The following is a 187,976-nucleotide window of genomic DNA, read 5'->3' on the forward strand; positions in this document are numbered from 1 at the left end:
CTGATGCTGGACAACAACGCCTGGGAACGCGTGCTCGATCAAGTCTCCGACGGCGATTTCTATCGACATGACCACCGTTTGATTTTCCGCGCGATCGCCAAACTGGCCGATCAGAACTCGCCGATCGACGTCGTGACCCTTGCCGAGCAATTGGACAAGGAAGGCCAGACGTCGCAAGTCGGCGGCCTTGGTTATCTCGGCGAACTGGCGAAAAATACCCCGTCCGTCGCCAACATCAAGGCCTATGCGCAGATCGTCCGCCAGCGCGCGACGTTGCGCCAACTGATCGGTATCAGCACCGAGATTGCCGACAGCGCCTTCAACCCCGAAGGCCGCACCGCGGAAGAAATCCTCGACGAAGCCGAACGGCAGATCTTCCAGATCGCCGAAGCGCGGCCCAAGACCGGCGGCCCGGTCGGCGTCAATGAGCTGCTGACCAAGGCCATCGATCGCATCGACACGTTGTTCAACACCGCCGACGCCATCACTGGCCTGTCCACTGGCTACACCGACCTCGATGAGAAGACCAGCGGCTTGCAGCCGTCCGACCTGATCATCGTTGCCGGCCGTCCGTCGATGGGTAAGACCACCTTCGCGATGAACCTGGTGGAAAACGCCGTGTTGCGCAGCGAAAAAGCGGTGCTCGTTTACTCGCTCGAGATGCCAGGCGAATCGCTGATCATGCGTATGCTCTCTTCGCTCGGCCGAATCGACCAGACCAAGGTGCGTTCCGGCCAACTCGAAGACGACGACTGGCCGCGCCTGACTTCGGCGGTCAATCTGCTCAACGACCGCAAACTGTTCATCGATGACACCGCTGGTATCAGCCCGTCGGAAATGCGCGCGCGGACCCGGCGTCTGGTGCGTGAGCACGGCGAGGTCGGCCTGATCATGATCGACTACCTGCAACTGATGCAGATTCCCGGTTCCAGCGGTGACAACCGCACCAACGAGATTTCCGAGATCTCGCGATCCCTGAAAGCCCTGGCCAAGGAATTCAACTGCCCGGTAGTTGCCCTGTCGCAGCTCAACCGTTCCCTGGAACAGCGCCCGAACAAACGCCCGGTGAACTCCGACTTGCGCGAATCCGGAGCGATCGAGCAGGACGCCGACGTGATCATGTTCGTTTATCGCGACGAGGTGTATCACCCGGAGACCGAGCACAAGGGCATCGCCGAAATCATCATCGGCAAGCAGCGTAACGGCCCGATCGGTTTCATTCGGCTGGCGTTCATCGGCAAATACACGCGCTTCGAAAACCTCGCGCCGGGCAGTTACAACTTCGACGACGACGAATGACAACTGGCCGGGTCATGCCGGCCAGTTGCACCTCTGTTTCAGCGGTTATTCAGTTTCAACTGCTGCCGTTTCGGAATTTTGCATCGCATATTCGCTGAGTTCCTGCCGGCTCAGGGTTGTGATCAACTCCGCTTCCTTGATTGCCAACTCGGCTTGCAGCGACATCGATTGTGCCTTGTAGTCGACGAATGAAAGCTCACTGGCCGAATGCGCATCATCTAGCGTCGCCTGGCGCGTCTGGAAGGGATCGCGTTGTGTTTCAAACTGCGACCGGTACTTGTGCGTGATGAACTCCTGCCAGAACTCTCTGGCCACCAGTGCCTGAAACTCTTCCGGCGAATTATCCTGCGCGATCACCTTTTCATACGCGGCATTCAGTTGTGCCTCCGACACGTCAGCCAATCGGGCGAAGCCCATCCGTTCCGGCTGTCCCGGCAGTTGCAGACGATCCTTCAGGCGAAAGCGATAGAACAGCCGCACTTCGATTTCTTCGGGTACGCGAGGAGGCCCGAACACTCGTGCCTCCTCAGGTGTTCTGGACGCGGCGATGCGGGCTTCACGCTGGGCGATATCCGCTGAGGCAATCTTGTCGACCTCATGCAGACGGAACAGGGCCTTGGACAATGCCGACAGTTGTTTGCCTTGTGCCTCGTCACGGGCCTGGGAGCGGGCCTTGTGCGCGAGGGTCAGCACTTCCAGATTGGTGAACGTGAACGCCGCCCGGTCACAACATGCCGGGTCGCCCGCGCGGTCCAGTACTTCCCGGCGCAAATGTTCGGATTGAGCAGTGTTTTCCGTGATGCTGTCGATCAGGTTCCAGACCCTGCGTTGCAGGTCAGGGTGGCTGGCGGGCTCGCTCAGCAGGCGGTCAATCGTGTTGAACAGCCCATCGGAACCTTGCTCATCGCGCACGGTTTGCCATTGCTGTCGTCTTGTGGCGACTTCGGTGGCTGGCAACCCGACGGTCCAGCGAGTCATGGTGTCCAGCAGGAGGGCCCTGATGTTCGGCATGTTCATGCTCAGCCCTGTGTCGATCAGATTATTCCTGCCACTCATGAACATGCCGGCGGCTGCGAGGCGCCCGGCATATTCGACCAGACGGGCGCGGGACTGGTTGTTCAACTGGTTGAAGCGGATATTGGTTACGTCGTTGACTTGGAACGGCACCGCGTCAAAGACGAAGTCCGGAATTTGCTCAATGCGGTTATTGCTCAGGTTGACGGTGTCCAGGGAGGGCTGTGCGCTGAGGCCGACAGGAAATTCCGAAATGCCTGTGCTAGCCAGATTGACCGAACGCATGTCGGGGATCCGACTGAAGTCCGGGACGATGCCAAGTTGCCGGTTGTTACTCAGCCATAGCGCTCGCAGGGTGGTGCGTTCCGACAGGATCCGTGCCGTATCGACGGTCAGGGATATTTCATTGTGCTGCAGGAACAGCTTGGTCAGCCCGTTCATTTGGCCAATGGCCGGGGGCAGTACGCGCAATTGGTTTTTGGAAAGATCCAGCCAGCGCACGTGCCTGAAACGGGTAAGGAAGCCTTCGGGCGAAGCACTCAAGTGCATATCGCGGAGCTTGACCGAACCCACATGGCTGAAGTCCGCGTCGATATCCGGGAGGCTTGGCAGGTTCAGACCGCTGAGGTCCAGCTCCAGGCCTATACTGGTCCCGTCAAATGCCGTCTGCTGCGGTGTTTCCTGCCGCCAGCAGTTGATGATCCGGTCTCGCGCCGTGGTCCGGTCAGCTCGGTTTTCGGCATTGAGCATGAGTTGGTTGGCAGGAATATAACCTTGACGGTTACCTCCCCCGGAAAATACCCATGCGTCGAGCTGCTGGTTCAAAACCGCGAACTCGCGTTCGAGCTGACTCAGCCTCGTGCCCACGGTGCCAGGCTCGAGGCCCCACAGGTATTTGCGGCAGTCGTTGATGCTTTTGGCTGGATAGAGGCGGTGGTAGCGTTGCGCCCGCGATTTGTCATGGTCGAAGGCTGAAGGGTGGACCGGGGTCATCAACTCCGGATGTGCTGTGTTCAGGCGACGCCAGTAACCTTCGAATTTCCTCACATAGCTGGAGGGAATGCCGGGATTGCTTGTCAATAACGTGACATTGTTGATCCGCGCAACAGCGGCGAGTTGATCGGCGGGCGGGTTGAGGTGGGCCTCGGGAACGTCGGTTAAAAGGTTGCTGCCCAAATCGACGCCAGTCAAAGCGGTCTTGTTCAGCAGTCCGAGCGGCCAGCGGGAGATCTGCGCATGACTCAGGTTCAGCGTGGTCAAGCCTGACATGGCGCTGACGTCCGGCGTTATCTTCAATGGATTGTGCGACAGGTTCAGATGGGTCAATCGGTTCAGGCCAGCGATTGTCGCGACGGCTTGCGCATCCAGTTCAATCTGGTTGGAACCCAGATTCAACCAGGTGAGCGTTTGCATTTGACTGAGCATCGTCGGTGGCTTGTCGAGCGTTGAATTTCCAATGCTCAGGTGCTGCAGATGACTAAAGCCGGACAGGAAAGTATTGGCAGCCGGCGACCACTCCACCCCGATCAGTGTCAATTTGCGCACGTGTCCGAAGTCTGCGCTCAGGTCCGGCAGCATGGATTGTTTGTTGCTTATCCCGACCAGACCGAGGTAATCGAGCGTCAGTGTCGTTTGCGTCTGGTCAAGCCAGCATTGCCTGATCGCCGTCGCAGTCTCGAGTGCCCGTTTGCGTTGGCCGGCGTTGCTCAGCAGTGCACAGGATTGCTTGTAGGCATCAAGGCTCGTGTCCAACTGGGCAAACGCTTCGCTGCGCCGTGTCAGCACCGCGTCTGTATCGTCGCCCAGCCCCATGATGAATTTCTTCGCGCCGGCCACGTCCAGATGCGCATACAGATTTCGCGTCCGGTCAATGACGCCAATGCCTTCCTTGAGCCTGAAAGCGCCTTCCAGAGCGCCAGCGGCCCACTCGGCTTTCCTGGCCTCCGCCTGCAGCCAGAAGCGCTCGAACTTCTGCCAGTAATCGGCGGGGAACGCATTGTTTTCCAGCAGGATGTGACGGTTGATATGGACAATGGCCTCGAACTGGTCGTCCGCTGGGTTCAGATGCTCGGCGGGCACCTCTTGCAGCTTGTTATGGCGCAAGTCGATCTTTTTCAGAGCGGTCAGTCCCTTCAGGCCGGTCGGCCAGCCCTTGATGCCTGTGGCGCAAAGGTCCAGCTCTTGCAAGTTGGGCATCGCGCTGAAATCGGGCAACTTGCCCAAAGGGTTTTTCGTCAGGACAAGGACCTCCAGGTTCGCCAGGCCGCCGAGTGCGGCGGCGCTGGCCTCATCAAGCTGGAGCTTGTTGGTGCGCAGATTCAGCTCGGTCAGGTTGTGCATTTGGCTGACGGCTGCCGGCAGTTTTTCCAGGCCCGAGCGGGTAATTTTCAAACTCTGCAGGCCGCTAAAGCCGCTCAAAAAGGTTTCTGCAGCAGGCGACCACGCCACCGAGTCCATTTCCAGAAAACGGACATGGTTGAAATCCGCTCTCAGGGCAGGCAACGGTGCGTGACTGAGGGGAAAGCGCAATTGCGTCGTTTCTTGACTCCAGCAGCGTTTGATTCCGTTAGCGACGGTATTTGCCCAATTGGTGACAGGCCCTTGCGCTGAAGGAACGGTCAGATGCTTGTGTGTCGCTGTCCACGCCTGCAGGTCTTTTTCCAGGTTGCTGTACTCGGTCTCCTTCGTGGTCAGTCCGCCGTCGACGTCGTCACCCAGCGTTCGAAGGAAGGCTGCAACCTGTTGATCGTCGAACGATGGATAGAGTTTTCGTACCCGAGCCTCGGGTCGGCTCGAACGGTGGGTGAACGCGAAGAAGCGCTCTGCCAGACTTCGACGAGCGGACGGATTCCGCTCTGCCCGCCGCATCCCGCCGGCGCCCCCGGTGCTGACACCGACCCAGCCCTCGCTTGGGTCCAGCACAATCGCTTGCGAGCGACCCGGTCGTGAGGCGACATAGTGATTGTCCGCATCGACGGCCACCGGATCTTCGGCTCTGACGATGCGCATCACCTGCGACCAGGGCGTCGAGGCATCGAGATCTTGCAGTACCTGATACGCGTGATTGTCGATCACGGCGTAGAGCTTTCCTTCAAAGCGATGCAGACCGTCGCTGTCGCCTATGGCGCTGCTGAAGTCCAGTGCAGTGCGAAAGTCCTCCAGGCGGGTCGCTGACAGGGCAAACGTGGTTGGCTGCGAGTGCTCGAATGCATGCCACAGCCCGTCGTCGGGGTTTCGCAGCATCGCCGGCCCTGTGGGCGTCAATTCGCTCGCCAGCGTGGCCCGCCAGAGACCGCTCTGCGATTCCTTGCCAACCTGCACTAAGCCGCCATCGGCCAGCTCTACGTACTGGCGGCCCTTGAACAATCTCAAACCCTCGGTATTGGCAGCGGGCAGGCTGGGTGTAAGGGAGAGTCGATAGTGTTCCAGCGATCGGTCGCCGAGATCAACGCTATCCTGTCCTGACCGGGTGGGGTGCACAGTAACGGTCGGAGCCAGACCGATTGCGTCAGCGTCAGCGCTGCCTGTGGTACTGCCCGGCCGTGGTGGTGTAATCAGCGTTTCGGCTTCCAAGCCAGGTCGCAGGGTTATGTCAGGGCGTAGCGCGGGTGGATCCACTGGCGTATCCGGCCGCAAATGGACATCGACGGTGGTGTTGCCTTTGGTGGCTATCTTGATTGGCATGTATTTACATTCCTTGTAGAGGTTGCCTGGCAGCACTCGGCATCCGGTGCTCCCCGGCTGTTCGGCATCATTGCCTGAGAGGTATCACTGACCGGCTCTTGAGGTGAGCCTTGGCTGCTGCTTCGAGCTGGTTGATGGCCCGGGATTGGCGAGGGGAGTAGCGTTCGCGGCCATGTCGAAAACTCTCTGCGCCGTGCGCCCGTCGAAATGTTCGCGCCAGATGGTGACGTGTTCGCGCCCCGCCCGTGCTTCCCGGCGTTGTGAACTGATGCCCCGCGCGCTTTGCTGGAGGGTTTTCAGATGGGCGCCGCGCACGCTGAAGTTCAGCTCTGGCGTGTCCGGTGCCGGATAATGGAAATGCGCGTGCCAGAGCTCTCTGTCGTCAGTGGCATCTCTGATCGAGTAAAGGTCCAGATACTCGCTGTTCTTGCCCTTGCCTCGGCGTAATCGCTGGTGGGTTTTGCGCACGTTGACCCGCGCGTGATCCATCAGATAAATCAGCCGGTCAACGCACAGAAAGTTTTTGTCCTTGTAGATCCGTATGCGAATGTTTTCGCCCGTGTCGCGCAGGCGTTGACTCTCGTGCCGAAGTCGTTGGATGAGGGCGGGGGCCCGGGCATCGATGGTTTCGAAGCGCTGAAGACCAAAAGCGGTGTCGTCCAGCTCTTTGGCCCGTATTTCGAGCGTTTCGACAATATTGTCGGGATGGTATTTCGACTTTTCCTGATTGACGGCGGTCACCACGCAGGATTCGGATTGCTGCAAATGCCGATTGGCTTCGCTGATCAGCGTGGAAAGCTGTTTGTGCTGCAACGTCTGCAACGTCTGCGCCGGGCGCCATTCGCCGTCTCTGCGCTCATAGATCTGTCCGGGTTGTTTCGGATCAAGCAGGTTTTTGACGCTTATGACTTCCTCACCCCGCGTGGTCCGTCGTGCCTCGCCGAAATGAATTTTATAAACGCCATGCTTTTTTGCGCGAAAGAGTCGCCAGTGTATGGTTTTTGGACTCGTTGCGGCCTGTGGCGGAATGAAGTCAAAGTCAATCGGTTCATGAGCTGTCAGCGCGGTTCTGTCGGGCTGGGCGTGGTAAATATGGGTCAGGCGGTTTTCCAGAGTTTGCTCAAACGCATGGATTTCTGCATTGATTTCATTGCGTGAAGTGGCCTGCAAATCTCCGTCTGGCAGGTCAAGCCGTTCATACCGGTCGCGGATAGCGGCGCATTGCTGCGACAGGTCACGTAGCACAGCAGGGTGTGAGGGAGGCGCAAAGGTGTCGAGCGCTCCGTAGACGAAAGTCATCTGACCAAACTGGACGGCCAGTTCAGAGGCCTGAGGGGTATCCCCGCTTGATCGAGGATTGTCCAGCAGCAAGCTTTTGGTCAGGACCCAGGAGGCAACTACGTCATGAGTATCCATCGGTGAAAGAACGTCCTGGCCCAGATCATCTGCCGAAACTTTCCATTTTTTCAGCAGTTTGTCGGCAATGAGCTGACGCTTTTTCATGCGCTCCAGCAATCTGCTGAGGAAAATGACCGTATGTGGCAGCCTTTCCGGGTCGAGATCGAGCAACGGTCCTTCCAGTGCGCGGCGCGACAGGCCACATTCTATGAGTTGCTGGTAGGCGAACATTTGTTCTTTTTGCAGCGCAATCATTTCGTTTCTGTACTGGTCGTCCGTCCTGATGTTCTTGATGACGGACTTTTTGCTCTCATAGTATTCCAGTGCCTTGCCAAGCCGCTTCAGGTCCCTTTCGCTGTGCATTTCGCGATCAACAAGTGCGGTTAATTCACCTGCGGTTTTCCCGGCAGGTTCTGCCTCCAGACCCTTTGCAGTCAGCCATGCGGATATAAGCTTTTGCCGTTTCTTTTGAGCTTTCTGGCTCCCCCGCTTTATTCGCTCCAGTTCAGAAGACACTTCGAAACGCTCCAGGGCGACACTCAGCGGTTCTGTAGTCTTTTTTGGCATGCCCGCTGCACCGTATACGATGGTTCCCTGCCAGCCGTAGCGGGAGTCAAAGGCGATGGGTTCCGATCTGCCGGGGCGCGATGCCACGTATATATTGTTCTCAGCGGTTGCGACCGGATCGTCGGCGCGAACGATGCGCATCACTGCCCTGCGCGGCATTGAAGCTTCGAGATCGTGCAAGACTTGATAGGCGTGATTGTCAATCCGTGCGTACAGCTTGCCGTCAAAACGCAAGAGCCCATCGCTGTCCGGGGCGACCGTGCTGAAATCCAGATCGGTGCGAAACGCTTCCAGTCGCGTGGCGGATAACGGGTAAGTCATTGGCGAAGAGGTTTCGGCCGGTTGCCAGAGACCGAGGTCGGCGTCGAGCTGCAACAGTGGCCCGGACGGATACAATTCGCTGGGCAGCTTCGCCCGGTAACGGCCGGCCGGGTCCAGACCCACCTGCACGGTGCCGCCCTCCGGCACTTTGACATAGTGACGGCCGCGGAAAGTCGAAATGCCCCGGTGGTCGGCGGCAGGGACAACCATGAGCGGATTGATCCAGTAATCCTTCAAAGGGCGTTCGCGCACGGTCGGGTCCGGCCATGAAGCAACTACCGCCCTGACCGATACCGGCGGTGGCAGGGAAATAATGCGATGAAGTCCGGCATCGGTTGCCGTGGGCGCTGGCGGCGTCGGGCGCGTGGGGATTCTCGGCGTCGGCCCGCCGTCGAAGTGCGGCGTGAAACCGGACCTGATTGGCGAGTCATAAAGGCGCGGTGGATGAACCGAGACGGTCGTCGTGCCTCTGCTTGGCGGTTTGGATGGCATTGCCTGTCTTCCTTCAATTTTCACGCCGCGCTACCCCCGATGGGAGTGCGACAGGCGGGCGGCTTCCTTGCCGTTTCGTGCGTCGTGCGTTCAACAAAAACGCGTAATGTGTGGCGGGTTGGCGGCGCGAGAGCAGCGCACAGAGAAACCGACCACCGTCGTCGGAATTGGTCAAAATTTGTGCTATATTCCGCGCCCGCGATTTTTCACTTCAACACCGGTCGTCGACATGCAAGCAGCCAAGCCGTTATTTGACTATCCAAAATATTGGGCCGAATGTTTCGGGCCAGCGCCATTCCTGCCGATGAGCAGGGAGGAGATGGATCAGCTCGGCTGGGATTCGTGCGACATCATCATTGTTACCGGTGATGCCTACGTCGATCATCCGTCGTTCGGCATGGCGATCATCGGCCGGCTGCTGGAGTCGCAAGGCTTCCGCGTCGGGATCATCGCGCAGCCGAACTGGCAGTCCAAAGACGACTTCATGAAGCTCGGCGAGCCGAACCTGTTCTTCGGCGTCGCGGCGGGCAACATGGACTCGATGATCAACCGCTACACCGCGGACAAGAAAATCCGTTCCGATGACGCGTACACGCCCGGCGGCATGGCCGGCAAGCGTCCGGATCGCGCCAGCCTGGTCTACAGCCAGCGCTGCAAGGAAGCCTACAAGCACGTGCCGATCGTGCTCGGCGGCATCGAAGCCTCGCTGCGCCGCATCGCTCACTACGACTATTGGCAGGATCGCGTGCGCAACTCGATCCTGATCGACGCCAGCGCCGACATTCTCCTGTACGGCAACGCCGAGCGTGCGATTGTCGAAGTTGCCCAGCGCCTGTCGTGGGGCCACAAGATCGAAGACATCACCGATGTGCGCGGCACCGCGTTCATCCGTCGCGATACGCCGCAGGGCTGGTACGAAGTCGACTCTACGCGCATCGACCGTCCGGGCAAGGTCGACAAGATCATCAACCCGTACGTGAATACCCAGGACACCCAGGCCTGCGCCATCGAGCAGGAAAAAGGCCCGGTCGAAGATCCGCAGGAAGCCAAGGTCGTGCAGATCCTGGCCAGCCCGCGCATGACCCGCGACAAGACCGTGATCCGCCTGCCGTCGATGGAGAAGGTGCGTAACGACCCGGTGCTGTACGCCCACGCCAATCGCGTGTTGCACCTGGAAACCAACCCGGGCAACGCCCGTGCGCTGGTGCAGAAGCATGGCGAGCTCGATGTCTGGTTCAACCCGCCGCCGATTCCGATGACCACCGAAGAAATGGACTACGTGTTCGGCATGCCTTACGCCCGTGTGCCGCACCCGGCGTATGGCAAGGAGAAGATCCCGGCCTACGACATGATCCGTTTCTCGGTGAACATCATGCGTGGCTGCTTTGGCGGCTGCACCTTCTGCTCGATCACCGAGCACGAAGGACGGATCATCCAGAACCGTTCCGAAGAGTCGATCATTCGCGAAATCGAAGAGATCCGCGACAAGGTCCCAGGCTTCACCGGGGTCATTTCCGACCTCGGCGGCCCGACTGCGAACATGTACCGCATCGCCTGCAAGAGCCCGGAAATCGAATCCGCGTGCCGCAAGCCGTCCTGCGTGTTTCCCGGTATCTGCCCGAACCTGAACACCGACCACTCGTCGCTGATCCAGCTGTATCGCAGCGCCCGTGCCCTGCCGGGTGTGAAAAAGATCCTTATCGCTTCCGGCCTGCGCTACGACCTCGCCGTCGAGTCGCCGGAGTACGTCAAGGAGCTGGTGACCCACCACGTCGGCGGTTACCTGAAGATCGCCCCGGAGCACACCGAGGAAGGTCCGCTCAACCAGATGATGAAACCGGGCATCGGCAGCTATGACAAGTTCAAGCGCATGTTCGAGAAGTACACCAAGGAAGCGGGCAAGGAGCAGTACCTGATTCCGTACTTCATCGCCGCCCACCCGGGCACCACCGACGAAGACATGATGAACCTCGCCCTGTGGCTCAAGGGCAACGGCTTCCGCGCTGACCAGGTGCAAGCGTTCTACCCGTCGCCGATGGCCACCGCTACGGCGATGTACCACTCGGGCAAGAACCCGCTGCGCAAGGTGACGTACAAGAGCGACGGCGTGACCATCGTCAAGAGCGAAGATCAGCGTCGTCTGCACAAGGCGTTCTTGCGTTATCACGACCCGAAAGGCTGGCCGATGCTGCGTGAAGCGCTGATCCGCATGGGCCGCGCCGATCTGATCGGCCCGGGCAAGGATCAACTGATTCCGGCGCATCAGCCGGCCACCGACAGCTACCAGAGCGCCCGTCGCAAGAACTCGACGCCGGCCGGCAGCCACAAGGTCGCCAAAGAGAAGACCACCAAGATCCTCACTCAGCACACCGGTTTGCCGCCGCGTGCCAGTGATGGCGGTAATCCGTGGGACAAGCGTGAACAGGCCAAGGCTGCGGCATTCGCCCGCAACCAGCAGGCGGCCAAGGAACGCAAGGATGCGGCCAAAGGCAAAGGGCCGAAGCCGATGCGCAAGCCGGTCGTGCCGCGCTAAACACTGCTTGAGCTGAACAGAACGCCAACCTTCGGGTTGGCGTTTTGCATTTCAGGCCTCAGGAAATGAGTTGTTGCCGCTGGCCTCTTCGCGAGCAGGCTCGCTCCCACAGGGGAACGCATTGCACATGTGGGAGCGAGCCTGCTCGCGAAAGCGTCCGATCAAACACCGCAAGAATCAGCGTTCGCAACATTTGCGTGCAACTGAGTCCAAGCATTTCCTCGCATCGCCCGGTTTTGGTGCTGTACTGCCTTGAGCATTTCGCGAAAGCGCGCAAGCCTGTGCATGGCATAAGTCTTGCGCGCTTTCCCATACGCCCAAGGCTCGCAGGAGGCACGCCGTGTCGATTCATGTCGCATTGCATCACGTCACGCATTATCGCTACGACCGCGCTGTCGAACTCGGCCCGCAGATCGTCCGCCTGCGCCCGGCGCCCCACAGCCGCACGCGGATTCTTTCCTATGCGCTGAAAGTCTCGCCCGAGCAGCATTTCATCAACTGGCAGCAGGACCCCCAGGGCAATTACCTGGCACGTCTGGTGTTCCCGGAAAAAACCGCAGAGCTGCGCATCGAAGTCGATCTGGTCGCGGAAATGGCGGTGTTCAATCCGTTCGATTTCTTTCTCGAACCGTACGCCGAGCGAATCCCGTTCAGCTACGCCGCCGATGAGCGCAAGGAGCTGGCGCCATACCTCGAAACCCTGCCGCTGACGCCAACGTTCAAGGCTTACCTGGACAGCATCGACCGCACGCCGCTGCCGGCGGTGGATTTTCTGGTGGCGCTCAATCAGCGCCTCAGCGAAGACATCGGCTACCTGATCCGCATGGAGCCCGGCGTGCAGACTCCGGAGCACACACTGCAACACGCCTCCGGTTCCTGCCGTGATTCGGCATGGTTGCTGGTGCAGCTGTTGCGCAATCTCGGTCTGGCGGCGCGGTTTGTTTCCGGCTACCTGATTCAACTGACCGCCGACGTGAAAAGCCTCGACGGCCCGTCCGGCACCGAAGTCGACTTCACCGACCTGCACGCCTGGTGCGAGGTGTATCTGCCGGGTGCCGGCTGGATTGGCCTTGATGCGACGTCCGGGTTGTTCGCCGGGGAAGGGCATATTCCGTTGGCGTGCAGTCCCGATCCGTCCTCGGCGGCACCGATCAGTGGTCTGGTCGAACCTTGCGAGACACAGTTCAGCCACGAAATGTCGGTCGAGCGAATCTGGGAAGCGCCACGAGTCACCAAGCCCTACACCGATGAACAGTGGCGGGCGATCCAGGCGCTGGGGCGGCAGATCGATGCCGATCTGCTCGAAGGCGATGTGCGCCTGACCATGGGCGGCGAGCCGACCTTCGTCTCCATCGACGACCCGGACGGCGCCGAATGGAACACCGCCGCCCTGGGGCCGGACAAGCGTCGGCTGTCCGCCGAACTGTTCCAGCGCATGCGCAAGCAATACGCGCCGCAGGGGCTGGTGCATTTCGGTCAGGGCAAGTGGTATCCCGGCGAGCAATTGCCGCGCTGGTCGCTCAATTGTTACTGGCGCCGCGACGGTCACGCGATCTGGCACAACGACGCATTGATCGCCGGCGAACAGCAGGACTATGGCGCCGACGGCGAACTGGCCGGACGCTTTCTGGCCAGCGTTGCCGAGCGCCTGAAGTTGCCTGCACGCTTCGTCTTCCCGGCCTACGAGGATCTTCTCTATTACCTCTGGCGCGAGGGCGCGTTGCCCGGCAACGTCAGCGCCGAAGATTCGCGGTTGGAAGAACCGCTGGAGCGCGCGCGATTGCGCAAGGTCTTCAGTCAGGGCCTGAACAAGGTGATCGGTCAGGTGCTGCCGTTGGCGCGCACGGCCAAGGGCGATCAATGGCAGAGCGGGCGTTGGTATCTGCGCGATGAGCACTGTCGCTTGGTGCCCGGGGATTCGCCGCTGGGTTACCGCTTGCCGCTGGCGTCGCAGCCGTGGGTGAAAGCGGCGGAATATCCGTTCATCCATCCCAACGATCCGAATCAGGACTTCGCTGAACTGCCGGATGCCGCGCAGCTCGGTGTGCACGGCGAACCTGCTGCGCTGGACGAGCGCGTGCCGGAAATCGATGAGTCCGCTGACTGGCTGACCCGTACCGCATTCTGCGCCGAGGCCCGCGAAGGGCGGCTGTATCTGTTCATGCCGCCGCTGGAGCGGGTCGAGGATTATCTGGAACTGGTCTCGGCCATTGAGGCCACTGCCGAAGAATTGCATTGCCCGGTGCTGCTGGAAGGCTATGAACCACCGAGTGATCCGCGCCTGAGCAATTTCCGTGTCACTCCGGACCCGGGCGTGATCGAGGTCAACGTGCAGCCATCGGCGAGCTGGGACGAGTTGGTCGAGCGCACCGAGTTTCTCTACGAACAGGCACGGCAAACCCGCCTGACCACCGAGAAGTTCATGATCGACGGGCGCCACACCGGCACCGGTGGCGGCAACCATTTCGTCCTCGGCGGCGCGACACCGGCGGACTCACCGTTTCTGCGGCGGCCGGATCTGCTGCGCAGTCTGATCAGTTACTGGCACAACCATCCTTCGCTGTCGTACCTGTTTTCCGGCCTCTTCATCGGCCCGACGTCCCAAGCGCCACGGGTCGACGAGGCGCGTAATGACGCCTTGTACGAACTGGAAATCGCTTTCGCGCAGATGCCGGAACCGGGCGAGGAATGTGCGCCGTGGCTGGTCGATCGACTGTTGCGCAATCTGCTGATCGACGTCACCGGCAATACCCATCGCGCCGAATTCTGCATCGACAAACTGTATTCACCGGACGGCGCCACCGGGCGTCTTGGCTTGCTGGAACTTCGCGCTTTTGAAATGCCGCCCCATGCGCGCATGAGTCTGGCTCAGCAGTTGCTGCTGCGGGCGCTGGTCGCGCGCTTTTGGCGCGAGCCTTATACGCCGGCGAAACTGGCACGCTGGGGCACCGAGCTGCACGACCGCTTTCTGTTGCCGCACTTTATCGAAGAGGATTTCGCCGACGTCATCGTCGAACTCAACAACGCCGGCTACCCGTTGCGCGCGGAGTGGTTCGCTGCGCACCTGGAGTTTCGTTTTCCCAAGGTCGGTGACTACGCCGTCAATGGCATCGAGCTGGAGCTGCGTCAGGCGCTCGAACCCTGGCACGTGCTGGGCGAGGAGGGCTCAGCGGGCGGCACGGTGCGCTACGTCGATTCATCGCTGGAGCGCTTGCAGGTCAAACTCAGCGGCTTGCCGCCACAACGTTATTTGCTGACCTGCAACGGCGTCGCGGTGCCGTTGCACCCGACCGGGCGGGTGGGTGAGTTTGTCGCCGGGGTGCGCTTTCGAGCCTGGCAACCAGCCAACTGCCTGCATCCGACCATACCGGTGCACGCGCCGTTGGTGTTCGACCTGCTCGACACCTGGATGGGGCGTTCGCTGGGTGGTTGCCAGTACCACGTCGCCCATCCCGGTGGGCGCAATTACGAGACCTTGCCGGTCAATGCCAATGAAGCGGAGAGCCGGCGCATGGCGCGGTTTTTCCGCCTCGGACATACACCGGGCAAACTCCCGATACCGAAAGTTGAAGTCAGTGACGAGTTGCCGATGACTCTTGATCTGCGACGTTTCTGAAACCTGCATGGCACGCGGATTTGTATATATCCGCGTGTCATGTGCCTGCGTTAGTCTGACCGTTCCCTGCTGTCTGCCGAGCTTTCCATGCCTGACCTGTTAGACCGCTACCCGCTGACTGCGGGCACCTATCACGAACTGCTCGACGGCAGCGGCGCAGTGCGTGCGCATTGGCAGCGCCTGTTCGATCAGTTGCAGCGCAGCAGCCCGGCGCAACTGGTGCAGCGTCAGGCCTTGCTGGCGCGGCAGATTCAGGAAAACGGTGTCACCTACAACGTCTATGCCGATCCCAAGGGCGCTGACCGGCCGTGGGAACTGGATCTGCTGCCCCATGTGATCGCGGCTGATGAATGGCAGCAATTGTCCGCCGGCATCGCTCAGCGTGCGCGCTTGCTCAACGCAGTGCTGGCGGATCTGTACGGTCCGCAACGGTTGATCAGCGAGGGCCTGCTGCCCGCCGAGCTGGTATTCGGGCACAACAATTTTCTTTGGCCTTGTCAGGGCATTGCCCCGCCCGAGTCAGCTTTTTTGCATTTGTATGCCGTGGATCTGGCGCGCACGCCGGATGGTCGCTGGTGGGTCACTGCCGATCGCACGCAGGCGCCGTCCGGGGCCGGCTATGCGCTGGAAAACCGCACCATCGTCTCCCGCGCCTTTCCAGATTTGTACCGCGATCTGAAGGTGCAGCATCTGGCCGGATTCTTCCGCACCTTGCAGGAAACTTTGGCGCGTCAGGCTCCTGATGGCGATGACGCACCGCTGGTGGTACTGCTGACGCCGGGGCGGTTCAACGAAAGTTATTTCGAGCATCTGTATCTGGCCCGTCAGCTCGGCTATCCGCTGGTCGAGGGCGGCGACCTGACTGTGCGCAATGCCACGGTGTACCTGAAAACCCTCAGCGGCCTGCGCCGGGTGCACGCGATCATGCGCCGCCTCGACGATGATTTCTGCGACCCGCTGGAACTGCGTACCGACTCGGCGCTCGGCGTCCCAGGTCTACTAGAGGCGGTGCGGCAGGGGCGGGTGCTGGTCGCCAATTCGCTGGGCAGCGGCGTGCTGGAATCGCCGGGTCTGCTGGGGTTTCTGCCGAAGATCAATCAATACCTGTTCGGCGAAGAACTGATCCTGCCGTCGATCGCTACCTGGTGGTGCGGTGAAGCGCCGGTGCTGGCGCAGGCGCTGGAAAAACTCCCGGAGCTGTTGATCAAACCGGCGTTCCCGTCGCAGAGCTTCGCCCCAGTGTTCGGCCGTGATTTGAGTGACAGTCAGCGCCTCGAGCTGGCGCAGCGCATGCAGGCGCGCCCTTACGCCTATGTTGCGCAAGAACTGGCGCAACTGTCGCAGGCGCCGGTCTGGCAAGCCGAAGACGGTCACCTGCAACCCCGCGCGATCGGCATGCGCATGTATGCAGTGGCCAGCCACGACGGCTACCGCGTATTGCCGGGCGGTCTGACCCGAGTGGCGGCCGAAGCCGATGCCGAGGTGGTGTCGATGCAGCGCGGCGGGGCGAGCAAGGACACCTGGGTGCTCAGCGATCGTGCGCCAAGTGGCGAGCAGTGGAAGGCGCAACGCAGTGTCGGCGTGCACGATCTGGTCCGCCGCGATCCATATCTGCCGTCGCGGGTGGTGGAAAATCTGTTCTGGTTCGGCCGCTACTGCGAGCGCTGTGACGACAGCGCGCGGCTGCTGCGCATCATGCTCACGCGTTACGTCGATGGCGATGATCCGCAGGCGCTGCAAGCAGCGGTCGATCTCGGCGAGCGGCTGACGCTGTTGCCGGATGAGGGCGCACTGCCGGAGCGCCTGCTCGCTGCGTTGCTGGGCGAGGATTGGTCGTTCAGCCTGCGCTCCAACTTGCAACGCCTGCAATGGGCCGCCTCGCAAGTGCGCGGCAAGCTGTCCCGGGAGAACTGGCAGGCGCTGGTCGAATTGCAGCGCGAGGCGCTGGAGCTGGAAGTCGATGAACCGGACTTCGGCGAACTGCTGGATTTTCTCAACCGTCTGGTGATGTCGCTGGCAGCGCTGTCGGGGTTTGCGCTGGATGACATGACCCGCGACGAAGGCTGGCGTTTTCTGATGATTGGCCGGCGCATCGAACGCCTGCAATTTCTCAGCAGCAGCCTCGCCGCATTTCTGCGCGGTGCGGGTGCTTTCGATCAGGCCGGGCTGGAGTGGTTGCTGGAGTTGGGTAACAGCAGCATCACCTATCGCTCGCGCTATCTGGCGGTGGCGCAACTGATTCCGGTACTGGATTTGCTGCTGCTGGATGAGCAGAACCCCCACGCGGTGCTGTTTCAACTGAAACTGGTCACCCGCACGCTGAAACGCTTGAACGACGATTTCGCCGCGCCTCGGGAAACCGCGCTGCCGCAACTGGTGGAGCGCCTGTCGCGGTTTGATCTCTATTGCCTGGAGAACCCGCTATTCGGCAAATCCAGCGTACGTGCCGCGCTCGATGGTCTGGCCGATCTGTTGCAGGAAATCGCCGAAGCCAGCGGCCAGGTATCGGATCGTCTGGCCCTGCGCCATTTCGCCCATGTCGATGATGTCAGCCAGCGAACGGTGTCCGTGTGATGAGCGCTCAATATCAGATCTTTCACGACACCTGTTATCACTACGACAGCCCGGTTTCCCTCGCGCAGCAACTGGCGCACCTGTGGCCGCGCGAATGCAGCTGGCAGCGTTGCACCGAGCAGCAGTTGCTGATCAGCCCCGAGCCGACCATGCGCCGGGATGAGCTGGACGTATTCGGCAATCCGTTGACGCGTCTGGCATTTGAACGGCCCCATGACCAATTGCAGGTCAACGCCCGGCTGACGGTCGAGGTGCTGGCGCGGCCGGCGCTGGATTTCAACCAGTCGCCAGCGTGGGAGCAGACCCGCGATGCGCTGACCTACAGCAGTCAGCCGCTCTCCGTCGACTTGCTCGAAGCCTGTCGCTACCGGTTCCAGTCACCCTATGTGCATTTGAAGCGCAGCTTCGTCGAGTTCTCGCAAAGCTGTTTTCCGCCGGGGCGACCGTTGTTGCTCGGCGTGCAGGCGCTGATGCAGAAGATCTTCAGCGAATTCACCTTCGATGCCGAAGCCACCCAGGTGGCGACGCCGCTGGTGGAAGTGCTGGAGCGTCGACGCGGCGTGTGTCAGGACTTCGCTCATCTGATGCTGGCCTGTGTGCGCTCGCGCGGTCTGGCGGCGCGTTATGTCAGCGGCTACCTGCTCACCCAGCCGCCGCCGGGGCAGCCACGCTTGATCGGCGCCGACGCCTCGCATGCGTGGGTATCGGTGTTCTGTCCGGTATCGGGCTGGGTGGATTTCGATCCGACCAACAATGTGCGGCCGGCGCTGGAACACATCACGTTGGCGTGGGGGAGGGATTTCTCCGATGTGTCGCCGCTGCGCGGGGTGATTCTCGGTGGCGGTAATCATGACCCGGAAGTGCGGGTTACGGTGATGCCGCAGAATTGATGAGTTTTCAAATGTGGGAGCGAGCCTGCTCGCGAAAGCGTCAGGTCAGCCAAAAGATTTGTAACAGATACACCGCTTTCGCGAGCAGGCTCGCTCCCACAGGGATTTTGGTGTGTCAGGGAAAGCAGGGCTGTGAGGGCCGGCAGCAAAATTGCCGGCCCCGTCACAAATCCGCAGGGTCTGATTCGATTATCAAACCCGGTGGGGCTCAGGCGTCGGGCGTCTGGTCTTTCGGTGCATCGGTTGCATCAACATCATCATCGGTCGCCACTTCACCGTCAGGGTTCAGTGCCGCTTCTTCAGCGGTTTGCTTCTTGCGCTGAAGCTTTTCCTCTTTCTTCTGTTCCTTTGCCAGGTCTCGTTGACGTTTGGCGAAGGAGTAATTGGGTTTGGCCATGGGCGATCCTCTGGGGTCGAAGGTGAGGTTGAGCGGCGCGTATTCTGCCCTGTATCGGTGTCCGGGGGTTAGCCGGGTTTTTGGTCGACCCACTTGGGCGTGACGGTCGGCTGCCACTGATCGAGGGCGTCGAGCAGGGAATCTGGCGATTCGCTCACTTGCAGCATGTCACGGTGTGGCGCGCGAACGAAGCCTTCGCCGACGATATGATCGAGAAAAGCGGTGAGCTTGCTGTAGAAACCGTTCACTTCCAGCAGCCCCAAAGGCTTGCCGTGATAGCCGAGCTGGCCCCAGGTCCAGACTTCGAACAGCTCTTCCAGCGTGCCAAGGCCACCGGGCAGGGCGATGAACGCATCGCTCAGCTCAGCCATCCGCGCCTTGCGCGCATGCATGCCGTCGACCACTTCCAGGCGCGTCAGGCTTTTGTGGCCGATCTCCTTGTCCATCAGGCTTTGCGGAATGATGCCGATCACTTCGCCGCCAGCGGCCAGCGCGGCATCAGCGACAATGCCCATCAAACCGACGGCACCACCGCCGTAGACCAGCGTCAGATTACGCTCGGCCAATGCCCGGCCGAGGGCCACGGCAGCTTCGGTGTAGGCCGGCACGGTACCGGCGTTGGCACCGCAAAACACACAAACGGATTTCAGCGACATGCATTACTCCTGAGTCGATCAGTCGCACAGGGTAACGGCTGGCACGCTGCGCTCCAAGGACTAGACTTCGCGTTCGGGTGATTCAAAAGTACCGCTTGCGCCACAAGCGTAGGCGGCGAGCAAGCTGCACAGCAAACCGTTGAAGAACATGACAGACACTCCGTTTCAGTAGGTGGGCCGATCATAGGGCTGGCCCAACGAAATGGCCGTTAGATTGTGTCGATGAGTGTCATAGTCGGAAAGTTGTATACAATTTTTGACTCAAGTCATATGAACTTGCGATGATTTCAGGCAGTCTTTCCACCACTAGTGTTTTTGTTAACCCTGCCTTGGAGATTCACCATGTTTTCCAAAGTTGTTGCGGTATCCCTGCTGGCGCTGGCCAGCAGCCAATTGATGGCTGCCGAGTGCAAAACCACCGTTGATTCCACCGATCAGATGTCCTTCAACACCAAGGAAATCGTGATCGACAAGAGCTGCAAGACTTTCACCGTCGAACTGACCCACTCCGGCAGCCTGCCGAAGAACGTCATGGGCCATAACCTGGTGATCAGCAAAGAAGCCGACATGCAGCCGATCGCTACCGCTGGCCTGGCCGCCGGTATCGACAAGAACTACCTGCCGGAAGGTGATGCCCGCATCATCGCCCACACCAAGATCATCGGCGCCAAGGAAACCGACTCGGTGACTTTCGATGTGGCCAAGGTGGCTGACGGTGGCTACGGCTTCTTCTGCTCGTTCCCTGGGCACATCTCGATGATGAAAGGCACTGTCGTCGTCAAGTGATTCAGATACAAAAAAAGCGTCCACCCGGGACGCTTTTTTTTTGTAGGAGCTGCCGAAGGCTGCGATCTTTTGATCTTGATCTTTAAAGCAAGATCAAAAGATCGCAGCCTCGTTGCACTCGTCAGCTCCTACAGGCTCCTGCAGGCTCCTGCGAACCCTTACGGCGCAAACGGCATGACCCGCTTGTGATGGGTCTTGTTGTACGTATCGACAATGATCTTCGCCGCCTCGTCCCGCACCGTTTCACCGTGCAGGAACGCATCGATCTCGGCATAGGTCACGCCATGCGCCGCTTCGTCCGGTTTGCCCGGAGACAAGTCTTCGAGGTCAGCCGTCGGCACTTTCTCGACCAACGTTTCCGGCGCGCCAAAGTTGCGGGCAATGGCGCGCACCTGATTTTTCACCAGGCCGCTGAGCGGGGCGAGGTCGCAGGCGCCATCGCCGAATTTGGTGAAGAAACCCATGACCGCTTCCGCCGCGTGGTCGGTGCCAATCACCAGACCGCCCGCCACCCCGGCAATCGTGTACTGCGCCACCATGCGCATCCGCGCCTTGGTATTGCCCAGCACGAAATCCACCGACGCTGCCGGCTTGCCTTCGAACGCCGACACCTGAGCTGCCAGCGCCTTGACCGCCGGGCCGATGTTCACGGTGTGGATCTCGTCAGGGGCGATGCAGTCGAGCGAGGCCTTGGCGTCGTGCTCGTCGAACTGGGTTTCGTACGGCAGGCGCACAGCGATGAATTTGTAGCGGTCGTCGCCGGTTTTTTCGCGCAGTTCACGTACCGCGCGCTGGGCCAGGAGGCCGGCGGTCAGTGAGTCGACGCCGCCGCTGATGCCCAGCACCAGGGTCTTGAGCCCGGAATTGACCAGACATTCCTGGATGAACGTCAGGCGTCGGGCAATTTCCGCCTGCAGGGCCTGATTGTCGGCGAACGGTGGTTGCACCTTGAGCTGCTCAGCAATCTCACGCTGTACGGCTTGCATGAATTCACTCCTTGCTAGATAGACTGGATTCGGCAGGAACCTGAAACACATGTCGCAAATAGGCGACGAAATTCGGATCTTTGCAGTGGGTCTTGCCAGGCTCGTCGGAGATCTTCGCCACCGGCTGGCCGTTGCAGGCGGTCATTTTAAGCACGATGCTCATCGGTTCGACACCCGGGATGTCACAGGTGAGATTGGTACCGATGCCGAAGCTCACATTGATGCGACCGTGCAGCGCGCGGAAAATCTCCAACGATTTCGGCAGGGTCAGACTGTCGGAGAACACCAGGGTCTTGCTCATCGGGTCGATGCCGAGCTTGTGGTAGTGCGCGATGCACTTCTCACCCCACGCCACCGGGTCCCCGGAATCGTGGCGCAGGCCATCGAAGAGCTTGGCGAAGAACAGATCGAAATCGCCAAGAAACGCATCGGTGGTGATGCAGTCGGTGAGGGCAATGCCGAGCAGGCCACGGTACTCGCGCACCCAGCAATCGAGCGCGGCGATCTGGCTGTCGATCAGGCGCGGGCCGAGTTGCTGATGGGCCATGATCCACTCGTGAGCCATGGTGCCCAGCGGTTTCATGTCCAGCTCGCGGGACAGATGCACGTTGCTGGTGCCGACGAAACGACCCGGGAAATCGTGCTTGAGGACGTTGACCACTTCGGCCTGCACGCCAAAGGAAAAGCGCCGGCGCGTGCCGAAATCGGCGACCTGCAGTTGCGACAGCTCATCGGCCGAGGCGTTGGCGGTCAGCCAGTCAAACTTGCGATACAGCTGTTCGCGTGCCTGCTCCAGCGAAGTTTCCCGGTAGCGATAGCGATTGCGCACTTCGCTGACGATCGCCAGCAGCGGCACCTCGTAGAGGATCACATGCAGCCACGGTCCGCGCAGGCGGATGAACAACTCGCCGTTTTCGATGCCGGTGTGCAGGTAGCGCAGGTTGAAGCGGAACAGGCCGAGGAAGCGCAGAAAATCCGGTTTCAGAAAGCTGATGCGCTCGAGAAAACTCAACTGATCGGCACTCAGGCTCAGCTCGGCCAGACGCTCGATCTGATGACGGATCTCGGCCAGATAAGGGCGCAGATCCTCGGCGTTGCGGCAGCGGAACTCCCATTCGACTTCGACGTTGGGGTAGTTGTGCAGCACCGCCTGCATCATCGTCAGCTTGTAGAAGTCGGTGTCGAGCAGGTTCTGCACGATGCGATCGGCAAACACACTCTCGCTCATAAACGGGTCTCCAGTTGCGCCGCGCCTTGCGCGGTCTATATCGATGGCGCTAGTGGCGCATATCGACGGTGGGGATTGCCAGCGCTTTTTTGCTTTCAGGTGATAGATCTTCAGAGGCCATACATCTCAAGCCGCAAAAATTGTTCATTTTCGGTTGCACCTCAAGCGCGGCGTGAAGCACTTGCTCGATGCACTCCCAGCTTTTCAAATACTCGGCGAGTAACGAGTGCCTTGCTATCAGCTTTGTTTCCACTGCCTTGAACATCGCTGCCCTGATCATCTCATCGGTTGCTATCTTAGGCATGAAGGCCGTCTCCCTTGAAAGAAATCTGTTCCAGCGTATCTACACCGTCCTGAAGCAACAAATAGGCGGGAAGTATGAGGCGGTAAAAATCAGAGTCGTTGGTGCCCTTGATAGTGATGGACGTAAAAGCTTCCAGAAGACTTGTGGCGGCGCGGATTCTGAAACACGCGTCTTCGAATAACTGATCGCGCGCGGCATATGAGTCTATGAAGAAGGTTGGAATGTTGGTTGCGTTTGCTTTCAGCGGGTAAAAACGAGTCATGCCATTAACTCCGTCAAGGTGGTCTGCGGGCAAGGGATTGAAGAGTTTATTGCTCTTGATGTAGCAGCTTTGAAAATGTTGATTTTGTATAGCGTGGTTATTTGAACTAATCACGCTATCGCACTGAGTTGGCCTGGATGGGCTGCCCACCGACTCTCGAGTGGAGAGTCGGAGCGCTAAGTTTCGTTATTCGATATGTGTTGGCACCGGTGGCCATGCAATTGGATCGAGGTCTAAATCGAGAAAAAGTTTTGAATCAAAAACGGGTGTCTTGATTCCACTGCGACGTTGAACTTCATAATCATGCAGGACACGCAGGCATATCTTGAACAGGAGAGCCATCGCCATCAGGTTTACCAGCGCCAGTAAGGTCATGGTTATATCGGCAAACGCCAGAACTGTGGAGAGATCTTCGCTGGCACCCCAGAACACCATTACCAAAACCATGAGTCGATAGATGATCAGCGTTTTTGCAGGTTCACCAAACATGAACCGCAAGCTGTTTTCTCCGAGGTAGTAGTTGTAGAGCATTGCCGTAAATACAAATAATGCTAACGCCATGCTTATGAACATTCTTCCCCACTCCCCTACAACCGCTGCCAGCGAGTTTTGTGCCAGGGCAATTGCGTCGCCTTCAAATCCCGGAGTGTAAAAGCCGGATAACAGGATCATCAGTGCGGTGCAGGTGCAGACCACGAACGTATCGATGAAAACGCTCAATGCCTGAACAATACCTTGTGCAACCGGATGGCTGACCTTCGCCACTGAAGCAACATTGGGGGCGCTGCCCAGCCCTGCTTCGTTGGAGAATACTCCGCGTCTGACGCCCATGATGATGGCGCTGCCGAGCAGACCGCCGAACGCCTGATCCAGACCGAAGGCGCTTCTGATAATGGTCATCAGCATTATCGGTACTTGTTCAAACTGCAGAACCAGCACGTACGCCGTCACGCCGATGTAGGCAAGAACCTTTAGAGGGACCAGTAGGTCGGCTACTGCGGCAATCCGCGTTATACCGCCGATGAATACGATGCCCAGCATCAATGAAAGCGCGAGTCCCGACCACAGGGGCGGCAAATCAAACGCTTCTTTCAAAGAGTGTGATACCGCATGGGATTCGAGACCATTGATGGCAAATCCGAATGTCACCAGCATCAGCATGGCTACGATCAGCCCGAGCCAGCGCTGGTTCAGGCCATGCTGAATGTACCAGGACGGGCCGCCTCTATAGAGACCATTGCCATCGCTGCGTTTATAGAGCTGGCCCAGCGTACATTCGAAGAAGCTGCTCGACATACCCAGAAGTGCGGTCATCCACATCCAGAACACCGCGCCGGGCCCACCCATACTCACCGCAATTCCGACCCCGACGATATTTCCGGTACCCACGCGCCCGGCGAGGCTGAGCGTCAGCGCCTGGAGCGAACTCAAATGGTTGCCGCCTGCGCGCCAGCTACCGAGTAAAACGCCGAACATATGGGGGAAGTATCGCAGTTGAACAAATCCTGATCGGATCGTGAAATAACCCCCTAGCCCAAGAACAAAAGGTATTAATACCCTGCTCGAAAGAAAATCGTTGATGACATCTAGCATTCAAAGCTCCTTGCTATTAAGAGTGCTGGTAAATCAAGGGTGTATTCAGGCCTGAAGTCATTCAGGCGTCGTAATATTCCGCCATATTTGATTCGGTGCAATTTCGCAAGTTGCTCAAATGTGATGCGAGTTGCTGCTATGGTTGTGCCTTTCTCACCTGTGTTGGGTTGTGGTATGTGTGATTTTTTTCCTGCTAACTTAAAGCTGCTATGTAGTCATTACAGATCTGTCGCGGAGGTTTGTAGGAAGCTTCGCATCAATCGTGGGCAATTCAATAAGTATCTATGTGGGAAAAGTTTCCCTACACCTTTTAATCTCAAGCGCATCTGTGATTTTTTTGGTGTCGATGAGAACGAAATCATTCTGCCTACAGAACAATTCACGATCCTGATAGGCCTGAAGGCTGACAAGGGTCACTCTTTAGTGGGAAGGGCCGCTTCACAAATAATGCACGAACATCTGCGCCGCCAGTCTTCACCGGAATTAAAGGCGCATACCGGTTATTACTACGAGTACTACCATGCGATGACCGAACCCGGCTCCATTCTGTGCTCGCTGGTACATGTGCGGGCCGAAGGCGATGAAATCGTCTATGAGCGAAACGAGCGATTACAGGTTTCTGAAGCGGCAGAGGAATTTGAGCGTTATCAATATCTGGGTATTGCCTATCACCTTCGGGATCGCTTGTTTTTTATCGATTATGAATCGCTCACCTCCAACGAAATCAGTCAGACCATCCTTATTCCAAGCTTCAAAAGCTGCATTACCCGGCTCAATGGGTTGAAGATGGGTGTTTCCGCTGCGGATCATCGCGCTCCCGCATGCTCCAGGGTCGTATGGGAGTATCTGGGGGAGGAAATCAATCCCATCGACGCGTATCGTCGCGTTCGGTTGTACAAGCCTGATGATTGCGCCATTGATGATGATCTGCGCGCGCGCCTGGCCCAATCCCGGATTGTAGAGGGCCTGTTTGTTATCGCTGGATGACCGTCCTGAAAAAACTCCAGATGGAGCGAGGCTGGGTTCTTTTGACGCTCTTTTTCAAGATCAAAAGATCGCAGCCTCGTTGCACTCGACAGCTCCTACAAGGGGTGGTCAGGGATTGTCGATCTGCTCCAGCATCCATTTCACAAAATCTCGCACCTTCGGCACTTCCGCCGCGTGCTCCGGGTAGGCCAGGTAATAGGCATCGCTGCTGGGCATCGCATGCTGCCAGGGTATGACCAGTTTGCCTTCGGCCAATTCCTCTTCCACCAGAAACCGTGGCAGCAGCGCCACGCCACAACCGACCTGGGCGGCGCGGATGCACATGTAAAAGGTTTCGAAACGCGGCCCGTGGTAGCTGTGTTCGGTGTGGTAGCCCTGACTGTCGAACCAGTCGTGCCAGGCCTGCGGTCGCGAGGCATTTTGCAGCAGCACCAGGTCGGTGAGTTGCGTCGGGTCAGTGAATGGCGTGTCCGGCAGGCTGCCCGGGGCGCAGACCGGTACCAGTTGTTCGCCGAACAGTTTCAGGCATTCGGTGCCCGGCCGCGAAGCCTGGCCGAAATAGAAGGCCAGATCGCTGCGCCCCTGCAACAGATCGTCGGCTTCCTGTTCGTTGCACAGATCCAGATGAATCGACGGATGGCGCAGGCGCCAGCCTTTCAGGCGCGGCACCAGCCAACGCGCGCCGAAGGTCGACGGGGTGGAAACGCGCAGGACTTCGGTCTCGCCGCCGTAGGAACGCAGGTAATGCGTCGACATCTCCACTTGGCTGAGGATTTTTCTGACCTCGACCAGATACAAATCCCCGGCCGGTGTCATCTGCAAACGCCGACGCACGCGGCGGAACAGCAAGTGCTGCAACAGTTCTTCGAGCTGCGCGACCTGTTTGCTCACCGCACTCTGGGTCAGGTTCAGCTCTTCGGCAGCGCGGGTAAAACTCAGGTGCCGGGTCACGGCCTCGAAGCATTGCAGCGCGGTGATCGAGGGCAAGTGGCGTTTGTTCAGCATGGCCAGTCCTTTTTCTTGTCTTTCGCCAGGCAGCATGAATAAACGGAATGATATCTGGCGTAAAGGTCGTTTGTTGCATCGCCGCAGTGAGGCTACAACTAAAGGCCTGCCCGGCCATGCGAAGAATGGCCGCACACATTCTGTTTTTGCTTGAGGAGAGACCGATGGTTGCCGCATTGCTTGATCGTCTGGGAGTCAACCCGGCCCTGTACCAGAACGGCAAAGTGCCGGTGCATTCGCCCATCGATGGCAGCGAAATTGCCTCGGTGAACTGGGAAGGCGCTGCCGAAGTCGAGCAGCACATCAGTCGTGCAGATCATGCATTCGAGCACTGGCGCAAGGTGCCGGCGCCGCGTCGCGGTGAGCTGGTGCGCCAGTTCGGCGAAGTGTTGCGCGAGTACAAGGCCGACCTCGGCGAGCTGGTATCGTGGGAGGCCGGCAAGATCACTCAGGAAGGTCTGGGTGAAGTGCAGGAGATGATCGACATCTGCGACTTCGCCGTTGGCCTGTCGCGCCAGTTGTACGGTCTGACCATCGCCTCCGAGCGCCCGGGCCACCATATGCGTGAAACCTGGCATCCGCTTGGCGTGGTCGGGGTAATCAGCGCGTTCAATTTCCCGGTCGCAGTGTGGGCGTGGAACACCACCCTGGCGCTGGTCTGCGGCAACCCGGTGGTGTGGAAACCGTCGGAGAAAACCCCGCTGACCGCGCTGGCCTGTCAGGCACTGTTCGATCGCGTAGTGAAGAATTTCAGCGATGCTCCGGCGAGTCTGTGCCAGGTTGTGATCGGCGGTCGTGATGCCGGCGAAGCGCTGGTCGATGATCCGCGTGTTGCGCTGATCAGCGCCACCGGCAGCACGCGCATGGGCCGCGAAGTGGCGCCGAAAGTCGCCGCGCGTTTCGCCCGCAGCATTCTCGAGCTCGGCGGCAACAACGCGATGATCCTCGGCCCGAGCGCCGATCTGGACATGGCGGTGCGCGCGATTCTGTTCAGCGCCGTCGGTACCGCCGGGCAACGCTGCACGACCTTGCGTCGACTGATCGCTCACGAATCGGTCAAGGAAGAAATCGTCACCCGCCTCAAGGCTGCCTATTCGAAAGTACGCATCGGCCATCCGCTGCAAGGCAATCTGGTCGGCCCGCTGATCGACAAACACAGTTTTGAAAACATGCAGGACGCCTTGGAGCAGGCATTGAGCGAAGGCGGTCGGGTGTTCGGTGGCAAGCGCCAACTGGAAGAGCAGTTCCCCAACGCCTACTACGTGTCGCCGGCCATCGTGGAAATGCCCGAGCAGAGCGACGTGGTCTGCAGCGAAACCTTCGCGCCAATTCTCTATGTGGTCGGCTACAGCGATTTCGAGGAAGCGCTGCGCCTGAACAACGCCGTGCCGCAAGGCCTGTCATCGTGCATCTTCACCACCGACGTGCGCGAGGCCGAGCGGTTCATGTCGGCGGTCGGCAGCGACTGCGGCATCGCCAACGTCAACATCGGCCCGAGCGGCGCGGAAATCGGCGGTGCCTTTGGTGGCGAGAAAGAGACCGGCGGCGGTCGTGAATCCGGCTCCGATGCCTGGCGCGCGTACATGCGCCGGCAGACCAACACCGTCAACTACTCGCTGGAATTGCCGTTGGCGCAGGGCATTACATTCGATTAAGCAGCTACAAGCTTCAAGCTACAAGCGTCAAGCAGACCGGCTTGCAGCTTGTAGCTTGTGGCTTACGGCTGCTCCGACAGGAGCTTGGCAATGCCGTTACGCGAAGAATGTCTGTGGGAAACGCTCACGCCACAACGCCCGGATAACACCGCGCTCAAGGGCGAGGTCAAGGTCGATGTCTGCGTGATCGGCGCCGGGTTCACCGGGTTGTCGGCGGCGCTGCATCTGTTGGAAAAAGGCAAAAGCGTCTGCGTGCTGGAGTCTCATCGTGCAGGTCATGGCGGTTCCGGGCGCAACGTCGGGCTGGTCAACGCCGGCATGTGGATTCCTCCGGACGAGATCGAGGCCGGTTTCGGCGAGGCGGTCGGCAGTCAGCTCAACCGCATGCTCGGTGCGGCGCCGGCGCTGGTGTTCAGCCTTGTGGATAAATACAACATCGATTGCCAGTTGCGCCGCGAAGGCACTTTGCACATGGCGCACAACGCCAAGGGCGAGGCGGACCTGCGCAGTCGCGAGCAGCAGTGGAAGCGCCGTGGCGCACCGGTCGAACTGCTCACCGGCAAGGCTTGCGAGCAAGCCACCGGTACGCAGAAAATCGCCGCCGCGTTGCTTGATCGCCGTGCCGGCACGCTCAATCCTATGGCCTATGTCACCGGGCTGGCGAATGCCGTGCGCGGGCTCGGCGGGCAGATGTTCGATCATTCGCCGGTGACCCGCCTCGAGCGCATCGGGCCGAAGTGGTCGGTACAGACCGCCCAGGGTTCGGTGCTCGCCGAGAAAGTGGTCATTGCCTCCAACGCCTACACCGAAGGCGACTGGACCGAACTCAAGCGCAATTTCTTTCCCGGCTATTACTACCAGGTCGCCTCGGTGCCACTCAGCGAAGACGCTGCGCAAGAAATTCTCCCGGGCGGGCAGGGCTCGTGGGACACCCGTCAGGTGCTGAGCAGCATCCGCCGCGACAAGGACGGGCGCCTGTTGCTCGGCAGCCTCGGCAATGGCAACCAGAAACCGACCTGGTTTCTCAAGGCCTGGGCTGATCGGGTACAGCAGCATTACTTCCCCAATCTGAAGCCGGTCGAGTGGGAATGCACCTGGACCGGGCGCATTGCGTTTACCCCTGATCATCTGATGCGCCTGTTCGAACCGGCGCCGGGACTGGTGGCTGTCACCGGTTATAACGGTCGCGGCGTCACCACCGGCACGGTGGTCGGCAAAGCCTTCGCCGATTACCTGTGCAACGGTGATCCGCAGGCACTGCCGATTCCCTTCGCACCGATGCAGCCCCTGGCCGGTGCGGGCTTGCGCAGTTGCCTGTACGAGGCCGGGTTTTCTCTGTATCACGCGGGCCAGTGCCTGCGCATCGTCATTTGAGTGTTGAAATTTGTTGCCGCAAGCGGCGCTTTTGCATCCAGCGACTAGCCTGTAATGGTGCGGGTTGTAGCAGTCCCGCACCAGCAGTGTGCAGTTCGGTGACGCGGGCTGTTACAGGCTGGTTGCACGTCGTTTGCCGCTGCGGTTGCAATGATGGCGCGTGCGGGTTGCGCCTGAAAAAACAAATGGTTTCACCTTCCGCGGTTTAGACGGTTGCACGCCCAATGAAAATGGGACCGAAACAGTCGAAATAACAACAACGCAGCGACTTTTTGAAGAATAAAAAACCGATGGCACGGGCCTTGCTCTGAGCTTTGAGTGAAGTGAAGTCGCAGTGCCAACTAAAAAAAACCTTGGAGCACCACCTCATGTCCCAGACGTTTTACAAGAAAGGCTTTCTGGCCCTCGCAGTCGCTACTGCGCTGGGTGTTTCTGCGTTTGCTCAAGCTGATATCAAGATCGGTGTAGCGGGTCCTATGACCGGTGCCAACGCGGCATTCGGCGAGCAGTACATGAAGGGTGCACAGGCGGCGGCCGATGCGGTCAACGCGGCGGGCGGCGTCAACGGGGAAAAAATCGTCCTGGTCAAAGGCGATGACGCCTGCGAACCGAAGCAGGCGGTGACGGTCGCCAAGGACCTCACCAACCAGAAAGTCGCCGGCGTGGTCGGCCACTTCTGCTCCTCCTCGACCATTCCAGCGTCGGAAATCTACGACGAAGCCGGGATCATCGCGATCACCCCTGGCTCGACCAACCCGCAAGTTACCGAGCGTGGCCTCAGCGCCATGTTCCGTATGTGCGGACGTGACGACCAGCAAGGCATCGTTGCCGGCGACTACATCGTCGACATGCTCAAGGGCAAGAAAGTCGTCGTGCTGCACGACAAGGACACCTACGGCCAAGGCCTGGCGGACGCCACCAAGGCTCAGCTGGAAAAACGCGGCGTCAAGCCTGTGCTGTACGAAGGCCTGACCCGTGGCGAGAAAGACTTCAGCACCATCGTCACCAAGATCCGTGGCGCCGGTGCCGATGTCGTCTACTTCGGTGGCCTGCATCCGGAAGCCGGTCCACTGGTTCGCCAGCTGCGTGAACAAGGCCTGAAAGACGTCAAGTTCATGTCCGACGACGGCATCGTGACCGACGAGCTGGTGACCACCGCTGGCGGCCCACAATTCACTGACGGCGTGCTGATGACTTTCGGCGCCGACCCGCGCCTGTTGCCTGAAAGCAAGACCGTAGTGGACGCGTTCCGCAAGGCCGGCACCGAGCCTGAAGGCTACACCCTGTACGCCTACGCCTCGGTTCAGACCCTGGCGGCAGCTTTCAATGGCGCGAAGAAAAACGACGGCGAAGCCGCTGCCAAGTGGCTGAAGGCCAACCCGGTGAAAACCGTGATGGGCGAGAAGACCTGGGACGCCAAAGGCGACCTGAAAGTCTCCGACTACGTGGTTTACCAGTGGGACAAGGACGGCAAATACCACCAGCTGGAAAAGCAGAAGTAAGGGCTGAAGCGATCATCTGATCACTACCGATCCCCTGTGGGAGCGAGCCTGCTCGCGAAGACGCACTGACAAACAACCTCTGCGTTGAATGTGCAACCGCTTTCGCGAGCAGGCTCGCTCCCATAAAGGGGTTCCGTGTGGTCAGGGCTGATCACGCTCCGACATTGCTCCGACGTACATCTGTATTTTTCCTAGAAGAACCGCGCGTCATGGGCGCGCAGGTTCTCACTGCGTGAGATTGCGTTATGGATGGTATTTTCCTGCAGCAACTGGTCAATGGCCTGACCCTCGGGTCGGTCTATGGCCTGATCGCCATCGGCTACACAATGGTCTACGGCATCATCGGCATGATCAACTTCGCCCACGGCGAGGTTTACATGATTTCCGCTTACCTGGCGGCAATCAGTCTGGCTCTGCTGGCTTACTTCGGTATCGAATCCTTCCCGCTGCTGATGCTCGGCACGCTGATCTTCACCATCGTCGTCACGGCGGTGTATGGCTGGGTCATCGAGCGTGTTGCCTACAAACCCCTGCGTAACTCGACCCGCCTGGCGCCGCTGATCAGCGCTATCGGTATTTCGCTGATTCTGCAGAACTACGCACAGATCGCTCAGGGTGCCAAACAACAGGGCGTGCCTACGCTGCTGACCGGGGCCTGGCGTGTTGAAGTCGGCACCGGCTTCGTACAACTGACCTACACCAAAGTCTTCATCCTGATCGCCGCGTTCGTCGGCATGGGGCTGCTGACCTACGTCATCAAATACACCAAGCTCGGCCGCATGTGCCGTGCGACCCAGCAAGACCGCAAGATGGCCTCGATCCTGGGAATCAACACCGACCGGGTGATTTCCTATGTGTTCATCATCGGTGCAGCCATGGCCGCACTGGCCGGTGTGCTGATCACCATGAACTACGGCACGTTCGACTTCTATGCCGGCTTCATCATCGGCATCAAGGCTTTCACCGCAGCGGTTCTGGGCGGCATCGGTTCACTGCCCGGCGCTATGCTCGGCGGGATCATCCTCGGCATCTCCGAGTCGCTGTTCTCCGGTCTGGTCAACTCCGACTACAAAGACGTGTTCAGTTTCTCGCTGCTCGTCCTCGTACTGGTCTTCCGGCCGCAGGGCCTGTTGGGCCGTCCTCTTGTGTCGAAGGTGTAAGCGATGTCTGCAACCACTGAAAAATCCATCGATATCAAAAAAAGTCTGGTCGAGGCGATTCTTGCCGGCCTGATTGCGCTGATCGTGTTCGGGCCGATTGTCGGCGTGGTCCTCGACGGCTACAGCTTCAACCTCGAAGCGACCCGCGTGGCGTGGATCATTGCCATCGTCATGGCCGGTCGCTTTGCCCTCAGCCTGTTCCTGCAAACACCCAAGGGCCTGAAGATCCTCGACGGGTTCGAGAGCACCGGTTCCGGCGTGCACGTGCTTCCTGCAGATTACAAATCGCGGCTGCGCTGGATCATTCCGCTGATCATTGTGCTGGCGATCATCGTGCCGTTTGTTTCCAACTCCTACCTGCTCGGCGTGGTCATCCTCGGTTTGATCTACGTGCTGCTGGGGCTGGGGCTGAACATTGTGGTCGGTCTGGCCGGGCTGCTCGACCTTGGTTACGTGGCGTTCTACGCCATCGGTGCCTACGGTCTGGCGCTGGGTTACCAGTATCTCGGTCTGGGCTTCTGGACCGTGCTGCCGCTGGCGGCGATCACCGCAGGCCTGGCCGGTTGCATTCTCGGTTTCCCGGTGCTGCGTCTGCACGGTGACTATCTGGCGATCGTGACCCTGGGCTTCGGCGAAATCATCCGTCTGGTGCTGAACAACTGGCTGTCGCTGACTGGCGGCCCGAACGGCATGCCGGCGCCACTGCCGACGTTCTTCGGCCTGGAGTTCGGCAAGCGGGCGAAGGATGGCGGGGTGCCGTTTCATGAGTTCTTCGGTCTGACCTACAACCCGGACGTGAAGTATTACTTCATCTACGCGGTGCTGTTCCTGGTGGTGCTGGCGGTGCTGTACGTCAAGCATCGGTTGGTGAAAATGCCGGTGGGTCGCGCCTGGGAAGCCCTGCGTGAAGATGAAATCGCCTGCCGTTCGATGGGCCTGAACCACGTACTGGTCAAACTCTCGGCGTTCACCATCGGTGCGTCGACGGCGGGTCTGGCCGGGGTGTTCTTCGCCACCTATCAAGGCTTCGTCAACCCGACCTCGTTTACCTTCTTCGAATCGGCGCTGATCCTCGCCATCGTCGTGCTCGGCGGCATGGGTTCGACCATCGGCGTGGTCATCGCCGCATTCGTGCTCACCGTCGCCCCGGAACTGCTGCGTGGCTTCGCTGAATACCGCGTGCTGCTGTTCGGCATCCTGATGGTGTTGATGATGATCTGGCGACCACGCGGGCTGATCCGCATCAGCCGCACCGGGGTCAAACCACGCAAAGGTGCCATTCACTACGAGAGGACTGCGCCATGAGTGAAGTCGTACTCTCTGTTGAAAAACTGATGATGCATTTCGGCGGCATCAAGGCGTTGAGCGATGTCAGCCTGAAGGTCAAACGCAATTCGATCTTCGCCCTGATCGGCCCCAATGGCGCCGGCAAGACCACAGTGTTCAACTGCCTGACCGGTTTCTACAAGGCCACGGGCGGCAAGATCGAACTCAATGTGCGCGGCCAGCAGACCAACGTCATCCAGTTGCTGGGCGAGTCGTTCAAACCGACCGATTTCGTTTCGCCGAAATCCTTCCTCAGCCGCATGTACTACAAAATGTTCGGCGGTACTCACCTGGTGAACCGTGCCGGTCTCGCCCGGACGTTCCAGAACATTCGCCTGTTCAAGGAAATGTCGGTGCTGGAAAACCTGCTGGTGGCGCAGCACATGTGGGTCAACCGCAACATGCTCGCCGGTATTCTCAACACCAAGGGCTATCGCAAGGCCGAGAGCGATGCGCTGGATGTCGCGTTCTACTGGCTGGAAGTGGTCGATCTGGTCGACTGCGCCAACCGTCTCGCCGGTGAACTCTCGTACGGCCAGCAACGCCGTCTGGAGATCGCTCGGGCCATGTGCACGCGGCCGCAGATCATCTGCCTCGACGAACCGGCCGCTGGCCTCAACCCTCAGGAAACCGAAGCGCTCAGCGCGATGATCCGGCTGCTGCGCGACGAGCACGATCTGACCGTGGTGCTGATCGAACACGACATGGGCATGGTCATGAGCATTTCCGATCACATCGTGGTTCTCGACCACGGCATCGTCATCGCCGAAGGCGGGCCGGAAGCGATCCGCAACGATCCGAAAGTGATCGCGGCCTATCTGGGCGCCGACGAAGAGGAGCTGGTATGAGTCAACCGATCCTCGAACTGCGTAATCTGGACGTGTTCTACGGCCCGATCCAGGCGCTCAAGGGCGTTTCCCTGCAGATCAACGAAGGCGAGACCGTCAGCCTGATCGGCTCCAACGGCGCCGGCAAGTCGACCTTGCTGATGTCGATCTTCGGCCAGCCGAGAGCGGCGGGTGGGCAGATTCTCTATCAGGGCGTCGACATCACGCAGAAGTCCTCGCACTACATCGCCTCCAACGGCATCGCGCAGTCACCGGAAGGGCGGCGGGTTTTCCCCGACATGACCGTCGAGGAAAACCTGCTGATGGGCACCATCCCGATTGGCGACAAATACGCCAAAGAGGACATGCAGCGCATGTTCGAGCTGTTCCCACGGCTTGAGGAGCGACGCAATCAGCGGGCGATGACCATGTCCGGCGGTGAACAGCAGATGCTCGCCATCGCCCGTGCGCTGATGAGCCGGCCGAAGCTGTTGCTGCTGGATGAACCGAGCCTGGGCCTGGCGCCGATCGTGGTGAAGCAGATTTTCGCCACGCTGCGCGAGCTGGCGAAAACCGGGATGACGATTTTCCTCGTCGAGCAGAACGCCAACCATGCGCTGAAGCTGTCGGACCGGGCGTATGTGATGGTTAACGGTGAGATTCGCCTCACCGGCACCGGTAAAGAACTGTTGGTGAATGAGGAGGTGCGTAACGCCTATCTGGGCGGGCACTGAATTCTCACGGTTGTACACAGCCCCGGCGACGAGAGTCCCGGGGCTTTTTTATTTCTCAATATCGCCATATGTCTGTGTAGGAGCTGCCGAAGGCTGCGATCTTTTGATCTTGAAAAACAATCAAAAGATCGCAGCCTTCGGCAGCTCCTACATGTAATCAAGGCATGACATCAAGCGGAATTCAGAATTGTGGAAAACAAATTCCCCAAGCTGCCAAAGCGCGACATATAGACGCTGCAAATGGCTGTTTTTCCACAGTTTTGAGTTGTCCCCGGTTACTGTGGAGCTGGCTGTGAATAACGTGGGTGTATCTGGCTGCAAGCCTTATAAAACGTGGCTTGCATGGATGTGCTTATTTTTTGATCAGGCATTTTTGCTGAAGCGAGCGGCGTCGTTGTCAACCTTTTTCTGGGGCGTAGAGACTTGGCAATTCCGTGTGCGCAAGCCTGTGGATAAGTCTGTGACTAAACTCTGGAAAGACCTCGCGGAGCGCCGTAGTTGCTGGCCTCGCGCAATCACCCGGTTGCACCGTCCGTCGTGCAAAATGCCCTGTCCCGCACATCCCCCGCCTCACGGTCAAGCGAAAAACTTTCCATTTCGCCCGCAAAGCCTTGTGTGGCGCGGCTTTGCGCGTTTGCACTTGCCCCCGGAAACTGTGGAGCAGACTGTGGATAACATGCGTGCACATGGCTACAGGCCACGCTGGCTATGGTCTTGGCAGGTCTGGTTGATTTTTGTACAGCTGGCAGGTGTTGCCCGTATCAGCGAGGGCGGGCATGCTGCCTGCTGATTTTCAATTCCAAGGGCTGCCGTGGCGGCCGAAGCAAGGAGAACACGATGTCCGACACCCTGTTTATCACCGGCGCTACGTCCGGTTTTGGTGAAGCCTGTGCCCGTCGTTTTGCCGAGGCTGGCTGGAAACTGGTACTGACCGGCCGTCGTGAAGAACGCCTCAATGCCCTCTGCGCCGAACTGTCGAAGCAGACCGAAGTGCACGGTCTGGTTCTCGATGTGCGCGATCGCAAGGCGATGGAGGAGGCGATTGCCAACCTGCCGCCGTCGTTCGCCAAACTTCGTGGCCTGATCAACAACGCCGGCCTGGCGCTCGGCGTCGACCCGGCGCCCAAGTGTGACCTGGATGACTGGGACACCATGGTCGACACCAACGTCAAAGGCCTGATGTACGCCACCCGCCTGCTATTGCCACGGCTGATCGCCCACGGCCGCGGCGCCGGTATCGTCAACCTCGGCTCCATCGCCGGCAACTATCCGTACCCCGGCAGCCACGTGTATGGCGCGACCAAAGCCTTCGTCAAACAGTTCTCGCTGAACCTGCGTTGCGACTTGCAAGGCACGGGCGTGCGGGTCAGCAACATCGAACCCGGCCTGTGTGAAAGCGAGTTCTCGCTGGTGCGTTTCGCCGGTGATCAGGAGCGCTACAACGCCACTTACGCTGGCGCCGAGCCGATCCAGCCACAGGACATCGCCGAGACGATTTTCTGGGTCATGAACACCCCGGCGCACATCAACATCAACAGCCTGGAGCTGATGCCGGTGAGCCAGACCTGGGCCGGGTTTGCCATCGAGCGTAACAAGGCTTGATACCGCGCTGAGGCCATTCGCGAGCAGGCTCGCTCCCACAGGAGAATGCATTTCAAACTGTGGGAGCGAGCCTGCTCGCGAAAAGGCCGGCACAGGCAAAACAAGTCGATAAGCTAAACTCCTCACTCAACCATCAGGCCGCACCCCGCGGCGCTGAAGGTTTCATGAGGAGTTCAAGTGAGTAACCGAGGTGAGCAGGCACTGCTCAAACAATCGACGCTGTTGATGCTGGCGGTGTCGATTGCCGGGATCGTCACCGGTTTTGTTTCAGGTTCGCAATCCATCCTGTTCGATGGCTTTTTTTCGCTGATCGCGACGTTCATCAAAATCCTGATGCTGATCACTGCCCGGCTGATTGCCAAGCAAAGCAATCAGCGTTTCCAGTTCGGCTTCTGGCATCTGGAGCCGATGGTGTTGCTGATCGAGGGCAGCTTCCTGCTGTTGATCGCCATCTACGCTTTTCTCAACGGCGTGTTCGGCATCATCAATGGTGGCCGCGATATCGAGTTGGGTCTGGTGATCGTCTATGCGGCGGTGTTTACCGTTGTCGAGTTCGCCTACTTCTTCTACGTGCGCCGGCGTAATCGCACGCTCAAATCCAGCCTGATCCAGTTCGACAACATCAGCTGGCTGGTCGACGCGATGCTCTCGGTGGGCCTGTTGATCAGTTTCCTCGCCGCGCTGCTGCTCAAGTCCCAGGGCTATGGCGAGTGGGCGGTGTATGTCGACCCGCTGATCCTCATCGTGCTGGCGCTGACCATGCTGCCCCCGGCATTCAAGATCCTCGGCCCGGCGTTGCGTGATGTGCTGGGTATCGCCCCGGACACGCTGGATGACCAGGTCAGGCAGGTCATGGAGGTGGCGAAGGTCGAGCATGGTTTCGACGATTACGTGTCCTACGTGCAAAAGCACGGTCGGGCGCGGTTCATCGAAATTCATGTGGTGTTGCCGGCGGATTATCCGCTGCGCGATGTCGCGCAACTGGATGCTTTACGCGAGGAGATATCGGCGCAGCTGGGTGAACCGGATGCGGCGAGGTGGCTGACGATCAGCTTCACCGGGGACAAGAAGTGGATTGCCTGATGACCGCGTAACGGCATTCGCGAGCAGGCTCGCTCCCACAGGGGAATGCATTTCAAACTGTGGGAGCGAGCCTGCTCGCGAAAGCAATTGTTCGGTCAGCGAAGATATTCAGCCAAACCGTGATAGCAAGTCGCCAAATGATAAGGCGTGGTCGAAGGCATGTCCTTGCGGCTGACCTCTCCATTCTCATCGCGACACTCATGCCAACCGCCGGCATGCAGAAACCGCTGCTGCAACGCCTGCAACTGGCGCAGCACCACCGCTTCGCTGTCCGCGCGCAAGGTCAGCGCGCGCAGGTATTCGGCTTGAGCCCAGATCCGCTGGGTCGAATCCCTCGGCCGGCCATTGCTTTCCAGATCAAGCATCGCCCGTACCGCGCCGCAGGACTCCAGCACGCCGTACTGCTCGGTGAAGGCAAACGCCCGATCCAGCGCCCGGTGCAGTTTCGAGTCGCGCAACAGCGCCGACGATTCGAGCAGGAAATACCATTCGAACTGGTGCCCCGGCTCGTACCAGTTATCCACAGCACCCAGCGGCTTCTCCATCAACACGCCATATTGCGGATCGACGAATTGCTTGTGCATGGCTGTGCATAACTCAAGCAAGTCTTTCTGCGTTTGCGAGTCTTCGCGCACTCCCAAAGTGGCCAGAAAGGCTTCGGCCAAGTGCATCAGGGGATTTTGCAGTGGGCCGGTTTGCAGAGTGTTCCAGTCCCGCTCAAGGCAGGCTTCGTACAAACCGTCGCCGGTGGCGAATCGGCGGCCGATGATTTCCAGCGCGGCGTTGAGTGTCGACTCGGCCAGCGAATCCCGCGACTTGTCCCAGTAATGCGCGCAGGCGAACAGGATGAAGGCGTGGGTGTAGAGATCCTTGCGCTGGTCCAGCGGCTTGCCCTGGGCGTCGATGCTGTAGAACCAGCCGCCGTGCTCGGCATCATGGAAATGCCGTTGCAGGGAACGGAACAACGCGGCGGCGCGGACTTCGGCGTTATCCACAACCCCGATCAGGCTGGAGAACAGATACAGCTGGCGTGCGCAGGCCATCGCCCGATAGCGTTGCGCTGGCAGCGGTTGATGCGCGCCGTCCAGCGCCTCGTACGGCAACGCCATGTCGGCGTTCCAGCCCGGGCCTTGCCACAGCGGCACGATCACGTCGAGGAAGTGCTGCTGCACCTGGCCAAACAGGGCGGTCAATTCGGGCAGGGCGGTGGAGCGGGAAGCGTGGGGCATGGGCGGGCGTCACGGGCTGGGGCGATTGCGCGACATGGTAGCAGAGAGCACCGCTTGAGAGAGGCGGTGTCTGTCAGGCCGTCTTCGCGAGCAGGCTCGCTCCCACAGTGGATTTGCAGCGTACACAAAACCTGTGGGAGCGAGCCTGCTCGCGAAGAGGCCAGTGCAGGCGCTAAAAATCAGCCTGCCAACAACCACACGCCGGTCGCCGCCGAAGCCGCACCCGCCAACCGCACCAGCGGTGCCGCTGCCTGCGGAAGAACCCGCACCACGCCATAGCCGAGCGCATGCAACACCGCTGTCGCCGCGACGAACCCGGCCGCATACGCCCACGGGCTGCTCATTTCCGGCAGCTCCAGCCCATGCGCCACGCCATGGAACAGCGCAAACAGCGCCGTCGCTGCCACCGCCATCACCAGCGGCGGACGTACCGCCAGTGCCACGGCCAGGCCCAGCGCCAATACCGAAGCAGCAATCCCGCTTTCCAGCGCCGGCAACGCCAGCCCTTCAAAACCGAACAGGCCGCCCAGCAGCATGGTGCCGACGAATGTGCACGGCAGCGCCCAGCGCGCCGCGCCTTGTTGCTGCGCCGCCCACAAACCGACGGCGAGCATTGCCAGCAAGTGATCGAGGCCGCCGATCGGATGGCTGATGCCGGCGATGAGGCCGCTGTCGCCATGCCCCGGGTGAGCGAAGGCCAGTGCCGGTGTCAGCAGCAACGCCAGAGCGCCAAGAATGCGTTTGAGTGTCATGGATAAGCTTCCTTGTTGATAAGTGAGTCAGGCGGCGGTCAGCAGGCCCTGGCGTTCGATGAAGGCGATGATTTCTTCGAGGCCCTGACCGGTTTTCTGGTTGCTGAACACGAACGGCTTGCCGTTGCGCATGCGTTTGGTGTCGCTGTCCATCATTTCCAGCGAAGCGCCCACCAGTGGCGCGAGGTCGATCTTGTTGATCACCAGCAGGTCGGACTTGCAGATCCCCGGGCCGCCCTTGCGTGGCAACTTGTCGCCGGCGGAAACGTCGATCACGTAGATGGTCAGGTCGGACAGCTCCGGGCTGAAGGTCGCCGAAAGGTTGTCGCCGCCGGACTCCACCAGAATCAGATCCAGCCCGGGAAAGCGCCGGTTCAGTTGATCGACCGCTTCAAGGTTGATCGAGGCGTCTTCGCGGATCGCCGTGTGCGGGCAGCCGCCGGTTTCCACGCCGATGATCCGCTCCGGCGCGAGGGCCTCGTTGCGCACCAGGAAATCAGCGTCTTCGCGGGTGTAGATATCGTTGGTGACCACGGCGAGGTTGTAGCGCTCGCGCAGAGCCAGGCACAGGGCCAGGGTCAACGCGGTCTTGCCGGAACCGACCGGGCCGCCGATGCCGACGCGCAGAGGTTGTGTATCCATTTCATTCTCCAAAAATAACCAGCCCTAAGAGCGGAAGAGGCGGCTGTACTGGCGCTCATGGGCCATGCACGCCAGGGACAGGCCAAACGCGGCGCTGCCGATGTGTTCGGGATCTATGCGGGTCGCATCGTGCTGCGCCTGTTGCAGCAGTGGCAGCAGTTCGCTGGTCAGGCGCTGGGCGGCTTGCTGGCCCAGCGGCAGGGTTTTCATCAATACGGCGAGCTGGTTTTCCAGCCAGCTCCACAGCCACGCGGCAAGAGCATCCTGCGCGCTGATGCCCCAGGCGCGTGCTGCCAGCGCCCAGCACAGGGCCAGATGCGGTTCTGTGGTCTGGTCAAGAAAGTCGCGGGCGGGCGCATCGAGTTCCGGCAAACCGTTCAACAACTGCTGCAAGGAGTAGCCCATCTGCCGGCTCTCCAGATGCAGCTCACGGGTTTCGCGACTGGCGCGGTGGCTCTCGCAGAGCTGCCTTAACTCGGCCCAGTTTTCATCTGCTGCGGCCTGGCAATGCGCCAACAGCAGCGGCGCTTCGAAGCGGGCGAGATTGAGCAGCAGTTGATCGCTGATCCAGCGGCGGGCGGCGTCAGGGTTGTGGACCCGGCCGTTATCCACCGCCATTTCCAGACCCTGGGAATAGCTGTAACCGCCAATCGGCAGTTGCGGACTGGCCAGACGCAGCAGCGCCCAGGCCGGATTCACAGGCGCACGCCGAACTGATGGAGTTTCGGCGCGTAGTTGAAGTCTTCATCGCCGTGGCGGGAGTGATGATGGCCGCCGCCGTAAGCGCCGTGTTCCGGCTGGAACGGCGCTTCGATGGCCTCGACCTGTGCGCCGAGTTGTTCGAGCATCGCCTTGAGCACGTAATCGTCGAGCAGGCGCAGCCAGCCATCACCGACTTGCAGGGCGACATGGCGGTTGCCCAGGTGATAGGCCGCGCGCGTCAGTTCGAACGCATTGGCGCAGGTGACATGGAGCAGTTGTTCGGGACGGGCGCAGACGCGCACCACACGGCCGTCTTCGGCCTGCAGGCATTCGCCGTCATACAGCGGTGGCTGGCCGCGCTCCAAAAACAACCCGACGTCTTCGCCTTCAGCACTGAAACAGCGCAAACGGCTTTTGCTGCGCGCTTCGAAGGTCAGGTGCAGCTCGGCGGCCCAGACGGGTTGAGGGTCGATTCTGCGATGAATCACCAGCATCGGAAAGCTTCCAGCAATGAACGTTGATTGGGCTAGAGCAAGCGCCGCGCCAATCGGGCGATCTGTAGGAAATAGCTGTCGGCGCGTGCCTGATCTTTCAACAGGCGCGGCGATTCTGGAAGGTTTTGGTGCATGAAGGATTTGTCATGCACCAAAGCGAGGCCATGGCGGATGTTCGATGTGGGAGCGAGCCTGCTCGCGAATGCGCCGTGTCAGACAAATGTATTCAGCTGATCCAGCGCTTTCGCGAGCAGGCTCGCTTGTATGGTTAGACTTGAAGGGGTGGTGGGACGAACAGTTCGCATCTGACTGCTGTAACAGTACAGACCGTGGGAGACCTCGCCCCACCCCTTCCACCAAAAGCGCCGATAGAGAATGCTTCGTTCAAGCGACGATAGAAACAAGCCTGCGCCTCTGGGTGAAACCCCTACAAGTCGTAAAACCTTAGCGTGGAGAAGTGCCAGTGGCAATGCGCGTGTCGAAGTCAATCGTGGGTGTGGACGTCGCCAAAGCTGAACTCGTTATTTATTTAGCAGATCCAGATCTGCTTACTTCGATAACCAATGAAAAGCCAGCCATAAAGCGCTGGCTTAAAACGTTACCGGGGCCCACCGCCATAGCTGTTGAAGCGACCAATATTTATCATGTCGACTTGGTTGAGTTGGCCCACGAGTCAGGTCATGACGTTTACATCATCGACGGTTTTCAACTGAGTAATTATCGTAAAGGTGTCGGTGGTCGTAGTAAAACGGACGCATCTGACGCCCGCCTTCTCGCCCGTTTTCTAAAAAACGAAGGCGAAGATTTACGCCCCTGGACCCCACCTCCGGCAGTCTACGGCAAGCTGCAAAGTCTTCTACGACGTAGAGCTTCGCTGATACAGGCCAAGACCAGCCTGACCCAGAGCTGGGCAAATGACGCCAGCTTGAAAGCCGTGTTCGCAACTTTCGTAAAGTCCATAGACAGGTTGAATTTGCTAGTTCAGAAAAAGCTCAAGGAAATCTTGCGTGAAGCTGGTTTGCTGGAAGAAGTTGCCAGATGCCAAGCCATCGAAGGTATCGGTTTTCTAACTGCAACTGCTTTGGTCATGGCATACAACCGCGGCGACTTTACCAGCGGTGACTCTTATATAGCGTTTTTAGGCATGGACCTGAGGGTGAGTGACTCGGGCCAAAAAAATGGCCGTAGATATTTAACCAAGCGTGGATGCTCGGAGGTGCGGCGGTTACTGCATAACGCTGCCATGTCAGCTTGCCGATCAAATGCCTGGAAGGAGTTCTACAGCCACCATCTCAACTGCGGAAAAGCGACTACACAGGTGCTCGTGATGCTCAGCCGCAAACTCGCCCGCATAGCATTCGCCCTGATGAAAAATCAGAGCGAATATCAATCGAAAGGGGCAGTTATCGCTTGAGGACAACCATAGAATCTCCCACAGGGGGCTTTGCGCTGTGTCAGATAGAGAAGGGGATTACTCGGTACTGCCCAGCCCTTGCCAGTGCTTGAGGCCGATGAAGATGAAGCGCAGTTGCTGGGTGATCTTCGCCTGCGGGGTCAGATGCTCCGGCAAGGCTTCGGCGGGCGGGTCGATGATGTCGGGGAGGGTGGCGAACACCGATTTGACGATCAGGTCAGCCATCACGCTGAGGCCGGCCAGATCCAGATGTTGCAGCTTGGGCATCAGCGCCAGGTCCGCCGCGAGGTCGGCGCTGATGTTCTCCCGCAGGCGTCCGATCGCCTGGCGTACCGGCAGCGAGCCGCCGTATTGTTCGCGGGCGAGAAACAGGAATTGCGAGCGGTTGGCGTTGACCACATCAAGGAAGATGCGCACCGAAGCGTCGATGATGCCGCCCATGACGAATTCATTGTGGCGCACCAGGCGGATGGTCTCGCGGAAGGTCTGGCCGACTTCACTGACCAGCACCAGCCCCAACTCGTCCATATCGGCGAAGTGACGATAGAAACCGGTGGGCACGATGCCGGCGGTCTTGCTCACTTCGCGCAGGCTCAGGCTGCCGAATCCTCGGCCGCTTTCCATCAGGTGGCGGGCAGCGTCCATCAGGGCGTTGCGGGTCTGTTGTTTCTGTTCGGCGCGGGGCAGCATCGCAGGGTGTGTTCTTCGGCAGGACAAGCGCCGCACTCTAGCAAATCGGCTTTGTCGGCGTCGAACGGGAGTCGTGCAGCGAGGGTTTTACAGAAGCTGAAAAGTCAAAAGCCCAATCCGCTGATTGGGCTTTTTTGCCGGGCCGTCATGGGCTCAGCTCAATTTGCTGTTGCGTTCGATCACACGGTCACCACCGCCTTCAGCGAGGGCTTGACCCAGTGGGGTTTTATCGAAGCCGTCATCAGCCAGGGTCTGGCCCTGTGGAGTGCGCTCGGAACCGTCGGATGCCAGGGTCTGGCCTTGTGGCGTGCGGTCCGAACCATCGGAGGCGAGGATCTGGCCTTGTGGTGTGCGATCCGAACCGTCCTGAACCAGGCCTTTTTCTTCGAGGCGATTGCGACCGTTTTCAGCCAGGGTCTGACCTTGTGGAGTGCGCTCGGAACCGTCGGAAGCTACGGTCTGGCTGAACACCGAGTGGCTGTCTTTGACTTGCGGAGTGGCCTGATCGGCAGCGGGCAGGGCGAAAGCAGTGCTGGCTAGCATCGACAGGGTAAGGCTGAGCAGTAATTGGCGTTTCATGATAGTGGCTCCTTGGGAGGGCGATAAAGTGGGTACGAGGGCAATGCTACTCTCGATAAGTCGATATAAAAGTTCATAAACGCAATGGTAATAATCAACAGAATTGATTGTTCCGCGCGAAGGCTCTAGATCGGGCCTTTGCGGGCGACGGTTTTGCACCGTCGTGGGTATTTTCGACTCACTCGCGCCTCGTAAAAGTGCGGGTCCCGGTAACACTGCTCGACCGATCGGTCAGTTTTGCCGGGCTTTTTATGGCTTAAACTGCCTTTCAATTAAACCTGCGGGCCTTTCGCCAGTCACAGACTGCATAGGGGCCGCTTCGGTCTGCCGTTTCAGCTGTGCGTCGGGATGTCGGCGTGCGGTCGTGATCAGGAGCTTTGTGCATGACGCGCATTGGAAAAATCTTCAGCTGGACTTTCGCCATCCTCGCGCTGCTGCTGGCAGCCTTGATTCTGATCATCGTGTTTTTCGACTGGAACCGGATCAAACCCACCATCAACGCCAAAGTCTCGGAAGAACTGCACCGGGCGTTTGCCATCAATGGCAACCTCGCGGTGATCTGGCAGCGCGAACCTGAAGAAGGCGGCTGGCGCGCCTGGGTGCCGTGGCCGCACGTGGTCGCCGAGGACTTGAGCCTGGGTAATCCTGACTGGTCGAAACAGCCGCAGATGGTCACCCTGAAACGCGTCGAGCTGCGCATTTCGCCGCTGGCCCTGCTGGCCCAGCGCGTGGTGATTCCACGCATCGACCTGACCGAGCCGAATGCCGAACTGCAACGTCTGGCCGATGGCCGCGCCAACTGGACGTTCAAATTCGATCCCAAGGACCCGAACGCCGAGCCGTCGAGCTGGGTAGTGGATATCGGCGCGATCGGCTTCGACAAGGGCCATGTGACCCTCGACGACCAGACCTTGAAGACCAACCTCGATGTGCTGGTCGACCCGCTCGGCAAGCCTATTCCCTTCAGCGAAATCGTCGGCGACAAAGCGGCGAAAACCGCTCAGGACAAGGGCGGCGCACCGCAGGACTATGCCTTTGCACTCAAGGTCAAAGGCCAGTATCACGGGCAGAACCTCACCGGGCAGGGCAAGATCGGCGGGTTGCTGGCATTGCAGGACGCGAGCAAGCCGTTCCCGTTGCAGGCCCAGGCGAAGATCGGCGACACCGGTATTGAACTGGCTGGCACCCTGACCGACCCGCTGAATCTCGGCGCCCTCGACCTCCGTCTGAAACTCGCTGGCGACAGCCTTGGCAATCTCTATCCGCTGACCGGCGTGACGCTGCCGGACACCCCACCGTATTCCACCGACGGCCACCTGATCGCCAAGCTGCATGACGAAGCCGGGGCGAGATTCACTTACGAGAAATTCAACGGCAAGATCGGCGACAGCGACATCCACGGCGACCTGACCTACGTTGCCAGCCAGCCACGGCCAAAACTCAGCGGCGCACTGGTTTCCAATCAACTGCTGTTCGCCGACCTTGCGCCGTTGATCGGTGCCGACTCCAACACCGAGCAAAAGGCCCGTGGCGGCGCGAGCAAGCAGCCAGCAGACAAAGTCCTGCCGGTCGAAGAATTCAAAACCGATCGCTGGCGCGCCATGGACGCCGATGTCGAGTTCACCGGCAAGCGCATCGTCCATAGCGAGAAGCTGCCGTTCAATGACCTCTATACCCATCTGAAACTCAACGACGGCGAACTCAGCCTGGAACCGCTGCGCTTTGGCGTTGCCGGCGGCACCCTGGATGCGCTGATCCGCCTCAATGGCCGCACCGAGCCGCTGGAAGGCCGCGCGCGGTTGACCGCACGCAAATTCAAACTCAAAGAGCTGTTCCCGACCTTCGAGCCGATGAAAACCAGTTTCGGTGAGCTCAATGGCGATGCCGATATCAGTGGCCGTGGCAACTCCGTGGCCAAGCTCCTCGGTGGCGCCAACGGCAATCTGAAGATGCTGATCAACGACGGTGCGATCAGCCGCGAGCTGATGGAACTGGCCGGGCTCAACGTCGGCAACTACGTGGTCGGCAAGATCTTTGGCGACAAGGAAGTGAAGATCAATTGCGCGGCGGCGGACTTCGACATCAAGACCGGCCTGGCCACGACACGGTTGTTTGTCTTCGATACCGAGAACGCAATCATCTACATCGATGGCACGGCGAACATGGCCACCGAGCAACTCGATCTGACCGTGACCCCAGAGTCGAAAGGCTGGCGTTTGATCTCGCTGCGCTCGCCGCTGTATGTGCGCGGCAAGTTCATCAAGCCGGATGCCGGCGTCAAAGCCGTGCCGTTGATGTTGCGCGGGGCGGGGATGGTTGCGCTGGGTGTGATTGCCGCACCGGCGGCAGGATTGCTGGCGCTGGTGGCGCCGAGCGGTGGCGAGCCGAATCAGTGCGCGCCGTTGCTTGAGCAGATGAAGCAGGGCAAGGCGCCGGTGACCGTCAAACCCAGCAAGTAATGCGGCGTCTCTGAAGGCGCCTTCGCGAGCAGGCTCGCTCCCACATTCGAATGCATTCCTTCAATCGAAATACGTTCCAGTGTGGGAGCGAGCCTGCTCGCGAAAGCGGTGTGACGGGATTACAGATCGTTAAGGATATCCGCCATGTCGTCGGCGTGCTCTTCTTCCTGGGCAAGGATGTCTTCGAAGATGCGGCGGGTGGTCGGATCCTTGTCGCCGATGTACTGGATGATTTCGCGGTAGCTGTCGATGGCAATGCGCTCGGCGACCAGATCCTCGTAAACCATTTCCTTGAGCGAATTGCCCGCCACATATTGCGCGTGGGACAGCTTGCTCAGCAGGTCGGGGTTGAACTCCGGCTCACCGCCCAGTTGCACGATGCGTTCGGCGAGGCGATCGGCGTGCTCGGCTTCCTGGTTGGCGTGCTCGAGGAATTCGTCGGCGGCGACATTGGCTTTCAGGCCGTTCGCCATGAAGTAGTGGCGCTTGTAGCGCAAGGTGCACACCAACTCGGTGGCCAGCGACTCATTGAGCAAACGCAGTATTTCTTCACGGTTGGCGTTGTAGCCCTCGGTGACCGCGCCGTTTTCCACGTGTTGCCGCGCGCGTTCGCGCAGGGTTTGAACATCAGACAAATGCAGGTCACTCATTTCATTCTCCTGGAGGCTAATCCGATAGGCGCCACGTTCTGAAGACGCGGTCGCTACCCAGGGTGTGAGTCTTGAGCGAAGCGAAAAGTTTTATGCGATTTAGGCTGGGCTCCGCGCAGCAACTGCTGAAGACTGCGATCTCGGCGTCAGTCCAGACAACCGCGCTTCGTCCTGCAACCAGCGAAAAAACGCCCGCACCGGCGGATGCCGTTCCCGCCCGGGCACGCACAACGCGCTGTAACCGGCGCCATCGACCTGCACCTCGCCCCGGTAGGGCACCAGCAAGCCGCTGGCGACGCTTTCCGACACCAGAATGTTGCTCGCCAGCACCAGACCCTGGCCGGCGATCGCCGCTTGCAGCGCGTAATGTTCCTCGTCGTATTCGCGATTGACCGGATCGTGCTCCAGCCATTGCTCATCCGCCCTGGCGCACCACGCCTGCCAGCCATGGGCGTACAGCTTCGAGTTGTGCCAGTGCACGCTGATCAACGTTGGCGTGCGCCGCGCGGCCAGCGCCACCTGCTCCGGCGAGCCGTAAACGCCGAAGGATTCGTCGAACAGGCACAACCCATACAGATTCGGGTAATCGTCGAGGCTGTAGCGCAAGACCAGATCAACGCTGGCGTCCTGGTGCAGATCGATGACTTCGCAGTGAGTGTCGAGGCGTACATTGATAGTCGGATGTTGCGCATAAAAGCGGCCCAATCGCGGCACCAGCCACAGCGCGGCAAATGCCGCCGTGGTCGACAGCGTCAGGGTGCTGGCGTTGCGCTGCGGGCGCAGGGTGTCGACGCTTTGCGCCACCTCCAGCAACGCGCCGTGCACGCTGTGAAACAGACGCTCGCCAGCCTCGGTCAGGCGCACCTGGCGCGGCAGCCGTTCAAACAGGGCCACACCGAGCCAGTCTTCCAGCGAACGGATCTGATGAGAGATCGCCGTCGGCGTCACCGCCAGTTCTTCGGCCGCAGCCTTGAAGCTCAGCAGGCGAGAAGCGGATTCGAAAGCGCGCAGGGCAGTCAGCGGCAGCGAAGCAAACATTGAACACTCCAAGGATGAAATGGATTCATCCAGACTGATTTTTGCTCATTTGAAGGAAAGCAGTGGCGAGCTGCAAGCTTCGAGCCTCAAGTGGTTTGAGTTTAGCCGGAGGTTTTATAGATGAGCAGGATTCTTGTGGTGCACGGCAGTCCGCGTGGGGATCGGTCGACTTCGCGGCGTTTGGCGGAGGGGTTTTTGGGTGCCTGGCAGGGGCGTCATCCTGAAGGGCAGGTGACCCGTCGTGAGGTTGGGCGGGTGCAGGTTCCTGCGGTCAACGAGGCGTTTGTCGCGGCGGCGTTTTATCCCCAGCCTGAGGCGCGGCCGTTGGTGATGCAGGCTGATCTGGCGCTCAGCGATCAATTGGTTGGTGAGTTGTTCGCGCATGATCTGCTGCTGATTTCCACGCCGATGTACAACTTCAACGTGCCCAGCGGCCTCAAGGCCTGGGTCGATCAGATCGTGCGGCTGGGGCTGACCTTCGAGCACACGCTGGACAACGGCGTCGCCCAATACACGCCGCTGTTGCAGGGCAAGAAAGCCTTGATCGTCACCAGTCGCGGCGGTTTCGGCTTCGGCCCCGGTGGTGAGCTGGCGGCGCTCAATCATGCCGATCCATGGCTGCGCACCGCGCTGGGCTTTATCGGTATCAATGACGTCAGCGTGGTCGCGGCCGAGGGCGAGGAGTCCGCTGAACGCAGCTTTGTGGTGTCGGTGGCCGAGGCCGAGCAGCGGCTGCTCGAGCTGGCCCGGGAGTTCTAGATGGCCTGGCTGTTTCTGCTGATCGCCGCTGGCTTCGAGGTGACCTTCGCCATGGGTATGAAGTACGCCGACGGCTTCACTCGTTTGTGGCCGTCGCTGATCACCGTGGTCGCGGCGGTCGGCGGCATCGGCTTTCTGACCCTGGCCATGCGTGACTTGCCGGTGAGCATCGCCTATCCGATCTGGACGGCGATCGGTTCACTCGGCACGGTGTTTCTCGGTTTCGCGCTGCTTGGCGAGAGTCTGACGCTGGTGAAACTGCTTTCGGTGGGGCTGATTGTGGCGGGGGTGGCGGGGCTGAAGTAGGCTCATCGTTCAGTTGTCATCGTCACGGAGGATGCTTGGCGGGCGTCTTGCACGTCTGGCATCCACTCACCGCGCACAAGGATGTAACCCATGTCGACACGTTATCCACTGGTGCTGGTGCCGGGCATGCTCGGCTTTATCCGGCTGGTGCTTTACCCGTATTGGTTCGGCATCATCAAGGCCTTGCGCCGTGGTGGTGCGACGGTGGTTGCTGTGCAGGTTTCGCCACTCAATTCCACGGAAGTGCGCGGCGAGCAATTGTTGATGCGGATCGAGGAGATCCTGCGCGAAACGGGGGCGCAGAAGGTCAATCTGTTCGGCCACAGTCAGGGCGCGTTGACCGCACGGTATGCAGCGGCGAAACGCCCGGATCTGGTTGCTTCGGTGACGTCGGTGGCCGGGCCGAATCACGGTTCGGAGTTGGCAGACTATCTGGAAGATCACTATCCGGCGAACAGCGCCAAAGGGCGTCTGCTCGAAGTCTTGTTGCGCTTGATCGGCTGGGTCATGGCATTGCTCGACACTGGTTATCACGGGCCGAAACTACCGATGGATATCCACGCTTCCCACCAATCGCTGACCACGGCGGGCGTTGCAATATTCAATCAGCGTTATCCACAAGGACTGCCGCAAACGTGGGGCGGGCAGGGGCCGGAAGAGGTCAATGGCGTGCGCTATTACTCCTGGTCAGGGACGCTGCAACCGGGCAAGACCGATCGTGGTGGCAATCTCTTTGACGGCACCAATCGCAGTTGCCGCTTGTTCGCCAGGACCTTTGTTCGCGAGCCGGGGCAGTGCGACGGCATGGTCGGGCGTTACAGCTCGCATCTGGGCACGGTGATCGGTGATGACTATCCGCTGGATCATTTCGACATTGTCAATCAGTCGCTGGGGCTGGTGGGCAAGGGCGCAGATCCGGTAAGGCTGTTTGTCGAGCATGCGGCGCGGCTGGAGGCGGCTGGGTTATAGCCAAACAGACCGCGTCATCGTTCTTCGCGAGCAGGCTCGCTCCCACAGGTGTCTGCATTTCAACGTGGGAGCGAGCCTGCTCGCGAAGGGGCCTTATCAGGCAGCGCCGATCCGCCGGCCCAACACCGTGGTCCAGCGCTCCGACAAAACCACCCCACCCAAGGTCAGCAACCCGCCCACCAGGTGATACATCGCCAACTGCTCCTTCAACACCAGCGCCGCAATCAGCGCGGTAATCAGCGGCAGCAGATTGAAGAACAACGTCGTCCTGCTCGGCCCCAGCCGCTGCACCGCTTGCATCCACGCCAGCGGCGCGACCATCGAAGCCAGCAGGCACGCATACAGCACCAGCGGCACGTTCTGCAGGTTCAGCCCGGTCTTCGGCGACATCGCGAACAGCGGAAACAACACCACAATCGCCACCAGCACCTGCAAGTACAGCAACACCAGTGGCGGCAGGCGCAGTTGCCACTTTTTCAGCAGGGTGCTGTAAACGGCGTACGCCAGCGTGGCGATCAGCATCATCGCATCGCCCAGATTGACCCCGTGTTGCAACAGCGCACCGAGGCTGCCGGATGACACCACCACCAGCACGCCAGCGAACGACAGCAGCGCACCGACCAACGCACCAGCGGTCAGGCGCTGGCCAAGGCTGATGATCGCCATGGCCAGCGACATCAACGGCATCAGCGACAGGATGATGCCCATATTGGTTGCGGTGGTCAGTGTTGCGGCGAAATAGGCGAGGCTCTGATACACCGCCATGCCGAGTACGCCGAGGACGAAAATCCGCCCCAGGTTCGGCCGAATCTGCGGCCAGTGCGCGATGACTTTGCTGAGCATGAATGGCGTGAACAGCACGCCGGCCAGCAGCCAGCGATAGAATCCGATCTCGGCGGGGAAGATCGCGCCGACCGCCAGTTTGTTGATCACGGTGTTGCCGGCCCAGATGAAAATCGCCAGCAGGGGAAACGCGTATTGCATGGGACAAAACCAGAACGTTGATGAAGCGCGATTATCGCCTGTCTGGATGCAGGCCTATACTGCAAACCGGACAACCTGCCTCTGCATCCGGACAGCATGAACAGCAAACACATCGATCTGCTCGATTTCAACGAATTGCCGTCAGCGGTGTATTTCCGCTACGCCGATTTCAATGCCCACGAATATGCCGCGCCGCATCGCCATCCGTGGGGCACGCTCGAGTATGCCGCCCATGGCGTGTTGCACATGGATGTCGACGGCAGCCGCTTCATGTCGCCGCCGCAGTACGCGGTGTGGGTGCCGCCCGAGGTCGAGCACAGTTTCTACAGCCATCAGCCGGTCAACTATCGCGCGGTGTGTCTTGATCTCGACGTCTGCGCGCGTTTGCCGGCGCGGGCCTGCACGCTGGCGATCAGCGACATTCTCAAGGCCATCCTCAAGGACTTCGCCGCCCGCGATGTGAAGATCCCCGAGCATGAAGCCGATCAGCGTCTGGCCCAGGTGCTGGTCGATCAATTGCAACAGGCACCGGTGCAGGAATGTTTCCTGCCGTATGCGAGCAGCCCGGGCTTGCTGACGATTCTCGAGGCCTTGCAGGCCGAACCTGGCAACAATCAGCCTCTGGCGCACTGGGCGGCGCAAGTGCATGTCAGTGAACGGACTCTGGCGCGGCAGTTCGTTCGTGAACTGGGCATGAGCTTTGGCGAATGGCGCCAGCGCTTGCGTTATCTGGCGGCGATCGAGGCGCTGGAGACCTCGCGCCCGGTGCAGGAAATCGCTTTCGACCTCGGCTACAGCAGCGGCTCGGCCTTCATCGCCATGTTCGCCCGCCAGGCCGGTTGCACGCCGGAGCAATATCGACGTAGCCACCTCGAGGGCAGGAAGGTGTAACAAGCTTTGACTACACTGCGACAGAGGCCGCATCCATCGGTGCGGCAACAAGGAGAAAACTCCATGAAGATGTTGCATGTGCCGTTGTTGATGATCGGGCTGCTTGTGTGTTCCCAGGGTTTCGCCGCCACGGCGCAACAGAACAAGATGACCACCTGCAATGCCGATGCGACCGCCAAGAGCTTGAAGGGCGACGAGCGCAAGGCGTTCATGAGCACCTGCCTGAAAGCGGCGCCAGCGGCCAACGATGGCAAGGAGCTGACCCCGCAGCAGCAGAAAATGACCACCTGCAATGCCGATGCGAAAACCAAGGCGCTGACCGGCGATGCGCGCAAGGCGTTCATGAGTGAGTGTCTGAAGAAAAAGTGAAAGGGTAAATAATGTGGTGAGCCTGCTCGCGAAAGCGTCGCTGAATGCACCGCCAATCCCACGCCCCGCATATCCCTAGTGCTAACCCCGGATCGCTGGCAGACTGCCCATCCTTTCACGCCGTTCGTTTTGAGGCTGTATGCCAACGTTTTCTCAGCGTCATGTTGTGTTCTGGGTCAGTTGCATCATCATTTTTGGCGGTCTGCTGCTGGTGCTGCCGTTGCGCCTGTTGCCGAGCCTGCTGGCCGGCTTGCTGGTGTTCGAGCTGGTCAACATGCTCACCCCGCAACTGCAACGGCTGATCGAAGGGCGGCGTGCGCGCTGGTTGGCGGTGGCGCTGCTCGGCACGCTGGTGGTGAGTGCGCTGGCGCTGATCTTCGCCGGCGCCATCAGTTTCCTCCTGCATGAAGCGGAAAACCCCGGCGCCTCGCTCGATAAATTCATGGGCGTGGTCGATCGCGCGCGCGGGCAGTTGCCGCCGTTCATCGACGCTTATCTGCCGGCCAGCGCAGCGGAATTTCGCGTGGCGATCGGCGAGTGGGCGAGCAAGCATCTGGCCGACCTGCAACTGGTCGGCAAGGACGCCGCGCACATGTTCGTCACTCTGCTGATCGGCATGGTGCTCGGCGCGATCATCGCCCTGCAGCGCATCCCCGACGTGACCAAGCGCAAGCCGTTGGCCGCCGCTTTGTTCGACCGTTTGCATCTGCTGGTGCAGGCGTTCCGCAATATCGTCTTCGCGCAGATCAAGATTTCCCTGCTCAACACCGTGTTCACCGGAATCTTCCTCGCGGTGATCCTGCCGATGTTCGGCATCAAGCTGCCGCTGACCAAAACCCTGATCGTGCTGACCTTCCTGCTCGGCCTGCTGCCGGTGATCGGCAACCTGATGTCGAACACGCTGATCACCATCGTCGGTCTGTCGCTGTCGATCTGGGTAGCGATCGCCGCGCTGGGCTACCTGATCGTTATCCACAAGCTCGAATACTTTCTCAACGCGCGCATCGTTGGTGGGCAGATCAGTGCCAAGTCGTGGGAGTTGCTTCTGGCGATGCTGGTGTTCGAAGCCGCGTTCGGTTTGCCGGGGGTGGTGGCGGGGCCGATTTATTACGCGTATCTGAAGAGTGAGTTGAAGCTGGGCGGGATGGTCTAAGGCCAGGCAACTGAATTGAATGCATCTGTGGCGAGGGGATTTATCCCCGTTGGCCTGCGCAGCAGGCCCCTGCTTTCATAAGTCGGGGGCCGCTTCGCGACCCAACGGGGATAAATCCCCTCGCCACAGAGGCTCTTCGCCACACAGGTTGTGATCAGGCCATCGAACCGTAACGCTTCATCGCTTCAATCGCCAAACCGCTGCCAATGCTGCCAAAGATGTTCCCTTCCACATGCCGCGCGTTCGGCAGCATCGCCGAGACGCTGTTGCGCAGGGCCGGGATGCCGCTCGAACCACCAGTGAAGAACACCGTGTCGACCTGATCGACCGCCACGCCGGCATCATTGAGCAATTGCGTAACGCTGCCGCGCACGCGCTCGAGCAAGGCCTCGATCGCCGATTCGAACAGCGCGCGGCTCAGCTCGACGCTCAGCCCGGCTTCGATGCGGTCCAGCGGCACATGACGGCTGTCGGCGTGGGTCAGCTGGATCTTGGTTTCCTCCACTTCCATCGCCAGCCAGTGCCCGGCGCGCTGTTCGATCAGCTTGAACAGGCGATCGATGCCGCCGGTGTCTTCGATGTCGTAGCGCATGCTGCCCAGCGCCAGCGTGGATTTCTGCGAGTACACCGAGTTGATCGTGTGCCAGGTCGCCAGGTTCATGTGGTGGCTGGTTGGCATGTACGCGCCACTCTTCATCCGGCTGCCGTAGCCGAACAGCGGCATCAGGCCTTGCAGACTCAGCTGTTTGTCGAAGTCGGTCCCGCCGATGTGCACGCCGCCGGTGGCGAGGATGTCGTCATGACGGTTGTCGACACCGCGACGCTCGGGCGAAAGACGTACCAGCGAGAAGTCAGAGGTACCACCGCCGATGTCGACGATCAGCACCAGCTCTTCTTTCTCGATGGTCGACTCGTAGTCGAATGCCGCCGCGATCGGCTCGTACTGGAACGACACCTCTTTGAAACCGATCTTGCGAGCCACTTCAACCAGCGTGTCTTCGGCTTCCTGGTCGGCGAGCGGATCGTCGTCGACGAAGAACACCGGACGGCCCAGCACCACTTGCTCGAATTCCCGACCGGCGGCGGTTTCGGCGCGGCTCTTGAGCTGGCCGATGAACAGCCCGAGCAGGTCCTTGAACGGCATCGCTGTGCCGAGGACGCTGGTGTCGTGCTTGATCAGCTTGGAGCCGAGCAGGCTTTTCAACGAGCGCATCAGCCGGCCTTCGTAGCCTTCCAGATACTCGTGCAAGGCCAGGCGACCGTAGACCGGGCGACGTTCCTCGATGTTGAAGAAGACCACCGACGGCAGGGTGATCTTGTCGTCTTCCAGCGCGATCATGGTGTCCATGCCGGGGCGCAGCCAGCCGACGGTGGAGTTGGACGTGCCGAAGTCGATGCCGCAGGCACGGGCTGGAGAGGCGTCTTTCATGTCTTTCGGATTCCGGTGAAAAAACGGCCGCGCAGTGTATGTCAGTGCGCGGCAGATTCGAAGGCCGGTCATCCGCTATTTCGCCGGCAGACAGCTTGAAAAGCGCCGCTTCGCCCCAAACTTGCTGGCATGGGCCGGCAGACACACCGGCGGTCGCAAGAACCGTCGTCCACTGCCGATAAACTTCTGCGGCGCCACCCGGTCACAAACTTGAGATCGGTCAACCCGGCACGTGCCAATCGGCGCATGCTGGTCTCGGCGCGAAATCGATAACGGATGGTGATCCTTCCATGGACTTCAAAGACTATTACAAGATACTCGGCGTGGAGCCGACAGCCGACGACAAGGCCATCAAGGCGGCCTATCGCAAGCTGGCGCGCAAATACCACCCCGATGTCAGCAAGGAAAAAGACGCCGAGGCCAAGTTCAAGGACGCCTCGGAAGCCTATGAAGCGCTGAAGAGCGCCGACAAGCGCGCCGAATACGACGAACTGCGCCGTTATGGCCAGCACGGTCAGCCGTTTCAGGGCCCGCCGGGCTGGCAGAGCCGTGGCGGCTTCGGCGGTGGCGGTGGCGACACAGGCGACTTCTCGGACTTCTTCAGTTCGATCTTCGGCAATCGCGGCCCCGGTTTCGGTGGCGCCGAGAGCCGCCAATCACGCGGACGCCGAGGGCAAGACGTGGAAATGGAACTGCCGGTCTTCCTCGAAGAAACCCTGTCGAACGAATCGAAGAAAGTCACCTTCCAGGTGCCGCAATACAACGCGCATGGCCAGCACGTCAGCAACACCAGCAAGAGCCTGAACGTGAAGATTCCGGCCGGCGTGACCGACGGCGAGCGTATTCGCCTGAAGGGCCAGGGCGCACCGGGCATCGGTGGCGGGGCGAATGGCGATTTGTACCTGACCATCCGTTTTGCGCCGCACCCGAAATTCGATGTTGAAGGCGAAAACCTGATCATCACTTTGCCCCTGGCTCCTTGGGAATTGGCATTGGGCACTGAAGTGGCCGTGCCGACCCTGACCGGCAAGATCAACCTCAAGGTGCCGGCCGGCAGCCAGAACGGCCAGCGCATGCGCGCCAAGGGCCATGGCCTGCTGAACAAGGCCGGCGAGCGCGGTTACCTGTTCGTGCAGCTCAAGGCCGTGATGCCGAAAGCCTCCGACGAGGAGGTCAAGGCGCTGTGGCAGGAACTGGCGAAGAAAGCCGCGTTCAATCCGCGAGAGAACTTCTGAACCCGACGACGGAGTAGCCCATCATGAGCAGCCCCCTGATCGTTCAACTGGACCTGGCAGAATTCTGTGAGGCGGCCGATTTGTCGGACGTCTACGTGATCGAAATCGTCGAGCACGGCATCCTCGAACCTCAGGGCGCGCAGCCCCGGGAGTGGCGCTTCACCGACTACGAATTGGCCTTGGCCAAGCGCGCGGCGAAGCTGCGCCGTGATCTGGAACTGGAGTGGGAAGGCGTGGCACTGGCACTGGATCTGCTGGACGAGGTGAAGCAGTTGCGCGCCGAGAACCGCATGTTGCGCCAGCGTTTGGGGCGCCTCGTAGTCGAGTAGCCAGTTGAGGTTTCTTCCAGGGGCCGGGCTGACAGTCCGCGAGCAGGTCATTTCCTGCCGGGTTATGTTTGCGAGTGTTTCACCTGGTGTTAACCGCCAGTTCGGTCTGATAGTTTCCTGCACAAGGATCGGCAATGGACGCCGATCACAGCAGCTCCACCCATGCAGGCGAGGGGGCGGCTAACACTTACAGGGAATCGTAATCATGCCAGTGAAAAGCAAATCCTCGACCACGGTGCGCGGGACAGCGGACGTTGAATCGCTCCAGCGTTCGGTTTCCGATGTGCCTCCTGTCCGGTCTGAAACGCAGGTGCATTCAACCTCTGACATTGTTTCCCAAGGCGTCGGCGTTGCCAGCGCAAGTGGCAAAAGCGCGGTTGAGGCCCGCGTGACAACGACCTCATCGAGAGTGCAAGTGCACGGTGCGACAAGCGCCTCCAGCGTTCGAACAGACACCACGGCGTTGTCGCTTGATGATTACCTGATTCCTGCTCAGGTTGCTCTTTCGAGCGCCGATGCCCAGGGATTCAGGGTATTCAAGGGGCGTCGCTACGTTGATATCCATGCTGGCGGCAGCGTGCAGGTAAGTGTCGACCCGGTCACCGGTCAGCACCGGGCAAGGTTGTCGAGTGAAATCAACCCTTCGGGCCCGGTCCTGGTCCGTGGCCCGGAAAGCGATATCTGGTATCCACTGGATACGTCCGAGTCGATCGTTTTCCGCTCAGCCGGGAGCAAGGCACAGGAAATCGAGTTCAACGGCAAGCGATACTTTACGGCGCCACGACCTGATGCGGGCGACGGGCAGCATCATGTGCTGCGAGTGCTCGACCCGAACAATCCATCCGCATTGGTCAGTAGCGGGATCATCGCCGCGCCGGACGCCCTCGGCGTATGGAAGCGTCGGGGCCGCAAGGGCGGTATGCAAGGCGAAGAGTCTGACGAAGAGTACGTGCTGGCAGCGGAATTTGCGCCACGCAAATCGTCTGCCGACGAGGTCTTCGAAATGGCTTCCGAATCCATGCCCTTCAAACCGTATACCGCTGAAGAGTCGAGCATCATGCGCCAGCCTGTGCCGTACTCTGCAGCGAACAACCAATTGGGCTCTTACAATCGCGCCAACAACGGCAGGTATCCGATCCGCGGAGCGGATGGCCAGCCCATGTACATCAAAGCGATCGAGGGCAGCTCGACTCTGGTCAATGGCAACGTCTATGCCGTGACGCCGGTCATGCCTTACCTCAAAGCCGGTGGATTCGAAAACGTTGCCAGGCTTTACGAGGAAAAACTGCAACTGCGCACTTTTACCGAAGCCGACATCGTAGTGCCCGGCGAGAAAGCTCTGGTGGGGCAGTCCATGGTGGTGGCGAACCGTCGCATCGTCAAAGGCGAAGTCATTGGTGTGTATGGGGGCGATCTGGTGCCTCACGTTTTTCTCTCCCGTGAAGAACAGGTTTTCGCCATGACAGCAGCCACTGGTATCGCGATAGAGAGCGGCAGGGCCCGTGAGGTAAAAATCGCCATTGTCGGCGATAACATTGTTTCCCGGATCAACACCAACTTCGTCTTCAACAAGGAAGGCCGGCCGATCCGCCAGGCACCCGCTGGGTACAACGTTGAAACCGTGCCATTTGCAGTGGAGGTCGAGGATCGTTCTGGCGGTCAGGCGGTGCGAAGAGGGCTGGACCTGAGCACTGTTTTCGCCACGGCCGATATACCCGCCGGCCAGGAGCTGAGGCTCAATTACAATTACTCTCCGAGAGACATGCAATTGTTCTTCGGCTGACCCTGCAGCATCGATGCCGCTGCCCGGCCGTATTGTCGGTGGTCTGCGGCATCGACCCCTCAGACAGGGTTAGTGTTTGCAGGTATTTCCGCAGATGTTAACCAATAGCGCGGTCTGATAGTTTTCCTGACATCTGTCGGCAATGGACGTCGACGCTCGCAGCACCAGCCAGTACCGGCCGGTCGCTGCGCATTTTTTCGCAAGGAAGCGGTTCATGCCAATCAAGTCAAAGTCTTCAAAATCCTCTGCTGTCGATGTCAGCGCCCACCAGCGCACATCTTCCGATTCCAATGCCTCCGGCTCCGACACGGTGCGTGTCTCAACCGATCCGTCAATGCGCCAGACCTCGACGCATACGGCCGAGTCCGGTCAAGGTGCGGCTCACGTCGAGACGATGACGGCGACGGCCATGCGCAGTACGCACGTACTGCCGATAAGTGGTTCGTCAGGCGCAGGCAGTGAAGCCGCTTCGCTGGCGCACTACCTGATTCCTTCGCCAACGGCTTTGCCAGATGCAGATGCTCAGGGATTTCGCGTATTCAAAGGTCGGCAGTACGTCGATCTGCAGGACGGTGGTGTCGTGCTGATCGGTGTCGATGCCGAGACGGGCCTGTACCGGGCGAAACTGCCCAGCGAGGCGCACGCCTCGGGTCCTGTGCTGGCGCATGATGCGCAGACCAATCGCTGGTATCCGCTGCAGGATTACAGCACGGACACGGACGGTGGCTCGGCGATCATGCCGGGGCGCAGCCGCGAATCCTCCCCGCACAGTGATGATGACTTCGAATCAGCGCTCGAGGATGTCTTCAGCGAGTCCGCAGAGGCGGGCGAGCGCTTCTACCTCGCCTCCGAATCGATGCCGGTCAAACCGTACACGACAGAGGAACTGGAGTGGATGCGGGCGGAAACGCCCTACTCGTTTCTGAGCAATCGCCGCGGTCACTACAATCGCGCCAACAACGGTAAATACCCGCTCAGGGATACCGCCGGCATGCCGATTCGCATCAAACGGATGCAAAACAAAGTGCGCCTCAAAAGCGGCGAGTGGTACAGCTCAGAGCCGATCAAACCATATATCAAGTTTGGCGAATATGAGAAAGTCGCGCAGTTATACGAAGAAAAACTGCAGTGGCGATTGTTTACCGAGGCCGATGTAAAAGTACCCGGTGAGCGGTCATTGATCGACCAGTCAATGGTCGTGGCCAACAGGCGTCTGGCCAAGGGCGAGGCGATTGGTGTTTATGGGGGTGTCATAACCCCGAAACGTTTCGTTCGACGCCACGAACAGACATTTGCGACCCTGGCCGGCATGCGTTTCCAATACGGCCCGGGGCATCTCATCCCCGACCCGCTGGTTGTACTGGGTGACAACATCCTTTCCAGGATCAATTCCAACTTCGAATACGACGCCACGGGCAGACCGGTGCGTCAGGCTGCGAGCGGTTATAACGTGGAATTCGTGTCGTTCAGCATCGAGGCGCAGCAAATAATGGGTAAGGATCTGGTGACGAAGGAGTTCATACTCAACGGGATAATCGCCAGCGAAGACATACCGGCAGGCACCGAGTTGCGTCTGGATTACGGCTACAGTGAACAACAGATGTCCTTGATATTCTCCTGACCAGCCAGTGTCGAATTCTGAATACGGACGCGCACGTCCGTATTCAGTCCCGCGCGGTTATCAGAACAGAAAATAACGCTGCGCCATTGGCAGCGTTTCCGCTGGCTCGCACCACAGCAACACGCCATCGGCCTTGACCTGATAGGTCTGCGGATCGACATCGATGTTCGGCAGATAGTCATTGTGGATCAGGTCGGTTTTCTGCACGTCGCGACAGCCCTTCACCACAGCGATCTGCTTCTTCAAACCCAGGGCTTCGGGCAGCCCGGCCTCCTGCGCCGCCTGGCTGATAAAGGTCAGGCTGGTGGCGTGCAGCGAGCCTCCGTAGCTGGCGAACATCGGGCGGTAATGCACCGGTTGCGGCGTCGGTATCGAGGCGTTGGCATCGCCCATCAGGCTGGCGGCAATCGCACCGCCCTTGAGGATCAGCGTCGGTTTCACGCCGAAAAACGCCGGGCGCCACAGCACCAGATCGGCCCACTTGCCGACTTCGATCGAGCCGACTTCGTGGCTGATGCCGTGGGTGATCGCCGGGTTGATGGTGTACTTGGCGATGTAGCGTTTGGCGCGGAAGTTGTCGTTGCCCTCGCCATCCTGCGGCAGCGGGCCGCGCTGTTTTTTCATCTTGTCGGCGGTCTGCCAGGTGCGCGTGATGACTTCACCGACGCGGCCCATGGCCTGGCTGTCAGAGCTGATCATCGAGAACGCGCCGAGGTCGTGGAGGATGTCTTCGGCGGCAATGGTTTCGCGGCGGATGCGGCTTTCGGCGAAGGCGACGTCTTCGGCAATGCTCGGGTCGAGGTGGTGGCAGACCATCAGCATGTCGAGGTGTTCGTCGATGGTGTTGCGGGTGAACGGCCGGGTCGGGTTGGTCGAGCTCGGCAGCACGTTGGGGAAACCGCAGGCCTTGATGATGTCCGGCGCGTGGCCGCCACCGGCACCTTCGGTGTGATAGGTGTGGATGGTGCGGCCCTTGAATGCGCCGAGGGTGGTTTCGACGAAACCCGATTCGTTGAGGGTGTCGGTGTGGATCGCCACCTGCACGTCGTACTGGTCGGCGACGTTGAGGCAGTTGTCGATGCTCGCCGGAGTGGTGCCCCAGTCTTCGTGCAGCTTGAGGCCGATGGCGCCGGCCTTGACCTGTTCGATCAACGGCTCCGGCAGGCTGGCGTTGCCCTTGCCGGTCAGGCCGATGTTCATCGGGAAGGCATCGGCGGCCTGGAGCATGCGCGCCAGATGCCACGGGCCGGAGGTGCAGGTGGTGGCGTTGGTGCCGGTGGCCGGGCCGGTGCCGCCGCCGATCATGGTGGTGACGCCGCTCATCAATGCTTCTTCGATCTGCTGCGGGCAGATGAAGTGGATATGCGTGTCGATGCCGCCAGCGGTGAGGATCATGCCTTCGCCGGCAATCACTTCGGTGCCGGCGCCGATGGCGATGGTCACGTTGGGCTGCACGTCGGGGTTGCCGGCCTTGCCGATCGCGGCGATGCGCCCGTCCTTGAGGCCGACGTCGGCCTTGACGATGCCCCAGTGGTCGATGATCAGCGCGTTGGTGATCAGCGTGTCGACCACTTCGGCGGCGAGCAACTGACTCTGGCCCTGGCCGTCGCGGATGACTTTGCCGCCACCGAACTTCACTTCCTCGCCGTAGGTGGTGAAGTCTTTCTCGACTTCGATCCACAGCTCGGTATCGGCCAGGCGCACCTTGTCGCCGACGGTGGGGCCGAACATGTCGGCGTAGGCGCTTCTAGAAATCTTCATGTGCTTGCCTTGGGATTCAATTGTTTTCGAGATCGCTCGCATAGCTCGCTATCGCAGCCTCGCTGCGCTCGTCAGCTCCTACAGTCAGTGATTGGCTTGAGACCAGGTGACATTGGTAGGAGCTGCCGAAGGCTGCGATCTTTTCGGGATACGCCGATCTCAGTCGAGATCACCCATGATGCGGCCGGCAAAGCCGAACACCCGGCGATGCCCGGCGTAATCGACCAGCTCGACTTCACGGCTCTGGCCTGGCTCGAAGCGCACGGCGGTGCCAGCGGGAATGTTCAGGCGCATGCCGCGACTGGCGGCGCGATCAAAGTTCAGCGCGTCGTTGGTTTCGAAAAAGTGAAAGTGCGAACCGACCTGGATCGGCCGGTCACCACTGTTGGCGACTTTCAGGCTCACGGTGCGGCGGCCGACGTTGAGTTCGATGTCGCCGGGCTGGATCTGGTATTGGCCAGGAATCATCGCTGGGCTCCTTGCAGGACTTTGTAATAGAGAGCGGTCGGGCGATAGGTGCCGTTGGGATCGCAGGCGTAATCGGGGATTTCGCCGGCGCGCACGTAGCCCAGCGCCTTGTAGAAATCTTCTGCCGGCGAGCCGGCCTCGGTGTCGAGATAGAGCATGCCGCGCTTGTGCTTGGGCGCTTCGAGTTCCAGCGCCTGCATCAGTTGCTGACCGAGACCGCGCCGCCGCGCGTGTTCGCGCACCAGCAGTTTCTGCACTTCGGCGCGGTTCAGGCCATTGGCCTTCAGGCACAGGCCCAGTTGCACGCTGGCCAGCACCTGCTCGTCCTTCACCACCACCCAGAGCAGCGTGCTGCCCTTGTTGATGTTGTCCTGCACCTCATCGAAATACGCGCGCGCCTGCGCGGCATCGAGGTCGGCCATGAAGCCGACGCTGGCGCCGTAACCGACGGCGTCGAGCAGCAGATCGATCAGGCCCTGGCGATAGTGGGCAAAGCTTTCAGCGTTGACGCGGCGCAACTGGGCGGCGTTCATCGACATCACTCCTTGTGGGCATCCGGTGGCTGTGCGCCGGGATTGAGGGTCAACTGCATGAAGGTCAGATCGAGCCAGCGGCCGAACTTGGTGCCCACTTGCGGCATCTGCCCGGTGATGCTGAAACCGGCGCGCTCGTGCAAGCGGATCGAGGCAGCGTTGCCGCTTTCGATGGCGGCGACCATGACGTGTTTACCGCAGGTGCGGGCGCGTTCGATCAGCGCGGTCATCAGTTGCGGGCCGAGGCCGTTGCCGCGTTGATCGCTGCGCACGTACACCGAGTGTTCGACGGTGTGGCGGAAGCCATCGAACGGGCGCCAGTCGCCGAACGAGGCGTAACCCAGCACTGCGTTTTCACGGTCGACGATCACCAGAATCGGGTACGCCTGCAACTGACGCGCGTCGAACCATGCCTGGCGATTGCCGAGGTCGACCGCTTGTTCGTTCCAGATCGCCGTGGTGTTGAGCACGGCGTCGTTGTAGATGTCGCGGATCGCCGGCAGGTCGGCCCGGCTCGCATCGCGAATGCTGTAAGTCATGGTGCGGCCTCAGACTATCGGCTGGTGAACGGTGACCAGTTTGGTGCCGTCGGGGAACGTCGCCTCGACCTGGATTTCCGGAATCATTTCCGGGATGCCTTCCATCACTTGTTCGCGGCTGAGCAGGGTGGTGCCGTAATGCATCAGCTCGGCCACGGTCTGGCCGTCGCGCGCGCCCTCGAGCAGCGCGGCGGAGATGTAGGCCATGGCTTCCGGGTAATTGAGTTTCACGCCACGGGCCAGCCGCCGCTCGGCGACGAGGCCGGCGGTGAAGATCAGCAGCTTGTCTTTTTCGCGTGGGGTCAGGTCCATGTTGGAATCCAATATCGGCAGTTAAGAATGATCAGGTCGATCGCGATCTGTAGGAGCTGCCGAAGGCTGCGATCTTTTGATCTTGCTGTTAAAGATCAAGATCAAAAGATCGCAGCCTCGTTTCACTCGTCAGCTCCTACAGGGGCATGCATTTCAGGTGTTCCAGATTCGCGGTGGCTGGGCCTCGCGGCCCAGCAGCGCTGGCCTTAGCAGTCGCCATAAATCAATCAGCCAGGCGCGGGCGAGTAACGCTTCACCGGCCAGACACCGCGCCACCAGCAACCCTGGCAACTGCGTCAAGTCTCCACGCACTTCGTGCCCCAGCGAGCGGCAGCGCTCCAGCAACCCGGCGTCTATCTCACCGGTGACCAGCATCGTTGCGAACACCGGATTGCCATCCAGGCCGATCGGCGAATCGAGTAAACCGTCCGCACCGACAATGCGCTGCCGTTCGTGCCAGAGCAACTGACCATCGCGGCGGATATCCAGGTGCGCCTGAAAATGCCCGAGGTCAAAACGCTCGCCGCTGGCCGGACGACCGAGCGCCACCACGTCCCAGTAGAACAGCCGCGCATCGCCTTCGAGCTCGATCGTTGTGCTCAACTCGGCCTGCGCGGCGCTGTAGACGATGGTTTCCTGCGGTAGCCATTCAAGCGTAGCGCCGGCGGCGACTTTCAAGTCGAGTTGCTGATAAGCCGGTCCACCGGCGCGATACCATTTGGCGGCGCCGGGGCTGGTGATTTGCGCCCAGGCGTTGGGTTCGACGCGGGCACTGATATCCAGTCGATCACCACCGGCAATTCCGCCCGGTGGGTGGACGATGATGTGCTGACAGACCTCGGGGCCTTCGGCGTACAGGTGCTTTTGTACGCGCAGCGGGCCGAGATGGCGTCGCATGACCGGGCGCGTGCAATCGCCGAAGCGCGCGTAAGCCAGTTCCAGCTCGGCGTGCCAGCTCGGGGTAAACAGGGCAGGTGAGGCAAGTGAATTCATGATTTGTGATTATCGTTAGGAAGCTACAGATTAGACCGGCGCGTTAGATCGTGACCAGCCCGCGTACACCCTCGGCCTCCATATTTTCACCGCGACCCTGCTGGATAATCTCGCCCCGCGACATCACCAGGTATTGATCGGCCAGCTCGGCGGCGAAGTCGTAGAACTGCTCGACCAACAGAATCGCCATGTCACCGCGCGCCGCGAGCTGCTTGATCACCGCGCCGATTTCCTTGATCACCGACGGTTGAATGCCTTCGGTCGGCTCATCAAGAATCAGCAGGCGCGGGCGGCTGGCCAATGCGCGGCCGATCGCCAGTTGCTGTTGCTGACCACCGGACAGATCACCGCCACGGCGCTGCTTCATTTGTAGCAGCACCGGGAATAGTTCGTAGATGAAAGCCGGGACTTCCTTCGCTTCACTGCCAGGAAAACGTGAAAGACCCATCAGCAGATTCTCTTCCACGGTCAGACGCCCGAAGATCTCCCGGCCCTGCGGCACATAAGCGATACCGGCATGCACGCGCTGATGCGGTTTGAACGTGGTGATCGGTTTGCCTTCCCAGTTCACCGCACCTTCCTTGGCCGGCAGCAGGCCCATCAGGCATTTGAGCAGGGTGGTCTTGCCCACGCCGTTACGTCCGAGCAGGCAGGTCACTTCGCCGACCTTCACGTCAAAGCTCAGGCCGCGCAGGATGTGGCTACCGCCGTAGTACTGATGAAGTTGTTGGACTTGTAGCATCGGAACTCCGTTAGTTGGGCTTCAAGCCGCAAGCCGCAAGCTGCAAGCAAGAGCAGTGCTGTTTATGACTTTGCTTTTACTTGCTGCTTGAAGCTTGTCGCTTGCAGCTGGCCGATTCATCGGCCGAGGTAGACCTCGATCACCCGCTCGTTTTCCTGCACCTGTTCCAGCGAGCCCTCGGCCAGCACGCTGCCCTGATGCAGCACCGTGACGTGGTCGGCAATCGAGCCGACAAAGCCCATGTCGTGCTCGACCACCATCAGCGAATGCTTGCCCGCCAGCGACTTGAACAGCTCGGCGGTGAATTCGGTTTCGGCGTCGGTCATGCCCGCCACCGGCTCGTCGAGCAAGAGCAGTTGCGGGTCCTGCATCAACAACATGCCGATCTCAAGGAACTGCTTCTGGCCGTGGGACAGTAGGCCGGCCTGGCGATTGACCGAGGTGGTCAGGCGAATCGTCTCAAGCACTTCGCTGATGCGGTCCTTCTGTTCGCCGCTCAGGCGTGCACGCAAACTGGCCCACACCGACTTGTCGGTCTTCTGCGCCAGCTCCAGGTTTTCGAACACGCTCAAGGCTTCGAACACCGTCGGTTTCTGAAACTTGCGGCCGATGCCGGACTGGGCAATCTGCACTTCGCTCATCTGCGTCAGGTCCAGGGTTTCGCCGAACCAGGCCTTGCCGTGACTGGGCCGGGTCTTGCCGGTGATCACGTCCATCAGCGTGGTCTTGCCCGCGCCGTTGGGGCCGATGATGCAGCGCAGTTCGCCGACGCCGATGTACAGGTTGAGATTGTTCAACGCACGGAAGCCATCGAAGCTGACGCTGATGTCTTCCAGGGTCAGGATGGTGCCGTGGCGCGTATCGAGGCCCGGGCCGACGCGCTGGCCGAGGCCGATCGAGTCGCGACTGGTGCCTTCGTCCTTGTTCGGTTCCACGGGAAAAAACGCAGGTTCCAGCATGAATTCAGCACTCGCTGTGACTCTCATTGTTCACCTCGTTTCTTCAGCAGACCGATCACGCCCTTGGGCAGGTACAACGTCACGACGATGAACAGCGCGCCGAGGAAGAACAGCCAGTATTCCGGGAAGGCCACGGTGAACCAGCTCTTCATGCCGTTGACCACGCCGGCGCCGAGCAGCGGCCCGATCAGCGTGCCGCGCCCGCCGAGGGCGACCCACACCGCCGCTTCGATCGAGTTGGTCGGCGACATTTCGCTGGGGTTGATGATGCCGACCTGCGGCACGTACAGCGCTCCGGCGAGACCGCACAGCACCGCACTCAGCACCCAGACGAACAGCTTGAAACCACGCGGGTCGTAGCCGCAGAACATCAAACGGTTTTCCGCATCGCGCAACGCCGTCAGCACCCGGCCGAACTTGCTCTGCGCCAGGCGCCAGCCGATGAACAGGCTCGCCACCAGCAACAACACCGTGGCCAGAAACAGCACCGCGCGGGTCCCCGGTTCGGTAATGCCGAAGCCGAGAATGGTGCGGAAATTGGTGAAGCCGTTGTTGCCGCCAAACCCGGTCTCGTTGCGGAAGAACAGGAGCATGCCGGCGAAGGTCAGGGCCTGGGTCATGATCGAAAAATACACACCCTTGATCCGCGAACGGAAGGCGAAAAAGCCGAACACCAGCGCCAGCAGACCCGGCGCCAGCACCACCAGACACATGGCCCAGATAAAGCTGCTGGTGCCGGTCCAGTACCACGGCAACTCGCTCCACGACAGGAAAGTCATGAACGCCGGCAAGCCATCGCCGGCCGCCTGCCGCATCAGGTACATGCCCATCGCGTAACCGCCGAGGGCGAAGAACAGACCGTGGCCCAGCGACAGCAGGCCGGCATAGCCCCAGACCAGATCCAGCGCCAGAGCAACGATGGCGTAGCAGAGGATTTTGCCGACCAGGGTCAGCGTGTAGGCCGAGACGTGCATTGCATTGTCCGGCGCGAGCAGTGACAGCAGCGGCAGAACGATCAGCAGCGCGAGGATCACCCCGCCGACCGCGAGCGTGACTTTCGGCCCGGCCTTTTGTGTGGCCGTGACTAACAGAGGCTGGTTCATCAGTCGATCACCCGTCCTTTCAGTGCGAAGAGGCCTTGCGGACGTTTCTGAATGAACAGAATGATCAGCGCGAGGATCAGGATCTTGCCGAGCACCGCACCGATCTGCGGTTCGAGAATCTTATTGGCGATGCCCAGGCCAAACGCCGCGAGCACGCTGCCGGCCAGTTGGCCGACGCCGCCGAGCACCACCACCAGGAACGAGTCGATGATGTAGCTCTGGCCAAGGTCGGGACCGACGTTGCCGATCTGGCTCAGCGCCACGCCGCCCAATCCGGCGATGCCCGAGCCGAGGCCGAAGGCGAGCATGTCCACGCGCCCGGTCGGCACGCCGCAGCAGGCGGCCATGTTGCGGTTCTGGGTGACGGCGCGCACGTTGAGGCCGAGGCGGGTTTTGTTCAGCAACAGCCAGGTCAGCACCACCACGAACAATGCGAAAGCGATGATGACGATGCGGTTGTACGGCAGCACCAGATTGGGCAGTACTTGGATGCCGCCGGACAGCCACGCCGGGTTGGCCACTTCAACGTTCTGCGCACCGAATACCAGACGTACCAGTTGGATCAGCATCAGGCTGATGCCCCAGGTCGCGAGCAGGGTTTCCAGCGGCCGACCATAGAGATGGCGGATGACCGTGCGTTCCAGCGCCATGCCAATGGCGGCGGTGACGAAAAACGCCACTGGCAGCGCGATCAACGGATAAAACTCGATGGCCTGCGGTGCGTAGCGCTGGAACATCAACTGCACCACGTAGGTCGAGTAGGCGCCGAGCATCAGCATCTCGCCGTGCGCCATGTTGATCACCCCGAGCAGGCCGAAGGTGATCGCCAGACCGAGGGCGGCGAGCAGCAGAATCGAGCCCAGCGACATGCCGCTGAACGCCTGGCCGAGCACTTCGCCGATCAGCAGTTTGCGCTTGACCTGAGCGAGGCTGGTTTCGGCGGCGGTGCGCACGCCGGCATCGCTTTCCACTCCGGGTTCGAGCAAACCTTCGAGGCGTGTACGGGCCAGTGGGTCGCCGGTTTCACCGAGCAACCGCACCGCTGCAAGGCGCACCGCCGGGTCGCTGTCGACCAATTGCAGATTGGCCAGCGCCAGGCTCAGGGCGGCATGCACGCTTTGGTCTTTTTCCCCAGCGAGCTGCTGGTCGAGAAATTTCAGCTGCGCGGGTTTCGCGCTTTTCTGCAATTGCTGTGCGGCGCTTAGACGGATTTTGCTGTCAGCGGCGAGCAATTGATGGCTGGCCATCGCGGTGTCGATCAGACCCCGCAGGCGATTGTTCAGGCGCAGGGTTTTCGCTTGGCCGTCGATCGTCAGTTCGCCTTGTTGCAGGGCGTTGAGCAATTCGATACGGGCCGGATCGGGCTGCGCGGCCCAGGCTTCCAGCAGTTTGGCCTGTTGCATCGGATTGGCCGCGACAAAGTCTTCGGCGTCGCCGGCGTGGGCCAGCAGCGGCAGCAACAGTGCGATGGCACAGATGAATCGGAAAAGGGCAGTGGGCATAGTCAGTCGCCTTGACGCGGACATTGTGGGAGCGAGCCTTTGTGGCGAGGGGATTTATCCCCGTTCGGCTGCGAAGCAGTCGTGATATCGGTCGACGCGATCAATCTGATACACCGCGACCGATGGCTTTGGGGCTGCTTCGCAACCCATCGGGGATAAATCCCCTCACCACAAAGGCCCGCTCCCACAGGGAATTGCATCAGCCTCACGCCAGGCGCGAGACTGACATCCGGTGACTCAGTTGCTCTTCACCGCATAATCCGGCTTCTTGTCGTTGCCCTGAATGAACGGGCTCCACGGTTGCGCGCGGATCGGGCCTTCGGTCTGCCACACGACGTTGAACTGACCGTCGCTCTGGATTTCGCCGATCATCACTGGCTTGTGCAGGTGGTGATTGGTCTTGTCCATGGTCAGGGTGTAGCCCGATGGTGCGGCGAAGGTCTGCCCGGCCAGTGCTTCGCGCACTTTGTCGACGTCAGTGGATTTGGCTTTCTCGACCGCCTGCGCCCACATGTGGATGCCGACGTAGGTGGCTTCCATCGGGTCGTTGGTCACGGCTTTATCGGCGCCCGGCAGGTTGTGTTTCTTCGCGTAGGCTTTCCAGTCCGCGACGAATTTCTTGTTCGCAGGATTTTCCACCGACTCGAAGTAGTTCCACGCCGCGAGGTTGCCCACCAGCGGTTTGGTGTCGATGCCGCGCAGTTCTTCTTCGCCGACCGAGAAAGCCACCACGGGCACGTCGGTGGCTTTCAGGCCCTGGTTGGCCAGCTCTTTATAGAACGGCACGTTGGAGTCGCCGTTGACGGTCGAGATCACGGCAGTCTTGCCACCGGCGGAGAATTTTTTGATGTTGGCAACGATGGTCTGGTAATCGCTGTGACCGAACGGCGTGTAGACCTCTTCGATGTCCTTGTCGGCCACGCCTTTGGAGTGCAGGAACGCGCGCAGGATCTTGTTGGTGGTGCGCGGGTAGACGTAGTCGGTGCCGAGCAAAAAGTAGCGCTTGGCGCTGCCGCCTTCTTCGCTCATCAGGTATTCAACCGCCGGAATCGCTTGCTGGTTCGGCGCGGCGCCGGTGTAGAACACGTTCGGCGACATTTCTTCGCCTTCGTATTGCACCGGGTAGAACAGCAGACCGTTGAGCTCTTCAAATACCGGCAGTACCGATTTGCGCGATACCGAGGTCCAGCAGCCGAACACCACCGCGACCTTGTCCTGGGTCAGCAACTGTCGGCCCTTTTCGGCGAACAGCGGCCAGTTGGAAGCAGGGTCGACCACCACCGGCTCGAGCATCTTGCCGTTCACGCCGCCCTTGGCGTTGATCTCGTCGATGGTCATCAGCGCCATGTCCTTGAGCGACGTTTCGGAGATCGCCATGGTCCCGGACAACGAATGCAGAATCCCGACCTTGATGGTCTCGGCGGCCTGGACAGTCCAGGTCATGCCCATCGCGGCAATGGATGCCGTGAGTGTGAAAGCCTTGATCAAACTGCGACGCTTCATTGTGCGATCTCCATGAACATTCGATTTTTTCTGGTTGGCAGATGCGGACGACTGAAGGTGTGTTTTGCAAAGGCTGTGCCCGGTCGCGTTCAGGCAAGAAAATGTCGTGCCAGAGCGTTTGCGCTCTCAAGACTTGCACCATGAGGGCACGCGCTATGGGCGATGGTGCGCAGAGGTGCGCCAGATTGGGGCGCGCAAGCGGCGCCGTTACAGAAACGATAAACATGTACCGCAGCCTCACGGCAGCTGCGACACACACTCGTCTGCTCATCCCGATTTTCTGCGCAGGTTTTTATGAATGATGTGTCTGGGCGTTCCGGTCGCGCCGCAAGTTCTCCGAAAAAATTCAAATTGCCCCCCCTTGGCCCGGCGTTCCTGAGCGAAGAAGACGCCGCCTATTGGGTGCATACACGGATCCCGCTCAACCCGGACAAAGAATACGGCAGCGTGATTCTGCGACGTCCCGACGGCAAGTTCCTGGCGACCTCACCCATCGCGGGCGAAGCCACAAGTTTCGAATTTGGCTCCATTCTCGAAAGCGGGGTGCTCGGCGAGCTGCGCCATCCCTTGGGCTACCGATGCATCGCCAGCGTACACAGCCATCCGCCACTGCATGACGAGTTCCGCAATGGCAATCCGCGTCAGGATGAAATGCTGCTCAGGTTGTTCATCAGTTTCTATTCTGCAGGCGACTTTCTGGGTGATGTGTCAGCGCGGGATTTTTTCCGTAGCGCCTATCTTTCCGGCCCTGACGGCAGCCTGCTCAAATATGTGTCGAGCGGCTCCCCGGAGGAGCGCGCATACGTCCTCTGGCATCAGTCCGGCGCGCCGTCCGGTCGGCCTCCAGCGATCAACGATGTGATGGGGCTGATCAACAAACTGGCGACGGTCGGCGAGCTCAAGGTCATTGTGTCGAATGCCGATTGGGGGCACTCGGTGGGGCGGGTACCTGCGGACTGGAAGGCCGGCACGCCTTTTTCGACCGGGACAATCACCGAAATGCCGTTGATGACCCGGGTCTGCGTCAATCCTGAACGCGCCGTGCTGGCGGCATTGAAATCCCGTGGCGCACAGAGGTCGGGATTGCTGCTGAAGAAAAGCACGAGCGAGGAGTATGTAGCGACCCACGCGCGCGCTGCACAAGCGACATCCTGGGATCCTGCAAAGGTTTTTCCCGAAGCTGGCGATGGTCAGTTGCGATTGCCGCGAGGCTACGTGCTCGAAGGTTTTTACTTCGCATCGCGGCCCGATCCGGCGCGAGCGCCCGCGACCGAGCAATGGCTGGCAGAGAACTTTTTTGCGCCGCAGGACGTGGCGCTGGCGATCGCCCGTCGGCGCCGCGCATTACCTCTGGCGGCGCCGGGCAAGCCTCTTTCGCTGTACATGCAGGCAAGGGACACCGCCATGTTGAAGTACACCTTCAGCGGCAGTCAGGTCGAAGCGGCCTTCAGTCAGGAGCATCCCGACGGAACCGTCAGCGATGGCGGCATCGAGGCGAGACTGTCGAGCGGAACACTTCGACCACGCGAATTCGTGTCGATGCTGATCATCGCCGGCAGGCTGCAAGTGCTACGCGGCAGTGCCTTGTGGTCTCGCCTCGGGGTGCTGGATCTGCAATGGACGCCGTATCCGGATTTCACCTGGCCAGTGTTGAGCCGGGAATTTCTGACGTCCGATGATGCCGCGCGTTATGCCCATCAAGCGGTCGGCAATCGCCGCGACCGGCAATTTGCGGGCTACATTTTCCAATGCAGCAATCAACGCTTCGTGGTCACCGAACCGCTGCCAGGCGATATCGATGTGCTCGGCCAGGGGCGGCTTTATCCCCACGACAACCAAGGACGGGCCATTTTTCCGGATGATCATCGCCTGCACGCGCGCTATGTGTCCCATGTTGCCGTGTCGCAACTGGAACCGGTGGAGGTCGATTATCTGCAATGGACCCCGCACGAAGCCGTGCTCAGTCTGCAGATGCTCAGTGTCGAGGAAGTCCGGCGGGTGCTGCTTGATGAGATTGTCCTGTATGTATCGGCCGCTGCGGACAGTCTGCTGCGCTTTGAGGCCGACGGTTCAGCGCCCGCTGCGGAACTGGGCAGGCGTCTGGGAACCAGCCGGCATCCCGGTGCCCTCGCCACGGAACTGGGCAATGGCAGCAAGCGGCCGCAGGATTTTATCCGTGAGCAAGCGGCGGCCGGTCGGCTGACCAGCCTGGTCGATAACCCATTGTGGGGCTATCGCGGCCGGATCGCCTCGACCTGGTCGGTGCGTGAAGCGCCGCCCGCGCCCGACGCGCCGGTCTGGCCGGTGATTCATCCGTTTTCCCCGGACTACCCTGTGCTTCCAACGCCGGTATTGCCTGGGCTGACCCCGCCAGCGATCGCCGCGCCTCAGTTGATGCTGCCATTGCCGTTGCCGTGGCGCCGACCGGAAACGGTGGCCTACGGTGCGGTGTTCGCTTCAGCCGACGAGGTGGCACAGAGTCAGCATGAACGCGCCAGGCATTGGCAAGAGCAGGTCAACGCCTGCTTCGGGTTCATCCTCAAACACCGGCAAAATGAAGAGTACATTGCCACGGAGCTGATTCCCGTCAGCGATGGGCAGAGCAGTCTGTTTCAACTCAACAGCCTGTTTGCCGCGCGAAGATCGGAGCCGTGGTATCAGTTTCCCGAGGGCTTCGATCTGTACGCCAGCTGGTATTCGCACCGTCGTTCAGATGACCCGAGGAAAACGCCGGATGACTGGCTCAACCATTACTTCATCTCGCCGGACAATCTCACCACTTCGATGTATTACGGACGTCGGCGTCCGGTTGTGGCGTCGCAGCTTCCGGTAGCCCTCTATATCGCAACGTGCGACGGTGCGCTGTTGAAATATGCGAGAAGCCCGTCCAGCAAACTCTTTTATGACGCCACGTCGCAGAGCACGCTCGACACGATCAAGAGCGATCTGGCGTCCGGACACTTGGTGCCTAGCGATTTCGTCCACGAGGTGGCCAACAGTGGCGAACTCTCGGTGATGCATGCTGGCTTGTGCTGGGACCGAACGGGGCTCGTCGGGGTGACCTGGCAGCCATACGCACACCTGCAGCGGCGCTGGCTGGGGCCGGTTTTTCTGACGGCTGACGATGCTGCTATGCATGCTGCAACCCTGCTCGCTGCAGTGAGCGACCGGGTGTTCGGCGGGGTAATCCTGGAGACGGCCGACAAGCGCTTCGTGGCGACTGCGCCGATTGAAGTCAGCCGTGAAGATTTCGACCTTTTCGAAATCTGCCCTGAGGAAAGCCGGACCTATGGATTTTTTCCGCTCGGTTGCCACATCGTGGCGCGCTATCGGTCGCGCGCCGTCCGAGAGGCCTCGCTGGTGCTGTCGCGCGTCCAGAAACAGATCTACCTGAACATGTTTACCGTCGATGTGCTGGAGTCGGCCTTCAACAAACGCGGGGTGAGGGAGGAATATCGGGTTACGGCAGACGGCTCGCTGGTTGCTTACAAACCGGCGTCCTTGCTTGAATTTCTCTTTGCTCCGGACGGGTCAGTGCTCAGGTATCAGCCGCAGGCCGAACTGTTTTCGCAGTTGCTTGGCCAGGGCGACCGGTTCGCGGCCGTCGATGCGAAAGCGATCAAGCAGGGCTTGCGCAGCAGACATCTGCAGCCCGTTGAATGGATCAATGCCCTGGCCAAGGGCGGGCATCTGCAAGTGATCAAGGGCAGCGAGATCTGGGGGTTGCCGCGACAGGTATCGGTGTGGGCACCTTTTTCCGAAGATCTGTTGCCGGCCAGAGAGTATGACAAGGCCTTGAGCAAGCCGCTCTGCAGTGCACTGTTCGTGCAGGCAGACGCTGCCGCCCAATATGTTCATGACGCGTCCGTCAGCAGGGATACCCAGACTTTCGGCTACCTTTTGCGCAACCAGCAAGGCGTATGCCTCGCCACCTTGCCGGTCGAAGTTCAGGGCTCGGCGCTGGCCCTTGATCGCGTGTTCGAAAACGGTGAGCTGATTTCGGGCTTTGCGCTCGACGCGATTTATCTGCGGGCACCGCTACCGCCACTGGGCGCGCGATCCGGCGACGTGCGCGAGGTCTTTCTGCTGCCCAATGATGTTCTGTCAGTCTGCGTTCGAGCCAATACCCCACAGGGTTATCGGCCGATCTACTTCTCATGCGCCGACGGGGCGTTGTTGAAACTGCAACTGCATGCCTTCGAGCCGGGCGAGTTCTACGACCGCCGCGGGCAGATCGAGCTGCGCCCCAATGCATTTGTCTCTGCGGTACAAGCCGCCAACGATGAGCGAGACATCGCCAAAGGCTCGTTCGACTTTCCTGCATATATCCGCCGAATGGCAGCTGCGGGCCGGCTCGAGGTGATCCAGAGCAGTGAGTACTGGTCCAGACATGGCCTGGTGGATGACAGTTGGCAGCCGCGCCAGGCCGATGTCAGCGCTGAGCAGCGCTGGCGAGAAAATCCCGTCCCGGCACTCGGCCCGGTTTTCCATCACCCCGACGACGCTGCACGCTATGCACAGCAGCGAGCGGCCGAGGCCATTCTCGACGTCGGTTACGAGAGTGCAATTCTGGCGCCAGCGGTCGCCAGTCAATTTGTACCGCTCGAACCCATCGCCTGGTCCGCGCAGGATCCGAGCCCGCTGGCGCGGATATTCCGGAAGTCGACGGACTCTTCGGTGAGTTGGCAGCACCCGGCGCCGCGTTATCCCGATGGTTACCATCCGATCGCCGCTCATCAGATGCACCTTTCAGGCAACACCACTCTGGTGCCGGACGCAGAGGGAATCAGAGCCAATTTCGCGACGCCAGAGCTCGTATACGCCCATTCCCACGACCTGAAAAACAGGGGCTTCGATATTCGGCATTATTTCTATTCGACGCCGCACAATGTCCTGCTCAAATACACGCCTTCCTATTCGGCTGCCGAGCGTGATCTGCTGTTGACCCGGTCGGTGTTTTTCGAGAACGGCCGATGGACCAGCCACCTGAGTCCGGGCGAATTCGTTTCCCGGCTTATGGCGCTGGGCGAGTTCCGGGTGTTGGTCGCCGGTTACTACTGGGCTCAGACCGGGCGCATGGGACGTGCCTGGAAGGTGCAGCGCAAGCAGCCATCGTCGCCAGGCACGGTGCGCATCCGCGACGAGTTGTAATTCGCCGCGGCTGGCTCCGGGGAGCGTGCCGCTATTGGCGGCCGCTCCTCATGGCGCATCGCTCAAGTCGAGGCCGGCGCACTCCGGCCAACACGCGACAGCAGCAGGCGATCAAGCAACCAGACCACCACCAGCGAAGCCCCCACCAGCGGAAACACCACCGCCAGCACCAGCATGATCGCCACGCCGGTTTTCCACTTCGGCAGGTCATGGCGCAGCGGCGGCACACCGAATTTGCCTTCAGGCCGACGCTTCCACCAGATCACCACACCACTGACGGCGCTGAGCAGAATCATCAGGCAGATCAGCAGCACGACAATCTGGTTGAAGGTGCCGAACATCTTGCCTTCGTGCAGCATCACGCCGATTTCGGTAGCGCGAGCAACGGTGCCGTAGTGCTCGAAGCGCACATCGGCGAGGACCTTGCCGGTGTACTGATCGATATGCAGGGTGGCGTCGTTGCGCGGGTCATCGGCGAATACGGCGATGGTGAACACGCCGGTGGCGGTGGTCGGCAGGGTGATGCTGTAGCCGGGTTCGACCTTGCGTTCGCTGGCGATGTTCTGCACATCCTGCAGGCTGACTTCGGGTGCAGCGGGGCCGGCATGGGCATTGCCGTGATTCATGTGTTCGGCGTGGTCGCCGGACATCGGCATCGGTGTGTTCTCCATCGCCCATGGCACGGTCTGGCGCGTGGCGCTGTTGAGGCTGCGCGCTTCAACGTCGGAGGTCGGCACGTTGTTCCACATCGCGGCCGGGAACACGTTCCATACCGCCGCATATTGTTTGCCCCAGAAACCGGTCCAGGTCATGCCGCTGAGCAACATCACCAGCAGCAATGTAGCGCCCCAGAACCCGGTGACCGCATGCAGATCGCGCCACAACAGCCGACCGCGGCTGCTCAGGCGCGGCCACAGAATGCCTGCTGCCTGACCGCGCGGCCACCACAGAAACAGCCCCGACACCACCAGCACCACGCCCCAGCCAGCGGCCATTTCGATCAGCCGATCGCCGACCGTGCCGATCATCAACTCGCCGTGGATCGCGCGGGCGATGGCTTGCAGATTCTGCTTGGCATCCTGCTCGCCGAGGATGTCACCGTGATACGGATCGACGAATACGTTGAGTTCGTGACCTGCGTTTTTCACCACGAATTGCGCGCTGCGCTGGGCATTCACCGGCGGCAGGTACTGGGTGACCTGGCCCTGCGGATAGGCAGCTTTCACCCGTTGCAGCAGGTCATCGGCCGGCACTGTGTGGTGCCCGACCGGTACTTCGAGCAGGCTGCTGTACATCAGCGAATCGAGCTGCGGTTTGAACAGATAAATGATCCCGGTCAGGGCCAGCATCACCATGAACGGCGCGACGAACAGCCCGGCATAGAAATGCCAGCGCCAGGCCAGGTTGTAGAAATTGGGTTGAGGCTTTTGCATCACGTGTGCTCCGCTTGGCTTGGTTCTTTTCGTTGTCTGTTACCTGTGGGAGCGAGCCTGCTCGCGAAGGCGTCATGCCAGACGACATCACTGTTGAATGCGCCGGCCTCTTCGCGAGCAAGCTCGCTCCCACATGGGTGTTTGTCAGAAACTCATATCCACTTTGGTCCAGAGCGTGCGCCCCGGTTCATTAATTGCCTGTGGGTCATTGGCCGGGTAGCCAAACCCGGCGTTGCCGGCCAGGTTCAGGTGCTCGGCGTAGGCTTTTCCGAACAGGTTGTCGACACCGCTGCTGACCTTCCAGTGCTTGTTGATGCGGTACGCGCCGTTGAGCGAGAACACGCCGAAGCCGGAGCTCTGGGCGTAATCCTTGCCGACCACGTTGCCCTTGTTCGCGTCGATGCGGTGCTGCGCGGCGACCACTCGCCAGAGTGCGCCGGCGCTCCAGTTGTCTTGGCTGTAGGTCAGGCCGAAACGCGCGTCCAGCGGCGGCATCTGTGGCAGTGCCGAGCCGTCACTGCTGTTCTTGCCCCAGGCGTAGGCCAGGGTCGCATCGGCTTTCCAGTTGTCGGTGAGGTTGTAGGCAGCACCGAGTTCGCCACCCATGATCCGCGCATCGATGTTCTCGGCGCGCGAGGTGCTCATGCCCATCATTCCCGGGGTGTAGTCGAACAGGATGTAATCGCGTACCACACCGATATAACCCGAGGTCCAGGCTTCGAGGTCGGCGCTCTTGTAGTTCACGCCAAAGTCGAACTGCGTGGTCTTTTCCGGTTTGATCGAGTCGAACGCATTGACCGATCCTGCCGGGCCGGACTTGGGTGAAAACAACTCCCAGTAATCCGGAAAGCGTTGCGCGTGACCGAGGCCGGCGTAGAGCGTGGTCGGGCTGTCGGCGAGGTCATGCTCGTAACGGATGAAGCCGCTGGGCAGGGTCTCGGCGCGGGTGTCGTCGGCGGTCGGGTTGGGACGGGACATCATCCCCGACCCGGTGGTCTGCCGGTAATCCTTGGCCGAAGCGCGATCCACCCGTGCGCCAGTGATCAAGCGATCACGCTCGGCGGCGTACCAGGTCATTTCGCTGAACACGCCGTAGTTATGGAAATCGGCGTCCTTGCTGTACGGCAGTTGCTTGTAGGTATCGACGCCCATTGCACTGCGCTGACGGTGCTCGTTCGTCTGTGCGTCGAGACCGGTGATCAGCTGAACATCAGCCCAGCGCCAGGTTGCTTTGATCCGTGCACCGAGGGTACGACGATCAACGTTGGACGCCATGGGCCCGGCCATCATGCCGGTGCCGGACGGCGTGCGCAGGGTGTAGTTGTCCATCACATGGTCGGCGTAGTTGTAGTACACCTGCGCCTCGAGTTTTTCCAGCACGTCGCTGATGTTGGATTTTTCAAAGCGCAGGCCAAGGCTTTCGCGCAGGAATTGCGAACCGTCCATGCCGCGCCCGGCGTACCGCGCCTCGCCATCACCCTTGCCGGCGGTGAGCTCGATCAGAGTGTCGGCATCCGGCGTCCAGCCCAGTGCGACATCGCCGTTCCACTTGTCGTAGCGCGAGGCGACGATGTCGTTGTTGCCATCGCGGTAATCGTCGGAATGCGCGGTGTTGCCGATCACCCGCAGGTAACCCTGAGGGCCGCCGGCAGCGGCATCGATGACCTTGTCGAAACGGCCGTGGGAGCCAGCCAGGATGCTGGCGTTGACGCGAGTACCGAGTTCGCCGAAGTTCTCCGGCTCACGGTCGAACAGCACCGTACCGGCCGATGCGCCCGGCCCCCAGAGGACCGTCTGCGGGCCTTTGATCACCGTGAGCTTGTCGTAGGTTTCCGGCGAGATGTACGAAGTCGGCGCGTCCATCCGGCCAGGGCAAGCGCCGAGCATCATGCTGCCGTTAGTGAGGATATTCAGGCGCGAGCCGAACATGCCGCGCAGCACCGGATCGCCGTTGGTGCCGCCATTGCGCACCAGAGCGAAGCCGGGAATGGTCTTCAGATAATCGCCACCGTCACTGGCCGGCACCGGTTGGCGCGGATCCTTGGGGTTGGTGACGATCGTCAGTGGCGAGCTTGGGGCGATGGCAGTGATCACCGTCGGGCTCAGTTCGTTTTCATGGCCGGCGTGATCGTCGGCCAGCGCCAGCGGTGTCAGCAGTACGCCGCAAAGGACGGCAATAGCGTGCCTGCAACGAATCCGCGATTCATTCAGGGCAAAGTGCGCGCGGGCGGATTCCGCGCAGGGGACAGCAATAAACCTGGACATGACAATTTCCATCGAACAATCGTAAACACCACGGCCGGCAGCCTGGAGCTGTCTTCTCAACCGTGTGCAATCAAAGGTGCGTGTTTACGTGGCGATGGGCGGGGCGCGGGTGCGGGCGCCGGGGAAGAAGGGTTGGCGGGCATGGCCCAGACGCGGGGAGGGTGGGGTGAAGGTGTTCGGTGGCGGGATATTGAAAGCGACGAAATCGCCGCCGCCGGTCAGTGCCGGGCAATTGAACAGCAGGCTGCAATAGCCGCATTTTTCCCACAGCACGTGATGCGAGGATTGCGGCGGGCAATGCTCGGCCGCAGGCTGGGCTGCATGGCCGCTATGATCCATGCCGGGCATGTCCATCGACATGTCCATGCTTATTGGCATCGATGTCGAGGCGTGTTGATCCATCGGCATCGACTGAGAAATCAGTGGACCGATGAAGATCATCAACATGGCGAACAGGGCGATCCAGCTGCCACGCGTCAGCGCTTGAGTCTGACGGTGATGCGGGACGGGCCTGGCGCGCAACGGGCGCATGGGCGAAGTCAGCCGGGTCGGTTACTGAGCGTGGACGTGGCCCTGAGCGGATTCCGGCGGTTTTTTCTGCACGGCGACGTCGACGGTGACATCTCCGGCTTTCTCGAAGTGCAGAGTCATCGCAAAGCGCTTGCCGTCGCTGAGCAGGTTGCGATCAGTCGGGTTGAGCAGCATAACGTGGTAAGCCATCGGCGCGAAGGTCACGGTGCCGCCGGCGGGGATTTCCACGCTCGGTACTTGCTGCATCTTCATCAGATCGCCCTGCATCACGTGCTCGTGCAACTGCGCTTGGGCAGCGATGGGCGAGTCGACGCTGAGCAGGCGATCGGCGCTTTTACCGGTGTTGTGGATGATGAAGTAGGCGGCGACGGTCGGCGCATTCGGCGGCAGTTCCTGCGACCACGGGTGGGCGATTTCCAGCGCACCCGCCTTGTATTCATGGGCATGGGCGAAGCACGCCGGCAACAACAGCGCAGCGAGGACGAAGAGTTTCTTCAACATGGCAGTTCTCCAGAACGATTTGAAACGCGGATTTTTGGCGCGAACAAATCAGACCAGAGGGGAAGCACGGGGATTGAGACTCGGCCATTGCTGGCGCGGCGTCGGGGCTTGCAGGGAGGCGGGCGCAACGCTGCGGTTGCTTTCAAATTGGGCGAAATACAGCTGCGGCGAATGCCCCGGCAGCGCCAGCAATGGCGCCCCACCTGAGCAACACCAGCAGTGCTGCATGTTCGAATGGCTGTCGTTCTGCGGGGCCTTCTGATCCGTGGCACCGATGTCGATCGCCACCATCTTCATGCCGCTGCCGGTGCAGAAACTGCTCCAGAGTATCTGCTCGGCCGGTGAACTGGCCGCCTGCGCCATCGCCCCGCTCAGCGGCATGGCGAGCATGTTGAACAGCACTGCAAGGCAGGCGATCCAGGCAAATGCTAACCGGCGTCGGTTCATGGGACAGGTCCGTTGGGTGGGCGATCAGGCGCGGCCCATTTAGCCTGATCAGGGCCGATAAGTAAAAAAGCGTCGTGCGGTTTGGTGTCGCAGTGCTTGCTGCAAAAGTTGTAACAGTCTGCGCCCCGTTTCGATTTCGCCGTTGTGAATGAGTGTAGCGGCTTCGATTCGCAATGCCTGGGCGAAATCCGCATCGGTCTCTATTCGTGCTCGTATGGTCTGCATAACGTCTCGACCTGCTGCTCGGTTAAGTTGCCCATCGCCCGAATCTTCCAGTGCACATCCTTCGATGTACTGGCCAAGATCGGCAGGAGTTTTCAGATAGTCCCGAACATCAAAACGAAGAAATTTCTCGGACATTGAATATCACGCCTTTGGGTTCAAAGGCCGAAGGGTAGGTGGTGTGCCTGAACGCTGAAAGTCGGTGTTGTTCTGAATTGATGTGGGTGGTGTCTGGCCGGGTTGTAGGAATCGAGACATAAATTCCGCCGAGCCGGAGTCATGTGGGAGCGAGCCTGCTCGCGAAAGCGCTGTGTCAGACAATGGAAGGCTACTGGTGCTGACGTCTTCGCGAGCAGGCTCGCTCCCACAAAGGGCCGTGCCGATTCAGTGGGAAAGGGCAACGAGGACTTCAGCGACTGATTTAAACTCCTGATCAACCCCCGGCAACCCCGGTCGCTTCAACACCAGCACCGGCACTCCCCGCTCTCGCGCCACTTCGAGCTTCGGCTCAGTCGCGGTGCTGCCGCTGTTCTTACTGATCAGCACATCGATCTGCCGGCGCTCGAACAGCGCTCGCTCGTCTTCCAGCAAAAACGGGCCGCGTGCGCCGATCACTTCGCAGCGCGGGTTGCCGGGATAGACATCGAGGGCGCGCAGGGTCCAGAACTGGTGGGCGGGGATTTCGTCGAGGTGTTGCAGCGGTTCGCGGCCGAGGGTGAACAGCGGGCGGTGGAACGGTTCCAGCGCTGTGATCAGTTCGGCCCAGTCAGCCACCTCACGCCAGTCATCGCCCGCTTGCGGTTGCCAGGCGGGGCGGCGCAAGGCCCAGCAGGGGATGCCGGCGAGCTGTGCCGCGCGGGCGGCGTTGGCGCTGATTTGTGCGGCGTACGGGTGTGTAGCGTCGAGCAGCAGATCGACGCCTTCATCGGCTATGAACTGCGCCAGACCCTCAGCGCCGCCATAGCCGCCGACCCGAATCTGGCAGCGCAAATCGCTCGGCACCCGGCCAACGCCGGCGAGGCTGTAGATATGTTGCGGGCCGAGCGTGCGGGCAATCGCCAGCGCTTCAGTCACGCCGCCGAGCAGCAAGATCCGCTTCATACAAAACCTCCGGCATGTCCGACTATCCCGCCCTGACGATCAATGGCAAACACCTCGACCTGAACCTGCGCCGGCACTACGCTGCGAGCGAAATTCAGCGCATGGCGACACACCTCATCCCCCAAAGCAATGCCAGCCGCACTGGCCATGGCCAAGGCTTGTTGGCTGGTATTGGCTTCGCGAATGCCTTGCTGCAACGCCGAATCCGCGCCAATCGCCGCCGCCCATTCGGCCAGCTGCGGCAAATCGATGCTCGAATGCCGCGAATGCAGATCCATATGCCCGGCGGCGAGTTTGCTGATCTTGCCGAAGCCGCCGCACAGGCTGAGTTTATCCACAGGCACTTTGCGCAAATGTTTGAGCACCGCACCGACGAAGTCGCCCATTTCGATCAGGGCGATTTCCGGCAGGTCATAGACCCGGCGCATGGTGTCTTCGCTGGCGTTGCCGGTGCAGGCGGCGATGTGCAGATAGCCGTTGGTTTTCGCCACGTCGATGCCCTGATGGATCGAGGCGATGTAAGCGGCGCAGGAAAACGGCCGGACGATGCCGCTGGTGCCGAGGATCGACAGGCCGCCAAGAATGCCCAACCGCGGATTCATGGTTTTCAGCGCCAGTTCTGCGCCGCCCTCGACATTGACTGTGACCTCGAAGCCGGCGCCGTAGCCGGTTTCGGCGGCGAGCAAGGTCAAGTGATCGCTGATCATTTTGCGCGGCACCGGATTGATCGCCGGCTCGCCGACGGCCAATACCAGACCGGGTCGGGTCACCGTGCCGACGCCGACACCGGCGTTGAAGCGAATCCCCGGTTCGGCGCACAGTCGCACCTGTGAATAAAGCAGTGCACCGTGGGTGACGTCAGGGTCATCGCCGGCATCCTTGATCGTCCCGGCTTCGGCGCCGCCCTCGCTCAGGCGACAGAACTCCAGGCGCATCTGCACCTGTTTGCCCTTGGGCAAAGTGATGTGCACCGCGTCGGCAGCGATGCCGGTGAGCAACAGGCGCGCGGCGGCGAGGCTGGTGGCGGTGGCGCAGCTGCCGGTGGTGAGGCCGCTGCGCAGGGGCGCGGGTTGTTCGGCGGTTTCGTCACGCATCGAGGGGTTTGACCAGTTCCAGCAGGGTGATCGGCAATGCCTGACGCCAAGTATCGAACTCGCCGAGCGGTTGCGCCTGGGCGACATGGATGCGCGTCAGCTCACCGCCGTACTGTTCGCGCCAATGCATCAGGGTGACTTCGCTTTGCAGGGTCACGGCGTTTGCCACCAATCGGCCGCCGGGCTTGAGCTGATCCCAGCAGGTTTCGAATACGCCCTCACGGGTGACGCCGCCGCCGATGAAAACAGCGTCGGGACGTTCAAGGCCATCGAGCGCTTGCGGCGCCTTGCCGCGAATCAGTTGCAGGCCGGGTACGCCCAGCGCATCGCGGTTGTGTTCGATCAATTGTTGACGGCCCTCGTCGGCCTCGACCGCCATGGTCCGACAGCTTGGGTGCGCACGCATCCACTCGATGCCGATCGAACCGCTGCCAGCGCCGACATCCCAGAGCAGTTCGCCGGGCCTCGGCGCCAGGCGGGCAAGGCTGATGGCGCGTACGTCGCGCTTGGTCAACTGACCGTCGTGGCGGAACGCCGAATCGGGCAAACCGGCGAGACGCGACAGGCCGGCAACACCGGGGTCGGCCAGACACTCGACAGCGACGACGTTGAGGTCGGCGACCGCCGCATCGTCCCATTCACTGGCGCTGCGGTCGATCCGCCGCTCGGCGGCACCGCCCAGATGCTCCAGCACAGACATGCGACTTGGGCCGAAACCACGCTCGCGCAGCAATTGCGCAACGGCGGCCGGGCTGCTGCCGTCATTGCTCAGCAACAACAGACGCACGCCGCTGAAAAGGTGTGCATTGAGCGCCGCCAATGGACGCGCTACCAGCGACACAACCGTCACCTCCTGCAATGGCCAGCCCAGGCGCGCCGCCGCCAATGCGCAGGACGAAGGGGCGGGGACGATCGCCATCTCGGCGCTCGGCACCTGCCGCGCCAGGCTGGCACCGACGCCGTAGAACATCGGATCGCCGCTGGCCAGCACGCAGACCGGCTCGCCACGCGATTCGAGCACCGGCGCGAGGGAAAACGGACTCGGCCACAATTGCCGCTCGCCGCCAATGCACGGCGGCAGCAGGTCCAGCTGACGCTGGCCGCCGACGATCCGCGAAGCGCCCAGCAGAGCACGCCGGGCGTTCTTGCCCAGGCCCTTGAAGCCGTCTTCACCGATTCCCACGATCGTCAGCCAGGGTGACATCTATATTCCTCAAAACGTGGCGTTCCGACGGGCAGACTTTTCATGCCGCCGGACAAAGCAGGCATAATACCGCGCCTTCGCCCGCGAAGCGCCTCTGCCACGCAACCGGTCAGCCCCTTGAACGAACGCCCGATGTCCACCGCCTTACGCCCCTCGGCCTGCCCGGGGTTGCTGCGTATCGTCCAGGCACTGGACGGCGGTATCTGTCGGATCAAGCTCGATGGCGGTTCGATCAGTGCCGATCAGGCCGATGCGGTGGCCGCTGCCGCCGAGGAGTTTGCCAGTGGCGCGATCGAGGCGACCAATCGCGGCAACCTGCAGATTCGCGGCATCGGTGCGCAATCGGCGGCGCTGATCGAGCGCTTGCTGACCGCTGGCCTCGGGCCAAAGAACGCCGCCGGCGATGATGTGCGCAATCTGATGCTCAGCCCGGCCGCCGGCATCGATCGGCAGATGCTGATCGACACGCGCCCGCTCGCAGGGCAAATCCTCGACACCTTGCAAAGCCATCCGCGCTTCCATGAGTTGAGCGCCAAGTTCGCCGTGCAGCTCGATGGCGGCGAAGCACTGGCAATGCTCGAGCATCCGCATGATCTGTGGCTGTCGGCATTCGAGCGTGACGGCGAAATCCTCTGGGCATTCGGTCTGGCCGGTTGCCCGACCGATCGCCCTCTCGGCGCTGTGACTCAGGACAACGCTCACGCACTGGTAGTCGCCGCGCTGGAGCTGTTCCTCGACCTGGCCCAACCAGAGCAAACACGAATGCGCCATCTGCTCGACGAGTTGCCCAGGCTCGCGTTTCTTGAGTCATTGCGCGAGCGCGTATCGCTCAAAGCGATCAGCAACTGGCAGCGCCCGACGTCGGCAGACGCGCTGCACATCGGCGCTCATCAGCAAAACACGCAAGGTCGTTGCTACGTCGGCGCGGTGCCGCCACTGGGCCGACTTGATCCGGCGATGCTGCGTGGCGCGGCGCAACTGGCCCGACAGTCTGGCGATGGCAGTCTGCGCTTCACGCCGTGGCAGAGCCTGCTGCTGCCGAACGTGAAAGCCACGGATACCGACAACGTGCTTGAGCAGTTGCGGGCGTTGGGTCTGTTGACGACCGAGGCCGAACCACTGGCTCGCCTGATCGCCTGCACCGGCGCCGATGGCTGCGGCAAAGGCCTTGCCGACACCAAGCAGGATGCCTGGCAACTGGCACCTTTGCTGCCCGCAGGGCTCAGCGTGCACCTGTCGGGCTGCTCGCGCTCCTGCGCCGCCGCCCACTGCGCGCCAGCCACGCTGCTGGCCGTCGCCCCCGGTCATTACGACCTCTATTTTCGCGATGCAGCACAGCCCGGATTCGGCACGCTGCACGCCTGCAACCTTACTATTGAAGCGGCCGCGACCCTGCTCGACGCCCGCTCCCGGAGCCCCCTTGATGCTTGATTACATCCGCGACGGTCAGGAGATCTATCGCAACTCCTTCGCGATCATTCGCCGCGAGGCCAATCTGGCGCGCATCCCCGCCGATCTGGAAAAACTCGCGGTGCGGGTGATCCACGCCTGCGGCATGGTCGAGGCCGTCGACGGTCTGCAGTTTTCCGGGGGCGCGGGCAAGGCCGGGCGCGATGCACTGGCGGCCGGTGCGCCGATTCTCTGCGACGCGCGGATGGTTTCCGAAGGCGTGACCCGCGCGCGCCTGCCGGCCAATAACCAAGTGATCTGCACTTTGCGCGACGACAGTGTGCCGGAGCTCGCCCGTGAGCTGGGCAACACCCGCTCGGCCGCCGCGCTGGAGCTGTGGCGCCCGCACCTCGAAGGCAGTGTGGTGGTGATCGGCAACGCACCAACCGCGCTGTTCTACTTGCTGGAAATGCTCGACGCCGGCGCGCCAAAACCGGCACTGATCCTCGGCTTCCCCGTGGGTTTTGTCGGCGCTGCCGAATCGAAAGCGGCACTGGCCGCCGACAGTCGCGGCGTGCCGTTCGTGATCATGCAAGGTCGCCTGGGCGGCAGCGCCATGGCCGCCGCCGCCGTCAATGCCCTCGCCACGGAGATCGAATGATGCAGGCCAAAGGACGTCTGATCGGCCTCGGTGTCGGCCCCGGTGATCCGGAGCTGATTACTGTCAAAGCCTTGCGCCTGCTGCGCGAATCGCCAGTGGTCGCGTATTTCGTGGCCAAGGGCAAGAAGGGCAATGCGTTCGGCATCATCGAGGCGCATCTGGTCGAGGCGCAGAATCTGCTGCCGCTGGTCTACCCGGTGACCACCGAGGCGTTGCCGGCACCGCTGTCGTACGAGCAGGTCATCAGCGATTTCTACGACGAAGCCGCTGTGGCGGTCGCCGAGCATCTGGATGCCGGCCGCGACGTGGCGGTGATCTGCGAAGGCGACCCGTTCTTCTACGGCTCCTACATGTACCTGCATGACCGCCTCGCCAGCCGTTATGAGGCTGAAGTCGTGCCCGGCGTGTGCTCGATGCTCGGCGGCGCTTCGGTGCTGGGAGCGCCGCTGGTGTATCGCAATCAGAGCCTGTCGGTACTTTCCGGCGTACTGCCTCACGAAGAACTGAAGCGGCGTCTGGCCGATGCCGATGCGGCGGTGATCATGAAACTGGGGCGCAACTTTCCCAAGGTGCGTCAGGTGCTGGAGGAACTCGGCCTCGCCGAGCGTGCGTTGTATGTCGAGCGCGCGACCATGGCCAATCAGAAGATCGTGCCGATGGATCAGGTCGAGCCGATGTCCTCGCCGTACTTCTCGCTGATCATCGTCCCGGGCGAACGGTGGCAAGGTTGATGAGCCAAGCGACTCCCGCCATCGTCATTCTCGGCCAGGGCAGCCTCGCCACGGCGCGGCGCATTCAACAGGTCTACCCGGCGGCGCAGGTCCATGGCCTTGCCGGACGGGTTGAAGGCGCCGACAGCCACTATCAGGAATTCGGCGCGACCCTGCGCGCGTTGTATCAACAGGACACGCCGATCATTGCCCTGTGCGCGGCCGGCATCGTGATTCGCACGCTGGCGCCGCTGTTGCTGGAGAAAGGCGCCGAACCCGCCGTGCTGGCGGTGGCCGAAGACGGCAGCGCGGTGGTGCCGTTGCTCGGTGGCCTCGGCGGGGTCAACGTCATGGCCCGGGAGATTGCGGCGGCGCTGCAAGTCGCGCCGGCGATCACCACCAGCGGCGAATTGCGCTTTGGCACCTGCCTGCTCAATCCGCCGAGCGGCTATGCACTGGCGGATCTGGAATCGGGCAAACGCTTCGTTTCCGATCTGCTCGCCGGGCACAGCGTGCGCATCGAAGGCGCGGCGCCGTGGCTGGATCAGGCGCAGTTGCCGCAGGATCCGCAGGCGCAGCGGTCGATTCATGTGAGCAGTGCGCAGCGGGTGGCCAGCGCCGATGAATTGCTGATTTACCCGCGCAGTGTGGCGGTGGCAGTGAGCGCTGACGTGGCGGATCTGCCGAACGCCATTCGCGCTGCGTTGCACCAGGCCAGCGTGGCCTTGCCGGCACTGGCGTGTCTGGTGGCAGCGGACGCTGAAATGGCCGCATCGAATCTGCGCGAGGCTGCGCTCGAGTTAGGCGTGCCGCTGCGCTTCGTCGCAGCGCAAAACGATCCTCAGGCGTTGGCCCGAGTTGCAGTGCCTGCGGCGAAGGTGATCAGCGCAGAACATCTGGCGATCGCGATTGCCGAGCAACCGCTGGACGTCGCGCAGATCGGCCGCCCGCGTGGTCGCCTCGCGGTCATTGGTCTTGGCCCCGGCGCCGCCGAACTGATGGTGCCCGCGGTGAAAGCCGAACTGGCCCGCGCCACCGATGTACTGGGCTATGAAACCTACGTGCGCATGGCCGGCCCGTTCCGCGACGATCAGGTGCAGCACTGCACCGACAACCGTGAAGAAATGCAGCGTGCCCGCCATGCCTTCAGGCTCGCCGCCGAAGGCCGCTCGGTGATCGTGGTTTCCTCGGGCGACCCGGGCGTATTCGCCATGGCCGCCGCGGTGCTCGAAGCCCTGCACGAATCGGACGATCCGGCGTGGCACAGCGTCGATCTGGAAATCCTCCCGGGCGTCTCCGCCTCGCTGGCCACAGCGGCTCAGGCCGGTGCGCCGCTGGGCCACGACTTCTGCGTGATGTCGCTGTCGGACAACCTCAAGCCGTGGTCGATCATCGAGAAACGTCTGGATCTGGCCGCTGAAGCGGATCTGGCCCTGGCGTTCTACAACCCGATTTCCCGGGCGCGCCCGTGGCAGTTGGGCCGGGCGCTGGAGATCGTCGCGCAGCACCGCTTGCCTGAAACACCGGTGGTGCTCGGTCGGGACATCGGCCGACCGGGGCAGACGCTGCGCACCACGACGCTGGGCGCGTTGACGCCGGAACAGGTGGACATGCGCACGATGGTGCTGATCGGCTCTTCGACCACCTGCACGTTTGCTCGTGCCGGGGGCGGTGACTGGGTTTATACGCCGCGTTGGTACGGGGACAAGCCGCTTTGCTGAACCTGGCGCCGAGGCAAGTTGTAAACAAGTTGCCTCGGCGTGACATCCAGTCAAACATCACTGGCAGGTTCTTCAGTCTTCAACTGAGCGCTGCAAGCGTTGGTCAGGCTGTTGACAGCGTGCGAGTAATAACCCCAGCATGAACTTATATATTTCCGGATCATGCGCATAAGCAACTACATCGTTGGTGTATGTTTCCCGGGAAATTATTTGAGTCTTGTGCTTTTTGAAGTCGCCTCGCCGACAGCATAACTTCATTCGGATTCTTTAATTGAATCAGGTGAAGTCTTATGGGTGTCATGGAACAGTATGTTGGCGAGTCGGGTTTCATTTCCGCTGAAGACTTCTCAACGCTGAAACGAAACTTCAAGGAGTTCTCCGCTTCTGCCGACTATTTACAACTGGTTGAGATATACGAGCGCGGGGGGCAGGCGGCGAGCCTTGCGGAAAAACTGCAGGCAATAACCCTCTTTCTCGCCTGTTTTGATCGCTTGGCCAACCGCAAGTCGGCGCGTGGCTCCACGGCCGTTTACACAGTGGCAAACAGACTGCGCGGCTATGCGGTGCGCTTGACGAAGACTGTGAGCATGCTCAGCGACGCAGCCCCGCCAGTGCCGAAAATCATGCATTTTGTCTGGGTCGGCGGCAGTGAAGTTGGCAGTATCCAGCGTGATTACATGAACATTTGGCGCCAGGTTCTGGCCGCCGAGGATTACCGGTTCAGTCTCTGGTACGACAGTGACGCCTTGCTCGCGTACGAGATGAACCGGGTCATTACCGACAGCGCCAGAGTCGATGCGATGGAATCGGGCGGTGACACAATCAGCAAGCCCGCTGTATTGGCAAAGATGATCGAAGATCGTGCGCGGGTATTGAAGCGCGAGATGTTCGAGTTCCTGCAACAACCGCAATGGCGAGGCGACGCCGATCAGGCCCGTATCGAGCTGATGGTGTGCGCTTACGGTAAAGACCGTGCGACTCTGGAAAACTTTCGCCAACACTGCCTGCAAACCCATCAGCAAATGGCGGGCGACGACTTGCAGTTGCGTGATGTTCGCCGGGAGTTTGCCGGGCATTTTCTGGAAGATATCTATCAGCGTGAAGTGGCCATGCGCGGCAACTTTGCAGCGGCCAGTGATGTTGTGCGCTTGCAGGCTCAATACCAGGAGGGCGGTCGTTACAGTGACATGGATTACTTGCCGCCGTTGGTTGAAAAGCTGGGCGATGTCGATATCAGCAGTTACAACGCAGAACAACGTATTGGCGTGTTGCAGGTGTTGCTCAATAACGATGAAACATTGATGCCGGGTCGCGATCGTCAGCGTTATCTCGACAGAATCGGCACCATTGCCGCTGCGGATCTGGCAGCGTTGCAGACGTTTGCTCGCAATAAACACCGACTTGGCGAAATCTTTGTCGCCCCGCAAGAGCACTCGGCGCCGCTAGATGCGATGCGTCTTGGCACTGCTCATGGTATCCCCGTGGCGGGAGAAATGAATGCGCATATTCTGGCCCACGCGGAAAGTGGCATGACCATGGCGTACATGCAGATGATCCGCCTCAATTATGACTGTCTGCTGGAGGTCGAGCGTCGCGTGATTACCGATAGCATCGATACGACAGACGCAGGGCGGCTGGTCGCGGTTATTCAGAACGTGGTGAATGAAGCACTCGCGCAGCAGAAGTTTCCGGCTTCAACGATCCATTTCGCCGCTGGCAGACTCATCGAAGCTATCCATTCCTATTATCAGGACGGCATCAGAGTCGGCGCTCGCAGCACGATCACTCTTACCGGGCCGGGTGCCGCCGCAGCCGGGTTGACCAAATACATTGAAGAGTATCTGCTGCCTGAGCAGATCGATGGCATTCGCAATCATCTGAAGTTGGTTGACGGCTACAACGTGTTCACCGAAGAGGAAATGATTTCCGGCTGGACGGTTAATGACGATGAGACGCAATGGCTGGCCAATGAGCAGGAGAAATGGCGCAGCGGCAAACTCAAGTCGCGTTATACCGGCCAGCTGGCGGATCTGCTCAAGCCGCAACAGACGCTGACGTTCAAGCAGGGCTGGCCGGTGGTGGGCGGTAAACCGGTGTTGCTGACGGCGGTCTTGCAGCAATGGATCGATGACCTGGGCGAACCTTTTGTCTACGCCATGCGCGAAAAAATCAGCGGTGACATCACCTTCACCGATGCTGTTTCCATCGGCTTCGAAACGCGTCAGTTGATCCGTGCGCAAACGGTAAGCGAGTTGCCGGTTTCCCATGGCGCCGAAACGTCCAGCAATCTCAACGAATTGTTCAGCCGAATCGCCCACGACTCGCTGCCGCTGGAGCAACTGAGTCCGTTGGTACGGGTCCTGCTCGGGGGGATTTTCGGCGCGGCCAGTCTCGACGAGGCGGGCTTCGCGGCTGCCTGGCAAACTACCCGCGAGCTTGCCGTTGAAACCGACGGCGACGGCACGTTCGCGCGTTTTGACGCCATCGAAAAAGCCATTCGTCAGCGCCAGGGGCCGGCCCTCGAGGCCGCCCTGATGCGCGGCGCGGCGCATCCCTTGCTGACGGCGCGCGAGCTCAAGGTCCAGGCGCTCTTCGAACCGCTGACGGTGCGGCAGTGGGGCATACGTATCGGGCAAATCAATCGCACCGCGCAGCGCGAGTACCGCACCCGGATCCTTGAGCGCAGCGCGCAGGTGCGCGAAGTGTTCGTCGGCGCAGGAGCCCTTTGCGCCAGGCAATTGCCGCAGGATTTGCTGATGCAGACGATCAGCGACCCCGGGCGCCGCTGTTACCCGCTGGCGCTGTTGACGGGCGCGGCGTTGGTGGCAGGCGAGTCAGCCGAGCGCACACTGGTGGGGCGTGCCGCCACGGCAGATATTCACCCTGAACAAACCGGCTCAAGGGCTTTGCTCAGTGCGCTGAATGAACTGCGCAGCTTGCCGACCAGCGCCATCGGTGAGGCGCGCGGCCTGCAAAATCTGGACACGCTGATGCAGACGCTGGAGGCGAAGGATGCGTCTACCGTTCTGCTGCTCGACACCGGTGATCACGCGTTGCTGATGGCCAAAGTGCAGGTGGACGGCCAGTTCGTTTACCGCTTCTATGACCCGAACTTTGCCATCTATGCGTTCGCTGAAGGTGCCCATGCCAAGCTCGCCGTGAAGCGTTATCTGGGCGCAGGCGACAGTGCGCTGGCGAAGCTTTATGGACTGGGCGACATGGCCGGGGCGAAGTTCAACGTGATCGAACTGAACACCGAGATGATCGCCGCACGCAGGCTCTCGTCGGGGTTGCGCGTGGACACTTTTCTGCACTCGCCTTCGAGCGACTCGCGCCGTGCTTCGGTCTGGGCCAGGCAAGCGCTGGCGCGCCAGCGGTCGCTCAGCGAAAACGCGCGGATGGGCGCAAGCCTGGCGCACGTGGATGCGCGTTACTGGGCACAGGCATTCAGCGATGCCACGCAGCAGTTGCGCAGTGCCCACTCGCTCGGGGGGGAATATCTGCCGCTGCTGGATACCCTCAAGCCCCAGGCGGACGGCACTTTTTCGCTGACCCTGGCCGACGCGCAGAAACCGCATCAGACACGAATGGCAAGCACTGCCGATCCGCGCTTCGAGCAGCTCAAGCAGCATCTGGAACGAATGGTCAAAGCCACAAAAGCCGCTGCTCCTGGCGAATCTGACGGCGGCAGCCGCCTGAGTTTCGCCTTTGCGCTCCAGACCCTGATCACTGAAATGCGTTATCGCGAATACCAGGCCAGCGATCAGGTGCCTGCCTTGTCGATTGCGCTGCAAGTGCAGACCTACGTCAGTTATGCGCAACTGGGTTTCGCCGTGGTCAGCGATAGCGCTCAGGTGATCAATCTGGTGCGACAAGTGGCCGCCAGTGAACAGGCACTGCGCCTGAGCCAGTCAGCGCTGGCCGGCCGGGTACTCGGGGCGGCAGCCACCGGTGTCGGCTTTGCATTTTCGCTGGTCAACATCGGCTTCGACATTTACAACCTTTCGCTGGCGGAGAATTACGAGCAGCGTTCGCGCTTATCTACGTCGCTGGCATTCAATGTCGCGGCGTTGGGGCTGGATATTGTCGCACTGGCCGCCGGTGGAGCAGTGGGCGCAGCGGCGGCTGTCCTGTCCGTGCCGCTGCTGGGTGTCGGCATCGGTGCGACGGCCATTGCCAGCAACCTGGGGCAGATCGCCGACAAGGCCACCGAGGTCGGCAATCATTTGCGTGCCATCCACAACGCTTATCAGCCAGGCGCTTTCAGGTTGACCGACGGGGTGTTGCACTTCCCGGCCGAAGCCGTGATTACCCACCTCGATCTGCAAGACCGACAGGTGCGTTTCGACAGTCAGCGGTTTTATCCGTGGAGCGGTGGCCCATTTGAATTGCCGCAGTACAACGATGATCCGAAACTGGTCCATCTTTCCCTGAACATTCGCCAGGCCTTTGGCCTGCCCGAGCGTGCAGCGCTGAACCTGCAGGCTGATACTGTGCTGTTGCCCTGCACGCCGCTGTGTTACTACGGCTACGAATACCAGTTGGGCGGTGCCGGCCATGTCTACGAGCCCCTGCCGGGCGAACAGGTCGAACCGCGCAGTGCCAGTGAACGTCCCGAGCCGAGCTGGTTTTCGCATTTCAACTCGTTGGGAGCGCTGGGCGATGCGCTGAGGGTAGAGCTGGACGAGCGCATCCACACCCGCTACCCGCAATTGCGCAACCGCCTGGCAGACAAGCTGGAATATGACGAACACGGCAGACAGCACTTTTACCTGCACAGCACGCCGTCGCTCAAACACATTCTCTACAAGCTCCTTCCTGTCTACAAACCGACGACGATCAGCGTGCAACTGGATGATCAGGTTCGCCAGATAGCGGTTGCGACCCTGCCCGATGAATGGCGGCAGAAACTCTCCTACGAAATTTCCGCTCCGCCAGGGCACCGTCAGCTGCGCCTGACTCCTGGTTTGAAGCAGGTGACATTGACCGGTTACGGCAAATGGCGGGTGCATGCGCCTTGGGTCAGTGTCGAGCAGGTCAGTTTCGGCACCACACCTTCACCGGAAGGTGATGGCGCGCGACTTTATCTGGCGGGGCGCCATTTGACGGTCGACGCTATCGTGCTGTCGGCTTTCGAGGGAACGATCGAGCTGGCCGGCGGCGAGTTGTTTGAGCTGGACTGGCAACGCAATGCATTGCGCCTGGTCTGCGTTACTCTCGGCGATACCAACAACTCAGGCGAAGTGATGGCCCGCCTGGGCAAACTGGATCGTGAACAACGTCTCACTGCGGGCTACCTGGCGCTTCAGCGATTCAACGTGCCGTTGCAACCCGCCACCCGCCCGCTGCGCACAACGGCCTACTACGACGTCGCGCAAAAGCGCCTGTTGTACGCGCGGGACGTACCGGTTGACGTCCACGAAGGCTTGTTGCTGGGTGCCGCCACCGCTGATCACGCGTGGTTCTATCACCCCGATCACGCTACGGTCTGGCGCGTCGATGCGATCAGCGGCCTGGTCGTGCGCCGCTATCGTTTACTGAGCGTCAAGTCCGCCACGAAAATCACCGCTTTCAGGCAACTCGCGGACGGCACTTTGCGTGTCTCGCAACAGTTGATTGAACGAAAGGACGTGAACGTACGCACCACGCTTGAATTTCATCTGACCGATCAGGCCGTGACGCTCACAGATATGAAGATGTGGACGGACGATCTGCAAGACTCTTTCCTGAAGCCGGAGCCGGGCACCAGAACAGCGTTTTTGCGCTACCGCCAGAAGACACGTCGCGCCTACGCTGACGGGGCCACGACCATGGCCTCGGCGATCCGCACCTGGACCTGCGCGCCCTATCTGCATGTTCAAGCTTATTGCCTCGATAAACTGCTCGAGCGAGCGTGGATCGGGGTCCGTAACGGTCGATACTTCGGGGCTGACACCGTCAGCGACACAGACCGAGTGCTGCTGATGCCCACATCGTCTGATCCGGGCACCGCGCTGCTGTTCTACAGCAAGCAAAGCCGCATGCTCAGCCACGGCATCGAACTGTCCGACAACGTTTTCTGGCACAAGGCGCTGGCCAGGGACGTGGTCGATCTCAGGCGCATCGGCTACCGCTACCTGGCTACCCTGAACGATGGTCGATTGTTCGAAATCGACCTTAACGCCAGGGACGATAACTGGCTGTCCGAAATCGACGGAAACGTTCTGCAATTCGTTGGCCTCAGCCAGCGTTGGCTGCAACACAATCCCGACTGGCTGGCAGCGCTGCCGCCGCTGGCCAAGGAATACAGCGGTGCAGCGTTTGCGATTGTTGGCCTGCACGCTCAGGCCGGGCAGCCATTTCTGGCCGCCTGGTGCATTGACGAAAAGCTCGTACTGATGGATGCCAGGAGTAGCGGCGAGCTGACCTTGTTGGGGTTGACGCCGGACCGCGAGGCCGTCTGGCTGCTGAATGCGGAAGCCGGAACATTGTGGCGCCAGAGGCTGGTGTCATTCGAAGAAGCCCGCGAGGCGTTCGGTGGCACCAGCGTTGTCCGGCATCGGCAGACGTTGCCACGGGCCGAACCGGTCTGGTCTTCGTGGCTGTTCAGCGAAGTGTTGCCCCACGGCAATGGTTTGCTCGGTCGCACGCGAGACGGCGTGACGCTGCAACTGCAAGATCGGCAACCGGCACGAATTGTCGGCACGGAAAACCACTGGTCGCACGTTCCCGGACAGACCTCTGAACAATTGCGCGAACGCCTGAAGCAACTGCTGGATGGACAAGCCCATGCTGCGTTTCTGCCCGTGGAAAATACCGGTGATCGCTATCAGTACTACGCGCCGGCGCTCGACAAGCTTTTTGTTGTGAGCGCAAGGGACGATGGCAAATGGGCGACTTTTCTCGGTACGCACAATGGTGCCGATCCGCTGTTGTTCGACCCGATCGACGGGTTGATCTTCAGCGCCGCAACGGCGGACCGCTTATGGTTGCCGAACAGCTTCGCTCAGCGTGACGACAACGTCATGTCGCTACAGGTAAGCGATGACCTTACCGATGTGCAGCCATTGCTTGTCGACGGCGTGGACACGTTGATCCTGACCTTCGGTTCGAGCACGGAGGGTTATCGTATTTCGACTGAAAGCTGGCAGCGTCTGGATTGCGTTGTTGTCGATGCACGGCGTCCATCGGCAGTGCAGGCGGCGGAGCCGGGCCTGCTGGTGCTGGATCTGGATGAATGCGGGCATTTTCTGATATCGAAGGTCGATGCCGATATGCTGTTTGCCGATCCGGACAGTGGCCACACGCTGATCGTCCGCCACGCCGAAGAGCAGGGTGCCTGTGAGCTGGCGCTCAGGGTGGCCGGTCGCCCCTGCCAGTTCGCCTTGACGCAGTGGATGCGGGCATTCGCAGCAGTGCAGGGCAGCGATGCCACTGTCAGTTTGTCAGCGGTGGTTGAGCAGTTGTCCTGACGGGGCCTTTCACCTGGGCGATAAAAAACGCCGCGGACGTTAACGTCCGCGGCGTTTTGTTTTGCATTCGGCCATACGGTGCTCGCTCAAGGCACCAGATACCCCTTCACGCCGGTAAAAATGATCTGCGCGGCCAGCGCGCAAACAAACAACCCCATCAAGCGGCTGACAATCTGCAAACCCTGATCACCGAGAATCCGCTCGATGCGATTGGACAGGTACAGCACCACACCGACAGTGAAACTGGCCAGGGCGATACTCATGATCGCGGTGAGCTTGTCGTCCCAGTGCGGCTGGCTGACGCCCATCACCAGCAAGGCGCCGATGGTGCCGGGGCCGACCGTCAGCGGAATGGTCAGCGGCACGATGGTCACGTCCTGCTGGACATTGTCGGCCTGCACCGCCGGTTTGCCCTGAGCCATGCCCAGCGCGGAAATGAACAACACGCTGCCGGCGCCAATGCGGAAGGCGTCCACGGTGATGCCGAAGACATCGAAAATCACTCGCCCGAACAGATACAGCAGAACACTGGAAATCAGCGTCGCGAGGGCGACCTTCCAGGCCAGGCGCCGCTGTTCCTTGCGCGAATAGCCGCGGGTCAGGCTGATAAAGCAGGACAACACGAAGAACGGGCTGTAGAGCACCAGCATCTTCAGGTAAACGCTGAACAACACATGGAGCATGATGCAAGCTCACTGGCGATGGAGTCGGGGGGAGTCTATCAGGCACCGGACAATCTGTCGGTTTACGACGGCTGGGTCGTGGCCCGGTTCTGCTGATCGCGTTCGGCGACCCAATGCTCGATCAGTTCACGCAGTTGCGACAGCTCAACCGGTTTCGACATGTGCCCGTCCATGCCGGCCTGGCGGGCACGTTCCTTGTGTTCGGCGAGAATGTGCGCGGTGAGGGCGACGATCGGTGTGCGGATGCGCTGATTGCTGACTTCCCAGGCGCGCAGTTGCTGCGTCGCGGAGAAGCCATCGAGGATCGGCATTTCGCAGTCCATCAGCACCAGGTCGTAACGCTGGGCCTTCATCGCTTGCAGCGCTTCTTCGCCATTGCTCGCGGTGTCCGGTTGCAGGTTGAGCTTGCCGAGCATGCCGCGAATCACTTTGGTCGAAATGGTGTTGTCTTCGGCGACGAGGATGCGGAAGTCGCTCGGCACTTTCGCCGCAGTGGCCGCCGTAACCACTTGCGGCTGGAACACCACCTGGCCCTTGTTGCGTTGATTGAGCTCGTCCGCCAGCGTGGTCTTGAGCGTATAACCGGCCACTGGTTTGGCCAGAATCCGTTTGATCCCGGAATTGCGCGCAATGATCTTGCTCGGCGCGTTGCTGATGCCGGTGAGCATGATCAGCAGAATGTCGTGGTTCAGGCTCGGGTCTTCCTTGATCTTCGCCGCCAGTTGCATGCCGGTCATGCCGGGCATGTTCTGGTCGAGCAGGACCACGTCGAAGTAGTCGCGCAGGTGCGCCTTGGTGCGCAGCAGCGCCAGCGCTTCCTTGCCCGACGGCACGGCGCTGACATTCAGGCCCCAGGCGCTGCATTGCTGTACCAGCACTTTGCGGCAGGTGTCGTTATCGTCGACCACCAATACCCGCGCGCCTTGCAGCGGGCTGTCCAGATCGGACGTCGGATGTTCGAGGCGATCCGGGTCCAGTGGCAAGGTCAGCCACAAAGTGCTGCCCTGAGTGGCGCCGCTCTTGATGCCGAACTCGCCTTGCATCAGACGAATCAGTTGGCGCGCAATCACCAGGCCGAGATTGCCGCCCAGGCGATTGGCCGAGAGGAAGTGCTTGCTGTGCAATTCGGCGTGCAGCAGTGCTTCGCGCTCTTCCGGCTCCATCGGCACGCCGCTGTCCTGCACGGCGATGCGCAGGCGCGGTTTGCTGCTGCGCTCGTCGAGGGCGACGACGATCAACACTTCGCCTTCTTCGGTTTTCTTCAGGGCATTTTCCAGCAGGCTCAGCAATGTCTGGCGCAGGCGCGTCGGATCGCCGCTGATCACCCGTGGCACTTGCGGCTGGATGAAGCTGATCAGCTCGACGTTCTGTTGCTCGGCTTTGGCCCGGTAGATGCTCAGGCAATCATCGATCAGGGCGTTGAGGTCGAACTGCACGTCATCGAGTTCGATCTGCCCGGATTCGAGCTTGGAGATGTCGAGGATCTCGTTGATCAGCGTCAGCAGTTCGTTGCCGGCGCTGTGGATGGTTTGCACGTAATCGCGTTGCTTGACCGACAGCGGCGTACCCAGCAGCAGCTCGGTCATGCCCAGTACACCGTTCATCGGCGTGCGGATTTCGTGGCTGATCTTGGCGAGGAATTCGGCTTTGGCGTTGATTTCGGCGTTGCTTGCCGCGAGGTCGCGGCTGATGCTGAAACGGCTTTCGGTGATGCTGCGCTGTCGCTCGCCCAGAGCGATGCTCATCAGCAGGCCGCTGATGCAGATGAACACCATCAGCGTCATGATCAGGCCTTGCGGCGTGACCAGTGTCAGCCCCAGCAGCGCCGGGAGGATAACCAGCGTGCCGATGTTGAACACGACCATGGCGGCGACGAACAGGCGCGCCGGGCGATAGCCTTTTTGCCAGTGATAGAAGCCCACCAGCAACATGCTCAGGCCGGCCAGTGCCACCAGTGCGTAGGTGATGATGTTCAGCGGCAAGGTGTTGACGAACAGCAGCAACAGGCTGCACGTGACGATCAACAGAATGTCGCCCCACAGCAGTTTGTTCAGCGCGTGCTGGCCCAGTGGCGCAAAGAAGCGCAGGGCGAACATCAACCCGGCTGGAGCCGTCAGCAGCAATGCCAGATAAGCGCCCGGCGTCTGAATGGCTTGCCAGTTCGGCAGCCACGGACCGGCGAGGTTGAGCAACAGGAACAGACTCAGCCCCAGCAGGCCCTCACAGATCGCCAGCCACAGACTGCTGCGCGAGCGCGAGTAGGCGTAGCGCACCAGGTTGTGCAGCAGGAGCATGGCGAGGCAGCCGAACAGCAGGCCGAAAATCAGCGTCTGCTTCTGATCGGCGGCGCCTTCGATTGCTGCTTGCAGGGTGATGTGCGGGCGCAGTTGATGGCCGGAGACCATGCGCACGTAGACGTCCAGCGGCTTGTCGGCCTGGGGCAGCGGCAGCATGAAATCGCTGCTCGGCAACGGATGTTCGGCCTGGGGCCGTTCGTTGCCGGTATTGCGTTGCTCGATCAGCCGGTCGCCGTCGAGTACGTAGAGATTGAGTTGTGACAGGTCGGGGGCAAAGATGCGCAGCACTTGTTCGTGCTTGCCCGGCGCGAGTTTGAAGCGCAGCCACAGGGCGCCCTCGGGTTCGGCCGCGGTCAGGCGGTCAAGCTCGGTGGGGCTGAATTGATTGGTGTAGCGAGCGGAACGGATGTCGCTCAGTTGCAGGATGCCCTGATCGTCAAGCAATACCGACCAGCCACTGCCTTGCGCGGCCTGGGCCGGGAGCATGCAGAGCAAGGTCGTCAGCGTGACGGTGAAGCTTATGGCAATCCTGAGCCAGCGCACGGCGAAATCCCTTCGTAGGTTGATGCCAGAATATAACGATGCGCGACGACCGAACAGCCCGGCGAGGAATGGCATCCCGCGCCGGGCCTGATGGATCGCTTACTCCTGGGTTTCGCCGCGTTCACGGGCAATGGCGCGGTAGCCGATGTCCTTGCGGTAGAAGCAGCCTTCCCAGTCGATGGCAGCGGCCAGTTTGTAGGCTTGCTGCTGCGCTTCACCGACGGAGGCGCCCATGGCAGTGGCACACAGTACACGACCACCGGCAGTTACGACCTGACCGTCTTTCAGCGCGGTGCCGGCGTGGAAGACTTTGCCTTCCAGAGCTGCCGCCGCGTCCAGACCGTTGATCGCTGCGCCTTTGGCGTAGTCGCCCGGGTAGCCGCCAGCGGCCAGCACGATGCCAACGCTCGGACGCGGATCCCACTGTGCTTCGATCTTGTCCAGCGCTTGCGCCAATGCGGCTTCAACCAGCAGCACCAGGCTCGATTGCAGACGCAGCATCACCGGTTGGGTTTCCGGATCGCCGAAACGACAGTTGAACTCGATGACTTTCGGGTTACCGGCCTTGTCGATCATCAGACCGGCATAGAGGAAACCAGTGTAGACGTTGCCTTCGTCGGCCATGCCGCGCACGGTCGGCCAGATCACCTGGTCCATCACGCGTTGATGCACCTCGGCGGTGACCACCGGGGCAGGGGAGTAGGCACCCATGCCACCGGTGTTCGGGCCGCTGTCGCCGTCGCCGACGCGTTTGTGGTCCTGGCTGGTGGCCATCGGCAGCACGTTCTTGCCGTCGACCATGACGATGAACGAAGCTTCTTCGCCGTCGAGGAATTCTTCGATCACTACGCGCGAACCGGCGTCGCCAAACGAGTTGCCGGCGAGCATGTCACGCACGGCGTCTTCGGCTTCGGCCAGGGTCATGGCGACGATCACGCCTTTGCCGGCAGCCAGGCCATCGGCCTTGATCACGATCGGCGCGCCTTTTTCACGCAGATAAGCCAGGGCCGGCTCGATCTCGGTGAAGTTCTGGTAATCGGCGGTCGGGATCTTGTGGCGCGCGAGGAAGTCCTTGGTGAAGGCTTTCGAACCTTCCAGTTGCGCAGCACCGGCAGTCGGACCGAAGCAGTCCAGGCCACGGGAGCGGAACAGATCGACGACGCCAGCCACCAGCGGCACTTCCGGGCCGACGATGGTCAGGGAAACATTCTTTTCCGCGAAATCGGCCAGTTGCTCCAGCGCCAGCATGTCGATGGCGACGTTTTCGCACTTGGCTTCAATGGCGGTGCCAGCGTTGCCCGGTGCAACGAAAACCTTCTGCACACGCGGATCCTGAGCCACTTTCCAGGCCAGAGCGTGTTCACGGCCACCGCTGCCAATGATCAAAACATTCAAAGAGAGACTCCTTCGGAGAAAGCTGCAAGCTACAAGCTGCAAGTAAGAGCGACTGCGTGGCGCTCAATTACAGCTTACGGCTTTGAATTAATAAGGCTGCACCTGCAAGAAGGAGCGACACCTGTCTGCTCTTTCTTGCAGCTTGCAGCTTGAAACTTGCGGCTGCTTCAATGACGGAAGTGGCGCATGCCGGTGAAGACCATTGCGATACCGGCTTCGTCGGCAGCAGCAATCACTTCAGCATCACGCATCGAACCGCCGGGCTGGATCACCGCAGTGATACCGACCTTGGCCGCGTTGTCGAGGCCGTCGCGGAACGGGAAGAACGCGTCGGACGCCATGACCGAACCGGCCACCTGCAAACCGGCGTGCTCAGCCTTGATCGCGGCGATGCGGGCCGAGTTGACGCGGCTCATCTGGCCGGCGCCGACACCGATGGTCTGGCGGTTCTTGGCGTAGACGATAGCGTTGGATTTGACGTACTTGGCGACTTTCCAGGCGAAGATCAGGTCGTGGATTTCCTGTTCGGTCGGTGCGCGTTTGGTCACCACTTTCAGGTCGTCGGCGCTGATCATGCCGATATCGCGGCTCTGCACCAGCAGGCCACCGTTGACGCGTTTGTAATCCCAGGCAGCGGCGCGGTCAGCCGACCACTCGCCGCAGGCCAGCAGGCGTACGTTGGCTTTCGCGGCAACAATGGCGCGGGCTTCTTCGCTGACCGATGGGGCAATGATCACTTCAACGAACTGGCGCTCGACGATCGCCTTGGCGGTCTCGGCATCCAGTTCACGGTTGAAGGCGATGATGCCGCCGAACGCCGACTCGGTGTCGGTGGCGTAGGCCAGTTCGTAAGCCTGACGAATGCCGCCTTCGGCGTCCGGGCTAACGGCAACGCCGCACGGGTTGGCGTGCTTGACGATCACGCAGGCTGGCTTGACGAAGCTCTTCACGCATTCCAGCGCAGCGTCGGTGTCGGCGACGTTGTTGTACGACAGTTCCTTGCCTTGCAACTGGGTGGCGGTGGCGATGCCGACTTCGGCCGGCTTGGCTTCCACGTAGAACGCCGCGCTCTGGTGCGGGTTTTCGCCGTAGCGCATTTCCTGGGCCTTGATGAACTGGCTGTTGAAGGTGCGCGGGAATTCGCTGCGACCTTCAGTGCTCAAGGTTTCAGCGGCCTGGTTCACGGTGCCCATGTAGTTGGCGATCATGCCGTCGTAGGCCGCGGTGTGTTCGAAGGCCTTGAGCATCAGGTCGAAACGCTGAGCGTAGGTCAGGCCGCCGGCCTTGAGGCTTTCCAGGACGTTGGCGTAATCGCTGGCATTTACCACGATGGCCACGTCTTTATGGTTTTTCGCTGCCGAACGGACCATGGTCGGCCCGCCGATGTCGATGTTCTCGATGGCGGTCGGCAGGTCGCAGCCTGGCTTGTTGATGGTCGCTTCGAACGGGTACAGGTTGACCGCTACCAGATCGATCGGCTTGATGCCGTGCTCGTTCATGATCGCGTCGTCAGTACCGCGACGACCGAGGATGCCGCCGTGGATTTTCGGGTGCAGGGTTTTCACCCGACCGTCCATCATCTCGGCGAAACCGGTGTAATCCGCGACTTCCACTGCGGCAACGCCGTTGTCACGCAGCAGCTTGAACGTTCCGCCGGTGGAGAGGATCTCGACGCCCAGCGCTTCAAGCTCCTTGGCGAATTCGAGGATCCCGGTCTTGTCGGAAACGCTGATCAAGGCGCGGCGGATCGGCAGGCGGGTAGTCTGGTCGGTCATCTCAATTTCCATCAAAAGCAAAGGAAGTCAGCAAAAAAGGCGACCGTTTTTTACGCGGGCGCCTTTCTGGTTTGATTGAATGCTTACAGCAGATCGTACTGCTTGAGTTTCTTGCGCAGCGTGCCGCGGTTCAGTCCCAGCAGCTCACTGGCCTTGGTCTGGTTGCCCTTGACGTAGTTCATCACGCTTTCGAGCAGGGGCGCCTCGACTTCGGACAGCACCAGGTTGTACACATCCGTGACGGACGCGCCCTCAAGGTGGGCGAAATAATTGTGCAGCGCCTTCTCGACACTCCCGCGAAGGGTCTGGCCTTCTTCGCTCGGCGTGTTGAGGTGCTGTTTCAAATTCACGTTGTCGCTCACGGGTGTTGTTCCACTCACTAAAGTCTCGGTCATCATCGTCATGCGGCCACCCCTTCTTCGTCCCCTGTCAGGCTCTTGTAACGCTCGGCGAAGAACTCCCGAACGTCGGCGCATTGTGTTTCCGTACCATCCAAACGATTGAAACGGGCGCGAAACTCCCTGGCGCCCGGCAAGGTTGCGAGATACCAGCCCACATGCTTGCGGGCAATGCGCACGCCCATCACGTCGCCATAGAAGGCGTGAAGGGCAGCCAGATGCTCCAGCAGGATGCGTTCCACTTCGCTCAGTTCCGGCGCGGGCAATTTCTCGCCGGTGCGCAGGAAATGTTCGATCTCGCGAAAAATCCATGGCCGCCCTTGAGCGGCTCGGCCTATCAGCAGGCCATCGGCACCGGTCGCGTCAAGCACGTAACGGGCCTTTTCCGGCGAATCGATATCGCCATTGGCAAACACCGGGATCGACACGGCCTGCTTGATCGCGGCAATCGTGTCGTACTCGGCTTCCCCTGTGTACAGATCGGCGCGCGTACGGCCATGTACGGCCAGCGCTGTGATCCCGGCCTGTTCGGCGATCTTCGCCACGTTCAGGCCGTTCTTGTTGTCGCGATCCCAGCCGGTGCGGATCTTCAGGGTGACCGGTACATCAACCGCGGCCACTACGGCCTGCAGGATCTCGGTCACCAGTGCTTCGTCTTTCAGCAACGCGGAGCCGGCGGCCTTGTTGCAGACCTTCTTGGCCGGGCAACCCATGTTGATATCGATAATCTGCGCGCCCAGCTCGACGTTGGCCCGTGCCGCATCGGCCAGCATCTGCGCGTCGCCACCGGCGATCTGCACCGAGCGCGGCTCAGGATCGCCTTCGTGGATCATGCGCATGCGCGACTTGCGGGTATTCCACAGGCTCATGTCGCTGGTGACCATTTCCGAGACTACAAGTCCTGCGCCCAGACGCTTGCACAGCTGACGAAAGGGCTGGTCGGTGACGCCCGCCATCGGGGCGAGGACCAAACCGTTCTGCAATGTATATGGGCCGATGCGTACCGCCGACATAGGACTTCCCTGAAGTGGGGCCGGATCATGAGAGTTCGAAAAAGGGTGGGCATGATACCCGCTCTCGATGACTGGTTAAAGGCTGAATTGAACAAAATCTGAACAGTTATTCTGTTATCGCCAACGGTTTGGTTGGCTGCGATCCAGTCAGAAAAATGCCGTCAATCGGGAAACGCTGAAGCGGTTCATTCCGGTGAATGGAAGTTCAGGCTGTAATTCACCGCTTTCGGCCCCGGATCGAGAATATCCAGGGCGATGTGGATCGGCGTCTGCGGCGGCATTTCCGCGAGGCCTTCGAGATCGCCGCTCAGATACTCGCCAGGTTTGAAGCGACGACTGGCGATCAGGTGACCGTTGAGGTCGGCAAAACGCAGCTCGAGCAAGGGAAACGGCTGGGAAAAGGTCGCGCGGTTGTAAATGATCGCGTCGACCACCAGCGCGCCGCTGAACTCGGGATGGCTGCGCACCACCAGGTTGCTGCTCTTGATTTTGCCGATGTCGACTTTGGACGGCACGGTGCAGCCGATCTGCGGGCAGATCTGCTGAAACCATGGGCGGTATTGATCCTGCCGCGCCAGCTCCTCGAAGTGATAGGCAACGTATTGAGCGGCAAGACCGCCGGCCGCCAACACCACCAGCAGCAGCCAGAGCAGGCGCCGGCCCCAGGGCGAACGGCGTTGCTGCCAGTCCAGTTGCAGCGGGTCGTCGGTTAGATCCTGCAAGACCTCGGCGCGCACGCCGGGCTCGGCCCTTTCGCGTTTTTTGCGCGGCGAGGTGATCAATGGCAGATCGTCGTCATCGCTGTCGTCGCTGGCCGAAAATCGCTCACGGCGGGCGTTGGGATCGATCGGATCGTGCAGGCGCAGTTGCGGGATCGGCGGCTCGTCATCCAGGTCCACCGGTTCCAGTGACAACGACGGCTCGGTGCGCTCGGGTTCGAGGGCTTCGACGCCTTCGATATACGGCTCGATATCTGGCTCGACATCCGGCGCGGCGCGGCGCTCATCGGCAGGCTCGCTGAACAGGCCATCGGGCCAGGCGCCTTCTTCCGGTTCTGCGCTGTCGCGCCGCGCACTCAAGGATTCTTCGCGGGCCCGGCCGAATTCGGCGACCGGCTGGATTTCGCGCTGTTCGAGGCGGGCGAGTTCTTCGTCCAGATCGAGGCTGTCCAGATCCAGCTCCGACGCGCTCCATTGCTTTTGGCTGGTGGCGCGCGGTGCGGGCGTTTCATTGATGGTCGGCGCGGGGCTGACGGGCGCGGGGGCGTCAGGCAGCAGCGGCGCGAGTGGCGTCACCGTATCCTTGCCGACATGTTGCTCGAGCAGCTGCTTGGCGGCATTGAACACTTGCAGGCAGGAGCCGCAACGAACCACCCCGCGGGCCACGCTCAACTGAGCATGGTTGACGCGGAAACTGGTCTGGCAATGCGGGCACTGGGTGACGAAACTGTCGGTCATGCGGCGATCCGGTTCAGGCAAGCGGTCATTTTAGCGCCGACGCCCGGTGATGCGCACCCAGCCGTCGCGATTGGCGATCGGGTCGAGCTCGAAGTCCTGCGCATAAGCGGCGGCGACTTCTTCACCCTGCTCGGCGAGGATGCCCGACAACGCCAGGCGCCCACCGCTCTTGACCAGGCTGGACAATTGCGGCGCCAGGGCCACCAGCGGGCCGGCGAGAATATTGGCCACCAGCACGTCAGCCTGAACCTGCGGCAGATCCTCGGGCAGATACAGTGGGAACAACTCGTCGGCAATGTTGTTGCGCCCGGCATTGTCGCGCGAGGCCTCCAGTGCCTGCACATCGATGTCGGTGCCCACGGCTTCCTTGGCGCCGAGCAGCAGGGCGGCGATCGCCAGAATCCCCGAGCCACAGCCGAAGTCGAGCACGTGGCAGTCTTTCAGGTCCTGACCGTCGAGCCATTCCAGGCACAGCGCGGTGGTCGGGTGGGTGCCGGTGCCGAACGCCAGGCCCGGGTCCAGCAGCAGGTTGACCGCATCAGGCTCAGGGGCGGCGTGCCAGCTCGGCACGATCCACAGGCGCTGGCCGAACCGCATCGGCTCGAAACCGTCCATCCAGCTGCGTTCCCAGTCCTGGTCCTCGATGACTTCGCTGTGGTGCTCGGGCAGCGGGCTGCCGGTGAGCAATTCCAGATGGGCGAGGACCGGCTCCGGTTGCGTGCCGCCCTCGAACAAGGCCAGCAAATGGGTGTGCGACCACAGCGGTGTGGTGTTGAGTTCCGGTTCGAAGATCGGCTGGTCTTCGGCGTCCATGAAAGTCACCGACACGGCGCCGACTTCGAGAAATGCGTCCTCGTAGGTTTCGGCTTGTTCCGGAGTGATGGCGAGACGGACTTGCAGCCAAGGCATGGCGGGCACCTTTGAAAATCTGTGGGGCAGCCCGAAGCTGCAAAAGCGCGCAGTTTACGCCAGGTCGCCGGCAAAGTGGACACGCCAGTCGGCTGTAACACATCCGCAGGTGCCATATACATATGTACGGCCTGGGCACGCTGGCCGGGAAATAGAGTGGGGGCTCATTTCCATGCAACAAAAGGCTGGACGATATGGCGGATCAACAAGGGATTGTAGAAGAAAAACTACCTGTAGCTGCGGCGCCTACGGGGTCGGTGCAGGAAATCCTGCTACGCATCACGCGCTGGCAGGTGATGATCGACAAGCGCTTGAGCAGCCAGATGACGCTGCTCGAGGCGCTGGAGCATTACGCGTTGACTGAATTGCGCATTGATTATCCCGAAGGTCATTTCGATCCGGGGTTCGTGGTTGCCCTGCTCGATGCCATTCTGCAAAAGCTTCTCGACGGCAAGCCAGTCACGTTCCTGGCAGTCCAGGACGCTCCATTTCGCTGGCCGGGAGCCGCTGACCTCGGGTTGCCAGCCAGCCGCCGGGAGCACGTCGCCCGGACGGTGGATTCCGTTTCGCTGCACTTCCTCGACCAGTACAAGAAATACCTGCGCGAACACTGGGCGACAAAAGGGCAGGAGGCGTTGTTCGATCGTTTGATGAAGCGCAAGCTGCGGCGCTATATCAAGGACATCGAGTCGCTGTTGCGTCGTGACCGGCTCGTGGGCGTGACATTGAATCAGTTGCGCCGAAAGATCGATAGAGTCCAGGCCCGAGGCACCCGTCGGTACCGGTTGACTGCATTGGCAACCGGTGCAGAGAAAAAGATTCTCGAGGCGCACTCCTTCGCGCAACTGCCGCAGTGGATGAAGGTGTTGAAGGACCCTGATCGCGCCTTGTTGCGCCATTATCAGGAGCAGACGTCACTGTCCCGGACAGCGCTCGATGAGCTGCTGCAGGGCTACGGCTCCTTGCGCGCCTTTGCCCGGCAGCAGGCCATCGAATACATTCAGCGCAAGCTCGACATGACGGTTGAACCGGATCGGATCGACGTGCGACTCAGATGGCGCTCGGCAGTCGGCGAGCCGACGCGCAATCGCAGCCTGACCGACTTGCTGGCATCCGGGCCGATCGGTCAGGACTTCGCAGCGGTCCTGTATATCGCCAGTACTGCGCCTTTGCGCAACCAGTCACTCAAGCCGACATTCATTGCCGACATGCTGGCGGAACAGGACTATCCGGCAGATTACCTGCGAGTCCTCGCCGAGCAGTACAAGCGCACAGAAGTGCAAAAGGCGCTGATCGACTGGTTCACCGCTCGGCTCCGGCAGAGCGCATACGTCGCGCGTTGTGCAGCTCATCTGTCGGAGTCCGATCATGAACTTCTGGAGCAGACGTGGTCCGGGCAAGCTGCAAGCAAGCCCCTGCAAGTGGCCGCACTGACGCTGCCCAACGGCATGCAATGCACCGATCTTCTGGTGTTCTACCATGCAGAGACTGCGCAAGCGGTAAGTAACCTGGTGCTGTACGCGCCCAACAAGCCGAACGGTCAGGAGTGGGTGCGGTTAACGTCTGTTGCGGCGTTGACCGGCGAGGTGTGGAGCTGGACGCAGAGCGAAGCCGGCCGCGAGTACCTGTTGCAGCAGCTTTCGCCGACGGCACATCGTACGGCGCGTGACTATCTTTTGGCCGTGGCGGACAACCCGGCCCTCTGGGGCATGACCAGTGACATTCGACGTGCACCCCTGTCATTCGTGGAATGCGTCGAAGCAGCTGTAAAAATGGGCTTGGCAAAAAACCTGCAGCAGGTCGAGGTGGACAACTCGCTGCGTTGGTACACAACGCTCGGTCTGGATGCGCGCCGGCGCATCAGCAGCCTGAATCAGGAATTGATTGTTCATCAGCAGGTTTTCAACGAGCTGCTGGGCGGCTTTGAAGTGTTTGTCGATTTCGCCAGGCGCACGGTTGCCGCAGCGATCGCGCCCTACATGCGCAGCAAGAACGTGCTGGAACCGGTCGACCCGGCCACTGTGTTGATCGATTACAACCCCGGCGTTGCCGATCGCAGGAAGCAGCAAGTGGCCACACTGCTTGACCTGGCGATTCACGGCTACGACGATAACTCCGGCATCGAGCACCCGAAAAAAGGTGTGCGCTCGTCGGTCGGGCAGGATTTGAGTCTGGTGCGCAGCGCCGATCTGGCGTTGTATCTGCGCCGGGCCTGGCTGGGCGAGAAATACGCCGACGAGATCCGCAGCAAATATCTCGACCCTCGTAATGCCGCCTACGAACCGCGTCGCTTCGCCTACCGCAACGTGCTGCTGTCAAAAATGGATCGTGATTTGCGCGTGGCCAGAAGTCAGGCGCGTCTGAGCGACGCGGTGTATTCAGCGCTGGTCCGCCAGGTCACACTGTTGAGTCAATTGCCAGCGCCGGGTACGCATTATCCGGGCGCCCGTATGGTTGAAAGCGACGGCGTGTTCAGGTTCACCGTGCGCAATCACGTCGTGCTCGGGGTTTACGTTCTGACTTCGTTCGACCCTGAGCCGTCCTGGTGGCTGTACACGCCTGATGCGCCCGACGGTATTGTGGTGCGTGCGTATCATTCACTTTTCGGCGACATCGCGGGAACCTTGCATGACTATCTGATGGCGCGTACGCCGGTTGCTGCACGCAGCATCGTGTCGCGCACCCTGTACGCGATTGCGGCGAAAAAACAACGCGTCGATGTGCTCTTCGAAGCGGAGCGCCTGGTTGACGCCCGCAGCGAGTTCAATGCGTACATCGAGCGCGCGGTCACGGATGTGCAAGACATCACCACCAGCCGCGCGCAAATGATCGAGCGCCAGGTGGTCAAGGGGCTGATGTTCGCCGCCGCACCGTTTTGTATGGTGTTTCCTCCCTTTGCCTTGCTGCTCGATGTCGTGTTCATTGCCATCAGCGCTGGTCAGGCTGTCGCTGCGCATCTGGAAGGCGATGTCGATGGCGCTCTCGGACACTGGCTGGAGGCCTCGTGGGGTGCGCTGTTTGCCATGGTCGGTGCCGGCAGTGCGATCAAGTTGCTGGGCGGTGCGGCCAGAAGTCTGAAACACACGATGAGGCCCGTCTCATTGTTGTCAGAGCACCTGAGTACCGTGGCTCCGGTGCACAAGGAAGCGCTGCCGGCGATCCGGGAAGTCCGCTTCCATGCCAGGCAGGCCGTCAGCAAGAGGCCCGAACGCTTGCAAAAGGTGACTGACGACGGTGTGTTTTTCGGCACTTGGCGCAGTCCGCCCAGTGCTGAACAGCCGCAACCGGCCTATTACATCCGTAACAGAGGCAAGTATTTCCTGGTCAGGGAGAATCCGCATTTCGGTGGTCTGAGCCTGGTCGATGCCCGCCGCCCGACAGCTATCTATCAGCAACCGATACGTCTTGCCCCTGGCGGCAGGTGGACACATGACCGGGTCGGGCTCAGAGGCGGCAACGTCCGCAACCTTGGGCGCGTGAACAATTTGCGTGATGCATTTCCGGCCCGTGTCGAACCATTGCTCAACCGCGGTGCGATGCAGGGCGAAGCGGTGGTGGGGCGTGCCGTTCCCGGATCGCGAGACAACTACCTGTTTTCGCTGAATGCGCAGAGTTGCGTCATTGCCTCGCTGTACAACCCGACGACGAGAACAGGGGCGGTGATTCATTTCGATCACAATATCCGCCCCCTGATCCAGCGCAGTGTAAGCGGCGTGTTGGAGCGTCTGGGGTACGCCGGCCAGGATATTCGCGCCACGCTGGTGGGAGGTGACTGGGTGTCGATGGGCGCTGACATCGGCGGCCCGGTCAGGCGTGTCCTGCGCGAACATGGCCTGCAACCGACGTGGGATTACTGGTCGTACTCCTCGTGCCTGGGCAACACTTACGGGGTAGTGTTGAATCTGAACAATGGAGTCTCGAAAGTGTTCAAGCATTCCGCTGGTCAGGTTGGTGACGTGTACAAAGCGCTTATCGACAGAGCGCCATATTCAACCGACCGACTCTCGATACGTGCCCAGAACTTCATGGACCGTGTCCGCAGTGAAGCGTTGCACGAGAATGCCGTCGGCAGCGTGGTCGATAGGGCCGGCAGCCGGGCGACCGCGGCGATGGTAGAGGACCAGGCGTTCTCGATGGTGCTGATGAACTGACGCGTCGTTCAGGCATAAAAAAACCCGATCCTCGGGGATCGGGTTTTTCCACGCCGGATCAGTCTTACGACTGCTTGGCCAGCTTGTGCTCGAGGTAGTGAATGTTCACACCACCCTTGCAGAAGCCTTCGTCACGAACCAGGTCACGGTGCAGCGGGATGTTGGTCTTGATCCCGTCGACCACGATTTCGTCCAGGGCATTGCGCATGCGTGCCATGGCTTCGTCGCGGGTTGCGCCGTAAGTGATCAGCTTGCCGATCAGCGAGTCGTAGTTCGGTGGCACGGCATAACCGCTGTACAGGTGCGAATCGACGCGAACGCCGTTGCCGCCTGGAGCGTGGAAATGCTTGACCGTGCCCGGGCTCGGCATGAAGGTCTTCGGATCTTCAGCGTTGATCCGGCACTCCAGCGAGTGACCACGAATGACCACGTCATCCTGAGTGAACGACAGCTTGTTGCCGGCGGCGATGCTGAGCATCTCCTTGACGATGTCGATACCGGTGACCATCTCCGAAACCGGGTGCTCCACCTGAACACGGGTGTTCATTTCGATGAAGTAAAAACGACCGTTTTCGTAGAGGAACTCGAAAGTACCAGCACCACGGTAGCCGATGTCGATGCACGCCTTGACGCAGCGAGCCAATACTTCCTGGCGCGCCTTCTCGTCGATGCCCGGTGCCGGCGCTTCTTCGAGAACCTTCTGGTGACGACGCTGCAGCGAGCAGTCGCGGTCGCCCAGGTGGATGGCGTGGCCCTGGCCGTCGGACAGTACCTGCACTTCGACGTGGCGCGGGTTGGTGAGGAATTTTTCCAGATAGACCATCGGGTTGCCGAACGCCGCACCTGCTTCGGAGCGGGTCAGTTTCGCCGAGGCGATCAGGTCTTCTTCCTTGTGCACCACGCGCATGCCACGACCACCACCGCCACCGGCGGCCTTGATGATCACCGGGTAGCCGACTTCACGACCGATGCGCAGCGCCGTTTCTTCGTCTTCCGGCAGCGGGCCGTCGGAACCTGGAACGGTCGGTACGCCTGCTTCGATCATCGCGTGCTTGGCCGATACCTTGTCGCCCATCAGGCGGATGGTGTCGGCTTTCGGGCCGATGAAGGCGAAGCCGGAGTTCTCGACCTGCTCGGCAAAATCGGCGTTTTCCGCGAGGAAACCGTAGCCTGGGTGAATGGCGGTAGCGCCGGTCACTTCAGCGGCAGCGATGATGGCCGGGATGTGCAGGTAAGACTGAGCGGCGGACGCCGGGCCGATGCAGACGGATTCGTCTGCCAGACCCAGGTGCATCAGCTCTTTGTCGGCCTTGGAGTAAACGGCGACGGTCTTGATGCCCATCTCTTTGCAGGCACGCAGAATCCGCAGGGCGATCTCACCGCGGTTAGCGATCAGAACTTTTTCCAACTTCGCAGTCATCAAAGGCTCTCCGCGGTTCAAACGATGGTGAACAGCGGTTGGTCGTACTCAACCGGCTGGCCGTCTTCGACGAGGATGGATTCGATCACACCGCTGGTTTCAGCTTCGATGTGGTTCATCATCTTCATGGCTTCGACGATGCACAGGGTGTCGCCTTTCTTCACGGTCTGGCCGACTTCAACGAAGGCTGGCGAGGTTGGCGAAGATTTACGGTAGAAAGTGCCGACCATCGGCGAACGGGCAACGGTGCCGTTCAGCGCGGGTGCAGCAGCGGCAGCCGGAGCAGCGGCAGCGACTGGCGCGGCAGCAGGGGCGGCGGCCGGAGCCTGCATCGGGGCTGGCGCGTAATACTGCTGCGCCGGGGTCTTGCTGTGGCGGCTGATGCGTACGGACTCTTCGCCTTCCTTGATCTCGAGCTCGTCGATGCCGGACTCTTCCAGCAATTCGATCAGTTTCTTAACTTTACGGATATCCATGAATCATCAACTCCCAAGGGTCGGTCAGGGGCGTATAGCTTGGTGTTCAAGCTGCTCTAGTGCGGCCTCCAGGGCCAGTCGGTAACCGCTGGCGCCAAGGCCGCAGATCACTCCTACCGCTACATCGGAGAAGTAGGAGTGATGGCGGAAAGGTTCGCGCTTGTGCACGTTGGACAAATGCACTTCGATGAATGGGATGCTCACTCCCAGCAGCGCGTCACGTAATGCGACACTTGTGTGCGTAAAAGCCGCCGGATTGATCAGAATGAAGTCCACGCCTTCACCGCGCGCAGCGTGGATGCGATCGATCAATTCGTACTCGGCGTTGCTTTGCAGATGCAGCAGATGATGGCCGGCTTCGCGGGCGCGCCGCTCCAGATCCTGATTGATCTGCGCCAGGGTCGTCGACCCGTAGGTCCCCGGTTCCCGGGTGCCGAGCAGGTTCAGGTTGGGGCCATGCAGCACCAGTAGCGTCGCCATCTGCGTTGTCCTTGTTATCAATGAGCAGTCGTCAGAACCCGGCGACTATGCCGCAAAGCCTTTGTGACTGTCCAGTTCCATGCAATAGGCGGCACGATGGGCGATGTTTGCGCGAAATTTGTGACCGAGGATCAGGATCCGGTCACTTGTAATGACAGGACTGCCGCCTTCGCGAGCAGGCTCGCTCCCACAGGGGGATGCATTCCAATGTGGGAGCGAGCCTGCTCGCGAAGGTGGTATGTCAGACGCGGAAGGCCTGAACGGCCGTATGCAATTGGCCGCCGAGAACCAACAGGTTCTCGCCCTGTTCGCGCCCCTGGCCGATGCGCAGCAGGTTGTCCCCACCCAATTGATGAATGCGCTCGCTGTGATCGCGGATTTCGCTGACCGCGCCACTTTGCTGCGCCGTGACATCGGCGATGCGCACGGCGGTGTCGGCGATGGTCTGGATCGCGCCGACGATCTTGTCCAATGCACCGTCGGCCGCTTGCGCCTGACTGGCCGTGGCTTCGGCGTGTTCGACCTGCGCGCGCATGCCTTCGACCGATTGCCGCGCGGCGGTCTGCAGGCCGGCGATCAGTGTCTGGATTTCTGCCGTGGCCCCGGCGGTACGTTGTGCCAGCGAGCGCACTTCCTCGGCGACTACGGCGAAACCACGGCCCATCTCCCCGGCGCGGGCCGCCTCGATCGCGGCATTCAGGGCGAGCAGATTGGTCTGATCCGCAATCGAACGAATCACCGTCAGCACGCCGCCAATGGTTGCTGATTCTTCCGCCAGATGTTCGATCATCTGCGCGTTGCCTTGAACCTCACCGACCAGCGCATGCAGCCCGGTGAGGCTCTGGCCGATCACCGTCTGGCCATGCTCGACGGCCAGTCCGGCATGACGGCTGGCGTCCGCAGCCTGCCGGGCATCGCCGGCCACTTGCTGAATCGTCGCCTCGAGTTCACCCAGCGAGTCGCGAATCAGCGCAGTGTCACCGGCCTGATGCTCGGCGCCGCTGTGCAGGTCATTGCTCAGTTCGGCGAGGGTGCGGCTGCTGCCTGCGACCTGCTCGGCGTTACCGCGAATCGTGCCGACCAGATCCACCAGATAAGCGCGCAAGCGATTGAGCGACGCTTCTATGTCGTGCAGTTCACGATTGGTCTTGCCCAATTGAATGTCGCGACTGAAATCGCCCTCGGCCCAGGTCGACAGCGCCGGGGCGAGGTTGGTCAGGGTGCGGGCCAGGCGCCGCTGCAAGGTATCGATGAGCAGGGCGATCAGCAGAATCAGGCCAATCATCACACCTTGCATCAGGCGCACTTCGCCCTGGATCTGCCCGTGCTGCGCGCGTACTACGGGTTCGAGGCCGGCGATGGCGTGTTGCACGCTGGCGATTTTTTCGTGGGTGGCGGCGCTGAGATCGGCGCGTTTCTGGATCTGCTCGCGGGTGCGCGCCAGTTCTGCCGGATAGCGGCCGAGCAAGCTGTTCAGTTCGCGCTTGAGCCCGACCCCGGCATCCTCTGCGGCGGCTTTGTCGGCGTTTTCGATGCCCATCAGCGCGGCGAAATCGTCACTGCTCGATTCGTTGCTGGCGACCACACCGAGCAAGGGCAGGGCATCGATGGCTTCGGCCTGGGCGCGCATGTTGCTCACTTCGCGCTCGACATCGGCCGCCAGTTCACTGCGCCCGCTGCTCACCAGTTTGTCCCGCGCCAGCGACAGTTTGCCCAGATGCTGCGATGCGGCGAGCAGTGGTGCGAGGTAGGCGGCGTTGCCATTGGCGTAGGTGTTGAGCTGGTCGAGGCTGGCGCTGAGTTCGCGTTCGGCCTGCAACAGCAGCGCCTGCGGATCGCCGGCCAGTTTGCCGGCGGCGAGCAGGTCGGTTTTGCTGAATCCATCAAGGCTTGACAGGCTTGGCCGCACGGTGTCGGCCAGCGTCGGGGGCAGCTCACCCAGTTGCTTGTGCACGCTGTCGATGGCCTGAGCGGCGCTGCTCAGGCGCAGCGCGTCACCGCTGGCGAGGTAATCCTCAACGTTGCGCGCCACTTCATTCTGAAATTGTTGCGACAGCCCCAGGTAACGCTCCATCAACAGATAGGGGCGTTCGAGGGCTTTTTGCGACCACCACAGCGTGGCGCCAAGGGCCACGCAGACGGCGACCAACAGCAGAGTGTTGAGATTGGTGAGCAACTTCAGGCGCATGACGGCTACCAACGGCAGAAATGGTAAGCGCCTGAATTTATTGCTGTTCTATTACAGGGTTATGACCGAATCAGTGGATTCCGATGAAAAAGTGGCACTTTGCTTTGACTGGCGCGCGGTCTGCACCCGATTGCGTCCGGCACCCTTGGCGCGGTACAGCGCCTCGTCGGCCTGGCTAGCCATCATCAGGCTGTCGGAGTCATCGCACATTTCCACCACGCCGGCGCTGAACGTGCACCACAGGTCCTGCGGCTGCGCAGGGTAATGAATCTCGGCAAAGCGCTGACGAATTTCGTCGAGGACTTTGTGCGCGGCGTCGATATCGGTGTCGGGCATGACGATGGCGAATTCTTCGCCGCCGTAACGGCCAATGAAATCGGTCTTGCGCAAACGCTGTTTGAGAAACAGCGCCAGGCTCTTGATCACCCGGTCGCCCATCGGGTGGCCGTGGCTGTCGTTGACCCGTTTGAAGTGATCGATGTCGAGCATGGCAAAGCTCAGCGGCTTGTTCTCGCGGCGCGCACGGAACGAGCAATCTTCGAGCAATTGCAGAATGTGCGTGTGGTTGTACAGGCCGGTAAGACTGTCGCGGACCATCCGCGCTTTCAGATTGCGCGCCCGAGCGGCGCGATTGCGCACGGTGGTGATCAGGTGCCGCGGCTTGATCGGCTTGGTCAAGAAGTCATCGCCGCCCTCGCTCATCGCATCGAGCTGTTTGTCCAGATCGTCCTCGGCCGACAGGTAAATGATCGGCACGCTGACGTAGCGGTCGTTGTGGCGGATGACCTTGGCCAGCTCGGTGCCGGTGCAGGCCGGCATATACATGTCGAGGATGATCAGGTCCGGCTGGAAATCCGCCAGTTCGGCCATTGCCTGAATCGGTTCGATCAGGGTGCGGGTGACAATCCCGGCGCTGTTGAGCAGGCGCTCGGTGTGCAGGGCCTGGGCGCGCGAGTCGTCGATGATCAGCACTTTATAAGGTTCGTACTGGGCGACGCAGGTCAGCACTTCGATTTTTTCCAGCAGGCTCGAGGCTTCAAGGGTGCCGGTGAGGAATTCCTGGCCACCGGCGCGCACGGCGGCGAGGCGGGTCGGGGTGTCGGTTTCGTGCAGGCTGAAGAACAGCAGCGGCAGCGGTTCTTCGAGGCCGACCTGAGCTTCGGCGGCGAGTTTCAGGCCGATGCCGGGGCCACTGAAATCCACGTCCATGACAATCGCCGCGGGCAAGCGCTCGACCATCGACGAGCGAAACGCCGCCACGCTGTCCAGTGCCTGTGCGCTCAAACCGAAAAATTCCAGCTGCTTGGCCAGCCGCTCGGCGCGGTCGTGATCCTGCAGCATCACGTAGATCGGCTTGCGCAGCGGCGGCAGGAAGGTCTGATCGAGTTGATCACCATGGCGCAGGCCGGTGCGTGACAGACGCTGCATCAAACGATTGAGATCGGTGATCAGGCCGCTGCTGAGGCGCCCACGGTTGGCATCCACCGCTTGCAGCGACTGGCTGATGTGATGCGCCAACTGAGTGTGTTCCGGCTGTTCGAAGCGCTCGGCAAAACGCAGCAGGCGCAGATTCGCCTCGCTCAGCTCGGCGAGATCGACGGAGGACCACTCACTGCGTTGCAGGCGCTGCCATATCTCAAGAATCTGACGTGCCTGATGAATTACCCGCTGGGCAAAGTGGTGCTTGAGACGCTCACGGCTGGGGTCTTCTGGCTCGGTCATATCCTGACTACTAGTTAGGGTGCATGCTGAGATCGACTGGTGGCTCTATGCTAGCACCTCTTTTCCCTTAGACGAGTGTCGTACGTCAATAATCTGCTGGACGACACGATTCAGTTTCTGACCGGGTGGTTTTGTTTTTGTATCCGATTTTGGCCAAGTGCCCGCATGCTGGGGTTTTGCGAGCAATCCTGCCAGCGCTGTCGACATTTCACCGGCCTTGATGGGCGGCGTCTGACAGCGCTTTCTGATTTTTCTTCTGCGCGCTTTCACCGGCCCGGTTGGCTGGTACGGTTCAGGGATTCCCCTAGTTGCCGTCCATCCGCCATGAGCCAATGTTTCACCGAACTCGGCAGTGATGCCCAGCGCCTCAATCACAACATCACGCCCATCGACGACTGCGCCTGCGGCGAAGAGTTGTTGTATGGCGAGCGGGTGCAAGTGACAGAGGTGCCAGTGCTGACCTGCACTGGTCTATGGCGTATCTATCAGCGCGAAGCCGAAAATATCGTTGCGCCAGACGGCGTTCTGATTGCCGATCCTGTGGAGCGTAATCAGGTAATTAATGCGGCCTATGCCCGATTGTGGTTGCAGGATTCTCGTTTTCAATGGGCAGGTTTAGCGGCGTTTGCCTCAAAACAGGTCGGTTGTGGATTGCTGCATGCTTCAAACACTGTCGATCTCATAGGGCAGCAGCGGGACCGCTCGAAGGGCTGGACCAGCTGCGCGCAGGCTTGATGATCAATCTGGACAGCGAAGTCCTGGCGCAGATCAAACAGGGTGAATGGTGCCTGATCAAAGCCGAAGCCGACTACGGCTACTGGCAGGGCGCCGAAGCGGTGTTCCCACAGGCCGTGCTCGAGCTGATGAACAACCCTCCCGAGCAGCCAACCCGCACTGCGCGAATCTTTCGTCTGGTCGACAGCGTGACCGGCGAGCCTTTGCCTGCGCAGGCCTACCACGATCGATGGAATACCCAGTCAGCGCCGAACTGACGCCCAAGGCATTGCACATCTGTTTACCGACGACCAAGTGCGGCAGCTTTCGCTGCGCATCTTCAACGTCTGAAATCTGCGTCTATCCTTTCGTTCGCGACGTCCTTCGCTTGTTTTGCGCCAGTGCCGCGATAGCGGGTGCCCGGCCTTGGCACGTTGTTGTATGGTTGTGGTCGAACCGTTGAACCCAAGTGATTGAAAGGATATCGCCATGCTGGACTGGAAAAACCGCGCGGGCAGCGCGCCTGAACGTGCCGCCGAGCCCAAGTCGGCCACCCGCAGCTATGTCGGCGGGCTGCTGTTCAGCCGGGCGCTGGCCACAGTGGTCGGTCTGTATTTGCTGGTCACCATCGCGCTGGGCTGGTACTGGAGCCAGGAACCGGAGCTGTTTCCGGTGGCGCAGAACGCCCAGGTCGCTGCCGAGAAAGAAGGCAAGCAAATGGTGGTCGGCTACACCACGGTCGAAACCCTGAAGACCGTTGCCGGTACCTTGCTCAACAAGCCGGGCGGTTACATTTCCAATGATCGTTTCCCGCCGGGCCTGTGGATGGACAACACGCCGAGCTGGGAATACGGCGTGCTGGTGCAGGTGCGTGACCTGACCCGCGCCCTGCGCAAGGATTTCGCCCGTTCGCAATCGCAGTCGGCCGAAGACGCCGATCTGGCCAAGGCCGAACCGCGCTTCAACTTCGACAACAAGAGCTGGGTGCTGCCATCCAGCGAGTCGGAATACCAGGAAGGCATCAACTCCCTGAGCCGCTATCAGTCGCGCTTGTCGGATCCGAACCAGAAAAACGCGCTGTTCTACGCGCGCGCCGACAACCTCAACAACTGGCTGGGCGATGTCGGAACCCGTCTCGGTTCGCTGTCGCAACGCCTGTCGGCCAGTGTCGGTCGGGTCAAGCTCAATACTGCGCTGAAGACCGAAGTTCCGGCGGTCGGCGAAGTGCCGCAGGTTGACGAAGAAGTCGTGGAAACCCCGTGGATGCAGATCGACAACGTGTTCTACGAAGCGCGCGGTCAGGCCTGGGCGCTGTCGCATCTGCTGCGCGCCATCGAAGTCGACTTCGCCGATGTGCTGGCGAAGAAGAACGCCACCGTCAGCGTGCGCCAGATCATCCGTGAACTGGAGGCTTCGCAAGAGCCGGTGTGGAGCCCGATGATCCTCAATGGCAGCGGTTTCGGCGTGTTGGCCAACCACTCGCTGGTCATGGCCAACTACATTTCCCGGGCCAACGCTGCGGTGATCGACTTGCGTCAACTGCTCAATCAGGGCTGATACGTGAGCCAGAGCACAAGAGAGGCGGCCCATCGCGCCGCCTCGGACGCCGAACAGATCGCCTGGGTCGACGAGCAGGACAACCTGCTCGGCGCGCTGGTGCGCTCCGATCTGCGCGAGCGCGGGCTGATTGGCCGTGGCACCTACATCATGCTGTTCAATTCCGCCGGTGAGCTGTGCGTGCACCGGCGCACGTTGAGCAAGGCGATTTACCCCGGCTACTGGGATGTTGCCGCAGGCGGCATGGTCCAGGCTGACGAAAGCTACGCCGAGTCGGCGGCGCGCGAGCTTGCGGAAGAGTTGGGCGTCAGCGGCGTCGAACTCACCGCTCACGATCACTTCTACTTCGAAGACACCGGCAACCGCCTGTGGTGTTCGGCGTTTTCCGCCGTGTGGGACGGGCCGCTGAAACTGCAGCCGGAAGAAGTCCTCGAAGCGCGATTCATCCCCGTCGAACAGGTCATGCGCGAAATCAGCGAAAAGCCTTATTGCCCGGACTCTCTGGCCGCGCTGAAGCGCTATCTCAAGGCGCAGCAAAGCGACGTCGCAAAGAACACATGAATTGGCGCCGATTGGCACTTAGCAATCGCGATTTTTGCCGTTACACTGCGCGACCTTTTCAAACTGCACCGGATAGCTTGAGGTTGGCCTGCAGATTTTGTAGGAGCTGACGAGTGCAACGAGGCTGCGATCTCTTGATCCTGATCTTTTAAAAAACAAGATCAAAAGATCGCAGCCTTGTTGCACTCGTCAGCTCCTACAGATTCAGTCCAGCGTTCAAAGTTTCCGATGCAGTAGCGCTGCCCCTGCCTGAGTGGGGCTTCGCGGTCGCTGACCTTGCCCAAGGTTGCGATCAGTCTTTGTCCTCCCGAGAGGATTGCCGGTGGCCAAGAAAGCCGCATCCTTCGCCGCCCTGGGCGGCCTGGTATTTTCCACCGACGCAGGTCGTCATTGCCCGGATTGCAGCAAGCCGGTAGACGCCTGTATCTGCAAACAAACCGTGATCCCGGCCGGTGACGGCATTGCCCGCGTGCGTCGCGAAAGCAAAGGGCGTGGCGGCAAGACGGTGACCACCATCACCGGCGTGCCCCTGGCCGAAGACGCGCTCAAGGAGCTGGCGACGACGTTGAAGAAACGTTGTGGCACCGGCGGGGCGTTGAAGGACGGCATCATCGAAATCCAGGGCGATCACGTCGAGCTACTCTTGGCAGAGCTGGTCAAGCACGGTTTCAAAGTGAAGAAGTCCGGCGGCTAGCAGCCTCTGTGAAACCCTCCGGCGGCTTGATCCGGCTTCGAGTGTTCTCGGATCCGGCGTCGTCGCCATGGTTTTCACAGAGCCTGTTCATGACCGGTTTCTAAACTCCACGCAGTCAGTGCGGTCTACCGCCGCACTGACGAACCGTCATTTTCATTCTTTAGACTGCGCCGGCCTGAACGTCAGGCGACGCACTCTGACTTCTTTATAGGGGACTTCGATGTCCGTACGACGCACACGTAAAGACGATGGCAGCCAATGGACAGTTGCGGACAGCCGCAGCGTTTACGGGATTCGCCATTGGGGGGCCGGGTATTTCGCGATCAATGAAGCCGGTCGCGTCGAAGTACGTCCGAACGGCCCGAGCAGCTCGCCTATCGACCTGTTCGAACAAGTCGACCAACTGCGCAAGAGCGGTTTGTCCTTGCCGCTGCTGGTGCGGTTCCCCGACATCCTGCAAGACCGTGTCCGTCAGTTGACCGGCGCTTTCGATTCGAACATCGAGCGCCTGGAATACCAGAGCAAATACACCGCGCTGTACCCGATCAAGGTCAACCAGCAGGAAGCGGTGATCGAGAACATCATCGCCACCCAGAACGTCTCCATCGGTCTGGAAGCCGGCTCCAAGCCTGAGCTGCTGGCGGTGCTGGCGCTGGCGCCGAAGGGCGGCACCATCGTCTGCAACGGTTACAAGGACCGCGAGTTCATCCGTCTGGCGCTGATGGGCCAGAAGCTCGGCCACAACGTGTTCATCGTCATCGAGAAAGAATCCGAAGTCGGCCTGGTGATCGAAGAAGCCGCCTCGCTGAAGGTCAAGCCGCAGGTGGGTCTGCGCGTGCGCCTGTCGTCGCTGGCCTCGTCGAAATGGGCGGACACCGGTGGCGAGAAGTCCAAATTCGGTCTGTCGGCGGCGCAACTGCTGTCGGTGGTCGAGCGCTTCCGTGGCGCCGGTCTGGATCAGGGTATCCGCCTGCTGCACTTCCACATGGGTTCGCAGATCGCCAACCTGGCTGACTACCAGCACGGCTTCAAGGAAGCGATCCGTTACTACGGCGAGCTGCGCAACCTCGGTCTGCCGGTCGATCACATCGACGTCGGCGGTGGCCTCGGTGTCGACTACGATGGCACGCACTCGCGCAATGCCAGTTCGATCAACTACGACATGGACGATTACGCCGGTGTCGTGGTCGGCATGCTCAAGGAGTTCTGCGACGCGCAGAGCCTGCCGCATCCGCACATCTTCTCCGAGAGTGGCCGTTCGCTGACCGCGCACCACGCAATGCTGGTGGTGCAGGTCACCGACGTCGAGAAACACAACGACGAAATCCCGCTGATCGAAAACAAGGAAAGCCTGCCGGAAACCGTGCAGTGGCTGGTCGATCTGCTCGGCCCGACCGACATCGAAATGGTCACCGAAACCTACTGGCGCGCCACCCACTACATGAGCGACGTGGCCGCGCAGTATGCCGATGGCAAGCTGACCCTGGCGGAAAAAGCCCTGGCCGAGCAATGCTACTTCGCCGTGTGCCGGCGCCTGCACAACTCGCTGAAGGCGCGTCAGCGTTCGCACCGCCAGGTGCTCGACGAACTCAACGACAAGCTGGCCGACAAGTACATCTGCAACTTCTCGGTATTCCAGAGCCTGCCGGACACCTGGGCGATCGATCAGGTGTTGCCGATCATCCCGCTGCATCGCCTCGACGAAGAGCCGCTGCGCCGTGCGGTGCTGCAGGATCTGACCTGCGACTCCGACGGCAAGATCAACCAGTACGTCGACGAGCAGAGCATCGAAACCAGCCTGCCGGTGCACGCGTTGAATGAAGGCGAAGATTACCTGCTGGGCGTGTTCCTGGTCGGCGCCTATCAGGAAATCCTCGGCGACATGCACAACCTGTTCGGTGACACCGACTCGGTGAACATCTACCAGAACGCCGATGGCAGCGTGTACCACGCCGGTATTGAGACCCACGACACCATCGAAGACATGCTGCGTTATGTGCACTTGTCGCCGGAAGAACTGATGACTCACTACCGCGACAAGTGCGCCAGTGCCCGCATCAGTGCCAGCGAGCGCACGCAGTTCCTCGATGCCTTGCGTCTGGGCCTGACCCGCTCTTCCTATCTGTCTTCCTGAGACCCGATAGCGTTCCGCCCGGGTTGTCCGATTTTTTTCCGCAAGCTGTGGAAAATTCGGACAACCCGGTGGGACATCTCCTGAATTTTTCACGAAAACCTGTGCTGTCACGGTCAGCAAACTCCTCTGGTCTGCTTTTCGCGTAGGTCATTTCCTAAGTTGTACTTCGCCTCTCTACTCGGCCATGCCTCTCGGCGAGAATCCCCGGCCGCCCCTCCTGTAGAGATCCGCCCATGTTCGATCCAGTCAACGAGCCGTCGTTTCGTCTCGATGTAGCGGGCCTGTCCGACCCCTTCGAAGTTCTCGCCTTTACCGGAAGGGAAGCGCTCAGCGAACCCTTCGCCTTCGAGATCGATGTGGTGATCGACGATCCGCATCTGGATCTTGCCGGCCTGCTGCATCGTTCTGCGTTCCTGTGCTTCGGCCCGCCCGGCCAGGGTGTGCACGGGCAATTGCACAGCCTTGTCCAGCATGAGCACAGCCTTGGCCTGCGCTTGAGTCGAGTGCGTCTCGCGCCGAAGCTCGGCTGCCTTGATCTGCGTTTGAGCCAGCGCATTTTCAGCGGCCGCTCTGTGCCGCAGATCATCGAACAGGTGCTGCGCGAACATGGCATTGTCGGCCTGCAACGACGTTACGAGCTGCACAGCGACTACCCGCCCCGCACCTTCTGCACGCAATATCGCGAGTCCGATATGCAACTGCTCCAGCGCCTGTGCGCAGAGGCACGCATTCACTATTACTTCGAACATCACCCCGACAGGCACTGCCTGGTGTTCGGCGACGATCCGACGCGGTTGCCGCAGGCAGAGGTGGCGCGTTATGAAACCGAACAGCAGGGCGATTGCGTCGCATCGGCCGTACGCCAATGGCAACTGCACGAAGATTCACAGGTCGACCGGCGAGGAGCGAATGCCGAAGGACACAGTGATCTGCCCGCCTTGCGCAGTGGTCAGTGGTTGCCGCTGGACGACCATCCCTTCATCGAATGCAACCGCCCATGGTTGCTGACCCGCATCGAACACCGTGGCGATCAATCTCTCGAGCCGCCCTATGGCAATCGCCTGTTCGCGGCCACGCGCTTGCCAGCCTGTGCGCCTGCCGAGACGCAACCCAAGCAACGCATGCACAGCCTGCAGCGTGCCTGGGTGGTTTCGGTCGACGAAGCGCAACCTGATCGCTCGCGGCCGGTGGCGGTGCAATTCGACTGGCTCTATCAAGGCGAGGGCGCAGCGCCCAGCCATTGCTGGCTGCCGCTCGCGCCGACCCTGAACGATTTGCCTTCGGCGGCGCTGGCCGATGGCGTGGAGGTCGTGGTGAGTTTCCTTGAAGGCGATCCTGATCAGCCAATGGTCAGTGGCGTTCTGCAACCCCCGGCGCTGGCAGAGGATGCGATCGAGGGTGACCCGCCGTCACCGCTGCCCGAGCCGCTGGTCAGTGATGGCCTGCTGCAACTGTTGCAGTCTGGCGAGCCGTTGCTGCTGCTGTGCCTGATGCCGGGCGGTGGCAGTTTCAACCATTGCGCCGAGTCCGTGTGCAGTTGCCGGCTGCTCACCGCGCTCGATCAGAGCAGCGCACGATGAGCGGCGCGGCGCTTGAGCCGATGGCGCAATGGCTGTTGCTCGATACCCCGGACGCGGCACGCGCCCTGCTGACCTTGCGCCAGGGCTTCGCCGATGTGCAGCGTCACCGGTTGTTCGACGGCACCGAATTTCAACCGGTCAGTGAGCACGGACCGGTTCTCGTCGATTTGCGCGAGAGCCCGGCATTGACCGCCCTGTGTCTGCGCGATCCGGACACCTGGCGCGGCCTGTTGCTGAGCTGCGAGATACCGGCGCAGCAGCTGCTCAGCCACTTGCAGCGCATGCTTACCGTCTCGTTCGGTTTGAATCACCGGGCCTTGCTCAGCTATTACAACCGCCAGACCGCCAGCTACTTCTTCGATGCCTGTGACGCCACGCAACTGAGCCGCTGGCTCGGGCCGATCCGTCAGTTGCGCTGGTTTGGCGGGACCTGGGCCGACCGCGCCATCGGCAGTCAGGGCTGGCAACAGCTGCGCAATCCCGGCCTGCTCGTCGAACCGCTGGGCATCGAAGAAAGCCTGACCCGGCGCCAGCGCGAACGCCTGCAAACCTGTCTGCTGGAGCAACATATCTGGCGCTGGTGCCAGTCCCTGAGCGTCGATTACCAGACGATTTCTGTGCATGTGCAACAAGGCCTGGCACTGGGTTTCAGTGATCGCGCCGTGCTGGATGGCTGGCTGTGGCTGCGCCTGCTCAATCCGCGCGCGGTGCTGGTCGTGCCGCCGGCCGGTCTGACCCAGCTGGAACGGCTCGACTTTCTGCGTCGGCAGTGGGGCGCGGCGGAGTGACTGATGCCGTCAGTGAGCTTTGCCGCTGAACCAGCCATCGCTGCGTTTCAGCCACAGGGCTTGCGCGCCTAGGGTCACGCTGCGCAAGACCATGAACAGCAGAAAAGATATCCACAGGCCGTGATTACCCAAGGCCTGCAAGAACCAGGCGAATGGCAGCAACAGCAGCACCGTCAGCAGCATGCCGTTGCGCATTTCCCGCGCGCGGGTGGCGCCGATGAACAAACCGTCGAGCAGGTAGCTCCAGACCGCAATCAACGGCAGCACGGCTAGGTAGGGCAGATAGACGAACGCCGTGTCGCGCACGCTCTGGATATCGGTCTGCATCTCGATGAACAGGTGCCCCGCGAGCAGAAACAGCACGGCGAACCCGAGGCTGGCGATCAGCGACCAGCCGCCCGCCACCACCAGCGATCGACGCAAGGCCAGGCGATCCCGCGCGCCGATGGCATGCCCGCACAACGCTTCAACGGCGTGTGCCAGGCCATCGAGGGCATGGGCCGTCAGCAGCAGGCCGTTGAGCAGCAGCGCATTCGCTGCAACGGTCGCATCGCCGAGCCGCGCGCCTTGCACGGTGATCAGGAAAAACACCGATTGCAGGGCGAGGCTGCGGATGAAGATGTCACGGTTGACCGCCAGCAGCGGGCGCCAGCTCTGCCAGATTTTCAGCGCCGACCAGATGATCTGCCCCGGATAGGCGCGTAACGCCGTGCGCGTCAGCCACAGGCCGAGCAGGGCGCCGCTCCATTCGGCGATTACCGAAGCGCGTGCCGAGCCGACCACGCCCCAGTCCAGGCCGATGACAAACCACAGATTGAGCACAATGTTGATCAGGTTGGTGCTCAGCAGAATCGCCAGCGGCGCTCGGGCGTTCTGCGTGCCGAGGAACCAGCCGACCAGCGCATACGTCGCCAGCGCTGCGGGCAGCCCGAACAGGCGCGTGTGGAAAAACTCCCGGGTCAGTAGCTCCAGCTCCGTCGACGGCTGCATGAAGTGCAGGGCAACGCCGCTGAGCGGCACGCCAAGAGTGCCGAGCACGACGGCCAGCCCCATCGCCAGCAGCAGGCCCTGCAACAGAATCTGCCGCAACGCCGCGCCATCGCTGCGCCCGGCAGCCTGGGCGGCGAAACCGGTGGTACCCATGCGCAGAAAACCCATCGCCCAGGCCAGAAAGGTGTAAAGACTGGCGCCGACCGCCACCGCGCCCAACTGATGGGCATGCGGCAGGTGACCGATGACAGTGCTGTCGACCAGCGCCACCAGCGGTACGGAAATATTGGAAAGAATCATCGGCGCGGCGAGCGCCCAGACCTTGCGGTGAGTCGGGCGGTCGCGCCAGTCGGTAATCAGAGAGGACATGCAGGCTCCTTGGGGGAGCGGGGATTGTAGCGAGTCATGCCGTTCAATGTGGGAGCGAGCCTGCTCGCGAAGACTGACCGACTTCGGCTGTGCCGGCCATTCGCGAGCAGGCTCGCTCCCACAGGGTGGCGGTGGTGTTAATGGATGATCCAGCTCAACAACCACAACCCCAGCAGCAACCAGATGATCCCGGCAATGATCGACGCGTTCATGAACGCCCGAATCGCCGACCACAGCAGCATCAAACCGACGATCAGCGCGATGATGCTGATGATCGAAGTGTCCATCCCCAGCGTCTGCGCCAGGCCGTCGACAAAGTTGCTGCCGGCATTGCTGAGCATATTGAACAGGCCACTGAGGCCGTCGACGATAAAACGGATGACCGAACCGAGTGCCTGGCCGAGCCATTCGAAAAAGCTTTCTACGCGCATGTGTGCATCCCGATGAAAGAGCTGAGCCTTGGGCCACACCGAGGGCGGCCGAGTTCCCTGCATGATAGAAGGTTTGCCCGGATCCTGTGTGGGAGCGAGCCTGCTCGCGAAGGGGGCGTGTCAGGCAAATCCGGTCTGGATGATCCACCGCCTTCGCGAGCAGGCTCGCTCCCACAATAGATCATCTGCGCTGCTTGCCTTCAGCCCGCATCCCCCCGAAGCTATGCGTCTTCAGGAGAGCCCGATGAACCTTGTAGAACTGACCGAACGCCTGCACGCCATTCGTGACCGCAATGACTGGCGGCAATTTCACAGCCCGAAAAACCTCGCCATGGCCGCCAGCGTGGAAATGGCCGAGCTGGTGGAAATCTTCCAGTGGCTGACGGAAGACCAGTCGCGCCAGTTGCCGGCGGATAAACTGGCCCATGCCGGGCAGGAAGTCGGCGATATCGTCCTGTATCTGTTGCTGCTGTGCAGCGAGTTGGGCCTGGACATGAATGAAGTGGTGCGCGCCAAGCTCGCCGACAGCGAACGGCGGTTCAGCTGATGAGCGACCGTCATTTCGATCAGTTGGCCACGCGCTTCGCCGAAAAAATCTACGGCGGCGCCAAAGGCGCGATTCGCCTCGCCGTGTTGCAGGCCGACCTGAGCGAGGCCTTGCCGGATCGTCCGCTGCGCGTGCTGGATATCGGCGGCGGCCTTGGGCACATGTCGCTGTGGCTGGCCGAGCGCGGCCATGACGTCACCTTCACCGAACCGGCGGAACCGATGCTCGAGGGTGCGCGCCAGCGTTTTGCCGAAGCCGGACACACCGCGACATTCATTCAGGCGCCGTGGCAGGAACTGCCCGGTCAGCTCAACGAGCCCTACGATCTGGTGATCTGCCACGCCGTGCTGGAATGGCTCGCCGAGCCCCACGCGATCCTGCCGGTGCTGCATCAACTGACCAAGCCCGGCGGCTGGCTGTCACTGGCGTTCTACAACCGTGATGCGCTGATTTATCGCAATCTGCTCAAGGGCCACTTCAAGAAAATGCGCAAGAACGTCATGGCCGGCGAGAAGCAGAGCCTGACCCCGCAACAACCCCTCGACCCACGGGAATTGGCAACGCAACTCGCCGGAATGTGGCAGGTCGAAAGTCAGAGCGGCGTACGGGTATTTCACGATTACATGCCGGTGGAATTCCAGGCCCGCGCCGAACTGGCGGACTTGCTGGAAATGGAACTCGCGCACCGTCGTCACCCAGGCTTCGCCGGGCTTGGGCGTTACTTGCACTGGATCTGCCGGCCGATCTGAGCGGAGCGCGACATGAAAGCTCGATGCGGGTTATTGCTGATAAGTCTGGGGTTGGCCGCTTGCCAGGGCAGCAACCCCTACGTGGCCCAGTCACGGCCCTTGCCGCCGGCACCGCCGCAAGCAGCCACTACCTTCGACCGTAGCGCCTACCCGGCGCCGCCGCGTGATTACGGGCGCTACCGCAATTGGGCCTGGCGCGACGGCCAATTACCACCGGGGACGGCGTGGGCCGATTCGGCGCAAGTGGCCGAGGCGGTCAGCAACGCCCTCGACCAACGCGGCTTGCGGCCGATGCGCGACAACCGCCCGGCTGACCTGCTGGTCAGCGCCGACCTGCGTCTGGAAACCCGTTTGCGTCAGGTGCGCGATGATTACGGCTACTACGGCGGATACGGCGGCTATGATCGTTATGGTCGCGGTTACGGCATGTACAACAGCGTGCCGGTCATGCGCACTTATCAGGAGCAGGTCGTGGTGGTGCGGGTCGATCTGTTCGATGCTGGCAATGGTCAGCCAGTGTGGAGCGCCAGCGCCGAGACCGGCACCCAAGGCAATCAGATCGAACGCGCCGATGCGATCCGCGAGGCTGTGGAAAAAGCCATGGCGGCGTATCCTCCCAGCTGACGTCGTGTCAGCAGGTTCATGTCTTCACCCGGAGAAAAATCATGTTCCGCCGTCTCGCTCTACTCGCTGTTGCCGCGCTGCTCAGTGCCTGCGCCGCCAATCAGGTCAATCACGATTTCGACGCCAGCCGCGACTTTGCCGCTTATCGCAGCTGGAGCTGGAAAGACCCGGCCCTGCAATATCGCCCCGATGATCCGCGCATCAAAAGCGACCTGACCGAACAGCGCATCCGCCAGGCGGTGTCCGATCAACTCGATCAGCGCGGTTTACGCCCGGCTGCCGGCGGCGGCAACGGTGATCTGAGCGTGCAGACCTACCTGATCGTCGAGGACCGGCAGCAGCAAGTGACGACCAATTACGGCGGCGGTTGGGGTGGCCCGTGGAACGGCTACTGGGGCGCGCCGATGTACAACGAAACGCGCAACATCACCTACAAGGTCGCGACCATTCAGATCGACCTGCTCGACGGCAAGGACGGCAAACTGGTCTGGCGTGGCAGCGATGAGCAAATGCTCAGCAGCCGCCCGAATCCCGCCGATCGCAGCAATGCCATTCGCGAAACCGTCGCAAGGATTCTGGCCAACTATCCACCGCGTTGAACCGCTCTGAACCGTCCCTGTGGGAGCGAGCCTGCTCGCGAAGGTGGTGTGTCATAGAGCATTGAATCCTCTGGCACGACGCTTTCGCGAGCAGGCTCGCTCCCACAGTGGCGGTGGTGACAGGAATGGCGCGACGCCAGCACTCTCGACCGACCGCGTCTACACTCTTTTTCATTAACGGAGGTAGCGCTCGGCACTGCGCCGGCAAAGGAGTGCGCCATGTCGCCAGGATCGCAAGGCAACGGCCCGGCCCGGCAACGCGGGGCGATCGGCTTGATGGCGGCCGCCACCCTGAGTCTGGCGCTGGTGATGATGTTGCTGGTGGTCGACAGCGGTCGCTTGTACATGGAACAGCGCAAATTGCAGCGGGTGGTGGATACCGCCGCCCTCGAAGCGGTCAGTCGCGGCGGCAACTGCCTGCCCGGGCTGACCGCCGCCAGTTATGCCGGGCAGAGTGCACTGCGCAACGGTTACGTGGTGGACGCCGCCAATACACTGGCGACCACCTGCGGCACACTGGCCACCGCTGCCAGCGGTATGCGCAGTTTCACTGTCGATGCCACGCAATCAAGCGCAGTCAAAGTCGCTGCCAGTCGTACGGTCACCAGCAGTTTTGCTGGCGGTGTGCAGGCGCTGTTCAGTGCCACGCCGGTCAGCCTCAACACCACACTCAATGCTTCGGCAGTCGCGGCCAAACCGCAGCCGACCGTCGCCCAACTGAATATTCGCAGCACCCTCGCCAGCATCGACACGGCGCAGTCGAACATCCTCAATCCGCTGTTTTCCGGGTTGCTCGGCGGCAACGTCAACCTCACGGCGGTGGGCTGGGACGGCTTGCTGCACACCGATATCAACCTGCTCAAATACCTCGATCAACTGGCCATCGACCTCAACCTCGGTGCCGGCAACTACACGCAATTGCTCAACACCCAAGCGACCGTGACGCAGTTGATTCAGGCAGCTGCGACCGTGGTGCAGCTCAACGGTGCGACCGCGCAAGTGGTCACCGCGCTGGGCCAGTTGCAGGCCGCCGCCATCAATGCGGCGCCGGTCAGACTCGGCGAGATCCTGCAGCTGCAAACCGGCACCACGGCGGCGGGGTTGGATGCCAATCTGCAATTGCTGCAACTGGTGCAGGGCGTGGTACAACTGGCCAACAGCAAGAGCGCGGTGGCGGCGAACTTGCCGGTCAACGTGCTGGGGCTGGCCGGTGTCACGGTGCGGGTCAAGGTGATCGAGCCGCCACAGTTCTCGGCGATCGGCGACCCGGCGCGGGCCAAGGCCGATCCCTTGGGACCGGACCGGATATATGTGCGCACTGCGCAGATTCGCACGATGTTATCCGTCAACCTGCCAGTGTTGTCGGGAGTGACAGGGCTAACGAACGCGGTGCTGGGATTGGTCGGTACGCTGACGCCGACGCTCAATGCGCTGTTGAGCCTGAATCTGGTGGACACGCTCAATTCAGTGTTCTGCCTGCTGGGTGCCGGCTGCCAACAGCTCGATCCGAAGCTGCTGCCCTCACCGCAGATCGACATCGCGCTGGATGCCGGCGGGGCGAAAAGCTATGTCACCGATTACCGCTGCCCGACCGACGACAGCGGCAGCAAAAGCCTTACCGCCGCCACCACAACCTCTCTGGCTGATCTCAAGCTCGGCAAGATCGATCCTGTCGCGGCGTTCTCTTCAGTCGCCGAACCAACGGTGGCGCCGTTGCCGCTGGTCGATCTTGGCATCATCACCTGCCACAGGATTCTCGGCATCGGCAGTTGCGATGCCGCCTCCCACGTGCAATACGGCGCGGGCGGCATCGCCATCAAACTCGACACCAGCGTCGCGCAGACCACGCAGAATCTGCTGTTCTCCAGCACCACACCCTTCGCCACCCCGGCCAATCTGAAACTGCCGCCGAGCCTGCTACCGGCCGCGCCGACCAGCAACATCGTCGGCAGCCTGGCGAACACGCTTTCCGGCATCAACCTGATCGTCTACAAACCCGTGGGCAGCAATCCGCTGGGCGCTATCGTCACCGGTGTGGCTTCGTTGATCAGCGACGTCAGCAACCGCTTGTTGCCGGTGGTCACCGGGTTGATCAGCCCCTTGCTCGACCCGCTGCTGAACAATTTGCTCAAAGGCCTGGGCATCAATCTGATGAACACCGAGGTGGGCGCCAACATGACCTGCGGGCAGACCGGCAAGGCCTATCTGGTGATCTGATCATCCGTGGCAATCGGCAATTCGATGCAGAACCGTGCGCCCTCCGTGGAGTTGCGCACGCTCAATTGCCCGCCCATGTTGGCGATGATGCCGTAGCTCACCGACAGGCCCAGACCGGTGCCGACGCCAATCGGCTTGGTGGTGAAGAACGGCTCGAAGATCCGCTCCAGCAAACGCGGATCGATACCGCCGCCATTGTCTTCGACCCACAGCCGCACGCTTTCCTCGTCGCGCTCGGCGTAGATCGAAATCCACGGCTTGAACGTTGAGTCGCCCTCGCGTTTGCCGAGCAGGGCGTCGCGGGCGTTGACCATCAGATTGATCAGCACCTGCTCCAACTGATCGACGTAGCCGCGCACCTGCGCCTCGAAACCGGTCTCACTGATGCGCAGATCGACACCTTTGCCGCGCATGCCTTCGGCCAGTAGCGACAGGGTGCCTTCGATGGCCTGGGCCGGGTTGAACAACTGTTGTTCGATTTCCGAGCGCCGGCCGAATACACGCATGTGGTCGACCACCTTCGCTGCGCGTTGAACCTGAGCGTCGATGCGGTTGAGTTTGTCGGTCAGGTAATCGACCTTCACATCACCGTTGCCGAGGCGCTTGAGCACGTTGACGATGGCCATGCGCATGACGTTCAGCGGTTGATTGATCTCGTGGGCAAGGCCGGTAGCCATTTCGCCGAGGGTGGCCATTTTCGCGCTTTGGGTGAGTTGCTGTTGCGAGCGGCGCACCTCGGTGTTGTCGCGGCCCACCGCTTGCACTTCGATCAACTGTCCCTGCTCATCGAACACGCCGCGATCCGACCAGACCCACCAGGCGTGTTCGCGTCCGGGCAATTGCAGGCTGATTTGCGCTGTACTCACTGGCTGTTGCGGCGTCAGTTGGCTCAAGCGCTGAACGAACGCTGCGCGCTGTTCATCGGACATCCAGCCACCCAGATCAACCCCGGACAGTTGTTCCGGGGTGCATTCCAGATAAGTCGCCAACGGTCGGTTGCCAAAGATCAGCGTCAGGTCAGGGCGATAACGGCAGATCATCGCCGGCGAGTCCTCGACCAGAATCCGGTAGCGCTCTTCGCTTTGCCGCACCTGCTCGGCGGCAAGCGTCGCGTCGGTGACATCCAGCCACAGGCCCACCGCCTCGACCGGCAGGCCGAGATCGTTGCGCAGCAGTTTCGCTTCATCGAGCAGCCAGTGGTAATCGCCACGGCTGTCACGCAGGCGATAACGCGCACGCACCGAACCTTCGCGCAACAACTGGCGGTTGCGCTGGAAATACAGTTCGCGGTCGTCGGAATGGACGTGCTCGACCAGTGTTGCTGCATCGCAATCTTCCAGCGTCCAGCCCAGCAAGGGTTGCAGGCTGGCGCTGAAAAACGCCGGGATCAGCGCGCCTTCTGCATAGCGCTGCACGTAGATCACCGCCGGCGAACTGGCGATAAGATTGTCCAGTCGCGCATGGGCGGCGGCGGCGCGCTGTTGTTGATTCTGGATATCGCTGATATCGAGCATGAACCCCACCAGACGCCGATGCTCACCGGTGCCGCTGACCTGACCCTGAATCCGATACCACGTCGCTGCTGCGCCGGCCTCCGCGCGGTGCAGACGCACGCTCAGGGTCAGCGCTTCTCCTTGCAGTTGCAGGGCGCGCAAACGGCTGCGCAACTCGTTGCGGTCGGCGGGATGAAACAGCGACAGCCAGTCTCCTACCGGCAGCAGGCGATCGCTGAGATTCAGTGCCGAGGCCAGCGTCGGCGCCAGGGCAATCTGCTCTGCGCCACTGACTTCCCACCAGCCAGTGCCAAGCAGATGTTGCAGAGAATCGAGCCGCTCCATCGATTGCACATGACGCTGCTCGCGCAAGCGGCTGAGCAGCGGCCCGGCCAGCGCGCCGGCCAAGGTCAGCCAGTCGCGATCGGTCAGCCATGGCGCCACGTTGTCGACCGTATAAAACCCGCAGAGCAGCCACGCGACCACGCCCTGGTCATTGCTGTAGGGCACGGCGAAACCGTTGGCGTTGCCGAACGTGGCCTGCAATCGCGAATGCTCATAGCGGCCCTGCGGGCCGGCGAGGCGTTGCGGCGCGCTGCCGTTGAGGCTGTCCAGCGGCGTGCCCAGCGGCTGGCCGTCCTCCCACAGTTGCGGGGCGTCGTGGCCACGAAACTGTTGATGAATCTGCCAGCCCTGGGCCTGTTCATCGAGCAGCGCCACTGCCAGACAGGGGATGTGCCAGCGCTGGGCGATGGCCTGCAATTGTTCACCAAGCACCGTCGGCAGACGCGTCAGACTGCACGTGCGCAGACGATCGCTGACCTGCGCGGCGAGGGTCTGGCAGGCGTCGCGATCGCGCGCTTGCTGACGTTCGAGCAACAGGTCGGCGATGTCGAGCATCTGCAGTTGCCAGCCATCGTTTAGTGGCTGCACCCAGCCGCGAAGGTGCAGGGGCTGACCATTGAGCCCGGAAAAGTCGAGATCGAGGAGTTGCCCCTGCCAGTCCCTCGGCTGACCTTCGATGGTCAGCAGACTGTGCGGCAGCAGATAGACGCTGAGCGGCAGCGGCTGACCCTGGGGTTTGTGCTGGGCGAGCAAATGCCGCAGCGGGCCGGCGATCTGCAATACATCGCCGTTGCCATCCAGATAAAAATGCAGGCCGATCGGCGGCGCGCCGAGGTGGTCCGGCAAGTCGTGGGCTGCGACGGGGGCGCGCTTGAGCAAGCGCCCTAAAAGCTTATCGCCTGCGGTCAAAATTGCAGGCTCGAGCTGGCGGTCAGGTGCGTCGGCAGATTGGGCACCGTGCCGATCCCGGGCAGCACCAGAAACGGCATGATCTGATTGAGCTTGCTCACCGGGTAATTGACGCTGACGGTCAGGGTGCCAGTCCCCGCGTCGTACGCCGCACTGGTGTCGGTGCCGACCACCAGATTCAAGGCCGAGGGCAGCCATTGCAGTTGTTGGGTCAGCGCGGCATTGGCGGTGTTGACCACCGCCGTCGAATAGTTCGGCGTGGCCGGGTCGACCGCAACGCTGCGGCGCACCGCCTCGGCAGTGGCCTGGTTGAACGATTGCATCATCACGAAGGGCAGGCCGTAGCTGACCAGCCCGTAAAACACTGCGAAAAAGATGATGAACACCAAGGCGAATTCGATCGCCACCGCACCTTTTTGCGACCTGCGAAAGCCGTTTTTCATGCGTGCGTCTACCCTGACAGTCACTGCGTAGTATCAGCATAGAATCAATCAGGCAAAACGGACGGCTTTCAGCGGATGCAGATTTCTCTCGTTCTGATCTGGCTGGCGATCTGCGCCGCGCAGGATGCCCGACAGCGGCGCATTTCCAACCTGTTGACCTTGGGCGCGGGCGCGCTGGCGCTGGTCTGGTTGCTGGCGACCGGCAGCACCTGGCTGGGCGCCGATGCGGGGCAGGGCGGCTGGGCTTGTCTGATCGCTTTGCTATTGACGCTGCCGGGTTATTTCCTCGGCCGCATGGGCGCTGGTGATGTGAAATTAATGACAGCCCTGGGTCTTGCGACGAACGGCGTGTTTGTTCTTGGTGCGTTTATCGGCGCGGGTGTGGCCAGCGTACTTTGGCTGCTGCTCGCGCCAAAAGTCTGGCCCCATATGGGTCAATGGCTTAGAGAGCTTTTACGCCATCTCGCCCCGGACAAGTCAAAAAAGCTGCCATTTGCGCCGTTCGTGTGGGTAGGTGTAGTGCTTTCGCTGTACTGGGTTGCCTGATCGCGGGGTGCCACTAGTCCTATGTACATAGTAGGAAAGTGGGTCTACTTTCAACGCAGGTGAATACGCCACCAAAGTGCAGGAATCGTCAGCGTTGGCCCGAGCAATGGAGTGGTTCGTGAACAAGCCTAATTCGGTAAAAATCCTCGTGGTCGATGATCAGCCGCTGATCGTCGAAGAACTCTGTGAGTTTCTTGAGAGCAGTGGCTACCGTTGCGTGCCGTGCGACTCGAGTCTTGAAGCCATCGAGCTGTTCAGGGCGGATCCGGACATCGGTCTGGTGCTGAGCGATTTGCACATGCCGGATATGGATGGCATCGAGTTGATCCAGGCGTTGCAGCGGCTGGCCGGCAAGCAGCGGGTGTTCGAAGCGATCATGCTCACCGGGCGCGCCGACAAGCAGGATGTGATCAAGGCGTTGCGCGCGGGGATTGCCGATTACTATCAGAAGCCGATTGATCTGGCAGAGTTGCTTGAGGGTGTGCAGCGCCAGGAACTGGCTTTGCAGGAACGGCAGAAGAATCTGCATCTGGGGCATTTGAATCAGAAGTTGCAGTTTTTGTCCGAGTCGATTGATGACCTTTATCAGGATCTGGACAAAGTGCGGCGCTCGCCTGCGCCGGTGGTGAGTGATGGTGAGCCTGAGTCCGTGGAGATGCCGGCGGTGTTCAGTCAATTGTCGCCCAGGCAGTTGGACGTGGCGCGGTTGGTGGGCAAGGGGCAGACCAATTATCAGATTGCCTGTGAGTTGGGGATTACCGAGAACACGGTGAAGTTGTATGTGTCGCAGGTGTTGCGGTTGACGCATATGCATAATCGGACGCAGTTGGCTTTGGCTTTGTCGCCCAGTGGGTCTGCTGGGCGGCAGCGGGTTACGGCGCATTAATCGGTGAATATCCGTTGCTGCGGTAACGGCTTCTTAGGGTTTCGCCCTTACGGCGAGTCCCTTTTGGCAAACGCCCCAAAAAGAACCAAAAGGTCTGCGCCCTGACGTTCGGCCCCTCGCTGGGGCTCGGTGTTCCTTCGCTCCGGGATCGATCCTGGCGCAGCGGCTACGGTTTGCTTCGCTGCACCTCCTTCCGCTGTGTACGACTGCGTCGTACGGTCGCTGCGCTCCCACGCCCGGATCAATCCCTCCACTCAGCCTGCCGACGGGCTCCCAGATCAAGATCAAGGTCAAAAGCTACTCGAGCTTGCGCTCATTGTTGAGTGGTGCGGCTTCGCCGCGGGCAGCTGCGCTGCTTTTGCTTTCTGTGGGAGCGAGCCTGCTCGCGAAGGCGGCCTGACAGCCGACCTGTTCTTAATTGGTACGTGATTCAACTGTAGGAGCTGCCGAAGGCTGCGATCTTTGCTTTTGCTTTTGCTTTTGCTGTTCTGTAGAGAGTGAGCCTGCTCGCGATGAGGCCAGTCGGTCCGCCGATAACTCGAAGTCGTTTAAATCTGTTTCAAAATAACCAGAACCTTCCCACAAGGTTTTCAGGTTGTCCGTCGGACGTCGGGTCACTAGTCTCTGGCTGTCGTCGAATCTTCGGCGATCGGGTGTGAGAACCCTGCTACTTATGGTCATCCAGTATCTGTGCACGCATAATCGCCGCCAGCTTGTCCGCTGTCTGCAATGTGTCATGGCGGCTGTGTGCGGGCAGACTTCGGTCTGGCCGGGTGTCCATAACCGGTATTCTCACCCCGCATACAGTTGCCACCATTTGCCCCGTGAGAATGGCATTGGGTCGCACCGCAGATTTTGGAGAGCCGTTTCAATGGACAAACTGATCCCAGACCCACCCCCATCCCCCACCACCCCGCTCGAAGACGCCATGCGCGCCGACGATCTTGTGAAAAACCGCGAAGCGATAAAACGCGCGCTCGATTTCTATCTCTGCCCCGAACCTGCAAGACCGCACCCGCCCAGCGCTGTTCATGGTGGTGCCCAATGTCGATACCGAAAGCCTGTTGGCGCATGCCTGTGAGTCGCTGGCGTCAGCGAGTGCGATGGCGAGTAATTTCGCTGGCGAGTTGAGCGGGTTTCAGCGCAGCACGGCGTTGGCGATTCAGCAGATTGTCATGCTGGCCGAGCTGGCGGTGAATCGGGCGCTGGATCGGGTTGATCCGCAGACCTGACCTGCGACCGCTTTATCGTTCTTCGCGAGCAGGCTCGCTCCCACAGGGGAAATGCATTGCAAACTGTGGGAGCGAGCCTGCTCGCGAAGGGGCCTTCAAGAACACCACCAGACTAGTTCTTGCTCTCGATCTTCCCGCCCGCATCCGGATCATAAAAATCCGGAATCTCGTATTGGTATTTCTTCAGCCAGCGCTGCATCGCCAGTTCGCGTTCAGTGGCGGTGGCGCTTTGCGGTTTCGGCGAGGCGGCTTTGTTGCGGCTTTGCAGGACAAGCCAGCCTTCGGTTTCCTGTTGTTGCGCCGAGGCCGGGCCGGTGTCGATGGCGTGGGCGCCGAGGGGCAGGGTGAGCAGAGTCAGGTAGCACAGGCCTTTGCGGATGGTCATGGCTGTCTCCTTATTCGAGCGTCGGCGGTAGCGGGTCGATGAAGGCGGCGACGCGGTCGCCGGGTGTGGCTTTGGCGTGGGCCGGGGCTTTGAGTTTTTCCGCGCGTTGCTGCGCTTCGGTGAATTGTTCCGGGGTCAGTTTCGAGCGGCTGACGATTTCCGCAGCTTGGGGCCAGTCGTTCTGGTAGAGCAGCAGGGTGACCATGTTCAGCGTCGCCAACTGATTGTTCTGGCTCAGTTCGATGGCGGTGAGGAATTCGAATTTCGCTTCGTTGAGGCGCAGTTGGTTGAGGTAGACCACGCCGAGGTCATTGCGGATTTTTTCGTCGGTGGGCGCCAGGCGCGCGGCGCGTTGCAGGTGGGCCTGGGCCTGGCCGTTGTCGCCACGGGCGGCGTAGACCTGGCCCAAGCCATGTTCGGCCTGGGCGGTGAGGCAGCCGCCGAGCAGGCTGCGGTAGAGCGGCTCGGCTTCGCTGCGACCGAGCAGGCGATAGACCTTGGCTTTGCGCAGGCGCACTTCGCTGAGGTTGTCCGGCAGGCTTTGCAGGTTGGCGAGGCTGGCGTGGAGCTTGCCGTCGCTGGCCAGATCATCGGCGAGGTTCAGCGACAGTTCCTGCTCCGACGTGAGTTTGCTGCAGCTGGACGGCGACAGCAGCGAGGTCCACGGCGCCTGGCCATCCGTGGCGCAGCCGCTGAGCAGCAACAGACTTGCCATGACTATCAGTACTTTCATCAAACGCTCTCCATGAGCCAAGGTCAGTTTGCGAACGCGCGGGCAATGGCGGTGAAGCCCGGGCCGGCCAGTACGATCAGCAGGGCGGGAAACAGAAACAGCATCATCACCACCGACATCTTCGCCGACATTTTCGAGATGTATTCCTGCAGCCGCGTCAGGCGTCGGTCGTCCAGTAATTGCTTGAGCGCCAGCAGTGATTTCATCGCACCGCCGCCCTGGTGGATCAGTTGCTGGAGGATCACGCAGGTGTCGGTAAATTCGTCCACCGCGAGCATCACCGCGGTCTTGTTCAGCTCCTGACCCAGCTCCAGACCGGAGTCGACGCGGCTGAGGATCAGGCGCAGTTCGCTGGTCAGCTCCGGCAGCAGTTTCTGCGCTTCGACGCTGAGCACGCGCAGCGCTTGTTCCACGGCCATGCCGGATTCGAAGAGGATGCGCAGCAGCGGAATGAACGTGGAGATTTCCACGGCGATGGTTTTCTGCCGGCGGGCGGCGGCGTAGGCGAGCAGGCGTTTGGGCAAGAGATAGCCGCCGCCCGCAGCGAACATCGGCGCCATCCAGCGGTGGCTGGTCTGTGGAAAAAACACTTCCTGCAAAAAGATCGCCAGCCCCAGAGCGAGCAGCGGAGTGCCGATCTGGCAGGCGGCGAAGAGCGCGCGTTCGTTGGCGCGGCGCCAGCCGAGGCGGCCGAGCAGGGTCTGGGTTTCGCTGTCGATGCTCACCGAGCCCCGGCCGAAACGGCTGTTGCCCAGCGCGCGCAGCCAGTGGCCGAAGCGGTTTTCCCGGACCAATTGGCCGTGCAAGCGCTGATGCACCTGTCGCACGCGGCGGCGCTCGGTGAGCAGGTGATTGCCCAGCAATAACAGCGAACCGAGCAGCAACAGCAACGCCGCGAGCCAGACCATTTCAAACGCTCCGCAACATGCGCCACAGCGCCAGACTGCCCAGCACCTGCAACGCGGCGGCGCTGAGCAGCATGGTCTGGCCGCTTTCGTCGTGCCACATGCCGAGCATGTAGCCGGGGTTGGTCAGCATGAAGTAGCTCACCAGAATCAGCGGCAGCAAACCCAAAACCCAAGCGGTCATGCGCGTTTCCCCAGTCAGCGCGCGCAACTGCCGCGCGCCCTGGTCGCGCTCGCGGATCAGTTTGATCAGATTCTCCAGCAGTTCACTGGCGTTGCCGCCGTAGCGATGATTGACCTTCAGGCCGAGGGCGAACATGCGCAGTTCATCCTGCTCGTAGAGTTCGGCAAAATCGCTGACCGCATCGGGGAGGTTCACCCCCAGTTGCACGTTGCGCTGCACCCGGCCCATGGCCGCTTTCAACGGATCTTCACTGGCCTCGATGCCGCCCAGCACCGCATCGCTCAGCGTGCGCCCGGACTTGAGACTGCGCACCGTGTAGTCGAGCAGTTGCGGCAGTTGTTCGATCATGCGGCGGATCCGTCGGCGGTAGCGGACGGCGATGAACAGCCGCAATGCAACGGGCGGTGCAATCAGCATGAGCACCAGCCCGCCCCAGCTCGCGGTTAAAAATCCTGCTGCCATCGCTGCTGCCCACAGGCTCAGCCATTGTCCGAGACGTTCGCTCAGCCGACCCAGTCCCGCACGTAGAAACATGCGTTCCAGTCCCACCCATCTGGTCTGCTCGACGACCAGTTGCGGTTGCCCGGCGGCGAGTCGGTTGAGAACCTTTTCCGTCGCGGTCTTGCGCAGGCCTTGCAGGAACAGATAGATCGACAGCCCGAGCAGCATCAGGCAGATGGCGATAAGAATGATCGGTCCCAGCATCTGCGTGCTCCTCGCCGTCAGCCCAGGTGAGCGTCGTGGCGCAGCTTGTCGCCGGCCGGGTTGACCGCTTCGCGCACAAAGCCAAAGCCCGTGCGACGGTCGAGGCGGAACAGGGTGTTGGTGACGTAGACATCCTCGCGAATGCCGACCACTTCCACCACTTCGCTGACGCAGCGCCGGCCATCGGGCATGCGTGTCAGTTGAATAATCACGTCGAGGGCGGCGCAGATCATCTGACGCAGGGTGCGTTCGGCGATCAAGCGCCCGGTCAGGCCCACCAGCGTCTCCAGACGCAGCAACGCGTCCTGGGCATTGTTGGCATGCACGGTGCTCATCGAACCGTCGTGGCCGGTGTTCATTGCGGTGAGCACGTCGACCACTTCGACGCCACGGATCTCGCCGAGAATGATCCGGTCAGGACGCATGCGCAGGGCGTTGCGAATCAGGTCGCTGGCCTTGACCTCGCCATGCCCCTCAGCGTTGGGGGGACGGGTTTCCAGACGCACCACATGCGGATGGCCGAGTTGCAGCTCGGCGACGTCTTCGATGGTCACCAGCCGTTCGTGCGGGTTGATCAACTGGCTGAGGATGTTCAGCAGCGTGGTCTTGCCGGTGCCGGTGCCGCCACTGATGAGGATGTTGCAGCGCCTGCCCACGGCGTTCTGCAGGAATTCGAAAATCGCCAGATCGATGGTCTGCATCGCCATCAGGTCGGTGCTCTTGAGCATGTCCTTGCGGAACTTGCGGATCGACAGGCACGGGCCGTCGAGGGCGATCGGCGGGATGATCGCGTTGACCCGGCTGCCGTCGGGCAGGCGCGCATCGACCATCGGCGAGGACTCATCGAGGCGGCGCCCAAGCGGCGCAAGAATGCGCTGCATGACCCGCTCGACGTGATGCGCGTCGATAAAACGCAGATCGCTTTGATGCAGTACGCCGTCGCGCTCGATGAACACCCGGTGCGGGCCGTTGACCAGAATCTCTGTCACCGACGGGTCACGCAGCAGTACTTCCAGCGGGCCGAAACCGGTGAGTTCGTCGACGATTTCCTCGCCGAGGCGCTCCATTTCGTAGCGCGAGATCGCCAAGTGCAAACGCGCGATGTATTCGGCGACCTTGTCGGTGACGAACTGCGCCAGTTGCTGGCGTGAACCTTCCAGCAGGTTTTTTCCTGACTCCTCGATGGCGTCGATGATGTAGCGGTGCAGCACCAGTTTCAGGCCTTCGTGATCGCTGTTGCCGATCGCTCCGCGTGGCGTCGCGCCAAAGAGTTTTTCTGCGCTCATGAGTGGCCTCGCAGACGATCGAACCAGGTGACTTTCGGTTTGCTCAGGCCTTCGGAACGCTTGGCCAGACGCTCGCCGAGGGCGCGCAGGCTCTGGGTGAGTTTTTCCCGGGGCGCCAGTTCGAAAAGGCTGACGCCCTGGTTTTTCGCGTTCAGGCGCACGTCGGGACTGAAGGCCAGCACGGCGATGACTTCCAGATTGAAGGTCTTGCCCAGGGTTTCGGCATCCGGCGCGACGTTGCTCAGGTAGCGATCGATCAGCAAGCGCCCGTGCTCGAGTTTCATGCCTTTCTCGCGCCATTGGTTGAGCACGGCAAGATTGCGTCGGCAGTTGAGGACGTTCTGGTCGGTGTACCAGAGCAGTTTGTCGCAATGACTGACGAAGGTGCGCAACGCCTCACTGTCGGCTTGCCCGGTGAGGTTCACGACAATGTGTTGGAAGTGCTGGCGCAAAGCACTGAGCAGCATGTACAGCTCGGCGGCACTGGTGGATTCCAGCGGCTCGTCGCTGTTGGCGTAAGCAAGAATGCGCAGGCCGTGGTCGGCGCTGGTGAATGCGCTGTCGATCAGCGTCGCGTCGAGGCGGCGCAAATGACGCAGGGCATCGCCGAAGTGAAACGAACTCTCCAGACCCAACAGCGCCAGACTGTCGCCACGCGGCAGACCGAGGTCGAGCAGCAGGGTTTGCTGGCCGCTTTTCTGCACGACCATGGCCATGTGATTGGCGATCAAGGCGCCGTCCGACGCGCCTTGCACACCGTACAGAACGGTGAGGCCGCCGAGCTGGGTGCTAGGTGTAACGGCCGGGAGACGCTTACTCAGGCGCCGCACCAGTCCGGCGACTTCGCTGGAACGCGAGCCATAGGCGACAAAATCCCGCGCACCGGCGCGCATCGCATTCAGCACAAGCTGATTGTCCATGCCGTCACCGAGCGCAACAATCGCCAGCATCGGCTTGGCTTCCAGCGCACCTTCGATCAGCGCGCTCTGCGCGACGACGTGCTCGCGGTCGAGACCGACGAAGACCAGACTGGCGAACGTTACATCGACCAGTGCGAGCAATTCATCGAGGCTGCCGGCACCGGCGCTGACCACCTGGCCGAGTGGCGCGAGGGCGCTTTGCAGCCATTCCAGATCGGTGCTGTTGCGGGTGATGGCGAGGAAGGTCTGACTGAGATTCTGGTTCATTGCGACAACCCGCTGCGCTTGTCGAAGTTGCCGTTCTCGAGGAAGAACATGCGATAGAAATTCGGGTCGTAATTGCGCAGTTTCTCCCCCGGCAACGACGGCAAACGCGCGTCCGCCGCCAATGGCTGGACCAGATGCGGGGTGACGATCATCAGCAGTTCGCGCTCTTCGCGCTTGATCTGCGAACCCTTGAAAAAAGCCCCGAGGATGGGAATGTCGCCAAGGCCCGGAAACTTGTTCACCTGCGAGCTGTTGGTGGTGCTGATCAAACCGCTGATGACAAAACTTTCGCCATCACCCAGCGACACGCTGGTGTCGGTACGGCGGATGGTCAGCGCCGGAACGGTGGTGCCGGCGATGTTCACCGCGTTGGCAAAATCCAGTTCGCTGACCTCCGGGGCGACCTTCAGCGCGATGCGATCGCGGCCGATGATGGTTGGCGTCAGGGTCAGGCGGATGCCGAATTCCTTGTACTCGATCGACACGCTGTCGCTGCCGGAACTGGGCACCGGAATCGGGATTTCCCCGCCGGCCAGGAAGCTCGCACTCTGCCCGTTCAACGCCACCAGACTCGGTCGCGCCAGGGTGTAGGCGAAGCCGCTGGTTTCCAGGGCGTTGATGATCGCCATGGTCTTGCCGCCGACCCAGGAGAAATTGAACAGCGAGTTATCCACCGGCAGGCGCGGCTGCGGCACGCCGTCAATCGGTGGCAGCGTGCCGGGCGAGCCGAACAGGAAATTGCCGCGCGTGCCGATCAGCGACGCCGTGGCTTCCTTGAGTTTGGTGCGGCTGACTTCGACGAAGCGAATGTCGGTCTGCACCTGCGATGGCAGGGTCGGATCGTCGGACGGCACGCTGCTGGTCAGCGCCGTGGTCGCCGCGCCCTGGACGAAGACCATGGCTTGCTGCGGCTGCGCCGAACACGCGGTCCACACCATCAGGCTGGTTGCGCCGGGGCCGACGCCCGTGAGCAGAAAGGACGAACCGCCATTGGCATGCACGTCGGCAATTTTCGGGTCGCCCACTGCCAGCCGAGTGATTGCCACAGGTGACTGCATGTCCTGCTGGAAGCCTTCACCGATCTCGATCACCGAGGGCAGGCGCGGCAGTGCCGAGCAATTGCCCACCGCCGCGAGGGCGGTATCCATCGTCAATCCCAACAACAGCAAGGCCCGGAGCGCCGGTTTCAATGTCGGTCTGAGTCGACTCTGCATGCACGTGAATCCTTGCGCAGTCATGGGGTTTGTTGGCTGATCTGGTTGCCGCGAATGATTTCCACCGCAGGCCTGGGCGCCGCGCCGGCACTGGCGGTGGCAGGTGCTCTTTGCGCGCTGCCCAGAGCGAGTTGAGTGAACTGGAAGAGCTGGCTGTTGGCGCGATCCAGGTGCGCGGGCGATTGCGCTTCGCCGGCCCAGTATTTGGCCAGCCGTTGTTCTTCGCTGCTGCGCACCGCGAGACGCAAGGTGCCGACTTGAGTGGCGAGCATCAGGCGGCTGAGCAGTTGTTCCGGCACCGCCAGCACCACGGTGCGTGCGGCGATGCGGCGCTGGTCCTGTTTGAGTTTTTCTTCGGCGCTGAGGCTGGGCGTCGCCGGTTGGCCGTCGTTGGTCAGGCCGTACTGATCACCGATCCCGAGCACGCGCAGGGCCGGAACGGCGATCTGCGCCGACTGCTGCAGATTGCTCGCGTCCTCGCGCAGATACAGCAGCACATCAACGTAATCGCCCGGCAGCAACTGCCCGGCGGCACCGATCACTTCATCGACGGCCACGGTCAGTGCGCGCTCGTCGCGGCGAATCATCCGCGCCAGCGCACCGCCGGCCTGGAAGCTTTCGTCATTGAGCCAGGTGCCGGCGCTGAGGTGGCGCCAAGGCGTGCGGCCGACTGCTTGTTCGATGCTGGTCAGGCTGCCGGCCGGTGCGCTGCGCAGTTTTTCCACGGTCACATCGGCGGCGGTCAACGGCGTGAACGGCGCTACATCGTGGAGCACGACCACCACCGGTTGGCGGGTCTGGTCTTCGGCAATCGCGACAGTCTGTTCAACGCTGGTCGCAGGGGCGACGGGTGCCTCGGCGACTGGGGCCGGCTGACGACTGAGCACCAGCCCCCAGTAACCGACAAAAACCGCACCGAGCAACAGCAACGCGGCGAGGCTCATGGTGACGCGACTGTTCATGACGGCTCTCCCTTTCCTGCTGTACAACCGACGGCATCTGCTTGTGAAGGGCTTACTCATTCGGCAGCTATGAACATGCAACTATTTCGCTATTTCCACGCTAGCTGATCCAAGCAAAAGCGCCATTAATGACAGGCAAATAACCCACCAAAAGTATGAGTCCCGGCCAATTAACGGCAGGAAGTGGCCGAGACACATTGGCATTAATGCTTTGTGATTAATGCGTTCTTACAGTTGTTGGGTGGGGGTTTGTTGACAATGCTCAAGTGGCCCGGTGGAACCTTGCCGCGGTGGTGATGTCGGCGCCAGAGGCGCGAAGGAGTGGAGCTATGTTTGGTGTGACTTTCGATTATCTGCTCGCCAGGGCTCGCGCGTTTGCCCGCAGCGAAGAGGGTGCTTCAGCGATTGAGTATGCGATTGTGGTGGCGATGGTGGCAGTTGTTGTCGTCGTGTTCGTGACGCCGATCGGCGCGAAGGTACTCGCGATATTCAACTCGGTACTGACCTCGCTGGGCGGTACAGCGCAAGTGCGTCCGACCACTTGATGGCTATCTCTTCTTCCTGTTCGGTGTCTGTGCGTAAGTGACAGGTGCGCCCAGGCATTGACAGGACCTCCGTTTGCCAGCGTCCGACCATGTCGGCGCGAGGAGAATGTCCATGCTGCTTGATTATTTGCTGACGCGGGTTCGAGCATTTCTGGCTAGCAGTGACGGTGCCTCTGCCATCGAATATGCGATTGTCGTGGCGATGGTTGCCGTGGTGGTTGTGGTGTTTGTGACACCGGTTGGCGCGAAGGTACTGGCGATTTTCAACAGTATCCTGGTGTCGCTCGGTGGCACCGCGCAGACGGCTCCGGTGCAGACGCCCTGATTGAAGTGCCGGTCGCGTCTGGCCAACGGCGCGCTACACTGAGATTTACTTTCAGTATTTCGGGGCTGCCCATGAATTCTCCCTCGCTGCCGCGCCAACAGTTGCTTCTGGTTGACGATGAAGAAGACGCGTTGCTGGAGTTGGCGGAGTTGCTGGAGGGGGAGGGGTTTACCTGTCATACCGCGACGTCGGTGAAGCTGGCGTTGCATCTGCTGACCCGGCATCCGGATATTGCTTTGGTGATTACTGATCTGCGTATGCCGGAGGAGTCGGGCATGTCGTTGATCCGGCGGTTGCGTGAGCATACGTCGCGGGAGCATTTGCCGGTGATTGTGATGTCGGGGCATGCGGATATGGAGGATGTCAGCGATATGTTGCGGTTGCAGGTGCTGGATCTGTTTCGCAAACCGATTTATCACGTGAGGTTGTTGGAGACCCTGGATAATCTGTTTCCCAAGCCTCGGGTTCAGGCTGGGTGAACTCGGCGGCCTTTGGGCCGACCGTGTTCTTGGGGGGTGGGTGAATATCCGTTGCTGCGGGTGTTACGGCTGGCGGTTTCGCCCTTACGGCGACTTACTTTTTTACAAGCGCCTAAAAAAGTAAGCAAAAAACGCTTGCTCCTACGTTCGGCCCTCGCAGGCTCGGGTTCCTTCGCTCCGGGATCGATCCGGGCGCAGCGGCTACGGTTTGCTTCGCTGCACCTCCTTCCGCTGTGTCTGGCTGCGCCAGACGGTCGCTGCGCTCCCACGCCCGGATCAATCCCTCCACTCAGCCTTCCGACGTCGCCGGTGGATCAAGATCAAGAGCACTCGAGCTTGCGCTCATTGTTGAGTGGTGCGGCTTCGCCGCGGGCAGCTGCGCTGCTTTGCTTTTGCTTTTGTGGGAGCGAGCCTGCTCGCGAAGGCGGCCTGCCTGCCAACCTGTTTCTCACTGATGTACTCGATTCAAACTGTGGGAGCGAGCTTGCTCGCGAAGGCGGCCTGCCAGCCGACCTGTTTCTCGCTGATGTACTCGATTCAAACTGTGGGAGCGAGCCTGCTCGCGAAAGCGGCCTGCCAGCCGACCCATTTCTTCCTGATGTACATCAATCCTGTGGGAGCTGGCTTGCCAGCGAAGGCGGTCAGCCAGCCAACCTGTTTCTCACTGAACGCACCCGATCAAACTGTGGGAGCGAGCCTGCTCGCGAAGGCGCCCTGCCAGCCAACCCATTCCTGCCTGATGTACATCAATCCTGTGGGAGCTGGCTTGCCAGCGAAGGCGGCCAGTCAGCCAACAACGCTCTGCCTGACTCACCACCTGCGCAATCAACCTCTTGCTCTTGTCACTCCGGCACAAGCCTGTCCAGTACGCGGTTGACCGCCAGTTCGCCCAGCATGATCACTTGCTGTATTCCCAACAGGGAATTGCGCTGTGGTCCATCGATAAATCCGGCGAGGTCGCTGGCCATGATGCTTGCCGAGGCCAGTGATTCGCAGGCATGGACCAACAGGGTTTCGTTGTCCGCAGCCGGGTCGACGATGAACAGGGTGCTGGGTTTGCGCGGTGCGGCAGGGTTTTTGATGAGGCGGGGGTTGAGGTAGTAATCGATGGCGCGGTCGGCGGCTTCCTTGAGTTTTTGCGCTTCGACGAGCGGGTCGGCGAAGGTCGGATCGGCAAGGGGTGGATCGGGCGTTATCTTTTTCACGGGCTCAGTCTCCTGATGGAGTAGGGCCGCAACCGGTTCGCGACTAAACGAAAGGGAGGCAGCTGCACGCAGGTTAGTCGACCGATGAGCCACGAAATCGGCGCGCCCGAAGGCGCCCTGCGCACAGCCACCATCATGTGCAGGTATGCAATACCTGGCTGACAGGAACCTGTGCGTCGTGGACAAGCGGGCGACTAAACCCGACCACTGATGAGCAGTGGCAGGCAAACGATAGAACCCGCGCCCCAGGCGCACAAGCCGGCGGATTCTGGCGTAGCCGTAGGCAAAGGCGCAAGGATTTGTGGGTTGTTGCGAGGTAGCGGGGCGTGTGTTTAAACGGCTGGTTTAAGTGCTGCGATAAATCGGTTGAATAGCCGAACGCTTTCGCGAGCAGGCTCGCTCCCACAGGGACGGCGGTTGTACTGAGGAACCGTGAACACCGCCGAATCTGTGGGAGCGAGCCTGCTCGCGAAGGCGGTGCGTCAGTCAAAAAAATCCTGACTGACACACCGCTCGGCCCTTACAACTGGTAACTGAAACTGATGCTGTAGCGAGGCTTGCGATTGAACGTGTCCAGCGCTTCATCGGACATGGCCTTCGCCACTTCCAGCGCGACGTTGTAGTACTTGGCATCGCCGAACCTCAGTCCGAGCGCGGTGGATGACAGGTTGTTGGCCTGCACCGGCAGTTGGTTGAACCAGCTGCGCGAGCGGTCGACGACGACGTAGGGTTGCAGGATGCGCACCCAGTTGCCGTCGCGGTTGAAGCTGTAGTTGACCTCGTAGGCCACGCCCCAACCCTTGTCGCCCGAGGCCTGGTCGTCGGGGTAGCCACGGCCGAAGTTTTGCCCGCCGAATACGGCGCGTTCGCTGTCGGGCAAGGTGTCGTCGCTCCAGTACAACGCCGCCGAGAGCACGCCTTGCCAGTTGTCGAGAAACTTGTCGCTCTGCACGCCGGACAGTCTGACGCGGAAGAAATCCAGGTCGATGTCGTCGTAGTTGGTGTGTGCGCCAAGGCTGTCGAAGCCCTGGTAGACGCCGGCACTGAGGATGCGCAGTTGGCGGGCGTCGGCTTTGCGCCAGTCGCCTTCGAAAGCCAGGGCGCGGACGTCGGTGCGTAGTTCGGTGCTGAAGGGAAAGTTGATGCCGTCGTAGCGCGTCTTGTCGTCGACCGCGTATAAGCGCGAGCCGGCGGTCAGCAGTTCGTTGGCGGAGGCGATCAGGGGCGTGCTGAAGCCGATCGAGTAGCGGTCGTTCTCGCGATGGGTACTCAGGCGTCCGCCACCGCCGACCAGCACTTCGGTGTCCGGGTCGGCGCGGTAACGCGAGGCCGAGACGTTGAGTTGCGTGCCTTCGGTATCGAGGAACTGGCTGTAGTCGAGACGGTAGTAATGCTCTTTGTCGTCGCCCGGTGGGAACAGGCCGCTGAGGCTCAACTGTTCGCCCATCGAGGTCTGCGAATTGCTGCTGATGCCGAGCAACGCCTGCGGGCCGTTGCGATTGTCTTCGGTGGTACTCAGGGTGCTGGTGAACGGTTTGCGACTGGCCTGGGCAACCAGGGTGGTCGCGCCATCGGTGGTGCCGGGCGGTGGCACTTGCGCTTGAATGGTTACCCCGGGAATGCGGCTCATCAGCGTGGTGTAGCGCTCGAAGGTCTTGCGCGTCAGCGGGCGTTCGGCCTGGATTTTCGCGGCGAGTTTGTCGAGCAGACTTTTGACCCGGCCGATGTCGCCCTGCATCTGGATATCGCGCACGTAGCCCTCGACCAGCACCACGCGGGCCACGCCATCATCGAAGTTCTGTTGCGGCAGGAACGCGTAGGACAACAGATAGCCGTCCTGCTGATAGCGGCGGGTGATGTTGCGCGTGGCTTCGATCAGTTCGGCTAGGCTGGCCTGGCGGCCGATCAGGGGCTTGTAGATTTCAGCGAGTTCGTTGAGCGGGTAGATCGTGCCGCCTTCGATCTGCACGGTCTTCAGGTTGACCTTGGTTTCCATCAGCAATGGCTGTGCGGCGGTCGCACCCGGGTCCGGCACTTGCAGCGGCGCTGCGCTCGGCCGATAGGCGTCGGCGGGCAGGTTGGGTACGGGGAGGTTGCGGATGGTTTCGTTGCTGTTGAGAAAGCTGGGCAAGGTGTCGGCGAGGGCAGCGGAACTGAGGCTCAGGCACAGCAGGGATGCCAGTACGCGCATAGGACACTCCATGGTCAGAACACAGCACAGGGCAGATTTTTCCTTAGAAAAAAGGCGGAAGACTCGTGGGAATCTTCCGCCCTCAACCAAGCGTAGGCGCTGTAGGTAAGGCCGTCGAATCGGCCAGGTGCAATTTAGCGTTGAGTGCCGCTCAACGCGCCGGTCAGGCCACCGAGTACCCCGCCCAGACCGCCAGTTGTGCCGCCAGTGGCAGTGCCGCCGTTGACCAGACCACCGACCGCTGCCACGGTGCCGCCGACGTTGGTAACCAGACCGCCGACAGCAGTGGTGACCGGATTGTTGGTTGCGGCAATCGCCCCGCCGAGACTGCCCACCGCAGCGCCGACCTGACTTGTGATACCTGCAACCGGAGTGCCGAGACCGGTAGCGGCGCCGACCTGTTGAGTCACAGTGGTGACTGCGCTGGTGACCGGATTGAGGCCTGCGCCGACTGCGGCGCCGACGCTGGCCAGCGGCGACGTGGTTGCAGTGATCGGGGTGCCCGAGCCGCCGAGTACGGTGTTGATCGAAGCAATCGTGTTGCCCAGCCCGCCAGCGGTGACGCCGCCGGCGCTGACCACGCCGCTGGTGCTGCCGGCATTCAGACCGCTGCCGACGTTGACCACCGCACCACCCACGGTTTGCAGCAGACCGGTGCCGCCAAGCCCGCCACCGATGCCGCCGATGCCGCCAGTACCCGAGCCAGTGCCATTGGACACCAGGCCGCCCGCTTTGCCGACCGCCGTGCCGGTGTTGCTCAGGGCGCCGCCGAGGGTGTTGGTCAGGGCATTGCCGCTGCCTGCGTCGGTGACTTTGCCGCCGAGGCTGTTCACCGTGCCGCCCACTTTCGAGATCACCCCTTTGAGCGGATCACCCAGGCCGGTGGTAACGCCAAGTTTGTCGGTGGTGCTTTCGACCATGGCGATCACCGGCACCAGGCCGCTGCCGACCTTGTTGGTCAACTGGCTGGTCGGGCCGCTGGTCAGTGAGGTGTTGAGGGTGTCGCCAAGCATGGTGACTTTTTCACCGATGCCATCGACCAGCGGCGCCACCCGGGTGACTACACCGCCAACGACGGGAACGCTACGGGTCGTTGTGTTCAGTTTGACGCTGAGGTCCGACACGCCGTCGCCAACATCGGAAACCGCGCCGCCAAGCGAGGCCACGGTGGTGGTCAGGCCATTGGGGTCAGTGGCCAGTTTGCCGATGCCATCAGTGACGCCATCGCCCAAGGTGCTGACCACGTTGCCGGTGGTGTTGGCCACGCTTTGGACGATGCCGCCAGCGACCGGAACAGTGCTCAGCGAATCGCCGATCTGGCCGATGCCATCGCCGACACCGCTGACGGTTTTGCCGACGTCCTGAACAAGTGTTGTGGTCACCAGCGAAGGTGCAGCGGGATTGGTCGGGTTGGTGGGATCGGTCGGGTCTGTCGGATTGGTTGGGTTGGTCGGATCGGTGCCACCGCCAGTTCCACCAGTGCCACCGGTTCCACCAGTGCCTGCGGTATCGCCACCAGTGCCACCTGTGCCGCCGGTGCCGGCAGTATCGCCGCCGGTCCCGCCGGTCCCGCCACCCGTGCCACCGCTGCCATCGGTACCCGCCGTGCCGTCCGCCGTCGAGCTGCCCGAACTGCTGCGATGGCCGCCACCGCCGCTGCTGCAGCCGACGAGTCCCACAGAAAGAATCAGTGCCAGCGCGATTGCCGATTTGGACCACATCACTTGAGTTTTCATGATTGAGATTCCTGCACCTGTCACAACGTTACGTTGCCTTCGATGGCTCGCCGATCTGTCGTCGGCGATGCCTCGTCCGTGGCTGTAATCTCAGTCGACGGCAGGGTTTTCACCATTCTCAAGTTGGTATTAACCCCTTTATATAAAGGGCTCGGCGCTATGCCGAAGGACTAATACCCCGGTAATAAACGGGCAAAAAAAAGCCTTGAAATTCAAGGCTCGGTTTTTTCCAAAGCGGCGGGCAGGGCGCGGAAAAACTTAAGTGATATATACACAATTAACGGGTTTTTCCGCCCCGCCAGATCAGGCGATCGGTTGCCATTGACCGACCATATGTTCCAGGTCGCCGGCACCGATCAGGCGCAACTCACCGCTGGAGCCTGCGGCACTGGCCAGCAATGTCACTTCACTGGGCAGGCGCACCGGTTTGCGAAAGTGCACGGCGATTTCCAGGTTGGCTTTGGGCAGGTGATCGGAGAGTGCCGCCAGTGTCCGTGCCTTGTTCCACAGTCCATGGGCAATCGCGGTGGGAAAACCGAACAGTTTGGCGCTCGCCGCACTGAGGTGAATCGGGTTGAAGTCGCCGGAGACTTTCGCATACTGGCGACCGATATCGGCCGGCGCAGTCCAGCGCGTCACTTCGTGCAAATCCTGTGACGGCTGCCAGTCCTGAGCCAACGCCTCGCCCTCGAGTTTCACGCCGCGACAGAGCATGCGGCTTTCGGCTTCCCACAGCGGCCCGAGCTGATCGTCCAGGGTAGTGAGCAGATCGAACGTCGCGCCCTTGGCATGTGGTTGCAGGTTGTGCACACGCACGCTGACTTGCGCGCGGCTCATCGCGCCCATCGGCCGCAGCACGCGGATGCGGTTGCTCAGGTGAATCAGCCCCAGCAGCGGGAACGGAAAATCCCTGGCCGTGAGCAATTGCATCTGCAAGGCGAAGGCGAGGATGTGTGGATAGGTCGGCGGCAGCAGGCCGTCATCGACGAAACCGCAGACTTTGCGATAGGCCGCCAGCCGTTTGCTGTCGATATCGACCCAGCAGCGCAGGCCGCTGTCGGGCAGTTGCGTACCGGTGATTTTGCGTCGCGTCGCTGCGCGCGAATAAAGCCCCGGCAGACTCGGTTCGCGATCCAGCGTGTGCCATTCAATGCTCATGCTCAAGCCCCCAGAACACTTTGCCCACAGACCCGCAACGCCTGCCCGGTGAACGCGCCCGTGCCCGGTTGCGCCAGCCACGCCACGGCTTCGGCGACGTCTTGCGGCAAACCGCCCTGGCCCAGCGAACTCATGCGCCGCCCGGCTTCGCGCAGGCCGAACGGAATGTGCGCGGTCATTTGCGTTTCGATAAAACCCGGGGCGACGGCGTTGATGCTGATGCCGCGTTCCAGCAGCGTCGGCGCCCAGGCCTGGGCCAGACCGATCAGGCCAGCCTTGCTCGCCGCGTAATTGGTCTGGCCGCGATTGCCGGCGATGCCGCTGATCGAGGCGAGCAGGACCACCCGTGCGTTGTCGCGCAGGGTGCCGCTGTCGAGCAGCGCCTTGGTCAGCACTTGCGGCGCGTTGAGATTGACGGCCAGTACCGCGTCCCAGAATTCCGGGGTCATGTTGGCCAGGGTTTTGTCACGGGTGATGCCGGCGTTGTGCACGAGGATGTCGAGGCCGTCGGGCAGCTGTTCGATCAAGTGCGCGGCGGCGTCATCGGCGCAGATATCAAGGGTGATCGCCCGGCCGCCGAGGCGCGCGGCAAGGGCCTCGAGGTCGGTCTTGGCCGGCGGTACATCGAGCAGAATCACCTCGGCGCCATCCCGGGCGAGGGTTTCAGCAATCGACGCGCCGATGCCGCGCGCGGCACCGGTGACCAGCGCCTTGCGCCCGGCCAGCGGGCGGGTCCAGTCAGTCACCGGCGTGGCGCACGCGGTCAGGCGAATTACCTGACCGGACACGAATGCACTTTTCGGCGAGAGGAAGAATCGCAGCGGGCCTTCCAGTTGATCTTCGGCACCTTCGCCGACGTAGATCAACTGCAACGTGCCACCGCCGCGCAGCTCTTTGGCCAATGAGCGGGAGAAGCCTTCAAGTGCTCGCTGCGCACTCGAGGCGAACGGGTCGCCCAGGCTTTCCGGAGCACGGCCGAGGATCACCAGATGCGCGCTATGGTCGAGATTCTTCATCAATGGCTGGAAGAATTCGCGCAGTTGCTTGAGCTGGTCGGTGTGTTGCAGAGCGCTGGCGTCGAACACCACCGCTTTGATTTTCGGCCCGTGGCCGGGGATCCACGCGGTGGCCAGCGAGGGCTCGGTGCCGTAGCTGTAGATCGCGTCGGTCAAGCGATTGGCAAACCGGCTGATCCGTTCGGCCAGCGGCCCGCCACCGAGCAACAGGGCGCCCTCGATCGGCCGCAGACGCCCCGCCTGCCAGCGTTCCAGCCGCACCGGCGACGGCAGGCCCAAGGCCCCGACCAGACGATGGCCGAAGGATGAGTTGGCGAAGTCGATATAGCGGTCAGACATGGAACGCTCTCCAGAAGTTGGGGTTCAAAGTGTGGACTGCCTACGGCAATCAATCGTTCGATCGGCGCAATAAGGCCTACGCTGGAACATTCAGGTTTAGCAGGTATTGCAGATTAATGCGGTTCATGTGGGAGCGAGCCTGCTCGCGAAGGCGGTGCTTCAGGCCCTGAAGTGCTGAATGTGCCGGCCTCTTCGCGAGCAGGCTCGCTCCCACAGGGATGTGCAAATTCGACCATTTGGAACAGGAGCTTTTCATGACCCAGCTGCGCCGCGTCGCGATCATCGGCGGTAACCGCATCCCTTTCGCCCGCTCCAACGGGCCGTACGCCACGGCCAGCAATCAGGCGATGCTCACCGCCGCGCTGGAAGGCCTGATCGAACGCTACAACCTGCACGGCCAGCGCATCGGCGAGGTGGTGACCGGCGCGGTACTTAAATTGTCACGGGATATGAACCTGACCCGCGAATGTGTGCTCGGCTCGCGCCTGTCTCCAGCGACGCCGGCCTATGACATTCAGCAAGCCTGCGGCACTGGTCTGGAAGCGGCGTTGCTGGTGGCCAACAAAATCGCCCTCGGCCAGATCGACTGCGGGATTGCCGGCGGCGTCGACACCACTTCCGACGCGCCGATCAGCGTCAGCGAAGGCCTGCGCAGGATTCTTCTACAGGCCAACCGCGCCAAGAGCACCGGCGACAAGCTGAAAACCCTTTTGCAGTTGCGCCCCCGGCATCTGATTCCCGAATTCCCGCGCAACGGCGAGCCACGCACTGGCCTGTCCATGGGCGAGCACTGTGAGCTGATGGCGCAGACCTGGAATATCCCCCGCGAAGAACAGGATCAACTGGCCCTCGAAAGCCACCACAAACTCGCTGCTTCCTACAGCGAAGGCTGGTACAACGATCTGATGACGCCGTTTCTTGGCCTGACCCGCGACAACAATCTGCGCCCGGACCTGACCCTGGAAAAACTCGCCACGCTGAAACCGGCCTTCGAGAAAAGCGCCAAGGGCACGCTGACGGCCGGCAATTCCACGCCGCTCACCGATGGCGCTTCGGTGGTGTTGCTGGGAAGTGAGGAATGGGCCAAAGCGCGCGGCTTGCCGATCCTCGCTTATCTGCGCGACGGCGAGGCGGCGGCGGTGGATTTCGTCAACGGTGCCGAGGGCCTGCTGATGGCGCCGGTGTACGCCGTGCCACGCTTGCTGGCGCGCAACGGCCTGACCTTGCAGGATTTTGATTACTACGAAATCCACGAAGCGTTCGCCGCGCAGGTCTTGTGCACGCTCAAGGCCTGGGAAGATCCGGAATATTGCAACACCCGCTTGCGGCTCGATGCACCGTTGGGTTCGATTGATCGCAGTCGGCTTAACGTGAAGGGCAGTTCGCTGGCGGCGGGGCATCCGTTTGCCGCGACGGGCGGACGGATTGTGGCGAATCTGGCCAAGCTGCTGGATGCGGCGGGCAAGGGGCGAGGGTTGATTTCGATCTGTGCGGCGGGCGGGCAGGGTGTCACCGCGATCATTGAACGCTGAAAGACCCCCTCACCCTAACCCTCTCCCAAAGGGAGAGGGGACTGATTGGGGGATGCTTGAAATCGACGCCGACCTGAGCGCCCTTTACCGAATCCAGAGATGCGATTCAAACCATAAGCGCTGGGGTATCTCAGGTCGATGTATACGGGAGACACCTCGATCGGCCCCCTCTCCCTCTGGGAGAGGGCTGGGGTGAGGGCAACAGAAGTTCACCGACCATGTCAGATTCTGTCGCAAATGCCCTTGCCGGCCGATACCAATCAATGCCACGGTCTCGGCTATGATTCGCCCGGGTCGCTGCGATTGATCCGGCACAGTGTGTGCATCCTCAAGGTTCACAGGTCGGCAACCCCTCCCCGTCGGGCGAGGATTGCCGTATAACGAGTGACATTCGCGTGTTTGGTAATAAAGGACCCACAATAAAAGCTGATGAAGACTCCAAAACGCATTGAACCCCTGATCGAGGACGGTCTGGTCGACGAAGTGCTGCGCCCACTGATGAGTGGCAAAGAGGCAGCTGTTTATGTAGTGCGCTGCGGCAATCAGTTACGTTGCGCCAAGGTCTACAAGGAGGCGAATAAACGCAGTTTCCGCCAGGCAGCCGAGTATCAGGAAGGCCGCAAGGTTCGTAACAGCCGTCAGGCGCGGGCCATGGCGAAGGGGTCCAAGTTCGGTCGCAAAGAGACCGAAGACGCCTGGCAGAACGCCGAAGTGGCGGCGCTGTTCCGTCTGGCCGGCGCCGGTGTGCGAGTGCCCAAACCCTATGACTTCCTCGACGGCGTGCTGTTGATGGAGCTGGTGGCCGACGAATTCGGCGACGCCGCGCCGCGTCTGAACGACGTGGTACTGGAGCCGGATCAGGCGCGCGAGTATCACGCGTTCCTGATTTCGCAGATCGTGCTGATGTTGTGTACCGGTCTGGTGCACGGTGACCTCTCCGAGTTCAACGTGCTGCTGACCCCGACCGGCCCGGTCATCATCGACCTGCCCCAGGCAGTCGACGCTGCGGGTAACAACCACGCGTTCAGCATGCTCGAGCGTGACGTTGGCAACATGGCTTCGTACTTCGGCCGTTTCGCGCCGGAATTGAAGAAGACCAAATATGCCAAGGAAATGTGGGCGTTGTACGAAGCCGGCACCTTGCACCCGAACAGTGTGCTGACCGGCGAGTTCGACGATCCGGAGGACCTGGCCGATGTTGGCGGGGTGCTGCGCGAAATCGAAGCGGCGCGCCTCGACGAGGAACGCAAGCAGGCCATTCGCGCGGCGGACGACGCGCCGAAAGGCAAACACGAAGAACCGCCTCCACCGCCGTGGATGCAGTGATCGCGTGATGAAAAATCCGGCTTCGGCCGGGTTTTTTGTTTGAGTCAAAAAGCACCCTCACCCCAGCCCTCTCCCGGAGGGAGAGGGGGCCGACCGAGGTGTCTTGAGCCATACATCGACCTGAAAAAACCGAGTCGATCATGGATTCAAAGAAAAACGTTCAGGTCGGTGTATTTCCCAAATATCCCCCAATCGGTCCCTCTCCCGGAGGGAGAGGGGGCCGACCGAGGTGTCTTTAGCCATACATCGACCTGAAAAAACCGAGTCGATTATGGATTCAAAGAAAAACGTTCAGGTCGGTGTATCTCCCAAATATCCCCCAATCAGTCCCCTCTCCCTTTGGGAGAGGGCTAGGGTGAGGGGGCTTTCGGATCCTGGCTTATTCGCGTCTACTGTCCAGCGCTCCAACCACACTCAAGGACTGAATGTGATCACCCCAAGCAACACCCACCTGATCGTAACCGCCCGGCTGATCTCCGATTTCGGCGCCTTCCTCAACATGGTCGCGCTGGCCACCTACGTCTACCTGCTGAGCAACAGCGCCATGAGCGTCGGCATTTTCCTTGCCAGCCGTGTCGGTGGCGGAATCTTCGCCAGTCTGATCGGCACACGCTTCTACCGGCGCTGGCAGGGCCGCGCGTCGCTGATTGCTTTCGATCTGTTGCGCGCCGCACTGCTGGGGCTGCTGTTGATCACACCGGCGAGTCAGCAGGCATGGCTGTTGCCCTTCATTGCCTTCGGCCTCGGCTTGGGCAATTCGATGTTCGCCATCGGCCTCAACAGCCAATTGCCGCGCTTGATCGCGCCGGCGCAGTTGCTCAAGGCCAATGCCTGGATCACCTCAGCCTCTTCAGCCGCCATGGTCGGCGGCAGTCTGGTGTCGGGGTTGCTGGTGGCTGCTTTCGGTTTTGAAACGGTCTTCGCCCTCAACGCGCTGACCTATTTGCTCGCCGCGCTGCTGATCATGCCGCTGCGTTTCGAAAAAACCGATGTCAGCGAACAGCCGGAGCGTGGTGAATGGTTTGCGCTGCGGCAAGGCCTGCGTTCGGTGCCAGTGGTCGCGGCCATGCTCGCGGTGACCATGGCCGACACCTTGGGCAGTGCCGCGCATAACGTCGGCTTCCCGATCATTTCGAAACTGCTCACGCCCGAGGCGGCGAGTACGACCTTGGGCCTGGCGCTTGCGGTATGGGCCAGCGGCAAACTGCTCGGCGCGCGCATCGCCAGTCACCTCAAGGGCTCGGAGAACAGCCACCTCGAAAGACGATTTTTCTGCGGCGTGGCGCTGATGTCCTGCGGGTTCATTCTGATGTTCCAGCAGCACAGCCTCGTGGGGCTGCTGCTGTTCGCCTTGCCGGCCGGGCTTGGTGACGGGGTTTCCGAAGTCAGCCTGATGTCACGGCTGCAACGGGAACCTGCGGCTTTGCGCCTGCCGATTTTCAGCGTGCTGACCTTGCTGCAGATGACCGGATTCGGCATCGGCATGCTGGTCGCCGCGCCGTTCTACGCATGGTGGACGCCGGGGGCCGTGGTCATGCTGTTCCACTGCATTCCCCTCGGCACCCTGTGCTTGGTGACGCTGTTGCGGATCAGGCGCGAGCGGGTTGCGCGCAGCAGCCCGACGCCAGCTCCTTGAGGATCGGGCAATCCGGGCGATGGTCGCCGCTGCAATGCTCGACCAGATCCTGCAGGGTGTCGCGCAACTCGCCGAGCTCGCGGATCTTTCGGTTCAGCTCATCGATGTGCTGGCGCGCCAGGGCCTTCACGTCGGCGCTGGCGCGCTGGCGATCCTGCCAGAGGGTCAGCAGCTTGCCGACCTCTTCCAGAGAAAAGCCCAGATCCCGCGAACGCTTGATGAACGCCAGGGTGTGCAGGTCATCGCTGCCGTACACACGGTAACCGCTGTCAGTGCGATTGGCCGCTTTGAGCAGGCCGATCGACTCGTAGTAACGAATCATTTTTGCACTCAGGCCACTTTGTCGAGCCGCTTGGCCGATGTTCATCGGTGTTCCTCCAGGTCCTTGGGTTTCCAGGTTTTCAACAGTAGCGCATTGCTCACCACGCTGACGCTCGACAGCGCCATCGCCGCGCCGGCCAGCACCGGATTGAGGAAACCGAACACCGCCAGCGGAATGCCGATCAGGTTGTAGACAAAGGCCCAGAACAGGTTCTGGCGAATCTTTGCGTAGGTCTTGCGGCTGATCTCCAGCGCTGCCGGCACCAGCCGCGGATCGCCGCGCATCAAGGTGATGCCGGCCGCATGCATGGCGACGTCGGTGCCGCCGCCCATGGCGATGCCGATGTCGGCGGCGGCGAGGGCCGGGGCGTCGTTGATACCATCGCCGACCATGGCGACCACGCCGGTTTTCTTCAGCTCGGCGACGGTCGCGGCCTTGTCGGCAGGCAGCACTTCGGCGTGGACATTTTGGATGCCCAGAGCCTCGGCCACCACCCGTGCGCTGCCGCGATTGTCGCCGGTCAGCAGGTGGCTCTGGATATCCCGCGCGGCGAGTTGTTGCACCGCTTGCAGAGCGCCGGGTTTCAGCGTGTCACCGAAGGCGAACAGGCCCAGCACCTTCGGCTGAGGACTTTGTTCAATCAGCCACGACAGTGTCCGACCTTCGCGTTCCCACGCTTCGGCGGATGTGCTCAATTCACCGGCACTCAAGGCGCTTTCGTCGAGCATCCGCCGATTGCCCAGCGCCAGGCGCCGGCCATCCAGCGTGCCGGCGATGCCGCGTCCGGTCAGCGCCTGGCTGTCGCTGACGTCGGGCACGTTCAAACCGCGTTCGGCGGCTGCATCCAGCACGGCTTTGGCCAACGGATGCTCGCTGCCGCGCTGCAAGGCACCGGCCAGTGTCAGCAGATTGTTTTCGTCGCCATCGACCGCGCTGAAGTGCGCGATACGCGGCGCACCCGAGGTCAGCGTGCCGGTCTTGTCGAACACCACACTGCTGACTTCATGGGCGCGTTCCAGCGCTTCGGCATCCTTGATCAGAATGCCGTGGCGTGCGGCGACGCCGGTGCCGGCCATGATCGCCGTCGGGGTGGCGAGGCCGAGGGCGCACGGGCAAGCGATTACCAGCACAGCGACGGCATTGATCACCGCCGTTTCCAGCGGTGCGCCGTACAGCCACCAGCCGATCAGCGTGGCCAGGGCGATCAGCAATACGGTGGGGACGAAGATCTGGCTGACCTTATCGACCAGTTTCTGGATCGGCGCTTTCGCCGCTTGCGCGTCTTCGACCAGACGAATGATCCGCGCCAGCACGGTTTCCGCGCCGAGGGCCTGGGTGCGCACCAGCAAACGACCCTCGCCATTGATGGCGCCGCCGGTGACCTTGTCGCCCGCTTGTTTCGGCACTGGCAGGCTTTCGCCGCTGATCAGCGCTTCGTCGGCGTGGCTCTGGCCTTCGACGACTTCGCCATCCACCGGGAAGCGTTCGCCGGGTTTGACCAGCACCAGATCGTCGAGGCGCAGGGCGCTGATCGCAACGTCTTGCTCACGCCCGTCGATAACTTGAATCGCGCGCTCCGGCCGCAACGCTTCGAGGGCGCGAATGGCGCTGGCGGTCTGGCGTTTGGCGCGGCTTTCGAGATATTTGCCGAGCAATACCAAAGCGATGACCACCGCCGAGGCCTCGAAATACAGATGCGGCATGCGTCCGGCCGCGCTGGCCCATTCATAGACACTCAGGCCATAACCGGCGCTGGTGCCGAGGGCGACGAGCAGGTCCATGTTGCCGGCGCCGGCGCGCACGGCTTTCCACGCCGCCACATAAAAGCGTGCGCCGAAGATGAATTGCACGGGGGTGGCGAGGGCGAATTGCACCCAGGCCGGGAGCATCCAGTGAATGCCGAACGGCTGCAGCAACATCGGCAACACCAGCGGCAGAGCGAGGGCGATCGCGCAGATCAATGCCCAGCGCTCGCGATGCAGGCGTTTTTGCTGGTCATCGGACTGTGGCCGTTCAGCTTGCCAGACGCTGGCCGAGTAACCGGCCTTGCTCACCGCGTCGAGCAGGGTTTGCGTATCGACCTGGCCGAGCAATTCGAGGTGCGCACGTTCGTTGGCCAGATTGACACTGACGCTGCTCACGCTTGGGACTTTGCTCAGGGCACGTTCAACGCGACCGACGCAGGACGCGCAGGTCATGCCGTCGATGCTCAATTCGACGGTTTGCCGGGGCACGCTGTAACCGGCGCGCTCCACGGCTTGCATCAGCGCCGGCAGGCTGTCGCCGGGTGCCTGCACCCGGGCCTGTTCGGTGGCGAGGTTGACGCTGACGGCACTGGCGCCGCTGACCTTGCGCAGCGCCCGCTCGACACGCCCGGCGCAACTGGCGCAGGTCATGCCGGCAATCGGCAGATCGAAAGTGGTGGATTCGGACATCGGTCGCGCTCCCTGTAGTGGATGTCTACAGGATCAACCTTGCCACGCGGGCAAGGTCAAGCACCATTCTTGTGGGAGCGAGCCTGCTCGCGAATGCGGTGCATCATTCAGCAATCATGTTGGCTGACCCGGCGCTTTCGCGAGCAGGCTCGCTCCCACAGGTCGAGGCGGTTGCTCAATAACCCAGTCCTGCAGGTTTCAGGTACACGCCTTCGGCATTCATCGCCAGGCGAAACTTCAGTACATCGCCGGCATGCAGCACGACTTCCTGCGAGCCCGGCGCCAGCATGCCGGGGTTGCAACCCGGTGCCTGGCCCGGCAGCAGTTTCAAGCGCAGCGAAACCTTGCCCGGCGGCAGGTTGAACGACGTGCTCTGTTCCTGGAACAGGCGCGCCGAGAGCTGGTCCTGGATGTACACGCCGATTTCGCACGAGGTCGCCACTTCGAGGCGCTCGCGGGAAATGATCAGTACCGCGTAATCCTCGCCGGCGGCTTGCACCTGCGGGACGGCGGCGAAAAGGCTGAGCAAGCCAAACAGGCTCAAAGCTGACCAGCGCATGGCTGAACCTCCTGAATTCGAGTCATTGATGCACGCAGCTTGGCCGAGCACGGCGCCGAATGCCAGCCCGGCAGTTTTTCGCAGAACTTGACCTTGCCATCGTGGCAAGCTCGAGACTGCCGACAACCTCACTCAAAGGAGTCTTCCCATGCAAGTGTTCAACGTTCAAGGCATGTCCTGCGGTCATTGCGTCAAAGCCATCACCACTGCGGTGCAGGCCCTGGATCCGGCTGCCAGTGTGCGCGTCGATCTAGCGGCCAAGGAAGTCGGCGTCGAAAGCGCGCTGAGTGCCGACCAGGTGATCGAAGCGATTCGCGAAGAGGGTTATGAGGTGAAGCTCGTCTGAAATTGATCGTTAGCGAGCTATCGGAATGTTCAAGGCGTCCGGGCGCGGCTAGACTGTCGTGCTGCGACTTGCCCACCTGGATGCCTGATGAACTTCCGCACGATTTTGATACTCGGCGCCTTGAGCGCCTTCGGTCCTTTGGCGATCGACTTCTATTTGCCTGCCTTTCCGGCCATGGCGCTGGCGTTCGGCACTGATGAGCAGCATGTCCAGCTGACGCTGGCGGCGTACTTCCTCGGTCTGTCGCTGGGCCAATTGGCTTACGGGCCGATTTCCGATCGTTTCGGCCGGCGGCTTCCGCTGCTCAGCGGCGTTGCTCTGTTCACCCTGGCGTCACTAGCCTGCGCCTACGCGCCAAGTCTGGAATGGTTGATCGGCGCGCGCTTCGTCCAGGCACTCGGTGGTTGTGCGGGCATGGTGATTTCCCGTGCGGTGGTTGCCGACAAGTGCGACGCGGTGGGCTCGGCGAAGGTGTTTTCGCAACTGATGCTGGTGATGGGCCTGGCGCCGATTCTGGCGCCGATGCTCGGTGGTCTGCTGGTCAACACCACGGGTTGGCAGTCGATCTTTCTGGTCCTGACCGGGTTCAGTGCGGCGGCGGGTCTGGCGGTGGCATTGGGGCTGCCGGAAAGCATGCCGGCCCACGTGCCGCGTCAGCCGTTGTCCGGTGCATTGCGCCAGTACGGGCGACTGGTCAAGGATTCGGTCTACCTCGGCCACGCCCTGACCGGCGGCATCGCCATCGCCGGCATGTTCGCTTACATCGCCGGTTCACCGTTTGTGTTCATCAAGCTCTACGGTGTACCCGCCGAGCACTTCGGCTGGCTGTTCGGCACCAACGCGGCGGGCTTCATTCTGGTGGCGCAGGTCAATGCGCGTCTGCTGGCCAAGCGTGGTCCGGCATTTTTGCTGGTGCGCGCGGTGTGGGTGTACTTCCTCGCCGGGCTGACGTTGCTGGCGGTGAGCGCGATGCGTCCAGAGGCATTGTGGCCGTTGCTGATTCCGCTGTTCATCTGCATTGCCAGCCTCGGCTGCATCATTCCCAACGCCTCGGCTTGCGCAATGAACGGTCAGGGCGCCCGCGCCGGCAGTGCGTCGGCGATGCTCGGTTGCCTGCAATTCAGCATCGCCGCCGGTGCCGCCGCGTTGGTGGGGGTGTTACACGATGGCAGCGCCGTGCCGATGGCCATGGTCATCAGCCTGTGCGGTCTGCTGGTGGTGAGCGTCGCGCTGCTCACCCGGCGCTTGCAGAATGCCCGGGCGCTGGCGCAAGCCCAGGTCTGAACGCTCGACTTTGGAACTCAGCCGGCGGCGCGCTGCTGGCTGGGTTCGGGAATCCGGTGGGGCGCGCAGAGTCGCGCTTCGAGGGTGCGAGTGAAGGCCAGAGCCTCGGCTTCACTGCGAAAGGTCACGACGTGCTGGTCCAGGCGCACCTGCCATTGAGACTTTGCCACTTCTTTTATCAGGATCTTCATTGCTGACCTCCCTTGCGTAAAAGATGTATCGCAGAGGCTTCGATTGTAGACCTCGATACCCGCGCAATTGTGACAAGGGTCAAGCAACCGACTGACGGCAAAAAGCCCCGCAACCGCTCTGGCATCACGAGCGTTTGCGAGGCTTTATTTTTTTAGAAACCTTCTAAAACAATTTTCCCCTTGGCCTTGCCGCTTTCCAGCAGCTCATGGGCGCGGCGCAGGTTGGCGGCGTTGATCGCGCCGAAGTGCTCGCCCAAAGTCGTTTTCAAAGTGCCGGCGTCAATCAGCTCTGCGACGCGGTTGAGCAGCTTGTGCTGTTCGATCATGTCCGGCGTTTCGAACAGCGAGCGGGTGTACATGAACTCCCAGTGCAGCGACAGGCTCTTGCGCTTGAGCAGGCTGATGTCGAGGGACTTCGGATCGTCGATCAGCGCCAGCTTGCCTTGCGGTGCGAGGGCTTCGACCAGTTGCGCCAGATGCTGATCGGTCTGGGTGAGACTGGCGACGTGGGTCACGCTGGCGATGCCGGCGCGCTTCAATTCTTCGCTCAGCGGCTGGCTGTGATCGATGACCAGATCGGCACCGAGTTCACTGACCCAGTCACGGGTTTGTGGGCGCGAAGCGGTGCCGATCACTTTCAGACCGGTCAACTGTTTGGCCAATTGGGTCAGGATCGAACCCACGCCGCCCGCCGCACCAACGATCAGCAGGCTCTGGCCTTGATCATTGCTGCCTTCGCTGATTTGCAGGCGCTCGAAAAGCAATTCCCACGCAGTGATCGCAGTCAGCGGCAGCGCAGCGGCTTCGGCAAAACCGAGGGACTTGGGCATGTGGCCGACGATGCGCTCATCGACCACGTGCAACTCGCTGTTGCCACCAGCCCGGGCAATCGAACCGGCGTAAAACACCTTGTCGCCCGCCTTGAACAGGGTGACGTCGCTGCCGACCGCCTTGACCACACCGGCAACGTCCCAGCCCAGCACTTTCGCCGCGCCGTTTTCCGGCGCCACGTTCTGCCGCACTTTGGTGTCGACCGGGTTGACCGAGATGGCTTTGACTTCCACCAAGAGGTCGCGCGGGCCGGCGACCGGTTCTGGCAGTTCAATGTCTTGCAGGGACTTGGCGTCGCTGATCGGCAGGGACGCGTAATAGGCAATGGCTTTCATAAGTGGCTCCGTACAGTTGATAGAAGGAGTAATCAGGCAATCGCGCCGAGACGCTTGAGCTGGAAGTGTTCGATGGTGTGGCCGGCGCTGGCCTGAAACTTCTGAAAATGCGCGCTGGCGTTGTGCGCCTCAAGAATCTCGTCACTGGCCCACTGTTCGATGACATAAAAAACCTGTGGATCGGCAAGGTCGCGGTGCAGGTCATACTGGCCACAACCCGGCTCGGCGCGGCTCGGTTCGACAAGGGCACGCAGCGCCTGTTCGAGAACGTCCTGCTGGCCGGGCTTGGCGGTCAGAGTAGCAATAGCGGTAAAGGGCTGTGACATGCGCGGACTCCAGAGAATCGGGATGAATTTGTCGGAGGCCATCATTGGCTATTTCTCTGCGCGATAAAACCGGCTAAAAGAGCAGTCTCTTTCAATATTTTTTTGATAATCGAGGCTGCGCATGCTGCGTTTTGATGATTTGCAGTTGTTTGTCCGCGCGGCGGATCTGGGCAGCCTGTCGGCGGCGGCACGGGTGATGGACATGTCTGCGGCGGTGGCCAGCGCGGCCTTGAAGCGCATCGAGCAGCAACTCGGTGCGCGGCTGCTGGCGCGGTCGACCCGCAGCCTGCGCCTCACCGCCGAGGGCGAAGGCTTCCTCGAATATGCCCGCGCCGCCCTGAGCAATCTCGACGAGGGGCGTCGACTGCTCGCCAGCGGTCAGGATCAGGTCAGCGGGATTTTGCAACTGTCGGCGCCTTCGGATTTCGGGCGCAATCTGCTGCTGCCGTGGCTCGACGCGTTTCAGCGTGAGCACCCTAAGCTGACGGTGCGCCTGCTGCTTGGCGACCGCATCGCCGACCTGTTCCGGCAGCCGGTGGACATCGCCCTGCGCTATGGCGAGCCGGAGGACTCCAGCCTGATCGCCTTGCCCATCGCACCGCACAATCGCCGCGTGTTGTGCGCATCTCCTGACTATCTGGCCCGGCATGGCGAGCCGCGCCAGCTCGAGCAACTGGCCCAGCACAACTGCCTTTTGTACATGCTCGGCAGCCGCGTCCACGACCACTGGAGTTTTCACGATGGCAAGCGCGAAGTCGGCCTGACCGTGAGTGGCGACCGCTTCAGCGATGACGCCGACGTCGTGCGGCTATGGGCGTTGGCCGGTGCCGGCATTGCCTACAAATCCTGGCTGGACGTCGGCACCGATGTGCTCGCCGGGCGCCTCAAGGTGCTGATGCCGGAACTGCTGTGTGAGCGCGCACCGCTGAATCTGTTGTGCGCCCATCGCGCACAATTGAGTAAGCCGGTGAACCTGCTGAGGGAGATGCTCGCCAGTCGTTGCGCCGAATTGAGTAGTCAATTTCCCGCTTTTCTCAAAGTCGATCATTAGTCGCAGGCAAATAGAGAAATTTCTGTCAGGAACAATCGCCACCTGCGCAGGCCCAGGCGCAGGACGTCTGGCTTAACCCGCTTATACTAGCGCCCGCCTCATGCCTGCACTGACACCCGGCGCGCAGACCCCGTAACGCGTTGCCGGCTTTTGGTGACGGTTGCTACTTCTGCTGCCAGGTTGTGTGCCGGAGCAGCTGGTGTCGGTGGCATCCCTTGCCACCGATCCCGGGCGATTTTCGCGTGTTGGCCGATGCCCTATAAGCGGCCAAGATGTCTCCGAGCGGTAGACGATACGATTCAACAGGGAGTGAACATATGGAACATGCACCGTGCATCAGCCAGATCGCGACATTGCTGGCCGACCCCAAGCGCAGCGCGATGATGTGGGCGTTGATGGATGGCTCGGCGCGGCAAGCCGAAGAGCTGGCGCTGCTGGCCGGGCTCTCGCCGTCGTCGGCCAGTGCGCATCTGGGGCGACTGTCCGCAGGGGGTCTGTTGAACGTCGAAATGCGTGGGCGCAAACGCTTCTTTCGCCTGGCAGCGCCGGAAATCGGCGCGGCGATCGAAGCTTTGGCCAGCGCCACCATTGCCAGCGCGCCACGGCAAGTGCCCGCTGCGCTGAAACGCACCACGCCGATGGTCAGGCCGCAGGCGGCGCCGTCTTCGCTGTTGCGCGCGCGGTTCTGCGACGACCATCTGGGCGGCACCCTGGCGGCCGACCTGTATCAGCGCCTGCTCGATGCCGGCTGGATCGAACAGCTTGAACAGCGGGTGGTGGTGACGCACAAGGGTTCCACCCAACTGGCGCAGCGCGGTGTGTTCATCCAGGCCCTGGCCCACCGCAACGTGCAGGTCGCCTGCGCCTGCCCGGACTGGAGCGAGCGTCGTCCGCACATGGGCGGCTCACTGGGTGCGGCGCTGTTGCAGTTGTTCATGCAGTCCGGCTGGCTGACCTTGCCCAACGATTCCCGCGCCTTGCAGTTGACCGCCACCGGTCAGCGCGAAATCCATCGCTTTGCCAAGGAAACCGAGCTGGAAACAGCATTCTAGAGCGCTGCTCTGCAATGAGCTGGCGGGCAGCGTCGCGCACGACTGTGAACAGGTCGCATCCAGTACGACCTCCGAATGACCATCACGCACACTCGATCCGGGGAATTTTTCGGATGGGGGAGCGCAACATGAATACACAACACTTCAGTGCGGCTGAGCGCCTGGAACGGCTACCGCTCAGTGGTTATCACCGCGTCATTTTCATCATCATTGCGCTGGCGTTTTTCTTCGATTCCATGGATCTGGCGATGATGACGTTCCTGCTCGGCTCGATCAAAGCCGAGTTCGGCCTGAGCAGTGCGCAAGCCGGCCTGCTCGCCAGCTCAAGCTTTTTCGGCATGGTGCTGGGGGCGTCGTTGTCAGGGATGCTCGCCGACCGCTTCGGGCGCAAACCGGTGTTTCAGTGGAGCATCGTGTTGTGGGGCGTGGCCAGTTACCTCTGTTCGACAGCGCAGACGGTGGAGACATTGACGCTGTTCCGCATCCTGCTGGGGATCGGCATGGGCATGGAGTTTCCCATCGCACAGTCGATGCTGTCGGAATTGATTCCGGCGCAACGACGCGGGCGCTACATCGCCCTGATGGACGGCTTCTGGCCGCTGGGGTTTGTCGCGGCGGGCGTGCTCTCGTACTTCCTGCTGCCGCTGATTGGCTGGCGCGATATCTTCCTGGTACTGGCGGTGCCTGCGGTATTTGTCCTGGCGATCCGCTTTTTCATCCCTGAGTCACCGCGATGGCTGGAACAGGCCGGGCGCGACGCCGACGCGGACAAAGTGTTGAACGGCATTGAAGCGCGGGTGCGTGCTTCGCTGGGCGGTGCGGCGTTACCGGAACCGGTTCGTTTGCCACGCACGGTGACGCCACCGGGCAATTTCTTCTCGGCACTCAAGCAGATCTGGTCGCCGCAATATCGCCAGCGCACGACGATGATCTGGAGCCTGTGGTTCTTCGCATTGCTGGGGTTCTACGGGCTGACTTCCTGGCTCAGCGCATTGCTGCAACAGTCGGGTTTCGCCGTGACGCAATCGGTGTATTACACCGTGCTGATCTCGCTCGGCGGGATTCCCGGCTTCCTCATGGCGGCGTGGCTGGTCGAGCGTTGGGGGCGCAAACCGGTGTGCATCGTCACCCTGCTCGGCGGCGGGGTGATGGCGTTTCTGTATGGGCAGAGCGCGGTGTTCGGCGGCAACGTGGCGCTGCTGATCGGTACCGGATTGTTGATGCAGTTTTTCCTGTTCGGCATGTGGGCGGTGCTCTACACCTACACGCCGGAGCTGTACCCGACTTCGGCACGGGCAACCGGCTCGGGATTCGCCTCGGCGATCGGCCGCGTCGGCTCACTGCTCGGGCCACTGGTGACTGGGCTGGTGTTCCCGATTACCGGGCAGGGCGGGGTGTTCGCGCTGGGCGCGGCGTGCTTTGCGATAGCGGCGGGCGTGGTGTGGCTGTTCGGGATGGAGACGCGGGGCAAGACCTTGGAAGAGCTTACCGAGTGAACATCGATATGAATGTGGGAGCGAGCCTGCTCGCGAAAGCGGTGTTTCATTCAACGAAAATGTTGACTGACTCTCCCTCTTCGCGAGCAGGCTCGCTCCCACATTGGTTTTGCGGTGTTGCTTACGGTTTCACCAACCGCGCATCCAGGCTGTTCTGCGCCAGGCGCTTGGCCTGATCCTGGGTCATCCCCAGATGCTCGTGCAGCGCATGGAAGTTCTCGGTCACGTACCCGCCGAAATACGCCGGGTCATCGGAGTTCACCGTGACCTTCACGCCGCGCTCGAGCATGTCGAGGATGTTGTGCTGCGACATGTGATCGAACACGCAGAGCTTGGTGTTCGACAGCGGGCACACGGTCAGCGGAATCTGCTCGTCGATGATCCGCTGCATCAGGCGCTCGTCTTCGATGGCGCGCACGCCATGGTCGATGCGCTGGATTTTCAGCAGGTCGATGGCTTCCCAGATGTACTCCGGCGGGCCTTCTTCACCGGCGTGGGCGACGGTGAGGAAGCCTTCGTCGCGGGCGCGATCGAAGACACGTTTGAACTTGCTCGGCGGATGGCCCATCTCGGAACTGTCGAGCCCGACCGCGACAAACGCATCACGGAACGGCAGCGCCTGATCGAGGGTTTTCTGCGCTTCGTCTTCGCTGAGGTGGCGCAGGAAGCTGAGGATCAAACCGCTGCTGATGCCCAGTTGCGTCTCGCCATCCTTGAGGGCGGCGGCGATGCCGTTGAGCACCACTTCGAACGGGATGCCCCGGTCGGTGTGAGTCTGCGGATCGAAGAACGGTTCGGTATGAATCACGTTCTGTGCTTTGCAGCGCAGCAGGTAGGCCCAGGTCAGGTCGTAGAAATCCTGCGAGGTGCGCAGCACATCGGCGCCCTGGTAATACAGGTCGAGAAATTCCTGCAGATTGTTGAAGGCGTAGGCCTTGCGCAGGGTTTCGACGTCGCTCCACGGCAGGGCGATCTTGTTGCGTTCGGCCAGGGCGAACAGCAGTTCAGGCTCCAGCGAACCTTCCAGATGCAGGTGCAGTTCGGCTTTGGGCAGGGCGTTGAGCCAGTCGTACATAGTCTTTTCTCATCAGGTGCAATGCCGGCATTCTACAGAGGCTGGCCGCAACAATTGGCAAAACCTGACCAGGTGATCGATCAAACCGCCTCTTGCTCGCGACGATAGGCATAGGTATCGGCGAAGCGCGACAGCAGGAATTGCGCACAGGTGGTGGTCGGATATTTCGCCGGGTGCTGTGCGTCCTGGCAACCGGGCAGGCATTCGATGCGCGTGTCCGGGTGCGGTTCGGCGAAGAACGGCATCGAATAGCGATCCACACCCAGCGGGCTGATCACCCGGTGCGGCGTCGAGCGATAACGGTCGTTGCTCCAGCGCGCCATCATGTCGCCTAGGTTGACCACGAACGTGCCGTCAATCGGTGGCGCGTCGATCCATTCACCATTGACGTTCTTCACCTGCAAACCGCCGGCGCTGTCCTGATAGAGCAGGGTGATGCAGCCGTAATCGGTATGGGCCCCGGCACCTTGTTGCTCGGCGGAGCTGGCGGTGTGACGCGGCGGATAATGGATCATGCGCAACACGCTGACCGGGTCGACAAAGCGCGAATCGAAGAAGTCGCGCTCGATGCCCAGCGCAATGGTCATCGCCCGCAACAGGGTTTGCGCCAGCGCCTGCATGTCGAGGTAATGCTGCTCCATCAGGGCTTCCCAGCCGGGTTGCGCCGGATGCCGATTGGGGCCGCGCAAGGGTTTTTCCGCGAGCACCTCGGGATGCTCGTTCGGCAGGTGCAGGCCCATGTCGAAGGTTTCTTTCAGATCGCTGGGTTTGTCCGGGTCCAACTGCTCGGTGGCGATCGCACCGTAGCCGCGATGATGGCGGGTCTGGGTGATGTCGATCTTGAGTTTTTCTGCGGCGGGCAAGGCAAAGAAGCGCTGGGCGTGATCGAGCAGGGCGTCGATGCGCTGCGCCGAGATCGGATGGCCCTTGATGTAGAAAAAACCCCATTCGCGACAGGCTTGGTCGATTTGTTCGGCCACCGCAGGCCAGGCGTTTTCGTCGTCGCTATAGAGCGGGCTGATATCAATGATCGGAAGCTGATCCATACACAATCCTTGAATACGCTGTGTTTCCAATGTGGGAGCGAGCCTGCTCGCGAAGAGGGAGTGTCAGACAACATTTTTGTTTAATGACACACCGCTTTCGCGAGCAGGCTCGCTCCCACAGGGTTCTGTGTGGTGAATCGGGGGACTACTTCGGCATCTCGGCCTTCATGCCCTCAACGTAATAATTCATCGAAGCCAGTTCCGCATTGGTCGCGCTCACGCCCGCGGGGATTTTTTCCACACCGGCCTGATCCTTGATCGGCCCGGTAAACGGCTGCAATGCGCCGCTCTTGATGTCGGCGATCAACTGCTCGGCTTCGGCTTTCACCGGCGCCGGCACCAGATCGCTGATCGGCAGTTCCACCGTGCCTTCCTTCAACCCGCCCCAGTAATCCTGGGATTTCCAGGTGTGGTCGATCACGCTCTGCGTCGCTTGAATATAGTGTGGCGCCCAGTCGTTGACGATCGAGGTCAGCACCGCTTTGGGGCCGAAGTGGGCCATGTCCGAGGCATAGCCCACGGCATACACGCCGCGCCGTTCGGCAGCCTGAATCGGCGCCGGGCTGTCGGTGTGCTGGAACACCACGTCGACACCTTGATCGATCAGCGCGTTGGCGGCGTCGGCTTCCTTACCCGGATCGAACCAGGAGTTGACCCACACCACTTTGATTTCGGTGCCAGGGTTGTACTTGTTCAAGGCCAACTGGATGGCGTTGATGTCGCGGATCACTTCCGGAATCGGGAACGAGGCGACGTAGCCGATCTTCTTGGTCTTGGTCATCTTCGCCGCGAGGAAACCGCCGACGTAACGGCCCTCGTAAGTGCGCGCCAGGTAGGTGCCGAGGTTCTTGTCCTGCTTGTAGCCGGTTGCGTGTTCGAAAGTGACCTTGGGGAATTGCTTGGCGACTTTCACTGTCGGGTTCATGTAGCCGAAAGACGTGGTGAAGATCAGGTCGTATTTGTCCTTGGCCATGTTGCGGATCACCCGCTCGGCGTCAGCGCCCTCGGCGACGTTTTCCACGTAGTTGGTGGTGATCTGCGTGCCGAGTTTTTCCGCCAGGGCCTTGCGCCCCTGTTCGTGCTGATACGTCCAGCCGTGGTCACCGATCGGGCCGATGTAGACGAAACCGACCTTCAGCGGATCGGCAGCGCTGGCGCTCAGGCTGATTCCCAGACCGATGGCGGCGTACAGCAGTTTGTGCAGCGGACGTATTGGCATGAACCCGAACTCCATTTTGTTGTGTGTGCCCAGGGCCAATGCAAATTGCTGACCAACAGGACAACAAACACATTTGAAAACGCGGCGCGGCCTTCGCGAGCAGGCTCGCTCCCACAGGGACGCATTTCAATGTGGGAGCGAGCCTGCTCGCGAAGAGGCCGGCAAGGCCAATAAAAGTGCATGCCTGAATCCAGCTGCCATCGCGTGGTGCGCAAAGATGTAACGAAACGTTAGCGCCGCGCGGCAGTCAGTAGCTTCATCAGCTCTTTTCGGCAAAAGGCCCGTCATGCTCTCGATCCTCAAACAAGAAAGCTTCCTGCTGCTGGCAGTCCTTGCCGCGTGCGTCGCTTATCCACTGGAACATTGGATGCTGCACAGCGGCCAGATCGTCGCGCTGGGCGGCGGCCTGCTGCTGATCGCCTTTATCGTCGCCGCTTCGATGCGCGTCGCCCATCACGCCGAATTGCTCGCGGAAAAGGTCGGCGATCCCTACGGGACGATGATCCTGACATTGTCGGCGGTGCTGGTCGAAGTGGTGATCCTGGCGATCATGATGAGCAACGAAGCCTCGGCGACGCTGGTGCGCGACACGATCTATTCAGCGGTCATGCTCGACATCAACGGCATCCTCGGCCTCGCCGCACTGATGGGCGGGATCAAACACGGCGAGCAGTCCTACAACGACGACTCGGCGCGCAGCTACAGCGTGATGATCCTCACTGCGATGGGCGTGTCGATGGTGGTCCCGGAGTTCATTCCCGAGGCCAACTGGAAGATGTATTCGGCGTTCACCATTGGCGCGATGATGGTGCTCTACGCGCTGTTCCTGCGCATGCAGGTCGGCCCGCACAGTTACTTTTTCAGCTACAGCTATCCGGACAAACGGCGCAAGAAGGAGCCGGTCGAGCAGGAGCCGAAGCCGGTAAGCCTGGCGCTGTCGATCGGCATTCTGGTGTCGGGGGTAGTGATCATCGGCGCACTGGCCGAGGTGATGTCCAAGACTCTCGATCTGGGCCTGGAAGGCACGGGCGCGCCGCCGGTGATCACGGCGATTCTGGTGGCAGCGATTTCCGCCGCGCCGGAGATTCTCACCGCACTGCGTGCGGCACTGGCCAATCGCATGCAGTCGGTGGTCAACATTGCGATGGGCGCGTCACTGTCGACGGTGATTCTGACCGTACCGGTGATGGAAGCGATGGCGCTGTACACCGGCCAGCCGTTTCAAATGGCGATGACCCCAGTGCAAACGGTGATGATCTTCATCACCCTGATCGTCAGCGCGATCAACCTCAATGACGGCGAGACCAACGCCATTGAGGGGATGACGCACTTTGTACTGTTTGCCACGTTCATCATGCTGTCGCTACTGGGCCTTTAGGGCTGACAGATACCCATGTGGGAGCGAGCCTGCTCGCGAAAACGGTGTGTCATCCAACAAACATGTTGTCTGACACTCCTTCTTCGCGAGCAGGCTCGCTCCCACAGTTTTGAACGGCGGTGAGTCAGGTCCCGGCGATCAGTTGGCGAGCGGCTTGACTGTGATCGGCGATCAAACCTTTCAGATCCAACCCTTCAACCTGACCACCAACCACACGCCACTTGCCGCCAATCATCACTCGATCCGCCCGATCCGCGCCGCACAACAACAGCGCCGAAATCGGATCATGGCTACCGGAGAAGCGCAGTTCATCGAGCTTGAACAACGCGAGATCCGCCTGTTTGCCGACGGCAATTTCGCCAATGTCGGTGCGGCCCAAAAGGCTCGCCGAACCCTTGGTCGCCCAGCCCAGCACGCGCTCCGGGGTGATCTTTTCGGCGCCGTAGCGCAGGCGCTGGATGTACAGGGCCTGACGCGCTTCGAGGATCATGTTCGAGGCATCGTTGGACGCCGAACCGTCGACGCCAAGGCCGAACAGCGCGCCGGCGTCGGTCAGCTCGATGCTCGGGCAGATGCCGGACGCCAGGCGCATGTTCGAGCTTGGGCAGTGGCAGATGCCGGTACCGGCCTGGCCGAGGCGGGCGATTTCGTCGGGGTTGAAATGGATGCCGTGGGCCAGCCAGGTACGTGGGCCGAGCCAGCCGACGCTGTCCAGATAATCAACCGTGCGCAGGCCGAAGCGCTGCAGGCAGAAGTCTTCCTCATCGAGGGTTTCAGCGAGGTGGGTGTGCAGACGCACATCGAGCTTGTTCGCCAGATCAGCGCTGGCCGACATGATTTCCGGAGTCACCGAAAATGGCGAACACGGCGCCAGGGCAATCTGGATCTGCGCGCCGTCGCCACGCTCGTGGTACTCGTGAATCAGCCGCTGGCTGTCGTCGAGAATCACCTGACCTTCCTGCACCGTTTGTTGCGGAGGCAGGCCGCCGTCCTTCTCGCCAAGGCTCATCGAGCCGCGCGTGAGCATGGCGCGCATACCCAGTTCACGCACCGTTTCGACCTGCACGTCGATGGCGTTTTCCAGACCGTCCGGGAACAGATAGTGATGGTCGGCAGCGGTGGTGCAACCCGAGAGCAGCAATTCGGCCAGCGCCACTCTGGTGGCGAGGGCGAGTTTTTCCGGGGTCAGCCGCGCCCATACCGGGTACAGGGTTTTCAGCCACGGGAACAGCGGCTGATTGACCACCGGCGCCCAGGCGCGGGTCAGGGTTTGATAGAAGTGATGGTGAGTGTTGATCAGGCCCGGCAGGACCACATGCTCGCGGGCATCGAACACTTCATTGCACGGCGCCGACGGCTGCTGACCGGCAGCGAGGACTTCGACGATGACACCGTCTTGCACGACTAGACCGCCACGGGCATCAAGCTCGTTGGAGGTGAAAATGGCGAGGGGATTTTTTAACCAGGTACGGGTCGCAGGCATTGTGGCCGGCTCCTCTGAAAGTTGGGTTCAGGGTTGCCAGCTCAGTGTTGCCCTGTCTGCTGATCCAGGGTCGCCGCGAAGGACGAGGCGCGCAGTTTCAAACAAATCGCAGCGCCGGGCAAGCGCCACCCGACCATTCACCATCATCCCCCTGTGGGAGCGAGCCTGCTCGCGAAGGCGTCATGTCAGTCGATACAGATTTACCTGACAGATCGTATTCGCGAGCAGGCTCGCTCCCACATCGGGATTTTCAGTGCTTACCAGGCAATCGTTTCACCCTTGTAATTGACGAAGTGATGCCCGCCCTTGCCGGTGAATGCAGTGACCTGATCGATCAGCCCGCGGGTGCTGGTCTCGACGTCCAGGTCAGCACCTTCGCCGCCCATGTCGGTCTTCACCCAGCCCGGGTGCAACGACAGTACGGTGAGTTTCTGTTCACCCAGTTGCGTGACAAAACTGTTGGTCATCGAATTCAGCGCTGCCTTGCTCGCCTTGTACAGCGCCAGTTCCGGCGCATCCGGTATGGTCACGCTGCCGAGCACCGAGCTCATGAACGCCAGCACGCCGCTGCCGTCGCGGATCTGCCCGACGAAACGCTGAGCCAGATTGATCGGCGCCACCGCGTTGGTGAAAAACAGTTGCCCGACCTCGGCCAGGGTCGCGCCGCCCGGGGTCTGTACTTCCGGGCCTTTGACCCCGGCGTTGACGAACAACAGATCGAAGGTTTCGCCCTTGAGTTTCTGGCTCAGAGCGATCACCGCTTGCTGATCGTCCATGTCGAGCTTCTCGATGCGCACGTCACCCAGCGCTTGCAGCGCCTCGGCCTTCTGCGGATTGCGCACCGTCGCGGTGACCTGCCAGCCATCGCCCAGCAGAGTCTTCACCAGACCGAGGCCCAAGCCGCGGGAGGCGCCGATGATCAGTGCGTTTTTTGCCTGAGACATGATGGGTTTCCTTGAAAGTCAGCATTCAGGATTCAATGGACACGCCTGACCGCGCCACAGTTGCAGCGCTTGGCGAAAACAGGCTTTGACCCCGGAGCATACTCCAGGCTTCTTGAGTTTCTCGAGGGTGTTTGATCAGAAATAGTTGTGGGTCGTGGTCCAGGTGTTGCCGGTGCGGACGCCTTCGCGAGCAGGCTCGCTCCCACATTTGCCCGCGTTCACTCAGATCCCCTGTGGGAGCGAGCCTGCTCGCGAAGAGGCCCGCTCTGACAACGATCAGTGTCCCGATTGCCACGGCTGCCCCAACGAAACCGGCGCATACAACCGCGTGCGCACGGCATCGCGGGACAGCAGCACCAGCACCAAAATCGTCGCCACATACGGCAGCATCGCCAGCAGGCTTGAAGGAATCGCCAGCCCCAGCCCCTGCGCCACCAAATGCAGGATGCTGGCGAGGCCGAACAGATATGCCCCAAGCAACAACCGCCACACCCGCCAACTGGCAAACACCACCAGCGCCAGGGCAATCCAGCCGCGCCCTGCGGTCATGTTTTCCGCCCACATCGGCGTGTAGGCCAGCGACAGATACGCCCCGGCCAGCCCGGCCATTGCTCCGCCGAACAACACCGCCAAGGTGCGTACGGTCAGCACCGGCAAGCCCATGGCGCTGGCCGCATCCGGGTTTTCACCGACCGCTTGAATGATCAGGCCGACACGACTTTTGACGATCACCCACGCCACCAGCGCAAACAGCGCAAACGACAGATACACCAGCAGATCCTGGGCAAACAGCATCCGCCCGATCAGCGGGATCTCACTCAGATACGGAATCGCCAAAGGCTCGAAACCCGCCAGCGGCTTACCCACCCAAGCCGCGCCGACAAATGTCGACAGGCCCACGCCGAAGATCGTCAGCGCCAAACCGGTGGCCACCTGATTGGCGTTGAACACCAGCGCGACCAGGGCAAACAGTGACGACAACAACATCCCGGCCAACATCGCCAGCAGCACACCCAGCCACAGGTGGCCGCTGTTCAGCGCGACGATAAAACCGATCACCGCACCGAACAGCATCATGCCTTCCTGGCCGAGGTTGAGGACGCCGCTTTTCTCGCAGATCAACTCACCCAATGCCACCAGCAGCAGCGGCGTGCCGCAGCGGACCATGGCATAGAAAATATTGCTCAGCAGATCGATATCCATCACAGCGCTCCGGCGGTTACGGCAGGGGTCGAGGCGCGCCGGGTCCAGCGCAGTTTCAGGCGTGGCCGATAGAGAATCAGCACGTCACAGGCGAGCAGGAAAAACAGCATCATGCCCTGGAATAACTGGGTGATTGCCTGCGGCAGGTTGAGCGACATCTGCGCGCTCTCGCCGCCGATGTACAGCAATGCCATGAGCAGACTGGAGAACAGAATGCCGAGCGGATTCAACCGTCCGAGGAACGCCACGGTGATCGCCGCGTAGCCATAGCCCGGCGACACTTGGGGCACCAGTTGGCCGATCGGCCCGGTCACTTCGCAGACCCCGGCGAGTCCGGCCAGACCGCCGCTGATCAACAGCGCCAGCCAGATCAGGCGCTTCTCGCGAAAGCCGACAAAACCTGCCGCTCGCTTGTCCAGCCCGAGCACTTTGATCTGGAAGCCGATAAAGCTTTTCTGCAACAACACCCACACTGCAACCAGCGCGAGCAAGGCGAAATACACCCCGGCATGCACGCGGCCGTCCTCCAGCAGCAGCGGCAAACGACTAGCGTCGCCGAACATCGCCGACTCGGGGAAATTGAAGCCCGCCGGATCCTTCAACGGCCCGTGCACGCAGAACAGCAGCAGGTTCAGCGCGATGTAGTTGAGCATGATGCTGGTGAGGATTTCGTTGGCGTTGAAGCGCGTGCGCAGCCATGCGGTGAGCCCGGCCCATGCGGCGCCCGCCAGCGTCCCGGTCAGCAGAATCAGCACCAGCGCCCAGCGACTTTGCATGTCGATAACGTTCACTGCCAGAGCACTGCCGGCCAAGGCGCCAAGTAGAAGTTGGCCTTCGGCGCCGATGTTCCAGATCCGCGCCTGATAGGCCACGGCCAGGCCGAGTGCGCAGAGTAGAATCGGCAGCGCCTTGACCAGCAATTCAGACACGCCATACAAATCGCTGACGGGCGCGATCAGCAGCGTGTGCAAGGTTTGCAGTGGGTCGTGGCCCAGCGCGATGAACAACAGCGAGCCGCAGCCGAGGGTCAGCGCCGCCGCCAATAACGGCGAGCACCACAGCATCAAGCGCGATTGCTGGCCACGGGGTTCGAGAGAAAGCAGCATGGTTGAAACTCCGTTAAACCGAGGCGGCGCGAGGTGAGTGATCGAACTGGCCGGCCATCCACGCGCCGACATCGCTCAGTTGTGTAAGGCCGGTGTCTTGCAGTGCCGACAGACGCCCGCCGCACAGCGCGCCGAGACGATCGCTGATCTGGAACAGCTCATCGAGGTCTTCGGAAATCACCAGAATCGCCGCGCCGGCATCGCGCAGCGCGATCAAGGCGCGATGGATGGTCGCGGCGGCGCCAACGTCGACGCCCCAGGTCGGGTGCGCGGCGATCAGCAGTTTCGGTTGCTGAAGAATTTCCCGGCCGAGGATGAATTTCTGCAAGTTGCCGCCGGACAGGCTGCGCGCAGCGGTTTGCGTGTCCGGGGTCTTCACGCCGAAACGCTGGATGATCTGCTGCGCGAGAGCTTCGACTTTGCCGCGTTGGATCAATCCGTGGCTGACCAGTCCTTGCTGAAAAGCACTGAGCAGGGCGTTATCGGCCAGACTCAACTCCGGCACCGCGCCGTGGCCAAGGCGTTCGGCCGGCACGAAGGCCAGACCGAGTTTGCGCCGCGCGTCCGGGCGCAGATCGGCAACGTTTTTCTCTGCGAAGCGAAGGGTCGCCGCTTGCGCCCGGGGCAAGGTTTGTTCGCCACTGAGCAGGGCGAGCAACTCATCCTGACCATTGCCCGCGACCCCGGCGATGCCGACGATTTCACCACTGCGCACTTGCAGGTCGATGTCTGTCAGCGAGCAACCAAAAGGGTCCGGGTTGTGCCAGCTCAAACCCTGCACCTGCAAAAACGCCGCGCCACCGCTGACCTTCGGGTACTCGCCAATCAATCCCGCCGCTTCGCCGACCATCAGTTGTGCCAGTTGCTGATCCGTACATTGCGCCGGCAGGCAATGCCCGGCAACCCGACCGCCGCGCAGCACCGTGGCGCTGTGGCACAAGGCGCGCACTTCACCGAGCTTGTGGCTGATAAACAGAATGCTGCAGCCCTCGTCGGCAAGCCGTCGCAGGGTGATGAACAATTCGTCCGCCTCTTGCGGCGTCAGCACCGAGGTCGGCTCGTCGAGAATCAGCAGGCGGATGTCCTGCATCAGGCAACGGATGATTTCCACCCGCTGGCGCTCGCCGATCGACAGGCTGTGGACAAGTCGCTCCGGTTCCAGCGCCATGCCGTAACGCCGCGAGACTTCGCGAATCTTCGGCTCCAGTTGCTTCGGCGTGCCGGCCGCCGCGCCCATCGCCAGGGCAATGTTCTGCGCCACGCTGAGGGTTTCGAACAGCGAGAAATGCTGGAACACCATGCCAATGCCCAACTGCCGCGCCTGCGCCGGATTGCGCATCTGCACGCGCTGCCCCTGCCAGAGCATTTCACCGCTGTCGCACTGGGTGACCCCGTAAATGATCTTCATCAACGTACTTTTGCCCGCGCCGTTTTCACCGAGCAGGGCATGGATCTCCCCCGGCGCGATGCTCAGGTCGATGGCGTCGTTGGCCAGACAACCGGGGTAGCGTTTGCTGATCTGGCGCAGTTGCAGGCGCGGTGGCGAAGGGGCGATGGACATGACAGGCTCGACTGGCTTGGAGTTGTGCCTGTGGATAAAGCAATTTCCTGGCCATTGAGTCAGGAACGCTTGCGGAGCCAGTCCGCAAGTGCCGACAGCAGCGCATCGGCGGGCGTTTTGTCTTTGGATCAAGCACCAATTCAGCGCAAAGCCATTGAACAGGCTCCAGTTTTGCCCGCTTGCAGTTGGTTAAAAAACGAGCAACTGCCTGAGAGCCAGACAGATCCAGCGGCTGCGGCGGTCATGAACGGCTTATCCACAGGTTGCTCCACAGTAATTGTGCGCAAGCGCCGAGGGTGGGCATAAGCACTGCGATGCTTTGTTCTAATGGTCATAAACGATGGTAACTGTTTGTTTTTACGCTGGATTTCCCTTTCATCGGGTCAATTGAACGAAAATTGAACAAATCGCGCAAAGCCGCATGACAGAAGGGTTACAGCGGTGTGTGCTCAGGTTATCCACAGTCGGGTGCACAGCAGGTGTGGGCAAGTCGTGAGTTTATGAAAGTACGAGTGATGCCCCAAAAAGATCGCAGCCTTCGGCAGCTCCTACAATTGGAATGCGATCCCCCTGTAGGAGCTGCCGAAGGCTGCGATCTTTTGATCTTCCACTCTCAACGCTGCAACAAAATCCGCCCACGGCTCAGATCAGCCAACTGACTCTGCAACAACTCGATCTGCGCTTCCCCCACCGCCAGCTTCAATTCAACGCCATTGGCCGTGAAGTTCTCCTCCACCACCAACCCACCCAGATCCGCCACGCGCAACTTCACCAGCGCCAATTCGGCAAAACCACAGGTGCAGCTCAGCGGCACGCGGCTGATCAACTCGATTTTTTCCGCCGCTTGCAGGCACTTGTTGGCGCCGCCGCCATAAGCGCGGGCCAAACCACCGGTGCCCAGTTGGATGCCGCCGTACCAGCGGATCACCAGCACTGCGACCTGATCGCAATCCTGCGCTTCGATCGCCGCGAGAATAGGGCGCCCGGCAGTGCCGCCCGGCTCGCCGTCGTCAGTGCTGCGGTATTGCGCGCCGAGTTTCCACGCCCAACAATTGTGCGTGGCATTCAAATCGCTGTGCTGCTCGAAAAACGCCTGCGCATCGGCGGGGCTGCTGATCGGCGTCGCCAGAGTGATGAAGCGGCTTTTGCGAATCTCTTCGCGGTATTCGCAAAAACCGCTGAGGGTGAAAGGCATAAACGTCTTATAGAGAAGGAGTGAGGCCGCAGCCTTTGAGGATGATGCGGATCAGGTTGTTGCCGGCGTCTTCCATGTCCTGCTTGGTCAACTTGCTGCGTCCGGTGACGCGGCAGATCTGCGTGGCGAAGTCGGCGTAATGCTGGGTACTGCCCCACAGCAGGAAAATCAGGTGCACCGGGTCGACCGGGTCCATTTTGCCCGCATCGATCCATGCCTGAAACACCGCCGCGCGCCCGGTGAACCAGGTGCGGTAATCCTGATTGAAATATTCGCTCAGGCATTCGCCGCCGCTGATCACTTCCATGGCAAAGATTCGCGAGGCCTGTGGCTGGCGCCGGGAGAATTCCATCTTCGCGCGGATGTAGCGGGTCAGCGCTTCGGCCGGGTCATCCTCGGCAGTGAGGGTGTTGAAGGTGCTGTCCCACAACTCGATGATGTTGCTCAGCACCGCCACATACAAACCGAGCTTGTTGGTGAAGTAGTAATGCAGGTTGGCCTTGGGCAGCTCGGCATTCTGCGCGATGGTGTTCATGCTGGTGCCTTTGAACCCGTGACGGGCGAACTCGTCTTCGGCGGCTTTGAGAATGGTCTCTTCGTTCTTCTGACGAATGCGGCTGGCGGGTTTGCCGCCGTGGGCTGGGACTTCAAAGGTCATAGGCACTTCCGGGATTGTCTGTGGGTGCAACCAGTTGCGTTGATAGCGCACCCACAGGCATCCGACAAGTCCTTGCGCGGAAAAACAGTTACGCCTGTTCGATCTTGTTCAATGAAGCGGGGCTTTTTGCCTCAGCGGTTTTGCCTTCCGGCAACAACAGACACAGGACGATTGCCGTCAGCCCGCCGCTTGTGATCGCCGAGTCGAACAGGTTCTGCACCAGTTTCGGCAGCAGGTGCAGCAGGTTCGGTTGCGCGGCGATGCCGAGGCCGACGCCGAACGAAGTGGCGATGATCAACATGCTGCGCCGGTCCAGCGGTGACTGCGCGAGAATACGCACGCCCGCCGCCGCCACTGCGCCGAACATCACCAGCGTTGCGCCGCCCAGCACCGGTTTCGGAATCTGTTGCAGCACCGCACCGATCATCGGGAACAGGCCGAGGCAGAACAGGATCGCGCCGATGTACAGGCCGACGTAGCGGCTGGCAACGCCGGTCAATTGGATCACGCCGTTGTTCTGCGCGAACGTTGTGTTGGGGAAGGCGCTGAAGGTCGCCGCGATCATGCAACTGACACCATCACCGAGCACGCCACCGCGCAAGCGGCTTATATAAGAAGGGCCGCTGATCGGTTGGCGGGCGAGCATGCAATTGGCGGTGAGGTCGCCGACGGTTTCGATGGTGCTGATCAGGTAAATCAGTGCGACCGGCAGGAAAGCGGTCCAGTCGAAGTTGAATCCGAACTTGAACGGCGTAGGAAAACTCACCAGCGGCAAGTCAGGCAACGGCTGCGGGACCAGTTTCCCGCTGAACCACGCCGCGAGGCTGCCGAGCACCAGTCCGATGATGATCGCCGACAGTCGCACCCACGGCGTATTCGAGCGGTTGAGCAGAATGATCGTCAGCAGCACGAACACGCCCAAGGCCAGATTGCCCGGCGCGCCGAAGTCCGGCGCGTTGAAGCCGCCACCCAGATCGGTGATGCCGACCTTGATCAGGCTGATGCCGATCAGCGTGATGACGATGCCGGTCACCAGCGGTGTGACCACTCGGCGCAACTGACCGATGAAACGGCTGAGCACGATCTGCACGATTGCGCCGAAAAAGCACACGCCGAAAATCATCGCCAGAATATCTTCCGGGCTGCCGCCGCGCTGCTTGACCAGAAACCCGGCCGACAGCACCGCACCGAGAAACGCGAAACTGGTGCCTTGCAGACAGATCATCCCCGCGCCAATGCCGAACGGTCGCCGCGCCTGGATAAAGGTGCCGACGCCCGAGACCATCAGCGCCATGCTGATCAGGTACGGCAGATGCGCGGTCAGCCCGAGCGCCGAGCCGATGACCAGCGGCGGGGTGATGATGCCAACGAAACTGGCGAGCACATGTTGCAGTGCGGCGAGAATGGCGGCGAGTGGTTTGGGGCGGTCGTTGAGGCCGTAGATCAGTTCACTGGACGAATCGGAATCTGGCTGCATGGGCTTTGGCTTCTTGTTGAAGGACGAGTAGCCTTTCTCTGCAAAAAACTGTCCACTTGCTCAACTTTCTGAAGCAACGACTCCCAAAGGTAGGAGCTGCCGAAGGCTGCGATCTTTTGATCTTGCTTTCAGCGCGTAGCCGCCAGACTCTCCAAAAAGCTTTCCAGCACCAAATGAGGGCGCCGCCCCTTGCGCGTGACCGATGCCAGACTCAAATCGTAAAAACGCGTGCCGGCCTTGAGCGCACGCAAGCGCCCCTGCTGCACCCAAAGATTGGCGTAGTGATCCGGCAGGTAACCGATGTAGCGCCCGGTCAGAATCAGAAACGCCATGCCCTCACGGTCAGAGGCACTGGCGGTGCAGTTGAGCGCTTGGTAGTGCGCCTGAATCTCTGCCGGCAAACGAAAGGTCGGCGCAATCGCGTCCTGACTGTCGAGGCGTTGATCATCGAGTTGCTTGTCGTCGACATAAAACAGCGGATGACCCACCGCGCAATACAGCAGCGAACGCTCGCTATACAACGGCTGATATTCCAGTCCCGACAAGGCGCTGGCCTGCGGCACCACGCCAACGTGCAGGCGCCCGTCGAGCACACCTTGTTCGACTTCGTTCGGCGCAATCATGCGAATCTGGATCTGCACATCCGGCCCGCGCTCCTTCAATTGCGCGAGGGCGTGGGTGATGCGCATGTGCGGCAGGGTGACGAGGTTATCGGTCAGGCCGATGATCAGCTCGCCGCGCAGGTGTTGGTGCAGACCGTTGACCTCAGTGCGGAAGCTTTCCAGCGCACTCAACAATTGCAGCGCTGATTGATACACCTCACGACCTTCCTCGGTCAGGGAAAATCCGGCCCGGCCACGTTGACACAAGCGCAAGCCGAGGCGCTGCTCCAGATCGCTCATCTGCTGGCTGATCGCCGAGCGGCCGATGCCAAGCACGGTTTCCGCTGCGGAGAAGCCGCCACACTCCACGACACTGCGAAAAATCCGCAGCAGGCGAATATCAAAATCACTGACCTGGGCCAGTGGATCGGCGCGGCGGCTGCTCATTTTTTGTTCTCTTTGTTTAGCGATGATCTAACTGAAGGTTAGAAGAGTTGGATTTCACCGACTTTATCGCCGTGGCAATTTAGCTGCAACAACGCTTTCCATCTCCCTGACGCTTATGCCCTGCGAGGTTTTGCCCGATGAACATGCCTGAAAACGCGCCGTCGCCACTGGCCAGCCAACTGAAGCTGGACGCGCACTGGATGCCGTACACCGCCAACCGCAACTTTCAGCGCGACCCGCGTCTGATCGTCGGTGCCGAAGGCAGTTGGCTGTTCGATGACAAGGGCCGCAAGATCTACGACTCGCTGTCCGGTCTGTGGACCTGCGGCGCCGGGCACACCCGCAAGGAAATTCAGGAAGCCGTTTCCAAACAACTGGGCACCCTCGATTACTCGCCGGGCTTCCAGTACGGCCATCCTCTGTCTTTCCAGCTGGCTGAGAAAATCACCGAGCTGACGCCGGGCAATCTGAACCACGTGTTCTTCACCGACTCCGGCTCCGAATGCGCCGATACCGCAGTGAAAATGGTCCGTGCCTATTGGCGCCTGAAAGGTCAGGCGACCAAGACCAAAATGATCGGCCGTGCCCGTGGCTACCACGGTGTGAACATCGCCGGCACCAGCCTCGGCGGCGTCAACGGCAACCGCAAGCTGTTCGGTCAGGCAATGATGGATGTCGATCACCTGCCGCACACGTTGCTGGCGAGCAATGCCTTTTCCCGTGGCATGCCGGAGCAGGGCGGTATTGCTTTGGCCGATGAGCTGCTCAAGTTGATCGAACTGCACGACGCTTCCAACATCGCTGCGGTGTTCGTTGAGCCGATGGCCGGCTCTGCCGGGGTATTGGTTCCGCCGCAGGGTTACCTCAAGCGTCTGCGCGAGATCTGCGATCAGCACAACATCCTGCTGGTGTTTGACGAAGTGATCACCGGATTCGGTCGCACCGGTTCGATGTTTGGCGCCGACAGCTTTGGCGTGACTCCAGACCTGATGTGTATCGCCAAGCAAGTCACCAACGGCGCGATCCCGATGGGCGCGGTGATTGCCAGCTCCGAGATCTACCAGACTTTCATGAACCAGCCGACGCCGGAATACGCCGTGGAATTTCCCCATGGCTACACCTATTCGGCGCACCCGGTGGCTTGTGCCGCCGGCCTCGCAGCACTCGATCTGCTGCAAAAGGAACACCTGGTGCAGAGCGTCGCCGAAGTCGCGCCGCATTTTGAAAACGCGTTGCACGGTCTGAAAGGCTCGAAGAACGTCATCGACATCCGCAACTACGGCCTGGCCGGCGCGATCCAGATTGCCGGGCGTGACGGTGATGCCATCGTGCGTCCTTTCGAAGCGGGCATGGCCTTGTGGAAAGCCGGGTTCTACGTGCGCTTCGGCGGCGACACCCTGCAGTTCGGCCCAACCTTCAACAGCAAGCCGCAAGACCTCGATCGTCTGTTCGACGCGGTCGGCGAAGTGCTGAACAAGCTCGACTGATTTTTCCCTCTATATATACCTACACAAACGGGCGCTCCTTTGCGGGTGCCCGTGGACAAGAATTCAGGAGTGTTCGATGAGTGTTATCCCGCATTTGATCAATGGCGAACTGGTGACCGAGAACGGTCGCGCGGTGGATGTGTTCAACCCGTCTACCGGCCAGGCGATCCACAAACTGCCATTGGCCAGTCAGGCCACCATTCAGAAAGCCATCGATGCTGCCAAGGCTGCGTTCCCGGCCTGGCGCAACACGCCACCGGCCAAACGCGCCCAAGTGATGTTCCGCTTCAAGCAACTGCTGGAGCAAAACGAAGCACGCATCTCGCAGCTGATCAGCGAAGAGCACGGCAAGACCCTGGAAGACGCTGCCGGTGAATTGAAGCGCGGTATCGAGAACGTCGAGTTCGCCTGCGCCGCCCCGGAAATCCTCAAGGGCGAGTACAGCCGCAACGTCGGCCCGAACATCGATGCCTGGTCGGACTTCCAGCCACTGGGGATTGTTGCCGGTATCACCCCGTTCAACTTCCCGGCCATGGTGCCGCTTTGGATGTACCCGCTGGCGATCGTCTGCGGCAATTGCTTCATCCTCAAGCCATCCGAGCGCGATCCAAGCTCGACGCTGCTGATCGCTCAACTGCTGCTGGAAGCCGGGCTGCCGAAAGGCGTGATGAGTGTGGTCCATGGTGACAAGACGGCGGTGGACGCGTTGATCGAAGCGCCGGAAGTCAAAGCGCTGAGCTTCGTCGGTTCGACGCCGATTGCCGAATACATTTACGCCGAAGGCACCAAGCGCGGCAAACGCGTTCAGGCACTGGGCGGCGCGAAGAACCACGCGGTGTTGATGCCGGATGCCGATCTCGACAATGCGGTCAGCGCACTGATGGGCGCGGCCTACGGTTCCTGCGGCGAACGCTGCATGGCGATCTCGGTGGCCGTGTGTGTTGGCGATCAGGTCGCGGACGCGCTGGTGGCGAAACTGGTTCCGCAGATCAAAGCGCTGAAAATCGGTGCCGGTACTTCTTGCGGCCTGGACATGGGGCCGTTGGTTACCGGTCAGGCGCGTGACAAGGTCAGCGGTTATGTGGATGACGGTGTGGCGGCGGGCGCGACCCTGGTGGTCGATGGTCGTGGTCTGAGCGTGGCCGGGCATGAAGAAGGCTTCTTCCTCGGTGGCTGCCTGTTCGACAACGTCACTCCAGAGATGCGCATCTATAAAGAAGAGATCTTCGGGCCGGTGCTGTGCGTGGTGCGGGTGAACAGCCTGGAAGAGGCGATGCAACTGATCAATGATCACGAATACGGCAACGGCACCTGCATCTTCACCCGTGACGGCGAAGCGGCGCGGCTGTTCTGCGATGAGATCGAAGTCGGCATGGTCGGCGTCAACGTGCCGCTGCCGGTGCCGGTGGCTTATCACAGCTTCGGCGGCTGGAAGCGTTCGCTGTTTGGCGACCTGCATGCGTATGGTCCGGACGGCGTGCGCTTCTATACTCGTCGCAAGGCGATCACCCAGCGCTGGCCGCAGCGTGCGAGCCATGAAGCTTCGCAGTTCGCATTCCCTAGCTTGTAAGTAGCTGGATATGCAGAAGGCCGACCTTGATAGGTCGGCCTTCGCGTTTTCGGGGCTTTTTGACCGATATGACAGAAATATGAAAATAGGTGTTGACGGCAGATTCCAGAGGTCTATAATTCGCCCCACTTCCGGCGCAGTCGAAACGGAAAACTCCTTGAGATTCAAAGAGTTACGTAGTTTTCGGCAGCGGCTTGCTTCAGATCATCGAAGCCTGGAAGGAGTTAAAAGAGCGGTGATGTTTGGCTCTTTTAACGGTTCGATCTTCTCGATCGAAAGCGGAGAAAAAGAGGTGTTGACAGCAG

Annotated in this window: 154 protein-coding genes and 2 pseudogenes (1 of these 156 running past the window's edge); 67 read left to right on the forward strand and 89 right to left on the reverse strand. The window is 61.1% G+C overall.

The annotated features are described in order from the left end of the window. A protein-coding gene (gene dnaB / locus ND528_RS18930) for a replicative DNA helicase (protein ID WP_039756905.1) crosses the window boundary here: on the forward strand, positions 1 to 1,299 show its 3' portion. 99 nt of this gene lie to the left of the window's left edge; only the last 1,299 of its 1,398 coding nucleotides appear in the window; its start codon lies off the left edge, out of view; it ends in the stop codon at positions 1,297 to 1,299. A 45-nt stretch (positions 1,300 to 1,344) separates the two neighbouring features. Here dnaB and ND528_RS18935 read toward each other — a convergent pair whose 3' ends face one another. Together ND528_RS18935 and ND528_RS18940 are read right to left on the reverse strand one after the other, a co-directional pair. Beyond that, positions 1,345 to 5,997, reverse strand: a complete 4,653-nt coding sequence (locus ND528_RS18935) for an NEL-type E3 ubiquitin ligase domain-containing protein (RefSeq protein WP_263470909.1) — start codon at positions 5,995 to 5,997, stop codon at positions 1,345 to 1,347. Positions 5,998 to 6,081: 84 nt separating this feature from the next. Then, a complete protein-coding gene (locus ND528_RS18940; protein WP_263470910.1) occupies positions 6,082 to 8,775 on the reverse strand; it encodes a hypothetical protein in 2,694 nt (897 codons plus the stop codon). A 229-nt stretch (positions 8,776 to 9,004) separates the two neighbouring features. On the opposite strand from ND528_RS18940, the gene ND528_RS18945 reads away from it, so the two are divergent. The 4 genes from ND528_RS18945 (at position 9,005) to ND528_RS18960 (ending at position 18,388) form a co-directional block, all read left to right on the forward strand. Next, positions 9,005 to 11,308, forward strand: coding sequence for a YgiQ family radical SAM protein (locus ND528_RS18945; protein WP_263470911.1), 2,304 nt, complete (start codon positions 9,005 to 9,007; stop codon positions 11,306 to 11,308). 340 nt (positions 11,309 to 11,648) lie between these two features. Further along, positions 11,649 to 14,924 (forward strand): transglutaminase family protein, encoded by a 3,276-nt coding sequence (locus ND528_RS18950; RefSeq protein ID WP_263470912.1) that lies wholly within the window; start codon positions 11,649 to 11,651, stop codon positions 14,922 to 14,924. An 87-nt stretch (positions 14,925 to 15,011) separates the two neighbouring features. Next, positions 15,012 to 17,498 carry a circularly permuted type 2 ATP-grasp protein gene (locus ND528_RS18955; protein ID WP_263470913.1) on the forward strand — a complete coding sequence of 829 codons (2,487 nt, stop codon included), beginning with the start codon at positions 15,012 to 15,014 and terminating at the stop codon, positions 17,496 to 17,498. After that, complete coding sequence (locus ND528_RS18960) at positions 17,498 to 18,388, forward strand: transglutaminase family protein (protein ID WP_122693331.1); 891 nt, start codon at positions 17,498 to 17,500, stop codon at positions 18,386 to 18,388. Before ND528_RS18955 ends, ND528_RS18960 begins: the two co-directional genes overlap by 1 nt. A 208-nt stretch (positions 18,389 to 18,596) precedes the next feature. On the opposite strand, the gene ND528_RS18965 is transcribed toward ND528_RS18960, so the two are convergent. Together ND528_RS18965 and ND528_RS18970 are read right to left on the reverse strand one after the other, a co-directional pair. Beyond that, positions 18,597 to 18,785, reverse strand: a complete 189-nt coding sequence (locus tag ND528_RS18965; protein ID WP_130910695.1) for a hypothetical protein — start codon at positions 18,783 to 18,785, stop codon at positions 18,597 to 18,599. A gap of 68 nt (positions 18,786 to 18,853) precedes the next feature. Then, a complete protein-coding gene (locus ND528_RS18970; RefSeq protein ID WP_024011379.1) occupies positions 18,854 to 19,441 on the reverse strand; it encodes an LOG family protein in 588 nt (195 codons plus the stop codon). Between the two features lie 342 nt (positions 19,442 to 19,783). On the opposite strand from ND528_RS18970, the gene azu reads away from it, so the two are divergent. Next, positions 19,784 to 20,227 carry an azurin gene (azu, locus tag ND528_RS18975; RefSeq protein WP_263470914.1) on the forward strand — a complete coding sequence of 148 codons (444 nt, stop codon included), beginning with the start codon at positions 19,784 to 19,786 and terminating at the stop codon, positions 20,225 to 20,227. A gap of 158 nt (positions 20,228 to 20,385) precedes the next feature. Here azu and nadE read toward each other — a convergent pair whose 3' ends face one another. The 5 genes from nadE to ND528_RS19000 form a co-directional block, all read right to left on the reverse strand. Further along, entirely contained in the window at positions 20,386 to 21,213 is an 828-nt protein-coding gene (gene nadE, locus ND528_RS18980; protein WP_263470915.1) for an ammonia-dependent NAD(+) synthetase, read from the reverse strand. A gap of 4 nt (positions 21,214 to 21,217) precedes the next feature. Then, entirely contained in the window at positions 21,218 to 22,441 is a 1,224-nt protein-coding gene (pncB, locus tag ND528_RS18985) for a nicotinate phosphoribosyltransferase (protein ID WP_024011382.1), read from the reverse strand. Between the two features lie 49 nt (positions 22,442 to 22,490). Next, a complete protein-coding gene (locus tag ND528_RS18990; RefSeq protein ID WP_039756928.1) occupies positions 22,491 to 22,745 on the reverse strand; it encodes a hypothetical protein in 255 nt (84 codons plus the stop codon). Continuing rightward, a complete protein-coding gene (locus ND528_RS18995; protein ID WP_263470916.1) occupies positions 22,738 to 23,007 on the reverse strand; it encodes a hypothetical protein in 270 nt (89 codons plus the stop codon). The genes ND528_RS18990 and ND528_RS18995 overlap by 8 nt, the downstream gene beginning before the upstream one ends. A gap of 186 nt (positions 23,008 to 23,193) precedes the next feature. Continuing rightward, a complete protein-coding gene (locus tag ND528_RS19000) occupies positions 23,194 to 24,600 on the reverse strand; it encodes an alanine/glycine:cation symporter family protein (RefSeq protein WP_130910613.1) in 1,407 nt (468 codons plus the stop codon). A gap of 174 nt (positions 24,601 to 24,774) precedes the next feature. Between ND528_RS19000 and ND528_RS19005 the strand changes: the two genes are divergently transcribed. After that, positions 24,775 to 25,587 carry a helix-turn-helix domain-containing protein gene (locus tag ND528_RS19005; protein ID WP_263470982.1) on the forward strand — a complete coding sequence of 271 codons (813 nt, stop codon included), beginning with the start codon at positions 24,775 to 24,777 and terminating at the stop codon, positions 25,585 to 25,587. Positions 25,588 to 25,695: 108 nt separating this feature from the next. On the opposite strand, the gene ND528_RS19010 is transcribed toward ND528_RS19005, so the two are convergent. Then, positions 25,696 to 26,592, reverse strand: a complete 897-nt coding sequence (locus tag ND528_RS19010) for a LysR family transcriptional regulator (protein ID WP_263470917.1) — start codon at positions 26,590 to 26,592, stop codon at positions 25,696 to 25,698. 164 nt (positions 26,593 to 26,756) lie between these two features. On the opposite strand from ND528_RS19010, the gene amaB reads away from it, so the two are divergent. The 9 genes from amaB (at position 26,757) to ND528_RS19055 (ending at position 37,855) form a co-directional block, all read left to right on the forward strand. Beyond that, positions 26,757 to 28,247 carry an L-piperidine-6-carboxylate dehydrogenase gene (gene amaB, locus ND528_RS19015; RefSeq protein ID WP_130910615.1) on the forward strand — a complete coding sequence of 497 codons (1,491 nt, stop codon included), beginning with the start codon at positions 26,757 to 26,759 and terminating at the stop codon, positions 28,245 to 28,247. Between the two features lie 90 nt (positions 28,248 to 28,337). Then, a complete protein-coding gene (gene amaA / locus ND528_RS19020) occupies positions 28,338 to 29,621 on the forward strand; it encodes an L-pipecolate oxidase (protein WP_263470918.1) in 1,284 nt (427 codons plus the stop codon). A gap of 368 nt (positions 29,622 to 29,989) precedes the next feature. Beyond that, positions 29,990 to 31,123 (forward strand): ABC transporter substrate-binding protein, encoded by a 1,134-nt coding sequence (locus tag ND528_RS19025; RefSeq protein WP_041480713.1) that lies wholly within the window; start codon positions 29,990 to 29,992, stop codon positions 31,121 to 31,123. 245 nt (positions 31,124 to 31,368) lie between these two features. Next, on the forward strand, positions 31,369 to 32,283 hold the full coding sequence (locus ND528_RS19030) for an ABC transporter permease subunit (RefSeq protein WP_016771918.1): 915 nt from the start codon (positions 31,369 to 31,371) through the stop codon (positions 32,281 to 32,283). A 3-nt stretch (positions 32,284 to 32,286) separates the two neighbouring features. Beyond that, on the forward strand, positions 32,287 to 33,588 hold the full coding sequence (gene livM, locus ND528_RS19035) for a high-affinity branched-chain amino acid ABC transporter permease LivM (RefSeq protein WP_024011385.1): 1,302 nt from the start codon (positions 32,287 to 32,289) through the stop codon (positions 33,586 to 33,588). Then, positions 33,585 to 34,457, forward strand: coding sequence for an ABC transporter ATP-binding protein (locus tag ND528_RS19040; RefSeq protein WP_016771916.1), 873 nt, complete (start codon positions 33,585 to 33,587; stop codon positions 34,455 to 34,457). Before livM ends, ND528_RS19040 begins: the two co-directional genes overlap by 4 nt. Further along, the gene (locus ND528_RS19045; RefSeq protein ID WP_016771915.1) at positions 34,454 to 35,170 is read left to right on the forward strand and encodes an ABC transporter ATP-binding protein; all 717 of its coding nucleotides are present in this window, start codon (positions 34,454 to 34,456) and stop codon (positions 35,168 to 35,170) included. The genes ND528_RS19040 and ND528_RS19045 overlap by 4 nt, the downstream gene beginning before the upstream one ends. A gap of 837 nt (positions 35,171 to 36,007) precedes the next feature. After that, the gene (locus ND528_RS19050) at positions 36,008 to 36,772 is read left to right on the forward strand and encodes an SDR family oxidoreductase (protein ID WP_122748055.1); all 765 of its coding nucleotides are present in this window, start codon (positions 36,008 to 36,010) and stop codon (positions 36,770 to 36,772) included. Between the two features lie 177 nt (positions 36,773 to 36,949). Continuing rightward, positions 36,950 to 37,855 (forward strand): cation diffusion facilitator family transporter, encoded by a 906-nt coding sequence (locus tag ND528_RS19055; protein ID WP_137215852.1) that lies wholly within the window; start codon positions 36,950 to 36,952, stop codon positions 37,853 to 37,855. Between the two features lie 95 nt (positions 37,856 to 37,950). Here ND528_RS19055 and ND528_RS19060 read toward each other — a convergent pair whose 3' ends face one another. From ND528_RS19060 to ureE, 5 genes are all read right to left on the reverse strand, one after another. After that, positions 37,951 to 39,084: an AGE family epimerase/isomerase gene (locus tag ND528_RS19060; RefSeq protein ID WP_137215853.1), complete on the reverse strand. Its 1,134-nt coding sequence runs from the start codon at positions 39,082 to 39,084 to the stop codon at positions 37,951 to 37,953. Positions 39,085 to 39,263: 179 nt separating this feature from the next. Beyond that, positions 39,264 to 39,836, reverse strand: a complete 573-nt coding sequence (locus ND528_RS19065) for a HupE/UreJ family protein (RefSeq protein ID WP_263470919.1) — start codon at positions 39,834 to 39,836, stop codon at positions 39,264 to 39,266. Positions 39,837 to 39,863: 27 nt separating this feature from the next. Next, entirely contained in the window at positions 39,864 to 40,478 is a 615-nt protein-coding gene (gene ureG, locus ND528_RS19070; protein WP_016771910.1) for an urease accessory protein UreG, read from the reverse strand. Between the two features lie 24 nt (positions 40,479 to 40,502). Continuing rightward, positions 40,503 to 41,177, reverse strand: a complete 675-nt coding sequence (locus ND528_RS19075; RefSeq protein ID WP_137215855.1) for an urease accessory protein UreF — start codon at positions 41,175 to 41,177, stop codon at positions 40,503 to 40,505. Next, positions 41,174 to 41,674, reverse strand: a complete 501-nt coding sequence (gene ureE, locus ND528_RS19080) for an urease accessory protein UreE (protein WP_039756959.1) — start codon at positions 41,672 to 41,674, stop codon at positions 41,174 to 41,176. Before ureE ends, ND528_RS19075 begins: the two co-directional genes overlap by 4 nt. 463 nt (positions 41,675 to 42,137) lie before the next feature. Here ureE and ND528_RS19085 point away from each other — a divergent pair, with 463 nt between their 5' ends. Further along, a complete protein-coding gene (locus tag ND528_RS19085; RefSeq protein ID WP_263470920.1) occupies positions 42,138 to 43,088 on the forward strand; it encodes an IS110 family transposase in 951 nt (316 codons plus the stop codon). Between the two features lie 57 nt (positions 43,089 to 43,145). Here ND528_RS19085 and ND528_RS19090 read toward each other — a convergent pair whose 3' ends face one another. Together ND528_RS19090 and ND528_RS19095 are read right to left on the reverse strand one after the other, a co-directional pair. Further along, the gene (locus ND528_RS19090) at positions 43,146 to 43,778 is read right to left on the reverse strand and encodes a TetR family transcriptional regulator (protein ID WP_016771906.1); all 633 of its coding nucleotides are present in this window, start codon (positions 43,776 to 43,778) and stop codon (positions 43,146 to 43,148) included. Positions 43,779 to 43,931: 153 nt separating this feature from the next. Next, the gene (locus tag ND528_RS19095) at positions 43,932 to 44,357 is read right to left on the reverse strand and encodes a hypothetical protein (RefSeq protein WP_263470921.1); all 426 of its coding nucleotides are present in this window, start codon (positions 44,355 to 44,357) and stop codon (positions 43,932 to 43,934) included. 383 nt (positions 44,358 to 44,740) lie between these two features. On the opposite strand from ND528_RS19095, the gene ND528_RS19100 reads away from it, so the two are divergent. After that, positions 44,741 to 46,816, forward strand: a complete 2,076-nt coding sequence (locus tag ND528_RS19100; protein ID WP_263470922.1) for an AsmA family protein — start codon at positions 44,741 to 44,743, stop codon at positions 46,814 to 46,816. Between the two features lie 119 nt (positions 46,817 to 46,935). Here the strand turns inward: ND528_RS19100 and ND528_RS19105 are convergent, their stop codons facing one another. Continuing rightward, positions 46,936 to 47,466 (reverse strand): ferritin-like domain-containing protein, encoded by a 531-nt coding sequence (locus ND528_RS19105; protein ID WP_039756965.1) that lies wholly within the window; start codon positions 47,464 to 47,466, stop codon positions 46,936 to 46,938. A 99-nt stretch (positions 47,467 to 47,565) separates the two neighbouring features. Beyond that, positions 47,566 to 48,516, reverse strand: coding sequence for a LysR substrate-binding domain-containing protein (locus ND528_RS19110; protein ID WP_263470923.1), 951 nt, complete (start codon positions 48,514 to 48,516; stop codon positions 47,566 to 47,568). A 108-nt stretch (positions 48,517 to 48,624) separates the two neighbouring features. On the opposite strand from ND528_RS19110, the gene ND528_RS19115 reads away from it, so the two are divergent. From ND528_RS19115 to ND528_RS19125, 3 genes are all read left to right on the forward strand, one after another. Beyond that, complete coding sequence (locus ND528_RS19115) at positions 48,625 to 49,263, forward strand: FMN-dependent NADH-azoreductase (RefSeq protein WP_263470924.1); 639 nt, start codon at positions 48,625 to 48,627, stop codon at positions 49,261 to 49,263. After that, positions 49,264 to 49,569 carry a DMT family transporter gene (locus ND528_RS19120; RefSeq protein ID WP_130910645.1) on the forward strand — a complete coding sequence of 102 codons (306 nt, stop codon included), beginning with the start codon at positions 49,264 to 49,266 and terminating at the stop codon, positions 49,567 to 49,569. It begins immediately after the preceding gene. A gap of 90 nt (positions 49,570 to 49,659) precedes the next feature. After that, positions 49,660 to 50,538, forward strand: a complete 879-nt coding sequence (locus tag ND528_RS19125) for an esterase/lipase family protein (protein WP_137215861.1) — start codon at positions 49,660 to 49,662, stop codon at positions 50,536 to 50,538. 96 nt (positions 50,539 to 50,634) lie between these two features. On the opposite strand, the gene ND528_RS19130 is transcribed toward ND528_RS19125, so the two are convergent. After that, on the reverse strand, positions 50,635 to 51,522 hold the full coding sequence (locus tag ND528_RS19130; RefSeq protein WP_137215862.1) for a DMT family transporter: 888 nt from the start codon (positions 51,520 to 51,522) through the stop codon (positions 50,635 to 50,637). A 96-nt stretch (positions 51,523 to 51,618) separates the two neighbouring features. Between ND528_RS19130 and ND528_RS19135 the strand changes: the two genes are divergently transcribed. The 3 genes from ND528_RS19135 to ND528_RS19145 all read left to right on the forward strand — a co-directional run bounded on the left by ND528_RS19135 (position 51,619) and on the right by ND528_RS19145 (position 53,935). After that, complete coding sequence (locus tag ND528_RS19135; protein WP_263470925.1) at positions 51,619 to 52,413, forward strand: AraC family transcriptional regulator; 795 nt, start codon at positions 51,619 to 51,621, stop codon at positions 52,411 to 52,413. 63 nt (positions 52,414 to 52,476) lie between these two features. Next, the gene (locus tag ND528_RS19140) at positions 52,477 to 52,782 is read left to right on the forward strand and encodes a PsiF family protein (RefSeq protein ID WP_130912265.1); all 306 of its coding nucleotides are present in this window, start codon (positions 52,477 to 52,479) and stop codon (positions 52,780 to 52,782) included. Between the two features lie 139 nt (positions 52,783 to 52,921). Beyond that, a complete protein-coding gene (locus tag ND528_RS19145; protein WP_016771899.1) occupies positions 52,922 to 53,935 on the forward strand; it encodes an AI-2E family transporter in 1,014 nt (337 codons plus the stop codon). Between the two features lie 154 nt (positions 53,936 to 54,089). Here the strand turns inward: ND528_RS19145 and ND528_RS19150 are convergent, their stop codons facing one another. After that, on the reverse strand, positions 54,090 to 55,364 hold the full coding sequence (locus tag ND528_RS19150; RefSeq protein WP_122707770.1) for an Hsp70 family protein: 1,275 nt from the start codon (positions 55,362 to 55,364) through the stop codon (positions 54,090 to 54,092). Between the two features lie 290 nt (positions 55,365 to 55,654). Here ND528_RS19150 and ND528_RS19155 point away from each other — a divergent pair, with 290 nt between their 5' ends. The 4 genes from ND528_RS19155 (at position 55,655) to ND528_RS19170 (ending at position 60,332) form a co-directional block, all read left to right on the forward strand. Beyond that, positions 55,655 to 56,599, forward strand: a complete 945-nt coding sequence (locus ND528_RS19155; RefSeq protein ID WP_110603615.1) for a DnaJ C-terminal domain-containing protein — start codon at positions 55,655 to 55,657, stop codon at positions 56,597 to 56,599. Between the two features lie 23 nt (positions 56,600 to 56,622). Further along, on the forward strand, positions 56,623 to 56,928 hold the full coding sequence (locus ND528_RS19160; protein ID WP_016771896.1) for a chaperone modulator CbpM: 306 nt from the start codon (positions 56,623 to 56,625) through the stop codon (positions 56,926 to 56,928). Positions 56,929 to 57,133: 205 nt separating this feature from the next. Beyond that, positions 57,134 to 58,711, forward strand: a complete 1,578-nt coding sequence (locus ND528_RS19165) for a hypothetical protein (protein ID WP_263470926.1) — start codon at positions 57,134 to 57,136, stop codon at positions 58,709 to 58,711. 214 nt (positions 58,712 to 58,925) lie between these two features. Then, a complete protein-coding gene (locus tag ND528_RS19170; RefSeq protein WP_249121127.1) occupies positions 58,926 to 60,332 on the forward strand; it encodes an SET domain-containing protein in 1,407 nt (468 codons plus the stop codon). 60 nt (positions 60,333 to 60,392) lie between these two features. Here the strand turns inward: ND528_RS19170 and ureC are convergent, their stop codons facing one another. The 11 genes from ureC to urtA all read right to left on the reverse strand — a co-directional run bounded on the left by ureC (position 60,393) and on the right by urtA (position 70,747). Continuing rightward, positions 60,393 to 62,093: an urease subunit alpha gene (gene ureC / locus ND528_RS19175; protein ID WP_071174262.1), complete on the reverse strand. Its 1,701-nt coding sequence runs from the start codon at positions 62,091 to 62,093 to the stop codon at positions 60,393 to 60,395. A gap of 159 nt (positions 62,094 to 62,252) precedes the next feature. Then, positions 62,253 to 62,561: an urease subunit beta gene (locus ND528_RS19180; protein ID WP_137215866.1), complete on the reverse strand. Its 309-nt coding sequence runs from the start codon at positions 62,559 to 62,561 to the stop codon at positions 62,253 to 62,255. Continuing rightward, positions 62,558 to 63,094 carry a GNAT family N-acetyltransferase gene (locus ND528_RS19185; RefSeq protein ID WP_263470927.1) on the reverse strand — a complete coding sequence of 179 codons (537 nt, stop codon included), beginning with the start codon at positions 63,092 to 63,094 and terminating at the stop codon, positions 62,558 to 62,560. Before ND528_RS19185 ends, ND528_RS19180 begins: the two co-directional genes overlap by 4 nt. A 5-nt stretch (positions 63,095 to 63,099) precedes the next feature. Further along, positions 63,100 to 63,633, reverse strand: coding sequence for a GNAT family N-acetyltransferase (locus ND528_RS19190; protein ID WP_130912245.1), 534 nt, complete (start codon positions 63,631 to 63,633; stop codon positions 63,100 to 63,102). Positions 63,634 to 63,642: 9 nt separating this feature from the next. After that, the gene (ureA, locus tag ND528_RS19195) at positions 63,643 to 63,945 is read right to left on the reverse strand and encodes an urease subunit gamma (RefSeq protein ID WP_003221215.1); all 303 of its coding nucleotides are present in this window, start codon (positions 63,943 to 63,945) and stop codon (positions 63,643 to 63,645) included. Positions 63,946 to 64,098: 153 nt separating this feature from the next. Further along, entirely contained in the window at positions 64,099 to 64,938 is an 840-nt protein-coding gene (locus ND528_RS19200) for an urease accessory protein UreD (protein WP_263470928.1), read from the reverse strand. A gap of 43 nt (positions 64,939 to 64,981) precedes the next feature. After that, a complete protein-coding gene (gene urtE, locus ND528_RS19205) occupies positions 64,982 to 65,680 on the reverse strand; it encodes an urea ABC transporter ATP-binding subunit UrtE (RefSeq protein WP_263470929.1) in 699 nt (232 codons plus the stop codon). A gap of 116 nt (positions 65,681 to 65,796) precedes the next feature. Further along, positions 65,797 to 66,666, reverse strand: coding sequence for an urea ABC transporter ATP-binding protein UrtD (urtD, locus tag ND528_RS19210; RefSeq protein ID WP_016771888.1), 870 nt, complete (start codon positions 66,664 to 66,666; stop codon positions 65,797 to 65,799). Then, on the reverse strand, positions 66,663 to 67,742 hold the full coding sequence (gene urtC / locus ND528_RS19215; RefSeq protein ID WP_137215869.1) for an urea ABC transporter permease subunit UrtC: 1,080 nt from the start codon (positions 67,740 to 67,742) through the stop codon (positions 66,663 to 66,665). The genes urtD and urtC overlap by 4 nt, the downstream gene beginning before the upstream one ends. Further along, positions 67,742 to 69,244, reverse strand: a complete 1,503-nt coding sequence (gene urtB / locus ND528_RS19220; protein WP_130912242.1) for an urea ABC transporter permease subunit UrtB — start codon at positions 69,242 to 69,244, stop codon at positions 67,742 to 67,744. The genes urtC and urtB overlap by 1 nt, the downstream gene beginning before the upstream one ends. Positions 69,245 to 69,481: 237 nt before the next feature. Then, positions 69,482 to 70,747 carry an urea ABC transporter substrate-binding protein gene (gene urtA, locus ND528_RS19225; protein ID WP_056787644.1) on the reverse strand — a complete coding sequence of 422 codons (1,266 nt, stop codon included), beginning with the start codon at positions 70,745 to 70,747 and terminating at the stop codon, positions 69,482 to 69,484. A 294-nt stretch (positions 70,748 to 71,041) separates the two neighbouring features. Here urtA and ND528_RS19230 point away from each other — a divergent pair, with 294 nt between their 5' ends. After that, on the forward strand, positions 71,042 to 75,898 hold the full coding sequence (locus ND528_RS19230; protein WP_263470930.1) for a DUF4329 domain-containing protein: 4,857 nt from the start codon (positions 71,042 to 71,044) through the stop codon (positions 75,896 to 75,898). Positions 75,899 to 75,960: 62 nt separating this feature from the next. Here ND528_RS19230 and ND528_RS19235 read toward each other — a convergent pair whose 3' ends face one another. The 9 genes from ND528_RS19235 to cbiE form a co-directional block, all read right to left on the reverse strand. Further along, entirely contained in the window at positions 75,961 to 77,331 is a 1,371-nt protein-coding gene (locus ND528_RS19235; RefSeq protein ID WP_212615193.1) for a PepSY-associated TM helix domain-containing protein, read from the reverse strand. A gap of 144 nt (positions 77,332 to 77,475) precedes the next feature. After that, positions 77,476 to 79,596 carry a TonB-dependent copper receptor gene (locus ND528_RS19240; protein WP_263470931.1) on the reverse strand — a complete coding sequence of 707 codons (2,121 nt, stop codon included), beginning with the start codon at positions 79,594 to 79,596 and terminating at the stop codon, positions 77,476 to 77,478. Positions 79,597 to 79,680: 84 nt separating this feature from the next. After that, a complete protein-coding gene (locus ND528_RS19245) occupies positions 79,681 to 80,127 on the reverse strand; it encodes a DUF2946 domain-containing protein (protein ID WP_212615195.1) in 447 nt (148 codons plus the stop codon). A gap of 21 nt (positions 80,128 to 80,148) precedes the next feature. Beyond that, the gene (locus ND528_RS19250) at positions 80,149 to 80,628 is read right to left on the reverse strand and encodes a copper chaperone PCu(A)C (RefSeq protein ID WP_263470932.1); all 480 of its coding nucleotides are present in this window, start codon (positions 80,626 to 80,628) and stop codon (positions 80,149 to 80,151) included. Between the two features lie 48 nt (positions 80,629 to 80,676). Next, positions 80,677 to 81,075 (reverse strand): DUF2946 domain-containing protein, encoded by a 399-nt coding sequence (locus tag ND528_RS19255; RefSeq protein ID WP_071174272.1) that lies wholly within the window; start codon positions 81,073 to 81,075, stop codon positions 80,677 to 80,679. Positions 81,076 to 81,123: 48 nt separating this feature from the next. Further along, the gene (locus tag ND528_RS19260) at positions 81,124 to 81,435 is read right to left on the reverse strand and encodes a hypothetical protein (protein ID WP_133337093.1); all 312 of its coding nucleotides are present in this window, start codon (positions 81,433 to 81,435) and stop codon (positions 81,124 to 81,126) included. A gap of 246 nt (positions 81,436 to 81,681) precedes the next feature. Beyond that, positions 81,682 to 82,398, reverse strand: a complete 717-nt coding sequence (locus ND528_RS19265) for a cobalt-precorrin-6A reductase (RefSeq protein ID WP_263470933.1) — start codon at positions 82,396 to 82,398, stop codon at positions 81,682 to 81,684. Next, positions 82,395 to 83,492 carry a cobalt-precorrin-5B (C(1))-methyltransferase gene (locus ND528_RS19270; protein ID WP_263470934.1) on the reverse strand — a complete coding sequence of 366 codons (1,098 nt, stop codon included), beginning with the start codon at positions 83,490 to 83,492 and terminating at the stop codon, positions 82,395 to 82,397. Before ND528_RS19270 ends, ND528_RS19265 begins: the two co-directional genes overlap by 4 nt. Next, complete coding sequence (cbiE, locus tag ND528_RS19275) at positions 83,485 to 84,696, reverse strand: precorrin-6y C5,15-methyltransferase (decarboxylating) subunit CbiE (RefSeq protein WP_263470935.1); 1,212 nt, start codon at positions 84,694 to 84,696, stop codon at positions 83,485 to 83,487. Before cbiE ends, ND528_RS19270 begins: the two co-directional genes overlap by 8 nt. Before the next feature lie 132 nt (positions 84,697 to 84,828). On the opposite strand from cbiE, the gene cobG reads away from it, so the two are divergent. The 5 genes from cobG (at position 84,829) to ND528_RS19300 (ending at position 96,628) form a co-directional block, all read left to right on the forward strand. After that, positions 84,829 to 86,127, forward strand: coding sequence for a precorrin-3B synthase (gene cobG, locus ND528_RS19280; protein WP_330221317.1), 1,299 nt, complete (start codon positions 84,829 to 84,831; stop codon positions 86,125 to 86,127). Continuing rightward, positions 86,120 to 86,746 (forward strand): precorrin-8X methylmutase, encoded by a 627-nt coding sequence (locus ND528_RS19285; protein ID WP_212615202.1) that lies wholly within the window; start codon positions 86,120 to 86,122, stop codon positions 86,744 to 86,746. Before cobG ends, ND528_RS19285 begins: the two co-directional genes overlap by 8 nt. Continuing rightward, positions 86,743 to 87,477, forward strand: a complete 735-nt coding sequence (locus ND528_RS19290; RefSeq protein ID WP_370695113.1) for a precorrin-2 C(20)-methyltransferase — start codon at positions 86,743 to 86,745, stop codon at positions 87,475 to 87,477. Before ND528_RS19285 ends, ND528_RS19290 begins: the two co-directional genes overlap by 4 nt. Next, a complete protein-coding gene (cobJ, locus tag ND528_RS19295) occupies positions 87,477 to 89,177 on the forward strand; it encodes a precorrin-3B C(17)-methyltransferase (RefSeq protein WP_263470937.1) in 1,701 nt (566 codons plus the stop codon). The genes ND528_RS19290 and cobJ overlap by 1 nt, the downstream gene beginning before the upstream one ends. Positions 89,178 to 89,467: 290 nt before the next feature. Next, the gene (locus ND528_RS19300) at positions 89,468 to 96,628 is read left to right on the forward strand and encodes a TcdA/TcdB pore-forming domain-containing protein (protein WP_263470938.1); all 7,161 of its coding nucleotides are present in this window, start codon (positions 89,468 to 89,470) and stop codon (positions 96,626 to 96,628) included. A gap of 86 nt (positions 96,629 to 96,714) precedes the next feature. Here the strand turns inward: ND528_RS19300 and ND528_RS19305 are convergent, their stop codons facing one another. The 8 genes from ND528_RS19305 to prmA all read right to left on the reverse strand — a co-directional run bounded on the left by ND528_RS19305 (position 96,715) and on the right by prmA (position 107,098). After that, positions 96,715 to 97,311, reverse strand: a complete 597-nt coding sequence (locus ND528_RS19305; RefSeq protein WP_016771870.1) for a MarC family protein — start codon at positions 97,309 to 97,311, stop codon at positions 96,715 to 96,717. A 62-nt stretch (positions 97,312 to 97,373) separates the two neighbouring features. Continuing rightward, complete coding sequence (locus tag ND528_RS19310) at positions 97,374 to 100,151, reverse strand: hybrid sensor histidine kinase/response regulator (RefSeq protein WP_263470939.1); 2,778 nt, start codon at positions 100,149 to 100,151, stop codon at positions 97,374 to 97,376. A gap of 99 nt (positions 100,152 to 100,250) precedes the next feature. Continuing rightward, positions 100,251 to 101,546: a phosphoribosylamine--glycine ligase gene (purD, locus tag ND528_RS19315; protein WP_263470940.1), complete on the reverse strand. Its 1,296-nt coding sequence runs from the start codon at positions 101,544 to 101,546 to the stop codon at positions 100,251 to 100,253. Positions 101,547 to 101,713: 167 nt separating this feature from the next. Beyond that, the gene (gene purH / locus ND528_RS19320; protein WP_212615206.1) at positions 101,714 to 103,321 is read right to left on the reverse strand and encodes a bifunctional phosphoribosylaminoimidazolecarboxamide formyltransferase/IMP cyclohydrolase; all 1,608 of its coding nucleotides are present in this window, start codon (positions 103,319 to 103,321) and stop codon (positions 101,714 to 101,716) included. Positions 103,322 to 103,404: 83 nt separating this feature from the next. Continuing rightward, complete coding sequence (gene fis, locus ND528_RS19325) at positions 103,405 to 103,725, reverse strand: DNA-binding transcriptional regulator Fis (RefSeq protein WP_002555375.1); 321 nt, start codon at positions 103,723 to 103,725, stop codon at positions 103,405 to 103,407. Further along, positions 103,722 to 104,732, reverse strand: a complete 1,011-nt coding sequence (gene dusB / locus ND528_RS19330) for a tRNA dihydrouridine synthase DusB (protein WP_263470941.1) — start codon at positions 104,730 to 104,732, stop codon at positions 103,722 to 103,724. Before dusB ends, fis begins: the two co-directional genes overlap by 4 nt. A 185-nt stretch (positions 104,733 to 104,917) precedes the next feature. Then, the gene (locus tag ND528_RS19335; protein ID WP_263470942.1) at positions 104,918 to 106,189 is read right to left on the reverse strand and encodes a DUF3426 domain-containing protein; all 1,272 of its coding nucleotides are present in this window, start codon (positions 106,187 to 106,189) and stop codon (positions 104,918 to 104,920) included. A 30-nt stretch (positions 106,190 to 106,219) separates the two neighbouring features. Further along, complete coding sequence (gene prmA, locus ND528_RS19340) at positions 106,220 to 107,098, reverse strand: 50S ribosomal protein L11 methyltransferase (protein WP_137215885.1); 879 nt, start codon at positions 107,096 to 107,098, stop codon at positions 106,220 to 106,222. Positions 107,099 to 107,292: 194 nt separating this feature from the next. On the opposite strand from prmA, the gene ND528_RS19345 reads away from it, so the two are divergent. After that, complete coding sequence (locus ND528_RS19345) at positions 107,293 to 111,249, forward strand: dermonecrotic toxin domain-containing protein (protein ID WP_263470943.1); 3,957 nt, start codon at positions 107,293 to 107,295, stop codon at positions 111,247 to 111,249. Positions 111,250 to 111,313: 64 nt separating this feature from the next. Here ND528_RS19345 and accC read toward each other — a convergent pair whose 3' ends face one another. The 5 genes from accC to gcbA all read right to left on the reverse strand — a co-directional run bounded on the left by accC (position 111,314) and on the right by gcbA (position 117,535). Further along, on the reverse strand, positions 111,314 to 112,669 hold the full coding sequence (gene accC, locus ND528_RS19350; RefSeq protein ID WP_024011424.1) for an acetyl-CoA carboxylase biotin carboxylase subunit: 1,356 nt from the start codon (positions 112,667 to 112,669) through the stop codon (positions 111,314 to 111,316). 17 nt (positions 112,670 to 112,686) lie between these two features. Then, a complete protein-coding gene (gene accB, locus ND528_RS19355; RefSeq protein ID WP_016771862.1) occupies positions 112,687 to 113,145 on the reverse strand; it encodes an acetyl-CoA carboxylase biotin carboxyl carrier protein in 459 nt (152 codons plus the stop codon). Between the two features lie 24 nt (positions 113,146 to 113,169). Continuing rightward, positions 113,170 to 113,625: a type II 3-dehydroquinate dehydratase gene (aroQ, locus tag ND528_RS19360; RefSeq protein ID WP_016771861.1), complete on the reverse strand. Its 456-nt coding sequence runs from the start codon at positions 113,623 to 113,625 to the stop codon at positions 113,170 to 113,172. A gap of 241 nt (positions 113,626 to 113,866) precedes the next feature. Next, positions 113,867 to 115,813, reverse strand: a complete 1,947-nt coding sequence (locus ND528_RS19365) for a methyl-accepting chemotaxis protein (RefSeq protein WP_263470944.1) — start codon at positions 115,811 to 115,813, stop codon at positions 113,867 to 113,869. Between the two features lie 51 nt (positions 115,814 to 115,864). Beyond that, entirely contained in the window at positions 115,865 to 117,535 is a 1,671-nt protein-coding gene (gene gcbA / locus ND528_RS19370; protein ID WP_137215888.1) for a diguanylate cyclase GcbA, read from the reverse strand. Between the two features lie 324 nt (positions 117,536 to 117,859). On the opposite strand from gcbA, the pseudogene ND528_RS19375 reads away from it, so the two are divergent. The 8 genes and pseudogenes from ND528_RS19375 to ND528_RS19410 all read left to right on the forward strand — a co-directional run. Further along, positions 117,860 to 118,231 (forward strand): annotated as a pseudogene (locus ND528_RS19375) (DUF2515 family protein); the annotation flags it as partial. 38 nt (positions 118,232 to 118,269) lie between these two features. Next, positions 118,270 to 118,527, forward strand: coding sequence for a hypothetical protein (locus tag ND528_RS19380; RefSeq protein WP_263470945.1), 258 nt, complete (start codon positions 118,270 to 118,272; stop codon positions 118,525 to 118,527). A 211-nt stretch (positions 118,528 to 118,738) separates the two neighbouring features. Next, positions 118,739 to 119,806: a DUF2333 family protein gene (locus ND528_RS19385; RefSeq protein WP_016771859.1), complete on the forward strand. Its 1,068-nt coding sequence runs from the start codon at positions 118,739 to 118,741 to the stop codon at positions 119,804 to 119,806. A 3-nt stretch (positions 119,807 to 119,809) separates the two neighbouring features. Then, on the forward strand, positions 119,810 to 120,367 hold the full coding sequence (locus tag ND528_RS19390; protein WP_130910584.1) for an NUDIX hydrolase: 558 nt from the start codon (positions 119,810 to 119,812) through the stop codon (positions 120,365 to 120,367). Positions 120,368 to 120,689: 322 nt separating this feature from the next. Further along, positions 120,690 to 121,061, forward strand: coding sequence for a translation initiation factor Sui1 (locus ND528_RS19395; protein ID WP_263470946.1), 372 nt, complete (start codon positions 120,690 to 120,692; stop codon positions 121,059 to 121,061). A gap of 220 nt (positions 121,062 to 121,281) precedes the next feature. Further along, positions 121,282 to 123,195 (forward strand): arginine decarboxylase, encoded by a 1,914-nt coding sequence (gene speA / locus ND528_RS19400; RefSeq protein WP_016771856.1) that lies wholly within the window; start codon positions 121,282 to 121,284, stop codon positions 123,193 to 123,195. A gap of 233 nt (positions 123,196 to 123,428) precedes the next feature. Continuing rightward, complete coding sequence (locus tag ND528_RS19405) at positions 123,429 to 124,775, forward strand: type VI secretion system Vgr family protein (RefSeq protein WP_263470947.1); 1,347 nt, start codon at positions 123,429 to 123,431, stop codon at positions 124,773 to 124,775. After that, complete coding sequence (locus ND528_RS19410) at positions 124,772 to 125,563, forward strand: DUF4123 domain-containing protein (protein WP_263470948.1); 792 nt, start codon at positions 124,772 to 124,774, stop codon at positions 125,561 to 125,563. The genes ND528_RS19405 and ND528_RS19410 overlap by 4 nt, the downstream gene beginning before the upstream one ends. A 9-nt stretch (positions 125,564 to 125,572) precedes the next feature. Here the strand turns inward: ND528_RS19410 and ND528_RS19415 are convergent, their stop codons facing one another. Together ND528_RS19415 and ND528_RS19420 are read right to left on the reverse strand one after the other, a co-directional pair. After that, positions 125,573 to 126,922, reverse strand: coding sequence for an MATE family efflux transporter (locus ND528_RS19415; protein WP_262138829.1), 1,350 nt, complete (start codon positions 126,920 to 126,922; stop codon positions 125,573 to 125,575). Positions 126,923 to 127,059: 137 nt separating this feature from the next. Beyond that, complete coding sequence (locus ND528_RS19420; protein WP_016771853.1) at positions 127,060 to 127,353, reverse strand: hypothetical protein; 294 nt, start codon at positions 127,351 to 127,353, stop codon at positions 127,060 to 127,062. 244 nt (positions 127,354 to 127,597) lie between these two features. Here ND528_RS19420 and ND528_RS19430 point away from each other — a divergent pair, with 244 nt between their 5' ends. From ND528_RS19430 to ND528_RS19450, 5 genes are all read left to right on the forward strand, one after another. Then, complete coding sequence (locus tag ND528_RS19430; protein WP_016771852.1) at positions 127,598 to 127,900, forward strand: MazG-like family protein; 303 nt, start codon at positions 127,598 to 127,600, stop codon at positions 127,898 to 127,900. Continuing rightward, on the forward strand, positions 127,900 to 128,649 hold the full coding sequence (locus tag ND528_RS19435; RefSeq protein ID WP_263470949.1) for a methyltransferase domain-containing protein: 750 nt from the start codon (positions 127,900 to 127,902) through the stop codon (positions 128,647 to 128,649). The genes ND528_RS19430 and ND528_RS19435 overlap by 1 nt, the downstream gene beginning before the upstream one ends. A 12-nt stretch (positions 128,650 to 128,661) precedes the next feature. Then, positions 128,662 to 129,273, forward strand: coding sequence for a DUF4136 domain-containing protein (locus ND528_RS19440; RefSeq protein ID WP_073471800.1), 612 nt, complete (start codon positions 128,662 to 128,664; stop codon positions 129,271 to 129,273). A 41-nt stretch (positions 129,274 to 129,314) separates the two neighbouring features. Next, positions 129,315 to 129,872 carry a DUF4136 domain-containing protein gene (locus tag ND528_RS19445; protein ID WP_263470950.1) on the forward strand — a complete coding sequence of 186 codons (558 nt, stop codon included), beginning with the start codon at positions 129,315 to 129,317 and terminating at the stop codon, positions 129,870 to 129,872. 219 nt (positions 129,873 to 130,091) lie between these two features. Next, positions 130,092 to 132,089 (forward strand): pilus assembly protein TadG-related protein, encoded by a 1,998-nt coding sequence (locus ND528_RS19450; protein WP_263470951.1) that lies wholly within the window; start codon positions 130,092 to 130,094, stop codon positions 132,087 to 132,089. Here the strand turns inward: ND528_RS19450 and ND528_RS19455 are convergent. Next, a complete protein-coding gene (locus ND528_RS19455) occupies positions 132,074 to 134,836 on the reverse strand; it encodes an ATP-binding protein (RefSeq protein ID WP_263470952.1) in 2,763 nt (920 codons plus the stop codon). The two genes, ND528_RS19450 and ND528_RS19455, sit on opposite strands and share 16 nt — an antisense overlap. After that, entirely contained in the window at positions 134,833 to 135,279 is a 447-nt protein-coding gene (locus ND528_RS19460; protein WP_263470953.1) for a TadE/TadG family type IV pilus assembly protein, read from the reverse strand. The genes ND528_RS19455 and ND528_RS19460 overlap by 4 nt, the downstream gene beginning before the upstream one ends. A gap of 75 nt (positions 135,280 to 135,354) precedes the next feature. On the opposite strand from ND528_RS19460, the gene ND528_RS19465 reads away from it, so the two are divergent. The 3 genes and pseudogenes from ND528_RS19465 (at position 135,355) to ND528_RS19475 (ending at position 137,943) form a co-directional block, all read left to right on the forward strand. After that, positions 135,355 to 135,825, forward strand: coding sequence for an A24 family peptidase (locus tag ND528_RS19465; protein WP_263470954.1), 471 nt, complete (start codon positions 135,355 to 135,357; stop codon positions 135,823 to 135,825). A 106-nt stretch (positions 135,826 to 135,931) separates the two neighbouring features. Further along, positions 135,932 to 136,711 carry a response regulator gene (locus tag ND528_RS19470; RefSeq protein WP_269077029.1) on the forward strand — a complete coding sequence of 260 codons (780 nt, stop codon included), beginning with the start codon at positions 135,932 to 135,934 and terminating at the stop codon, positions 136,709 to 136,711. An 871-nt stretch (positions 136,712 to 137,582) separates the two neighbouring features. Then, positions 137,583 to 137,943 (forward strand): annotated as a pseudogene (locus ND528_RS19475) (DUF6124 family protein). Positions 137,944 to 138,055: 112 nt separating this feature from the next. On the opposite strand, the gene ND528_RS19480 reads toward ND528_RS19475, so the two are convergent. From ND528_RS19480 to cpaB, 8 genes are read right to left on the reverse strand one after another with little or no spacing between them, the layout of a single operon-like run. Then, positions 138,056 to 138,328 (reverse strand): DUF3613 domain-containing protein, encoded by a 273-nt coding sequence (locus tag ND528_RS19480; protein ID WP_130927037.1) that lies wholly within the window; start codon positions 138,326 to 138,328, stop codon positions 138,056 to 138,058. Between the two features lie 10 nt (positions 138,329 to 138,338). Continuing rightward, a complete protein-coding gene (locus ND528_RS19485; RefSeq protein WP_130929666.1) occupies positions 138,339 to 139,061 on the reverse strand; it encodes a tetratricopeptide repeat protein in 723 nt (240 codons plus the stop codon). 23 nt (positions 139,062 to 139,084) lie between these two features. Continuing rightward, positions 139,085 to 139,969, reverse strand: a complete 885-nt coding sequence (locus tag ND528_RS19490) for a type II secretion system F family protein (RefSeq protein ID WP_110647081.1) — start codon at positions 139,967 to 139,969, stop codon at positions 139,085 to 139,087. A 1-nt stretch (position 139,970) separates the two neighbouring features. Next, positions 139,971 to 140,855: a type II secretion system F family protein gene (locus ND528_RS19495; protein ID WP_263470956.1), complete on the reverse strand. Its 885-nt coding sequence runs from the start codon at positions 140,853 to 140,855 to the stop codon at positions 139,971 to 139,973. A gap of 17 nt (positions 140,856 to 140,872) precedes the next feature. Next, positions 140,873 to 142,141 (reverse strand): CpaF family protein, encoded by a 1,269-nt coding sequence (locus tag ND528_RS19500; protein ID WP_263470957.1) that lies wholly within the window; start codon positions 142,139 to 142,141, stop codon positions 140,873 to 140,875. Then, positions 142,138 to 143,328 carry an AAA family ATPase gene (locus ND528_RS19505; protein WP_263470958.1) on the reverse strand — a complete coding sequence of 397 codons (1,191 nt, stop codon included), beginning with the start codon at positions 143,326 to 143,328 and terminating at the stop codon, positions 142,138 to 142,140. Before ND528_RS19505 ends, ND528_RS19500 begins: the two co-directional genes overlap by 4 nt. After that, entirely contained in the window at positions 143,325 to 144,542 is a 1,218-nt protein-coding gene (locus ND528_RS19510; RefSeq protein WP_073471824.1) for a type II and III secretion system protein family protein, read from the reverse strand. Before ND528_RS19510 ends, ND528_RS19505 begins: the two co-directional genes overlap by 4 nt. A 20-nt stretch (positions 144,543 to 144,562) precedes the next feature. Beyond that, the gene (cpaB, locus tag ND528_RS19515; protein WP_263470959.1) at positions 144,563 to 145,504 is read right to left on the reverse strand and encodes a Flp pilus assembly protein CpaB; all 942 of its coding nucleotides are present in this window, start codon (positions 145,502 to 145,504) and stop codon (positions 144,563 to 144,565) included. Between the two features lie 329 nt (positions 145,505 to 145,833). Here cpaB and ND528_RS19520 point away from each other — a divergent pair, with 329 nt between their 5' ends. From ND528_RS19520 to ND528_RS19535, 4 genes are all read left to right on the forward strand, one after another. Next, positions 145,834 to 146,049 (forward strand): Flp family type IVb pilin, encoded by a 216-nt coding sequence (locus ND528_RS19520; protein ID WP_130911677.1) that lies wholly within the window; start codon positions 145,834 to 145,836, stop codon positions 146,047 to 146,049. A gap of 112 nt (positions 146,050 to 146,161) precedes the next feature. After that, entirely contained in the window at positions 146,162 to 146,374 is a 213-nt protein-coding gene (locus ND528_RS19525) for a Flp family type IVb pilin (protein ID WP_110603764.1), read from the forward strand. Between the two features lie 71 nt (positions 146,375 to 146,445). Next, positions 146,446 to 146,853, forward strand: coding sequence for a response regulator (locus ND528_RS19530; RefSeq protein ID WP_137215907.1), 408 nt, complete (start codon positions 146,446 to 146,448; stop codon positions 146,851 to 146,853). 355 nt (positions 146,854 to 147,208) lie between these two features. After that, positions 147,209 to 147,730, forward strand: a complete 522-nt coding sequence (locus ND528_RS19535) for a hypothetical protein (RefSeq protein WP_263470960.1) — start codon at positions 147,209 to 147,211, stop codon at positions 147,728 to 147,730. On the opposite strand, the gene ND528_RS19540 is transcribed toward ND528_RS19535, so the two are convergent. From ND528_RS19540 to ND528_RS19560, 5 genes are all read right to left on the reverse strand, one after another. Next, positions 147,696 to 148,058 (reverse strand): DUF6124 family protein, encoded by a 363-nt coding sequence (locus ND528_RS19540; protein ID WP_263470961.1) that lies wholly within the window; start codon positions 148,056 to 148,058, stop codon positions 147,696 to 147,698. The two genes, ND528_RS19535 and ND528_RS19540, sit on opposite strands and share 35 nt — an antisense overlap. 520 nt (positions 148,059 to 148,578) lie before the next feature. Next, entirely contained in the window at positions 148,579 to 150,249 is a 1,671-nt protein-coding gene (locus ND528_RS19545) for a ShlB/FhaC/HecB family hemolysin secretion/activation protein (RefSeq protein ID WP_263470962.1), read from the reverse strand. Between the two features lie 134 nt (positions 150,250 to 150,383). Continuing rightward, positions 150,384 to 151,985 (reverse strand): collagen-like triple helix repeat-containing protein, encoded by a 1,602-nt coding sequence (locus ND528_RS19550; RefSeq protein WP_263470963.1) that lies wholly within the window; start codon positions 151,983 to 151,985, stop codon positions 150,384 to 150,386. A 303-nt stretch (positions 151,986 to 152,288) separates the two neighbouring features. Continuing rightward, positions 152,289 to 153,143 carry a MaoC family dehydratase gene (locus ND528_RS19555; RefSeq protein WP_263470964.1) on the reverse strand — a complete coding sequence of 285 codons (855 nt, stop codon included), beginning with the start codon at positions 153,141 to 153,143 and terminating at the stop codon, positions 152,289 to 152,291. Positions 153,144 to 153,145: 2 nt separating this feature from the next. Then, entirely contained in the window at positions 153,146 to 154,498 is a 1,353-nt protein-coding gene (locus ND528_RS19560; RefSeq protein ID WP_263470965.1) for a 3-oxoacyl-ACP reductase, read from the reverse strand. 254 nt (positions 154,499 to 154,752) lie between these two features. Here ND528_RS19560 and ND528_RS19565 point away from each other — a divergent pair, with 254 nt between their 5' ends. The 3 genes from ND528_RS19565 (at position 154,753) to ND528_RS19575 (ending at position 158,992) form a co-directional block, all read left to right on the forward strand. After that, positions 154,753 to 156,030 (forward strand): acetyl-CoA C-acetyltransferase, encoded by a 1,278-nt coding sequence (locus tag ND528_RS19565; protein WP_263470966.1) that lies wholly within the window; start codon positions 154,753 to 154,755, stop codon positions 156,028 to 156,030. Between the two features lie 429 nt (positions 156,031 to 156,459). Further along, positions 156,460 to 157,356, forward strand: coding sequence for a PA4780 family RIO1-like protein kinase (locus tag ND528_RS19570; protein ID WP_263470967.1), 897 nt, complete (start codon positions 156,460 to 156,462; stop codon positions 157,354 to 157,356). Positions 157,357 to 157,783: 427 nt separating this feature from the next. Next, positions 157,784 to 158,992, forward strand: coding sequence for an MFS transporter (locus ND528_RS19575; RefSeq protein WP_263470968.1), 1,209 nt, complete (start codon positions 157,784 to 157,786; stop codon positions 158,990 to 158,992). On the opposite strand, the gene cueR is transcribed toward ND528_RS19575, so the two are convergent. The 3 genes from cueR to ND528_RS19590 all read right to left on the reverse strand — a co-directional run bounded on the left by cueR (position 158,946) and on the right by ND528_RS19590 (position 162,308). Next, positions 158,946 to 159,359: a Cu(I)-responsive transcriptional regulator gene (gene cueR / locus ND528_RS19580; protein WP_130912910.1), complete on the reverse strand. Its 414-nt coding sequence runs from the start codon at positions 159,357 to 159,359 to the stop codon at positions 158,946 to 158,948. The genes ND528_RS19575 and cueR overlap by 47 nt on opposite strands. Beyond that, positions 159,356 to 161,749 (reverse strand): copper resistance metal-translocating P1-type ATPase CueA, encoded by a 2,394-nt coding sequence (cueA, locus tag ND528_RS19585; RefSeq protein ID WP_263470969.1) that lies wholly within the window; start codon positions 161,747 to 161,749, stop codon positions 159,356 to 159,358. The genes cueR and cueA overlap by 4 nt, the downstream gene beginning before the upstream one ends. 175 nt (positions 161,750 to 161,924) lie before the next feature. Continuing rightward, positions 161,925 to 162,308 carry a hypothetical protein gene (locus tag ND528_RS19590; protein WP_125917565.1) on the reverse strand — a complete coding sequence of 128 codons (384 nt, stop codon included), beginning with the start codon at positions 162,306 to 162,308 and terminating at the stop codon, positions 161,925 to 161,927. Positions 162,309 to 162,456: 148 nt separating this feature from the next. On the opposite strand from ND528_RS19590, the gene ND528_RS19595 reads away from it, so the two are divergent. Further along, a complete protein-coding gene (locus ND528_RS19595) occupies positions 162,457 to 162,654 on the forward strand; it encodes a cation transporter (RefSeq protein WP_056787762.1) in 198 nt (65 codons plus the stop codon). Positions 162,655 to 162,741: 87 nt separating this feature from the next. Next, the gene (locus tag ND528_RS19600; RefSeq protein ID WP_130912907.1) at positions 162,742 to 163,938 is read left to right on the forward strand and encodes a multidrug effflux MFS transporter; all 1,197 of its coding nucleotides are present in this window, start codon (positions 162,742 to 162,744) and stop codon (positions 163,936 to 163,938) included. Positions 163,939 to 163,955: 17 nt separating this feature from the next. Here the strand turns inward: ND528_RS19600 and ND528_RS19605 are convergent, their stop codons facing one another. The 3 genes from ND528_RS19605 to ND528_RS19615 form a co-directional block, all read right to left on the reverse strand. After that, complete coding sequence (locus ND528_RS19605; protein ID WP_016771823.1) at positions 163,956 to 164,129, reverse strand: hypothetical protein; 174 nt, start codon at positions 164,127 to 164,129, stop codon at positions 163,956 to 163,958. A gap of 152 nt (positions 164,130 to 164,281) precedes the next feature. Next, positions 164,282 to 165,295 (reverse strand): zinc-binding alcohol dehydrogenase family protein, encoded by a 1,014-nt coding sequence (locus ND528_RS19610; RefSeq protein WP_212615237.1) that lies wholly within the window; start codon positions 165,293 to 165,295, stop codon positions 164,282 to 164,284. Positions 165,296 to 165,327: 32 nt separating this feature from the next. Beyond that, positions 165,328 to 165,621, reverse strand: a complete 294-nt coding sequence (locus ND528_RS19615; protein ID WP_130912905.1) for a putative quinol monooxygenase — start codon at positions 165,619 to 165,621, stop codon at positions 165,328 to 165,330. 121 nt (positions 165,622 to 165,742) lie between these two features. Between ND528_RS19615 and ND528_RS19620 the strand changes: the two genes are divergently transcribed. From ND528_RS19620 to ND528_RS19630, 3 genes are all read left to right on the forward strand, one after another. Then, on the forward strand, positions 165,743 to 166,672 hold the full coding sequence (locus tag ND528_RS19620; protein WP_137215918.1) for a LysR family transcriptional regulator: 930 nt from the start codon (positions 165,743 to 165,745) through the stop codon (positions 166,670 to 166,672). A gap of 317 nt (positions 166,673 to 166,989) precedes the next feature. Beyond that, complete coding sequence (locus ND528_RS19625) at positions 166,990 to 167,724, forward strand: ArsR/SmtB family transcription factor (protein ID WP_137215919.1); 735 nt, start codon at positions 166,990 to 166,992, stop codon at positions 167,722 to 167,724. Between the two features lie 128 nt (positions 167,725 to 167,852). After that, entirely contained in the window at positions 167,853 to 169,220 is a 1,368-nt protein-coding gene (locus tag ND528_RS19630; RefSeq protein ID WP_263470970.1) for an MFS transporter, read from the forward strand. A 121-nt stretch (positions 169,221 to 169,341) separates the two neighbouring features. Here ND528_RS19630 and ND528_RS19635 read toward each other — a convergent pair whose 3' ends face one another. The 3 genes from ND528_RS19635 to ND528_RS19645 all read right to left on the reverse strand — a co-directional run bounded on the left by ND528_RS19635 (position 169,342) and on the right by ND528_RS19645 (position 172,560). Next, positions 169,342 to 170,295, reverse strand: a complete 954-nt coding sequence (locus ND528_RS19635) for an adenosine deaminase (RefSeq protein WP_024011466.1) — start codon at positions 170,293 to 170,295, stop codon at positions 169,342 to 169,344. Positions 170,296 to 170,375: 80 nt separating this feature from the next. After that, a complete protein-coding gene (locus tag ND528_RS19640) occupies positions 170,376 to 171,341 on the reverse strand; it encodes a 2-oxoglutarate and iron-dependent oxygenase domain-containing protein (RefSeq protein WP_263470971.1) in 966 nt (321 codons plus the stop codon). A 145-nt stretch (positions 171,342 to 171,486) separates the two neighbouring features. Continuing rightward, positions 171,487 to 172,560, reverse strand: coding sequence for a BMP family ABC transporter substrate-binding protein (locus tag ND528_RS19645; protein WP_016771815.1), 1,074 nt, complete (start codon positions 172,558 to 172,560; stop codon positions 171,487 to 171,489). Between the two features lie 286 nt (positions 172,561 to 172,846). On the opposite strand from ND528_RS19645, the gene ND528_RS19650 reads away from it, so the two are divergent. After that, complete coding sequence (locus ND528_RS19650) at positions 172,847 to 173,938, forward strand: calcium:proton antiporter (RefSeq protein WP_130912899.1); 1,092 nt, start codon at positions 172,847 to 172,849, stop codon at positions 173,936 to 173,938. A gap of 124 nt (positions 173,939 to 174,062) precedes the next feature. Here ND528_RS19650 and ND528_RS19655 read toward each other — a convergent pair whose 3' ends face one another. The 9 genes from ND528_RS19655 to ND528_RS19695 form a co-directional block, all read right to left on the reverse strand. Next, a complete protein-coding gene (locus tag ND528_RS19655; RefSeq protein ID WP_212615241.1) occupies positions 174,063 to 175,421 on the reverse strand; it encodes an 8-oxoguanine deaminase in 1,359 nt (452 codons plus the stop codon). A gap of 257 nt (positions 175,422 to 175,678) precedes the next feature. After that, the gene (locus ND528_RS19660; RefSeq protein ID WP_263470972.1) at positions 175,679 to 176,365 is read right to left on the reverse strand and encodes an SDR family oxidoreductase; all 687 of its coding nucleotides are present in this window, start codon (positions 176,363 to 176,365) and stop codon (positions 175,679 to 175,681) included. Between the two features lie 276 nt (positions 176,366 to 176,641). After that, on the reverse strand, positions 176,642 to 177,568 hold the full coding sequence (locus ND528_RS19665) for an ABC transporter permease (RefSeq protein WP_263470973.1): 927 nt from the start codon (positions 177,566 to 177,568) through the stop codon (positions 176,642 to 176,644). Then, positions 177,568 to 178,674, reverse strand: a complete 1,107-nt coding sequence (locus ND528_RS19670; protein ID WP_024011472.1) for an ABC transporter permease — start codon at positions 178,672 to 178,674, stop codon at positions 177,568 to 177,570. The genes ND528_RS19665 and ND528_RS19670 overlap by 1 nt, the downstream gene beginning before the upstream one ends. Before the next feature lie 13 nt (positions 178,675 to 178,687). Beyond that, positions 178,688 to 180,235 carry an ABC transporter ATP-binding protein gene (locus ND528_RS19675; protein ID WP_263470974.1) on the reverse strand — a complete coding sequence of 516 codons (1,548 nt, stop codon included), beginning with the start codon at positions 180,233 to 180,235 and terminating at the stop codon, positions 178,688 to 178,690. Between the two features lie 613 nt (positions 180,236 to 180,848). After that, positions 180,849 to 181,430 (reverse strand): IMPACT family protein, encoded by a 582-nt coding sequence (locus ND528_RS19680; protein WP_130912893.1) that lies wholly within the window; start codon positions 181,428 to 181,430, stop codon positions 180,849 to 180,851. A 7-nt stretch (positions 181,431 to 181,437) separates the two neighbouring features. Beyond that, positions 181,438 to 182,088 (reverse strand): TetR/AcrR family transcriptional regulator, encoded by a 651-nt coding sequence (locus tag ND528_RS19685; RefSeq protein ID WP_263470975.1) that lies wholly within the window; start codon positions 182,086 to 182,088, stop codon positions 181,438 to 181,440. 88 nt (positions 182,089 to 182,176) lie between these two features. Then, entirely contained in the window at positions 182,177 to 183,565 is a 1,389-nt protein-coding gene (locus ND528_RS19690) for a uracil-xanthine permease family protein (RefSeq protein ID WP_212615245.1), read from the reverse strand. A gap of 128 nt (positions 183,566 to 183,693) precedes the next feature. Then, positions 183,694 to 184,614, reverse strand: coding sequence for a LysR family transcriptional regulator (locus ND528_RS19695; protein WP_016771807.1), 921 nt, complete (start codon positions 184,612 to 184,614; stop codon positions 183,694 to 183,696). Positions 184,615 to 184,751: 137 nt separating this feature from the next. Here ND528_RS19695 and ND528_RS19700 point away from each other — a divergent pair, with 137 nt between their 5' ends. From ND528_RS19700 to ND528_RS19710, 3 genes are all read left to right on the forward strand, one after another. Next, positions 184,752 to 186,101 carry an aspartate aminotransferase family protein gene (locus tag ND528_RS19700; protein WP_130911423.1) on the forward strand — a complete coding sequence of 450 codons (1,350 nt, stop codon included), beginning with the start codon at positions 184,752 to 184,754 and terminating at the stop codon, positions 186,099 to 186,101. Positions 186,102 to 186,177: 76 nt separating this feature from the next. After that, complete coding sequence (locus tag ND528_RS19705) at positions 186,178 to 187,671, forward strand: CoA-acylating methylmalonate-semialdehyde dehydrogenase (RefSeq protein WP_103306253.1); 1,494 nt, start codon at positions 186,178 to 186,180, stop codon at positions 187,669 to 187,671. A gap of 10 nt (positions 187,672 to 187,681) precedes the next feature. Continuing rightward, positions 187,682 to 187,976: hypothetical protein (locus ND528_RS19710; RefSeq protein WP_263470976.1), on the forward strand; the 295-nt coding region annotated here is incomplete at its 3' end.

It is taken from the genome of Pseudomonas mercuritolerans, assembly GCF_025706525.1.
Classification (GTDB): domain Bacteria; phylum Pseudomonadota; class Gammaproteobacteria; order Pseudomonadales; family Pseudomonadaceae; genus Aquipseudomonas; species Aquipseudomonas mercuritolerans.

Bases quoted from the DNA above. Each gene is read 5' to 3' on its own strand.
- ND528_RS19240 (WP_263470931.1), bottom strand. From the start codon at position 79,596: ATGTCCAGGTTTATTGCTGTCCCCTGCGCGGAATCCGCCCGCGCGCAC.
- ND528_RS19010 (WP_263470917.1), bottom strand. From the start codon at position 26,592: ATGCTGAACAAACGCCACTTGCCCTCGATCACCGCGCTGCAATGCTTC.
- ND528_RS19605 (WP_016771823.1), bottom strand. From the start codon at position 164,129: ATGAAGATCCTGATAAAAGAAGTGGCAAAGTCTCAATGGCAGGTGCGC.
- azu (WP_263470914.1), top strand. From the start codon at position 19,784: ATGTTTTCCAAAGTTGTTGCGGTATCCCTGCTGGCGCTGGCCAGCAGC.
- ND528_RS19140 (WP_130912265.1), top strand. From the start codon at position 52,477: ATGAAGATGTTGCATGTGCCGTTGTTGATGATCGGGCTGCTTGTGTGT.
- ND528_RS19670 (WP_024011472.1), bottom strand. From the start codon at position 178,674: ATGCTGCTTTCTCTCGAACCCCGTGGCCAGCAATCGCGCTTGATGCTG.
- ND528_RS19090 (WP_016771906.1), bottom strand. From the start codon at position 43,778: ATGCTGCCCCGCGCCGAACAGAAACAACAGACCCGCAACGCCCTGATG.
- ureA (WP_003221215.1), bottom strand. From the start codon at position 63,945: ATGGACCTGACCCCACGCGAAAAAGACAAGCTGCTGATCTTCACCGCC.
- nadE (WP_263470915.1), bottom strand. From the start codon at position 21,213: ATGCAAGCCGTACAGCGTGAGATTGCTGAGCAGCTCAAGGTGCAACCA.
- ND528_RS19570 (WP_263470967.1), top strand. From the start codon at position 156,460: ATGAAGACTCCAAAACGCATTGAACCCCTGATCGAGGACGGTCTGGTC.
- ND528_RS19245 (WP_212615195.1), bottom strand. From the start codon at position 80,127: ATGCGCCCGTTGCGCGCCAGGCCCGTCCCGCATCACCGTCAGACTCAA.
- purH (WP_212615206.1), bottom strand. From the start codon at position 103,321: ATGACCGACCAGACTACCCGCCTGCCGATCCGCCGCGCCTTGATCAGC.
- ND528_RS19335 (WP_263470942.1), bottom strand. From the start codon at position 106,189: ATGACCGACAGTTTCGTCACCCAGTGCCCGCATTGCCAGACCAGTTTC.
- ND528_RS19170 (WP_249121127.1), top strand. From the start codon at position 58,926: ATGCCAATCAAGTCAAAGTCTTCAAAATCCTCTGCTGTCGATGTCAGC.
- ND528_RS19490 (WP_110647081.1), bottom strand. From the start codon at position 139,969: ATGGTCTGGCTCGCGGCGTTGCTGTTGCTGCTCGGTTCGCTGTTATTG.
- ND528_RS19565 (WP_263470966.1), top strand. From the start codon at position 154,753: ATGACCCAGCTGCGCCGCGTCGCGATCATCGGCGGTAACCGCATCCCT.
- ND528_RS19450 (WP_263470951.1), top strand. From the start codon at position 130,092: ATGTCGCCAGGATCGCAAGGCAACGGCCCGGCCCGGCAACGCGGGGCG.
- ureC (WP_071174262.1), bottom strand. From the start codon at position 62,093: ATGAAGATTTCTAGAAGCGCCTACGCCGACATGTTCGGCCCCACCGTC.
- ND528_RS19445 (WP_263470950.1), top strand. From the start codon at position 129,315: ATGTTCCGCCGTCTCGCTCTACTCGCTGTTGCCGCGCTGCTCAGTGCC.
- ND528_RS19660 (WP_263470972.1), bottom strand. From the start codon at position 176,365: ATGTCTCAGGCAAAAAACGCACTGATCATCGGCGCCTCCCGCGGCTTG.
- ND528_RS19655 (WP_212615241.1), bottom strand. From the start codon at position 175,421: ATGCCTGCGACCCGTACCTGGTTAAAAAATCCCCTCGCCATTTTCACC.
- ND528_RS19415 (WP_262138829.1), bottom strand. From the start codon at position 126,922: ATGTCCTCTCTGATTACCGACTGGCGCGACCGCCCGACTCACCGCAAG.
- ND528_RS19640 (WP_263470971.1), bottom strand. From the start codon at position 171,341: ATGGATCAGCTTCCGATCATTGATATCAGCCCGCTCTATAGCGACGAC.
- ND528_RS19155 (WP_110603615.1), top strand. From the start codon at position 55,655: ATGGACTTCAAAGACTATTACAAGATACTCGGCGTGGAGCCGACAGCC.
- dusB (WP_263470941.1), bottom strand. From the start codon at position 104,732: ATGTCGGCGGTACGCATCGGCCCATATACATTGCAGAACGGTTTGGTC.
- cbiE (WP_263470935.1), bottom strand. From the start codon at position 84,696: ATGTCACCCTGGCTGACGATCGTGGGAATCGGTGAAGACGGCTTCAAG.
- ND528_RS18955 (WP_263470913.1), top strand. From the start codon at position 15,012: ATGCCTGACCTGTTAGACCGCTACCCGCTGACTGCGGGCACCTATCAC.
- ND528_RS19440 (WP_073471800.1), top strand. From the start codon at position 128,662: ATGAAAGCTCGATGCGGGTTATTGCTGATAAGTCTGGGGTTGGCCGCT.
- fis (WP_002555375.1), bottom strand. From the start codon at position 103,725: ATGACGATGATGACCGAGACTTTAGTGAGTGGAACAACACCCGTGAGC.
- accC (WP_024011424.1), bottom strand. From the start codon at position 112,669: ATGACTGCGAAGTTGGAAAAAGTTCTGATCGCTAACCGCGGTGAGATC.
- ND528_RS19235 (WP_212615193.1), bottom strand. From the start codon at position 77,331: ATGCAAAAGCCTCAACCCAATTTCTACAACCTGGCCTGGCGCTGGCAT.
- ND528_RS19135 (WP_263470925.1), top strand. From the start codon at position 51,619: ATGAACAGCAAACACATCGATCTGCTCGATTTCAACGAATTGCCGTCA.
- ND528_RS19555 (WP_263470964.1), bottom strand. From the start codon at position 153,143: ATGAGCATTGAATGGCACACGCTGGATCGCGAACCGAGTCTGCCGGGG.
- ND528_RS19650 (WP_130912899.1), top strand. From the start codon at position 172,847: ATGCTCTCGATCCTCAAACAAGAAAGCTTCCTGCTGCTGGCAGTCCTT.
- amaA (WP_263470918.1), top strand. From the start codon at position 28,338: ATGCCGTTACGCGAAGAATGTCTGTGGGAAACGCTCACGCCACAACGC.
- ND528_RS19685 (WP_263470975.1), bottom strand. From the start codon at position 182,088: ATGACCTTTGAAGTCCCAGCCCACGGCGGCAAACCCGCCAGCCGCATT.
- ND528_RS19600 (WP_130912907.1), top strand. From the start codon at position 162,742: ATGAACTTCCGCACGATTTTGATACTCGGCGCCTTGAGCGCCTTCGGT.
- urtB (WP_130912242.1), bottom strand. From the start codon at position 69,244: ATGCCCACTGCCCTTTTCCGATTCATCTGTGCCATCGCACTGTTGCTG.
- ND528_RS19050 (WP_122748055.1), top strand. From the start codon at position 36,008: ATGTCCGACACCCTGTTTATCACCGGCGCTACGTCCGGTTTTGGTGAA.
- ND528_RS19560 (WP_263470965.1), bottom strand. From the start codon at position 154,498: ATGTCTGACCGCTATATCGACTTCGCCAACTCATCCTTCGGCCATCGT.
- pncB (WP_024011382.1), bottom strand. From the start codon at position 22,441: ATGAGCGAGAGTGTGTTTGCCGATCGCATCGTGCAGAACCTGCTCGAC.
- ureE (WP_039756959.1), bottom strand. From the start codon at position 41,674: ATGCTGGTGATTCATCGCAGAATCGACCCTCAACCCGTCTGGGCCGCC.
- ND528_RS19620 (WP_137215918.1), top strand. From the start codon at position 165,743: ATGCTGCGTTTTGATGATTTGCAGTTGTTTGTCCGCGCGGCGGATCTG.
- ND528_RS19545 (WP_263470962.1), bottom strand. From the start codon at position 150,249: ATGCGCGTACTGGCATCCCTGCTGTGCCTGAGCCTCAGTTCCGCTGCC.
- ND528_RS19260 (WP_133337093.1), bottom strand. From the start codon at position 81,435: ATGTCCGAGAAATTTCTTCGTTTTGATGTTCGGGACTATCTGAAAACT.
- ND528_RS19180 (WP_137215866.1), bottom strand. From the start codon at position 62,561: ATGATTCCTGGCCAATACCAGATCCAGCCCGGCGACATCGAACTCAAC.
- ND528_RS19385 (WP_016771859.1), top strand. From the start codon at position 118,739: ATGCTGGACTGGAAAAACCGCGCGGGCAGCGCGCCTGAACGTGCCGCC.
- ND528_RS19290 (WP_370695113.1), top strand. From the start codon at position 86,743: ATGATGCAGGCCAAAGGACGTCTGATCGGCCTCGGTGTCGGCCCCGGT.
- ND528_RS19045 (WP_016771915.1), top strand. From the start codon at position 34,454: ATGAGTCAACCGATCCTCGAACTGCGTAATCTGGACGTGTTCTACGGC.
- ND528_RS19145 (WP_016771899.1), top strand. From the start codon at position 52,922: ATGCCAACGTTTTCTCAGCGTCATGTTGTGTTCTGGGTCAGTTGCATC.
- ND528_RS19675 (WP_263470974.1), bottom strand. From the start codon at position 180,235: ATGTCCATCGCCCCTTCGCCACCGCGCCTGCAACTGCGCCAGATCAGC.
- ureG (WP_016771910.1), bottom strand. From the start codon at position 40,478: ATGGATACACAACCTCTGCGCGTCGGCATCGGCGGCCCGGTCGGTTCC.
- accB (WP_016771862.1), bottom strand. From the start codon at position 113,145: ATGGATATCCGTAAAGTTAAGAAACTGATCGAATTGCTGGAAGAGTCC.
- ND528_RS19300 (WP_263470938.1), top strand. From the start codon at position 89,468: ATGGGTGTCATGGAACAGTATGTTGGCGAGTCGGGTTTCATTTCCGCT.
- ND528_RS19680 (WP_130912893.1), bottom strand. From the start codon at position 181,430: ATGCCTTTCACCCTCAGCGGTTTTTGCGAATACCGCGAAGAGATTCGC.
- ND528_RS19610 (WP_212615237.1), bottom strand. From the start codon at position 165,295: ATGAAAGCCATTGCCTATTACGCGTCCCTGCCGATCAGCGACGCCAAG.
- ND528_RS19345 (WP_263470943.1), top strand. From the start codon at position 107,293: ATGGCGGATCAACAAGGGATTGTAGAAGAAAAACTACCTGTAGCTGCG.
- ND528_RS19550 (WP_263470963.1), bottom strand. From the start codon at position 151,985: ATGAAAACTCAAGTGATGTGGTCCAAATCGGCAATCGCGCTGGCACTG.
- ND528_RS19705 (WP_103306253.1), top strand. From the start codon at position 186,178: ATGAGTGTTATCCCGCATTTGATCAATGGCGAACTGGTGACCGAGAAC.
- ND528_RS19500 (WP_263470957.1), bottom strand. From the start codon at position 142,141: ATGAGCGCAGAAAAACTCTTTGGCGCGACGCCACGCGGAGCGATCGGC.
- ND528_RS19635 (WP_024011466.1), bottom strand. From the start codon at position 170,295: ATGTACGACTGGCTCAACGCCCTGCCCAAAGCCGAACTGCACCTGCAT.
- ND528_RS19105 (WP_039756965.1), bottom strand. From the start codon at position 47,466: ATGAGTGACCTGCATTTGTCTGATGTTCAAACCCTGCGCGAACGCGCG.
- gcbA (WP_137215888.1), bottom strand. From the start codon at position 117,535: ATGACCGAGCCAGAAGACCCCAGCCGTGAGCGTCTCAAGCACCACTTT.
- ND528_RS19285 (WP_212615202.1), top strand. From the start codon at position 86,120: ATGCTTGATTACATCCGCGACGGTCAGGAGATCTATCGCAACTCCTTC.
- ND528_RS19435 (WP_263470949.1), top strand. From the start codon at position 127,900: ATGAGCGACCGTCATTTCGATCAGTTGGCCACGCGCTTCGCCGAAAAA.
- ND528_RS19130 (WP_137215862.1), bottom strand. From the start codon at position 51,522: ATGCAATACGCGTTTCCCCTGCTGGCGATTTTCATCTGGGCCGGCAAC.
- ND528_RS19005 (WP_263470982.1), top strand. From the start codon at position 24,775: ATGTGTGATTTTTTTCCTGCTAACTTAAAGCTGCTATGTAGTCATTAC.
- ND528_RS19270 (WP_263470934.1), bottom strand. From the start codon at position 83,492: ATGCGTGACGAAACCGCCGAACAACCCGCGCCCCTGCGCAGCGGCCTC.
- ND528_RS18935 (WP_263470909.1), bottom strand. From the start codon at position 5,997: ATGCCAATCAAGATAGCCACCAAAGGCAACACCACCGTCGATGTCCAT.
- ND528_RS19410 (WP_263470948.1), top strand. From the start codon at position 124,772: ATGAGCGGCGCGGCGCTTGAGCCGATGGCGCAATGGCTGTTGCTCGAT.
- ND528_RS19165 (WP_263470926.1), top strand. From the start codon at position 57,134: ATGCCAGTGAAAAGCAAATCCTCGACCACGGTGCGCGGGACAGCGGAC.
- ND528_RS19025 (WP_041480713.1), top strand. From the start codon at position 29,990: ATGTCCCAGACGTTTTACAAGAAAGGCTTTCTGGCCCTCGCAGTCGCT.
- ND528_RS19230 (WP_263470930.1), top strand. From the start codon at position 71,042: ATGAATGATGTGTCTGGGCGTTCCGGTCGCGCCGCAAGTTCTCCGAAA.
- ND528_RS19365 (WP_263470944.1), bottom strand. From the start codon at position 115,813: ATGCGCCTGAAGTTGCTCACCAATCTCAACACTCTGCTGTTGGTCGCC.
- ND528_RS19470 (WP_269077029.1), top strand. From the start codon at position 135,932: ATGGAGTGGTTCGTGAACAAGCCTAATTCGGTAAAAATCCTCGTGGTC.
- ND528_RS19495 (WP_263470956.1), bottom strand. From the start codon at position 140,855: ATGCTGGGACCGATCATTCTTATCGCCATCTGCCTGATGCTGCTCGGG.
- ND528_RS18945 (WP_263470911.1), top strand. From the start codon at position 9,005: ATGCAAGCAGCCAAGCCGTTATTTGACTATCCAAAATATTGGGCCGAA.
- ND528_RS19250 (WP_263470932.1), bottom strand. From the start codon at position 80,628: ATGTTGAAGAAACTCTTCGTCCTCGCTGCGCTGTTGTTGCCGGCGTGC.
- ND528_RS19305 (WP_016771870.1), bottom strand. From the start codon at position 97,311: ATGCTCCATGTGTTGTTCAGCGTTTACCTGAAGATGCTGGTGCTCTAC.
- ND528_RS19530 (WP_137215907.1), top strand. From the start codon at position 146,446: ATGAATTCTCCCTCGCTGCCGCGCCAACAGTTGCTTCTGGTTGACGAT.
- ND528_RS19520 (WP_130911677.1), top strand. From the start codon at position 145,834: ATGTTTGGTGTGACTTTCGATTATCTGCTCGCCAGGGCTCGCGCGTTT.
- urtD (WP_016771888.1), bottom strand. From the start codon at position 66,666: ATGAGAGTCACAGCGAGTGCTGAATTCATGCTGGAACCTGCGTTTTTT.
- ND528_RS19030 (WP_016771918.1), top strand. From the start codon at position 31,369: ATGGATGGTATTTTCCTGCAGCAACTGGTCAATGGCCTGACCCTCGGG.
- ND528_RS19255 (WP_071174272.1), bottom strand. From the start codon at position 81,075: ATGAACCGACGCCGGTTAGCATTTGCCTGGATCGCCTGCCTTGCAGTG.
- cueR (WP_130912910.1), bottom strand. From the start codon at position 159,359: ATGAACATCGGCCAAGCGGCTCGACAAAGTGGCCTGAGTGCAAAAATG.
- urtC (WP_137215869.1), bottom strand. From the start codon at position 67,742: ATGAACCAGCCTCTGTTAGTCACGGCCACACAAAAGGCCGGGCCGAAA.
- ND528_RS19190 (WP_130912245.1), bottom strand. From the start codon at position 63,633: ATGACTTACAGCATTCGCGATGCGAGCCGGGCCGACCTGCCGGCGATC.
- ND528_RS19040 (WP_016771916.1), top strand. From the start codon at position 33,585: ATGAGTGAAGTCGTACTCTCTGTTGAAAAACTGATGATGCATTTCGGC.
- ND528_RS19480 (WP_130927037.1), bottom strand. From the start codon at position 138,328: ATGACCATCCGCAAAGGCCTGTGCTACCTGACTCTGCTCACCCTGCCC.
- cobJ (WP_263470937.1), top strand. From the start codon at position 87,477: ATGAGCCAAGCGACTCCCGCCATCGTCATTCTCGGCCAGGGCAGCCTC.
- speA (WP_016771856.1), top strand. From the start codon at position 121,282: ATGTCCGTACGACGCACACGTAAAGACGATGGCAGCCAATGGACAGTT.
- ND528_RS19665 (WP_263470973.1), bottom strand. From the start codon at position 177,568: ATGGATATCGATCTGCTGAGCAATATTTTCTATGCCATGGTCCGCTGC.
- ND528_RS19115 (WP_263470924.1), top strand. From the start codon at position 48,625: ATGAGCAGGATTCTTGTGGTGCACGGCAGTCCGCGTGGGGATCGGTCG.
- cpaB (WP_263470959.1), bottom strand. From the start codon at position 145,504: ATGAACAGTCGCGTCACCATGAGCCTCGCCGCGTTGCTGTTGCTCGGT.
- ND528_RS19100 (WP_263470922.1), top strand. From the start codon at position 44,741: ATGACGCGCATTGGAAAAATCTTCAGCTGGACTTTCGCCATCCTCGCG.
- ND528_RS19590 (WP_125917565.1), bottom strand. From the start codon at position 162,308: ATGCGCTGGTCAGCTTTGAGCCTGTTTGGCTTGCTCAGCCTTTTCGCC.
- ND528_RS19690 (WP_212615245.1), bottom strand. From the start codon at position 183,565: ATGCAGCCAGATTCCGATTCGTCCAGTGAACTGATCTACGGCCTCAAC.
- aroQ (WP_016771861.1), bottom strand. From the start codon at position 113,625: ATGGCGACGCTACTGGTGCTGCATGGCCCCAACCTGAACCTGCTCGGC.
- ND528_RS19700 (WP_130911423.1), top strand. From the start codon at position 184,752: ATGAACATGCCTGAAAACGCGCCGTCGCCACTGGCCAGCCAACTGAAG.
- ND528_RS19125 (WP_137215861.1), top strand. From the start codon at position 49,660: ATGTCGACACGTTATCCACTGGTGCTGGTGCCGGGCATGCTCGGCTTT.
- ND528_RS19625 (WP_137215919.1), top strand. From the start codon at position 166,990: ATGGAACATGCACCGTGCATCAGCCAGATCGCGACATTGCTGGCCGAC.
- ND528_RS19525 (WP_110603764.1), top strand. From the start codon at position 146,162: ATGCTGCTTGATTATTTGCTGACGCGGGTTCGAGCATTTCTGGCTAGC.
- ND528_RS19630 (WP_263470970.1), top strand. From the start codon at position 167,853: ATGAATACACAACACTTCAGTGCGGCTGAGCGCCTGGAACGGCTACCG.
- ND528_RS18990 (WP_039756928.1), bottom strand. From the start codon at position 22,745: ATGCCTAAGATAGCAACCGATGAGATGATCAGGGCAGCGATGTTCAAG.
- ND528_RS19430 (WP_016771852.1), top strand. From the start codon at position 127,598: ATGAACCTTGTAGAACTGACCGAACGCCTGCACGCCATTCGTGACCGC.
- livM (WP_024011385.1), top strand. From the start codon at position 32,287: ATGTCTGCAACCACTGAAAAATCCATCGATATCAAAAAAAGTCTGGTC.
- ND528_RS19265 (WP_263470933.1), bottom strand. From the start codon at position 82,398: ATGAAGCGGATCTTGCTGCTCGGCGGCGTGACTGAAGCGCTGGCGATT.
- ND528_RS19150 (WP_122707770.1), bottom strand. From the start codon at position 55,364: ATGAAAGACGCCTCTCCAGCCCGTGCCTGCGGCATCGACTTCGGCACG.
- ND528_RS19615 (WP_130912905.1), bottom strand. From the start codon at position 165,621: ATGTCACAGCCCTTTACCGCTATTGCTACTCTGACCGCCAAGCCCGGC.
- ND528_RS19460 (WP_263470953.1), bottom strand. From the start codon at position 135,279: ATGAAAAACGGCTTTCGCAGGTCGCAAAAAGGTGCGGTGGCGATCGAA.
- ND528_RS18960 (WP_122693331.1), top strand. From the start codon at position 17,498: ATGAGCGCTCAATATCAGATCTTTCACGACACCTGTTATCACTACGAC.
- ND528_RS19465 (WP_263470954.1), top strand. From the start codon at position 135,355: ATGCAGATTTCTCTCGTTCTGATCTGGCTGGCGATCTGCGCCGCGCAG.
- ND528_RS18995 (WP_263470916.1), bottom strand. From the start codon at position 23,007: ATGACTCGTTTTTACCCGCTGAAAGCAAACGCAACCAACATTCCAACC.
- ND528_RS19120 (WP_130910645.1), top strand. From the start codon at position 49,264: ATGGCCTGGCTGTTTCTGCTGATCGCCGCTGGCTTCGAGGTGACCTTC.
- ND528_RS18970 (WP_024011379.1), bottom strand. From the start codon at position 19,441: ATGTCGCTGAAATCCGTTTGTGTGTTTTGCGGTGCCAACGCCGGTACC.
- ND528_RS19595 (WP_056787762.1), top strand. From the start codon at position 162,457: ATGCAAGTGTTCAACGTTCAAGGCATGTCCTGCGGTCATTGCGTCAAA.
- ND528_RS18965 (WP_130910695.1), bottom strand. From the start codon at position 18,785: ATGGCCAAACCCAATTACTCCTTCGCCAAACGTCAACGAGACCTGGCA.
- ND528_RS19695 (WP_016771807.1), bottom strand. From the start codon at position 184,614: ATGAGCAGCCGCCGCGCCGATCCACTGGCCCAGGTCAGTGATTTTGAT.
- ND528_RS19095 (WP_263470921.1), bottom strand. From the start codon at position 44,357: ATGAAACGCCAATTACTGCTCAGCCTTACCCTGTCGATGCTAGCCAGC.
- ND528_RS19160 (WP_016771896.1), top strand. From the start codon at position 56,623: ATGAGCAGCCCCCTGATCGTTCAACTGGACCTGGCAGAATTCTGTGAG.
- ND528_RS19510 (WP_073471824.1), bottom strand. From the start codon at position 144,542: ATGCAGAGTCGACTCAGACCGACATTGAAACCGGCGCTCCGGGCCTTG.
- ND528_RS19060 (WP_137215853.1), bottom strand. From the start codon at position 39,084: ATGCCCCACGCTTCCCGCTCCACCGCCCTGCCCGAATTGACCGCCCTG.
- ND528_RS19405 (WP_263470947.1), top strand. From the start codon at position 123,429: ATGTTCGATCCAGTCAACGAGCCGTCGTTTCGTCTCGATGTAGCGGGC.
- ND528_RS18940 (WP_263470910.1), bottom strand. From the start codon at position 8,775: ATGCCATCCAAACCGCCAAGCAGAGGCACGACGACCGTCTCGGTTCAT.
- ND528_RS19065 (WP_263470919.1), bottom strand. From the start codon at position 39,836: ATGACACTCAAACGCATTCTTGGCGCTCTGGCGTTGCTGCTGACACCG.
- ND528_RS19505 (WP_263470958.1), bottom strand. From the start codon at position 143,328: ATGAACCAGAATCTCAGTCAGACCTTCCTCGCCATCACCCGCAACAGC.
- ND528_RS19200 (WP_263470928.1), bottom strand. From the start codon at position 64,938: ATGAATTCACTTGCCTCACCTGCCCTGTTTACCCCGAGCTGGCACGCC.
- ND528_RS19000 (WP_130910613.1), bottom strand. From the start codon at position 24,600: ATGCTAGATGTCATCAACGATTTTCTTTCGAGCAGGGTATTAATACCT.
- prmA (WP_137215885.1), bottom strand. From the start codon at position 107,098: ATGCCTTGGCTGCAAGTCCGTCTCGCCATCACTCCGGAACAAGCCGAA.
- cueA (WP_263470969.1), bottom strand. From the start codon at position 161,749: ATGTCCGAATCCACCACTTTCGATCTGCCGATTGCCGGCATGACCTGC.
- urtA (WP_056787644.1), bottom strand. From the start codon at position 70,747: ATGAAGCGTCGCAGTTTGATCAAGGCTTTCACACTCACGGCATCCATT.
- ND528_RS19185 (WP_263470927.1), bottom strand. From the start codon at position 63,094: ATGAACGCCGCCCAGTTGCGCCGCGTCAACGCTGAAAGCTTTGCCCAC.
- amaB (WP_130910615.1), top strand. From the start codon at position 26,757: ATGGTTGCCGCATTGCTTGATCGTCTGGGAGTCAACCCGGCCCTGTAC.
- ND528_RS19485 (WP_130929666.1), bottom strand. From the start codon at position 139,061: ATGAAAGTACTGATAGTCATGGCAAGTCTGTTGCTGCTCAGCGGCTGC.
- ND528_RS19420 (WP_016771853.1), bottom strand. From the start codon at position 127,353: ATGCGCGTAGAAAGCTTTTTCGAATGGCTCGGCCAGGCACTCGGTTCG.
- ND528_RS19380 (WP_263470945.1), top strand. From the start codon at position 118,270: ATGATCAATCTGGACAGCGAAGTCCTGGCGCAGATCAAACAGGGTGAA.
- ND528_RS19645 (WP_016771815.1), bottom strand. From the start codon at position 172,560: ATGCCAATACGTCCGCTGCACAAACTGCTGTACGCCGCCATCGGTCTG.
- cobG (WP_330221317.1), top strand. From the start codon at position 84,829: ATGTCCACCGCCTTACGCCCCTCGGCCTGCCCGGGGTTGCTGCGTATC.
- urtE (WP_263470929.1), bottom strand. From the start codon at position 65,680: ATGCTACAAGTCCAACAACTTCATCAGTACTACGGCGGTAGCCACATC.